The sequence below is a fragment of the Comamonas sp. C11 genome (assembly GCF_024496285.1).
GTDB classification, from domain to species: Bacteria; Pseudomonadota; Gammaproteobacteria; order Burkholderiales; family Burkholderiaceae_C; genus Comamonas; species Comamonas testosteroni_F.
The window spans coordinates 796,445-1,021,458 of record NZ_CP101743.1; the positions used below are offsets into that span (position 1 = coordinate 796,445).

Here is a 225,014-nt window from a genome sequence, read left to right on the forward strand (position 1 = left end):
TGGTACGCATAGGTTGTCTAGGGTTAACCCTTGGATTCTGGCAGGGCATTGTGCCTCGGACGTGAGACCGGAAGCCGGCCTGAAGACAATACCGGCTGCTGCAGAGCTTTCTGTATTGCATCACGGTTTGCCCCGACCTGCTGGCGGGCGCCGGCAGCTGAGACGCTGCCACAGGCATGACACAGCGCATGTCGGACTTCCGAACTCCCTCTTTGATCAGCGACGGCCCCTCGGGCGGTGGCTCCATGCAAGCGCCGCATCCGCCGGATGTGGCTTTATCTATGTCGGTGAACGTTTCCGCGCCCGGTCTGAGCGCTTCCTCCCTTTTGTTGATGGCACTGGCCTGCGGCCTGTGTGCAGGCGGCAATTATTTCAACCAGCCGCTGCTGCACTCGATTGCGGCTCACTTCTTGGTCGGCGAGTCGGCGGCCGCGACCAGCGTGACACTGGCCCAGGTGGCCTATGCGGCAGGCCTGCTGCTGCTGGCCCCTCTGGGCGACAAGCTGCAGCGCCGCGGCCTGGCGGTGAGCCTGATGCTGCTGGCGGCCCTGGGGCAGGCGCTGTGCGGCCTGGCGGGCCAGTTCGATCTGTTTCTGCTGGGCACGCTGATGGCGGGCCTGTTCTCGGTTGCGGCCCAGGTGCTGGTGCCCATGGCGGCGGCACTGGCCCAGCCGGGGCAAAGCGGGCGGGCCGTGGGCTGGGTGATGAGCGGTCTGCTGCTGGGTATCTTGCTGGCTCGCAGCGTGGCCGGCATGGTCTCTGAGGCCTGGGGCTGGCAGGCCGTCTACCAGGGCGCTGCGCTGGTGATGGCCGTGGTGGCGCTGTGGCTGTGGAAGGCGCTGCCGGCATCGCGCAACCCCAGCCCTGTCAGTTATCCACAGGTGCTGAGAAGCATGTGGCATCTGCTGCGCAGCCAGCCGGGTCTGCGCCAGCGTACCCTGGTCAGCGCGCTGGCGTTTGCCTCGGTCAGCGTGCTGTTCTCGACCATGGCGCTGCAGTTGTCCAGCGGTCCCCTGGGCCTGGATGATGGGCAGATCGGTTTGATCGGTCTGGCCGGCGCGGCGGGTGCCCTGGTGGCCACGCAGGCGGGGCGGCTGGTGGACAAGGGTCTTGGGCGCGTGAGCTGCGCCATCGGGGCGCTGGCCCTGCTGCTATCCTGGCCCCTGCTGTGGGTGGGCGGAGCACATCTGGGCTGGTTCGTGCTGGGCATGGTGGTGATCGATCTGGGCCTGCAATGCCTGAACATCACCAACCAGGCCACGGTGGCCCAGTTGCTGCCCGCGGCGCGCGGCCGCATGAATGCCGTCTATATGACGGGATATTTCACGGGCGCGGCGGCGGGCTCGGCACTGGGGACTCTCGCCTGGCGCATCGACGGCTGGCAAGGTGCCTGCGTGCTGGGCCTGGCCCTGGCGCTGCTGGCCTGCCTGGGCACATTCAGGATGCGCAAGACCCACAGGCTTGTGGCCGCTTAAAGATCCCAGCGCAGGGAAGCGCTAAAGGTTCTCTGCGGATAGGGATGGAAGTTCCAGTACCTGGCATTGTTGGCGTTGTCTATGCCAAAGGCTGCCGATAGCTGTCTGTCGATCTGATAGCGGGCCCGCAGATCGACGCTGAAATACTGGCTGGCACCCATATAGGTGTCGGCATGCACATCGCTGTTGTCCAGATTCGAGTACTGGCGCCCGCTGTAGCGCGCGGCCACCGTCAGGGCCCAGCGTTCATCGGGCTTGTAGGTGGCCCAGGCCGTGGCACGCCAGCGCGGCACGCGCGGCTGCCATTTACCCACGCTGGCCGGATTGGCGGCATTGGCCGTGATGCGCGAATTGGCCCAGGTCAGGCTGCCGCCCAGGTCCAGCCCCCGAATCCACACCGATTGCGCCGAGTAAGCCAGCTCCAGCCCCGAGGTCCTGACCTGATCCACGTTCTGCACCGCAGAGATGGTTGTGCCGGCAATCAGCTGGCTGTAAAGCGCATCACGCGTGCGCTCGTGGAACCAGGTGGCGCGCAGCAAACCATTGCCCAGGTCTTGCTCGGCCGTCAGCTCGCCCGTCCAGGACTTTTCGGGTTTCAGATTCGGGTCGTTGATGAAGGACAGCGCGCCGCCAGAGGTCGCGCCATACAGCTCGCCCACCGTGGGAAAGCGCACGGCACGGCCCAGCGATGCCTTGAGCATGGTGCTGCGGGCCAGCTGATAGGCCAGCGCGGCCTTGGGCGAGAAATGCGATTCGCTGCGCTGGGCGTAACTCAGCTGGCTGCTGGCCGTGGCGGTGTGGCCCTGGCTGGCCGTCCAGTCCTCCCAGCGCAGGCCCAGCACGGCCTTCCAGTCTCTGGCCAGCTGCCAGCTGTCCTGTGCCCAGGCATAGCGGGTCTCGGCCCTGCCGCCGACCTGGCTGACGATGGACTGCTCGTTGGCCGGGCCGGACTGCCAGTCGCCGAGCACGTTGTATTTGCCGATGTTGAGCTTGTAGGCATCGCGGCCCAGGCCGAAGTCCACGATATGTGTGCCTTTCATTCCCTGCGGCCGCCATGTGCCCTTGGCGGCCAGCGTGTTCCAGCCCGTGCCGTCCTGATCCTGCAGCGTGCCCTTGCCGCCCAGATTGGCAGCCGGCTGGGCCACGATGGGCACGCGCTGCTGATCCTTGCCGTAGTCATAGAGACTGGCGCTGAGCTCCCAGTCGAGCTCGCCCTGGGTATGGCTTTTGAGCGAGACGCCATGCATGGTGTGGGTCTGCTGGTCCTGGCTCAGTCCGAATGCGGTGTCTGCCAGCTTGTAGGTCTTGCCGTCGATATTGATATTGCCGCTGTAAACCGGCTGGCCGTCCGGCCCGCGCAGATAGGTCTCGGAGCTGCCTCGGGCGCTGTTCTGCCACCAGCCCAGCGTGTAGCTGGCGCGCAGCGTGGGCGTGATGTCATAGGCCAGCTTGATCTTGGCGTGATCCTGCCTGGTACGGTACTGCGTGCCCGCACCCAGGATGTACCAGGGCTGGTTGGTGGTGCTGAGCCCGGCGATTGCGCCAGTCACGCGCGTGCCGGCACCGCCCGCCACGCCGGCGGACTGCAGCACGGTGGGGAAGGTCATGGGCTGGCCCTGGCTGTCGCTGCGGCTCAGATTGATCCAGTACGACCAGTCGCCGCTTCTGCTGCCTATGGAAGCGCTGGTATTCCAGCTGCGGTAATGGCCGCTGCTGCCCAGCACGCCGGCGCTCTGGTGGGCATAGCCCGCCGCCACATGGGCTTCGAGCTTGTCGGGCATGCGCGTCACATAGTCCACCACGGCGCCGGCGGAATTGCCGGGGTAGGCGGCCGAGAACGGGCCGTACATGACGTCGACGCGTTCGATCTCCTCGGGCGTCACCAGGCCCCAGCGCGGTGCGTAGTTGCTGCCGTTGGCAATGCCGTTGCCCAGATAGTTGGACAGCAGAATGCCGTCGGCATAGACGGCCGAGCGCGCGCTATTGCCCGTGCCCGAAGCCCGCGTGGAGAGGATGGCGTGGTTGTAGTCGCCGATATAGCGCTTGCGCACCAGCAGGCTGGGCAGATATTTCAGGGCATCTTCGCTGTCGGTGGCATTGATGCGGGTCTCTATCTCCTCGCGCGTGATGCCTTCGATGGTGGTCGGAATCTGCGTGGGCAGCGAGCTGGGCTGGCCGCCGTTGACGGTGACCACGCCCAGGGTCCGGCTGCGCTCGGGCAGATCGCTGGATTCGGTGGCAGTCTGGGCCAGGCACGGCCAGGCGATGCCACCGACCACGAGTGGCAGAAAAATCTTGTTCATGGATGCTTACCTCGGGACATGCGGCAAGCCGCGATGTCCTGCAAAACGAATGGCGGCCAGCGCATGTCAGTGCTGCGCCGGAGCCGGGAAACGTTCAGAGATAAGCGCCGGGCGGTCCGCGCGCAGGCAGGGGCGCGGCGGTAAGGGAGGCGATGCGTGCGCGCTGCACAGGCTGCAGTGCATGCCACAGCGGCGACTGGGTAGGGGGCGGCAGCTGCAGCGCGGGCGGAGGCGGTGCTGCATGGGGCAGGCACATGGGGCAATCGAGGTGGCCCGCACCCAGGGCACTGCCGCCGTCTTCGCCCTTGACGATCAGCTTGACCGCGCCGGTGCTGGTGCAGATCAGCTCAAGCCCCTGAGATTGGATCAGTGGAGCGGCCGCCGCCACTCCCATGGACAGTGCCATCCATGCCAGCACGCACCGGCCCAGCAGGCAGGTGGCTATGCGGCGAAGCTGTTGCAAGGTCATGGGGTGGGCGCTGCTGATATGCGTGCGCATCATACGTCGTCTGCCGCCTCAGACCATGCGTGAAAACCGCCGCCCAAGCCCTGCTGCAGGTGCAAAGTGCTGTGACTTCAATGACAAAACCCGGCGCAAGGCCGGGTCGGTATGGAGGTGCCGAGGGTTCATGCACGGCTCCTGGGCTGGAACATGGGCACTTGCTCAAGCGAGAGATGGCAGGCAAGAGCCTGGCCGGCCGCGCCGCCTCGCGGCGAGGCCCTCGTCCCCCTCAGGGGGAAGGCGCGTCAGCGCCTCAGGGGGTCACTGTCCATTCACATGCTTGCGCAGATGCTCCAGAGCTTCTTCCACCTGATCCACCAGCACCAGGCACAGGTCGCCTGGCTGCAGGCGGGCCAGGGCATGGTCGATGGCGAGGAACTCGCCATGGATCTCTGTGCTGTAGCTGGTGCGCGGCGCGCCTTCCAGGCCCTTTTTCAGCAGGGCCAGCACTTCGCCATCCACGCGGCCACGTTGGCAGGCGTCCTGATAAAGCACCACATCATCGAACACCTTGCCCAGAATCTGGGTCTGTTCGGTGATGTCCTGGTCGCGGCGATCGCCGGCGCCCGAGATCACCACGCTGCGGCGCTTGGCAGGCATGGCTTCCACGGCCTGGGACAGCGCGCGAATGGCGTCCGGGTTGTGGCCGTAGTCGGCAATGATGGTGGCGCCCTTGTAATCCATCACGTTGAAGCGGGCAGGGGCGTTGTCGCTGTCGTTGAGGAAGCCGGCCAGACCGCGGCGGATGGTCTGCCAGGGCAGGCCGGCCGCCCAGGCGGCGCCGATGGAGGCCATGACGTTTTCCACCTGGAAGGTGATGGTGCCGTTGCGGGTCAGCGGAATGTCGCGCAGCGCGATGCTCTCGCGCCAGGAACCTTCTGCAGCCACGATGGCGTCGCCATCGACATAGACCACGCGGCTGCCCTGGGCACGGTGCGTGGCCATGACGGGGTGGTGGCGGTCTGCGGCAAAGAAGATGACCTTGCCGGGGCAGACATGGGCCATGGCCGCGACCAGCGGATCGGCGGCGTTGAGCACGGCATAGCCCGTGGGAGCCACGTTCTGCACGATGACGCGCTTGAGCACGCCGACATCTTCCTTGGTGGTGATGAAGTTCAGACCCAGATGGTCGCCTTCGCCCACATTGGTGACCACGGCGACCTGGCAGCGGTCAAAGCCCAGGCCTTCGCGCAAGATGCCGCCGCGTGCGCATTCCAGCACGGCTGCATCGGTCTCGGGGTGGGCGAGGGCGTTGCGCGCACTCTTGGGGCCGGAGCAGTCGCCGCTGTCGATCTGGCGGCCGTTGACGTACACGCCATCGGTGTTGGTCATGGCAGTGCGCCAGCCATGCGAGGTGAACAGATGGGCGATCACGCGCGTGGTCGTGGTCTTGCCGTTGGTTCCGGTGACGGCGACCAGGGGGATGCGGCCGTCATCACCGGGCGCGAACAGCTCGTCCACCATGGGCACGCCCACATTGCGGGGACGGCCGAAGGAGGGCGCCAGGTGCATGCGCAGGCCTGGAGCGGCGTTGACTTCCACAATGCCGCCACTTTGCTCTTCCAGGGGCTTGAGCATGGTTTCGCAGACCACGTCCACACCGCAGATATGCAGGCCTATGGTCTGTGCGGCCTCGATGGCGCGGGCGGCGATTTCGGGGTGCACGTCATCGGTCACGTCGGTGGCGCTGCCGCCGGTGGACAGATTGGCGTTGTTGCGCAGCACCACGCGCTGGCCCTGGGCGGGCACGCTGTCAGGCGTCAGGCCTTCGCTGGCGATGCGCGCGATGGCGATATCGTCCAGACGCACCTTGGTCAGCGCCGTGCCGTGGCCCGAGCCGCGGCGGGGGTCCTGGTTGACGATGTCCACCAGCTCGCGGATGGTGTGCTGGCCGTCGCCCAGGACCTGGGGGGGCTCGCGGCGAGCGGCTGCCACCAGCTGGCCGCCAACGACCAACAGGCGGAAGTCGTGACCGGGCAGAAAGCGCTCGACCATGATTTCATCGCCGAACTCTCTGGCAGTCTTGAAGGCGGCCTCCAGCCCTTCGCGGGTGGTGATGTTCACCACCACGCCCTTGCCCTGGTTGCCGTCCTGGGGTTTGACCACCACGGGAAGTCCCACTTCCTGGGCCACGGCCCAGGCGTCTTCCACGTCGGTGACGGGGCGGCCCATGGGCACGGGCACACCGGCTGCATGCAGCAGGCGCTTGGTCAGGTCCTTGTCCTGCGCAATGGATTCGGCCACGGCGCTGGTGGAGTCCAGCTCGGCGGCCTGAAAACGGCGCGCGCGCGAGCCCCAGCCCAGCTGTACCAGCGAGCCGGTGGTCAGGCGACGGAAGGGAATGCCGCGCGCTACGGCGGCATCGACGATGGCGCCGGTCGAGGGGCCGATGCGGTCGTCCTCGTCCAGCTCGCGCAGCTCGGCAATCGTTGCGTCGGCATCGAAGGCGGTGTCCTTCAGTGCGGCCTGAATCAGGGCTTCGGCACGCTCCATGGCCAGCTTGCCCACGGATTCCTCGGTGTACTCGACCACCACCTGGAAAGTGCCGTGATCCACGGTCTCATGGGTGCGGCTGAAGGTGACTGGGCAGCCTGCCTGGGCCTGCAGCGAAAGGGCGGCGACTTCCAGCACATGGGCCAGCGACAGGCGCTGGTCTGCGCCGTGCGGCTGCAGCGTGCCGATGGTGGGGAAACGCGCACGCAGCTTTTCTTCAAAGCCGGGCATGGCGGTGTACAGCAGCTCGCTGTCTTCGCAGTGCACGATGGCTTCGATGGCGGTGCTGCGGGTCCAGAGGTTGGGGCCGCGCAAGGCTCGGGTGCGAGTGATCTGCATAGTGTTTCTTTCAGCTGGATTTCAAGCTATTTCTTGGTTTGACGCTTATCTGATAAGCGTCAGCAGCTATATCTGTTGAAGCGTTTATGAGGCAATCAGGCCTGGTATTCAAAGGTCTTGATGCCGGCGCCGATCAGCTCGGGCGTGATGTCCAGGGCCCAGGCGGTGGCAATCGCAGCCAGCAGTGCCGAGGTGTCGGGGCGCTTGCCGCCGGCCAGGGACAGGGCATCGAGCGTGCCCAGCACGCGTTCCTGGGTGCCGGTGGCCAGCACCACGCTGTTGCCCTTGATGAAGACGGCGCGGCCGCCTTCGTGACGGGCTTCGGTGTTGGCGCGGTGGGCGGCGACAAATTCGTTGTCGGCGCTGGTGGCGTACAGAATGACTTCGCCGTCGCAGAGCTCGGCCAGATCGGCCACCTCGGGCAGGTCGGCGTTGAGCACGCCTGCACCGTCGTCCAGCACCACGTCGATCTGGGTGCGCATCACGCGGCGCATCTGGCCGGGCTCCAGCACATCGTGATCGGCCAGTTGCTCGTAGCCGTCCATGTCGGTGACCACGCCGACCAGGCAGCGGTCATAGGCCAGGCCTTCTTCCAGAATGGAACGGGCCGTGGTCTGGATGACGGCGGCTTCGGCCAGACGGTTGGTCAGCAGGCGATGGGCACCGGCCCAGTTGGCGGTATTGGTCTTTTGTGTCTGGCGATTGGCGAGGAACATGCCTTCGCCGCTGGCCACGCCGGTCAGCTTGCCCGACAGCTGCAGCAGCCAGCCGACCAGGCGCGAGATGAAGGCGTTGTTGCGTGTGCCCACAATGCCGACCACGGGGATGCGACCGGCGCCGGCACCGTCTTCGCGGGGGAAGAGATGGTCGGCAATGGCCATGCCCACGGGGCGCGGTGCGCCGCTGGTGGGCTTGAGGTGCATCAACAGGCCGGGGCCGGCGTTGACTTCCAGAATCGCTCCCTGGCCCTGCATGGGCTTGGAGACATCCTTGAGGATCATGTCCATGCCGGCAATGTCCAGGCCGACGATCTTGGCGGCCAGCACGGCGTAGTAAGCCACGTCGGGGTGCACGTCGTCCAGGCAGTCGATGGCCATATTGCCATTGCGCTGCAGCAGCACGCCCTGACCCTGGGGAATCACGCTGTCGGGCGTCACATGCTGGCGATTGAGTTCCAGCTTGACGGCGCCGGCTTCCAGATTGATCCAGTCCAGCGGGTATTCCTGCTCGGGACCGCGGCGCGGGTCCTGGTTCAGCACTTCCACCAGCTCGCGCAGCGTGGCATTGCCGTTGCCGTAGACGGAAACCGTCTCGCCCTTGGTCGCTGCCACCACCTTGCCGCCCACGACCAGCAGGCGGTGCTCGACGCCGTCGATGAATTTTTCGACGATCACGTCCGAGCCTTCGGGCTGGGCCAGTGCAAACGCGGCCTTGATGTCCGCTTCCTTGGACAGCTCCAGGGTCACGCCACGGGCATGGTTGCCGTCCGAGGGCTTGACGGTGACGGGAAAGCCGATGTCCTGCGCCACTTCCCAGGCTTCCTCGGGGCTGGCCACGATCTGGCCTTCGGGCACGGGAACGCCGCAGGCGGCCAGCAGGCGCTTGGTGAAGTCCTTGTCCTGGGCAATGCCTTCGGCGATGGCGCTGGTCTGGTCGGACTCTGCCGTCCAGATGCGGCGCTGCGCCGCGCCATAGCCCAGCTGCACCAGATTGCCGTCGTTCAGGCGGATATGGGGGATGCGGCGCTCGCTGGCGGCATCGACGATGCAACCGGTCGAGGGGCCCAGGTAGCGGTCGTTGATGGCCGTCTTGATGGCATGCACGGCGGGCTTGAGGTCGAACGCCTCGTCATTGATGGCCGCCATCAGCAGCTTGTGCCCGTATTCCAGCGCCACGCGGGCCACGGCCTCTTCGGGGCAGCGGAACACCATGCGGTACACGCCGCGCCTGGATATTTCTCGGGTCTGACCGAACTCGGCGGGCATGCCGGCCAGGTTCAGCAGCTCGATGATCACATGTTCCAGCACATGGCCCATCCAGGTGCCGCCTTCCAGGCGCTGGATGAAGCCACCGCGCTCGCCGACGCCGCAGGTGTGCTCGATCAGGTCGGGCAGCCAGCTGGTCAGGCGCTCGTTGAGGCCGGGAATCTTGTTGGACGGATAGTCTTCCAGCTCTCCCAGATCCAGCCAGACCTCCAGTACCGGGCGGTAGGTCCAGACACTGGGGCCACGCAGGAAAGTTGTGCGCAAGAGTTGGATGTCGTTGAATTTCGCCATGTTGATCAGCGGATAGGAATGAGGAGAGCAGGTTTTCTTAAACTCCTGCCCCTGATAGGTTGGCATTGTGCGCCCAGAATCTGCATTGTGAAGCTTGTCAGCCTAAATGCAGGTTCGCGCGTTAACCAGGGTATATCGGACGTCAGGCGCAGCCATATTCACCATGCCGATGCGGTTGCCCGCATGACTCTTGGAGCCGCCATCGGCGGAGAAAAATAACTCAACATGCAACATCACCATACTGTGGACGCCTCGGCAGTCTTTGCCGGCCCCCTGGGGGGCGAGCTGCGAGCCAGGCTCGCTGAACATGAAAACGTATTAGCCGTCGTCCCGGTTGACCTGAGTGCGGATTTGCAGTTCGGCAGCGGCCTGCTGGCCCTGACCCAGGAGCGTTTGCTGGCCTGCGATCCCGAGACCCGGCAGTGGCGTGAATGGGCTCTGGCGGTAGATCAAAGCCTGCGCCTGCAGGATCATGGCGGTGTGGGCAACCTGGAACTGCATGACAGGAGCGCGCGTCTTGCGCAGTGGCTGATCACGCTGAAGCACCAGACCTCCATGCTGCAGCTGATGCAGCAGTTCGACCGCCAGCGCGAGCGCATCGCCCGTCAGGAGGTCTATAGCGCGGTCAGCGATGAGGATGTGGCGCATTGCCCGGTCTGCCACTCGGTGCTGCCGCCCGATACCGAAGAATGCCCGGCCTGCGCACGCCAGCAGGCGCCCCAGACCTCCACCTGGGTGCTGCTGCGCCTGTGGCGTTTTGCCAAACCCTATCAGGGCCAGCTGCTGCTGGGCTTCTTGCTGACCCTGGCCACCACGGCGGCCCAGTTGGTGGCGCCTTATCTGACCATCCCGCTGATGGACAAGATCCTGATTCCATTCCAGAACGGTGAAAAAATCGACCGGGATCTGGTTTTCTTCTATCTGGGCATGCTGCTGCTGTCGGCGCTGCTGGCCTGGGCATTGGGCTGGGGGCGTACTTTCGTGCTGGCCAAGGTGTCCGAGCGCATAGGCTCCAATCTGCGCACCACCACTTACAACCACTTGCTGAACCTGTCGGTGGATTACTACGGCAGCAAGCGCACGGGGGATCTGATGGCGCGTATCGGTGCCGAAACCGATCGCATCAATCTGTTTCTGTCGCTCAACGCACTTGATTTTGCGACCGATGTGCTGATGATCGTGATGACATCGGCCATCTTGTTCTCCATCAATCCCTGGCTGGCGCTGGTCACGCTGGTGCCGCTGCCCTTCATTGCCTGGATGATCCATACCGTGCGCGACCGCCTGCGCACGGGCTTCGAGAAGATAGACCGCGTCTGGTCCGAGGTGACCAATGTGCTGGCCGACACCATTCCCGGTATCCGCGTGGTCAAGGCCTTCGCCCAGGAAAAGCGTGAAGCCGACCGCTTTGCCGACGCCAACCTGATCAATCTGCAGGCCAACGACAAGGTCAACAAGACCTGGTCGCTGTTTACCCCCACGGTGACGTTGCTGACCGAGGTCGGCATTCTGGTGGTCTGGGGCTTCGGCATCTATCTGGTGGCCGGCGGCTCCATCACGGTCGGTGTGCTGACCGCCTTCATCGCCTATATCGGCCGCTTCTATACCCGCCTGGATTCGATGAGCCGCATTGTCTCGGTCACGCAGAAGGCGGCGGCCGGTGCCAAGCGCATCTTCGATATCCTCGACCATGTCAGCAATGTGCCCGAGCCCAGCAACCCCGTGAAGCTGCCCGGCAAGGCCAAGGGCGCCATCACCATGGAGGATGTGGGCTTTCGCTACGGCAGCCGTGCCGTCATCAAGCATCTGAACCTGGAGATCAAGCCCGGCGAGATGATCGGCCTGGTCGGTCACAGCGGCTCGGGCAAGAGCACCCTGGTGAATCTGATCTGCCGCTTCTACGACGTCTCCGAGGGCTCCATCCAGCTCGATGGCGTGGACGTGCGCCGCATGTCCGTGTCCGACTACCGCAGCAATATCGGCCTGGTGCTGCAGGAGCCCTTTTTGTTCTTCGGCACGATCGCCGAGAACATTGCCTATGGCAAGCCCGACGCCACGCGCGAGGAAATCGTGGCTGCAGCGCGTGCCGCCCATGCCCACGAGTTCATCCTGCGCCTGCCCCACGGCTATGACTCCCTGGTCGGCGAGCGCGGCCAGGGACTGTCGGGTGGCGAGCGCCAGCGCATCTCCATCGCGCGTGCGCTGCTGATCGATCCGCGCATCCTGATCCTCGACGAAGCCACCTCGGCCGTGGATACCGAGACCGAAAAGGAGATCCAGAAGGCGCTGGACAATCTGGTCCAGGGGCGCACCACGATCGCCATTGCCCACCGTCTGTCCACCTTGCGCAAGGCCGACCGTCTGGTGGTCATGGATCGTGGCGAGATCGTCGAAGTGGGCCCGCACGACGAGCTGATGGACCTCAAGGGCCATTACTTCCGTCTGTACGACGCGCAGGCGCGCCGTGCCGAAGAGGATGCGCAAGCGGCCGGCCTGAAGTTGCAGACCAAGGAACCCCAATGATCGAAGCTCCCCAATCCAATCTGAACGGCATGCAGCTGGTGCGCAACGCCCATGGCCGTCTGGTGCTGACACTGGGCAACGGCCTGGTCTACGAAGCGGTGGTTCCCGTGCGTGCATTTCCCATCGCGGCGCCTGCCGAAGGGCTGTCGCTGATCGCCGCCGATGGCAAGGAAGCGTTGTGGGTGGCCCGCATGGCCGACCTGCAGCCCGAGCATCGTCAGCTGATCGAGCAGGACCTGGCAGTGCGGGAGTTCGTGCCGACCATAGAGCGCATCCTCAAGGTCTCCAGCTTTTCCACTCCCAGCACCTGGGATCTGCAGACGGATCGCGGTGCTACGCAGATGGTGCTCAAGGCCGAGGAAGACATCCGCAAGCTGGCCGGGCGTACCAGGCTGCAGATCACGGGCCAGGATGGCGTGCAATACCGGATTCCCGACAGCGGCAAGCTGGACCGGCATTCGCGCAAGCTGCTGGAGCGTTTTCTGTAAGCCGCGCAGCACAACGATTTCGAGGGTCTCGTATGAACGCGAGGCCCTTTTTTGTATCAAATTGCGCAGCGGTGCTTGATATATATAGACTAATAGCTATCAAAACAGGATTGAAAATAATCCTACAGTTTTCTCAAGCGTGGCCGATAACAGGGCGAGATAGCTGTTTTTCCGCCTGCACCTTTTTACTGCCGAGGGCCAAGCCATGCAAATTCCACCTCTAGACCGGACACAGACGCCCTGGCGTACCCAGGGTGCGGATTTGTATTCCACAGGTGCCTCTGGCGCCGCACCAGTGCGTCCCGTGAATGCGGTGAATGCCCCAGAGTCGGTTGACAAGATCGGCGAGGGCCGCACGGTGCGCGAACCCGAGAAGCCCTCGGCTCCTGATACCGAGAACCGCGACTGGACGCTGGCCGAGGAGGTCAAGCAAAAGGAAGAGGTGGAGGAGCCGCCCAAGGAGCCCATCTCCAAGCAGCTGATCGAGTTCATCCAGTCGATGTGGCGCGCCAGCGCCCAGGCGGTGGAGCAGGCTCAGGAAACCAGCAAGTCGGAAGATCTGCTGCAGAGCAAGCAGACGGCACGCAATGAGCCGCTGACTTATTCCGAGCCCCGGGTCAAGCGCAGCGGCAACGCCAAGTAAGGCGATTGCTTTGATTTTGAGAGCTGACTGCGCTTGATAATCAAGCGCTTCAGCTATTTTTATATCTTATTTGCTTTCGGGGTCAGCGCTCTCAGCTTCTGATTTGTGAGCGTCGTCCTTGGCTGGTGCAACTGCCACGGCTTCGGCGGCCTTGGCCTTTTCACGCGCTGCCCGGTATTTGACGGCAAAGGCGCGCACTTCCTCATAGGTGACGAAGCCGTCCTTGTTGGTGTCGGTCTCGTCAAAGGCGGCGGCCAGCTTGGGGATGATGGCCACTTCCTTGCGGCTGAGCTTGCCATCCTGATTGAAGTCCAGCATCTTGAACTGCTGCTGGGCCTTGATCTCGCCCTTGGAGAGCTGGGTTCCCTGTCTTTCACCGATCTTGTCGCCGGCGGTTTCCTCGGCGCGCACCGTGGGCAGCAGCAGCACGGCGCTGGTCAGCAGCACGCCCATGGCGGTCTTCATGACCGAGCTGCTGCGCGCGACGATGGGGTGGTTCTTGGCTTTTGACATAGCGATATAGATGAGGGCCATGACGGCATTCTCAAGCTCCGGCCCGCCGCACTTTCAAAGTTTTGCATTCGCTTGCCGGACTTTGCCAAGCTTTACGTAGGCAGAGCCGCCTTGTCATGGGCAATGCCGCTGCGCACATGGCCAGAGGGAACATGTCCGGCCGCATTGCGCACATGGCCGGTCTGGTCGTCGAAGAAGAAATCGGGCTCGAACTCGCGCAGAAAACCGCCCTTGGCCAGTCCGCCGAGGAACATGGCCTCATCGACATCGATCTTCCAGTCCATCAGCGTATTGAGTGCGCGCTCATGGGCCGGGGCGCTGCGCGCCGTGACCAGGGCCGTGCGCACGCGCATGCCGGCTACATCGGCCTGCTGCAGCCGGTGCAGGGCCGCCAGCAGGGGCTTGAACGGGCCTTCGGGCAGCGGCTGGGCGGCTTTCTCCAGCTCATGCTGCTGGAAAGCCTCCAAGCCCTGGGCCTGGAAGATGCGTTCGGCCTCGTCAAGGACTATGTTTGGCGCGATGCTAGCCAGAACTTCCATTTCAGAGGTACGTGACAGTTGGCTGTGATGGAGGGCCTAGCCACAACTTTACACCTTGGTGTCAATCCAATCTTGTGGCTAGCTACTGGCTCAATCTGGTAATGCTCGCGCAGACGTACCAGCATGGCTTGGTGCAAACGCTGCCAAACGCCATTGGCATTCCAGTCATGCAGGCGCCGCCAGCACGTCATACCACTGCCGTAACCCAAGGACTGAGGCAAGTCTTCCCATGGGATGCCTGTTTGCAGCACGAACAGAATTCCATTGAGCGCTGCTTCATCGCTCCCGGTGAGCCTACATGCGCCACCTTTGACGGAAGGAGTGAAGGCCGGGATCAAGGGCTACAGCTGTCGCCACAGTTCCTTGCCAACGGGTTGTCTTGCCATGAGGGCCAGATGCATAAATGCTTCCGGCTGATCTCAAAGGGAGGTAGCGTTAGCGGCTCAAAAGAGCACATATCTCGGCAATCAATCCCTGCAGCCGCTTTGCAGCCTACTGGTTCACTCGGCAGCGATATCTTTTCTCTATAGCTATCACTAGCTCTGAAAAATCAGTCTCTAGAGCTGCTGCCAGTCTAAAAAGCACAACAAGTGATGGCTGTGTCTGGGCGGTTTCAATTTTTGCCACGAATGTCCGGTGAACTTGCGCTCTATGCGCAAGTTCTTCCTGACTGATCTTGCATTTGCCGCGTCGATGCTTAATTTCGATAGCAATAGCGCCCTGTATTTCTATGTCGTTTGGACTTTTCATGGGAGGAAATGTCCAATGCATGAATCACTTATGCACCACCATTTATGGTGCAAAATGGCATCTAGATAGCAAACTTAAGTTCCTTGGAAAGGCAAAGATGTCCACCTCTGCAGAAATTTCGGTCGGGCTTACGTACGCTGAGGTTCAGCAAAAAATGCGTGCAAAGGATTGGTTAGAGCACCCCCTTGCAGACTTCTCGACTGATGAGCTTGAGAGGTTAGTTCCCTGTATCCAGAAATTAGAGAACTTCAGTTCCGATGCATTGCTGGGTGGTAGGTTAGGTCCTTTTTCCCTCGCTCCCGTGGCCCTTGTCTTTCACATATTTCGAAGACACCCTGCGTTGGCCAGTGCTCGGACAACTTCGCCAGAAATGCTTCCTGAGCGGCACATCGACAAGGGCCTGAAACTGTTCCTTTCATACGTTGAACAAGAGATTTCGTCTCGACGCCAACGCGTTGACAGTGGCACAGCCTTTGAAACTCTCATCGATGGGTTCGAAAAGATCCTCTCATCAGAGTAGTTTCGCCACAGTTTCGATCTGTCCACGTTACCGCCTCAACCGATTCTTCTCGAAGTCACAACGGATCTTTGTAATGAAAGTAGCACCCAAAGATTTCCCCTGGCAGCCATGCTTCAGCGCACTCTCTGGCACTCAACCGAAATTGAGCGTTGTAGAAATAGACGGTCGCTACTACTTAGACCAGCCAAGCGAAGATGAAATCTATCAACGGTATGAGATATGTGCTGATCTGGTTGAACAGCTTGTTGCGTACTGCAACAGGACAAAGCAGCCTAGCCACACCTGGGAGGCACTACTAAACGCAGTAGCACTTTCATTGACGCAAAAGTCTTGGGGTCTCACACCGGAAGAAAATGCGTGGATCATGAGCAAGTTGCGAAGTAGCTTTCCTACGTCACCCAACAAGTAAAGCAACACATGGTGGTCAGTTCACTGACGTGGGCAACTTCAAACTTAGACACACTGAAGGACAGGTAGCTCACATGCTGCTACCTCTAAGTACCCAAGCACTATGCTTAAGCCTCATCAATCAAGAGCACTGTTCTTGGACTTCGATGGAGTACTTCATCCGCCGGAAGCTATTGCAGGAGCCAGGCCTCCTCTCACCGCGAATCAGATCAGAAAGAGCTTTCCAGACACGTTTCAACATCTGCCAACTTTGCATGATCTTCTGCAAAAGCATGATGATGTTGCGGTTGTCGTCTCTAGCTCTTGGCGCTTGTTCCTTTCGGATGCAGAACTGATCGATTTGTTGGCGCCAATTTCAACGTGGTTTGCAGGTTCCTTAAGCAGATACAAGGGAAAGGATGAGGCTATACGTGATTGGCTGACGCATCATCAAGTAAATGATTTCGCTGTGCTGGATGATGTTGCCGAATTTTTCCCAGAAGGCTCAAAGTCACTGATTCTGTGTGACTCTAGGAGAGGCCTTTCTGACCCGTTGGTTCAAGGCAGAGTAAGGGAATGGCTCCAGTTGGCTAGCCACTGAAAGAACTGAATTGAGTATTCAGTTGATGCCTGCAACCGCTGGGTTTCATTTCCAAAAGGTCTAAGTAGCCAGAGCTCTTTAGGTCAGCTTGTGACCTTGAAGTATCGAGAGCTTGAAGTCGCCTGCTATTAAAAAACTGCACTTTTCCGAAGAAGATCGGCCATGACAAACATGCGTATCAGTAGGTCAGAGTCTCCAGGCTTGTCTAGTTGCGGGCCGGTGCTGTACCTCGATTTCGACGGCGTTTTGCATCACCATAATGTTCTCTGGTCAGCATCAAAGGGGCCCTACCTAGACGCATCGTCCAGTGACAGGCTATTCGAACATGCTCCTCTGCTGGTCGAGCTCTTGGAGCCTTATTCCACAGTCCGCATCGTTCTGTCTACTTCCTGGGCCATGAAGTACGGTTGCCATGGCGCCGCGCGTCGTCTGCCTCTTGAGCTACGCAAGAGGGTCATCGGGGCAACCTTTCACAGTCAGATGAATCGTGCCGAATTCGAATCAGCTTACCGAGGTATGCAGGTCTGGGCAGACGTGTTTCGTCGCCGCCCATCCGATTGGCTTGCGATTGACGATGACTATTTGCAGTGGCCCGTATGGTGTCGTGACAAGCTTGTCAGATCACACCCTGAAAAAGGTCTGGCGGATCCGGCGGTTGTAGAGCAGGTTCGACTTGGTTTGCTGAGGATCACCTACTCCCAATGACGCACTATTCTCAAACCGCCTTCAGGCTCACGAGGTGCACTCGACGCAGCTTCTCAGGTGCGACATAACTTGTTCATGAGCCGCTTTAATTAGCCCCCTGAAGGGGAAGCAGTGGAGGGTGTCAAAGATATATAGAGGCTGTCTGTCTATACAAAGGAGCTTATCAATACTTGATAGGAGCGATAACAGTAACAATTAAGCCAGTTTTCTGAACTTCATCTGCGAAGTCGAGGCTAATCTCTGCACCGACGCGATGCGCAATCGTCTGGACAATGGAAAGCCCAAGGCCAGATCCAATTTGCTCGCTACCCAGAATCCGGTAGAACGGATCAAAAACTCGAGCTCTCTCAGCGAAGGGAATGCCCGGCCCACTGTCCTGGATGCGTAGTTCGGCTTTTCCTCCCGACAGGCCCACTGAAAGATCGACCCGCCCACCCTCAGGGGTGTAGCGGATGGCGTTGTCGACTAAATTCTTGACCAAAGCGATCATGTCCAACTCGCTCGCCCACACTTCGGCGTCTTGATTGCCTTCGACACCGATGTCGATGTGCTTCGCATCGGCCAGCGGCATGAGGTCTTCCAGTACGCGACGATAAATGCGCTGGACGGATATCGGCGACTTCGGCAAGTCGCCAGCCGACTGCGCTTTGGCCAAAGTCAAAAGTTGATCCAGCAGGCTGCGACTACGCTCGATTCCCTGTCGCAGTACTGTCAGCCGCTCACGTACCAGCTCGGACATTTCTGCGTCCGCCAGCCGCTCCGCTTGCAGTGACATGGCAGTGAGCGGCGAGCGTAGTTCGTGAGCGGCATCTGCCACAAAGCGGCGCTGAGACTCCATCGTCTGACCAACACGAGCGAGCAGCCGATTGATCGCCACGGCAAACGGACGTACCTCGACTGGAAGGTTTCGGTCCTCAACGGGATGTAGTTCCTGATCGGCGCGCAGGTCGATTTCCCTGGAGAGAGCGGCAATCGGCAGGAACATCTTGCGCACTAGGTCCGCGACGATCAGCAGTAGCACCGGCATAAGAATCAAGAAAGGCATCACCGTGCGCAGCGCACCATCGCGCGCGATTTCATTGCGGAAGCCTGATTCCTGGGCAACGGCAATGCGTTCTCCGACAGCTGTTGTCTTGACCAGCACGCGAAAGGTCTCGCCACCAACCTCGAGAGTATGGAGTCCATCCGCAATGTTTTTTGGTAGTGGGAGCGTTCCACCTTCATCTACGCCTGCCGCAGATAAATTGGGATTGGCATCGTCCAAGCGCTGGACGATGACGCGAGATTCTTCGTCGACATCCTTAAGTCGGGTATCAGTAGTCGGTGTGGCTGGCGTCAGCCGCTGACGATCCATGAGATGTGCCACCTGTCGCAAAACATCGTCTTGTAGCTCATGTGCTTCGTCAAAGGCCGACAAGAAGGAGAAGATGCCTGCCACGATGGCCACTGCGATGATCGTCAGCGACAAGGTTAGGGACAGCTTGAGCTGAACCGATTCGTTCAAGCGCTTTTTGAAACCATCCATCCGACCCCCCTGACATTTTTAATGACCTCGCTGCCGAGCTTGCGCCTCAGTGCATGGATCAGAAACTCGACGGCATTGCTTTCGACTTCCTCCCCCCAGCCGTAGATTCGATCCTCGAGCTCGCTACGCGAGAGAATGGCACCAGGTCGCACCAGCAGAGCTTGGAGTAGCGAAAACTCACGGTTGGATAATTGCTGTGGTGAGCCGCCATTGACGCTGGCCTCCTTCGTGGCTGGGTTAAGCGAGACCACGCCATTGCTGAGGACAGGCGCTGCCGTGCCGCCCTTGCGCCGCAAGACGGCACGCATCCTAGCCAGCAGCTCCGCCATTTGAAATGGCTTAGACACGTAGTCGTCGGCGCCGCCATCCAGACCGCGTAGACGGTCATCTAGGCCATCGCGCGCCGTGATGATGAGCAGAGGGATCGGGTTGTCTTTGGCGCGGAGACTCGCCAGCACCTCCAGTCCATCCTTACCAGGCAGTCCCAAGTCGAGCAACACCAAATCATAGTGCTGGCAGCCCAATGTCGTCAGAGCCGTCTGCCCGTCCTTCACCCAATCGGCGGCATAGGACGAGTCCTTCAAGGCGCCCTGAATCGCATCACCAATCATTGGATCGTCTTCGACCAGCAATACTCGCATTCCCTCTCCGTTCCATCGTTGTTCAATGTGAAGTTCTGGCTGCCCGCTGCCTAAAGAGCAGGATCGCGATCAGCATGAAAGCCAGCAGAGCTGCCGATGCCGAATAGCGGCTCAGTGCCAGACCGCCCGCGCTCAGTGGCTTGTCCAGATAGTCCCCGACCACGGCACCCAGCGGGCGCGTCAGAATAAACGCCGTCCAAAACAGCAACGTACGAGACACATTCGTCCAGTAGTAGGCCGCCACGACCAAAACGAGCAGCCCGCCAAACACAACGGCCGCACCGGTGTAGCCCAACCCCACCGTATCAGCGGTCCAGTCGCCTAGCGCCGTACCCAATGTCTGGGAGAACATGATCGTCAGCCAATAGAAGGCTTCTGCCTTAGGTGAGCTGACCGTGTTCACAGATACGGTGCCGAGGCAGCGATACCAGACGAACAGCGAGCCGAGCAGCAATGCCAGCAGCACACTCGAGCCACCAGCGTAACCGATCCCGAGAGAACGATCCGCAAAATCTGCCAGTGTCGTGCCAACTGTCGTGGTGGCTATGATGGTGGTCCAGTACAGGAAGGGATGAAAGCCTTTGGCCTTGACCTGTGCGACAACAGCGGCCAGGAATATCACCGCGAAGATCCCCGTGCTCACAAGGTAGCCCAGGTTCATGGACATCGAGACAGCATCGCCTCCGGTCTCGCCGAGCGTCGTGGCGGCAATTTTGATTAGCCAGAAGCCCAGCGTGACTTCTGGCACCTTAGCCAGGGCGTGTTCAGTAGATGTTTTCATAAGGCACTCTCACTTTCCATCGAGCGTGTCGAAGGTTTTCAGCAGGGCAGCCATCGCAGACTTGATATCGGTCTCGCTCTGCTTTTCGGCGCGCAGCGCCGCAAGCGACTTGTCGATGGCCTTGTCAAGCACATGCCAGTCATCGGCGGCTCGCGGTTTCAGTCCCGCTTCGGCCGAGTCCCATGTGACCTCCAGATCCTTGATGCGAGCCTTGGCCGCGGGTAAGTCACCTTTGTCCACTATTCGGGCAACATCAGTGGCGATGCTGTGAAACGCCGATAGGTCGCCTAGTTTGGAAGCGGCTTTGCCTTGCATTGGCGTGGTAGCCGGCGCCGTTGTGGCAGACGCTCTGTTTGCGCTGTTCTGATCGGCGGGCTTCGAGCAACCCGCCGCCATGGCCAGAAGCAGTGCTGCCGACACGGCAGCCACAGGACGAACGAATGAGTGCTGTTTGAACATAATTTTTCCTTGAGCGTATAAAGATGGTTACTTGGCAGTTTGAGCAGAGCGGTTTCCGTTCATGCCGATTTGTGCAGCTGCCACCAGCATCACAATCACCGATAGGAACAAGGCACTGGTCCACATGGCGCCCATGCCAAGGCCTCCATAGGTTTTTGCCTGTGTCAGTAAGTCGCCGAGTGCGGCGCCGAAGGGGCGAGTCAGGATGTAGCCGATCCAGAAGGTCAGCACGGCGTTGCCACCCATGCGCCAGCCTGCATAGGTGAGACCGATCAGCGCACCAAAGGCGAGCGCACCCCAAGTGAAGCCTAGACCCAATGCCTCAGTCGCAAGATCTCCAGCTGCAGTGCCAAGGGCGAACGTGCACAAGATGGCCGCCCAATAGAACAATTCTCGGCTGCGCGTCACGATGTCATGGATGGACAGAGTACGTTCGACCCGATACCAGACGAAAAAAATTGTAGCTAGGGCTACAGCGAACACAGAAGTGCTGATGTATAAGCTGACGCCCAGACCATCGGTCAGTAAATCCGTGATTTGGGTGCCGACCACGCTGACCAGTACCACCGTTAGCCAGTAAATCCAAGGGGTGTAGCGACGGGTTCGCAGCTGGAAAAACAGGGCTGTCGCCAGCAGAGTGGCCATTACAGTGCGGGTCACACCCTGGCCTAAGCCCGCGTTAACTGCCAAGAAGTCGGCCCCAGTTTCCCCGACTGTTGTGGACATGATCTTGATGATCCAAAACGAGAGTGCGACTTCTGGGACTTTGTTGAGCCAGCCTGTGGGGTTGCTGGTGGGCAATTTGTTCATGGTTTTCTCCTGCCGATGTGAATCAATGACATCACTCTGGCTGGGCAAACTTAGCTAATCCTTAGCCTCACTCGTGACCCCATCCATGCTCAATCAGAATGCCAAAGATTCGGTGATAGATGCAGGAGGCAGTTTGATAACTGGGCTCCAGATATCACCGCAATTCGCGCGACGTCAGTCCGTAGGAGATTGCTGCACCCGTTGCAGCCACGACCATGTCGAGTGGGAAATTAACGATACGTACCCAGGCGATGGGAATACCCAACAAGGCCACTACCGTGACCCTTTGCCAGACGTAGACATAGACGACTGCATAGCTAAGTACAAGCTAAGTCTGCGTGGTTACTTTCTCCACCGTGCAAATCCCTGCACTCTTTTGGAGAAACATCATGTACCGCTACACCAAACTTTCCCTGCTGGCCGGCGTTATTGCAGCGACGGGGGCTGTGGCCTATGCAGCCAATGGTGGGATGGAAAATGACGCCTTGGCGATCAATAAGGCAAAGATTCCGCTCATCCAAGCCGTCACCGTTGCCGAGCAGCATGCAAACGGCAAGGCGTCGCGTGCCGAGTACGAAAACTCGAAGCATGGCTGGGTCTATGACGTGGAGGTCGTCAGTGGGGTAAAGGTCTTCGATGTCCTGGTTGATGCCGACAAGGGCACGCTCATTTCGTCTGCCGAGGACAAGGCGGATCACGATGTCGATCACGACAAGCGAGACTGACATCTCGGCAGCATGGTTGGATCGTCACTTAGGGGGCGATCCAGCCTGGAGACCTCTTGGAATCACTCAAACAAGCGCTCCTTCTGTGGCTCGATGCGCTCGAGCAATCGATCCAATGCGACCCTTCAAGAAGCGAAGAAGTGGCCACCGGATTTGCATCGAAAATTACGGTTCCTAAGGACCCGTTACTGACTTCCTGTTCTGGAGGAAGCGTTGTAGAGCAACGGTTGTTGCCGCTCCCAGCTGCATTGCGATCTAGCTCCATAGAAGTCAATGGAAGGATCACTAATCCATCCCAATCGGGAGGCAATTTCATCTTCCTCACGCTGACTTCTGGTTTGCAAATTCAATGAGTAGGAGATTTTTCTGCGCCGGGCCTAGTCTTCTGGCAATGCACTTCTGCTTCACAAGGTGAGCTAATTTTCTTCTTATTGGCGTTAGTCAACACTTCAATAACTCGAGCGCGCTGATCGGCATCAAAAAGACTGGCGGTCACCCTTAGCTGCAATGGGTAATAGGCGTTGCAAGTCTTCCACGCGACCAATGGGATCAACGAATACACGAGGATTCGAAGCATTGCAGCCTCATTGTGATGACATTTATTAAATGTTATCTCATGTAACAGATTGGTTCAGATTCCTTAAGAAATTGATAAGTTGCAAAGCCTAGATTCCCGCCAGCAATAACGGCTGGTGAGCATGTTCTGTACAAGCACATCACGGCCCGTTTAGCCAAAGGAGTCGATGATGTCGCTGGTAGAAATGCAAAGATTTGAGGCTGGAGCCTTTGGAGAGAGCGCAGCCGCTTCCATTGATTCACGTGGTCGTCTGATTTAGCTCATGAGGTCCGCCATCACTCTGGGCGTGCAGGTCTCACGCAGCAAGTTCAACGACACTCTGGCTTACGGCGCGGCAATGGCGCTGTGGCTCTTGGTTTTTGCATGGATTCGCCCATTGAGCGACCCGGATGAAGGTCGCTATGCCGTGGTGGCGTTAGACATGCTACGCACTGGAAACTGGGTGACCCCTCACCTCAACGGACTCCCCTTCTTTCACAAACCACCTCTGTACTACTGGCTCGCAGCCGGAGGCTATGAGTTGTTCGGGGTACATGCCTGGGTGGCACGCCTTCCGTCGATGCTGGGTGCATGGATGGCATCGATGACTCTGCTGGTTCTGGCCCGGCGCTACACAAACGCCTCGACAGCCTTGAGTGCTGCCATCATCTTCCTCACGATGCCGTTTGCCTATTTGGCCTCTCAGTATGCCAACATGGACATGCTGCTGGCTGGTTGCGTGTGTGCTTGCACAGCATGCGCATTCATTGCCACCATGGAGTCCCGGCTTGGCAAACACTGGCAGGCATGGATCACGGCGGCGGGCGTTTTTGCTGGTCTCGGCTTTCTCGCCAAAGGGCTCATTGGCCTAGTCTTGCCAGGCTTGGTGTGGTTCATTTGGATGCTTTGGGAGCGTCGCTGGAAACAGCTAGCGCTTCCCCTGTATCCACCAGTGTGGCTCGCAGTACTTGCTATAGCGGGACCATGGGCATGGTTTGCGCAAAAGCAGCATCCGCAGTTCTTTCATTATTTCTTTATCACGCAACATTTCCAGAGGTACACAGAGACGGGCTTCAACAATCCGCAACCCTGGTGGTTCTATCTGGGAGTGATCGCACTTGCCTGTTTACCGTGGACATTGTTCGGCATCTACATGCTCTTTAGGTGGTGGCAAACACGGCCGGTGGCTAAGCCACAGTCTGCGCCTCCTGATGGACAAACAAGTCTGGACCGCTATATGTGCGTCTGGTTAATCGCTGTAGTGGCTTTCTTCTCATTCCCCAGCAGCAAGATCGTGGGTTATGTACTGCCGGCCCTTGCGCCTCTTGCCTACCTTATTGCTCGAATCGGGCATGTGTCTCTCATAGGCAGTGGGGCAAAGATTGTGCGGCCGAAGTCCAAGCTGCCTTTGGTAATAGGTGTTGCCGCAATTCTTTGCGCGACACTGGCCGTCGGTTTCGGCATCAAAGGTGTTCCTCAGAAAGCTCGTTGGGATCGACTGGCCGCGCTGCCAGTGCAGCCTGGCGATCGGGTCATGATGCTCGGACAGCTTTACTACGGTGTGCCATTCTACCTGCACACCGACAAGGCCCCTTGGGTCGTCGATGCTTGGCAAGCAGCCAAAGCCTCAAAGTCCGACAACTGGAGAAAAGAGTTGCTGGATGCCGCTGATTTCTCACCAGATACTGCTCGCCATGTACTTCTGGACAAACAGGATGCAAACCATGTTTTGTGCACCGCCAAGCACCGAGTATGGGTTGTTGGCGAGCTCAAGGCAGCCAATCAAATGACACCTTCACTCTCCGGCTCTAAACCGATGCTTGAGCTGGGCTCTCGCGCCGTTTGGCTTTGGACACCAGACAGGGACCAATGCTGAATTTAAAGGCCCGCAGCAGCCGGCGTATTCAACCGATCGGTGCAATGGATCGATACTTCACTATAGGCCATGCACTCAAGCGCGTGCGCGCTGCCCTTTGAATTAGCAAAAAAGTTCAGCAAGCAACAACAACCGATGAAACCATCCCGATACTTGGCCCATCCAGAGCGCCACCGCACAGAACACATTGGCTGGCTTCGGGCAGCGGTCCTTGGTGCGAACGACGGCATTATTTCAACCGCTAGCCTCATCGCTGGTGTGGCTGCAGCCAATGCAAGTCATGGAAGCATCATCACAACGGCAGTTGCTGGACTGGTCGCTGGAGCGATGTCTATGGCGGCTGGTGAATTTGTCTCTGTTTCTACTCAGGCGGACACAGAGAAAGCCGATCTTGAACGTGAGCGAAAAGAACTTGCCTCAGACCACGAGGCAGAGCAGCGTGAATTGACAGCTATCTACGTCAGGCGAGGACTCGACTACAAGCTTGCCAACCAAGTCGCTACGGAGCTCATGAAGCATGATGCGTTAGGCGCTCATGCGAGAGACGAACTAGGCATCTCCGATGCACTGAGCGCAAAACCTTTACAAGCTGCACTCGCTTCCGCTGGGAGCTTTGCAGGAGGGGCAGCATTGCCACTTGCCGTTGTATTGATAGCTCCACAGGCAGACTTACTAGCCTGGACAATTTTGACTGCTCTTGCTTCTCTTGCTTCTCTCGGAGCTGTTGCGGCAAAAGTTGGTGGCGCACCAGTTATGAAAAGTGTCTGTCGCGTGACTTTCTGGGGAGCGCTCGCAATGGGTCTTACTGCTGGTGCAGGAGCGATTTTCAATGTGTCAGCTTAGCGAGCCTTTGTGCAACAAATGATCCCTTTGCGTATGGCTATGGCCCTGAGTCTGTTCCGAACTTCTTTAGACAGGGCCACTCGCTGGTTATTCATTGCCATCAAGCAACACAAAACTACAGCATCCGCTAGAGCCTTCCTGGCCGTAGTGCGCAAGGCAGCACCGTTCAAGATTCAGATCATCCTGACGGACAACAGTAAAGAGTTCACAGATCGTCTGTCTGGCAGTCGCAGCCGCAAGTCCACTGGATAGCACGAGTTCGATCAGCTGTACCAAAGCCTGGGTATCGAACACTGGTTGATGAAGCGCAAGACGCCACAAACCAACGGCATGGCCGCACACTTCAATGGACGACTCAGCCAGTTGCTGCTCAACAGTGCTGAGGACCTGGAGAAGACGCAGCACTGGGCTGTACAACCACTTCTTGCAGCAAAAGGCACTGGGACATGTTGCCCCAGTGCAAGCGCTCAAAACCTGGAAGATAAAAGTGCCGTAGTGATTTGTAATAAACGTGCGCAATCATCCGTGACCTGACACCTAGCCACAATGGTTGCAGGAACTAGCCTTGCACTAATGTGGCTGGGCTGAAAGGGATCGGCTCTATCAGCTATTTAAATGGCCATAGCTCAACGCATACGCATCAAAAGGCCATCCTTAACTATGAACTGATGCCAAAGGGCAGCTACGGCATGCAGGCCTACGGCCGCAAATACCAAGTTGGCTCCTGCCTCGTGAATATCCTTAATGCTGCGGCCCAGAGGTGCATCTGCCATCAACGGCAATGTCCAAGATGCACCAAAAAAAGCAATGGGCTTGCCCGACCAAGCCAGGGCCAATATTCCCAGCACTGGCATGCCCAGCATCAACAGGTACAGCAACCAGTGCATAGCGTGAGCAGAAATCTCCATCCAACGAGGACCTGGGGGCAGCGGCGGCACTTGGACGCTGGCGCGCACCACAAGGCGGATTGTCATGAGCATCAGTACGGCGAGGCCAAAGCTTTCATGCCATAGAGTCATCTGTGCACGATCAGCCGACCCCTTTGGGAAAAAGCCCTTGAGCTCGATGGCAGCGACTGCGAGCGCTGCTGCGACGAAAACCAGCCAGTGCAACAGCACCAGCGAGCGAGGATATGAGTCTGAACGGGTCATTGTTGATTCCTTATCTTTCGGCGAGGAACGTGTTGATATCCGTCATTCATCACGTTGCGTCGAATTGGTGTGATTCAGATCGCAGGGCAGAAAACGTCGAAGGTAGATCCAGGCTGCATTAATCATCTAAATCCCATATCTCATGCAAGTACAGACTCAGACGACTGTCGCTTTCCAGCGTGTCGATGTGTGACATGAGATCGACTTGCGCAGCCATTGCGATTGTCAGATGCCTCCGCCGGACTGGGCTAGTCGTTTTCGATTCTGTATCGATCAAACTGAATGAGTGCTACCACCACGACTAGAGCCCCCGCAACGCCGGCCAGTGGGTGCAGCACAAAGGCAACCACAGGTACCAGCAGTATCAGTTGCCGAAGTCCCCAACTGTAGAGCAGGCCGGCCTTGCGCACATATGCGGTGCCCGTGGCTGCCCATTGCAGGCGCTGGGTGCTCCCCACGGGCATGCCGCCAATAAAGCCAGCGTGGTTGTAGTAGCGCACGGCCATCACAGAGGACACGAGCGAGGCGAACAATAGGCACAACAGCACCAGTTCCATGGCCAGTCTGGGCGTGAAATGCGGCCAGACGGCATCGCCCAGATTGGCGTGCAGCGTGGGTGCGGTGAGAGATAGCGCGCCCATGAGGCCCAACACCGCGGTGGAGGCCGCCATAGTGGCCGACATCAGCGAGTTGCGTAGCGTCTGAACTGCCAGGATCTCGGACCCGGGCTGTGCCGAAATGGCAGCAAACCAGTCTTCGCGAAGCGATGCATGGACCGAGCGTGCCAATCGCTGCGGGGTGCGCCGCTGTGCCATGGCCAGCCGGCCCTCATATGCCGCAACAATACCCAGGGTGACAATGACAGTAAGCCAGGGGCTGATATTCATGGCCTTGTCCTTCGTTCAGGCCACATGGGGTGCGCTGCGCGCAGTCTTGCGCATCTCCAGCAATTCGAAAGCGCCCATGCCCGTCAGCATGGCCAGCACGAACACAACAGCCTTGGGCTCGCCCGCGCCAAACGACACGATGGCCGGCCCAGGGCAAAAGCCCGCGATGCCCCAGCCCACGCCAAACGTTAGGCTTCCCAGTACCAAACGCCGATCGATCTGGCGTGAGGTAGGTAGCTGCATAGGACCACCCAGTATGCTGGTGCTGCGCTTGCGGGCCAGGGTGAAAGCGAACAGACCCACCAGCACAGCGCCGCCCATTACTAGTGCAAGGGATGGATCCCACGAGCCAGCCAGGTCCAGAAAGCCCAGCACCTTCCCCGGATCAGTCATGCCAGAAATAATGAGGCCAAGGCCAAAGACTAGGCCGATGGCGAATTCAGATATGCGGTTGCGCATGTGTCGGCTCCTTAAAATATAAGACAGCAATTACGCCAGCACATGGCGAATGGCGTACACAGTGACAAAGCCCGCGCCCATGAAGGCTAGCGTGGCAGCAAGCGAGCGCGGTGACAGGCGCGATAGCCCGCACACACCGTGACCGCTGGTGCAGCCCGAGCCATAGCGCGTGCCTACACCCACCAGCAAACCGGCTAATACCAGCATGCTCCAACTCGCGTCTATTCTTACCTCGTGCAACCCCACCGTCAGCCGATATAGCAAAGGTGCTGCCAGTACGCCCAGCACAAATGCAATGCGCCAAGCGATGTCCTTACTATGAGGGCGGATCAATCCACCAACGATGCCGCTGACCCCCAGGATGCGGCCGTGGAGCAATATAAAGGCTGCCGCTGCTAGGCCCAGCAGGATCCCCCCCAGTAAAGCGGTCCAGGGCGTGAAATGGTTCCAGTCAATCTGCATGGGAAACCTCCTCGGGTACACAAAATTGTTCAAAAAGGGTCTGCATGACCGCCAGTGCTTGGGGGCTGGATATTCGATAGTGGATGTGCTTGCCGTCGCGGCGGGTGGACACCAAACCTTCGTCCCTTAGCACACCTAACTGCTGTGACAGCGTCGGCTGGGTGATGCCTACCAGATGTTCCAACTCGCCTACGCGCTTTTCTCCCTCGGTCAGTTGGCACAGTAGCAACAGTCTGTCTGGATTAGACAGCGCCTTCATCAGCCGACACGCGTTGTCGGCTGATCGGCGCAATCTCTCTAGATCTAGGTTGATCGTGGCTTCGGCATGCATAAGTTCTCTATTGATGACTGAGTGGTTGGCTGGCTAACATTATGCTTGCAAATATTATATCAATAAATAGAATGTATTTTTATTAATTGATGAAGTAGGCAGGAGCACACATGAAACAGCAAGATCCATCGCAACCGCAGGTTCAGGCCTTTTTCGATCCCACCACCTGGACGGTCACCTATGTGGTCTTCGACCACCCTGGCGGGCACTGCGCCATCGTGGACCCGGTTCTCGACTATGACCCCAAAGCTGGCCGTACCCGTACTGCCTCGGCTGACAAGGTGGTCGACTTCGTGCGAGCGCAGCAACTTACCGTGCAGTGGATCCTGGAAACCCATGCTCATGCGGATCACCTCACTGCTGCGCACTATCTGCGTGAATTGCTGGGAGGTCAGATTGCCATTGGCGCGCAAATCACCCAAGTGCAAAAGGTGTTCAGCGGCATCTTCCACCTAGAGGAGGGTTTTCACGCCGACGGGCGGCAGTTCGACCACCTGTTCAACGATAGCGAGGCGTTTAATATTGGCAACCTACAGGCGAGCGCTCTGGCGGTGCCGGGACACACACCAGCCTGTATGGCCTACCAGATCGGCGACGCCGTGTTCGTGGGCGACACGCTATTCATGCCCGATGTGGGTACCGCGCGCTGTGACTTCCCCGGTGGCAATGCGCATACGCTTTATCGCTCCATTCGCAGACTGCTGACCCTACCGCCAGCCACGCGCCTGTTCATGTGCCATGACTACCCGCCAGCCGGTCGCGAGCCCGCCTGGCAGACCACTGTCGCGGAACAACGCTCAGGTAACATTCACGTGCACGATGGCGTGTGTGAAGACGAGTTTGTCTCAATGCGCGAGCGCCGCGACGCGACGCTGGAGATGCCGGTGCTGATCCTTCCCTCGGTACAGGTCAACATCCGAGCGGGCGATTTGCCTCCAAAAGACGAAAACGGTGTGTCCTATCTGCGCATTCCGCTCAATGCGCTCTGACAGTTCAGTATCCAAGGCCACTCATATTTCTTGCTACACAAAGAGGTTTCACCATGAAAACCGCACACGAAATCGTTGCCGAGGCCAAAGCATATGTCACTGAAGTACCGCTCGACCAAGCGCAAGACGCCATTCGAGCCGCCGATATCTTGATCGACGTGCGCGAGGTCGACGAGTATGTATCCGGGCACTTAGAGGGGGCTGTTTGCATACCACGGGGCGTGCTCGAATTCCGTCTAACCGGCAACTCGGCTTTTGAGCGGCGGGACCTAGCTGTGGTGCTTTACTGCAGGACAAGCGGGAGAGCCGCGCTCGCGGCCCGTTCGATGCAGTCCATGGGTTACCTTAACGTGAAATCCATCGCCGGGGGGATCGAAGCTTGGTTAAAGGCGGGCCTGCCTGTCGTGCAGCCCGAGCAGCCATCATTCGACTGAGTCAAATGCTACCGGACCGAGCGCCCGCAACATAGCGATTTGTTCAACAACGCCCATGGGCATCCAGCGTGCCCTATGCCTCCTTTCCTTGCTCTGGAACGGGTCTTGGCATAGAGTGAATCAAGTACCTGAACCAAGGGCACAAGGACGCTGGATATGTTCAAACATCTGCTTATTCCGACGGATGGCTCAGAACTCTCTGAGGCGGCCGCCTACGCAGGCATCCAGTTGGCCAAGGAACAGGGTGCACAGGTAACTGGTCTGTATGTGATACCGGACTACGCCGTGATTTATGCAACTGAAGGAATGTTGAGCATGAACGTCTATGGGGAACTTGAGCAAAGTGCCCAGATAGCAGCAAACTCCTCATTGGAGTTCATTAAGCAACTTGCCCAAAAGGAGAGCGTACCTTGCAAGACTGTCATGGTGACCGACATCTCCACCTACGAAGCAATCATCAAGCAGGCCCAGAGCAACAACTGTGACCTAATCTGCATGGCCTCTCATGGGCGTAAGGGCATCGGCAGCTTGCTACTGGGCAGCGAAACCCAGAAGGTGCTGAGCCACAGTCACATCCCCGTGCTGGTGCACCGCCCAGCTTTAACGTAGGATGCCCTGAAGTCAGGGTTTGGCGGTTGTCGGTCTTTGTTGTGCACGCGATGACATTAACGATGTTGCAGCCTACATCCAGGCTTTGCTCTCTGTTTTCGAGATAGCGTTAAATGCTCTTTCGTGGACTCATGGGAATGCAGCGCTTTTCTGACTATTCGTTAAGGTAATGCATCATCCTACAAACGTGATGCTGCCAAAGGCTCCTGTATTTTGGTATTTTGTCCCGTTACATCCGACTGCACAGGTACAAGCGATAGCGGCCTGATTGTTTGCGCTGAATAGAAACCCGCCTGCATCCTTGAGCGCCTCCGCTAACTGATTGGGGACCGAAGTAGCGGCAAAATCTGCTGGCACTTATCCCTGCCATGATCCATTTGCTTCTCTTTCGATTGAGCATCTGAACACCATAAGACAACGGGTCTGACACATGTCTAGTCTGTCTTATTGCACCACGCGTCGTGAACTGAAAATTCACTGATGGAAACAGCATGATGGATCCTCATTGGCGTAAGGCACTGCGCATATTGCATGCTGGGTTCGCAATGCTTGAACCGCCATGGCATGACCTGTTTGTGGCTGCGGTTGTAGGCACAGCTTCCGCACTTGCCGTGAGCGGTTTCAAGCTTGCGCTGTTCACGCTTGAAACACTCCTTGTTGGTGCGCACGGAGGCCATCTTGTGGAAGCAGCCCGCTCGTTACCTCTGGTGACACGTGCAATAGCTCCCGCCACTGGAGCACTGGCGGCTGGCCTGTTGTTATGGATAGCTGAACGTGGTCGCCCACCCGCACCGATCTCAAAGACCAAAAGCGGTGACTATATTGAAGCGGTGGCTATTGGCAACGGGCACCTTGACATTCGGCGAGGCTTTCTCAAAGTAGCAGCGTCGATGCTGGTTGTCAGCACCGGTGGTGCTGTAGGCCGAGAAGGTGCAATGGTATTGTTAGCCGCGATGCTCGCATCGATACTTGGACGCCTGTTGGGTCATGCATCTGACTTGCGATTGGTCGTGAGCTGTGGAGCCGCTGCAGGACTTGCTGCCGCTTACCACGCACCTTTAGCCAGTGCGGTATTTGTAGCTGAAATCCTGTTGGGCTCCTTGGCACTTGCGCAACTTGGTCCTGTCGTAGTGGCTGCTGCAGTGGCTTTCGGCATCTCGATAGTCTTGGGCGAGAGTGCTGTGCTATTTCCCGTGCCATTGATTGCAATGCCCAACATCGCACAAGTAATGCTGATATTGACTCTCAGCCTGCTCGGAGGCATGTGCGGTGCCGGCTTGACGTGCTGGTTGCGTGCCGCACGCAGTGTGTTTGAGCGCTCAAACCTTCTTCAGCCACTGGCATTTGCAATCGGTGGCCTAGTGGTCGGGATCTTGTCACTTTGGCGTCCTGAGGTCTGGGGCAATGGCTACAGTAGTATTCAGCAGCAACTCACAGCTCCGGGCGAGGGTGCAGTTATTACACTTGTGTTGCTACTCAAACTCATAGCAATTGGAGCATCCGCTGGATCTGGAGCGCCTGGCGGTGTATTTACTCCGACGCTCTTTACGGGGGCCGCAGTTGGTGCTCTTGCTGCAGCCACACTGTCAGGACTGGGTCTGAGCACGGCACCGGAGCCTGTATATGCCGTGGTCGGTATGGCTGTCTTGCTTGCAGCCACTACGCACGCTCCCGTCATGTCGGCCTTAATGATTTTCGAGATGACGGGGCAGTACACGCTGCTCCCTTTGCTGCTGCCTGCCTGCGTGCTGGCGACAGTGGTTTCACGCCAGCTTGTGCCTGTATCGATATACGGCTTAAAAGGGCCGGGGCATATAGGCTCCTAGCAACCCACAAGGATAGTTTCACTAAACAGATAGCAGACCGAGGTCTACAAGCGCTAAATGTGAACAGTGGATTGAGAACAGCCTGTGCTGCACATAAGCCTGCTTTGCAGTCAGAATTGCTTACGAAGCCATTGTCCGCAACGGTCGCTTGCAACAACTCCAGTGACTGTTGTCACCCTAAGCAGACACTGAGACAGAAAAATTGCATGGCATCAATCATCCTGAAGCACTCGCCTGGAGAAATGCTTTAAAGGACTGCTACTGGCCGAACTCAGTCGGTCACGAACAGCGGACTGCTCAACTGCATCCAGCACGGGTAGTCAATCCAACCGGAATACGCATCCAGGGCCGGATAGGGAATGCTTCCAATCTTTTTGAAGGTTTTGACTTCATCGTCATCGGTGCCGATGCGCAGCTACGGCCGCTTTTGATAGGCGCGCGGTGCGCGGAGGAAGCTCAAAAAGAGGCAACTGTAATGGCCTCTGGCCAACGGACGCTGCCAGGCTGTCCCATTGCTCTCTGATCAGCGCATAGGTTGCATCAAGGTAGTTGTTTGCATAGGCGTAGTCGACATCCAACTCCTTTGCACATAGTAGTAGAACGTCTGCAGTCGCACGAGCCTCGCCTGAGCGAAGCAATCCTGTGGACAGTGTTTTGACTGGGTGGACTGTGCCACCCGTGGGCGTGTAAGGCGCAATGTCGTAGGCAGGGGACAGCTCCCAGCCTTTTGGACCAAGCAGGAAGCCATGGTTACGTGCGTGATCGTCACCGTTGCCGATCAGCACGTTGAATGCAATGCGGCGCCACAACTCATCCTTGAAATCTGGCACTAGCCACCTGCTCGCATACTGGGCGATCATGGGATATGTGCGAGTCCCTGCCAAAGCTTTATCCGTGCCCATTACAGTTGCAGCCGAGGCAAAGTGGGTTCGCAGCACGGTCCCGTCGTCGCCAACGTGCCGGTCAAATCGTTTGACGAGCACAGCGCCTCGCGTGCCCTCGTGCACATAGTCCACCTCTGCTGTGTAGATGCCGCTGAGTGCGGCCAGACGCATGGCCAAGAACTCACGCAAGGTGCTGGTCGGGTCGTCTTTGTTTCCGGCGAACTTAGCGATCCATTGCTGCCCTTTATAGAGCACGGTGAATTTTGGTCGCTCGCCACCTAAGCCTGTGCTGACTATGCTTTCTAGCGAGGTCTCTGCTTGGCCGGCGTGACCCCCAGGTGCAAGCATCCTCATCGCCTCGAACAGGTCTTCTGCTGCGTGAGGAACGAACAGTGCTTTTTGAGCGATATCGTCACAAACAGCCAAGGCACCTACGGTGTCTCCCGGGGCAAACTCCAATGCTTCGAGGTTCGTAATACTGCTGCGAGAGTGTTTCCTGGTCAGGATGTGAAGCCCAAATCCTTCGGGCTTCACATCCTTGAACACGTCATACAGACCCTCATTGCGTGTAGCCTTGAGTGGCCTGTGCTTCAAAAGCTTGAGCTGTCCATGATCCAAGGGGAGTGCGTCGGCGCGTGCGAGGTAACTAGCCTCATAGACAAAGGCGCCTACTGACTTGGTCCCCTCGGCCAAAGTGAACGTTCCTGCCTGTACTGGCTCGGCTTGACCAGGTATCCAAATCCACACTGGTTTCGCAATCTCACTCATCGCTTTGATCTTTTGCGCACGGCTTTTGGCAGGTTGGCTTCCACTAGGGAGAACTCAGTTTCGTTGATGCCGACCATCCCCATCTGCTTGGTGAAGTCATCAATCAGCTCCAGTGCCCAAAGCGCCTTGAGGTAGAAGCCGAATTGCACACCAGGATGCCCGGCTTCCATCTTCACAACCGTGTTCAACGACATCTGAGTGGCGTCAGCAAGGTGTTGCTGTGTCATCTCCCGGATGCGACGGGCCATTCGTATCTTTTTGCCCATGAGCAGTGCTGCATCTTCTGCCTCAATGGGTAGCATTGCGGTGTCGGAAGACTTTTTCATAGGCTATGCTGCTTAAATTTTCCTTTAAATAGTATTTATGCGGAATAAATCATATTTAAAGAGAAACTTCCATCTGAGAGAAAGTAGCGAAGAAGTTTTCGGGTGTTGAGCTACAGCTGATTTGCTGCAAGACCTCTCGTCTGGTGCAACTCCAGGCCTAAGATGCTCTTGAGCATCGAGTTGAGTGGTCGAGCCGAGATGTTGCAAATGCCCAAATTGGCTGAGCATCCATGACTATTCAGCTCTCAATATGATCTGACCTAGGGCCTTCCAAAGGCGGCAGGATCTACTGATCCACAAGAGCTAACGTCGAAGCAGGAAAGTGCCGTTGACGATAGGAGCTGAGGGAGTGCACATGATGCAAGCTGCAAGGAGATGAAAAGTGGGTCAAAGCCTAAGGGAGATCATAGATCTTATCTACAAACCACCTCCAGGCGTTCGTCAGGCAATAGCTGTTTCGAGAAGGGTGGCAGAACAACTTCCGCCGCTCAGCACAGTAGCGATGATTTCGATCACTGCTCCTGAGCGAGCTCCTGCAGAAGTACATGGATTTAGCCAGCTGTTGCGGCTGAGCTTTGCCGACGTCGATTTTTTGAACACGGAGATTTCTGCGCGAGCGAAGGCAAAAATCAAGGACGGTTTTTCGCCCCTACAGGCGAAAGAAATTCATGCATTCGTGCAGGCTCTAACCCCGGAGATCAGGTCCGTGGTTGTCCATTGTGAGGGCGGCTATTCGCGATCTTGCGGCGTTGTCTTAGCTCTGCACAACATCTATGGCTTTGCTGTGAACCTCAACAGTCTCAGTCAAGCCAATCGGTCTGTAGTGGCAACCATGGATGTTAATAAGCGTTGAGTTGACACCGCTGCTACGTGAAATTGAAATCCTTCGCTTAGCATGTGTTGTGGAGGTACTCAGGAGCGCTTGTATTGCTTCAGCAGGGATTCGGGGATGAACGTCAGATTCCCTCTTGCGCGAGAACAGGCAACGTAAAGTTTGTTGCGCGTTTCCGGGTTGATGTCCCGGAAGCTGCCGGCTTTCCAAGCCTTCACATTGCCCGGGTTCAGCACTACACACACATCCTCATAGCAGTCCATGCCCTTGGACGCCCCCCAGTTTTGGGAGAAGCAATCGTATTTCTGATGTTCCTTGTAGAACAACTTGACCGTCCCAGAATCGCGGTAGAGGGCCGCCACCGCTGTCGGATCGTCTTCGAAGCGCACAACACTCGTCCGCTCGTCATGCGCTTGAATGTCGATACCGATCTTCTCCGTGATGAAGTCGCAGACGCTCTTGCTGCAGCGTCTGCTGCGCTTGAGACTGTCTGTATCGACCTTCAAGCGAGCCTGCTCGAACTTCTTTTTGTAGGCATCGTAGTTCGCATGAAGGTTCGCATTGACGTTGCCGTCACGACTCGTGTCGAAGGTGTGCTGGTGGAAGTCGCCGACGAAGCTCGTTCTCACCTGAGCAGCGCTGATCCTCAATAAGAAGTTGAAGTCATGCCCGCCGAAATCCTGTACCTCGTCGACGAAGAAGACGTCAAAGTACTTTTCTATGCGGGCCACCACCGCATCAATCAGGCCAGACTGTTCGATGAACTTAGCTAGCCGGTTCGCATAAAGCCAGCGGCCAGGTGACATGTAGCGCCGGTCATCAGTCAAGGGGTAGACCGGAAACCGTTCAGGAGCGTTGAACGTTATGCCGCGCGTGTCTTTCTTGGAGCGCAGGAAGGGCCGGTAGCAGAAGCTGTGCAGGAACCTGAAGTAGGTGTAGATCGCGATGTTGGGCGGCATGTAGCCGAACCGCTCAATGACCTTGGCACGCAGGTTGTTGTAGTTGGCCTCGGTGTACGTGACCAGCAAGAAGCGTCGCACCTCGTCCAACGCCGCGACCAGACGGGTGGTCTTGCCTGATCCTGCGACCGCGAAGACTACGCTCTTATCCATGTCACTGCCTGCTGGATGTAGCCAGGGGCTACCAGCGCGGAGCCCTTCTTTTCCAGCAGCTGGAATGCAGCGTCGGTCTTGTTCTTCAACATATATTCTTCGACGCTCAGGGTCTTGCGGCCGGCCGCGAAAAGCTCCTCACAGGCCGCCCGATTGTCCTTGTAAATGCAGACCTCGAAGGTATGGCGGCTGTTATCGAGATCCGCAAAGACCTGGATGGAAGCCGACACGTGGTCCGAGTAGTTGGCGACGCAGTTGGCAGCATGGTCCTTGTCGTTGTCGCGGATCGCCGCCACCTTAATGCCAAGGAGGTTGGCAAGCTCAAGGTAGCGCTTGAAGCTAGTGCCATCAACCGAGATTACATGGACGCCATCGGCATCCAGACTTCCCTCCGGGGCACTGATTTTGTAGAGAGCCTCCATCAGGATGAACTCGGCGTCGCCCTCGACTAGGATCGCCTTTTTGCACAAAGCCAGCTCCAGGACGTTGTTGTCGGGCGCCTTCATAAAAAACTCGGCGGTTCCCGGGCTGAGATCCTTCAAGCTGGCTGGTCGCGACGGATGTTCTTCACTAAGGATCAGAACCTTCCTGAGATTCAGCCGTGTAGCGATGAAGCTGCTGTGCGTGGCCACAAAAAGCTGCTTTTTGGCAGAGGCACGGATACGCTCGATCAACTTGCGCATATGCACCTGGCTGAGATGGTTCTCAGGCTCCTCCAGCAATAGTACGTGTAGCGCATGCTCCCGATTACGCAGCGCGAACTCCGTCTTGATGAAGCACTGGCGGCCCTTGCCCTTGCTGTCCACCGGTATGTCGTCCTCGGTAATGATGATGTCGGTCTCGACGCTGGCCTTTGGACTGGTTCTAACATCGAACTTGTATGCATCCAGCTCGTCGTTCATCGACTTGAAAACGTCATCCTTGAACTTCGCTTTCGCCTTTCTGTACTCGAAGCCGTGCAGGTTGCGCTGAGCAACACTCGCATGCGCGGCATACATTGAACGCGTGTACTCGCGCGTGGCGTGCTCGTTGTTGATTAGTGAGCTGTCAATCAGTAGGTGCCGCAACGGCTTCTTGTAAGGAAAGACAACCTCGTCCGTAAAAGTCAGGAAACTTATTCCGTAGTACTCGAATGGAAAGTTATCGTGCTTTTCCGCAAGGATGGCTTGGATGTGCTTTGTGAAATCGTCGACTGGCTTGCACACCATCTTGATGCCTAGGTGGTCGACGCCCTTGCTATTGTTCCTTCCATCTAGGTCGTGACGACCAGGAAGATCATCGAAATAGAGCTCGATATGCAACTCGGGCAGATCGCCGATTTTCCTGGCACCCGCGAGAAACTCAGCAATACAGTCAGCGTTGAACAACGCTTCAAGCCCCATGCCCTCGACCTTGCTGCGACTGGCGCTCAGCACAATGTCCATCGCCTGAAGCACTGAACTCTTTCCCGCTTCGTTGCCGCCAACCAGGATGTTGAGCTCCGGATCAAATTCCAGCTCAAGCGATCTGAAACGCTTGAAATTCCTGAGTACCAGTCGCCGAATCGTTCCCATGCGCATCGTCCCTCATTCGATATTTGTTCTTTGGCTGTGTCGACTTCCACTACACCCGCTTCAAAAACAAGTTGCTGTTGCCGTCGCTAACAGCTTGCCATAAATAGTTTGCAGCGTGGCCTCGGAGGTCGCAATGTTGCGTGAGATGTGCACCTCATGGGCTTCACCAATCAAGTCTTGCTCCTTTGGCACGGGCCGCAGCATCTTCTCATGTAGGTCGATGGTGCCGTAACTGGCGCCATCCTCTAATTTGGAGTGAACCGCACAGCCGGTCACCAGATCCTGCACCGTCGTAGCGCAATCGCCATGGGCCCACCGCATTGGGGTCAAGTGTGTGCCACCTGCGCGTGTTGATATCTTCAAGTAGCCATCCGCCTCCTCAACAAAAGACATGGGAATGATGGATACCGGTAGCGCTTTGAAGTACTACTGAAGTCAGGCCGACAGGCGATGCCGGGGTTCATGAACTCGGGGCGAGTGGCGCGCTTACCGACGGACTGGCTTAAACCTGCGTCGGTATGGCCGCAGCGCATCCGGAGGCGCAGCAGACCGCTACTGATGAAATTTGAGGCGCGGCTGACCAACCGATCAGAATGCCACCGGCATGCTGGTAGGGCGGTGTTTTGGCTGGTGTCCATGCCGTCGCCCGTACAACCGAGCTGGCGGCCGGTAACGCCAAGCCCGGGGCTGTTTGCCAAGCTTGGCCGTGCGTCCATCCAGCAGTCTCGTGAGCTCTTACTGAGTGGAGCGTCGGATGCTTGTGTTCATTCCCGCTGCCGAATGAGTAGACAAGGCGCCGGTAGTCGGTGCCTACTGAGATGGGGGTGTCCGCCATAACCTTCGGTGCGGCCCCGTGGTGAAAGGCCGTGAGAGCCACGCAGTATGGCGTGTCCGCCATGGACTTCAGGCGGAAGGGGAAGAAGTGATAGTCGCAGTCGCCAGGCAGCAGCCAGTAACGCTGGTTGTCCTGTCTGACCACGGCGACGATGAGGCCGGAGTCGTTGAATTGCTTGCTGGTGCCCTGGGCGAGCAGGAGGCTGCCAGTCTTCGTCTTGGCCATGATAGTGATGGGAGACACGCCGGTCAGGTTGAGCGTGCGGACATGGCCTCCTTGGGACCATACCGAGCGTGCGAACGCCATGAACGCAGCGCTTCCTGTTGTGGCTGGCGCCATCCATGCCAACGCGTGCGCGGGGTATCCTGCGGTGGCCATGGCCTTCGTAATAGCGCCGCACCAGTGGTCTTCGTCAGCATGGCTAAGGATGACTGGAGGCGATGCGCTAGTACAGAACCTAAGCGTCTGCAGAGCTGGGTCTTGAACGTGGTTTCTGCCACAGCCCATGTCAACGTAAAGCTCTGGTGTGGCGTGTGATTGGGCCAAACGCACTAGCGCCTGAGCCGCGCCCTGGCCGACGTCGTATACGGCGAGGTACTCCGCCAAAAGATTCCGTTGAGTCAGCAGATCGCCAAACCGATGGGCTGATTGCTCAAGTATGCTCGGCATACTGAATCGGCGGCCGGTCTTGGCGAGCGATGGTTTGGACAAGGCACTCACGGCGTCGATCGCGGCAGGTTGGCCAGCGTCGAAGATCGAGGCGAAATAGGTGACGCGACAATAAGGGATGTCAGCCATCTTGCCCACGGTAATCCGTGCCTTGAACCAACCTGGCTTGGCGCCTTGCTGCCAGCGGCGCAGCGCTTCGTCGGGCGTAGCTAGATTGCCGCCCAGAGAAGCGTTCAGCAACATCATGTCCCAGGGCTTTTGGCTCGGTTGATATGTGAAGCGCCCGAGCGGTGCGTTACCTAACGAGAACTGACTGTTGGTGGGCAGGCCGATGACGTCTCTGATCCAGTCTCGATTGGACAGGTTCAGCCAGCCCACTGCCCAGTCTGCGCCGACTACTTCGAACGTAACACTTATTGGCTTTTCCGTGCCTTCCGGGGCCCGGGCTCTTTCCTCTCCCTCCGCTGGCTCCGTGATGCGGACAAGCCGGGCCAGCACGAAGAACCCGTCATGCTTGTGGTTGTTAAAGAAGCCTCTGCCATGCCTGGGGTCATAGTGCAAGTAGGGACAGTTAGCGTATAGCGAGTTGTATTTCTTAGTCATTCGGACAGGCGTGCAAGGCCGGGACGGCATTGTCTAGTAGTGGGTCTGCACGGCAGCTTCGATGGATAGGGATGAGAAACCCGACCGAGGCATAGGTGGCCTAACGATAACTGCCTGAATGGATTGGAACTGATAGTTGCAACATTGTCTTTTAGTGATTCGGTTTGCTTCTGACGGTTCGCTTGCCCACTTGCGGTTGTCGGTATGAGATTAACCTGAGCAGAATAGGTCAATCGCAAGGTGCTGATTGTGTCGCTAAAGGCTTAAACAGTATTAGCGGCCAGCTTGATCCTAGTTTGTGTAAGTTCGTCGTCTAAAGGGCAAGGTCTGCAACCGCAGCAAAGCAGTCGTAGATCAACGAGTTTTGATGGCCTGCAATGGGCCGAGGCTGTGTGAAAACTCAAGCGTGTGCAGGCAAGTTGAAGACTCGACCGCTCAGATCGGCCCAGGATCGATGATCACGCTGTCGGGGTTGGTTTTGCTACTACTGAAAACGTGAATTTTTCGAATTTTCACACAGCCTCGGTCGATTGCTGCCGGTGTTAAGTACAAGCATAACGGTCATCTCCTGTCGGAAACATGGTTAGTTGGCACCAGCGCCCGTACAAACACCGGCCTAGTCCCCTGTTCATCACGCAAAATACCCTGGCAAATCGGGAGGCGCCCATACACGCCCTTCGCTACCCATGTGCTCTCCTCCTTAAAGATACTCATGAGGTTTGGCATGTGGGCGATCTACCTTAATCACAGAGGATGGCGGGATGCAGTACAGATTCGAGAATCTTTATTCAGAGGCCACGTCATTGCAAAACCTCATGGTCGCAATCGCTCAAGGCGGGCAAGAGGGTGAGGCTGACTATGTTCGAATTAGACAGGCTTTGATTGGTGACCCCACAATAGAGCCGCTGCTACCTATCTTCGTGAAGACCTGCCGTACAAAGTTGCAGTTCTGGGGCTACATCCAACCGATATCCAAGACGTACAAGGGGAGGCGGGAGCACATTTATGGCATGTTCCAGCATCTGCTGGACTTCCTTGAGAAGGGCGGTGGTGCTCCAGCAGACAAAAACGTTACTGGTGTGCTTGAGAAGTTCGATGCTGCACACGTGCATGCAGCCTGGGAGAAAGCGTTGGAACGTCGCATAGCTGATCCCGAAGGGGCAATCACTTCCTCTCGGACGCTATTGGAGTCGGTCTGCAAGCACATCCTGGACGAGGAAGATGTCGCATATGACGATAAGGATGACCTTCCGAAGCTCTATCGCAAAACGGCGGAGAAACTGAACATAGCGCCGTCACAGCATACGGAGGAAGTGTTCAAGATGATCCTCGGCGGCTGCACTGCAGTTGTGGAAGGTTTGGGCTCGTTGCGCAACCGCTTAAGCGACGCACATGGCAAGGGAAGAATCGCTGCAAGGCCGCAGCCCCGACACGCCGATCTGGCAGTGAACCTCTCAGGAGCGTTGGCGCAGTTTGTACTATCAACGTGGGAAGCTCGCAACGACAGGTAGCATGGAAAAATTACTCCAGCACAGATAAGCCACAGAATACAATTTATAGATATGAATTTTTATCAACAAAATAATACCCTCAACAAGTTTATATCAATCCAGATAGTTAATGTTTATTTTGACCGGATTGTTATTGACTCAAATATTAATAGTTTACTAACCAAGCTAAAATTAAGTTTCACTGAGTTTGATAAGCTGGTGAAGCTGAAGATGCCATCTGTCGATATAAAAAGAAAAGCCATTGAGATTAACTCCACATTCGATGTGTTGATGAGCTCTACGGATGAAGTTGACTTCGGCTACAAAGATGAATTCTCTACAAAAATAATTGAGTCTTGCGTCGCTGTAATTGAAAAATATAAAAATGCAGAGGAGGGTGGAGAATTTGGATTTGAACTTAAGAAAGAGCTCCAGTCTAGTTGCATTAATTTTTTTTACAGAGAGTTTGGGCGTTATTTAGACGACTACTTTTGGTTTGAACTTAAATACTACGAATGGCTAGATAAAGAAGGTTTTCTCAATGAAACCCATTCTAGGTATGCTGAGAGATATAATCGTTATCATTCAGATGACTATCTTGAGGACTTCTTCAAAGAGAATCGTGGTCAAGTTATAAGAAAAATGCTGAACGAAGAAATAGCTTATGATGCTAAACTGAATGTGAGAAGTCCATTATCTAATAATAATAACAATACAGTATTCAAAGCATATAAGATGTTGCCATTAACGCCGTAGCAGTTAATTCAACCCGTAAGGCTGGATAATGCGTTCGTAAAAATAAGTTCACCGAGGCATCCTGGTGCGGTTTTGCATAATTCACTTGTGACGACCATCTGAACTTGAGCGCTGAGCCTGCCCTCACAGTCCAAGCCCCGCTACCGCACCACCAACTGGAAGCCCTACATCGTGGTGCTCAAGGTCCGCCACTCTAGGCAGTCCTAGAAGATTTAACGCAAAGGGAGGAGACGTGAAGGAAGAATCACCCTTGATCACTCCAGATGCTCACTTGGAGGCACTTATAGAGGTCGTGCGCGGCATCACTGAGAACTGGGCTAAACGGCATGATTTGTGGCATGACTCTGCCCATAGGGATCCGATTAATCACTATAACTCGGAGCCTGGCGAAGGTGTGCCCATTCTTTTGCTGTGCTCGGACGGCCCGGCCATCACTTCCATTGAGTGGGACGACGAATACGCTCAGGAACTGCGCGAGGAACTTGAGCGGGCCGGTGTGTACATCGAGCTTGAGGATCGAGCCACTGCTTGCTATTACCTTATCGACCATAAATCAACTTTGCAAAAGGAGTTTGACCAACGTGCGCGATGGCAGTGGACATGTAAGCTCATCGAGGCTGACAGCGCGGATGTCAGCGGTGATCTGTACCAGCACTTCGCAAGCTTTCCTGAAGACTTCCATAGGCTCCCTCATCGAGACTTCGAAAAATTGGTTAGCAGCGTGTTTGCGGCTAGAGGCTGGCGCACTGAACTCGGGCCCGGCTCCGGTGACGGAGGTGTAGATCTACGCCTTTGGCAAACCGATCCCATCGGAGATCTGCTGACCCTTGTTCAAATCAAGCGACATGCTGCACATCGGCCTGTACATTTGGAAGCTGTTGCTGCATTGGAAGCCCATGTCAATCGAGAAGGAGCAAATCGCGGCTTAGTCGTTACCTCGTCTCGCTTCCTGCCTGGGGTTCACACATTCGCAGGAAGGCAAAGTTATCGACTTCAACTGGCGGAAGGACAAGATTTACAGGCATGGTGTCTGTATGCAGCTCAAGATCAGGTACTAGCCAGAAATCGGGCTTTGGCATTGGACTCGATGCTACCCTTGATGCAGGAGTTACGTGCAGCTGTCACCCACCCACGGTTGCTAGTCGGCGGTATTAACACACCATCTTTTTGCGTACTGCTCCGAGAGACTAGATCATCGGCGCTTTTGGCTCGCATTCCGAGTTTTCTATTTTCAGGAGATATTCACCGTGGGCAGCGAATGCCAGTTCTCGACGGCTCGGTTGTAGAGGATCCTTTTGATGGATCAAAGGTTTTCCGTGCGCAGCGCTCGGAGGAGAACGGGCGCGTTTCCTATTGGGCGCATCGAGCCTTGTACTGGCAGTGGGATGGCAGCCCTCAAGGCTATGACACATGGGACTAAGAAACCATGCTTTGCAGAGGATGCTTCGCCTATCAGCAGTGCAAACCTGAAATTAAAAACTAGACGCGCCATCGAACATTAATATCACGAGGGTCCAATGACTACACTTGCAGTCCTTAGTGCGCTCTCAAACGTTGCAACCGCAAGTGGTGTGGCGGTTGCTGCTTGGCAGCTGTTCACTACAAGGCAACAAGCCGCAACGGCGTTTGAAGACTCGTTAAAAAATCAATATCGAACGCTTATTGCAAGAATCCCCATCGAAGCGCTGTTCGGCGAAGACATTCCCGAAAAAAAGCAGACTGAGCTACTTCCTCACTTCTATGGATACTTTGATCTTTGCAACGAGCAAGCATTCCTTCAAAAGAAAGGGCGTATATCAGCTGAGACTTGGGAGAACTGGAAGGACGGCATCACAGGCAACATGAGTCGGCCCGCATTTGCCAGGGCGTGGGCGCAGGTAGCAGAACGAGCCTCAGGCGACTTCGAACACCTACGCACTTTGTGTCCGCCAGCTCCCGTCACGCCTACGCAGGTGGAATCAAGGAGAACTCCCCTTGCAAGCCGGGGCGAGACTACCGTGTCAAACGTTGAATGACTGCCTTATGAGACAGCGGGGCTTCCTGGGCGAGATCAGCCGCAATCAGTGCTGATGATCAGCGCAACCAGATCATGCAATGAACTTAGGCTGATACGTGATCTGGTTCTGCAGCCCAACCGGCGATCGTGCACTGCTCCGCTTTTTGGTTTGCTCATATCAAATTAGTACAAAATGTGCGCGGTCACTTCCGGTTGAGGATGACAACCGCATAGACGACGTATCTCATGTATGGGTGCATCCTTCTGGTGTCGGTTCACAGTTTTTACATAGGAACTCTTACAGATGAGTACACATTCGTACAAGGAGCTGCTGGCACAACGCGAGGCTTTAGAACAGCAGATTGCTGCAGCTCGAAAGGCTGAAGTTACAGGTGCAGTACAAAAAATTCGAGGTTTGATTGAGGCTTTCGGCCTAACGCAGGACGATATCTTCCCGGTCGCAAAGCAAAAGCGCGAGATCGGTGCAGTAGCACCGAAATACCGTGACCCAACGACAGGCCAAACTTGGTCTGGCCGTGGAAAGCCTCCAAACTGGATCAAAGATCAAGACCGTTCTCAATTTGAGATCTAGCCTCATTAAAGGTGGCCTTGAAGGCCACTTTTTTGGCCCTTTGTAGTGCCTGGGTCAGCTGTATGCGCTGATCATGATTGCTCCTCCTCATGAGTTGGCCGGCTGGTTTGAACTGACCACTGGCGGAGATCGACCAGAAGCGGCCTTCTTGGATTGCAGAAGTGCACATTCATTGTTCGAGCCAGTCAACGGATGAAGCCAATGAGCACAATTTCGGATCCATGTACATCGGTGCCAGCGATAGGGAACTCACTCGTGCAGATACGGAAGGCCTTGACAAAGCACTGACAACGGGATGATGGACGCTGGAACTGATTTGAACCTATCGCGCTCGCGGCTAATCAACTTCTGGAGGCGCTCAGCGCTTTTAGTGCTTTTGACTAGCACTGCACGTACCTTGCCAGGGAGAGCAAAGGAGCCCTTCGACCTCCACTCCCGCTCATGCAACCAATTGACATGAAAGCCATCGACCCCCTCAAGTCTCACAACTCTCCATAGTTGATCTGATCGGATTTGCAACGACTTGGTCTCCGCGTCAGATAAGTAGAGGACGGGTCTGCAACCATTTTCGTAGGCGTACTCCTTCGATACGACAATTCCGAATGGTTCGTAGCGCGGGTGATCGGGATTTGTGTTGGCCTCGTTCAGAACATACTTAAGACTTGAAAGAGGGATGTCCATAAAGCAAGAGGCACTCGACGTCCCTTTGATAAATCCCTTTTTAGTTGTGCTACCGAAAACCTCGCCGGTCTCAAGGATGTTAACTAGATTATCAAAGGCGCTGTATTTATCTTCCGATAGGGTGTTCTTTGTCAGGTGCACGAGGAAAGGCGAGAGGTCAGGACGCTGGAAGAATGGCAGCGCATTTGAGTCAGTGGAAGGCATAGCAGGTCAGTATTAATGTTTGGCCATAGGCAACTGGCAGCGCAGCGATGATTAACTGGTGAATGTGGCGTGGCCAGTTGCTGGAGGAAGGCCTACAAGTCATTCGATCGCACGGTTCTGAAGGCCTCTATGAAGGCTTGTTGGAGGTTGGCTGGTGGCACAGCCAAGAACGTAACAGCTACGGTGGTGAATGCCTCAATTCGGGATAGATTGTCACCTCTGTGATTAGGCCGCGCGACTGCGAGAATCTCGTTGATTGCGCCGAGGTCCTGACTGTCCAAGTCTGGTCGGAGTGTGTGCCCGAACCTATTTCGCACCGAGTTGAGCTTGAGGATGCCGGGTCTAACAAATGCTGCGGCCGAACCCTGATTGGGGAGAAGTTTGCACTTTTGGAGGAAAGACAACTTGGCGTCAGCTAGAGCCTCAATTCCGAGAAACTCACCAAGAAACCTATCGAGATAGTGCTCTACTATCAGGTGACACTTGAGTACGCGGCCAAGTGCATCATGATCGTGCCTCAACAGTTCAATGTAGTTAGCATTCTCTTGATGAAAGTGCTCCTCGAGCGCGGCCCAGTGTGGTGTAAGAGAGCGGACTACGTCTTCAACCCCTTCGATATCTCGCATACGGCCTCCTATACAGTTTGATTCAGAGATGGCCGGCGACATGCTTCTCGTGCACCAAGCGCAACTACCTTTTTGTAGAGAGACTTATTCGATGATTTTATTTGCAATCCCAAATGGAATATGAACCATCGGTATGTCTCCTGCCTCAGATTCAAGGTGGCTTTTCTGGTCATCGAAGAACATATGTGGCTTTAGCCGAACAAGTATTCGATCCTTCTTCATACCACCCAAGAAGAAAGTCTCATTTGCGCTGACCCCCCAATCTTCCAGTGTGGTAATTACACGTTCATGAGACGGCGCATTTCTTGCAGTAATTATGGCGGTCCGAATGATGCGTTTGTAATCTCGATTCTTTTCCTGCTCTTTATCTTCAAGTTTTTGCATGAATGAGAGCTTTTGGAATAAGTCGGCCAGCGGGCCTGGCTTGTGAGGAATGTGTGCATTTGCAACCTCATAGTCGCGAAACGCTGAAAGATCCTTGCCTTTGAAAACTGCTTCGGATTCGTCATCGGCGATCACGCCATCAAAGTCGAATGCGATGCGAAGTTCGTCCTCGGATTCGTCATCGATGACTGTACTCGGTAAAACAATGCCAGCTGGATACTTGCTGCTAATGGCATTTTTTACGTCTTCCTCATTAGCAGATAGAAACAATGACGCGTTGAAGGCTGGGATGTATTCGTAGGGTGATTTCCCCTCCATAAACGCAGCTCGTGAGATATCTAAGCCGTAGTGAGAAATAGATCGAAAAACTCTTTTTCCGGTGGCTGCAGAATTTCTAGACAAGAGAACCACTTCGACCGGTGATTGCTTCGGGAAGCGTTTATTGATGTTTAAAAAGCGCCGAACAAATGGAAACGCGACACCTTTTCCAAGAAATTTGTTTAGATTAGCTTCCTGAAACTCTTTGTAGGCTTTAGGGCCTTTTTCTACAAAAACCGCATGCGACTCTGAAAGATCGAAAAGAGCACTGGATGAGACGGCAACAACTAGCTTTTTTTCAATTGGATATGCCATTTAATACCTTTTACATTGAAATCTCAGTCAGACTTTTTTGTCCGTATCGGGACAACTTTCAAGGTCTTTTGCTGCGAAAGCTGCTGACGTAGTTGCTCGTTATCCAAAAGCACTTCTTTGAGCCTGGCTTCGGCGTACTGAAGATCAGTTTCACTAATGCGGTGAGTCTCAAGTAAGTCCTCGTATAGCTTCTTCCATTCCTGGATTCGGGTCCCCAGTTCTTTGCGGACCCGGCCTTGACCAACGACTGCACCTTGCTTCAATGTCTCAAGCCATGTCTTTACTTCCTTGCCGAGCTCTAGGTAGCGAGGTTTGTGGAAGGTGACGGGATGAATTTCTGCGCGTCGTGCGACCTCCGCCATCGAAACTGCGCCTTTGTTATGGGGGTAGATACCGTCGTTGGTGGCCATCTCCTGTTGGATGGCTTGCATTACGTGGCGAACTCTTTCATGAGACTGTGCCGCCTGTGAGTCATAACGCGCCAGCGCTGCTGAGCGCATGCGCTCAATAGCATCGACAGAGTGGGTGCGCTTTGGCTTTGATGTTTTCTTCATTCGACCACTTTGTCCAATTCGTCGGCGAACAACTCCCGCACTGTCTCGTTGAGCATCCACTTCGCCTGCAGGTCAGAAAAACGCGGTACATGGGCGCGTACCTGTGCGGCCCAGTGAGCGGCAGTCAGGCTTTCCTCATTGGCAATTGCCGCTTCATAAGCTGCTACTGCGTCTTGAATCGAACCTTCAACGTCCTCGCGTAGGAAGGCTTCTTCGAGGCGATGGTTACAGCTGATCTGACACTTTGAGGGTTCAGGTCGACCTTTGCTTTTGCTGCAGGGTCCAATCTCTCCAGGAAATTTGGTGCAGAGCACACCTGTTCTGACTTGCTCCCACGCTTTGCCTTGCAACGTCAGCAGCTCGGCCAATTCTCCAACGTCGTTCGCACCCCATTGGGCACCTTGACGGTGTGCTCGATCACGATTCTCTCTGATGACGTTCTGCAGTGATACAGCGGCAAGCCCTCCATAGCCGCCTAAGTCGGCACTTTCTGTTCCCTTAGAAGCCAAGTCCGCCTCGACCATACGTTCGACCACCTCTTTAGCACGCATTACGCGCAACTCACGTGCCACTGTCTCGATTTCGGCACGAAGATTTTTGTCGGAGAGGATGTAGTACAGCGTCATTTCGATGGATTTATGACCAAACACATCCATCAACAACTTCGGAGCTTGTGTCAAGGCTAAAGCCACGAGACGCGCAAGTGTCTTCCTGAATCGATGTGATCGGAGAGGCTGCCCACCGGGCTCAGTACTCAATCCGATCGCATGCGCATAAGCTCGCAATGCTGAATTGATTTCGAAGGACGAATTCGCCGGGTCACTAGTGTTCCCTGCATTCAATTGTCCCCAGAGATGCGTGCCTGAGCTAACGGCGTCTATATCGGTATCCCGCTGCACTTTGAAATAATCGATCCGCATAGCAGTCTCAATGAGCAGTGCCTGCTGAGCGAGTGCCTCGACTGCTGCCTCGGGTAATTGCCAGTCCCTCCACTCGCCACCGTGTCGTTCCACGAGCTTGTAGGTTTTACCGTTTGCGTAGCGTCTCCCGTCAACTGAACGTACGACGCAATCCCTATGTAGTCCTAGTACCTCAGATTGGCGGGCTCCCATACTGAGGCTGACTATAAAATAGTGTGCCATTTGCACGAGCCCGAGCAATCCCATCACGTCTGAAAGACTTTTTGGTGGCCAGTACGCCTCTGTTTCAACATTCCGGCCATTTACTGATTTAGTTTCACTGCGCAGCTTGTGTCGACGCAGCGAGAAGGGAAGTGCGTAAAATTCTTGGCCTTCTTGGTCGAGCCAACGAAAGGTAGAGAGTAGCTTTCGCACCTTTCTAGCACAGCTGCTGACTATATATTTTTGGGGCTTTCCATTACTGCCTTTTTCCGAGTAAAGGTCTGCTATTGCCTTTCCAATGTCGAGCAGGTTCGGAAAAAGCACGCGCATGAGCCAAAGACTGTGACGACCCATTTCTGAAACATACTCGTCAGGTAGGGGTTGATGACTAACGATCTTTCGCGGCTCTGCTGTGTAGCGAAGGACTCCAGTCATCGCAATCGTGCTAGTTTCCGTCTGTATGCTGGGTGCATCCGTCCACAGTCCTCGATCCACGAGCTCCTTCATACGCAGCCACTCTGCCAGCACTTGCCTTTTTTGACTCTCTGAAAGTGCAGATAGGTCATCCGTACGTAGCGATCGGAAAGAGATGCTGTCGGCTGTTGGTTGTCCTTTCGCATCAAAGGACGATGCAATTGCTAGCGCGAACATAATTGGCGCTATGCTATAGCCAATATAGATGATCGAATTTGGGTCAAGTGTGCGCTGGGCTCCCTTTTTTCCGCGGCCCACCGGGCCAATACGCAAAAGCACCAAATAACGTGTTATTTTGAGCACAGCCTCGTCTAAGTACTGCGCGATTGAATGATTAACGCGATGACTCATCAGATCTTCATCGCTCGCTAAGCGTTGAAGATGTGCAGGCAAGAAATGGACGATACGTCGACGTATGTCGATTGACAAAAACGCAGAGCTCTTTTTGGACGAAGGAACCCATGCATCAGCGGTTACCCATCTACCTAATGTATCGCCGTGCTGCAAGATCCGTTGCAATGCGATAAGTTGAGCGGCATCGGCGTGTTGAATGGAGTGGACCGGCATGAGCAGTAAACCACGATTGCGGGTTGCCTCTATCTCGTAATCTCTCCCGAATATTTCGGAAGGATCGGTATTGATTTCCAATTTAACTAAGTTATTCATTGATTATCCTCTTGCGAGTTTTAATCAAACTCAATGACTCGGTGTGCTCCGCTTTCAATGCGTCGCTCCCATTCCTCAAGCAATTGCGTAGATTCTTGAGCGTCGAAGGCAATTAGTGCAAGCTCTGTATTGTCCAACTCCTTTAAAAATGAAGATTCTTGGAACGCAGTTACGCTCATTTTCGATCGCAGATACCGCAGCTCAGCTAACCTCTTGCAAAGGCCGGGAAGGCTATCGGGAAGGAGGACGGCATTCTCTAGGCAGAGTGTGCAACGTTGGACATGGCACATTGCTTTCCCGTCAGCAACGAAGTCGGGGGCGATGTGACGTGGAGGGTTTGTGGGGTCTGTGCAGGCAATACCAACCCGGCTTCGCATCAGTGTTCGGTAATCCTGTAAACGCTTACGGTGCTCTGGAGTTATGCTGCCGTAGCGTGACCGCTGAGCAATAATTGTAGGGTCAACTCTTTGATGGGTCGCTATTTCACTCCAAAGAGCTTCGCTGAAGGTCCCGAACAGTTTTTGATGTTCATCATTCAGCAAAGTATTGTTCAGATAGCCTTGAGTTGATCTAATGCTGCGATGGCCTAGAGCCTTCATCACATAGAGAATTGAACCTCCGCTTGCGTGATATTGTGTTGCTGCATAGGCGTCACGGAAGTCCGATGCTCGAAGCGGTGATAATTGATTTTCTTTAGGTCTATTTAAATTAAGCTCTGCGATGAATTTCCCGATAAAAGAAAGGTAACCGATGCCTTTTTTATACACACCATCCGAGAAATTATCGTCGGTCAGCCAAAGAATATCATCACCATTTTTTTTTACAAAAATCCAAGGGGATTTTGTTCCCTGCTCTAGAGATGTGATATGTACGCGCATCAATTCAAGGTCGACCGCTGTGTGCGACGTGCTTTTCATTTCTGCCAAACTCGCTTTGTACACATGCAGGTCATTAATCAAAGACTCACGAAGCGACTTCGTTCGAGCTATTAGTGCCTGTATGATGAATCCTGCACTTCCTTGGGACTTCAGCAGCCCTTCGCTGAGTTGTTCGGCCCCACCGGACCGAGCCTTTGTTCCGCGGAGAATGTATCGCCCTGGGTCTTTTGGATGCTTTTCAATAATTGAAGTCGTGACATCAAGACTTAGTAAGACTGCGGGATTCCAGCCAGTGGTGGCCATACATAAATGAAAAGCAACGCGGATATCGAAGCTGTCAGGATAGCTGCCGCACAGCATATCGCTGTAGTTGAAGCCTTGTTCATAGAAGGTCTGGGCGGAAACCCCTTGCAGTAACGAACTAACTGATGGTCGCGGATCGCCAGTTTTCTCTACAACCGAGTCGAATAACTTGTAATTACGCAGTAGGCGCTGTTGCTCCTTGTGAGTCTCCGGGTCTGCGTCGTGCTCAACTACAGTGCTACATTGTTTTCGTAAATCGTCTGCCAATGACCATCGGTCAAGCACAGAGAACCAGTGGCGTTTAAGTTGTTGACGGATTACGTCGGTTTGCCACTTTGAAGGTAGATGTCGGTTGACAGGTTTCGATGACGGCGCTAGCCAGTACAGTGGTTTTAATCCTAGAGCAATTCGAGTTGTGTTCGCTAATTGAAAGAAATTGACGAACTCCAATCGCCCAATTCCTCTGTCTAAAGCAACTTGGCGATGCAGGTCAGTAATTTGGGAAACTGAAGTAATTGGGGGTGCTGTTCCCTCCGTCATGGCTTCGACTGAATCAAATATCCGCCACCATGCACGCAGTGAAGCCAAAATCTGGTCCACCGATTTATGTGCTAATGGAATTGCACGGTCGATAATTGCAGGTTTAAGCTGTGCTATCAGTTCAGGTCGGCCGGAAAATGGCTCTTTCCAGCTATCATTGCTTGAAGAAATGCTTTGACCAGTCTTGAAAACATTGAGATCTACTATGCGGGGCTTAGTCTTATGGGTTGTATAAAAGCGAAGCGCTTCTTTTTCATGAGGCAGAGTAGTTGAGCCTTCTACAGGTGAAGGGTGTAGTGTTGTGACACTCTGGCTTAGGTGATCCTTCGTATTCGTGTTCGTACGGATATTCATATCAGTCCTTGCTTATTTAGTGCCTATTGACGGCTCGTCGTCGTCTTCAAGTGAGGCCGGTACCGCGAGCATGTCCATCACCCATCGCAGATACACCATCGTCGTAGCTTCGTTGGCGTGACCTAGTTGCGGTTGGACTTGAAGTCTGATGATGCTCAGGGCAGTGTTCTCAAGCAGTGCTGCCGTAGTCTCATTGCTCAAGTGCGGCGTGTGCTGGTGCTTCTTCAGCTCTCGCCAAAGTACAGAGCATGCCCACCAGTGTCTTCCCTGGTGGGGAGACCAGCCATTGATGGGAGGCAGGGCTCCTGTCCACGCGTTATATAGCTCAGGGCCTTGGAACTGCATCCCATCTGAAGCGCGGAGGAATAAGTGCACAGCGCTCTTTGCAAGCGCAACCCGTGCCGCCCCTTTGACTCGTTTCATGCGCGCCGCAAAAGCTTGGTTCCGGGCATTAGAGCGATAGTGATCCCAGCTTTGAGCAAGGCTCAGGGGGATCAAGATGTCTCGCTCTGGACCAATCTTGTCCCCATTGTCCAGGCCATAGGTTGGACCCTTTGTGCCGTATCGGATAGTGATGCGAACTTGTTGTTGCGCAGGGGGGGCGAGTGGGTTCGCGATGAGCCAGTCTTTGGGGTTCTCGGGCAAGGTGTCGTGGCGGAGGCATACGACTTCTTCGCGTCGCATTGCAGTAAACAAGACCGTTTCGCACATAAGGCCGTAAGTCGGTCCATACTTTTCATGGACGCTTTCAAGCCACGCTTTCACCTGCGCATCTGTTGGCATACACAGAGTACGCGTCGGTCGCCGCAATTTTCCCTTGCGTACACGAACGTTAAAACCCAGGTGACCAATTGAGCTTGTGGCTGAGCCGATTCTCAGCTTTGCAGTGTCGTACGGTATCTGGAAGGTTACCCGCTTGCCTGTGTCTGCCATCCACGTCAAAAAGTCGCACGCTTGTTGAACCCTCAGATTCACCGTGCTTGGTGCGAGACCGTAACCATCGCGCGACCAGAGGCCTTCAAGCATCTCTTTCTGATAGAGGCCGACTATGTGTGTGGCGTAGTCACATGTCTTGAGGTCGACCTTGCGCTTATCTGCCCACTCTAAGAAATTCGCAAGCCATTGCGCGTAACTGAGCATTGACTTGGCGGTGGGGATGCGGCCGGTCAGGACTTGGTTCCGACTCTCTGGTCCCCAGAGGCCTAAGCCACGTTCAACCAAGTACGCGTTACCTAGCCGGTGGTAGCTGGGGCGCGAGTCCAAGATGAAGGGGAGATGCGCTAGTGCGGGGTACCTCGATGCAAATTCACCGTTAGGCGTGAAGTTCACCGAGTAGCTACGGCTATGTTGCATCAATAAAAAAAGAAGTTCCAATAATTTGAATTATTAGCGATCCTCCCGATGTTGGCAATCTATGGCTAGTGTTCTTGATACATCGACATAACGGAAAACAGCACGGCATCGCCGTCGAAAGCGATGCGCACTTCGCGGGGATGGCTGCTGCTGGCGCGCATGGAGTCGGTGAACACATGGGCGGCCGGGTAGCCCAGCTGCAGTGCCTGGGTCACGTCATCGGCATTCGCTGACAGAAACAGCTGGGCTCCCAGCGGGCGCAGATAGCCGAAAGGGTCGCGCCCCTGGGTGAATACGCCGCGCTGTATGGAGTGCAGGCCGTGGGCCTTTGCCGAGCGGAAGACGCGCATGCCGCTGACGGGGTCGTTGCGCGAGAGCAGCACCACTTCCACATGCTGCTGTCCTTCCGTGTTGAAGGCCAGCAGCTTCTTGACCAGCGAGAAGGCCACGCCGGGTGCGGCAGGCACGTCCAGCCGCTCGCGCTGCAGGCGCAGATAGCTCGCCGGGTCGCTGTCCTCGAAGAGGCGGTTTTCCTCCTCGAAATCGAACAGGGCTCGCGAGGAGATGGCGACGACGAGCTTGTCGTTCAGGGTCATGGCCATGGCGGTACGGCTTCAATCGGATGTGCAGACAAGCTCTGATGATACGCAGGCCGCCGCGCCCTCACCAGTTGGCTTCGCGCTCGGGCGTGGCACTGATGTGGTGAATGGACAGATCGGCTCCGTCGAATTCCTGCTCCTGGCTCAGGCGCAGCCCCATGGTCTTCTTGAGCAGGCCGTAGACCAGCAGGCCACCGAGGGCCGCCCAGGCCACGCCCATCAGCGTGCCTATGAGCTGGGCCAGCGGATGCACGCCGCCAAGCCCGCCCAGTGCCTGCGTGCCGAAGATACCCGCCGCAATGCCACCCCAGGCGCCGCACAGACCGTGCAGCGGCCACACGCCCAGCACATCGTCGATCTTCCATTTGTTCTGCGTCAGCGTGAACATGAAGACAAAGATGGCGCCGGCGGCGGCCCCCACGACCAGCGCCCCCAGGGGGTGCATCAGATCCGAGCCCGCGCAGACGGCGACCAGGCCGGCCAGCGGGCCGTTGTGCACAAAACCCGGGTCGTTCTTGCCCACGGCCAGGGCTGCCAGCGTGCCGCCCACCATGGCCATCAGCGAGTTCACGGCGACCAGACCGGAGATCTTGTCCAGACTCTGGGCGCTCATCACATTGAAGCCGAACCAGCCCACGATCAGAATCCAGGCGCCCAGCGCCAGGAAGGGAATGCTGGAGGGGGGCGTGGCGGCAATCGCTCCGCCCTGGCGGTAGCGATTGCGGCGCGGGCCCAGCAGCAGCACGGCGCCCAGGGCGATCCAGCCGCCCACGGCATGGACCACCACGCTGCCGGCAAAGTCGTGGAATTCGGCGCCGGTCAGCGCCTTGATCCAGGCCTGCACGCCGAAATGCTGGTTCCAGGCAATGCCCTCGAAGAAGGGGTAGATCAGGCCCACGATCATGGCCGTGGCGATCAGCTGGGGCCAGAACTTGGCGCGCTCGGCGATGCCGCCCGAGATGATGGCGGGAATGGCGGCCGCGAAGGTCAGCAGAAAGAAGAACTTGACCAGGCCATAGCCGTTGAGTTCCGTCAGCTGCTCGGCACCCACGAAAAAGTGCGTGCCGTAGGCCACGCCATAGCCGAGAGCGAAATAGACCACGGTGGAGACCGAGAAGTCGACCAGGATCTTGACCAGGGCATTGACCTGGTTCTTGCGGCGCACGGTGCCCAGTTCCAGGAAGGCGAAACCGGCGTGCATGGCCAGGACCATGACGGCGCCCATCAGAATGAACAGGGCATCCGCGCCCTGTTTTAGTGCTTGCATGAAAACGCTCCAGCTGAAATTTGCTATTTATTGGTGCGAAATTGCGGAAAAAACCCGCAATGCACTAAAAGAAAGCAAGAATTGCGCCAAGCTGGAGTGGGTGCTTCCGCACCGTTGCCGGCGCGGCCGGCCTATTTGACGAACTGGTTGAGCTGGATGATGGGCATGAGCACGGCCAGCACGATGAGCATGACCACCAGTCCCATGACGACGATGAGCAGCGGCTCGAGGATCGTGGCCAGGTGCATGGCACGGCGCTGGACCTCGGTGGACAGCTGGGTGGCGGCACGCTGCAGCATCAGCGGCAGCTGGCCCGTCTGCTCGCCCAGCCGGGCGAACATGGCGACCAGGCCCGGAAAGCGCTTCTTCTGAGCCAGGGCCGAGGCCAGTGGCGCGCCTTCGCGCACCAGCACCAGCGCATCCATGGCATCGGCGCGCAGGGCGCGGTTGTTCAGCGTCTCGGCCGCGGCCTGCAAGGCCTTGAGAATGGGCACGCCCGCTCCGGCCAGCATGGCCAGCGTGCCGGCAAAGCGCGCCGCGTTATAGCTGCGCGAGAGCCGGCCTATGAGCGGCAGACGCAGCCACTGGGCATCGAAGCGCTCGCGGAATGCCTCGTTCCTGAGAGCCAGCCGAAAGCCCACGGCAGCCAGCAGCACCACGGCCAGCATGAACCAGCCGTAGTGGCGCACAAAGTCGCTGATGCCGAGCATGACCACGGTGAGAAACGGCAGCGCACGCTTGGTGCCGGCAAACACGCCGGCCACCTGCGGCACCACATAGCTGACCAGAAAGATCACGATGACGATGGCCACCAGCGTCACGATGGCCGGATACAGCGAGGCGCCGATGAGCTTGGACTGCAAGGCCTGGCGCGCCTCCAGGTCGTCGGCCAGGTTTTCCAGCACCGGACCCAGGCTGCCGCTGGATTCTCCGGCGCCGATCACGGCGCAGAAGATATCGGAAAACTCGCGTGGATGCTGTTCCAGCGCCCTGGCAAAGCTGGAGCCTGCATTGACCTCTGCCCGCAGCGCTGCAACCAGCTGATGCTGGCGTTCGTCCTCGGCTTCCTCGGACAGAGCGGCCAGTGCGCGTTCTATGGGCAGGCCGGAGCTGACCAGGCCCGAGAGCTGGCGGGTCCATACCGCGAGGCTGGTGGAGTTGAAGACCGGGCGCGTGAACCATCCGGAAGCGCCGGTGCGGCCCTGGCCCTTGCCTGCGGCGACGGGCTCGACCTGCAGCGGCACCAGGGCCTGGCTGCGCAGCTGGCTGCGCGCGGCACGGGCGTTGTCGGCTTCCAGGGTGCCCTTGCGGGTCTGGCCCTGGGCATCCAGGGCTTCAAAGGTAAAGGCGGGCATGCGCGAATCGATCTGACGGGTGAGGGGTTGGTGCAGATGGTAGCGACTAATGATGTCAGCACTTCGGCGTTGGGGAGAGCGAACCCGGCTTGACGCAGGTCATGGCTGCCGCGGGTGAGGTCGGCACAATGGTCTGCCGATTCAAGAATGCGAGGTTTTGATGCTCAAGGACAAGGTTGCATTGGTGACGGGGGCTGCATCCGGCATAGGCCGTTGTGTGGCGCTGACATGGGCCCGGGAAGGCGCGCGGGTGGTGCTGGCCGACCTCAACGAGGAGCAGGGCCAGGAGACCGCGGCCCTGGTGCGAGAGCTGGGTGCCGAGGCACAGTATCTGCGCGCCGACGCCGGCAGCCCGGCGGATCATGAAGCGCTGGTGGCCCTGACCATGCGCCACTTCGGCAGGCTGGACGTGGCCTGCAACAACGCCGGCATCGGCGGAGCCAGCGCGCCAACCGCCGACTATCCACTCGATGCCTGGGAGCAGGTGCTGCGCGTCAATCTCTCGGGTGTCTTCTATGCCTGCAAATACCAGATTGCCGCCATGCTGCAGGGCGGTGGTGGCTCCATCATCAATATGGCGTCCATCCTCGGTGCCGTGGGCTTTGCCAACTCTGCGGCCTATACGGCGGCCAAGCATGGCGTGCTGGGCCTGACCAAGGCGGCGGCACTCGAATATTCGGCCCGGGGCGTGCGAGTCAATGCCGTGGGGCCGGGCTTTATCCAGACCCCCATGATCAGCGGTCTGGAGCAGGACCCGGCCACGCATGCGGCGCTGGTGGCGGCCCACCCCATGGGACGCCTGGGCCAGCCTGAGGAGATTGCCGAACTGGTGGCCTGGCTGGCCAGTGACCGCGCGTCGTTTGTGACGGGTGCTTATTACCCGGTCGACGGCGGTTACCTGGCACGCTGAGTGGTTTGCAGCGGTTTGCTATAGGTTTTGATGGCCCTGCTCTTGACGGACGGTCGCTGCGGGCCAAAACCTTTAAACGACTGGCGCCATGGCTGCGGCTTGCATATCGCCGTCGATCTCGTCGGCGCGCACCGAGGCTGCACGCTGCAACAGCGGCGTGGCATAGGCCTCGAATTCGGGCCGTCTGGGCAAGCTGCCGTCCATCATGCTCCAACCGATATAGCTGGCCAGATACAGATCGGCGGCCGTGAAGTGGTCGCCGCAGACATAGCGTTTGCCGGCCACCGCATGCAGCAAGGTGTTCAGCACATCGTCAAAGCGGCCAAAGCCCGCGCTCATGGCCTGCTGATGCGTTTGCGATTTCAGCCAGCCTTCGTTGTGGGCGGTTGTGACGGCCTCCACCGGCCCGGCGACAAAGAACAGCCAGCGAAAGTAGCTGGCGCGCTCCGTGCTGCCCATCGCCGGGGCCAGTCGTTTCTCGGGGAAAAGCTCGGCCAGATAGGCAAGGACGGCTCCGGTCTCGGTGACCACGGCGTCGCCATGCTGCAGCGCCGGGACCTTGCCCATTGGGTTGATGGACAGGTACTCGGGCGACTTCATCTCGGGTCCGAATTCCAGGTCAACGGTTTCATAGTCGGCACCGCACTCCTCCAGCATCCAGCGCACCATGCGGGCGCGTGATCTGGGGTTGCTGAAAAAGCGCAGCTTGGGCTGGTGAGGTGTGGACATTGCGGTTCTCCTTGGCGGGCTGTTGTGACATGGCAAAAACGCCATGCAGCCAATGTAGGAGCGGGGGCTGACAGTTTCTGTCAGCAGCGCCGCTCAATCCAGCGTGTAGCCGGTTTCTTCCAGCCAGCGCTGTATCAGGGCCTGACGTCGCTGTGGATAGCGTTCGCCCAGATCTTCGAGCGCGTCCACGCGGTCGGCGCGAAAGTGACGAAAGGCCTGGCGCAACTCGCACCAGGCAGAGACCACGCGGCTGCGCTCGAAGTAGGCCATGGCAAACGGCCAGACCCGGCGCTGGCTCGGCACGCCATGCTGGTCCCGGTAGTGCAGCACGACCTTGTGTTCGGCGCGGATGGCGCGGCGCAGCGCGGCCTGCCAGGGCTCGGCCGGAGGGTCTGTCTGCATATTGGGAACCAGCAGGCCGCTGGTGTCGACGGCGATGCGCAGCTCCAGAGGCAGTGCCGAGCGTATGCGGTCCATGGCGGCGGTGGCGGCCTGGGCCAATTGCGGATCGGCTTGCAGGCTGGCCCAGCGCGCGCCCAGCAGCAGTGCCTCCAGCTCGTCGGCGTTGAACATCAGGGGCGGCAGCAGAAAGCCGGGCCGCATCTCGAAGCCTATGCCGGGGTCGCCCAGAATGTCCGCGCCCTGACTGCGCAAGGTGGCGATGTCGCGGTAAATGGTGCGCAGGCTCACGTCCAGCGCCTGGGCCAGTTGCGGCCCGGTCTGTGGCAGACGTGCACGGCGCAGGGCATCCAGCAGCTGCAACAGGCGGGCGGAACGACTCATGGCGTGGGCTTTCTTGGCTATCGACGGTTTGTGGAACTGCCGGAGTTCAGGACAGAGATGGGCTGCAAGGATCATCTCGATGGTGCCCCGCGCGGAGAGCGGATCACAGCGCGGAGTGGGCGCAGAGCAGCGGCCTGTGCGGGCAGTGGAGGCTGAGGGAAGTATGCAGGCCGCAGAAGAACCATTGGGAATTTACCCCGGGTCTGAAGATTTTGTAACACCTAAGATGGTTTGTTGAATGGCACGGTCGTGCTATTCCTCAAAACGACAACGGAGACAATTTCATGCCCATTCATCGAGTCGGGTACGCACGGTACCTCGCCCTTTCTTCAATTGCCGCCGCCGCAGCCTTGCTGGCAAGCTGCGGCGGCTCGGATTCACCTGTGAAGCCGCCAGAGAGCAAGTTCAGCGCCGAGATCCGGCGCACCACAATGGGTGTTCCACATATCAAGGCCAAGGACTGGGGCTCCCTGGGTTACGGCGTTGGGTATGCGCAGGCGCAGGACAATCTGTGCACCATCGCCGATTCGATGCTGACCTACCGCGGCGAGCGTTCCCGCCATTTCGGCGGCGAAGCCCTGGCGGTCTACAACAGCACCATTGCGCAGCCGCGCAACATCGACTCCGATTTCTATTTCCGGCAGGTGATTTCCGACGAAAACATCGTCGCCATGGAGGCCGCACAGCCCGAAAAGCTGATCAGGATGGTGGAGGGCTTCGCTGCCGGCTACAACCGCTATGTGAAGGAGGTGAAGTCGGGTCAGTCAAAGGCCAATGCCGCCTGTGGTTCACAAGACTGGGTACAGCCCATCACGGCCAACGATATATGGCGCCGTGCCTATGCAGCAGGGCTGGCTGGCGGATATGCCAATTTCGTGGCGGCGATCGCCAATGCCCAGCCGCCGGTGACCAAGACGGCGAGCGCCAAGTCGGCAAGCCTGCAATTGGCAGCCATGAAGGCGCCCGAACTGCAGGTCGGCGGTAAGGCCGGTATCGGCAGCAACGTGTACGGCTTCGGCACCACCGGCACGGCCGGAGACAGTCCACTGCTGTTCGGCAACCCGCACTGGTACTGGAAGGGGCCAGATCGTTTCTATCAGATGCAGCTCACCATCGACGGCGAGGTGGACGCGAGTGGCGCGGCCTTCCTGGGCCTGCCCATCGTGCAGATCGGCTTCAACAACAACGTGGCCTGGAGCCACACGGTGTCCACCGCACGGCGCTTCGGTTTCTTCGTGCTGGGCCTGGATCCAAAGGATCCTACGCGCTACATGATGGACGGCCAATCCGTGCCGATGACAGCCAAGGATGTCACCATCGGCGTGCGCAATGCCAATGGCGGTGTGGATCAGGTCACGCGCACAATGTACCAGTCCGAGCATGGCCCCATCGTCAATCTTGCAAGTCTCAATCCGGCCATGGGCTGGACCGCGCAGAGCGCTGTCGCCATCCGCGACATCAATGCCGGAAACTACCGCACGCTGCGCACATGGATGCGCTGGAACCAGGCCAAGTCGTTGGACGAGTTCACCCGGATCCAGCGTGAAGAAGCGGCGATTCCCTGGGTCAATACGGTCGCCGTGGGCAGGGACAGCAAGCAGGCCTGGTATGCCGATCTGGGCGCGGTGCCGAATGCACCGGATGCGCTGCTCAAAACCTGCACGACGCCGTTCAGTGCCGCCGCAGCTGTGGCGCTGCCGCGCGTGCCGGTCTTGAGCGGTGCGAGCGCGGCCTGCAAGTGGGTGACCGATACCGATTCGGTGCAGGCCGGGGCCATCGGCGTGAGCCGCATGCCGACGCTGATGCGTGACGATTACGTGGGCAATATGAACGACAGCTACTGGCTGAGCAATGTGAATCAGCCGCTGACGGGCTTCCCGGCGATCTTCGGACCGGCGGGCACGCAGTCGCAATCGCTGCGCACCCGGCTCGGCCATACCATGGCCGTGCAACGTCTGGCAGGCTCCGATGGCTATGCAGGGAAATCTGCCACCAGCGAGATCGTGCGCCAGATGGTGCTGGATAGCCGGGTGCAGTCGGCGCAGTTCAAGGACCAGATCCTGGCGCTGGTTTGCGGATCCAGCGCCAGTGGGGATCGTGCTCCGGCCTGTTCTGCACTGGCCGCGTGGGATGGCAAGGGATCGAAGACTTCGACCGGCTCGCATGTGTGGGATGAGTTCTGGACGAACCTGATCGCGCTGTCCGTGCCCGAGGCCACGCTCTACAAGGTTCAGTTCAATCCGGCGGATCCGCTCAATACACCGCGAGATATCAACCCCGCAGCGGCGGCGCAGATCGGCAAGGCATTCGATGCCGCAGTCGCCACGGTCAAGGCCAGCGGCATTGCGTTCGACGCAGCGCGCGGCAGCGTGCTGTACGTGACGCGCAGCGCGCAGCGCCTGCCGCTGTTTGGCGGTTGCAGTGCGGTGGGCTACTTTACCGTCGATTGCTCGCAGGCGGCGCTGAACCAGGCAGGCTACGCGATGGACAACCAGCCGCACGGCAATTCGTACATGCAGGTGGTCTCCTTTCCGAAGGGCGGAGTCGACGCCTACACCTTCCTGACTTTCTCTCTGTCCGACGATCCGGCTTCGCCACACTACGGCGACTACACCCAGGCTTACAGCGCACAGCAGTGGCTGAAGGTGCCGTTCACGGAAGCCGAGATTGCCGCCAACCCGGAACTGGTGAAGATGCAGCTGTCCGAATGAGCCGTATGGCGGTGTGCAGGTGACCGCCTGCCACCTCATGTCTGAGGATATATCGCCCCGTGCCTTGCGCCGGGGCGATTGCCTTGGGCTTTACCGGAACGCGCCAGCCGTGATTTCCAGGCTGCGCAGGCGCAGAGCGGCGTCGAACACATCACTGACCATCATGAACTCGTCGGCCTGGGTTTCATCGGCCAGCTTTTGCAGGCCTTGGCGCACGGTATCAGGCCCGCCGACAACACCCACGGCCAGAAAGTCGCCGATGGCCGACTGGGCACGCGGGTCCAGTTGTTCCCAGAAGTTCTCCACTGGTGGCATGAGGCGGCTGCGGTTACCCGTCAGAATGCCCAGCACGCGCTGGTAGGTGCTGCTGGCCAGGAACTGGGCTTCTTCATCGCTGGGCGCCGCAATCACAGGCACGCCGACGATGGCATAGGGCTTGGCCAGTGTGGCGCTGGGCTTGAACGTCTGACGATAGATGGCCAGAGCCTGGTGCAGCATGCGCGGCGCAAAGTGCGAGGCAAAGGCGTAGGGCAGGCCCAGGTGCGCGGCCAGCTGGGCCGAGAACAGGCTGGAGCCCAGCAGCCAGATGGGCACATGGGTGCCGGCACCGGGCATGGCGATGATGCGCGCACCATCCTGGTCGTCGCCCAGCAGGCGCTGCAGCTCCTGCACATCGCGGGGGAAGTCTTCCTCGGTCTCCACACGGTCGCGGCGCAGCGCACGCATGGTGGGGCCGTCGGTGCCGGGCGCGCGGCCCAGGCCCAGGTCGATGCGGCCCGGGTAGAGCTCGGCCAGCGTGCCGAAGGCTTCGGCCACCACCAGCGGTGCATGGTTGGGCAGCATGATGCCGCCCGAGCCCACGCGAATCTTCTGCGTGGCGCCTGCGATGTGGCCGATCAGCACGGCCGTGGCCGAACTCGCAATGCCCGGCATATTGTGGTGCTCGGCCAGCCAGTAGCGGGTGAAGCCCAGCTTTTCAGCCTGCTGCGCGGTGCGCACGGCAATCTGCAGAGCATCGGCCACCGTTCCGCCTTCGCGCACGGCGACCAGGTCCAGCATGGACAGCTTGACGTTGTTCAGGGATTTCATGGCGATTGATCTTTATGGTTTTGATAGCTTGCAGCGTTTTCTGGGTCAGCGCTTGCGGCCGATTTCACGTCCAAAAACAATGCCGACCAGCACGCCCCAGGCCAGCAGCACGGCTGCCATGGCGTAGTAGGTGCTGCCAGCCTGCATGGCGAATACCGAGCCCAGCAAGGCCACCAGCGCCGCCATGCGGATCACGCGGCGCAACTGGTCCACGGGCAGACGGGCCTTGAGGTTGAACAGCACGGCGAGGCTGATGACAGCCAGGGCGATCAGCAGCAGAAACAGATCGCCGCCATAGGGCTGGACGGAGGTGCGAAGGTTTTCAAGCATGGCAACGATTCTGGCAAAGGCTCAATGACCGCTGCTGGCTGAGGCCATGCATGAAAAAAGCCCACCGAGAGGTGGGCTGTGCAGCCAGGCGGGGCCTGGTATCAGTTCAGACCGAGGGCGGCAAGCAGCGCATCGGCGGCCGTGCCATTGAGCCGCTGCTGATTGCTGACCATCTGCTTGTCCCGATAGCCGACATAGGTGATGCCGCCCCGTTCGACGAACAGGCGGTAGTTCTGGAAGTTGCTGACATTGAGCTGGGTGGGCTCCTGCGTGAAGCGCAGCACCTTGGCATCCGCCTGGGTGGCGATGCTGTAGTTGCTGACCAGGATGGTCTTGCAGGTGGACACTCCGTTGATGAACAGGGTCCGGTTGTTGGGCAAGGTGCTCATATCGCCCTCGCATTCATAGAAGCGCGCGCGCTGCTCGCCGCCGTTCTCGAAACCCACCATATAGCGCTTGTAGGCAGCGCTGCCATCGGGCTTGAGATAGTCGCGGCGGCTGACCAGCACGCGCGAGTTGTTGCCGTGCACATCGGCGGCCGAGATGTTGGGCGCGAAGTCGCCGGCGTTCCAGGCGATGAACTCCGCAAGCGTCGCGCTGCGCCAGGTGCTGGAGTCGGGGTTGTTGGGGGCGTCGACACGGGCAATGGTGGCGCGGTTGCCGTTGTTGCTCAGGTAGTAGTCGCTGCCGCCCAGGTCGGTGACGGTGCGATAGCTGAGCGTGGAGCCGCTGGGGAAGGTCGTGTCGGCGGGAACCTGATCGGGTCTGGGGCCCCAGTTGGCAAAGCTGCCATCGGCCGCGTCCTGCCAGGGGGCGGAACGGATTTCGGTGACGATATCGCGCATCTTCAGGCCGGCGATATTGCGCACGCTCTGCTTGGCTCGGCTGGCCAGGCTCTTGCAGTACAGGGATTCGGCCTCGCCGCTGGTGAGACTGGTGACCTGCTGCAAGAAATCGGTGGGACAGGCAAACCATTCGCTGCCCGTCCAATAGACCTGCGGCCGGGTCCAGGGCTGCTCCTGGCCGCCGACCACGCGCTCGCGGAATTCCGTGAAATAGCGTTTGCCGTTGGCATCGGGCGTGTTCTGTTCGGCCGTGGCTTCGAAGGCGCGAATGTAGTAGTTGCTGGTGTCGGTAAAGCTGAGCCAGCGCAACTGAGTGCTCGGCGCGGGGCCACCGGCCTCGGGGCTGCTGGATTGCGACTGCATGGCTGCGATCAGGCCCACATTGCCGGCCGTGACGCCCGAAGCGCCGGCAACTTGCCGGGCGGCGGTTTCCATGGCGGATTGCTTGTCCTTCATGGAGGTGCTGGTGTCGCTGAGGGCGGGGTTGTCCAGCACGGCCGTGGCCAGTGTTTGCAACTGCTGCAGCAGCACGCTGTTGACGGCGGCATTGAGCTGCACCGAGGTCAGCGGCGCGCCGTCGACGCCTGTGGCACCGGCCGTGTTGGTGAGCTGGGTCTGGGTGGTCACCACGATCAGACGCGCCATGGTGGCGGCCAGCTTGCCGGCGTTGCTGCCGTCCTGGGTGAAATCCGCCAGCGCCGAAGTGCCCAGGCCCAGCTGGCTCTGGATGGCTGCTGCCGCATCGCTGGTGCTGCTGCCCGTGGCCTGGCTGTGTGCCTGGACCAGGGTGCTCAGCGGGCTGACGACACCAGGCTGATCGGCGGGTGCTCGCAACATGAAGGCCACGGGAACGGCGCCGGTGTCCGCATCCACGGAGTCCCTGGTGACCAGGGCCAGAATCGGGTACTTGCCCACATCGGACTCGGGCATTTCCAGGCTGGCCTGACCGGAGGCATTGGTGACGGCACTGGGCTCTCCACTGTCACAGCTGCCGTTGTCATTTCTGTCCAGGCAGACCTTGACGTTCTGCAGGGCTCCGTCGATCACGGTGGTGGAGACCGAGGTGGTGGCGGGTGCCGGAGCGGGCGATGGTGCGGGAGAAGTGCTGTCGCTGCCGCCGCCGCAGCCGGCAATGGAGGCAATCAGGACCAGGGCGCCCAGGGACACTGAGCGGCGGATGAAGGGTGTGGTGGTGGGTGCTTGTGACATGACAGCCTTTGCTTGAGAGTGGTTGCCTTGTTTGTAAGCACTTGTTGTCGCGAAAACATCACCAAAATGGGTGAAGGGTTTGCAGTGATTTCAAAGTGTGAGTAAATGAAATAGATCCCCGGCGAAGGGCCATCAGGCGCTTGCTGTGGCGAGCCTTGGAAGGGGGCTCTATGGCGGTAGCGCATCTGTCTTTGATGTTGCAGGAGAGGGTTCCTGCATTGATAGCGGCCATCTACGAGTCGGCGCTGGAGCCGGCTCGCTGGCAGGGCTTTCTGGCCTTGTTCGGTGCGGCCCTGCGTTCGCCGGCCAGTGTGATCTGGGCCAACGACTTCGCGCAGCGGACGGTGGATCTGGACGGGGGCTTCGGCACTTTCGGCGCCAGCCAGGGCTTTGCCGCCGCCGAACTCGAAAGCTTTGCCGAGCACTACTGCCAGTGCAATGTCTGGCTGCAGGACCAGAGCCTGCATAGACCGGGCACGGTGGTGAATTCCTCCACCCTGTTTCCCGACCGGAGCCTGCCGGGTACCGAATGGTATGGCGACTGGCTGCAGCCTCAGGATCTGTTCTATTCCTGCGCGGCCGTGGTCGACAACCAGCACGATCGCTCGTTCAACATCACCGTCGTCAGGCCGCATGCGGTGGGTGCCTACAGCGCCGAAGAGCTGGGCCTTGTGCAGCAGCTCATGCCGCATCTGCAGACCGCGTTTGCGATGCACCGACGCCTGTACCGCACCCAGGCATTGCTCAATGCATCGCTGTCCGTGCTGGAGGATCTGCCGCTGGGCGTGGTTCTTCTGGACGAACATGCGACCGTGATGCATGCCAGCACACGGGCCCTGCGCCTGATGGAGCAGAGCCAGCTGATGTATCGCGGGGCCGATGAGAGCCTGCATGCCACCAATGCCGCAGACCAGCGCTGGCTGCACAAAGCCATGCGCGACTGTGTGGCCACGGGGTTGGGCAAGGGGCAGCAGCACGGGCGGGCCAGCCGCTTCACAGGGCTGGCCGGACAGCAGTTGCAGGTCATGGTGTCGCCGCTGCCCGTGCACAGCAGCCCCTATGGCGAGCGCAGCGCCGCCATGCTGCTGATCAGCGATCCGGCGCTGAGCATTCCCTCGCTGCAGGAGTTGCTGCGCAATCTGTACCGGCTCACGCTGGCAGAGGCTCAGCTAGCCCAGGCGCTGATCAATGGCTGGACCCTGCAGGAGTTCGCCGAGAGACAGGGCCTGTCCATCCATACCGCGCGTTCGCAATTCAAATCGGCGGCGGTCAAGGTCGGCGTGGGGCGGCAGGCCGATTTCGTGCGGGTGCTGCTCACGGGTCCTGCCATGTTGCGCTGGCGCGAGTGAGCCTCAGTCCCGCGTCACGCGCATGACCTCGGCCTGGGTGGTGATGCCTTCGCGAACCAGGCGTTCGCCATCCTCGCGCATCAGCTGCATGCCTGCCGCCATGGCGGTCTCGCGGATCTCGGCCTCGCTGGCCCCGCGGTGGATCTGGGCGCGAATGGCATCGTCCACCGTCAGCAGCTCGAAGATGCCGGTGCGGCCCCGGTAACCGCTGGGCTCGCTCTGGTCGACCTTGCGTACCAGGCGCTGTGCCAGCACTCCCAGCAGCGAGGAGGACAGCAAAAAGGGCTCGACCCCCATGTCGATCAGCCGGGTGACGGCGCTGGGTGCGTCGTTGGTATGCAGCGTGGCCAGTACCAGGTGGCCGGTGAGCGAAGCCTGGATGGCGATCTGCGCGGTTTCGAAGTCGCGGATTTCGCCGATCATGATTACGTCCGGGTCCTGACGCAGCAGTGCGCGCAAGGCCTTGGCAAAGGTCAGCTCGATCTTGGCATTGACCTGGGTCTGGCCCACGCCGGCCAGCTCGTATTCGATGGGGTCTTCCACCGTCATGATGTTGCTGTGGCTGGCATCCATGCGCTGCAGCGCGGCGTAGAGCGTGGTGGTCTTGCCCGAGCCCGTGGGGCCGGTGACCAGCACGATGCCGTGCGGCTGCGCGGTGAGATGGGTGAAGCGCCTGAGCGTCTCGCCGCCCATGCCCACGGCTTCCAGGCTGAGCTTGCTCTCGCTCTTGTCCAGCAGACGCAGCACGGCGCGCTCGCCGTGGGCACTGGGCAGGGTGGAGACGCGCACGTCAATGGCTCGCGTGCCCAGGCGCAGGCTGATGCGGCCGTCCTGGGGCAGGCGTTTCTCGGCAATGTCCAGGTCGGCCATGATCTTCAGGCGGCTGATCAGGGCGGCGTGCAGGGCGCGATTGGGTTGCACCACCTCACGCAGATCGCCGTCCACGCGAAAGCGCACGCTGGAATGGCGCTCGTAGGGCTCGATGTGGATGTCCGAAGCACCGTCGCGCGCCGCCTGCGTGAGCAGGGCGTTGAGCATGCGGATGATGGGGGCGTCGTCCGCGGTTTCCAGCAAGTCTTCCACGGCTGGCAGCTCCTGCATCATGCGTGTCAGATCGGCATCGGACTCGACTTCGCTGACCACCATGGCCGCGCTGGAGTCGCTTTGTGCATAGGCCGCGCTGATGCGGTGGGCCAGCGCGCCGCTGTCCAGTAGTTGCCAACGCTGCACCGCATGCTTGCGCTGCACTTCGGAGATGGCCGACCAGTCGGGTTGCGGACCATGCCAGAGCACGGGCTCCTGGCCGTCATCCTCGATCAGCAACTGGCTGCTGCGGGCAAAGCCATAGGGCAGGGGGTAGCGCATGCGTGGCCTTCGCTTACAGAGTGCCTGGAGGCAGGGTGGCGGGCGTCGCAGGCGTCACGGTCACGGGCTGGCCGTTCACCGTGGGCTGGCCCGGGCGCGTGAAGTCCACGATCTCGGGCTTGGCTCCGGGAACGATGGCCACATTGGGCGCGCTTGACTGTGCAGCGCCGCTGGATGCGGGCAGCAAGGGCGCTGCATTGACATTGCGCATCAGCAGATTGGGGTCGGGCTGCACGGTTTGCTGCATGCCGCGAATGGACTCATAGCGGTCCTGCGAAAGCTGGCTGGTGGAGTTGGCGTCGCGCAGCACGGTGGGGCGCAGAAACACCATCAGATTGGTTTTCTTGCGCGCGCGGCTGGTGTTGCGGAACAGATTGCCCAGCAGGGGAATGTCGCCCAGCAGCGGCACGCGTTCCTGGCTCTGGCTGTATTCGTCGGCAATCAGGCCGCCCAGCACCACGATGGCACCGTCCTCGACCAGTACGTTCGACTCGATGGAACGCTTGGTGGTGGTGGCGCCGGACTGGGCGTTGGCTGTGCCCTGCTTGACTGCCGAGTTCTCCTGGTAGACGGCCATCTTGATGGTGCCGTTCTCGTTGATCTGCGGACGAATCTTGAGCAGCGTACCCACGTCCTTGCGTTCATAGGTGGTAAAGGGATTGACCGAGCCCGAGGTGCCCGCAGTGTTGGTATAGGAGCCCGTGGGGAAGGGGACGTTCTCGCCCACCATGATGCTGGCCTCCTCGTTGTCCAGCGTCATCAGATTGGGGGTGGAGAGGATGTTGGTGTCGCCGTCGCCCTGCATCAGGTTGACCAGGGCGCCCAGGCTGGTGTTGCCGTTGACGTTCTGGGTGAAGCCCAGGTTCATCCCCTTCATGCCGCCGATCGCCGAGGCCTGGCTGTCGGTCAGGGGCGTGCCGTTGACCAGATTGCCAACGGCCCCCGACAGGCCGAAGATGTTGGAGATGCCGCTGATGGAGGTGCCGTTGCCGAGCACGCCCAGCACGCGGCCGTTGTTGCGGATCACCGAGCTCCATTGCACGCCGAGCTGGGCCGCCTTGTCGGCGGAGACTTCGACAATCAGGGCTTCGATCAGCACCTGTGCGCGGCGGCCGTCGAGCTTGTCGATGACGGTGCGCAACTGACGGTACAGCGGGCCGGGGGCGGTGATGATCAGCGAGTTGGTCGTGGGGTCGGCCTGGATCATGCCGCCCGTGGAGGGTTGCTGGGCGGTGCCGAAACGGGAGCTGGGGCCGCTGTTGCCGCCGCCCAGGCCTACGGTTGCGCTGCCGTCCGTGCCGCGTGAAATCACGGGCTGGGAGCTTGCTGCATTGGTGGTCGAGCCGGCGGCTGCCGTCATGCCCGGCTGGCCACCCAGTGCGGTGCTGGCACTGGTCTGGGCATTGATGGCGGCACGCAGCGTGGCGGCCAGAGACACTGCGTCGGCGTTCTTGAGATACACCACATGGATATTGCCGTCGTCACCATTGCCCGTCATGGCCGGCTGGTCCAGACGCGCGATCAGCGAGCGGATCAGCGACAGCTTGGCCGGGTTGGCCGCACGGATCAGCACCGAGTTGCTGCGCGGCTCGGCCAGTATGGAGGTGCGGAAACTGGTGTCCGCCTGGCCTGCTGCCGCGCCGGCTCCTGCCTGGATCACGCCGCCGGCGGTGGCAGAGCCACCTTCCATCAGGCGATTGACCAGGGCCACCATATCGGCGGCCACGGCATGGCGCAGCGAGATGACTTCCACATCGGTGGCGTTGGAGACATCGGTGCTGGCGATGATGCGCGAGATGCGCTGCAGATTGTCGGCGTAGTCGGTGATGATCAGCGAGTTGTTGCCGGGGTTGACGTTGATGGTGTTGTTGGGGCTGATCAGCGGCCGCAGCACGGGCACCAGATTGTTGGCGTTCTCGTAGTTGAGCTTGAAGATCTGAGTGACGATCTGTCCGCCGCCCTGGCTGGCGCGTCCGCCCTGTCCCACGGAGACCTCGCTGGACTGTAGCTTGGCATCGGCTTCTGGAATCACCTTGAACAGTCCTGCCGACTCCGTCACCGTGAAGCCCTGCATGCGCAGCGCCGCCAGATATTGCTGGTAGGCCGTGGCAGGCGAGACGGCCTTGTCGGTCAGCAGCGTGATCTGGCCCTTGACGCGCGGATCCACCACCACGTTGCGATTGGTGATAGCGGCCATGGCGCGCGACACGGCCTCGATATCGGCATTGGTGAAGTTCAGCGTGACCGGCTCGCCGGGTCGCAAACTAGGAGTGGCATTCGCCTGTCCGCTCTGGGTTTGAGCATGAATGGGTGCTGAAATGCAGACGGCAAGCGAGGCAACAGCTATCGAATGCAGTGTGTTTTGCCAGGCGGTGCGTGAATGCTGAGTCATGGGTCAACCAAAGGTGATGATGGAGCGCGCACCCTGGCGGCGCCCCAAGATATTGAGCAAATTCGACAGAGCGGCTTCGCGCTCGGGGCTGGCAGAGGCTTCGCCCCTGAAGTGCAGGCGCGAGCCCACCCATTGGCCCTGGCCGCTGAGCTGCAGGTCGCCGCCCAGCGTGGTCAGATTCAGCTGGGCATTGTCTCCGCCCTGTATATCGAGGCGGTAGCTGCCCAGGGGCTTGAGCGACGACAGTCTTGACGATACGGCCAATGCTTCCAGCCGCGTCAGGCCCAGGCTGGTGGCCCGGCCGGCGCGATATTGCAGTGTCAGCCCGACCGTGGACAGGCGCAACTGACCCTGCAGGGCCACGGTGTTCCAGGGCGTGCCAAGGCCGGCCAGCAGGTCGGCGGGCAGCTGCAGCACGCTGTCCTTGACGTGCACCGTCATGGCGTTCCAGCCCGGCTGCAGCTGCGCCAGCATCGGGGTGCTGGTGCAGCAATCGCTTTGAAGGCTGATGCTGGCGCCGCTCAGGCTGGGGCGCAGTGTCCAGTTCAGACGCGTGGGCAGGCTGCTCTGGTCCTGGCTGTCCTTGCCTCCCGTGAGCACCAGCCTGGCCGAGCCACGCCAGAGCGTGCCGCGCGGCTCCTGCAGCTGTACCTGGTTGGCGGTGATCGATTGCACGCCTGTGGCCAGCCAGGCCGCCGGAGCCTGGACCAGCACCGTCAGCAGAGCGCCCAGCAAGGCACCGCCCACTGCCCAGCGGCGCGGCGAACGCGGATCGCCCGCCTGGCGCGGTCTGCGCAGGGCTTGGCTGGCTGGGTGTGACCGGGACAGTTTCATGGCCTAGGCTCAGTTCTGCCCACCCGCGTTGCCGGGCAAATCGAGCAGCAGATTGCCGCTCCAGCGTGTAACGGCAGCGCCGTCGACACTTTCACCGAGGATGCGGTTGAGCTTCATCTCGGCCACCGAGGCATGGCTGTTATCACGCACCTGTGCCAGCCAGCGGGCCAGGGCGGGAGCGGCGGCACTGCTCAGGCTGACCTGGGCACGGTTGCCCAGCCACTGCAGCTGTGCGCTGCTGCCGAGTTCGGTCTTGAGCGACTGCTCCAGCTGCGTGCGTGTATCGGTGCTATTCCCCTGAGGCTGCTGGCGCAGCAGCTCGGCCTGGGCCTGCATCTGCAGCATGTTCTGCAGCTCGCGCTCCGCTGCCGCATGGCGCGCGGGGGCCGTGCGCAGGCTGTGCAGGGCCGGAGCCAGTGCCACCCACCAGAGCAGGGCCAGCAACACGACGCTGGCGGCGAGCAGCAACAGATTCTGTTCGCGCTGGGCCAGGGCACTCCAGCGCTGGCGCAGCGGAGCCAATGCGGTTTTCAAGGCGTTTTTCTGCTTCATGGGCTAGCCTTTGCACTCAGCACCAGATCTGTTCCTTCCGGTTGCAGCATATAGCCGTTGGCCTGCAGGCTTTGCTGTGCGTCGCCCAGTGCTTCGGGGCTCAGCTCCAGACCCGAGATGCGCAACTGCTTGTCCTGATACTGCAGGCTCTTGGCATTCTGCACGCCCTGGATGCCGGCACTTGCTGCCAGAAGGGCCTCGAGGTCGTTGGCGGACAGTGCGCCGGAGTTGCTGCGCAGCAGATCCAGTTCGCGCTGCATCTGTACCGGAGCATCGATGATGACGGGCACGTGAGGGAAGGTGGTCTGAAGTACCTGCTTGGCCTGCTGCTGGCGCAGTTCGATGGCACGGTTTTCCCTGAAGGCCCAGGCGTTGAGCCCGGCCAGCTGGGCAAGGACGGCAATGCCTGCTGCCCAGCGCGCAGCGCGCCATTGCGGGGCCTTGGCAAAACCATACCAGGCATCGATCAGGCGGCGCTTGGCGCGGGTGCTGCCGCCCAGGTCCAGGTCGAACTGGGCCAGGTCGCCTGCGTAGCCATGACTTTGCAGCAGTCGCTGGGCGGCGGTGAAGATGCCGACCGGGCGCTGCAGCGCTTCCGCGCTGCGTGCCAGATGGGGTTCGGCCAGCACTGGCAGATCCTCGGGCAGGCGAGCCAGCAGTGGCTGCAACAGGCCGGCATCGGCATGCTGGGGCAGGACGACGAGGCAGGCCTGTGCATCCAGTCCGGTGGCGCTCAACTGGGGCAGGGTGCTGTCGCCCGACAGAAGCAGCTGGGCCTTGCTGCTGGGCCATTGTTCGGGCACCAGGCGGCTGGCGGCATGACCATGCTGCTCCAGGGCCTGGAGATGGGATTGCAGCCAGCCCTTGTCGCAGGCGGCTACCCAGCAGGTCTGACCTGCCGCCGAGCCAGCGTCCAGAGCCAGGTGCATGGCGGCCGGCTCATCGAGCAGCTTTTCTTCCAGCAAACCCTCGAGCACGGCGCGCAGACGCTGCTGACGCCGGCTTTGCACATTCAGTCCCAAAGGCAAGGTGACGGCATGCCAGGACAACTGAGCTGCCGGAATGACGGCAGTGACCTGGGTCGTACGGCCTGTGGCCGGCAGCAGGGATGCAGCAGCCTGGCCGCTGCGCTGAATGCTTTGACCATCGTCACTGAGGACGTAGAGATATTCCGTGGCGGAGTTGGCGGGCTTCGCCGACAGCTGTATTAGCAATGTGCTCATGAGGGAAGATGCAGCATTCTATGGGGGCAGTGTGACATCAGGGTGTCAGGGTCTGGCAACCGCGGGCATACCCCAGTCGGCATGCTCCTGCCACAGGGTAGTCACGTTCATGTCCTTGCGCTGAATCAGTGAGCGCTGACTCAAGACATTGTCCCCGAGGCGCAGGCGGCCGCGGGCTTCGAAATAGCTGGTGGTCACGGAGTGCATGGCACTGTTGAAGACGCCGCTCAGGCCTATGGCCGCAGCCGCTGCATTCAGGGACTTGAAAGGAGAGGCGTCGCGCAACTGCACCAGCTGGTTGGCGCGGGCCCAGTCCAGATCCTCGGTGCTGGCCCAGATGACCTCGGCGCTGGCCGTGTTGAGATTGACCATGGTGCGCTCGGGCAACAGCGAGACATAGGGTTCGATGCGCGCGATGATGCGCGGATCAATGCCCAGCCAGCCCAGTTGCCTGACGGTGCGAGGCATCAGCGGCGCAGTCTGGCTCTTGCCGCGCATGGCTTGCTGCAAGGCCGTGGCGATCTGCATGACGGAGCTGCCGGGCAGACCCAGGCGCTCGAACAGGCGCAGAAAAGGCTTGAGGTTTTCCTCCTTCACGCTGGAATCGGCCCCGCTGAGCAGATTGCGCAGATTCAGGCGTGACTGCAGATCCACGATCTCGCCCGAGAGAAAAGCGTCCTGCATGTCGGCAAGACCGTCATCGACCTGACTGACATTGTTCTTGGCTGCCAGAAATGTGGACAGGCGAGCCTCCTTCAGCGGCACCGCCCAGGGCTCACCCAGATGATCGACCGGGTTGCTGCGGTTGGCGCGCGAGTCCTCCTGCAGCACCACGCGCGACCAGTCCAGCGCGCCCAGCAGCAACCAGTTGGCCTGAACTCTATTGCGTTCGGCGGTCTCGATTTCCACATCGCGCCATTGCTGCCAGAGCGCGGCCGAGGCCAGGGTGGCGACCAGCACCACCGTCAGCATGGCCGCCAGCAGCGCTGCACCGCGCTGGCGCCTGTGTCTGAAACTGGCGCTCCCCAAGCCGGCAGTCCCGAGCAAGGGCCGCCCCGCAGCGATGGGGTGGGAAGGCGCGAAGCGACTCTGGGGGGATTTCATGATCGTGAGTTGGAGCGCAGCGGGTTGACCCAGTCCACCGTCATCACGCCATTGAGCGCGCGGCCGGGCGGCAGGGTCAGCTCGATGCGTATGCCGTCGGGCACCGTGGGCAGCACGGGATTGCCGTCGCTGCCGACGCTGCTGCCGTCATCGCCGCCCTGATCGCTGGACTGGGGGTTGGTCCAGGCGTTGCTGCGGTAGTAGTAGACGCGCCACAGGTCGAGCGGTATCAGCACGGTTTCGCGGCGCATCTGGTCGCTGGAGGGATTGCGGCCCCATTGGGCCGCCTGGTTCCAGGCATCGTTCCATTCGCTGACCGTGCGTGCGGGCAGCGATTGCCAGCGCACCCATTGGAAGCGGCCATCCACATTGCGACGGCTCCAGGCCACGATGAGTGCCCCGTTGTCGACGGCTGCACTGGTCTTGCGCGTCAGGCGCAGCACCTGACCGTCCCAGTCCAGCACCTGGCGTCCCTGCAGCGGCATCAGCGCGTTGAGGTCGGCATTCCACTGAGCCAGCACGGTCTGCATGACGGCGTGTTGCTCACCTTGCTCGCGCGTCACTTCCTGCGCGCGCAGCATGCCGTCGATGCCGCGCCAGCTCATGATGGAAAGCAGGGCCATGGCGGCCAGGGCCACCAGCAGCTCGATCAGTGTGAAACCTTGGTTTCTGTTGCGCATGCTGATCATGATTCAGTAGCGACCGACGATGGTGGAGACGCGCAGCACCGCAGCAGCCTCGGAAAACACCTGGGCATCCACGCGCCTGAAGCTGGGGTTGGGCGTGGGGCGCACGCTGAGCTGTACCTGCATCTGTCTGCCGGCCTGCTGGCACTGGATGGTGGTGTCCCCGACGGCAGGCATCTGATTGAACAGCCGCAGTCGCACCAGTTCGTTCTGCGCGCAGAGCTGGGCCAGGATGACGTCGGACTGGCGCTGGGCATTGCGCGTCAGGGCGCTGCTGGCCTGAAGTCCAGCCAGCAGGGTGACGCCGACGATACCGACCGCGACCAGTACCTCGATCAGCGTGAAGCCGCGCTGCAGCAGGGCGGGCTTCATGGCGTCTCCTGCAGATTTTGAATGCTGAACGGGTGCAGCCCGTCGGTGGCCAGCCGCACTGGCGCGGAGCTGCTGCCGGGCAGCGACAAGGTAATGCTCTGCCTTGGAATCAGCGGCTCCGGCCCCAGCACCACGGGTGTATTGGGCTGCACCAGCACAGGAGTCTGCAGCCATTGCGTGGGCATCTTGACGTTGGGTGGCAGACCTTCAAACCGGAAGCCCTGCGGCATCGGGCGCCAGACCACCAGGGCGCCATTGGTACGGGCCTGGGCGCGTGCGGATTCGAGCAGCGTGGCCAGACGCTGGGCCTCGCGTTCGAGCTGCTGCTCGCCGCTGTCGCGTATGGCCAGGCTCACACCCGCCGTCGCCAGCGCCATGATGGAAATCACCACCAGCAACTCCAAGAGTGTGAATCCCCCCTGAAGCGCTGCGCGCCTTCCCCCCCGGGGGACGACAGCCTGTGCTGCGGGGCGGCCCTTGCTGGCTGTCCCTGTGACAGAGCGCACCAGTTTTACAGGCATTTGATGCGTTCGGGGTTGCCGCCGGGCCGCCCCAAGGCAAACCCCGGCGCCAGCCGCTCAGGGCCCCCTCGGGGGGCAGCGACCACACACAGTGAGGGAGCGTGGGGGCTCATTTCTATTGCCAGGAGCCAATATCCGCATCCTTGCCTTCGCCGCCGGCCTTGCCGTCAGCGCCTAACGACATGATGTCGATGGGGCCCTTCACGCCGGGGTTCAGGTATTGATAAGGATTGCCCCAGGGGTCATTGGGCAGCTTTTCCAGGTAGGGCTTCCAGTTCTGCGGAGCGGGGCCGGTGGTTGGTTTGGCCACCAGCGCCTGCAGGCCCTGTTCGGCCGTTGGATAGCGCTGGTTGTCGAGGCGGTAGAGCTTGAGCGCCTGGTTGATATTGGCGATATCGGTCTTGGCCGCGGTCACGCGCGCATCGTCGGCGCGGTCCAGCACATTGGGCACGATAAGCGCTGCCAGCACGCCAATGATGACCAGCACCACCATCAACTCGATCAGGGTGAAGCCGCGTGATGCGGCGTGGCGAATAGCAGACATCGGATGACGGCAGTTGGTGCTCATTGGAAACTGTAGGAAAAATGCAGTATTGCACCATCATAATCGTCGAATGCGACTGCAATCTTTCAATACCGGTCAGGGCCTTTCCATGCCGGTCAAACTCACGACCCTGCTGCTGTGGGCGATTGCCGCTGCGGTGGTGGTGTTCTGGACACTCCGGTTCGTCGGCAGTGCCAGTGAGCAGTTACCCTTGGTCGTACCTGCTCAGCCGGTACAGGCCAATGCCCAGGCCATGGCCAAGGCTTTGGGGGCGGTCGCAGCGCCTGCCGCCGCCGTGGCCGCACCAGTGGCCAGCCGCTATGCGCTGCTGGGGGTTCTGGCAGGGCACGAAACAGGTGGCGGCGCCGCCGTGATTGCCGTGGAAGGCAAGGGCAGCAAGGCTGTGCGTGTAGGTGAAGCCGTGGAGGATGGTGTGATTCTGCAATCGCTGGCGGCGCGCGAAGCGCGACTGGGTCCTGCCAACGGGCCGACCAGCACGGTGCTGCAATTGCCCAGGCCGCCTATGGCCAGCTTCAACTGAGCTCTAGCTGCAGCCACCGCCCATAGGCGGGCGCCGGCAAGGTCCACTCATGGCTTTGCGGCAGCCGGTGGCCATGCTGCAGCAGCCATTGCGCGCAGCGTGCCACGCCGGCATGGCAGATCCACACCATATGCTCGCTGTGGCCGCTGAGCGCGTCCTGCAGAGCCTCGTGGACGCGCTGCAGCATCTGAGCCAGGGATTCGCCGTCGCCGGGCGCGTGCAGCGCCAGATCCTGCGCCCAGGCGCTGATGGCGGCTTCGCCGATGTCATTCCAGCGCAGGCCTTCCCAATGTCCGAAGTCCATCTCCAGCAATCTGCCGTCGGGGGTGGAGACGAAATCCGGCTCCAGTACCTGCAGATCCAACGCCAGCTGTCTGCATCTCTGCAGCGGTGAATGCCGGATCTGCAGCTTGCCATGCAGGGGCCGCAGAGATTGCTGCAAGGCCTGGGCGGCTTGCTGTGTGGCCTCTGCATCAGCGGCGATATCGAGGCGGCCGTAACAGCGCTCGGTGTCGATCAAGGGACGTGCGTGGCGCACCAGCCATAGTGTTTTCATGCCTGAAGCAACTGGCGCAGATAGATGCAGCTGGCCAGCAGCAGGGCCAGTTCATTGAGCTGCTGGCAGGCGCCCAGGCAGTCGCCCGTCATGCCGCCCAGACGCTTGCACAGCCAGCGCTGCAGCAGCCAGGTGGTGAGCAGCATGGCCGTCAGCAGGCTGGGCACAAAGCTCCAGACGCCGAGCCAGCCCAGAAGGCCCAGTGCCGGCAGGCACCAGAGGCCGCCGGTCAGCAGCTCTTGCCAGCCCAGTTGCCTGCCCGCGATATGCAGGGTCTTGCTGCTCGCGGCCAGGCCGACGTGGGGCAGGCTGCGCATCAGCACCAGCGGCGCAAAGCGCGACAGCACATGAATGCAGCACACGAGGATGAGCACCGGCACCGGCCCCCAGAACGGCGGTATCACGGACAGCAGCAGGGCGATCAGCACGACCTTGGTCAGCAGGGCCATGAGCAGTGCCATCACGCCATAGGCGCCGATGCGCGAGTCCTTCATGATCTCCAGCGCCCGCTCGGCTGGCACCAGGCCGCCCAGTCCGTCGGCAACGTCGGCCAGGCCGTCCTCATGGAAACCGCCGGTCAGCCAGACCGTGCCGCCGGTGCTGATGAGCGCCGCCGCCAGCGGCGACCAGGGGCTTGCCGGCAGCAGCCATAGCAAGGCTCCCAGCAGCAGCGCGGCCCACAGGCCCACCAGCCAGCCCACGCCCGGCAGATGCGCGGCGCTGGCGCGCTGCATCTCGGGGCTCCAGCCCACCCAGGCCGCCAGGCGTCCGGCCACGGGGATGCGGCTGAAAAACTGGACGGCCAGCAGATAGTGGCGCAGGGCTTGCATGGTGTTGTGAATAAAAAAGGAGCTGCTTTCGCTTTCTGTTCCTTGGTTTTAGATACTTTTCTATCTGAAATCAATGCTGGGAAAGCGGTAGCAGCTCCTGTTTTTTACTTCAGGAACAGCTGATACGCAGGATTGTCGGTTTCCTCCACCCAGGGATAGCCGAGGTTCTTGAGGAAGCTGTCGAACTTCTTGTGGTCCTTGGCCGGCACCTGCATGCCGACCAGAATGCGGCCGTAGTCGGCCCCCTGGTTGCGGTAGTGGAACAGGGAGATATTCCAGGTCGGCGCCATCAGGCTCAGGAACTTGAACAGCGCGCCGGGACGCTCGGGAAAGACAAAGCGCAGCAGGCGCTCGTCCTGTGCCAGCGGCGAGTGGCCGCCCACCATATGGCGCAGATGCTCCTTGGCCATCTCGTCAAAGGTCAGATCCAGCGCCTCGAAGCCGTTCTTCTGGAAGTTCTTGCAGATCTTCTCGGACTCGCCCTTGGTCGGCGTGGTCAGGCCCACAAACACATGGGCCTTGCTGTCGTGGCTGATGCGGTAGTTGAACTCGGTCACGTTGCGCGGGCCGCCGGGCAGCTTGCCCACCACCTCGCAGAAATGCCTGAAGCTGCCGCGTTCCTCGGGGATGGTGACGGCGAACAGGGCTTCGCGCTCCTCGCCGACTTCGGCGCGCTCGGCCACAAAGCGCAGGCGGTCGAAGTTCATATTGGCGCCGCTCAGTATGGCGGCGTAGGTCTCGCCCTTGGTCTTGTGCCTGGCCACGTACTGCTTGATGGCCGCAACGCCGAGGGCGCCCGATGGCTCGACGATGGAGCGGGTGTCGGTAAAGATGTCCTTGATGGCGGCGCAGACGGCATCGGTGTCCACGGTCACATAGTCATCCACCAGGCCCTGGGTGACGCGGAAGGTTTCCGCCCCCACCAGCTTCACGGCCGTGCCGTCGGCGAACAGGCCCACATCGGCCAGTTCCACACGCTCGCCCGCCTGCACGGACTGCATCATGGCGTTCGAATCCTTGGTGTGCACCCCGATCACCTTCACCTCGGGGCGCACGGCCTTGATGTAGTTGGCAATGCCGGCAATCAGGCCGCCGCCGCCGATGGGCACGAAGATGGCATCCAGGCGCTGGCTGCCCAGTTTTTGCAGCTGGCGCAGCAACTCCATGGCGATGGTGCCCTGCCCGGCAATCACATCGGGGTCGTCAAAGGGGTGGACAAAGGTCAGGCCCTCGGACTTTTGCAGCTTGACGGCGTGCTTGTAGGCGTCGGAGTAGCTTTCTCCGGCCAGCACCGCCTCGCCGCCCAGGGCGATCACGGCATCGATCTTCACCTGGGGTGTGGTGGTGGGCATCACGATCACGGCGCGGCAGCCCAGCTTCTTGGCGCTCATCGCCGTACCCTGGGCATGGTTGCCCGCGCTGGCGCAGATCACGCCCTTTTGCAGCTGCTCGGCCGTCAGATTGGCCATCTTGTTATAGGCGCCGCGCAACTTGAAGCTGAAGACAGGCTGCTGGTCCTCGCGCTTCAGCAGCACTTTGTTGTGCAGGCGGCGGCTGAGGTTCTTGGCAATGTCCAGATCGGACTCCACGGCCACGTCATAGACGCGTGCATTGAGGATGCGAGTCAGATAATCGGCAGGGGTCAGGGCTTGAGTCATGGTGCAAATCGAAAGCAGAGCACCAGAGCCAGGGTCATCAGCCTGCCGGGTGCATGGAAGCCGACCATGATAGGCGCTTGCTTGCCGTGCTGCAGTACTCGCTCAAGAGGTGCATGCTGTCGCTCTGAGAAGCGGGATGGGCAGGTACGAAAAAAAGCCCCTAGCTCAGGAGCTAGGGGCTGAATCCACCATTAGAGGAGGTGGAGGAGACAATCGGTGCGATACAGATCGGTGTTAACCAGTAATCTGCAGTCTGCCTGCGGGTTTGACCTCACAGGTAACGCTTGAGTTGTATTGTATGAGGCTTGTGTTTTCTGTGCATCAAAAGATTCGGGTTTTTATGTATTTGATGCAAAATTGCAACAGTTTCGAGAGGAAAAACAATGGAATGCACAGTTAGTTGGACAGGCGCGGCCACCGGAACGCGCTCGGGCATGGGTTTTGTGGCAGAGACCGGCAGCGGCCATGTGGTCAATATGGATGGCGCGCCGGACGAGAAGAACCCGGCCAACGGCGGTCGCAACCAGGCACCGCGCCCCATGGAGATGCTGCTGGCCGGTGCCGGCGGCTGCACGGCCTACGACGTGGTGCTCATCCTCAAGCGTGGCCGCCACGATGTGAAGGGCTGCAGCGTGCAGCTGACTTCCGAGCGCGCCGAGACCGACCCCAAGGTGTTCACCAAGATCCACATGCAGTTCACGGTCAGCGGCAAGAACCTGCCTGCCGGCGCCGTCGAACGCGCCATCGCCATGAGCCACGACAAATACTGCTCGGCCACCATCATGCTGGGCAAAACGGCAGAAATCACTACGGGTTTCGACATCGTCGAAGCCTGAACTGGACGTTTGGTCGAAAAACGGGCCTCAACGGCCCGTTTTTGTTGAACAGGCGCCAATCAGATGCGATGCGCTGTAATCGTCATGACTTTGGCTGCTGCACGCATCAGCCCCTGGGCAATCGGCGGCAGTTGGATTGCGCCTTCATCGATCGCTGCCGCGGCATGACGCTCTTCGTCATCCTTCATGCGTTCGACCACGGCACGCGAAGCCTCGTCCTCTTCGGGCAGGCGACCCAGATGGCTCGCCAGGTGGGCAGAAACCTGATTTTCTGTCTCGACCACAAAACCCAGGCTGGCGGCATCGCTGAATTTGGCGGCAATCGTGCCAATGGCAAAGGCGCCAGCAAACCACAGCGGGTTCAGCAATGAAGGTCTGTCACCCAGGGCATGCAGGCGCTCGCGGGTCCAGGCCAGGTGGTCCATTTCCTCGCGAGCGGCATGCAGCAGATGCTCGCGCAACTCCATGTCCTTGGTCACCATGGCCTGGGCGTTGTACAGGGCCTGCGCACAGACCTCGCCCACATGATTGACGCGCATCAAGGCTGCGGAGAGCCTGCGCTGTTCATCGCTCAGGTCGGCTTCGGCGATCCCTGCTGCAGGCGAGCGCTCTGCGGCCACCGGGTCGGCAAACAAAGTGCGAAGAGCTGCATCGGCAGCGGTCAGAAACTTGTCCATGGCTAAAAAGAACTCAATGCGGCGCCTGTCTGGCGTCAATGCATATAAGGTACACCAGAGTGGCTCATCCGCAACTTGCGCTGGGGCAATCCTAGGCCGAAACCCCTAAGGGTGTGCCCGCTAGTGCGGCTTGGTGTTTGTTGCGGTGGTGCAACGAAAACGCGCCGAATCGAGCAGTTTTGGGTGAATTCCTTTGCGCTGGGCTCGGTGGTCTGGTGCAATAGACCCAACTTCCCCACCAGGAGGTTGGCGCGGGAAACCGGTGGAGCTCGAGGCTCAAGTCTCTCTCCCATAGAACCGGCGCCCTTCTAAACCTTGGAGTAACTCGTAATGAAAAAATCTCTGATCGCCCTGGCAGTGCTGGCCGCTTCCGGCGCCGCAATGGCTCAATCTTCCGTGACTCTGTTCGGTATCGTTGACACTGGCGTGTCTTACGTGGACAACGCTGATGGCAAGGATGCAAAGTACGGTGTTGGTACAAGCGGTAACGCTACCAGCCGTCTGGGCCTGCGCGGTACTGAAGACCTGGGTGGCGGTCTGAAGGCTGGCTTCTGGCTGGAAGGCGAAATCTTCGGCGACACTGGCAATGGTTCGGGCTTTGATTTCAAGCGCGAATCCACCGTGCGTCTGTCCGGCAACTTCGGTGAAGTTCGCCTGGGTCGTGAAACAACCCCCACTTTCCGTGCTGGTCTGAAGTATGACCTGTTCGGCGCTACCGGTATCGGCCAAAACATGGGTTACAGCCGTTGGTCTACCGTTGGTGGTTTCGCCAATTCTGGCGACACAAACACCATCCGTGCCAACAACATGGTGTCCTACTCTTCGCCTAACTTCAACGGCTTCACTGGCAACATCAGCTACGCTTTCGACGAGAAGGCTGTTGCTGGTACTAAGTCTGGCCGCTACGCCGGTGGTAACGTTGGCTATGACAACGGTCCTCTGAGCGTGACTGCTGCATACGGCAACCTGAAGGGTGCTGCTGGCGACCGTGATGAAATGTCCATCGGCGCTTCTTACAACTTTGGCGTGGCCAAGGTGACAGGTCTGGCACAACAGATCAAGTACAAGCCCGATGCTGGCTCCAGCGCCAAGTTCCGTAACTACCTGCTGGGCGTGTCCGCTCCCGTGGGTGGCGTGGGTGAAGTGAAGGCTCAGTACGCTTACTACGACCAACAAGGTCCTGCCAAGGCTCACCAGCTGTCGCTGGGCTATGTGCACAACCTGTCCAAGCGCACTGCCCTGTACGGCACTGTGGCTTACCTGAAGAACCAAGACGGTTCCTCTATGGCTCTGGCTGCCAAGGGTGTGAGCGACACCGTTGGCATGAAGGCTAATGGTACTGGCATGAACCAAGCTGGCGTGCAAGTGGGTATCCGCCACGCTTTCTAATCAATTGCTGGCGTAAGCCAGTAACTGCTTAAAAGCCAAAGGCCTGTCGAAAGACAGGCCTTTTTTGTTTTTCCGGGTTAGACCTTAAAGGGTGATTGCTGAGAGGTTTGCCCCCCAGAGGGAAAGGCCTGTGTTGCGCTTGTGCCAATGCTCGCGCGGTTGAGGAAAGCATTTCTAGAATGAATTTTCCACCAACTGTTTGTGAATTGAATTAAGAGAGAGGCAACACAATGACATCTTCATTTGTGAAAAAAACATTGGCTTTGGCTGTGCTGGGTTCTCTGGGAACAATGGCTTATGCACAAAGCAGCGTGCAACTGTATGGCATTGTGGATGCAGCGATTCGTCACACGACTAATGAGGGTCCGAATAAAAGCGGTCTGACCAAAATGATCGGTGGTGGCATGTCCGAGAGCCGCTGGGGTATCAATATCAAGGAAGATTTGGGCGGCGGCCTGTCGGCGATTGCCAACCTGGAAAATCGTTTCTGGACGGATTCGGGTACGCCCAGCACTGCTCAGCCTTACTTTGCGCAGTCCTGGGTGGGCTTGCGCAGCACCAGTTTTGGTCAGGTGACCATGGGGCGCCAATACAACGTGCTGTTTGATCTGGTGACCTCTACCTATGCATCGTTCCCATATTCCCCTTATATGGATGCCTACAAGCCTGAAATCGGCATGTCTCTGGGCGCGCGTGCAAACAATATGCTCAAGTACGTTGCCGAGTTTGGGCCGGTTCGTGCGGGGTTGCAGTATTCTTTTGACGAGGGCAATACCTTTGCCAAGAAAGGCGGAAGTATTGATATGACACCAGGCGGTCTGGCATTGAAAACCGCGGGCGGCTATCTGCGATATTCTGCCAACGGCATTTCTGTGGGCGGTGCTTTCCAGCGCTCGACCTTGCCCGCCGGCACCGATGTGGATGCCTGGACACTGGGTGGCTCCTATCGCACCGGGCCTCTGTATCTGATGGCTGGCTACGGCCAGAACAAGGTCAAGGATAGTCTCGGTGCTGCAGGGGCTGGTGCCATTTTTGACGCCGGCCTGCTCAATGCATATTGGACAGGCTCTTCCAATGGTGGCTTTATCGCGGGTAATGCGCCCGGGAATTTTGCCAACAAGCGTGAGATGTTCAAGGTCGGCTTTGGCTACCAGGTCACGCCGCAGCTCAATGCAGGCATGCATTACTACCATGCCAAGCAATCGGGATCGGCGACTGGTGCTTTTAACGGCAAGGCAGACTTTATCGTTGCCGTTGCCGACTATGCCTTCTCCAAGCGTACCGATGCCTATTTCGCGGTGGATCACACTAAGACCAAAGGCGGTGCGGGCGTGATGCTCGATTCCAATGGCGCGAAAAAGCGTACCGGCATCACCATCGGTCTGCGTCATCGTTTCTAAGGCGAATCCTTGGACAAAAAAGCCAGCCAATATCGGCTGGCTTTTTTGTGTCCGAAGCCGAGCAGCTAGTGAAGCGCGACGCACAAAAGAAAAGGCCGCATCTGCGGCCTTTTCTTTTGTGCAAAACCGGATGGTGCAAACCACCCGGTCAGCAGCAGAGCAATTACATGCCCATGCCGCCCATGCCGCCCATACCACCCATATCGGGCATGGCAGGAGCTGCGTCAGCCTTGGGGGCTTCGGCGATCATGCACTCGGTAGTCAGCAGCAGGGAAGCCACGGAAGCGGCGTTTTGCAGAGCAGTGCGAGTCACCTTGGTGGGGTCCAGAATGCCCATTTCCAGCATGTCGCCGTAGGTGTCGTTGGCAGCGTTGAAGCCGTAGTTGCCCGAGCCGTTCAACACGGCGTTCACGACCACCGAGGGCTCGCCACCGGCGTTGGCCACGATTTCGCGCAGAGGAGCTTCGATAGCCTTGAGCACCAGCTTGATGCCGGCGTCTTGTTCGGCATTGCCGGTAGCCAGGGCGCCAACGGCTTGCTTGGCGCGCAGCAGGGCCACGCCACCGCCGGCCACGATGCCTTCTTCCACAGCAGCGCGGGTAGCGTGCAGGGCGTCTTCCACGCGGGCCTTCTTTTCCTTCATTTCGACTTCGGTGGCAGCGCCAACCTTGATCACGGCAACACCGCCGGCCAGCTTGGCCACGCGCTCTTGCAGCTTTTCACGGTCGTAGTCGGAAGTGGCTTCTTCGATCTGGATGCGGATTTGCTTCACGCGGGCTTCGATTTCGTCAGCAGCGCCAGCACCGTCGATGATGGTGGTGTTTTCCTTGCCGATTTCGACGCGAGCAGCCTGGCCCAGATCTTCCAGAGTCACCTTGTCCAGAGACAGGCCCACTTCTTCAGCGATGACCTTGCCGCCAGTCAGGATGGCGATGTCTTCCAGCATGGCCTTGCGACGGTCGCCGAAGCCGGGAGCCTTCACAGCCACAACCTTCAGGATGCCGCGGATGGTGTTCACCACCAGAGTCGCCAGGGCTTCGCCTTCGACGTCTTCGGCAATGATCAGCAGGGGACGGCCGGCCTTGGCAACAGCTTCCAGCGTGGGCAGCAGGTCGCGGATGTTGCTGATCTTCTTGTCGAACAGCAGCACGAAGGGGTTGTCCAGAATTGCAGCTTGCTTTTCGGGGTTGTTGATGAAGTAGGGCGACAGGTAGCCGCGGTCGAACTGCATGCCTTCGACGACATCCAGTTCGTTGGCCAGGCTCTTGCCTTCTTCAACCGTGATCACGCCTTCCTTGCCGACCTTGTCCATGGCTTGAGCGATGATCTCGCCCACGTCGGAGTCGGAGTTGGCGGAGATCGTGCCCACTTGAGCGATTTCCTTGGAAGTGGTGGTGGCCTTGGATTGCTTCTTCAGCTCTTCCACCAGGGCGGCGACAGCCTTGTCGATGCCGCGCTTCAGGTCCATGGGGTTCAGGCCGGCGGCCACGTACTTGGAGCCTTCGCGCACGATGGCTTGGGCCAGCACGGTAGCGGTGGTCGTGCCGTCACCAGCGATGTCGTTGGTCTTGGAGGCCACTTCCTTCACGAGCTGGGCGCCCATGTTCTGCAGCTTGTCCTTGAGTTCGATTTCCTTGGCCACGGACACGCCGTCCTTGGTCACGGTGGGGGCGCCGAAGGAGCGCTCCAGCACCACGTTGCGACCCTTGGGGCCCAGGGTAACCTTGACTGCGTTAGCCAGGATGTTCACGCCTTCAACCATGCGTGCACGTGCTTCACCGCCGAAAACTACGTCTTTTGCTGCCATTTTTGGCTCCTAAAGAATGGGGTTCAAATGTTCTGCCGGCGCTTATCGATCAGTCGCCAGCAGTTGTATGAATAGGGGATGTGTTCGGGAAGGATTACTTCTCGACGACTGCGAACAGGTCGTCTTCCTTCATGACCAGCAGCTCGTCGCCGTGGATCTTCACGGTTTGGCCAGAGTACTTGCCGAACAGAACGCGGTCGCCGACCTTCACGTTCAGAGCGATCAGTTCGCCCTTGTCGTTGCGCTTGCCGGGACCCACAGCCAGCACTTCGCCTTGGTCAGGCTTCTCGGTGGCAGCATCAGGGAGCACGATGCCCGAGGCTGTCTTGGTTTCGTTTTCGAGGCGCTTGACGATCACGCGATCGTGCAGGGGACGCAGGTTCATACCAACTCCTAAATACATCAACAAAGTTGAAACAAGACTTGCCAGCCATCCTGGCCGACATTCGGAATATCTAGGGTCAAGCTGTTAGCACTCAACCCTATCGAGTGCTAATAATAAGGCAATTTCCTGAGCTTTCAAGACCTCTCCCCAGCCGATCAGAGGGCAAATTGGTCAAGGAGCAGGGTTTGTTCTGAGTCATATGTAACGTGTTTTTACAAATAGGCCTGGCTTTTGCTCTGCCAAAACATGCCTCCAGAAACCATGACTGCCCCGGCGCAGCGCGCCCAAGACCTGCTGCAGACAGATGTCTTCATTCCCCATATGCGCCAGGTCGGGCGCTGCGAGAGTTCGCTCGGGGAGCTGAATCTGATGTGGCGGCTCATAGAGTCCTCCGCCAAGATGAATTGCCCACAGGAAGCGCAGGCCTTGCTGCCCATGATGGCCGCCACGCGTGGCGGCTTCGAGCGCCTGGAGCAGGACCTGGTGCAGTCCATGGTGATGCAGGCTGTGACGGGGGTGACGGCGGGGCTGGCCAGTCAGGCACAGCATCTGATCGATACCCTGGTGCGCAATCTCTACGAGCGCACGGCCGACGTGGGGTTTCTGGCGACCGACGCCATGCTGTGCCAGTTCATGGCCGCAGCGGATGGCGACGGGGCGGCCATCACCCAGCGTCTGCGTGCCTACCGCAGCAAGTACACGGTCTACACGGACATTCTGCTGCTGGATGCCGAAGGCCAGGTGCGAGCGAGTGCGCGCGAGAGGAGTCAGGCCACAGATCAGCCATGCCGGGATGCATTGATTGCCCGCGCTCTGCAAAGCCCGGGTTTTGTGCAGAGTTTCGGCGCCACCGACCTGCTGCCGGGGCATGGCAGCGCGTTGATCTATGCGCATCGCATGCTGCACGCCGGCAACCGCCAGCCTATTGGCGTGCTGTGCCTGTGTTTTGACTTTGATGGCGAGATGCAAGGTATCTGGAGCAGCCGGGACCGGATAGACGGTAGCGGCGTGCCCGACGCTCAGACCAGCATCGCCCTGTTGCTCGATGATCAGGGACTGGTGCTGGCCAGCAGCGATCTGCACTGGATTGGTGTGGGGGCGAAGCTGCAGGCTCACCGTGATGGTGCGGGTCCGTTGTATGTACATGGCGGACGCACCTATCTGGTGCAATCGGCGGCCTCGGCAGGCTATCAAGGCTATATGGGCCCCCAGGGCTGGCGGGCGCAGATCATGACACCGCTGGAGCTGGCCTTCGGGCTCCAGCAGCAGGCCGGACTGGATGGGCTGGACGCTGCCGTGGCCCAGGGCCTGCTGGCGCATGCACATCGCTTCTGCCCGCCCCTGCACGCCATACGCAGCGCAGCGGATACCATACGCCGCGTGGTCTGGAACGGCCGCGTCATGACGGCAGGCAAGCAGATGGACAGCACGCGGCTGCAGGCCGTGCTGGAGCAGATTGGCGAGACCGGGGCCAGGACCAACGAGGTCTTCTCCCGGTCCATCGATGCGCTCTACGGCACGGTGCTCAATACCGCACTGAGAGACAACAGCCTCTTGAGCAGTCTGCTGGTGGATCTGCTTGATCGCAATCTCTACGAGCGTGCCAACGACTGCCGCTGGTGGGCCTTGACGCCGCAGCTGTCCGAATTGCTCGAGGACCAGGCCTTGGGCGAGACGGCCCCAGATCAGGTGAGCGAGGCCTGTGCGCTGCTCACCGCCATTCACGACCTGTATACGGTCTACCAGCAAATCATGGTCTATGACGTCCGAGGCAGGGTCGTGGCCGTCAGTCAGCGAGGGCGCTCCGATGCAGAGGTCCGTGGGCTGCTGGATACCTATATAGAGACGGACAGCCTGCAGCAGGTTCTGGCGCTGGGCGGAACCCAGGCCTATCACGTCTCGCCATGGCGCCCTTGTGTTCAGCATGAGGAGGACGGCTCGACCTATGTCTATCACGCGGCCATACGCAACGCTGACGGGGTGGTGCTGGGCGGGATCGGCCTGGTGTTTCATGCACAGCGTGAGTTCACGGCCATGCTGGAAAGCGTGACCGGCGTGCAGGCAGGAGGCGCAAGCAGCAGACAGGTGGCCTACCTGAACCGTGCGGGCATGGTCATGTCCTCGTCGGATGTGCAACTGCAGCCGGGCATGCGGCTGGATCTGCCGCCGCAAATGCTGGCCTTGGCGCCAGGCCAGAGCATGGCCCGTGCCATGGTGTATCAGGGGCAGTATTGCGTGGTGGCGATCACGGCGGGCAGCGGCTACCGGGAGTTCAAGCGCAGCGACGGCTATCGCGAAGAGGTGCTTGCGCTGTCCGTGCAGGCTTTTGGTGCCGTGCAGGACGATGCCCAGGCGGCTGTCTGTCGCCGCAATACCAGGGTGCAGAGCCTGGCTGCGGCCAGCCGGGGCAGCGCGTACGGCATGGAGATGGCGACTTTTTTTGTCGGGCGCAGCGTGCTTGCCGTCGATGCGGCCTGCGTGCTCGAGGCCCAGAGTGCCTCGGCCATCGCTCCCGTTTCGGCCGGACGCTTGCCGCACTGCGTGGGAACGCTGGCGCGGCGCAGCCAGGGAGTCGTGGCCGGCTATGTCTGGGTCTTCGATCTGGGAGCGCTGCTCTTTGGCAAGCCCGTGACCAGGACGGCGCAAAGCCAGGTGATCGTGCTGGAGCACCAGGGGCTCAAGCTGGGCGTGCTGGTCAGCGATCTCGAGGGCGTGGTGCGCTTCGAGAGCGGGCAGTTGCGACTGGCCCCTGCAATGGCAGGTGCAGCAGATCGGCTGGTGGACCGCTTGATCCGCGCCAATGACGGAGATCTGCTCATCCAGTGCCTGAACGTGACGGCACTGGTGCGCATGCTCAAGGCGCCACTGCCGACGGAGCAGGCTGCTGGCGGCTGAACGGGCCGGGGCGCTTACTGAACCGGGAACGGATTCTTTTCGTCGCGAGGGGCGTTGAAGTCCACGGTAGGCGTGGTCTTGATTTCGTACTGGCTGCGGTCCTTGCCTTCGATCCACTTCGGGGGCTTGCCGCGGCCAGTCCAGGTCGCGCCGCTTTCGGGGTCGTAGTACCTGGCCTCGATCTTTTTCTTTTCTTCAGGCCTCCAGGGGAAGACCTGCTGAGAGGTAAAGCCGAATGTGGCGATCAGTTGCTTGATGGTGGCCAGGGCTTCCTTGGCTTCGGTGCTGCGCGCTTCTTCGATGCGCTTGTCCAGCGCATTTTTCTGAGCGATGAGTTCTTGATAGCTTGGCATTCTGGATTCCAGAGATAGTGTGAAAGGTCAGCACTGATTGCCGCCTTTGTTATTGTTTTGCAAAACCATTCATTTTGGCGCAAGCGCGAACGCGCCGCATTGTTGATGTTGCGTACTCTCAATCTGCAAAGGGACGCACATCACTTCGAAGGGCTTCACACATCACTCTGGATGATCCGGATTGTGGCTCAAGCCTGTTTGTCACCCGTGGCCATGGCCTGCAGGGCTGAGCCCGTCATGCGATAGCGGATCCACTCGGTCTGCGGCAGGGCGCCCAGGCTGTCATAGAACTTGATGGAGGGGGTGTTCCAGTCCAGGCAGCTCCATTCAAAGCGACCGCAGTCCTTTTCCATGGCAATCCGGGCCAGATGCTGGAGCAGGGCCTTGCCGGCGCCGTGGCCGCGTGCGTCGGGCGTGATGTACAGGTCTTCCAGGTACAGGCCGTGCTGGCCCTGCCAGGTGGAATAGTTGAAGAAATACACGGCAAAGCCCACGGCCTTGCCCTCGATCTCGCAGATCAGGCCGAAGACGGCTGGGTTGGTGCAGAACAGCGTGCGGCGCACATGGTCTGGCGTGGCCTTGACCTCGTGCTCGGCCTTTTCATAGATGGCGAGTTCGCGCACAAAGTGCAGGATCAGGTCGATGTCTTGCTCGGTGGCGGGGCGGATATGGAGCTGGCTCATTAAATATCAGGAAAAAGTGGCTCCAGCGCTTGATGAGCAAGCGCTTGCAGCTATGGTTTTGATGTATCAGGCGACCTGACGCTCAGGCTCGCTCTGAGCCAGAGTCACGGGCAGGAACTGGCACAGGATCTGGAAATGGTCCTCGAAGAACTCGGCCTCCATGCGGGGCAGATCGGCAATCGGTACCCAGCGGGCCAGGGCGGCGTCGTCCGCGCCCTGTACCGGAGGCAGGCTGGGCTGTACGCCCAGATCCAGATAGTGCACATGGGTAATGGTACGCCCGCGCAGGCTGCGGTCCGGGTGATCGAAGACCTGCACGGCCTGCAGGGCTGCGAGCAGATCCGCCTCGCTGATGGAGGAGCAGGTTTCTTCACGCAGCTCGCGCATGCAGGATTGCCAGAGGCTGTCACGCTGCTCGAGAAAGCCGCCGGGCAGCGCCCACAGGCCCTGGCCCGGAGCATGGCCGCGCTGGATCAGCAGCACCTGGTCCTGGCCCTTGGCACGGCAGCGCAGCAGCGCATCCACGGTGACGAACACCGGTGCATAAGGTGCCTTGGCCCAGGCCCGCCTGTAGTCCTGCAGCATATGCCACTCTTTTTGCAGGCGCAGATACAGCGGTGTCTGGGCCCAGCGGCGCAAAAAGTCCAGCGTGCTCTCGGGCATCTGGGAGGAAAGCCTGGTCAGAGCGGCATCCATGGTCTCGGGCGATGCGCCTCCTTCACCGAAGAAGATTTCGCGCAGCGGAGTGGCATCGAACTGGCCCAGGCGAGGCAGGCTGATCAGCTCCCAGCCCGGAAAGCGGGCCAGATAGCTGCTGCTTGAGTCCTTGAAGTGCCCGACCAGGGCCACGCTAGCGCCTTCGGGTACATGGGCCTGCACGGCTTCGCGCACGGCATGTACCCACAGCGGCTCGTTGTAATAGTCGCGCACGGGCACGCAGCGCACGCGCTCGGCATCCTCTTTCGATAGCGCATTGCGCAACATTTGCGCGCGCTCCTGCCAGCTGAATGGGTTTTTGGGATTGGGGGCCTGCCAGGCGCTGCCCAGTACCACCACGACCTGGCGAGCCCGCTCCAGTGCAGCATGCAGCAAGGCCATATGGCCGTTGTGCAGTGGCTGAAAGCGGCCGATCAGCACAGCGGTATGCAGGGGCATGGAGGTGGGCAGAGTCTCGGGTGCGGCGGCGATGACACGCTTGCTGGAAGTGTTGGGACTGGCTTGAGGCATGAGAGCGAAACCCGTACAGAAATCGGTGCCCGCAAGGGCGAATATGGGTAAAAAACGCGCTAGACGCTTACTGGGTAAGCGGAAGTAGCTCACTTTTTAAATGGTAACCAGGCCCGGCACAGCCAAAATCGGCATTCGAGACAGGCCGCCAAGCGCTTTGCAGCACCCAAGATGCGGCAGGGCTTTGCCACCATGTCTCAAGCGGGTGTCGGGCATTGCTACTCGTAGTGTGCCGCAATCGGCATCTGCCGGCCCGTGCCAAAGGCCCGTGGGCGTACTCTGAGCATGGGCGGAGCCTGGCGGCGCTTGTATTCGCTGCGGAACACCAGCTTTTGCACGCGGGCAATGGTTTCGGGGCCGCCGGCTTCGGTGCGCAGCTTGGCCACAAAGGCTGCGGCCTGCGCATATTCCTTGCTGGACAGATGCTGGCCCTCGATATGCCATTTGAGAATCTCGTCGAGCACGGCATAGGGCGGCAGGCTGTCCTCGTCCTTCTGGCCGGGAGCCAGCTCGGCCGAGGGCGGCTTGTCGATGATGGCCTGCGGGATCAGCTCGCGGCCCGCATGGCGGTTGATATGGCGTGACAGCTCGAAGACCTCGGTCTTGTACAGATCGCCGAGCAGGCCCAGACCGCCGTTGGTGTCGCCATACAGGGTGCAATAGCCCACCGAGACTTCGGACTTGTTGCCCGTGGTCAGCAGCAGATGACCGAAGGCATTGGAAAACTCCATCAGCGTGGTGCCGCGTGCGCGGGCCTGCAGATTCTCCAGCGCCAGACCCTTGAGCGGTTCGCCAAAGCTGGCCTCGAACTGGCGTGCATAGGTGGTGACCAGCTCCTTGATGGGGTGCTCGTACAGTCTGATGTCCAGATTGCGGCACAGCTGCACCGAGTCGTCGACCGAGCCAGCCGAGGAGTAGCTGGACGGCATGGTGATGCCGACCACGTTGTCTGCTCCCAGGGCATCGACGGCCAGGGCCAGCGTCAGTGCCGAATCGATGCCGCCCGAGCTGCCCACCACCACCTGCTTGAAACCGCAGCGGCGCGCATAGTCGCGCAGGCCCAGCACGATCTGCTGGCGGTAGAACTCCATGGTGGGCAGGCCTTGCGCCGGCACGGTAGGCAAGGCCGTGCCGTCGCGGGCCTGAAACCGGCCCTGCGCATTCAGCTCCAGTGTGCAGACATCTTCTTCGAAGCGTCTGGCTTCAAACACCAGGCCGGCCTCGGGCTCCACGGCAAACGAGGCGCCGTCGAACACGATCTGGTCCTGGCCGCCGATCTGGTTGATGTAGAGGATGGCCAGCTTGTGGCGTGCCGCCGCCTGGGTGAATATCTCATGACGCTGCTCGCGCTTGCCCAGGTGGCTGGGGCTGGCGTTGATGCTGATGACCAGGTCGGGGGCCGCATCGCCCATGCGTACAAAGGGGTTGGTGGCGTAGTCGGCGCCCTGGTCGTTCCAGCCGTCCTCGCAGACCAGAAAGCCCACCTGGCAGTTGCCCACGCGCAGCACCTTGGCCGTGTCGGCTCCAGGCTCGAAATGGCGGCGCTCGTCAAAGATGTTGTACGTGGGCAGCAACTGCTTGTCGTACTGCAGGCGGATTTGTCCGTTCTTGAGCACCAGCAGGCTGTTGTGCAGCGGTTTGCCGGGGCCATCGTGGCGCGTGGGGGCGCCCACGACCCAGTGCAGATCGGGAAACTGGCGCGTGGCCTGCAGCAGCTCCTGAAGACCTGCATCCAGTCTTTGGAGAAAGCTGGGCTCGTCCAGCAGGTCGCCGGGGTAGTAGCCGCACAGCGACAGTTCGGAAAATACCACCAGGTCGGCCTGCTCGGCTGCGGCCCTGGTTGCGGCCTCTCTCATGCGGCGGATATTGCCGCTGATGTCGCCCACCATGTAGTTGAGCTGGGCGAGGGTGACTTTCAGCATGGTTGCCTCCGAAGATTCAAGCTGCCTTGGCAGCAGGCTCAGGGATGTTGAAGACCTGGCGCAGATAGGCCAGATAGGTCTCGTCGTTGCACAGCGTCTTGCCGGGCGAGTCCGAAATCTTGGCCACGGGCTGGCCGTTGGCATGGGTCAGCTTCATCACGATATTGATCGTGGTCAGTCCCATGTCATTGGTCAATCGCGTGCCTATGCCGAAGCCGCACTGGATGCGGTCGGCAAAGCGGTGGTAGAGCGCCAGGGCCATGTCCAGATCCAGTCCGTCCGAGAACACCAGACGCTTGCTCTGCGGGGCAATGCGCAGCTTGTCATAGTGGGCAATGGCCTTCTCGCCCCATTCGAACGGATCGCCGGAGTCATGGCGCAGGCCGTCGAAAAGCTTGGCAAAGTACATGTCGAAGTCGGCCAGAAAGGCGTCCATGCCCACGGTATCGGTCAGGGCGATACCGAGGTCGCCGCGGTATTCCTGCACCCAGTCCTCGAGGGCGGCTACCTGGAAGTCGCGCAGGCGCACTCCCAGGGCCTGATAGGTCTGCAGATACTCATGGGCCATGGTTCCAATAGGCACCAGATTCAGGTCGCGCGCCAGCAGCACATTGGACGTGCCCTTGAACCACTGCGCGGTTTCCTGCGCAAAAGCCTGCACCACCTCGCGTTGCCAGGCTCCCGAGAAGCGGCGACGCACGCCGAAGTCAAACAGCTCGAAGGGATTGTGCAGCTTGGCCTCGACAGCCAGGTGCTTGAGCTGGGCCAGCTTGACCTGCAGGCGCTTGCGGCCTTCGAGCAGGGCGGCCTCGGCATCGAAGCGGCGGAAGTACAGCTCGTTGACGATGGCCAGCACATAGATCTCGAAGCCCATCACATGGACTTGCGGGCCCCTGGCCACGATATGCAGCCGGTCGCCTTCGGCCCAGGCGCGGATGAAGGCACGCTGGAACTGGAAGATGCGCAGAAAGTCGATGAAGTCGCTCTTCATGAAGCGCAGACCGGCCAGATAGTCCAGCTCGCCCTTGTCAAAGCGCAGACTGCACAGGGCGTCCAGCTCGCGCTCTACCTCGGGCAGCAGCTCGGCCAGCGGGAAGGCCGTGGGCGTGCGACAGACAAATTCGTACTCGGCCTCGGTCTGGGGGTGGCGGTGCAGCATGGCCTGCCACATGGTGAACTTGTAGAGGTCGGTGTCCAGCAGGCTGGTGATGATGGGCTTCATGCTGTTTTTCTTTTCAAAAATATGAGCTGCTAGCGCTTTATCCATAATTGCTAGAGGCTGATTTGTCTCATAAGCCAAAGCTGGCGCTGGTTTCGCAGCGTACACCGGTTGCACGCATGCGTTGCAGGAAGTCGTGGTGCGCGGCCTCGAATCCGGCGACCGGGCTCATGCAGTCCGTCAGCAGCACGATGCGCGAGTAGTCGCTGCTGCACCAGTGCTCCACGATGTGCTCGGTGGTGGCGCGCACGCAGTGGCTGCTGGCCTCGCCCGCGATCACCAGGGTGCTGCTCTGGCGCAACCGGGCCAGCAAGGCGGTGTTCAGGCCGGTCTCGCCATCCTGCGGATCGGGAACCTCGGCACGAATGGCGCTGTAGTGCTCGGTCCAGGGGTTCATGCCCTTGAAGACATGGCGGGTGGCACGGTGCTGCAGCTCCTGCCACTGGCGGCAGGCCGCGAGCACGCCGGCATGGATGCCATGGCCCCAGCTGCCTATCTCGCAGTGCAGCGGCCAGACCATCAGGGTGTAGCTGCCCTGGGCCTCCAGCTGGCCCAGGTATTGCAGCGTTCGTTCGCGCTCGCCAGCGTTGCGCGGCGCATAGTCGCCGGCACGCACCTGCGCCGCCGTGATCGGGGTGAATGGCAGGACGGCACGGCCATCGCGCTGCTGCCAGAAGGCGGGGTGGGCAATGTCATAAGCCTGGTGCGAGTCCAGAGTGATGGTGATCTGGTCCAGCTTGTCTGCCTGGGCTGCCATCCAGCTGCTCAGGCGCTGCATATCGGCATGAGCACCTGTCACCGGAAGGCTGGGTGCTATCAGCTGATTGTTGTCTGGTGAGCGGGGGCACCAGTCGGCAGGCAGATCGCAGAAGTCGTTTTGCGGGTCAATGATGAGCAGCTGGGCTTGTGGATGACTCATGGTGTTCAGCTTTCATGCTAGATGCAATGTCTGCAGTCTAAAACACTTAAAATATTTTTGCAACTAAGTATTTTTGAGTTGATGTGAAATAATCAGGAAAGAAAAACGAAGTTGGTAAAAAAATGAATCAAAGCGATGAGCGCAGGGAAGCGGTGCAGGTCAGTGTGGATGTGGTGCTGCTGACTCTGGTGGAGCAGCAGCTGCATGCCGTGCTGCTACGTCGTCAGGCTGCGCCTTTTGCCGGGGTGTGGGCCTTGCCCGGCGGCTTTATTCATACCGATGAGGATGCGGACGCCAAGGCCAGTGCGGCGCGCGTGCTCAGAACCAAGGTGGGCATAGAAGGTGCGTATCTGGAGCAGCTGGCCACTTTCAGCGGCCCGGCACGCGATCCGCGCGGCTGGTCGGTGGCAATCGCCTATTGCGCTCTGCTGCCCGTGCAGAACCTGCCGCCCGATCGCGCCGACATCAGCGTGGTGCCGCTCTCGGCCCTGCCGCAGCTGCCGTTCGATCACCGTGCCATCCTGGACTCCGCCTTGGAGCGCGTGCGCAGCAAAAGCCTGTATTCCTCCTTGCCCGTGCATTTGTGCGGCGAAACCTTCACACTGCCGCAGCTGCAGCAGGTCTATGAAAACATTCTGGGCGAGCCGCTGAACAAGGTCAGCTTCAGGCGCAAGATGGACGAGATGGACTGGCTGGAGCCAGTGCCTGGGGCCATGCAGGGTGGCGGGGCGCACCGGCCCGCCCAGCTTTACCGCGCCAAGCCCGGCTTCAGCCAGACGCTGGCGCTGACTGCCCGGGGGCTTTGAGCTCGTAAGCGCGTTCTAGGGTCGGCCTGCATGAAAAATGCCTGCACAAGGCAGGCATTCGGGTTGGTGTTTCGGGTCGGGCGCGTCGACTAGCTGACTGCGCCAATGCCCAGCAGGGCCAGAACCACGAAGATCACGGCAACGGCAATGAAAATAAAGAACAGGATCTTGGCTATGCCGGCTGCGCCTGCGGCTACGCCGGTAAAGCCGAAAACACCGGCTACCAGGGAAATGATGGCAAAAATAATGGCCCACTTGAGCATCGGAACTCCTTTGTCTGAAGTGATGTCTCAAGCCTAAGCCGCCGGGCGCAGGCTTGCGGTGCTCATTTGGGGAAAATCCTTGTCGGCTTGATCCGACAACAAAAAAAGCCACCGCAAATTCTTGCGGTGGCTTTTTCATGAAGGTCCGATGACTCGGGCGCTCAGTCCCGCCTGGCGGGCATGCAAATCACTTCAGACCGGCGGCGGCACGCAGCATAGCTGCCTTGTCGGTGCGTTCCCAGGTGAACTCGGGCTCTTCGCGGCCGAAGTGACCGTAAGCCGCAGTCTTGCTGTAGATGGGGCGCAGCAGATCCAGCATCTGGATGATGCCCTTGGGGCGCAGGTCGAAATGCGCGGCCACCAGCTTGGCGATTTCCGCATCGGGAATCACGCCCGTGCCTTCGGTGTACACGGTGATGTTCATGGGGCGGGCCACGCCGATGGCGTAAGCGACCTGCACCTGGCACTGGCGCGCCAGACCAGCGGCCACCACGTTCTTGGCCACATAGCGGGCGGCGTAGGCGGCCGAGCGGTCCACCTTGGTTGGATCCTTGCCGGAGAAGGCGCCGCCGCCATGGGGGCAGGCACCGCCGTAGGTGTCCACGATGATCTTGCGGCCGGTCAGGCCGCAGTCACCCTGAGGGCCGCCCACGACAAAGCGACCCGTGGGGTTGATCAGGTACTTGGTCTCTTGCAGCCAGGCCGAAGGCAGCACGGGCTTGATGATTTCCTCAATGATGGCTTCGGTGAAAGATGCCTTCATCTTGGTTGCCGTTTCCGACTGATCGGGGCTGTGCTGGGTGGACAGCACCACGGTGTCGATGCTGTGGGGCTTGCCGTCCACATAGCGCAGGGTCACCTGGCTCTTGGCGTCGGGGCGCAGAAAGGGCAGGCGGCCATCCTTGCGCAACTGGGCCTGGCGTTCCATCAGACGGTGTGCGTAATAGATGGGCGCGGGCATCAGCTCGGGCGTTTCGTCGCAGGCGTAGCCGAACATCAGGCCCTGGTCGCCAGCGCCGGTGTTCAGCTCGTCATCGCTGGCCTTGTCCACGCCCTGGGCGATGTCCTGGCTTTGCTTGTCGTAGGCGACGAGCACCGAGCAACCCTTGTAGTCGATACCGTATTCGGTGTTGTCGTAGCCGATGCGCTTGATGGTGTCGCGTGCGACCTGGATGTAGTCCACATTCGCACCGGTGGTGATTTCACCGGCCAATACCACCAGACCGGTGTTGGTCAGTGTCTCGGCAGCCACGCGGCTGTGCGGGTCTTGGGTGAAAATAGCGTCCAGAATCGCGTCAGAGATCTGGTCGGCAACCTTGTCGGGGTGGCCTTCAGAAACCGATTCCGAGGTAAACAGAAAATCGCTGTTCGCCATTGATATAACTCCTTGTAGCTTGGGCAATTGCGTTGCCCGAGCTTCGAAGTCTGGCGAACGCTTTAGCAGTTTTGTTTTTACGTCGCCCTGCAAGTTGCTCTTTAACTCAGCGACCCCGCTATTCTAATGCCTTCCCTGTTTCGATTGTTTGCTGCACTGCCTTTATGGCTATTGCATGGCCTTGGCGCTGCCATGGGGTGGGTGACCTGGGCGCTATCTCCCACCTATCGGCGCCGATTTGCAGCCAATGCGGCGCAGGCTGGCTATGCCTTTGCCCAGGTCAGGGCAGCCGTGGGACATGCAGGTCGCATGGTGTTCGAGATGCCGCGCATCTGGCTGGGCCGTTTGCCGGATTGCGACATCGTCAATGGCGAATGCGCCGAACAGGCATATGCCAAGGGCAAGGGCATTGTCTTTCTCACGCCACATCTGGGTTGCTTCGAGATGTCCGTGCAGGCCGCAGCGCGGCGCTGGTCGGATCGGCATGGCGCAATTACCGTGCTCTATCGCCCCGCACGCCAGGGCTGGTTGGCCGAAATTCTGGAAACCGCGCGCAATCGTCCTGGCGTTCAGGCCGTTCCCACCACCCTGGCAGGCGTGCGTCAGATGATCAAGGCGCTGCGTCAGGGGGCAGCCGTGGGGCTGCTGCCCGATCAGGTGCCGCCCAATGGTCTGGGTATCTGGTCGCCTTTTTTCGGTCGTGATGCGTATACGATGACATTGGCAGCACGCCTGGTGCTGCAAACCGGGGCCACGGTGATCGTGGCGCGGTGCGAGCGCAAGTCCTGGGGGCGGGGCTACACGCTGTATCTAGAGGAATTGCCTGTGCCCGAATCTCAATCGCTGGAAGCCACTGTGGCGCTTATCAATCGCGCCATGGAAACCACCATTCGTCAGTCTCCGCAGCAATATCTGTGGGGCTATGGCCGCTACAAGCAGCCACGTGAAGACAAGCAACTCTTGGGGGAGAAGGCATGAGCGCCAGCAAGATCGCCATTGCCGGCATGCATGTGCTGGCCAAGCTGCCGCTGCCCGTGCTGCGTGGCCTGGGCAAGTTTGTGGGACGGGTGCTGTTTGTGGTGGCGGGCCAGCGCCGGCGCATCGCGCTGCGCAATTTCGAACTGTGCTTTCCCGATGTGCCTGAGGTGCAGCGCAAGGCCTGGGCGAAGGAGTCTTTTGAGGTCTTTTGCCAGACTTTTCTCGACAGAAGCTGGCTGTGGTTCGGCTCGGAGGAACTGGTGCGCAGCCGTGTCAAGCTGATCGGAGCCACGCATGAACTGGAGGGCGATACGCCCACCATCGTCTTTGCGCCGCATTTCTACAGCATGGATGCCGGCGGCCTGGCCCTGCCGCTCAATACCGAGCGCGAGTTCACCTCCATCTTTGCCACCAATCCCGACCCGGACCTGGATGCCTGGTTTATGAATGGCCGTCAGCGCTTCGGCAACGTGAAGATGCTCAACCGTGCCGATGGCGTCAAACCCATCATCCAGTGCCTGCGCAAGGGCGGGCTGCTGTATCTGCTGCCCGATATGGACTATGGCAAGAACGATTCGGTGTTCGTTCCCTTTTTTGCGGTGCAGAACACGGCCACGATTCCCTCGCTTTCGCGCTTTGCACGCCTGGGCAAGGCCAAGGTGGTGGCACTCTACAACCGCATGACGCCTGAAGGCTATGTGGCCGAGCTGACGCCGGCCTGGGAGAACTTTCCGACTGACGACCATGTGGCCGACACTGCGCGCATGAACCGTGAGCTGCAGGCTGCCATCATGACCATGGTTCCGCAGTATTACTGGGTGCACAAGCGCTTCAAGACGCGGCCCGATGGCGAGCCATCGCTGTATTCCAAAGAATAAACATCAAGGCGGCTTGAAAGCCCAGGTGGAAGGAGGCCGGCTGCTTCCTTTTTCAGGAGCGACCTGGCGTCAGAAACTCCGTCAATGCGCGCTGCACGGCCTCAGGCCTCTCATGGACCACCCAGTGGCTGCAGCCTTGCAGATGCTCTATCTCAAGCTGCGACACCCATTGCTCCAGCCCATGCAGCAGAGCAGGTTGCAGTGCCAGGTCGCTATCCCCCCAGAGAATGCGTACCGGCACAGGGATGTGCAGCATTTCAGCGGGCAGACTGAGCTCGCGAATGTCCTGCAGCTCATCGGCGCTGCCGCCGGGCCGAGGCGGCACAAGCGGGCTGGCAGCGTAGAACATGCAGGCACCGTGTACGCCCAGGTCCCAATGCTCGCGGTATTGCTGCTGACGCTCGGGCGTCAGCCATGCGGGCGTGCTGCCGTCGGGGTTCTGAAAGAATCCCAGCATGCGCTGCCAGCCGTTTTCGGCCAGCAGCTCGGGCGCATCGGGCCGGCGCAGAAAATGCATGTACTGGCTGGCGGACTGCTGCACTGGGTTGGACTGAAGCTCGCGCAAGAAGCTGCCGGGATGCGGGGAATTCAGTATGAGCAGCCGCTCAAGCTGCTGGGGATAGCGGTTGGCCAGGCCCCAGGCCACGGCGCCGCCCCAGTCATGGGCAATCACGCAGGCAGCGCGCTTGTCGCGGCTCTCCAGCGCAATCAAGGCCGCAAGATCCTCCACCAGATATTTGGCGCGGTAGTCGCTGATGGCCGTGGGCTGGCTGGAGCGGCCGTAGCCGCGCAGATTGGGCGCCACGCAGCGGTAGCGGCTGCCAAACTGCGCAAGCAGCCCATCCCAGATGAAGGCCCCTTCGGGAAAGCCGTGCAGAAACAGCAACAGGGGCTGACCCGGCTCGCCGCTGGTGCGGCATTCCAGTTCAACCCCTGTGGACAGGGTATGCATGCAAGTCGTGACCATGAAGCTCTCCTTTTTGTAGCTTCTGGCGCTTGCAAGATAAGCGCCTATGGCTGATTTTGCGCAGGTGTCTCGTCCGCGGGCGTCGCTTGGGTGACGGGAGCAGCCTGGGGCAATCCCGCCTGGGGCAAACCTGCCTGGGGCAACCCCTCGGGGTGGCACCAGTGCCACAGCAGCTGAGCCACATCGTCCACGCCCTGCTTTTTGAGGGCGGAGAACAGGCGCACCTCGCCACCGCCCGCATTGAGCTTGGTGATGGACAGGATCTTGGCCTGCTCGGCGCGGGTCAGCTTGTCGGCCTTGGTCAGCACGATGAGGAACTTCAGACCTTGCTCCACGCGTGGGCGGATGGCATCCAGCAGGGCTTCGTCGAGTTCGGTCAGGCCCAGACGCGGGTCGCACAGCAGCACCACGGCCGAGAGGCTTTCGCGGCTCATCAGATAGTTGAGCATGACGCGCTGCCAGCGCTCCTTGTCGGTGCGGGAGACGGCCGCGTAGCCATAGCCGGGCAAGTCGGCCAGCACGGCATCGGTCACGCCCTGCTTGCCCAGTGCGAACAGGTTGATGTGCTGGGTGCGGCCGGGCTTCTTGGAAGCGAAGGCCAGCTGCTTTTGCTGGGTCAGCGTATTGATGGCAGTGGACTTGCCGGCGTTGGAGCGGCCGACGAAGGCAATCTCGGGAACGTCAACCCTGGGCAGCTGGTTGAGCTGGGCCGCGGTCGTGAAAAAGCGTGCGGTGTGCATCCAGCCCATCGCAAGCTTGCTGTCGATCAAAGAAAGTGTTTTTCCGGTAGTGGTATCCGGGGAAGCATGGGTCATGACGGTAACTATTTCAGGGAGGCCCATTGTAGAATTTGACGGATTCGCGCTCTCAACAATAGACCCAGCCCCTTGATATGAAGTTGCTTGCCTCTTTGCTGACTGCTGCCATTTTCGCAGCACCTGCCTTCCCCGCATTTTCGGCGGGAGAAACACCTGTGAAGGCGGATGCTGCCAAAGGGCAAGCCAGTTATGGGGCGGTTTGCGCCGCCTGTCATGCCGCAGACGGCAATTCCACCATTCCCCTGCAGCCCAAGCTGGCCGGCCAGCACCCCGAGTATCTGGTCAAACAGCTGCGCGAGTTCAAGGATGGCAAGCGCAATGACCCGGTGATGAAGGGCTTCGCCGCCACGCTCAGCGATGGCGACATGCAGAACATTGCGGCCTGGCTGCATACCCAGGCACCCAAGAACGGCTTCTCCAAGGACAAGGACTCCATTGCCCTGGGCGAACGCATTTACCGCGGCGGCATTCAGGAGCGCCAGATTGCCGCCTGCGCGAGCTGCCACAGTCCCAACGGCTCCGGCATCCCGGCACAGTACCCGCGTCTGTCGGGGCAGCATGCGGAATACACCATGAAGTCGTTGACGGATTTCCGCGACGGCAAGCGCAGCAATAGCATTCCCATGGCCCAGGTTGCTGCCAAGCTTAATGATCGCGAAATCAAGGCCGTGGCAGACTATATAGCTGGCTTGCGTTAAAAATCCTTTTCATCAGATGCGCGGGTGACTCCGGGAACTTTCAGGCATCTGGCACCCCCCAAGTCAGGCGGGCCCATCGGCTAGTTCAGCAGATGGCCCGCCTTTTTGCGTTCGGCTCTATCTCATCCTCATGTCAGACCTTCCACTTCGCGATCGTGACTCCTCTCGCTCACAGGCAGTGCGCGCGACTCTGGAGTTGCTGGCCTCCATGCGCTTTGCGATTTCACTGCTCACGGTGATCTGCATCGCATCGGTCATCGGCACGGTGCTCAAGCAACATGAACCGCTGGTCAACTATGTCAACCAGTTCGGTCCCTTCTGGGCGCAGCTGTTTCTGGCACTCAAGCTCAATGCGGTCTATAGCGCCTGGTGGTTTCTGCTGATTCTGGCCTTCCTGGTCATCAGCACCTCGTTGTGCGTGAGCCGCCATGCACCCAAATATCTGGCCGATATCCGCAATTACAAGGAGAACCTCCGCGAGCAAAGCCTCAAGGCTTTCCACCATCGCGCCGAGGCCGATGTGGCTGGCAGCACCGAAGAGGCGGCCAAGCGCATCGGCCAGCAACTGGTGTCTGGCGGCTGGAAGGTCAAGATGCAGCAGCGCGACACGGCGGCCGGGCCCGGTACCGGCTGGATGCTGGCAGCCAAGGCCGGCGCGGCCAACAAGCTGGGCTATATCGCAGCGCATTGCGCGATCGTGCTGATCTGTATTGGCGGTCTGTTTGACGGCGATCTCATCGTGCGGGCCCAGATGCTGCTGGGCGGCAAAACGCCTTATACCGGTGGCGGCATGATCTCGGATGTGGCACCGGAGCATCGTCTGTCGATCAAGAATCCGACCTTCCGGGGCAACCTCATGGTGTCCGAAGGCACGCAGTCCGGTACTGCCATCCTGAATCAATCGGATGGCATCTTGCTGCAAGATCTGCCATTTTCGGTAGAGCTCAAGAAATTCATCGTGGAGTACTACTCCACCGGCATGCCCAAGCTGTTTGCCAGCGATATAGTGATTCACGACCGCGCCACGGGCGAGAAGCTGGAAAAGCGCGTGGAAGTGAACCATCCGGCCAGCTACAAGGGCATCGAGATCTACCAGAGCAGCTTCGATGACGGCGGCTCCAGCGTCAAGCTCCATGCCGTGCCCATGGATGGCGTCTCCCAGCCCTTCGACGTGGAGGGCGTGATCGGCAACTCCACCGAGTTCGTGCGCAAGCTGGCCGATGGCCAGCAGGACAAGGTGACGCTGGAGTACACGGCGCTGCGCACCATCAATGTGGAGAACTTCGGCGGCCAGGACAAGGGCGGCGCCGGCACCAATGTGCGCAAGGTCGACCTGAAGCAGGCCATCGACGAGCGTCTGGGCGCAGCCCACAAGACCACGGACAAAAAGGATTTGCGCAATATCGGCCCCAGCGTGGGCTACAAGCTGCGCGATGCCTCGGGTCAGGCGCGCGAGTTCCAGAACTATATGCTGCCCGTGGACACGGGCGAGGGCCAGCCCGTCTTCCTGCTTGGCGTGCGTGAGAACCAGGCCGACCAGATGCGCTATCTGCGCGTGCCTGCCGATCCTGAAGGCACGATGAACACCTTTATGCAGCTGCGTCAGGCCATGCAGAACAAGGCCCAGGCCGAGAAGGCGGCGCGCGCCTATGTGCAGCGTGCGGTCGATGTCTCCAGGCCCGAACTGGCCGAGCCGCTGACGCAGTCCGCGCTCAAGGCGCTGGAGCTATTCGCCGGTCAGGACCGCAAGCTCAAGGGTCCTGACGGCCGCCAGCTGGGTGGTCTGCAGGCGATATCGGACTTCATGGACAGCAATGTGCCCGAGGCCGAGCGCGAGCGCGCCGGCGAGGTGCTGGTGCGGATTCTGAATGGCGTGCTGTTCGAGCTGGCCCAGCAGGTGCGCCAGCAGGCGGGGCTCAAGCCTTTCGAGAACGACGAAAAGACCCAGGCCTTCATGACGCAATCGGTGTTCTCGCTCAGCGACGCGCAGTTCTACCCGGCGCCCGTGGTCTTCATGCTGCAGGACTTCAAGCAGGTCCAGGCCAGCGTGTTCCAGGTGGCGCGTGCCCCTGGTAAAAACATTGTTTACCTGGGTTGCCTCTTCCTGATCATCGGCGTTTTTGCCATGCTGTACGTGCGTGACCGCCGCATCTGGATCTGGCTGACCCCAGCGAACGGTGGCAGCCATGCGAACATGGCCTTGTCCACCAACCGCAAGACCATGGATGGCGACCGCGAGTTCGTCATGCTGGCCGACAAGCTGATCGGGGCCAAGCCCTTACAAAAGAAGACTCCCGGAGGTTCTGTATGAACACCGCAACCACGACATTGACTCTGAACGAAGGCTATTTTGCCCGCCGCAACTGGTTTGACTGGTTGTTCGCGGTTGTGGTGGCCGTGGGCCTGGGCTATGCGCTGCAGCGCTACGCCGCCTATATGGATGTGTATGAGAAGGGCATTTTGCTGGCGACCATCCCGGCCATGATCTGGATGGGCTGGTTCTGGCGCCCGCTGGCGGTGCTGATGCTGACCGTGGCCGGCTTCTCGCTGATGGCCATCGGTCTGTACCAGGGAGGAGATGGCGGCGAACTGGCACGATCGGAGACCGTCTTCGGCCTGAAGTACTTCCTCTCCAGCCAGTCCGCCATCCTCTGGATGAGCATGGTGTTCTTCATCAGCACGGCGTTCTACTGGATAGGCGTGTTTGCCAAGGGCGAGCGCTCGGTGATGTCGCTGCTGGGCTCGCGCCTGGCCTGGCTGGCCGTCGCCATGGCGCTGATCGGCACCATGGTGCGCTGGTACGAGAGCTATCTGCTGGGTCCGGACATCGGCCATATCCCTGTCAGCAATCTCTACGAAGTGTTCGTCATGTTCTGCTGGATGACGGCCATCTTCTATCTGTACTACGAGCAGCATTACGACACGCGTGCCCTGGGTGGCTTTGTGATGCTGGTGGTCAGCGCGGCCGTGGGCTTTCTGCTCTGGTACACGCTGGTGCGCCAGGCCCATGAGATTCAGCCCCTGGTGCCTGCTCTCAAGAGCTGGTGGATGAAGCTGCATGTGCCAGCCAACTTCATAGGCTACGGCACGTTCGCGCTGTCGGCCATGGTGGCGTTTGCCTATCTGATCAAGCAGCAGGCCACCGAGACCAAGTGGTACAAGCTTGCGCCGCTGTGGCTGCTGGGCGTGGTCCTGTGCTTCGAGCCCATCGTCTTTCGCAAGGGTGCGACCGAGAACGGCGGCAGCTACTGGATGGTGTACTTCGGCATCTCGGCCCTGATCGTGGCCGGCATCCTGCTCTCGCGCAAGCGTATTGCGGCCCGCCTGCCTTCGTTCGAGATCCTGGACGACGTGATGTACAAGGCCATCGCCGTGGGCTTTGCCTTTTTCACCATCGCCACCGTGCTCGGCGCTCTGTGGGCGGCCGAGGCCTGGGGCGGCTACTGGAGCTGGGACCCCAAGGAAACCTGGGCGCTGATCGTCTGGCTCAACTACGCCGCCTGGCTGCATATGCGCCTGATGAAGGGCCTGCGCGGCACGGTGTCCGCCTGGTGGGCGCTGGCGGGTCTGGCCGTCACCACCTTTGCTTTCCTGGGCGTGAACATGTTTCTGTCGGGGCTGCATAGCTACGGCGAGCTGTAGGCTTCGCACCAGACGCTCCAAAATACAGGAGCTGCTTGCTCTGACTGAATAAGGATTTCAGGTTGAAAACAATCTGAAATCTTTGATCATCAAGCGTGAGCAGCTCCTTTTTTATTAAGAAGTTCGGAGGAACTTTGCTGACGCAGGGGGCGTCCAAATCGCACTACTCTTGATCGTCGTTTGGGAGCATTCCTATGCTGATACGTCACCGCAACCAAGGCTTCGAGCATCCACTGGGCAGCGAGATCACGCCTCGGACCCAATACCTGCAGCGTCGGGACTTTCTGCAGACCCTGGCCATGGGGGCGGCGGGTGCGACCCTGGCCGGCTGGGCCGGCCGTGACGCGCTGGCTGCGGCCGATCGCGTGCATCTGCCCGCCCTGAAGGGCGTGGCCAGCAAGGTGGCCGGCGCCATGACCGTGGAGGCGACCACCAGCTACCAGGATGTGACCAGCTACAACAACTACTACGAGTTCGGTCTGGACAAGGACGAGCCCGCACGCAATGCGCACACGCTCAAGACCCGGCCCTGGACGGTGCGCATAGAAGGTCTGGTGCAGAAGCCGCAGACCCTGGACATCGACAGCCTGCTCAAGCTCGCGCCCATGGAAGAGCGCATCTACCGCCTGCGCTGCGTGGAGGGCTGGTCCATGGTCATCCCCTGGGTGGGCTACTCGCTGTCCGAGCTGCTGAAGAAAGTGCAGCCGCTCTCAGGCGCCAAGTATGTGGAATTCGTCACCCTGGCCGACAAGGCCCAGATGCCCGGACTCAGAAGCGGTGTGCTGGACTGGCCGTATACCGAAGGCTTGCGGCTGGATGAGGCCATGCACCCGCTGACGCTGCTGGCCTTCGGCATGTATGGCGAGGTTCTGCCCAATCAGAATGGTGCGCCGCTGCGCCTGGTCGTGCCCTGGAAATATGGTTTCAAGAGTGCCAAGTCGCTGGTGGCGATCCGCCTGACCGACAAGGAGCCGGGCACGGCCTGGAACAAGGCGGCACGCAACGAGTACGGCTTTTATTCCAATGTGAATCCCGAGGTCGATCATCCGCGCTGGAGCCAGGCCACCGAGCGGCGCATCGGCGAGGGCGGGCTGTTCGCCAAGCGCCGCAAGACCCTGCTGTTCAACGGCTATGGCGATCAGGTGGCGTCGCTGTATGCGGGCATGGACCTGAAGAAGTTCTACTGATGCAGGCCTGGTTGCTCAGGCCCTGGGCCAAGCCGCTGGTCTTCACGCTGTGCCTGCTGCCTTGCGCATGGCTGTTCTATGCGGCGTTCACCGACGGGCTGGGGGCCAATCCGGCCGAAGCCCTGTTGCGCAGCACGGGTGACTGGACCCTGCGTTTTCTCTGCATCGTGCTGGCGGTGACGCCGCTGCGCCAGATCAGCGGCTGGAATCTGCTGGTGCGCTACCGGCGCATGCTGGGCTTGTACGTATTCTTCTACGCCTGCCTGCACCTGCTTTGCTATGCCTGGTTCGACATGGGGCTGGACTGGGGCGATATCGTGGCCGATATTCCCAAGCGTCCATTCATTCTGGTGGGTTTCAGCACCTGGCTGCTGCTGCTGGTGCTGGCCGTCACCTCGCCCAGGTTCATGCTCAGGGCTCTGGGCGGCAAGCGCTGGCAGTGGCTGCACCGCGCCATCTATGTGGCGGTGCCGCTGGCCTTGCTGCATTTTTTCTGGATGCGCGCCGGCAAGAACAACTTTGCCGAGGTGGCCGTCTATGCGGCCATTCTCGCTAGCTTGCTTGGCTGGCGAGTGCTGCGTGCACTCAGAGGCAATCAACCGGCCACGGCGCGCAAGGGCGGACGTACCTGACGCGATACCGGGTCGATCTCCGCTGAAGGCAGCTGGTAAGCGCGCTGGTCGAACAGGTCGATTCCGCATTGCAGGCCTTCGAGCCAGTTGAACAGATCGCCAATCGCCTGTTTGCCCATGATGGGTGCGCCATGCTGGGGCACGATCATGTCTATGGGCAACTGTCGTGCCATCTGCACCCACAGCCTCAGAATCTTGTTGGAGACCATGTAGCGACGGTGAAAGCCTTCCATGCGCGAGATATGGGGAGCGAGGTCGGTGACGGGCTTCTGCGCTTCTGCTCCGGTGGTCAGTGAGACGCCCAGATCGCCCGTGAACAGAATCTTGCTGATGGGGTCGTAGAAGTGGAAGTTGCCCTCGGCATGGAGAAAATGCGCGGGCAGCAGCACCAGCTCGGTATTGCCCAAGGGCAGGCGTCCGCCCGAGTCCGGTACGCCGATGACGCGGTTTTCCGTCTTGCCCACCTTGGTGAAGTGCGGTGCAAAGCGCTCCCAGATGCGCGAGATGACCAGTTGTGCGCGGGTGCTGCTCATCCAGCGATCCAGCGAGGCAATGATGTCCGGGTCGGCATGCGAGGCAATCAGATAGGCCAGCTTCTGCGGTGGGAAATGCCGCGACATGCCCATGAACAGCTCGTTGAAAGCCAGGTTGCCACCGGGATCAATGATGGCGCCCGTGCCGTTGTCCACGATCAGGAACTGGTTGGCCTGAATGGCCTGACCGTCCTCCTCGATGAGGTCGGTGAACATCAGACAGACGTGGTTTTTGTCGCGATAGAGCTCAATGGACATGGCAGTTTGTCAAAGGACAAGATGCCATCACTCTAGAGAGTAAGTCCGGAGACCATGTTGACGTGCATCAAGCCTCAGGGCTTGGCATCGGTCTGGGGCATTTCGTCAGCCTCGATCGGCGTGGCTTTCGCTGCGGGTTTTGCGGCACTGGAGGGCTTGGTGGAAATGCCCAGTGTCTCGGGCAGCGTGGCACGACCCTGAGCCGCAGGATCTGTAGGCAGATAGAGCGGGCCTTTTTGCCCGCAGGCGGAAAGTGCTGCCAGGGACGCCGCACAAGCCGCAAGGGCAATGCTCCTGACTAAAATTTGGTTGGCTTTCAACATGGGCAAATTGTAATGACTGACCTTGAATATCTGGACCGCGCCGACCAACTTCTGCTGGCTGTGGAGCAATGCTGTGATCGCATCAATGACGAAACCGATGCCGACCTTGATGCCCAGCGCGTGGGTGGCATGGTGACTTTGGTGTTTGCCAATCGCAGCCAGATTGTCATCAACCAGCAAAAGCCCCTGCATGAAATCTGGCTGGCGGCCAAGGCTGGCGGCTTTCACTATCGTTTTGACGAAGACAAGAAAGTCTGGCTGGACACCAAGGGGGCTGGCGAGTTCTTTGCCAATCTGACGCAATATGCGAGCGAGCAGTCGGGCATGGCTCTGGAGTTCAAGGCCCTGGCCTGAACATTCAGGGTGCTGGAATAAAAAAAGCCTGCCTCGATGAGAGGCAGGCTTTTTGTTGTTGGAGGACTTAGTTTCTGAACAGGTCCAGAATGCGGCTGCGCTCCTCTGCGGCCGGAGGCTGGGTGGCACCCGGGCCAGCGTTGCCAGGATCGGAGACGCCTTCCATGCCGAGGCTGGAGACGCCGCCGTTGCGAGCGTTCTCTTCGTAATACCAGTCGCCGCCCATATTGACCACGCCAGGCGGGGTTTGTACTTCGGCGACGGGGACGCCCTTGAGCGCATGCTGCATGAAATTGATCCAGATGGGCAGGCTTAGGCCGCCACCGGTTTCGCGCGAGCCCAGGTTGCGCGGGGTGTCGTAGCCAATCCAGGAGACAGCGGCAATGCTGGGCTGGTAGCCAGCAAACCAGGCGTCCACCGAGTCATTGGTGGTGCCGGTCTTGCCATACAGGTCGGGGCGCTTGAGTGTGGCCTGCGCACGTGCAGCCGTACCCACGCGTGCCACATCGTTGAGCAGCGTTCCGGTGAGGAAGGCATTGCGCTCGGGAATGGCCTGGGGCAGCTCTTTGACCGCAGGTGGAGTGAACTCGGAGAGGATGCGACCCTTGTGGTCGGTCACGCGGGCAATCAGCCAGGGGTTGATTCGATGGCCTCCGTTGGCAAACACCGAATAGGCTCCCGCCATCTGCAGCGGCGTGACCGAGCCGGCGCCCAGGGCCATGGTCAGGTAGGCGGGCTGCTTGGCGGCGTCGAAGCCAAAGCGCGTCGCCCATTCCTGCCCGGTCTTGGGGCCGATGGCCTGCAGCAAGCGGATGGAGATCATGTTCTTGGACTTGTTCAAGCCCGTGCGCATGGTCATGGGGCCGTCGTAGCGGCCATCGTAGTTCTTGGGCTCCCAGGGCTGACCACCGGTGGTTGCTGCACTGAAGAAGATCGGTGCGTCGTTGATCATGGTGGAAGGCGAGAAGCCGTGTTCCAGCGCCGCAGAGTAGATGAAGGGCTTGAAGCTGGAGCCGGGCTGGCGCCAGGCCTGGGTCACGTGGTTGAACTTGTTCTTTTCGAAGTCGAAACCACCGATTAGCGCGCGGATGGCGCCGGTTTGCGTGGACATGGCCACAAAAGCGCCCTCGACTTCGGGTAGCTGGGTGATTTCCCAGGCTCCCTTGGAGTTCTTGATGGCGCGGATCACGGCGCCGGGGCGGATCTTGATATTGGGCGGTGCCTTGGGGCTGAGGCCTGATTCTGCGGGCTTGAGGTTGTCGCCGGTGATCTCGAAATGGGTACCGTCCGCACGGGCCGCGACGATCTTGCGAGGCGATGCTTCCAGCACCACGGCCGCAACCACATCGCCGTTGTCGGGATGGTTGGCCAGGGCATCGTCGATGGCGTCTTCCAGCTCCTGAGCGTTGCTGGGCAGAGTGATGAACTTCTCGGGGCCGCGGTACTTCTGGCGGCGTTCGTAGTTCATGATGCCTTCGCGCAAAGCCTTGTAGGCGGCCTCTTGTTCACCGGCATTGAGGGTGGTGTAGACGTTCAGGCCGCGGGTATAGGCATCGCTGCCGTATTGGGCAAAGATCAGTTGACGGGCCATTTCGGCCACGTACTCTGCATGCACGCGGGTCGAATTGGCGGCAGTACGCAGCTTGAGAGGCTCTTCGCGGGCCTGCTTGGCCTGCTCTGCGGTGATGAAACCGTTTTCCTCCATGCGCTCGATGATGTAGAGCTGGCGGATGCGAGCGCGTTTGGGGTTGCTGATCGGGTTGTAGGCCGATGGAGCCTTGGGCAGGCCGGCCAGCATGGCGGCTTCGGCCACCGTGATGTCCTTGAGCGGATGGCCGAAGTAGGCTTCGCAGGCAGCTGCAAAGCCATAGGCACGGTTGCCAAGGAAAATCTGGTTCATGTAGATCTCGAGGATCTGCTCCTTGGTGAGCAAGTGCTCAAGCTTGAAGGTCAGCAGGATTTCGTAGATCTTGCGGGTGTAGGTCTTCTCGGAAGAGAGGTAGACATTGCGCGCGACCTGCATGGTGATGGTGGAGGCCCCCTGGCTCTTGACCTTGCCCAGGTTGGCCAGCGCAGCACGCAGCATGCCCTTATAGTCCACGCCGCCATGCTCGAAGAAGCGCGTGTCTTCGATGGCCAGCACCGCATCCGTCATGACCTTGGGGATCTCGTTGATGGGGGTCAGGGTGCGGCGCTCTTCTCCGAATTCGCCAAGCAGTGCTCCTTCGCTGGAATACACGCGCAGCGGCAGCTTGGGGCGGTAGTCTGCGAGCTCGGAGACATCGGGGAGGTTGGGATAGGCCATGGCCAGTGCCACGGCCACGGCCAGCAACACCGCCAGGGCCGCGGCGACGGCAAGTCCGATCAGCCAGAAAATGGAGCGCGGCAACCAGTGCATGCGTTTTTTAGGAGTTTGGGAGCCAGGCGCAGGAGCCTGGTGGGCAGAATGTTCTGATGGCGGCATTTCGCAGTATTGGCAAGGGGTAGGGCATTATAGAAATGCCGCCCAGAAAAGCATCGTGGCGGCCGGGTGGAGGCCGCGCTTTGGTCGAATCCTAAGTCACAGGGTAAGTACCACTGGGGGCAAAGGGTAGCTTTCTTGTTGTTTGACGTTACACAAGTTTGTCTTTTTTTGACCACGAAATATGGTGCAAAGCGCTGCTGCAAAGCATGTGCTGCTATAGCTTGCTGCTAGGATCCCAGGGTATTGCTGGCTTTTGTTTCCATTCTTACAAACCTGGGGGGGCATGTTGATTGCTCTGAGTTCTTTATTCAGCCGTCAGCCTGCACCTTTGCTTGGCATTGATGTCAGCTCCTCCAGCGTGAAGCTGGTCGAGCTGGCCAAAAGCAAATCCGGCGAGTGGCAATTGGAGCGTTGTGCGATCGAGCCGCTTGAAAAAGGCTGGATCACCGACGGCAATATTGAGAAATTCGATGAAGTGGCTGAGGCGGTGCGCCGCCTGGTCAAGAAAAGCGGAACGCGTACCAAGCAGGTCGCCATGGCCTTGCCCGCCGCAGCCGTGATCACCAAGAAGATCACCCTGCCATCCGGTTTGACCGAGCTGGAAATGGAGGTCCAGGTCGAGTCCGAAGCCAACCAGTACATTCCGTTCTCGCTCGACGAAGTGAGTCTGGATTTCTGCGTCATAGGGCCTTCGCTGGTGTCGCCCGGCGACGTGGATGTGCTGATCGCTGCATCGCGCAAGGAAAAAGTGCAGGACCGCCAGGGCCTGGCCGAGGCGGCCGGTCTCAAGCCCATCGTGATCGATATCGAGCCCTATGCCGCCCGGATGGCTGCCACGCGTCTGGTGTCGCGTTTGCCCAATGCCGGGCGTGACGCCATTGTTGCGTTGTTCGAAGTGGGGGCCATGACCACCAGCATGCAGGTGCTTCGCAACGAGGAAGTGCTGTATGAGCGAGATCAGGCATTTGGCGGCGCGCAACTGACACAGCTGATTGCACGCCAGTATGGGTTTTCTCCGGAAGAAGCAGAGGCCAAGAAGCGCAGCGGCGAATTGCCGGACGACTACGCGGCTGGTGTGCTCAAGCCCTTCGTGCAAAGCCTGACCCAGGAGGTGGCGCGAGCATTGCAGTTCTTCTTCACGAGTACTCCCTATAACCGCGTCGATCATGTTTTGCTGGCAGGTGGATCGTCGTCCCTGCCGGGGCTGGTGGAGGCCGTCAGCCAGCAGACCGGATGTGCCTGCAGTCTTGCCAATCCTTTCGAAGGCATGGAAATTGGCAGCGGCGTGCGTCTGAAGAAGATGGCACGTGAAGCGCCGTCCTATCTGACCTCTTGCGGTTTGGCCATGCGGAGGTTTCAAGAGTGATACTGATTAACCTTTTACCGCACCGCGAAGCAGCCAAGAAGCGCCGTAAAGAAGCGTTTCAGGTGAATATGGTGCTGGGCGCACTGGGTGGACTGCTGATCGCAGCACTGATTTACTGGTACTTCCAGATGATGATCGAGGGCCAGCAGAACAAGAACAATCTGCTGCGCTCCGAAATCAAGGTCCTGGAAACACAGATCAAGGAAATCGAGGGGCTCGAGGCCGAAATCACCGCTCTGCGTGCACGACAGAAGGCGGTGGAGGATCTCCAGTCCGACCGCAATCTGCCGGTATACATGCTCAATGAGCTGGTCAAGCAACTGCCGGACGGTGTCTACATCAGCAGCATCAAGCAAGAAGGCCTGTCGGTGACCATGCAGGGAACTGCGCAGTCGAATGAGCGTATTTCCGAGATGCTGCGCAATCTTACGGATGGCTCGTCCTGGTTCTCCAAGCCTGAGTTGATGGAAATTGTGGCCAAGACGGTTGATGTGACTGCCAAGGATAAGCGCCGTGCAGCTGCATTCACATTGCGCTTCAATCTGACCAGGGCCAGCGATGCGGAGAAAAATCTGCTTGCTGCAAGCTCTTCTGTGAAGGCGCAGTAATGGCAAAAAAGAAGAAATCTCTGGACATCGACTTCGCTGCATTGCAAGAGAGAATTCAGCGCCAATTCCGGAATCTGGATCCCAATGACCCTTCGGTCTGGCCAGCCTTGCCCAAGGCACTGCTGTATGTTGCCGTTGCAGTCGCTGTCGCTGCCTTGCTGTGGTTCGTCATCCTGAAGGATTACGAAGCAGAGCTTGACGCCGAGCGTGCGACCGAGGTGACTCTGCGCGAAGACTATTCCAAGAAAATGGTCAAGGCAGTGAGCCTGGAGGGCTTGAAGAAGCAGCGCGAGCAGGTGCAGCAGTATGTGACGCAGCTGGAAAAGCAACTGCCCAGCAAGGCGGAGATGGCAGCTCTGCTTTCCGATATCAACCAGGCTGGCTTGGGACGTAGTCTGCAGTTTGAGGTATTCCGCCCTGGTGCCATGGTTACCAAGGAGTACTACGCCGAGCTGCCCATCACCCTGAAGGTGACGGGGCGTTATCACGACATCGGTGCTTTTGCCTCGGATATCGCTTTCCTGTCCCGTATCGTGACCTTGAACAATCTGTCCATCGCTCCGGGAAGCAAGGACACGGATGTGCTGTCCATGGATGCCACGGCACGCACATTCCGATATCTGGATGCGGACGAAGTCAAGGCGCAGCGCGACGCGGCCAAGAGGAAGAAATGAGCAGAGCATTCTTGAACCCTGTCTGGCTGGTCCTGATGAGCAGTGCTTTGCTGGCGGGCTGCACCTCCTCCGAGGAGGAGCAACTGCGTGAGTGGATGGCCCAGGAGCGAGCCAATGCCAGGCCTCGTGTGACTCCTCTGGAGGAGCCCAAGCCTTTCAAGCCTCAGGCCTATACAGGGGCTGATGGCATGGACCCCTTCAATCCTCTCAAGCTGATCCAGGTGCTGCGCAAGGAGTCTGCGCAATCCAACATCAGCACGGCTTTGCTCACGCCAGAGCTGAATCGCCGCAAGGAGCCGCTGGAGGCCGAGCCGCTGGACACCATGACCATGGTGGGCAGTCTCGACAAAAAGAACGTACCCACGGCCTTGGTCAAAGTCGGCGGTCTGCTCTATCAGGTGCGTGTCGGCAACTATCTGGGGCAGAACTACGGAAAGATCACCAAGATTACGGAAAACTCCATCCAGCTGAGAGAAATTGTCCAGGATGGCGGTGGTGACTGGATTGAAAGAACAAGCACTTTGGAGTTGCAGGAGGTTGGCAAATGATGGGTATTAATCGCAGCACTATGGCGAAGGCCCGTTGGGGTCTGACCCTGAGCGGCCTTTTGCTTTCTTCGGCAGCTTGGGCACAAGCCCGCATTGAGGCTGTTACAGGTGCTTTGCATTCAGGCTCCGAGGTCGTCCGTGTTGAGCTGTCCGAACCGCTGGCTGCAGACCCGACCGGATTCGTGGTTCAGTCTCCGGCGCGTATCGCTCTGGATTTTCCGGGTGTGAGCAATGGTTCGGGCAAGTCGTCGCTTGAATTCAATCAGGGCAATCTGCGTTCGGCAAATCTGGTGGAAGCATCGGGTCGCTCACGTCTGGTATTGAACCTGAAGACGGCTACGACCTATCGCTTGCAGCGCCAGGGCAAATCTCTGTTGATTTTGCTTGATCCCGCGGGTGCCGCGACAACTGCTGCAGCTGCGGCTCCTGTCATGGCTCCGGTGTTCGAGAACAAGACGGCCGCCTCTGATGCAGCTCCGATTCGCGGTATCGATTTTCGCCGTGGTAGCGACGGTTCCGGCCGGGTTGTTGTCAGCCTTGGCAGCAGCCAGGTGGGGGTGGATCTGCGACAGGAGGGCAAGGGCCTGACGGTGGATTTCCTGCGTACGGCCCTGCCTGAAGATTTGCGCAAGAAGCTCGATGTGGGAGATTTCGGTACGCCTGTGCAAACGATCTCGACCACCCAGCAAGGTGATCGTGTTCGGATGCGCATTGACCCTGTGGGTGACTGGGAGCACAGCGCTTACCAAAGTGACAATCAGTTCGTGGTGGAGGTGCGCCAGAAAAAGGTCGACACCAGCAAGTTGACCCAAGGCCCGGGCTACAGCGGCGAAAAGCTATCGCTCAATTTTCAGAATATCGAAGTGCGCTCTTTGCTGCAGGTCATTGCGGACTTCACCAACTTCAATATCGTCACCTCGGATACGGTGACAGGTGCCTTGACCCTGCGCCTGAAGGATGTGCCTTGGGACCAGGCACTTCAGATCATCATGGATGCCAAGGGGCTGGGCATGCGCAAGTCCGGCTCCGTGCTCTGGATCGCTCCCAAGGACGAGATTGACGCGCGTACCAAGCGTGACTATGAAGCGGCCATGGAAATCCAGAAGCTGGAGCCTTTGCGCACGCAAGGCTTTCAGCTCAACTATGCAAAAGCCGCAGACATTCTGCAGCAGATCACGACTTCGACAGGCGGCGGTGGTGCAGGCGGTACAGGATCCAGCACGCGCTTTCTGTCGTCGCGCGGCTCGGCCATTTCCGAGCCACGAACCAATCAGCTATTCGTGACGGACACGCCGACCAAGCTGGAAGAAATGAAGGCTTTGCTGGCAACGCTGGATGTGCCGGTACGCCAGGTCATGATCGAGGCCCGCATTGTCGAGGCGCGCGATACCTTTGGCCGTTCGCTGGGTGTGAAGTTCGGCGGAGGGGCTGTTGGCAGCAATGCCTCCATGACATCGTCTCAGTTTCTGCCTGGTAGTACTGGTAGTGGATCGGGATCAAGCACCAGATTCCCCAGTGGCAATTTTGTCAATTTGCCGGCCAGTATTTCAGGAATCAACACTGTGGGTCAGGTTGCATTCTCTGTCTTCAATAGCTCCATGTCGCGTTTTCTGTCCCTGGAGCTGTCCGCTCTGGAAGCCGAAGGCGATGGCAAGATCATCTCCAACCCCCGGCTGGTGACGGCAGACCAGAACAAGGCCTTGATCGAGCAAGGCACGGAATACCCATACTCCGTGACTGCGCCGAATGGCGCCACGACCATCTCGTTCAAGAAGGCCGTACTGAAACTGGAAGTGACTCCGCAGATCACTCCTGAAGGCGACATCATTCTGGATCTGGATGTGAACAAGGACAGCCGCGGCGAGACCACGACTCAGGGCGTCGCCATCGATACCAAGCATGTCAAGACCCAGGTGCTGGTCGAAAATGGCGGCACGGTGGTGATTGGCGGTATCTTTGAGATGGAGGAGACCAACCAGCTCAACAAGGTGCCGCTGTTCGGAGATCTGCCGGTATTGGGGCATTTGTTCCGCAGCAACACCAAGGCTTCGAGCAAGCGCGAAATGCTGGTTTTCATCACTCCCAAGATGCTGAGCCAGGTGCGCAGCACCAGCAAATAACTGTTATCAGTTTTTACATAGGGCCCGCACGAGTTGATGCGGGCCTTTTCATTTGTAATATCTGCGGGCTGCGAGAATCATGGGCTGGCCAGATTGGCGGATGACGGTAACGCGATGACTGTTCTAAAGAAATTTCATATTGCCCTTGTGGGCTTGCCAGGCTCCGGCAAATCCACCATCGGACGCTATTTGGCCAAGCGTTGGTCTATGCCTTTTGTGGATGTGGATACTGCCATTGAAGAGCATATTGGCTGCACGATCCGCGACTTTTTTGCCAAGGAAGGCGAGTCCAGATTCAGGGATGTAGAGCAGGAGGTGCTGGCGGCGCTGCTGGCGCGATCTGATAAAACGGTGGTTGCCACAGGTGGCGGAGCTGTGCTGAAGGCCGAGAACCGGCAAGCGCTGGCCGAGCATGCACAGGTGGTCTATCTGAGTGCATCACCGCATGAAATTGCCAAGCGCCTGCAGCGAGACACCCAGCGCCCCTTGCTGCAGGTGGACAATCCTTTGCAGCGCTTGCTGGATTTGCACGCCATCCGGGATCCGCTCTACAAGGAAGTGGCGGATTTTGTGGTGGCGGGCAGCGGCCTGTCCGCTACGCAGGTGGCTCAGCGAGTGGCCATGCAGATCGAGCTCGGTCAGCATTCCTGATTCCGTTGAAAGCTTGTTGTCCGGTGCGCCGTATGCACTGCCTGCTATGTATTTTGAGAGAGATTGAACGTGGAAACAGTGCATATTGATCTGGATGAACGCAGCTATCCCATCGTGATTGCAGAGGGCTTGCTGGCCCAGAGCTCCACTTGGCGGACATTGCCCAAGGCTGCTGCGGCTCTGGTCGTGACGAATGATGTCGTGGCTCCGCTTTATCTGTCTGCGCTCAAGCAGGCCTTGAGCGGCCAATACGCGCAGGTTCACGAGGTGGTGCTGCCCGATGGTGAAGCCCATAAAGACTGGCAGACTCTGAACCTGATTTTTGATGCCCTGCTGCAACACGGCTGCGACCGCAAGACGGTGCTGTTTGCGCTGGGCGGTGGCGTGGTGGGAGATATGACGGGCTTTGCTGCCGCCAGCTATATGCGTGGCGTGCCTTTTGTGCAGGTGCCGACCACGCTGCTGTCCCAGGTCGATTCCTCGGTGGGGGGCAAGACTGCCATCAACCACCCACTGGGCAAGAACATGATTGGGGCCTTTTACCAGCCGCAGCTGGTGCTCTGCGAGCTGGCCACGCTGGATACCCTGCCCGAGCGCGAGTTGAGCGCAGGTCTGGGGGAAATCATCAAATACGGCCCTATTGCCGATATGCAGTTCTTTGACTGGCTCGAACAGAACATGGATGGCCTGCTGCGCCGCGACCGCGACCTGCTCGCCCATGCCGTCAAGCGAAGTGTGGAGATCAAGGCCTGGGTCGTTGGGCAGGACGAGAAGGAAGCGGGTCTGCGCGCGATTCTCAATTTTGGTCATACCTTCGGTCATGCGATCGAGGCCGGCATGGGCTATGGCAACTGGCTGCACGGTGAAGGCGTGGCTGCAGGCATGGTGATGGCAGCGGAGCTGTCCCAACGTCTTAGCCTGGTGGAGGCGGGCTTTGTCTCGCGTCTGCGCAAGCTGATCGAGCGAGCGGGCTTGCCGGTGCGCGCAGCGGTCATCGATGCCCAGGACAATGCGGGTCGCTATCTGGAACTGATGCGGGTTGACAAGAAATCCGAAGCCGGTGAAATCCGCTTCGTGCTGATCGATGGTCCCGGCAAGGCCGTGATGAGGTCGGCACCCGACGCACTGGTGCGTGAAGTGATCGAGAGTTGCTGCGCTTGATGCATGGCGCTATGTGAGCAGACCCTGGGGGAAGCGAGTCCATAGCTGTTAGAGTCATTGCATCGAGTTGTTGAGGCGATTTGCATGACCGCTCTGGCTTCCTATGCCTGCCATCCCCAGCAAAGCCGCGGGCGTCGCTTTGCTGAGCCCCAGGCTCCCACGCGTAGCGACTTTCAGCGCGATCGGGATCGCATTGTTCACTCCTCGGCCTTCAGGCGACTGGTTTACAAGACCCAGGTCTTTGTGAACCATGAGGGCGATCTGTTCCGAACCCGGCTCACGCACTCTCTGGAAGTGGCGCAACTGGGGCGCTCCATCGCGCGTTCTTTGCGGCTGGATGAAGACCTCGTTGAAGCCATCTGTCTGGCGCATGATCTGGGGCATACACCTTTTGGACATGCGGGGCAGGATGCGCTCAATGAGTGCATGAAGCCCCATGGCGGTTTTGAGCACAATCTGCAAAGTCTGCGTGTAGTGGATAGGTTGGAGGAGCGTTATCCTGCCTTTGACGGTCTGAACCTGACTTTTGAAACACGCGAGGGAATTCTCAAGCATTGCTCGCTCAGCAATGCGCAATGGCTGAATGCACGTGAGCCCGGCGGCGTGGCTCAGCGTTTTCTGGACGGTACTCAGCCTTCTCTGGAGGCGCAGCTATGCAATCTGGCGGATGCGATTGCCTATAACGCCCATGATGTGGACGACGGCGTTCGATCGGGCTTGATCACCATGACCCAGTTGCGTGAAGCCGTGCCTTTGTTCGCCCGCTATTACACCTCGACATTGGCGGATTGGCCCGATCTGGCTCTGCCGGATGCTCAGCGCAAGCTGCTCTATGAAAGCATTCGCCGCATGCTCAGTGATCAGGTCTATGACGTCATCCGTCACTCACAGGCCGGTATTGAGCAGGCGGCTGTGCGCTCGGTGCAGGAGGTTCGCCAGCACGGGCGGACGCTGATCGGTTTCAGCGAAGAGATGAAAGCGCAGTCCCAGGTGCTAAAGCAGTTCTTGTTCAGGCAGCTCTATCGGCACCCTCGAGTCATGCAGACCATGGACAGTGCTCAGCAAGTCGTGAAAGAGCTGTTTGCCGCCTATATGGTGGAACCTGAGCGCATGAAGCCGCGCTTTGTTCAGCGTGCCCATATCGTCACTACCCTGCATGAACGTGCGCGAGTGGTGGCGGACTTTATTGCGGGTATGACGGATCGTTATGCGGCGCGCGAGCATGAACGCATCACCGGGTTGAGGCTGCTGGGCGAGGCCTGAGGGAAGCTCGCCAACGGTCTTGCCGCCAGTGGCGAGCATGGCACAGGCCGGATCGCTAAAATAGCGATTCTGTGTATCTAGAGCCGGAATATTTCCCGCCCAGTGCGCATTCTTTGGGGGCGATGGCCCCCGTTTGCATTTTGGAGGGCCCTGTCATGACCGAAACTTCAACCATCGCCGATCAGGCTTTCCCGCCAGAGCTTGTGATTGCGGATACCGTGCGCTGGCTGGAAAAGGCCGTGATAGGTCTCAACCTATGCCCTTTCGCCAAAGGCGTGCATGTCAAAGCTCAGATCCACTATGCCGTCAGCGATGCGACCGATGCGGAGGCTGTTGCCGAGGCCCTGCATCGCGAGCTTGAGGCCCTGGCCGAAGCCAGTGCGGAAAAACGTGACACCACACTGCTGATCCTGCCCCATGCCTTGCAGGATTTCCTGGACTTCAATGACTTCCTTGAAGTGGCCGATGCCATGGTCGAGGAGCTTGATCTGGGCGGTATTTTGCAGGTCGCCTCATTTCATCCTCAATTTCAGTTTGAGGGCACTGATGTGGACGACGTTACCAACTGCACCAACCGCTCTCCCTATCCCATATTGCACTTGCTGCGCGAAGACAGCATCGACAAGGCTGTGGAGGTGTTTCCGGAAGCCGAGACGATATACGAGCGCAATATGGAAACGCTGGAAAAGATCGGTATCGAGGGCTGGCTGGACCTGGATGTCGGGGCCCGCTGCCCCGTGACCGGCCATGCTCAGACGAAGGCAGAGAAGTGATGGGCAAGACCGATAAAAAGCAGAACCTGCAAAAGCCCGCCAAAACAGGGACGTCAGATATCGCCGAGCAACTGGGGCTCAAGCCCGGCCAGAGCCTTGAGCTGCTCAAGGCCCTGCATATTCTGACGCGCGAGGGCAAGCTCAACCAGGATTCGCGCCGCAAGCTCAAGCAGGTCTATCACCTCTATCAGTTCATCGAGCCTTTGCTGACAGAGCTATCCAAGGATGGGCATGCCGTGACACTGGCCGACCATGGCGCAGGCAAGTCCTATCTGGGGTTCATTCTTTACGACCTGTATTTCAAGGCCCTGGACCAGGGACGGATTTACGGCATCGAGACGCGTGCGCCGCTGGTCGAGGCATCTCAGAAGCTGGCGACTGAACTTGGCTTCGAGCGCATGGAGTTTCTCAATATGTCGGTGGCCGAGTCCACGCGAGCAGACTTCATGCCTTCGCAGTTCGATGTGGTCACGGCCTTGCATGCCTGTGATACGGCGACTGATGATGCGATCGCCTTCGGGCTGGAAAAGCAGGCCCGGGCCATGGTGCTGGTGCCTTGCTGTCAGGCCGAGGTGGCCGCATGTCTGCGCCAGACCAAGGCCATGAGCCTGGCGCGCACTCCGCTGGCCGAGTTGTGGCGTCACCCGATCCACACTCGCGAGATTGGCAGTCAGATTACCAATGTGCTGCGCTGCCTGTATCTGGAGGCTTGTGGTTACCAGGTCACGGTCACCGAGTTGGTGGGCTGGGAGCACAGCATGAAAAACGAATTGATTGTGGCCCGTTATACGGGACAGAAAAAGCGCAGTGCGGCGCAACGCCTGCGTCAGCTGCTCGCCGAGTTTGGACTGGAAGGTCTGGCGGGTGCACGCTATCCCCATTTGCCGGAAACCAGCGCGGTCTGAGCAGGCTTGAAGCATGAGCCCTGCCGGGCCCGCTGCTTGTGATGCTCAGTGACTTTCCATCAGGCGCTTCATCAGCTCCTGCGTCGACGCGTCCACTCCTGCCCAGTCATTGCGGTTCTGGCGAGCATGCAGCTGCTTTGCCAGCTTCTTGCCCAGCTCCACACCCCACTGGTCGAAGCTGTTGATGTCCCATATGGCGCCAGAGACAAAAATGCGATGTTCATACAGCGCAATCAAGGCGCCCAGAGAGGCCGGATCCAGTCTTTCAAGCATCAAGAAACTGCTGGGGCGATTGCCGGGACAGTCTTTTTCCAGACCTTCTCCACAGCGCCCCACCATCAGCGCCTGGGCCTGGGCAATCGCGTTGACCACCAGGCTTTGATGGTGCTCTCCCAGGTATTTGCCCCCGTCGCGCAGGGCAATGAATTCGACCGGTATGACATCTTGCCCCTGATGCAGCATCTGAAAGAAGGCATGTTGCCCATTGGTGCCGGGTTCGCCCCAGATCACCGGCGCAGTGGGGACGGAGAGCCGAGCGCCATTCTTGTTGATGCGTTTGCCGTTGCTCTCCATCTCCAGCTGCTGCAGATAGGCTGTCAGGCGGCGCAGCCCATGGCTGTAAGGCGCGATGCAGCGGCTGGAAAACTGGCAGAAATTGCGATACCAGATGTCCAGCAGGCCCAGGCGCACCGGGAGATTGTTCTCCAGAGGGGCTGTGAAAAAGTGGGCATCCATCGCGTGCGCGCCGCTCAGCAGCGCCCTGAATTGCGCCGAGCCTATGGCGATGGCAATGGGCAGCCCGATGGCGGACCACAGCGAAAAGCGTCCGCCCACCCAGTCCCAGAAGCCCAGAGTGCGCTGTATGCCGAACTCTGCGGCCGCCTGGGTATTGGTGGTTAGGGCCACGAAATGCCGGTCAATCGAGCATGGGGCCTGCGGATCTGCGCTGCCCCCATGGTCGAGAAACCACTGTCTGGCCGAGCGTGCATTCAGCATGGTCTCGGCCGTGGTGAAGGATTTGGAGGCAATCAGGAACAGCGTGCTTTCCGGTTTGACCCGGCGCAGCACATGCCCCAGTTCGTGCCCGTCCACATTGGAGACAAAGTGAAAGTTCTTGTCCTTGTCTATCCAGTCCTCAAGGGCATTGACCACGACTTCAGGACCCAGATGCGAGCCGCCGATGCCGATATTGACGATATCGGTGATCTGTTGACTGCCCCTGATCTGATCGGCCAGGGCGAGCATGCTATCCAGCGTGTCGTGAACGCCACGCAGAGCCGAATGCATGTCCTGGGGCCAGGACCGAAGCACAGGTGACTGGGCGAGCTGCCCGCCGTCTGCAGGAGTGCGCAGCAGCCAGTGCATCGCGCTGCGCTGCTCGCTGGGATTGATGACTGCGCCGGCCAGCATGGCATCGCGCTTGCTTGCGAGCTGGCTATCGACGGCAAGCTGTCTCAGCAAGGCCTCGGTCTCGCTAGTCCATAGGTTCTTCGACAGATCGGCGAATACATGCGGTGCCTGCATGCTCAGTGCATCAAGACGTTGTGGGTCTTGTGCAAAAGCCTGGCGCAAATCCAGATGCTGGATCTGCGACCGGTAGTGGGTTTGCAAAGCCTGCCAGGCAGGCAGCTCGTGACAAAGAGGGGTCAAAGGAAATGTCCGTCAATCTGCAGCCGCTTGCTGCATCAATGCTTCCAGCTTCAGGGTGTCTGCGGTGAAAGCGCGAATGCCCTCGGCCAGCTTTTCGGTGGCCATGGCATCTTCGTTCAGCGCAAAGCGAAACGAGGCCTGGTCATACAGAACGCGTTCCTGTGGCTGGGCTCTGGCCTTGTTCGGGTCCAGGGCGCGGGTCAAAGGCATGTCATCGTCCTGCTGTGCGCGGAGCTGGGCCAGCAGCTCAGGTGCAATGGTAAGCAGATCGCAGCCCGCCAGAGCCAGAATCTGGCCGGTATTACGAAAGCTTGCACCCATGACCTCGGTGGAAACATCGAAGTGCTTGTAATAGTCGTAGATTTTCTGTACGGAGCGCACGCCCGGATCATTGGTCCCGGCCATGGCGGCCTCATCCCACTGCGCGCCGGCCTGCTTTTTGTACCAGTCGTAGATGCGGCCCACAAAGGGTGAGATGAGCTGGACCTTGGCCTGACCGCAGGCAACGGCCTGGCAGAAGGAGAACAGCAGCGTCAGATTGGTGTGAATGCCGCGCTGCTCGAGAATGCGGGCCGCTTCAATCCCTTCCCAGGTGGCGGCGATCTTGATGAGCACGCGCTCGGTGTGGATGCCTGCGGCCTGATACAGCTCGATCAGTCGCTCGGCGCGCGTGACCGTGGCCACGGTGTCGAAAGACAGGCGGGCATCAACCTCGGTGGAGACACGACCGGGTATGGTGCTCAGAATCTCGCAGCCGAAGCGCACCAGCGTCCGGTCCATGATTTCGTCCAGCCCTCTGTCTTTGAATTGCGCCACGGTGGCGCGCATCAGCGGCGCATATTCGGTCTTTTGAACCGCTTTGAGAATCAGGGATGGATTGGTGGTGGCATCTTGCGGTTGAAACTGCGCCAGTTGATGAAAATCACCGGTGTCCGCGACCACGGTCGTGAATTGCTTGAGCGCCTCCAACTGATTCATGTCCATCCTTTGCTGTGTTTCAAACTAACCAGCAAGTGTAGAGCGTGAATCCCTGATTGAGAATGAGCTTGCAGATGCTCCGTTTGATGATGCATCAAGGCAAACCCTGTTGAATATGCGCGCTCGCCTATTTATTTGCGGAAATATGCAAGTTTTGCTGTCATTTTGCGAGGCGTGAGGCGCTTCGGTCTTATGCTCGCCTTTTTCTGCACTCATTCATTGCCTCCACCTCATCTGCGCCAATATGCTTGATCGGATTACTGCCTCCCTTCCGTCCCTGGCGCCTGCAGAGCAGCGTGTTGCACGCCTGGTACTGGCCGATCCGCGGGCCTTCGCGCATCTGCCGGTGCGAGAGCTGGCAGTGCGGGCACATGTCAGCAAACCCACGGTGGTGCGCTTTTGTCGCAGCATGGGCTATGACGGCCTGGCGGACTTCAAGCTCAAGCTCGCGGGCAGCGTCAGCGAAGGCGTGCCCTTCATCCATCGCAGTGTGGACAGCGATGACAAGACCAGCGATGTCATGGTCAAGGTGGTGGACAACGCGGTTGCCGCTTTTCTGCAGTACCGCAATGCAGCCAGCACGGCGGCCATAGAGCAGGCTGCGCAGGCGATTGCAGCGACCTGGCAGACGGGCAAGCGCATCGAGTTCTACGGCGCCGGGAACTCGGGCATCGTGGCGCTGGATGCCCAGCACAAGTTCTTCCGCCTCGGTGTGACCAGCCTGGCCACCAGCGATGGCCATATGCAGGTCATGAGCGCCACCTTGCTGGGGCCGGGGGACTGCGTGGTCATTATTTCGAACTCCGGCCGAACGCGGGATCTGATGGATGCGGCGGATATCGCCCGCAAGAACGGGGCCACCACGATTGCCATCACGGCCAGCGGCTCTCCTCTGGCCTCGGCCTGCCAGGTGCATCTGGCGGCCGATCACCCCGAAGGCTACGACCGCTACAGCCCCATGGTGTCGCGGCTGCTGCACCTGCTCATCATCGATGTGCTGGCGACCTGTGTGGCTTTGCGCATCGGGCCTGCGCTGCAGCCGGCGCTGGAGCAGATGAAGAACAATCTGCGCGCCAAGCGCTATACCTGAAGACCTGCAAAGACGCGGCTTGGGGCAGGCAGCAGCGAAGGTGTGAATGCTCTTTTAATAGGAGCTTATACCGCTTTGCTGATAATGATTTCAGATATAAAACATATTGAAATCTTTTTTGAATAGTCGGCGATAGCTATCAAAAAAAGCCCATGCGGCCAGAGACTGCATGGGCTTTGTTGCGGACGGGCGCTGGCCCGCCGCTGTCGTGCTTACTCCTGCACGATGGAGGAGGGGTGGTTGGCCAGGGGCTTTACCTTGATCTGCATATAGGGGAACAGTGGCAGGCCGCTGAGCAGGCTGTGCAGTTCGTCATTGCTCTGGACGTCGAAGATGCTGACGTTGGCGTATTCGCCCACCACGCGCCAGATATGGCGCCACTTGCCTTCGCGCTGCAGCTTTTGCGAGTATTCCTTCTCGTCCTGCTTGATCTGCGCGACCAGTGCGGGGTCCAGCGAGTGGGGGATCTGGACAATCATTTCGACCATGTACAGCATGGGGTTCTCCTAGGTGAGGATGTGAACGGAAAAAGTACGCTGGCGCTCTGTTACAGATGAGGCCAGATCAGCATGGTGGTCGCGTAGATGACGCCGACCAGCATCATGGAAACCACGGTATAGCCCATGATGTCCTTGAGCTTGAGCTTGGACAAGGCCAGGGCCGGCAGGATCCAGAAGGGCTGGACCAGGTCGTTCCAGCCATTGCCCAGCATCACCGACATGGCGGTCTGGGCTTGCGAGGCCCCCAGAGTCTTGGCCGCGTCAATCATGAACGGGCCCTGCAGCACCCAGTGGCCGCCGCCCGAGGGCGCGAAGAAGTTGATCACGAAGGAGCTGACCAGGCCCCACAGCGGCAGCGTGTGCTCGCTGGCGACGCTCACGAAGATGTGGGCGATGGACTCCACCAGGCCAGAGCCATGCATGATGGCCATGATGCCCGCGTAGAAGGGGAACTGCAGGATGATGCCGCCGATGGTCTTGACGCCTTCGTTGACCTTTTCCACGTAGAGCATGGGTGTTCTGAGCAGCAGCACGCCCAGGAACAGGATGAAGAAGTTGATCATGTTCAGGTCGAGGTTGCCGCCCTTGACGAAATGCAGCACCACATAGGCCATGCCGCACAGGCCGATCAGCAGATTGAGCACGCGGCTGTTGTTCAGGCGGTAGGCCAGGGTCTTCTGGTCGCCCAGCAGGTCGTGGCCTGCGCCGCCCTTGCCTTCGTCGGCGGCCACGGCGGGGTCCAGTTCCACGATCTTCTCGCCGGCCTTGGGATGCATGGCGGCATTGAGCAGCGGCAGGGCAATGAGCACGGCCAGACTGGTCAGCAGCATGGGTGCGGAGAAGATGGTCTGCGTCAGCGGGATCAGGCCCATGCTGCTCTCGAAGGTGTGGCCCTTGGTCGAGATCAGCACCGGAATCGTGGCCGAGAAGCCCAGGCTGTACATGGTGAAGCCGGTATAGGCCGAGGCGATGATCAGCGGATAGTGAACGCCCTTGACCTTGAGCGCCAGCTTGCGCGCCATGATGCCACCGATCACCAGGCCGAAGCCCCAGTTCAGGTAGCTGCCCACGCAGCCCACGATGGTGGCCACGATGATGGCCTGGCGCGGTGTGTGCACGTGGCTGGCGATGCGGTCCAGGAAGCGGTTGACCAGGGGCGCAGCCGCCAGCACATAGCCCATGACCAGGATCACGGCCATCTGCGTGGTGAAGGCCAGCAGGCTCCAGAAGCCCTTGCCCCAGTCCTCGACCACGAGGTTGACGGGCCGGCTTTCCACGGCAAAGGCCAGGACCATGGTCAGCAGGGTCAGCAAGATGGCAAAGACAAAGGGGTCGGGCAGATACTTGCGCATCAGCTCGGTGAAGAAGGCGGTGATTTTCGACATGGGTACCGGTCTCCGGGGGTGGAATGATTTATGGGGAGAGGAAGGCGCCTGCGCCGCGGGGGCGCAGGGCAGGAACGTGGCTTTGCGGAAGTGGCCGGCAGGGCTCGCGTCAGAGACGCCGAGCCAGGGCCGTCCCGCAGCGAGGGCGTCGTCCCCTCCTGCGCAGCGAGAGAGGGCGCCGTGCATGCAGGCAAGCCGCAGCGCGGCTCAGGAGGCGTTTATACGGACGCCACGCCGACGGTCATCCCGCCGCAGACATAGAGCACCTGTCCGGTCACAAAGCCACTGCGCTCGTCGAGCATGTAGGACACGGCATGGGCCACATCCTCGGGAGTGCCCACGCGCTTGACGGGGACTGACTGGATGATCTTCTGCGTGCGCGGTGCATCGGGCGGGTTGGCCTTGTCGAACAGCTTGGTGCGGATGGGGCCGGGGCCTATGGCGTTGGCCGTGATGCCCCACTGTCCCAGCTCCAGCGCCCAGACGCGCGTCATGCCGATCAGGCCGGCCTTGGTGGCAGCGTAGGCGGTGCGCAAGTCCTTGCCCAGCGCGGCGCGCGAGGACATGTTGACGATGCGCCCGAAGCCCGCCTCCTTCATGCCGGGCAGCAGGGACTGCATGCACTGGAAGGCGCAGCGCAGGTTCAGCGAGACGGCCAGGTCGAACTCGGCCAGGGTCTGGGACGCGGCGTCATTGGGCACGACCACGCCCACGTTGTTGACCAGGCGTGTGATGGGGCCGCCTTCCAGAGCCTGACGCAGGGCGCGGGCTGTGTCCTCGGTATTGCTGAGGTCAGCCTGGATGCCGCCCGGAACGTGATCGACCACGCGGTCGATGATGATGGGCTCGTAGCCATCGGCGCGGCAGCGCTCTGCAGCGGCGGCGCCGATGCCGGCACCGCCGCCGGTGATCAGCACACGGGGGCGGACGGGAAGGGAAGCGTTCTGGGAAGACATGGCAATACTTTCGGACGGAATGCGGGGAAAGGGCTGGGCTGCCGGGCGGGAGCTAGGCCGCCGCAGGCAGGTGGCTGGCGCCGGCCACATAGGCTTTGCGCCAGCGGGTGATGGACACGCGCTCGAACAGGCCGGCGGCGAAGAAGGGGTCGGACTCTATGAAGGACCGGGCTGCTTCGCGCGTGTCCAGTTCCACCACGTACAGGCCGCCGCCGAGGTCGCTGCCGTCGTCGGCCAGCTTGGCGCCGCAGGCCAGCAGCAGGTGCTTGTGGGTGTCCAGGAAGCCCAGGTGCGCGGGGCGATGGGCCTGGCGCACGGCCTGGTGGCCGGGCTTGTCGAAGGTTTCGATGATGAAGGGCATAAAGGCTCCGGCGTTGGGCTCAGACCGTGGCGACGGGCGTGACCGGCGAGGCGATGGCGCCCGGCAGGTTCAGCGGCGGTGCCGTGAGCAGGAAGCGGTGGCGACCGTGCTCGCGCAGCCAGTGCGCCAGCGGCGTCAGGTGCCACAGCTCGCCCAGGTGCACGCCCAGCTTGAACAGGCAATGCTCGTGCAGCGGCAGGGCCGCGCAGCAGGCAGCGCCGGGGCGCGCCGGGAAGGCCTCGACCGCGTAGTTGTCGGTGGCGATGACGGCGATCTGGCTGTCGGTGATCCACTGCAGCAGGCGCGCATCGCGCCCGTCGAGCACGGCGCAGGCGTGTTCCAGCACCTCGGGGTCGGGGTTTTTGTGCATGTCCAGCACCCGCTGGGCAAAACCCGTGTGCAGGCACAGCATGTCGCCGGGCTCGATTTGCACGCCGTCGGCGGCGATGGCCTGCATCAGCTGCTCGTAGCCGACCACGGTGCGGGCGTCGCCGAAGTGGGCGCGCAGGTCCACCATCACCCCGCGGCCCTGCACGCCGTTGCGGGCCATGCCTTCAATGCCCAGGGCCTTGGCGCAGCTGGTGCTGGCGTTGTCGTCCAGGTGCGCGGGAATGCCGGTGCCGCTCAGCTCGGCGGGGCCCACGATGTCGATACCCGCAGCAAAGCCGTTGTAGTACAGCGGCTCGGGCAGACCGTCGCCATTGGCATCGAACAGGGCGCCCACATGGGCCAGGCCGTCCCACTGCGTGGAGTACTGCAGCGACAGGATGACCATGTCGTCCGAGAGCACGTCGGTACGGCCCGGCTCCAGCTCCTGCAGCAGGCAGTTGAAATTGACGCGGCCCTTGCGCTGCAGCGGACGCAGCACCGGGGGCTTGCGGTTGGGATTGAGGGCGCTGCCGCCCGGGTAGTCCAGGGGCAGGCTCAGCGCAAAGCGCTGGCCGGTCTGCACTTCGGCCACGCCTTGGCGGACTTTTTCGGGGGTCAGCAGGTTCAGGCGGCCGAGCTGGTCGTCTTCACCGAAATCGCCCCAGGTCGAGCCTTCGGGGCGATGTCTCCAGCGGCGGGAGAGTGTGGGCATGGCGGTCTCCGTGTCACAGGCCGTGACGGCCGCTGCCACAGAAGGGCAGCCGGTCGTCGCGGCGTCGGTCAGTGCTGGCGTGCAAAGCCGGCCAGGGCTTGTTCGAAGGCCTCGGGCGCCTCCAGATTGGACAGGTGCGAGGCCTGCAGCTCGACCAGCTGCGAGCCGGCGATGGCGGCCTGCATGGCCTGGGCATCGGCCACCGTGGTCACGGGGTCATGCGCGCCGGCCACCAGCAGCGTGGGCGTGGCGATGGCGGCAATTGCTGCGCGCAGGTCCTCGCGGGCCAGTGCTTCACAGCAGCTGGCATAGCCTTCGGGCGCGATGCCGGCGATCCATCCCTGGGCGCGTTGCACCACGGCCGGCTGGGCAGCCGCAAAACCGGGCGTGAACCAGCGGCCCGGCGACGATTCGGCCAGGACCTGCATGCCGGCTGCGCCGTTGGCGCGCACCTGGGCGGCTCGCTCCAGCCAGGCCGACTCCACGCCGATCCTGGCGGCGCTGTTGGCCACGGTGAGACTGCGCAGGCGCTGGCCGGCATTGACACCCAGCCACAGGCCGGTCAGGCCGCCCATGGAGATGCCGCAGAAATGCGCCTGCTGTACCTGCAGCGCGTCGAGTATGGCCAGCACATCGTGGCCCAGCTGGTCAAAGTTGTAGGGGCCGTCGCTGCAGACGCTGGCGCCATGGCCGCGCGTGTCGTAGCGCAGCACGCGAAATTCGCTGCGCAGGGCAGTTGCCTGTGCATCCCACATCTCCAGCGTGGTGCCCAGGGAGTTGGACAGCACCAGCACGGGGGCGTCGTCAGGGCCTTGCAGATCAATGCGGAAATCGCCGCTGGCGGTGGAGAGCAGGGAGGTGGTCATACAGGCTCGTAAAAGGGGTGGAAAGAAGCGCGCCGCAGTGGTGCGTCCTGGGTCAGGGGGCAGCCGAGCAGGGGCCTTGCTGCCCGCAGCGACGGCTACGAGAGCGCGCCGTGCCACGGGGGAAGCCGCGCAGCGGCTCAGGGGGAGTGTTGGATCTCAAACGCTGGCGCCGGAGTCCTTGACCACCTTGCCCCACTTCTTGGCTTCGGCGTCGATGAACTTGGCAAAGCCTTCCTGGGTGTCGATCACGACTTCACCGCCCTGGTCGTTGATCTTCTTGATCACGGCGGGATCCTTGAGCACCTTGGCAATGGCGGCATGCAGCTTTTGCTGGATGTCGGCAGGTGTCTTGACAGGAACGAAGAGACCGAACCAGGAAGTGGCCTCGTAGCCGGGCACGCCGGCTTCGGCCACCGTGGGTACATCGGGCAGTTCGGGCGAGCGCTTGGCGGTGGTCACGGCGATGGGGCGCAGCTTGCCCGAACGCACATGCTGGATGGCCGAGGGCATGTTGTCGAACATGATGGCGATCTGGTTGCCCAGCAGATCGGTGATGGCCGGCGCACTGCCCTTGTAGGGCACATGCACCATGTCCAGATGGGTCATGGACTTGAACAGTTCGCCTGACAGGTGGATGGAGCTGCCCGAGCCCGAGGAGCCGAAGTTCAGCTTGCCGGGATTGGCCTTGGCGTAGGCCATCATTTCCTTGACGGTCTTGAATGGCTGGCTGGGGTGGGCCACCAGCAGATTCGGCACATTGGCAACCCGGGTCAGAGGGGCGAAGTCCTTGACGGGGTCGAAGGGCATCTTCTTGTACAGGGCTTCGTTGATGGCGTGCGTGCCCACAGTTCCCATGAACAGGGTGTAGCCGTCGCCGGCTGCACGGGCTGCTGCCTGGCCGCCGATATTGCCGCCCGCACCGGGACGGTTGTCGATGATGATGCTCTGGCCCAGTTCGGTGCTCAGGGCCTGACCCACCACGCGCGCCAGGATGTCGGTCGTGCCGCCGGCCGAGAAGGGCACGATCATGGTGATGGGCTTGCTGGGATAGGGCGTCTGGGCCATGGCGGGAGCCGTGCCCAGAGCGAACAGGGCGGTTGCTGCCAGGGTCTGCAGGCTGCGGCGGCGAGACAGGGAAAGGGAATTGGACATTGAGGTCTCCGGAAAAAGGCAAGACACCGCCGGCCAGTGGCCGGGGCGCGGGCTGCCGCGGTGGCACACCTGCGAGAGAAGGTGCACGCCAGCGGTCGTTGTTTTTGAGCAAGAGGCAAGGGGGCGGCAGCAGGCCGGGCGGGGCCCGTCTCTGCCGCAGTCGGGATCAGACGCGTTCGAGCACCACGGCAATGCCCTGGCCCACGCCGATGCACATGGTGCACAGCGCATAGCGGCCGCCCAGGGTATGGAGCTGGTTCACGGCCGTGGTGGCCAGGCGGGCGCCCGATGCGCCCAGGGGGTGACCCAGGGCGATGGCGCCGCCCCACTGGTTGACGCGGCGGTCGTCGTCGGCAATGCCCAGATCGCGCAGCACGGCCAGGCCTTGTGCGGCAAAGGCTTCGTTGAGCTCGATGACATCCATCTGCTCAAGAGTCAGCCCGGTCTGGGCCAGCACCTTGCGCACGGCGGGAGCCGGGCCGAAGCCCATGATGCGCGGCGCGACGCCGGCCACGGCCATGCCGACCACACGGGCGCGCGGCACCAGGCCGTACTGCTTGGCCGCTTCCTCGTTGGCCAGCAGCAGGGCGCAGGCGCCGTCGTTGACGCCGCTGGCATTGCCGGCCGTGACCGTGCCATCGGGGCGTACCACGCCCTTGAGCTTGCCCAGCGCCTCGATGGTGGTGGCGCGGGGGTGTTCGTCCTGACTCACGACAATGGGGTCGCCCTTCTTCTGGGCGATGGACACGGGCACGATCTCGCGTGCCAGATGGCCGGCGGCAATCGCTGCCGCTGCCTTTTCCTGGCTGGCCAGGGCCATTCGGTCCTGGGCTTCGCGTTCGATCCCGAAGTCGTCGGCCACGTTTTCGGCGGTCTCGGGCATGGAGTCCACGCCGTACTGGGCTTTCATCAGCTTGTTGACGAAGCGCCAGCCGATGGTGGTGTCGTAGACGGCATTGCTGCGGCTGAAGGCGGACTCGGCCTTGGGCATGACGAAGGGCGCGCGGCTCATGCTTTCCACGCCGCCGGCAATCATCAGGCGTGCTTCGCCGGACTTGATGGCACGCGCGGCGGTGCCGACAGCGTCCAGGCCCGAGCCGCACAGGCGGTTGATGGTGGCGCCGGGCACATCGATGGGCAGGCCGGCCAGCAGCGCCGACATGCGGGCCACATTGCGGTTGTCCTCGCCGGCCTGGTTGGCGCAGCCGTAGAGCACATCGGCCACGGCGGTCCAGTCCACATTGGGGTTGCGCTGCATCAGCGCCCTGATGGGCAGGGCGCCCAGATCATCGGTGCGCACGCCGGACAGCGCACCGCCGTAGCGACCGAAGGGGGTGCGGATGGCGTCGCAGATAAAGGCTTGGTTCTGGTTGCTCATGGCATGTCTCCGTTATGAAAATTGAGCTTGGGGTCTAGGCCGGATTGGCAAGAAAGCCGTCAGCGGGCCGTTCAGGCCGCGATGGGCAGGCCCACGATGCGTTCGAGTTCGGCGTGCTCCAGTCCTTCGACCTTGTCGATCAGGCGCAGCCCTTCGGCAGTGCAGGCCAGGGTGCACAGATCGGTGTAGATGCGTTTGACGCAGCCCAGGCCGGTCAGCGGGTAGCTGCACCGGGCCACGACCTTGCTCTCGCCCTTCTTGGTGAGCAGATCCATCATCACCCAGGTCTGCTTGGCGCCAATGGCCAGGTCCATGGCTCCGCCCACGGCGGGTATGGCGCCGGGCTCGCCTGTGCTCCAGTTGGCCAGGTCGCCCGTGGCCGAAACCTGGAAGGCTCCGAGCACGCAGATGTCCAGATGGCCGCCGCGCATCATGGCGAAGCTGTCGGCGTGGTGGAAATAGCTGCCGCCGGGCAGCAGGGTCACGGGCTGCTTGCCGGCATTGGTCAGGTCGTAGTCTTCGGAGCCGGCCGCCGGTGCCGGGCCCATGCCCAGAATGCCGTTCTCGCTTTGCAGCACGATCTCGCGTCCTGCGGGGATGTGGTTGGCCACCAGGGTGGGCTGGCCTATGCCCAGATTGACATAGGCTCCGTCATGAATGTCCTGGGCCACGCGCAGGGCCAGTTCGTCCTTGCTTCGTTTTTGATAGCTCACGCTTGTATCTCCTTGCTGGACCTTGGCTGGCTCAGGCCGCCTTCTTGAAGCCGCCGGCCTGGGTGGCCACGCGCTCGATCTTCACCACCTGGCTCACATAGATGCCCGGGGTGACCACGGATTCGGGGTCAAGCTGGCCGAGTTCCACGATGTCATGCACGGTGGCCACGGTGAACTTGGCGGCCGAGGCCATCACGGGGCCGAAGTTGCGCGCCGACATGCGGTAGGTCAGGTTGCCCCAGCGGTCGCCCTTTTCCGCCTTGATCAAGGCCACATCGCCATGGATCGGGTACTCCAGCACATAGTGCTTGCCGTTGATCTCGCGCGTTTCCTTGCCTTTGGCAAGTTCGGTACCGTAGGCCGTGGGGCAGAAGAAAGCGCCTATGCCTGCAGCAGCGGCGCGCATGCGCTCGGCCAGATTGCCCTGGGCCACCAGCTCGAGTTCGATCTTGCCGCTGCGGTACAGCTCGTCGAAGACCCAGCTGTCCACCTGGCGCGGGAAGCTGCAGATGATCTTGCGCACCTGGCCGGTCTTGAGCAGGGCGGCCAGACCGGTGTCGCCATTGCCTGCATTGTTGTTGACCACGGTAAGCTCGCGAGCACCCTGGGCGATCAGGCCGTCGATCAGCTCGCCGGGGATGCCAGAGGTGCCGAAGCCGCCGATGAGCACGGTGGAGCCGTCTTGAATGCCGGACAGGGCCTGTGCGACCGAGTCGGCGATCTTGTTGATCATGGGTGTCTCCAATTTTCTATACAAAGACTTGCGCCATTGGCGCTAAAATGTTCGCATGTAGAACATTTGTTCGCTAAAAGAATTGTAGGAAAGGATGAAGAAAATGGAGACTGTAAAAACCACATCAGGGAAAACCCCTGTGGAGATCGATGCAGCCCCGCTCAAGCCCGGCGACAGCTATGTGCAGTCCTTTGCCCGGGGGTTGGAAGTCATTCGTTCGTTCAGTGCCAGGGCGCCGGAGCAGACGCTCAGCGAGGTGGCTGCCGCCACGGGTCTGACGCGTGCCGGTGCCAGGCGCATCCTGCTGACGCTGCAGACGCTGGGCTATGTGCGCAGCGACGGCAAGTACTACGCACTCACTCCGCGCATCCTGGATCTGGGCTTTGCCTATCTGAGCTCCACGCCGCTGTGGAATCTGGCCGAGCCGGCCATGGAGGCGCTGGTGGACGAGGTCAAGGAGTCATGCTCGGCCGCCGTGCTTGAAGGTCTGGACGTGGTCTATGTGCTGCGCGTTCACACGCACAAGATCATGAGCACCAATCTGGGCGTGGGCTCGCGACTGCCCGCCTTCTGGACATCCATGGGCCGGGTGCTGCTGGCGGCACTGCCCCCTGATGAGCTGCGGGCGCTGATGGCCCGGCGCGAACAGCGCGCCTTCACGCGCCACACGCTGACTGGCGACGACGAACTGTATGCCGAGATTGCACGTGTGCGTGAGCAGGGCTGGGCCCTGCTCAACCAGGAGCTGGAGGAGGGGCTGATCTCGATTGCTGCCCCCATACGCAATGCACGCGGCCAGACGGTGGCGGCGCTCAACATCAGTGGTCAGGCCAACCGCACCAGCGAGCAGATGATGCGCGAGAGGCTGCTGCCGCAGTTGCTGGCCGCTACGCGCCACATCAGCCAGTTGCTGAGTGCTTCGGGCCGCATGCATCTGTGATGTCTGGCGTTTGAGAGCGTGTCGGCTCTGGCGCGACGCTTCATAATGACCGAACGCCTTCCCTGTCGCCCCTGTCCAAGTCCGCTCCATGGCCCGTCTTCCCCGTCTCACGCTGGCAAACATGCCGCACCACATCATCCAGCGTGGCAACAACAGCGGCGAGATCTTTGTGGACGCGCAGGATCGCCTGGTCATGCTGGATCTGATGCGCGAGATGGCGCGGCGCTTCGATGTCGATGTGCATGCCTATGTGCTCATGCCCAATCACTTCCATCTGCTGCTGACGCCCAGGACGGAGCAGGGCGTGCCCCGGTTCATGCAGGCCGTGGGGCGCAGCTATGTGCGTTACTTCAACAACCGGCACGGGCGTACCGGCACCTTGTGGGAGGGGCGTTACCGCTGTACCGTGCTGCAGGCCGAGCAGTGGCTGATGGCCACCATGGTCTCCATGGATCTCAACCCCGTGCGCGACGGGCTGGTGCAGCGCGCGGTGGACTGGCCCTGGTCTAGCTATGCGCACAACGCAGGCCTGCAAAGCGATGCGCTCATCAGCCCGCACGCGCTTTTCTGGACCCTGGGCAACACGCCGTTTGCTAGAGATGCTGCTTATGTCAGGGCCGTGGAGGCCGGTCTGGATGCCGATACCCAGGCGCAGATCAGTCATGCAGCCCTGCGTGGCTGGGCTCTGGGCGAGCCCGATTTCATTGAAAATTTGCAACAAAAAACCGATAGACGCGTGAAGCGGCAGAAGGCCGGCAGGCCTGCAGCACGCACAGCTTCGGTGCACGAGGACTAGGCGGCTTTTCCAACTCCTTGTTTTTATTGGAAGACTTTGCTTGATTTTTATATGTCCCTAATTAAATGCAAATAAAAAAAGTTGGGAATTAATTAGAATCTGACCCCAATTAATACTTATTGCATAACTTCATGTCATGTCGTAATCTTGCGTTCCCCGCGATTGATATAAGAGGATTCCCCATGACGACTGCTGCCGAGATCAAGTATCTCCAGGACCACGGTCTGTACTCCAAGAGCAACGAACACGATGCCTGCGGTCTGGGCTTTGTGGCCCATATCAAGGGCCAGAAGCGCCATGACATCGTGCTGGGGGCACTGAAGATCCTCGAGAACATCGACCATCGCGGTGCCGTGGGTGCGGATCCCCTGATGGGCGACGGCGCCGGTATCCTGATCCAGATTCCCGACCAGCTCTACCGCGAAGAAATGGCCAAGCAGGGCGTGGCACTGCCTCCCGCCGGCGAATATGGCGTGGGCATGATCTTCCTGCCCAAGGAACATGCTTCGCGCCTGGCTTGCCAGCAGGAGATGGAGCGAGCCATCAAGGCCGAAGGTCAGGTGCTGCTGGGCTGGCGCGATGTGCCGGTGAACCGCGACATGCCCATGTCGCCCACCGTGCAGGAAAAAGAGCCCATCCTGCGCCAGGTCTTCATCGGCCGTGGTGCCGATGTCATCGTGCAGGACGCGCTGGAGCGCAAGCTGTACGTGATCCGCAAGACGGCCTCGGCCGCCATCCAGAACCTGGGCCTCAAGCACAGCAAGGAATACTACGTTCCCAGCATGAGCAGCCGCACCGTGGTCTACAAGGGCCTGCTGCTGGCCGACCAGGTGGGGGTGTACTACCGTGACCTGGCAGACGAGCGCTGCGTCTCGGCCATCGGCCTGGTGCACCAGCGCTTCTCCACCAACACCTTCCCCGAGTGGCCTCTGGCTCACCCCTATCGCTATGTGGCCCACAACGGTGAAATCAACACCGTGCGCGGCAACTACAACTGGATGCTGGCGCGCGAAGGCGTGATGGCCTCTCCCGTGCTGGGCGAAGACCTGCAGAAGCTCTATCCCATCAGCTTTGCCGGCCAGTCCGACACCGCCACCTTCGACAACTGCCTGGAGCTGCTGACCATGGCCGGCTACCCCATCAGCCAGGCCGTGATGATGATGATTCCCGAGCCCTGGGAGCAGCACGAAGCCATGGACGAGCGCCGCCGCGCCTTCTATGAATACCACGCTGCGATGATCGAGCCCTGGGACGGTCCCGCCTCCATCGTGTTCACCGATGGCCGCCAGATCGGCGCCACGCTGGACCGCAACGGTCTGCGTCCCTCGCGCTACTGCATCACCGATGACGACATGGTGATCCTGGCTTCCGAAGCCGGCGTGCTGCCCGTGCCCGATAGCAAGATCGTGCGCAAGTGGCGCCTGCAGCCCGGCAAGATGCTGCTGATCGACCTGGAGCAGGGTCGCATGATCGAAGACGAAGAGCTCAAGGCCAACGTCGTCAACACCAAGCCCTACAAGCAGTGGATCGAGAACCTGCGCATCAAGCTCGACGAGGTGGAAATCCCCGCCGACTTCAAGGCACCCGCAGCCAAGACCGAGCTGTCCCTGCTGGACCGCCAGCAAGCCTTCGGTTTCACGCAGGAAGACATCAAGTTCCTGCTGACCCCGATGGCTGAAAAGGGTGAGGAAGGCATTGGCTCCATGGGCAATGACAGCCCGCTGGCCGTGCTGTCCGACAAGAACAAGCCGCTCTACAACTACTTCCGTCAGATGTTCGCCCAGGTGACGAACCCTCCCATCGATCCGATCCGCGAAGCGATCGTGATGTCGCTGGTGTCGTTCGTGGGTCCCAAGCCCAACCTGCTGGACATCAACCAGGTCAACCCGCCCATGCGCCTGGAGCTGCAGCAGCCCGTGCTCGACTTCGAAGGCATGGCCAGGTTGCGTGATATCGAAAAGCACACCAACGGCAAGTTCAAGAGCTCGACGATCGACATCACCTACCCGCTGTCCTGGGGCAAGCAGGGTGTGGAAGCCAAGCTGGCTTCGCTGTGCGCCCACGCCGTGGACGAGATCAAGGGCGGTGCCAACATCCTGATCATCAGCGACCGCAACATGAGCGCCACGCAAGTGGCCATCCCCGCGCTGCTGGCGCTGTCCGCCATCCACCAGCATCTGGTGCGTGAAGGCCTGCGCACCACAGCCGGTCTGGTGGTGGAAACCGGCACGGCCCGCGAAGTGCATCACTTCGCCGTGCTGGCCGGCTACGGTGCCGAAGCCGTGCACCCCTATCTGGCGATGGAGACCCTGGTCGACATCTTCAGCCGCGAAGCTGCCCCCATCACTGCCGACAAGGCCATCTATCACTATGTGAAGGCCATCGGCAAGGGTCTGTCCAAGATCATGTCCAAGATGGGCGTGTCCACCTATATGTCCTACTGCGGCGCCCAGCTGTTCGAAGCCGTGGGCCTGAACAGCGAGACCGTGGACAAGTACTTCACGGGCACGGCCAGCCGCGTGGAAGGTATCGGCGTCTTCGAGATTGCCGAGGAAACCATCCGCAACCACGAGGCTGCCTTCAGCGACGACCCCGTGCTGGAAACCATGCTGGATGCCGGTGGCGAGTACGCCTGGCGTGCCCGTGGCGAAGAGCATATGTGGACGCCTGACGTGATCGCCAAGCTGCAGCACTCCACACGTGCCAACAACTTCAGCACCTACAAGGAATACGCTCAGCTGATCAACGACCAGACCAAGCGCCACATGACGCTGCGCGGCCTGTTCGAGTTCAAGTTCGATCCCGCCAAGGCGATTCCCGTGGACCAGGTCGAGTCGGCCAAGGAAATCGTCAAGCGCTTTGCCACGGGTGCCATGTCGCTGGGCTCCATCTCCACCGAAGCCCATGCCACGCTGGCCGTGGCCATGAACCGCATCGGCGGCAAGAGCAACACCGGCGAGGGCGGCGAAGATCCCAAGCGCTATCGCAACGAGCTCAAGGGCATCCCCATCAGCAAGGGCGAAACCCTGGCTTCCATCATCGGCAAGGACAAGGTCGAGTCCGATATCGAACTGCAGGCCGGCGACTCGCTGCGCTCCAAGATCAAGCAGGTCGCGTCCGGTCGTTTCGGCGTGACTGCCGAATATCTGGCCTCTTCGGACCAGATCCAGATCAAGATGGCCCAGGGCGCCAAGCCCGGCGAAGGCGGCCAGCTGCCCGGTGGCAAGGTCTCCGACTACATCGGTGCACTGCGTCACTCGGTGCCGGGTGTGGGCCTGATTTCGCCTCCTCCCCACCACGACATCTACTCGATCGAAGACCTGGCGCAGCTGATCCACGATCTGAAGAACGTGGCTCCGCACGCCAGCATCAGCACCAAGCTGGTGTCCGAAGTCGGTGTGGGCACGATCGCCGCAGGCGTGACCAAGTGCAAGAGCGATCACCTGGTGATCGCAGGGCACGACGGCGGCACCGGTGCCTCGCCCTGGTCCTCCATCAAGCATGCGGGCGGTCCCTGGGAAATCGGCCTGGCCGAAACCCAGCAGACCCTGGTGCTGAACCGTCTGCGCGGTCGTGTGCGTGTGCAGGCCGACGGCCAGATGAAGACTGGCCGCGACGTGGTCATCGGCGCTCTGCTGGGTGCTGACGAGTTCGGCTTCGCCACGGCTCCGCTGGTGGTGGAAGGCTGCATCATGATGCGCAAGTGCCACCTCAACACCTGCCCCGTGGGCGTGGCCACGCAAGACCCCGTGCTGCGTGCCAAGTTCACCGGCAAGCCCGAGCATGTGGTGAACTATTTCTTCTTCATCGCTGAGGAAGTGCGCCAGATCATGGCCCAGTTGGGTATCGCCAAGTTCGACGACCTGATCGGCCGCTGCGACCTGCTCGACACCCGCAAGGGCATCGAGCACTGGAAGGCTCAGGGCCTGGACTTCAGCCGTCTGTTTGCCCAGCCCGAAGTGCCTGCCGACGTGGCCCGCTATCACGTGGAAAGCCAGGATCACCTGCTGGACAAGGCGCTGGACGTCAAGCTCATCGAGCGCTGCAAGCCTGCCATCGAAAACGGCGAGAAGGTGCGCATCATGGAAGTGGCGCGCAACGTCAACCGCTCCGTCGGTGCCATGCTCTCGGGCGCGGTGACCAAGCATCACGCCGAAGGCCTGCCAGACGACACCATCCGCATCCACTTCGAAGGTACGGGTGGTCAGTCCTTCGGTGCCTTCCTGTGCAACGGCATCACGCTGAACCTCAGCGGCGAAGCCAACGACTACACGGGCAAGGGTCTGTCCGGCGGCCGTGTGGTGGTGCATCCCAGCCATGAGTTCCGTGGCTCGACGACGAGCAACACCATCGTGGGCAACACCGTGATGTTCGGCGCCACCAGCGGTGAGGCCTTCTTCAGCGGCGTGGCTGGTGAGCGCTTTGCCGTGCGTCTGTCCGGCGCCACGGCCGTGGTCGAAGGCGTGGGTGACCACGGCTGCGAATACATGACCGGCGGTACCGTGGTCGTGCTGGGCAAGACCGGCCGCAACTTCGCGGCCGGCATGAGCGGCGGTGTGGCCTATGTCTACGACGAGGACGGCAAGTTTGCCGAGCGTTGCAACACCGCTTCGGTGAAGCTGGAGAAGGTGCTGCCGCATGACGAGTTTGTCTCGCGTGTCGATCCCGGCATCTGGCACCGCGGCCAGAGCGACGATCAGCAGCTGCGCAATATGGTGGAGGCTCACAGCCGCTGGACGGGTTCCAAGCGCGCCCGTGATCTGCTGGACAACTGGGCCGCAGCGCGTGCCAAGTTTGTCAAGGTGTTCCCGACCGAGTACCAGCGTGCACTCGGCGAGATCTTTGAACGCAAACAGAAGGAAAAGCAAGCTGCGAAAGCGCCAGCAGCTCCTCAAAAAGAAGCAGTAGCCGCCAAGTAAACACGGCTCCAAGCGGTGGCGGCCAGGCGGCCACCGCACTGCAAGCGAACACAGATTTCAAGGATTAAAGATCATGGGAAAGACCACCGGCTTCATGGAATACGAGCGCATCGAAGAGGGCTATGCCCCCGTTGCGGAACGTCTCAAGCACTACAAGGAATTCGTCATCGGCCTGACGACCGATCAGGCCAAGGTGCAGGCTGCACGCTGCATGGACTGCGGCACGCCGTTCTGCAACAACGGCTGCCCGGTCAACAACATCATTCCGGACTTCAACGACCTCGTGTATCAGGGTGACTGGAAGAACGCCATCACCACGCTGCACAGCACCAACAACTTCCCCGAGTTCACGGGCCGCATCTGCCCCGCACCCTGCGAAGCTGCCTGTGTGGCCAATATCAATGGCGACGCCATCGGCATCAAGTCCATCGAGCACTCCATCATCGACCGTGCCTGGAGCGAAGGCTGGGTCAAGCCCCTGCTGCCCAAGCACAAGACCGGCAAGAAGGTGGCCGTGGTCGGTGCCGGCCCTGCAGGCATGGCAGCGGCCCAGCAACTGGTGCGCGCCGGCCACGACGTGACCCTGTTCGAGAAGAACGACCGCGTGGGCGGCCTGCTGCGCTACGGCATTCCCGACTTCAAGCTGGACAAGGGCCTGATCGACCGCCGTGTCGAGCAGATGGTGGCCGAAGGCCTGAAGATCCGCACCGGCGTGCTGATTGCCGGCAAGGACGGTCTGGGCAAGGATTCCAAGGTCACCAACTGGGCCAAGGAAACCATCAGCCCCGAGCAGCTCAATGCCGAGTTCGATGCCGTGCTGCTGACCGGCGGCTCCGAGCAGTCGCGTGATCTGCCCGTGCCCGGCCGCGATCTGGAAGGCGTGCACTTCGCGATGGAGTTCCTGCCCCAGCAGAACAAGGTCAATGCGGGCGACAAGCTCAAGGGCCAGATCCGTGCGGACGGCAAGCATGTCATCGTCATCGGCGGCGGCGACACCGGCTCCGACTGCGTGGGCACCTCCAACCGCCATGGCGCCAAGAGCGTGACCCAGTTCGAGGTCATGCCCATGCCGCCCGAGCAGGAGAACAAGCCCCTGGTCTGGCCTTACTGGCCGATCAAGCTGCGTACCTCGTCCAGCCACGACGAAGGCGTGGTGCGTGAGTTCGCGATCTCGACCAAGGAATTCGGCGGCGAAAAGGGCAAGGTCAAGAGCCTGACCACCGTGCAGGTCGAGTTCAAGGACGGCAAGCTGAGCGAAGTGCCCGGCACGGAAAAGGTCTGGCCTGCCGATCTGGTGCTGCTGGCCATGGGCTTTGTGAACCCGGTTGCCACCGTGCTCGAAGCCTTTGGCGTCGACAAGGATGCACGCGGCAACGCCAAGGCCAGCACCGACTTCATCGGCGGCTATGCCACCAGCGTGCCCAAGGTGTTCGCTGCCGGCGACATCCGCCGCGGCCAGTCGCTGGTCGTGTGGGCGATTCGCGAAGGCCGCCAGGCGGCGCGTGCCGTGGACGAGTTCCTGATGGGCGCCAGCGAACTGCCGCGCTGATCATTCGCAGCGGGTCATCACACAAAAGGCATTCCCTGGAATGCCTTTTGTTTTTGATAGCTGCAAGCGCTTGCCTTAAATAGAATCCAGATATATTTCAATAGTTTTTTGATTGCTGTAAAGCGTAAGGCGCTATCAAAAAAGTCAGCGCAGCCACAGAAGCCGGGGGCAGGCGTCGGCACCGCTCCACAGCACGGCGTTCTGCTGCCAGTGCCGCCCCCATTGCAGCGCCGTGTCGGCGCCCATGCCCCAGATCAGCACGCTGTCCTCTGCGGGCCACTGGCCTTGCGGGTCCTGGCCGCAGCCGTCCAGATACTGCCAGCCCTCGCTGTCCAGCGCATGGCGCAGGGCGCGCATGCGACGGGCGTTCTCCGCCGGCTCCAGGATCTGTCCCCAGGGATTGCAGGCCGTGAGATAGCAGGCGGCCTGGATGGGCTGCCGTCCCAGTTGTTGCCCGAGCCAGTCGTTGTGTTCACCTGCGCGTAGCGTCTGTGCGACAGCGCCCTGGGGTGCATCGACCCGGTAGAGTGCGTCGCGATAGGCCTGCTGCAAGGCGGCGGGGAGCTGGCTGGTGTCGGGTGATGGTGGTGACATGGTGTGGAGTTTGGCAAGCTTGCACTTGGTGAGGACTTGCGCAGACAAGAATGCAACAACGGCCTGCCCCCTGAGGCAGCCGTCTTGCCTGAACCTGTTTTGCGTAAGTCGTGATGGTTTTGCGACCGGCGAGTGACGCACTGGCCCGTCTGCGCGACAATAGCGGATTCGGCGCTGGCGGCAGCCCGGCTTCGGGGCGGCTGCGGTGGCCCCGGACGGGAGACAAAGCCCCTGCCTCCGCTTTTTCCACTTCATATTTTGACGCCATGAAAAAACGTACCCTGCTGGCCTCGGTGGCCCTGACTGCAATTTTGGCTGCCTGCGGCAAGAACGAGCCCGCAAGCAACACTGCTGCAGCTCCTGCGCCCGCTCCTGCGGCAGCTGCCGCCAAGCTGGTGGTGGGCCTGGACGACAACTTCCCGCCCATGGGTTTCCGTGATGACAAGAACGAGCTGGTCGGTTTCGACATCGACATGGCCCGTGAAGTGGCCAAGCGCGCCAATATCGAAGTGGAGTTCAAGCCCATCGACTGGAACGCCAAGGAAGCCGAGCTGCTGGGCAAGCGTGTGGACGCGCTGTGGAACGGCCTGACCATTCTGGAAGAGCGCAAGGAAAAGATCCTGTTCTCCGATCCCTACATGGTGAACAAGCAGATCATCATCGTGAAGGCCGGCTCTCCCATCAAGAGCAAGGCCGACATGGTTGGCAAGATCGTGGGCGCCCAGGAAGGCTCCAGCGCCGTGACCGCCCTGACCAAGGACAAGGAACTGTCGGACAAGTTCAAGGAAACCAAGCTGTTCGGCGACAACATCACGGCTCTGATGGATCTGGAAGCCGGCCGTCTGGACGTGGTGGTGGTGGATGAAGTGGTGGGCCGTTTCCTGGTCAACAAGAAGCCCGAAAACTACGTGGTGCTGGCTGATGACTTCGGTACCGAAGACTATGGCGTGGGCTTCCGCAAGGACGACGAAGCCACACGCAACAAGGTCAACGATGTGCTGACCGAAATGAAGAAGGACGGCAAGGCTGCTGAAATCGCCCAGAAGTGGTTTGGCGCTGACGTGATCAAGCACTAATCCCTTTTTCGTGTACTGCACCGGCAATGCCTGGCATTGCCGGTTTTTTTTGCGACGACAATGCGTGCAAACACTTCCTTTTGCGCACGCCCGTGCCTGTGGCGGGCTTTCGATAGCTGCAGCGCCACACTGAAGGCCATTTGATGGACTATGTAATCTCGCTCCTGGGGCCCATGTCGGCTGGTGCCCTTGTCACACTCAAGCTGTTTTTCATCACGCTGGTGCTTTCCATCCCTCTGGGGCTGGCGTTGGCGCTGATGCGCATCTCCAGCATCAAGCCGCTGAGCGGCGCCGTAGGCGCCTATATCTGGCTGATGCGCGGCACGCCGCTGATGCTGCAGCTGCTGTTTGTTTACTTCGCGCTGCCCTTTGTGCCCTACATCGGTGTGCGCCTGCCCGACTTTCAGGCGGCCGTGGTGGCGTTTGCGCTGAACTACGCGGCCTATTTCGCTGAAATTTTCCGTGCCGGCATCAAGTCCGTGGACCGCGGCCAGTACGAAGGCGCCAAGGTGCTGGGTATGACTTATGCCCAGACCATGCGCCGCATTGTGCTGCCCCAGATGTGGGCCCGCATCCTGCCGCCCGTCAGCAACGAGACCATTACCCTGGTCAAGGACACTTCGCTGATCTATGTGCTGGCGCTCAACGACCTGCTGCGCGTGGCGCGCGGCGTGGTGCAGCGCGACTTCAGCTTCACGCCCTTTGTCGTGGCTGCGGCCTTCTATCTCATCATGACCCTGGTGCTGACCTGGGGCTTCCAATACCTCGAGAAACGCTATGCCAAGTACGACGCCTGACGTGATGATTTCCGCCCGGGGCATCCACAAGGCCTTTGGCAGCAACGAAGTGCTGCGCGGTGTCTCTCTGGAGCTGCTGCGCGGCGAGGTGGTGGCCGTGATCGGCCCGTCCGGCTCGGGCAAGAGCACTTTTTTGCGCTGCCTCAACCACCTGGAGACGATTGACCGCGGCACCATCAGCATCGAAGGCGAGGTGTTGGCGCGCTCCGAGGGGGAGGCCAGGGCTCAGTATGTGAGCGATGCCGAAATCCGCAAGATCGGCCGCAAGATGGGCATGGTGTTTCAGTCCTTCAATCTGTTTCCCCATCTCACGGTGCTGGAGAACATCATTGAGGCGCCGCTCATCGTCAAGGGCATGAAGCGCGAAGACATCCTTCCCAAGGCCGAGGCTCTGCTTGCCAAGGTGGGGCTGGCCGCCAAGCGCGATGCCTACCCCAACCATCTCTCCGGCGGTCAGAAGCAGCGCGTGGCGATTGCCCGTGCGCTGGCCATGGAGCCGGACATTCTGTTGTTCGACGAGCCCACCTCGGCGCTGGATCCCGAGCTGACCGGTGAGGTGCTGCGCACCATGCGCGAACTGGCCGAGGAGCATATGACCATGCTGGTCGTGACCCACGAGATGGGTTTTGCGCGTGAGGTGGCCAACCGCGTGATCTTCATGGATGGCGGTCACATTGTCGAGCAAGGCCCGTCCGAAGCATTCTTTGTTGCGCCTCAGCACGAGCGCACCAAGGCGTTTCTGCAGAATATGTTGTAAATAAGTCGCAACTGCTGATGCGATTTCATATCGCAAAAAAAGCAGTTTGCGCATGCACAACAAGCGCTAAATGCTCCTGAAACAGGAGCGGAAGCTCTGCGATTCAAACCAGGTCTTGAAGAAACATTCGTGAATGTATGTTTACTTGGGACTAACCCGAGCTTTTTGCCGAGCTTGTCGGCACAATACCAGTTTGCTTTCTCTTGAGCGGCTATTCACGCATGTCACCCAACGCACCCTTTGTGGAACTGCGCAATGTCACCTTTGGCTATGGTGACCGCGTCATCCTGCGCGATCTGTCCCTGCAAGTGCCGCGCGGCAAGGTCACGGCGCTGATGGGCGCATCGGGCGGTGGCAAGACCACGGTGCTGCGTCTGATCGGCGGGCAGAACCGCGCCCAGCAGGGCCAGGTGCTGTTTGACGGCCAGGATGTGACCACCATGGATGCGCAGCAGCTTTACGCCGCGCGTCGCCGCATGGGCATGCTGTTTCAGTTCGGTGCGCTGTTCACCGACATGAGCGTGTTTGACAACGTGGCCTTTCCGCTGCGCGAGCACACCGATCTGCCCGAAGAGCTGATTCGCGACATCGTGCTCATGAAGCTGCATGCCGTGGGCTTGCGCGGGGCGCGCGATCTGATGCCTTCCCAGGTATCGGGCGGCATGGCCCGCCGCGTGGCACTGGCCCGCGCGATTGCGCTGGATCCCGAACTGATCATGTATGACGAGCCTTTCGCGGGCCTGGACCCTATTTCACTGGGCACCTCGGCGCAGCTGATCCGCCAGCTCAACGATGCCATGGGCCTGACTTCGATTCTGGTTTCCCACGATCTGGAAGAAACCTTCCGCGTGGCCGACCACGTGGTGATTCTGGGGGCCGGCAGCGTTGCCGCCCAGGGCACGCCCGAAGAGGTGCGCGCCAGCAGCGATCCGCTGGTGCAGCAATTCATCCATGCCAGACCCACGGGGCCTGTGCCGTTCCACTATCCCGGCGTCAGTGCCGATGAGGACTTCGGCAGCAGGAGGCGTGCATGAACTTTCTCGCACGCATTGGCCTGGCAGTGCGCTGCCAGCTGGTCAACATGGGGATCGGTGCGCGCCTGTTGTGGCGCCTGCTGGGCTTGATGGGGCCGGCACTCAGGCGACCGCGCCTGATCGGCGACCAGATTCACTTTCTGGGCAATTATTCGCTGGCCATCATCGGCGTCTCCGGATTGTTCGTGGGCTTTGTGCTGGGTCTGCAGGGCTATTACATCCTGCAGCGCTATGGCTCGGCCGAGGCGCTGGGCATGATGGTTGCCCTGAGTCTGCTTCGAGAGCTGGGACCCGTGGTCACTGCCTTGCTGTTCGCGGGCCGTGCCGGTACGGCCCTGACGGCCGAAATCGGTCTGATGAAGGCCGGTGAACAGCTGTCGGCCATGGAAATGATGGCAGTCGACCCCGTCAAACGCATTTTGGCGCCGCGCTTCTGGGCCGGGCTGATCACCATGCCCTTGCTGGCTGCAGTCTTCAGCGCCGTCGGCGTGCTGGGCGGCTGGCTGGTGGGGGTGGTGCTGATCGGCGTCGACAGCGGTGCTTTCTGGGGCCAGATGCAGCAGGGCGTGGATTGGTGGAGCGATCTGGGCAACGGCGTGCTCAAGAGCTTTGTCTTCGGCCTGGCCGTGACCTTTGTGGCCCTGCTCGAAGGCTATGCGGCCAAGCCTACGCCCGAAGGGGTTTCCCGGGCCACCACCCGTACCGTGGTCGTGGCTTCGCTAGCGGTGCTGGGGCTGGACTTCCTGCTCACCGCAACCATGTTCAGCATTTGAGGCTGCACAGCAGATAGAGGTAAAAAATCATGCAGCAAAAGAAAAGTGATATCTGGGTCGGCCTGTTTGTGCTGATCGGTGCTCTGGCCCTGGTGTTCCTGGCCTTGCAGTCGGCCAATCTGCTGAGTCTGAACTTCCAGAAGACCTATGTGATTACGGCGCGTTTTGACAATATCGGCGGGCTCAAGCCCAAGGCGGCGGTCAAGAGCGCCGGCGTGGTCGTGGGCCGTATCGAGTCCATCACCTTCAACGACCAGACCTTTCAGGCCGATGTGGCCATGAGCATGGAAACCCGTTACGCCTTTCCCAAGGATAGTTCGCTGAAAATTCTGACAAGCGGCCTGCTGGGCGATCAGTACATTGGTATTGAAGCGGGCGCCAGCGAAGAGAACCTCAAGGCAGGCGACCGCGTGACAGCCACCCAGTCTGCCGTGGTGCTCGAGAATCTGATCGGTCAGTTTCTCTACAGCAAGGCGGAGCAGGGTGGTGATTCCGGTGGTGCCGCAGCCAACGGGGGAGCGAAAGAATGATGACGACAACAAGCTCACCAACGAAATTGGTGTCAAACAAGGCGCAAGCGCTCAGGCGCAGTGCGCTGGTAGCTGGCGTTTCCGTAGCAGCTTTGCTGACCGGCTGCGCCACCACCACGGCCACAGGCCCCGCCAATCCAGCCGATCCGCTGGAGTCCATGAACCGCAGCATCTATTCCTTCAACGAAGGCGTGGACGAGGCGATCTTCAAGCCCGTGGCCACGGCCTATCAGACCGTGACGCCGCGCCTTGCCAGAGATGGTGTGACCAATTTCTTCGACAACCTTGGCGATGCCTGGTCCTTCGTCAACAATGTGCTGCAGGGCCAGGGTGGGGACGCTTACAACTCCATGGTGCGCTTCAGCGTCAACACGGTGTTCGGCATTGGCGGTCTGTTCGACATTGCCAGCGAGGCCGGCATCGAGCGTCGGAAGCAGGATTTCGGTCAGACCCTGGGCCGCTGGGGCGTGTCTACCGGGCCATATCTGGTGCTGCCGTTCTGGGGGCCTTCCACGGTGCGGGATTCGGCAGGCCTGCTGGTCGATGCCTTTGGTTATCCCGCCAACACCATGGATGATGTGCGCTGGCGCAACAGCCTGTTCGGTCTGCGCATGGTCAACAACCGTGCCAATCTGCTCAAGGCCGGTGATGTACTGGACTCCGTTGCGCTCGACAAATACAGCCTGGTGCGCGATGTCTATCTGCGCTCACGCATTGGCGGCGCGGCGTCCGGCGGCGATGGTCGTCTCGAAAACTATGATGACGACAACGCCGGCAAGCTGCCCCCGGAAGGCCAGTGAGCCGGTAGAGCTTGGTTACAAACATGATGCTCAGGCTGCGCGAGTGCGGTGACACTTGCGGGCCTAGGAGAAAAAACGCAATGAAGATTACTCGTCGCATGTGGGGCATGGCAGCAGGTGCCATGCTCGCTCTGAATCTGGGTCTGCCCGCCGCCCAGGCTGCTGAGGAAGCGCCTGACGCACTGGTCAAGCGCGTCTCTGCCGATGTGCTGGAGACCATCAAGAAGGACGCCTCGCTGCGCAACGGCGACGCCAGCAAGATCAATGCGCTGGTCAATGAGAAGGTCATGCCCTATGTGGACTTCCGCCGCATGACATCGGCCGCTGTCGGTCCGGCCTGGCGTCAGGCCACGCCCGAGCAGCGCCAGAAACTGCAGGACGAGTTCAAGGCCCTGCTGATTCGCACCTATGCGGGGGCCCTGTCCCAGGTCGGCGATCAGACCATTACCGTAAGGCCAGTGCGCATGGCTGCCGGCGACACCGACGTGCTGGTGCGTACCCAGGTCAACGGCCGTGGCGACCCCGTGCAGCTGGATTTCCGTCTGGAAAAGCAGGCCACGGGCTGGAAGCTCTACAACTTCAACGTGCTCGGTGTGTGGCTGGTGGAAACCTATCGCAACCAGTTTGCGCAGGAAATCAATGCCAACGGCATCGACGGCCTGATCAAGACCCTGGCCTCGCGCAGCTCCATGCCGGCGACGGCCACCAAGTAAGCAAAGCGCTTCAGACGTCATGACCCGCTCAGCTAGCAACCCTCTGCAACTGCCCAAGGAACTGACCTATCGTCAGGGGCGCGACTGTCTGCTGCGTCTGCGCCCGCTGGTCACGGGCCATGCGGATGCCCAGGTGGTGCTGGATGCCAGCGCCGTCAAGGTGTTTGACTCGGCGGCTCTGGCCGTGCTGCTGGCCTGCCGGCGTGCAGCCCAGGAGGTGGGCAAGCAGCTCATCGTCGAAGGCCTGCCCAAGGGGCTGCAGTCCATGGCCGCGCTGTATGGCGTGGACGGCTTGCTGATGCCCGCTCCCGTGCCCGATGCGGCCGCCACCGTTCAGCAGGGCTAGGCTGACGAATCACTGTGTCCGGCTAAGCCCCGCCAAGGCAGAGGCTGTGGGCAAGCCCTAGAATCATGGGCTCCATGTCCGCAGTCTCATTCCAATCCGTCTCCAAGACCTACCGCACCCCCAAGGGGGATTTTCAGGCCCTCAAATCGGTGAGCCTGGATATCGAGGAAGGTGAATTCTTCGGTCTGCTCGGCCCCAACGGTGCCGGCAAGACCACGATGATCAGCATCCTCGCCGGACTGGCGCAAGCCACGGGCGGGCGCGTGCTGGTGCAGGGCAGCGATGTGCAGGCCAATTACGCCGATGCACGCCGCAAGCTGGGCATCGTGCCGCAGGAGCTGGTGTTCGACCCCTTCTTCAATGTGCGCGAGGCCTTGAGATTCCAGTCCGGATATTTCGGCGTCAAGAACAACGACGACTGGATCGACGAGCTGCTCGACAGCCTGGGCCTGACGGACAAGGCCCACAACAATATGCGCCAGCTCTCGGGCGGCATGAAGCGCCGCGTGCTGGTGGCTCAGGCCCTGGTGCACAAGCCGCCCATCATCGTGCTGGACGAGCCCACGGCCGGTGTGGACGTGGAGCTGCGCCAGACGCTGTGGCATTTCATTGCCAAGCTCAACAAGCAAGGCCATACGGTGCTGCTGACCACTCACTATCTGGAAGAGGCCGAGGCGCTGTGCAGCCGCGTGGCCATGCTCAAGCGCGGCGAGATCATCAAGCTCTCGCCCATGAGCGAGCTGCTCAAGTCGGCTTCCAGCAATGTGTTGCAGTTCAAGACCGATAGCGCCCTGCCCAAGGCCGTGGCCGACAGGGCCCGGGTCACAGGTCGAATCGTGCAGATTCCTGCCGCCCATGCCGGCGATGTGGAGCAACTGCTGGCCGCTTTGCGCGAGGCGGGCGTGACCCCCGAGGATGTGGAAATCCGCCGTGCGGATCTGGAGGATGTGTTCATCCACATCATGAATGAAGGCTCCAGGACACAGGCTCCTGCAGGAGGTGTCCAATGAACGGCTGGCAGACCCTGCTCAAGAAGGAAGTACTGCGCTTCTGGAAGGTGAGCTTTCAGACCGTGGCCGCACCGGTGCTCACGGCCGTGCTGTATCTGCTGGTTTTCGGTCATGTGCTCGAAGGCCGGGTCATGGTCTATGACCGCATCCCCTACACCGCGTTTCTGATCCCCGGTCTGGTGATGATGAGCATGTTGCAAAACGCGTTTGCCAACAGCTCGTCCAGCCTGGTGCAGAGCAAGATCATGGGCTCGCTGGTATTCGTGCTGCTCACGCCGCTGTCGCACTGGGCCTGGTTCAGCGCCTATGTGGGAGCGGCGATTCTGCGCGGCCTGCTGGTGGGGCTGGGCGTGTTTGTGGTCACCTTGTTCTTTGCGGTGCCCGACTTTGCCGCGCCGCTGTGGATTCTGGTGTTCGGCTTTCTGGGCTGTGCCCTGATGGGCACGCTGGGCCTGATCGCCGGGCTCTGGGCCGAGAAGTTCGACCAGATGGCGGCTTTCCAGAACTTTCTGATCATGCCCCTGACCTTTCTGTCCGGCGTGTTCTATTCCGTGCACTCGCTGCCCGGCTTCTGGCAGGCGGTCAGCCATGTCAACCCGTTCTTCTACATGATCGACGGCTTCCGCTATGGCTTCTTCGGCCAGAGCGATGTCTCTCCCTGGCTCAGCTTCATCATCGTCGGCGCTGCCTGGCTGGCCGTGAGCGCGCTGGCCGTGCACCTGCTGCGTATCGGCTACAAGATTCGTAACTGATTTTTAGAATTGACGCAGGGCTGCTTGCGAGACAATGACCGGTTTCGCCAGCTTTGCGCTTAAAGGTTCCCCATGACTGCAGACCAACTCAAAGACCTGATCGCCGCCGGCCTGCCCTGCGAGCATATTGCGCTGGAAGGCGACGGCCGACATTGGTTTGCCACCATCGTGTCTGCACAGTTCGAAGGCCAGCGTCTGCTGGGCCGTCAGCGCCTGGTCTATGCCACGCTGGGCAATCGCATGGCCACCGATGAAGTCCATGCTCTGTCCATGAAGACCTACACCCCGGCAGAATGGGCTGCTGCCCAGGCCTGAGGCGGCTTGAAAATCAAAATTGATAGCTGTCAGCGCTTGATGCATAAGCGCTGAGTGCATTTTTTATATATAACATTCAAGGCTTGAAGCCATGGACAAACTCAAGATCCACGGTGGTCGTCCCCTCAAGGGCGAAGTGATCATTTCCGGCGCCAAAAACGCCGCTCTGCCTGAAATGTGTGCCGCACTGCTCACTGCCGAGCCCGTGCATCTGCACAATGTGCCGCGTCTGCACGATGTGGCCACCATGCGCAAGCTGCTGGCCAATATGGGCGTGCAGACCGAGACCCATGGCGAACGCGGCGGCATGAGCTTTGTGGCCCCCGACAGCCTGACGCCCGAAGCGCCTTACGAGCTGGTCAAGACCATGCGCGCCTCGGTACTGGCCCTGGGTCCGCTGCTGGCCCGCTTTGGCCACGCCAAGGTGTCGCTGCCCGGCGGCTGCGCGATCGGCTCGCGCCCCGTGGATCAGCACATCAAGGGCCTGCAGGCCATGGGTGCCATCATCACCGTGGAAAACGGCTATATGCAGGCCAGCCTGCCAGAAGGCTGGAAGCGCCTGAAGGGCGCACGCATCACCACCGACATGGTGACCGTGACCGGTACCGAGAACTTCCTGATGGCCGCTGCGCTTGCCGAAGGCGAGACGGTGCTGGAAAACGCCGCCATGGAGCCCGAAATCACCGATCTGGCCGAGATGCTGATCAAGATGGGGGCCAGGATCACGGGCCACGGCACCAGCCGTATCGTGATTCAGGGCGTGGACAAGCTGCATGGCTGCGAGCACCAGGTGGTGGCCGACCGTATCGAGGCCGGCACCTTCCTCTGCGCCGTGGCGGCCACCAGCGGCGAAGCTTTGCTGCATCACGCACGCGCCGACCATCTGGGCGCCGTGATCGACAAGCTCAAGGATGCGGGCGTGAGCGTGGATTGCGTGGACGGCGGCCTGAAGGTGGCGTCCTCGGGCAAGCTCAAGGCGCAGGGCTTTCGCACCACCGAATATCCGGGCTTTCCCACCGATATGCAGGCCCAGTTCATGGCGCTGAACCTGGTGGCCGAAGGCACCAGCATGGTGACCGAGACCATCTTCGAGAACCGCTTCATGCATGTCAACGAGATGGTGCGCCTGGGCGCGCGCATCACCACCGATGGCCGCGTGGCGACCATCGAAGGCGGCAAGCGCCTGTCCGGCGCCACCGTGATGGCGACCGACCTGCGCGCTTCGGCCAGCCTGGTGATTGCCGGTCTGGTGGCCGAGGGCGAGACCATCGTCGATCGCATCTACCACCTGGATCGTGGCTACGACCGCATGGAAGACAAGCTGCGCGCCCTGGGCGCCGATATCGAGAGAATTTCCGCATGAGCACCGCAACGCCTGTGACCATCGCCCTGTCCAAGGGCCGCATTTTTGAAGAAACCGTGCCCCTGCTGGCCGCTGCCGGCATAGCGGTGACCGAGGATGTGGAAAAGTCGCGCAAGCTGATTTTCGACACCAACCGCCCCGATGTGCGCGTGGTGCTGGTGCGTGCTTCGGACGTGCCCGTCTATGTGCAATACGGTGGCGCGGATCTGGGCGTGTCGGGCCTGGATTCGCTGATCGAGCATGGCGGCCAGGGCCTGTACCAGCCGCTGGACCTGCAGATCGCCAAGTGCCGCGTCAGCGTGGCCGTGCGTAACGGTTTTGACTACCAGCTGGCGGTCAAGCAGGGCGCGCGCCTGCGCATCGCCACCAAATACCCCGAGATCGCGCGCAATTTCTTCGCCAAGAAGGGCGTGCACGTGGACATGGTCAAGCTCTACGGCTCCATGGAGCTGGCGCCGCTGACCGGCATGGCCGATGCCATCGTCGATCTGGTGTCCACCGGCAACACGCTCAAGGCCAACGATCTGGTCGAGGTCGAGCCGATCATGGACATCAGCTCGCGTCTGGTCGTCAACCAGGCTTCGCTCAAGCTCAAGCAGGCTCCGCTGCGCCACATCATCGATGCGTTTGCGCAGGCCGTTGCCGCCAAGAACAACTGATTATCCCCACTGGTAAATACTATGGAATTCGTAGCTGCTCCCGCCCGTCTTTCAACCGCTGATGCCCAGTTCGAGCATGATTTTGCGCAGCGTCTGCATTGGTCGGCGGACACGGATGCAGCCATCGAGCAGCGCGTGGCCGACATCCTGGCCGATGTACAGCAGCGTGGTGATGCCGCCGTGCTCGAGTACACGGCACGCTTTGACGGCCTGCAGGCCGATTCCATGGCTGCGCTGGAGCTGACCAAGCAGGAGCTGAAAGCCGCTTTCGAGAGCCTGCCCGCTGCCGAACGTGAAGCGCTGGAGTCGGCGGCACGCCGTGTGCGCAGCTATCACGAGGCGCAGAAGAAGGCCAATGGCGAGAGCTGGAGCTACCGCGACGAAGACGGCACGCTGCTGGGCCAGAAGGTCACGCCGCTGGACCGCGTGGGCATCTACGTGCCCGGCGGCAAGGCCGCCTATCCGTCCAGCGTGCTGATGAACGCCATTCCCGCCCATGTGGCCGGTGTGCAGGACATCATCATGGTCGTGCCCACGCCGCAGGGTCAGAAGAACCCGCTGGTGCTGGCTGCTGCCTATGTGGCGGGCGTGCATCGCGCCTTCACCATTGGCGGCGCCCAGGCCGTGGCTGCCCTGGCCTACGGCACGGCCACCGTGCCCAAGGTGGACAAGATCACCGGCCCCGGCAATGCCTATGTGGCCAGCGCCAAGAAGCGCGTGTTCGGCATTGTGGGAATCGACATGATCGCAGGCCCTTCGGAGATCCTGGTGCTGGCCGACGGCACGACCCCGCCCGAATGGGTGGCCATGGACCTGTTCAGCCAGGCCGAGCACGACGAACTCGCCCAGTCCATTCTGCTGTGTCCCGATGCGGCTTATATCGAGGCCGTGCAGCGCGAGATCGACCGCCTGCTGCCCGAGATGCCGCGCAAGGCCATCATCGCCAAGAGCCTGAGCGACCGCGGCGCGCTGATCCTGACCAAGGACATGGAAGAGGCTTGCGCGATCAGCAACCGCATCGCGCCCGAGCATCTGGAAGTCTCCAGCTGCGACCCGCATCGCTGGGAGCCTTTGCTGAGGCACGCCGGCGCCATCTTCCTGGGTGCCTATACCTCGGAGAGCCTGGGCGACTATTGCGCCGGCCCGAATCACGTGTTGCCGACCAGCGGTACGGCGCGCTTTTCCTCGCCGCTGGGGGTGTACGACTTCCAGAAGCGCAGCTCCATCATCGAAGTCAGCGAGGCCGGTGCCCAGATCCTGGGCAAGACCGCCGCCGTGCTGGCCTATGGCGAAGGCCTGCAGGGCCATGCCAGGGCTGCCGAAATGCGCCTGAAGTAAACCGGCGAGCACCTGCCCCCCTGAAGCCGTGGCCTGTCCACGGCTTTTTTCGTTGCCAGGCAGATCCACATGTCCGTCGTCCCGGGGCAAATCGTCTCCATATGTTTCCTGGCGCGGGAAAGCGTGGATTTGCGGTGACACTCGGCGGGCTGCGTGGCAGCGCAGCATTCCATAGCCAATCACAACAAGGGAGCGTGAAGATGAATCAGGTCATGAGTTCCTGGCAGCAACGCGGCTGGCGGCTGCTGGGCGGACTGCTGCTGGTCGCCGGGCTGGCCGCCTGCGGTGCACCGCCTTCGGCGCAGGATGCCTTGCAGGTCGCCGAGCGCGGATCGGCAGCGCCGCGCACGCCCAGGGTCGAGTCCACACTGGGCACGCAATGGGGGGAAGGGCGAGAGTCGGTCACACGGACCGTGGAAGCTGCGCGCCTGGATCCCGAGCGCCCGCGCACCGTGGCACAGCTGCGCTACTCCGATGAGGCCAGCATCCGCCGCGCCCTGGGACGCAGCATTGATCAGCAGCTCAGCGTGCAGCTGGCCGACGGCGACGTGGAGTGGGTGGTGCAGGACGGGCAAGGCCGGCCGCTGCCCATCTACACCATGCGCGGAGCTCGGGACTATCAGCTGGCCGGCCGTCATGGCGAGCGCTACGAGCTGGTCTACAGCAACCGCAGCCAGCGTCACTATGAGGTCGTTGCCACGGTGGACGGCCTGGATGTGCTCACCGGCCAGGCCGGCAGCGTGCACAGCGCCGGCTATCTGCTGCGTCCCGGCGAGACCCTGCGCATCGAGGGTTTTCGCAAGAGCCAGCGTGAAGTGGCGGCCTTTCGCTTTGCCGGCAAGGAGCGTGCCTATGCGGGCAACACCCCGGCTGGCGACGCCCGCAACGTGGGCGTGATCGGAGCGGCCCTGTTTGAAGTCCGGCTGCAGGGGCGCGATGCCGCTCAGCCTGCGCCCGGGAGCCGCGGCGCGGCCGAGCCTGCGGCTTTTCCCGCCGACGGCAGATATGCCCCGCCGCCGCAGTACCGGCGCTGAGGTCTTTGGCGCCGCCGCCTGCAGCCGCAGCGCCTCTCAGGCCCGTCTGCTGAACTGGCCCAATCCGTCGTCGTCATAGAACTCCAGCCAGAGGCTTTGGGCCGGCGCTGCGTCACCTGCCTCGAAGACCGCCAGCGAAATGCTGTGCGGAGCTGCGCTTTCGTTGCCCGGGACAAAGCAGAACTGGCTGCCGTTCCAGTGCTGCAGCACATAGGTCTGGGCTTGCGGGCCTATGCTTAGCTGCAGCCGGTTGTCGACGAGGCTGACCTGCACCGGGCCGTGGTAGGCGTTGTCATAGCTTCCCGCATAGCGCTGCAGCGCGCCCGGCGGCTGGGGCGCAGACGGGGGCTGCTGGCCCAGCAGGGAGCCCGTGGGCGCCATCAGCGGAGCGATCTTTTCGCTGTACAGCGACCACCAGTCCTGCGTGAGGCGGCCGGTCTCCATCAGGTCCACGAACTGGCGACACAGGGTTTCGGGAACGCCGATGGGCATGCCGTTGGTGAGCACGATGACGGCGGCGTCCAGCGAGGGAATGAGCATGAAGCAGGTGGCCGCGCCCAGCATGAAGGCGCCCGAATGGCTGAGGAACTTGAGCCCGCCATCGGTCGCTGCGACATTGAAGCCGAAGCCGTAGTGCCCTCCCGGCGCCTGTGGCTGCCAGGCGGCCTGCAGGGCCGCTGGGGCGACCAGCTGCTGTCCCTGCCAGCGCCCCTGCGCCAGCAGCAAAGACAGCCAGCGCGCCATGTCGTTGACGCTGGAGCTGGCGCCGCCGGCCGGTGACTGGGGGTCGGCATTGCGCGGCGTGCCGCGCTGCCAGCTGCCGTCATCGACGCGCACATGCGGGCTGGCACGGTTGGCCTGCTGCATGAATTCGGCGTAGACCGATGTGGTTCGCGTCATGCCCAGAGGCGCATACAGGGTCTGGCGAGACAGACTCGCCCAGTCGGTATTGGCAGCGCCTGCGACGCCCACGGCGGCGGCAGTCAGCCCGGCATTGGTGTAGGCGTATTCGCTGCGCAGCGGTTTGACGGGCAGCAGACGCAGCCGCTCCAGCACCACCTGCTGGTCATTGCCCAGCTCCTCGAGCTTGTCGCCCGCATGGTCGGGCAGGCCGCTGCGGTGGGCAAACAGATCGCCCACGGTCAGCACCGCGCTGCTGCCCGGATTGCGCAGCGCAAACCAGGGCAGCAAGTCCTGCATGCGGCTGTCCCAGGAGACCCGTCCCAGGCCGACCTGGCGCGCCACGACGGTGGCAGCCAGGGATTTGGAGACCGAGGCCAGCTGGAACACGGTGTCGGCATTCACGGCTGCACTGCCTCCGGTCTCGCAAAGCCCCAGGCCTTGGGCGACAAGCGTTTGCGCGCCCTGGACCACGGCCCAGGCCATGCCCGGAACACCGCTGACACGGCGCAGCGTCGCAGCCAGTTCGGGTAGTCGCCCGGCTGCCTCCGCGGCGCTCAGGCCTTTTGCTGGTACGTCGTCTCCGCCGCAGCCCGCCAGAGCCAGCCCGGAGCCGGCCGCGATGCCCAGACCGGCTCCGGCGCGGACGGTGCGATCGAGCATCTGGCGTCTGGTCCATGTGGTCTCGGATTGCTGGCTCATGATTTCTCCTCCCGGTTGGTGGGCCTGCGCTTGCAGAGGGGCAAGTTCCTGGCGAACTGTTTTTTGCTCTGCAGTATGGATTCCAGCAGGCCATTCTGGCAATTTGAAATTCAACACGAATTTCGTGTTGCACGAAATTCGTGTACCATGCAGACCATGAAGAACGTCACCATCACCGTCGAAGACAGCGTGCTTGACTGGGCGCGCATTGAAGCGGCCAGGCGTGGCAGCAGTGTGTCGCGCATGCTGGGTGACTTCATGGCCGAGCTGATGCAGCGCGAGGACGCCTACGAGCGTGCCTACCTGGCCTGGCGCACGGACGAGCGGACCTGGCAAGCTGCCGGCCAGTCGGCCAAGTCCCTGGCGCGCAGTGCCAGCAGCAAGCGTGCTGCAGTACAAAGCAATGCCGAAACCGAGGTGGCCAGGTGAACCCCGTGTTTGTCGATACCTCGGTGCTGATCGCCGCGGAAGATGCGGCTGGCGGTGCGCTGTATGCGGCCACGCTGGAGTGGCTGGATCTGCTGTGGCGCAGCCGTAGCGGCCGCACCAGCAACCAGGCGCTGGTGGAGTTCTATGACCAGGCCACCACTGCAGCCCTGCCCCTGCCGCAGGGCGATGCCCGCGCAGCCATCCGTCGCTACCAGACCTGGACGCCCTGGAAGACCGACGCCGCCACGCTGGAGACGGCCTGGGCCGTGCAGGCTCGCCATGCGCTGGACTTTGGCGACTGCCTGGCCGTGGCCTGCGCCCAGCACAGTGGCTGCAATCAGATGCTGAGCCTGCATTTGCCCCACGGGGCGGAGTTTGGCGGCGTAACCGTGGTGCATCCGCTGGAGCAAGCCGCCACGCAGAATCTTGAGGCTTGAGCGCCACAATCGCAGCGATCGGTATCGACTGCATTGGCCAACGCAAGCCTTGTGTGAAGGAGTGAACCCATGACTGCTCAAGACATCCAGACCAAAGCCCTGCAACGCATTCGCGCCGATGTACGCGCCATGCAGGGCTACCATGTGCAGCCCGCGCAGGGCCTGCTCAAGATGGACACGATGGAGAACCCCTACCGTCTGCCGCCCGAGCTGCAGAAAAAGCTGGGCGAGCATCTGGGCGGTCTGGAAATCAACCGCTACCCTGGCGAGCGTCAGGAGGTGCTCAAGCAGATGCTGGCCGACTACGCCGGTGCTCCGGCCGGTACCTCGGTGCTGCTTGGCAATGGCTCGGACGAAATCATCACCCTGCTGGCGCTGGCCACGGCCCAGCCCTGCAACAACGAGCGCGCCAAGATGCTGGCGCCCATGCCGGGCTTTGTGATGTATCCGCTGTCTGCCAAGCTGCAGGGCCTGGATTTCGTGGGCGTGAATCTGACGGGCGACTTTGACCTGGATGTGCCGGCCATGCAGGCCGCCATTGCCGAGCACCAGCCTGCCATCACCTATATCGCCTATCCCAACAATCCCACCGCCACGCTGTGGGCCGAGGACAAGGTGCAGGCCGTGATCGACGCCGTGGCCGAGGTTGGCGGTCTGGTCGTGATGGACGAGGCCTATCAGCCCTTCGCCAGCCGCAGCTGGATCACCCGCATGAAGGCCGACCCCGCGCGCAACGCCCATGTGCTGCTGATGCGCACGCTGTCCAAGTTCGGTCTGGCCGGTGCGCGCCTGGGCTATCTGATCGGCCCTTCGGCCATCGTCAACGAGATCGACAAGGTGCGCCCGCCCTACAACATCAGCGTGCTCAACTGCGAGACGGCGATTTTTGCGCTGCAGCACGAGTCCCTGTACGCCGAGCAGGCTGCTGCCATCCGTGCCGAACGCCAGCCGCTGATCGATGCCCTGGCCCTGCTGGATGGTGTGCAAAAAATCTGGCCTTCCGAAGCCAATATGGTGCTGCTGCGCGTGCGCGATGCCGGCAAGGCCCAGATCGAGATGAAGCAGCGCGGCGTGCTGGTCAAGAACGTATCGGCCATGCACCCCTTGCTGCACAACTGCCTGCGCCTGACCGTGGGTACCCGCGAAGAAAACGCCCAGATGCTGGCGGCACTGAAAGAAAGCCTATGAGCAATATCGTCCCCTCCATCGCCCAGAACCTGCCGCGCATTGCCGAAGTGCAGCGCAACACGGCCGAGACCCGCGTCGCCGTGCGCGTCAACCTCGACGGCACTGGCAAGGCCAGCCTGAACTCCGGCATCGGCTTTCTCGACCACATGCTGGACCAGATCGCGCGCCACGGCCTGATCGACATGGACATCGAATGTGCGGGCGATCTGCACATCGACGGCCACCACACGGTGGAGGACATCGGCATCACCCTGGGCCAGGCCTTCGCCAAGGCCATCGGCGACAAGAAAGGCATTCGCCGCTACGGTCATGCCTATGTGCCGCTGGACGAAGCCCTGAGCCGCGTCGTCATCGACTTCTCGGGCCGTCCCGGTCTGCACATGGATGTGAAGTTCACCGCCGGCAGCATCGGTCAGCTCGATACGCAGCTGGTTTTCGAATTCTTCCAGGGCTTTGTCAACCACGCCGGAGTGACGCTGCACATCGATAATCTCAAGGGCTTCAACGCCCACCACCAGTGCGAAACCATCTTCAAGGCCTTCGCCCGCGCCATGCGCTTTGCGCTGGAGCATGATGAGCGCATGGCAGGTGTGATTCCGTCCACCAAGGGTGCTCTCTAATCAGGAGCTGGTAGCGCTTGATATGCAGTGAATGCAAGGCGCTATCTTTAGAAAATCAAATCTCGACAAGCGGTAGCTGCTATGAGTTTGAAGAACAACACCGTAGCCGTGGTCGATTACGGCATGGGCAATCTGCGCTCGGTCTCGCAGGCGGTACGCACGGCCGCGGCCGATACCGGCTGGGACGTGGTCGTCACGGCCGATCCCGAGGTGGTCCTTGCCGCCAACCGCGTAGTCCTGCCCGGTCAGGGCGCCATGCCCGACTGCATGCGCGAGCTGCGCGAATCCGGCCTGCAGCAGGCCGTGCTCGATGCGGCTGCCAACAAGCCGCTGTTCGGCGTCTGCGTGGGCATGCAGATGCTGCTCGACCACAGCGACGAAGGCGATGTGCCGGGCCTGGGGCTGATTCCTGGCAATGTGCGCAAGTTCGATCTCGAAGGCAGGACGCAGGCCGACGGCAGTCGTTTCAAGGTGCCGCAAATGGGCTGGAACCAGGTGCAGCAGACGCAGCAGGGCGGCAAGCCCCATGCGCTGTGGGCCGGCATTCCCGACGGCAGCTTCTACTATTTTGTGCACAGCTTTTATGCGCAGGTGCAACAAAGCGCGCATTGCGCGGCCGAGGCCGACTATGGCGGCCTCTTTGCATGTGCCGTCGCACGCGATAATATTTTCGCAACCCAGTTCCACCCCGAGAAAAGCTCGGACCAGGGGCTGGCGCTGTTCCGCAACTTCCTGGGCTGGAAGCCCTGAAGTTTTTCTTTGTGCACTGGCCATTTCTGACGGCCAAACTTGCTAGCAGATCACCATCATGTTGCTCATCCCCGCTATCGACCTCAAGGACGGCCACTGCGTTCGCCTGATTCAGGGTGATATGGACCAGTCCACCACTTTCGGTGAAGACCCCGCAGCCATGGCCGCCAAATGGCTGGATGAGGGGGCCCGTCGCCTGCACCTGGTAGACCTGAACGGCGCCTTTGCGGGCCAGCCCAAGAACCTGTCGGCCATCAAGAGCATCCTCAAGGAAGTCGATGGCGAGATTCCCGTTCAGCTGGGCGGTGGCATCCGTGATCTGGACACCATCGAGCGCTACATCGATCTGGGCATCGAGTACCTGATCATCGGCACCGCTGCCGTGAAGAACCCCGGTTTCCTGCAGGATGCCTGCAGCGCCTTTCCCGGCCACATCATCGTGGGCCTGGACGCCAAGGACGGCAAGGTGGCGATCGACGGCTGGAGCAAGCTCACCGGTCAGGATGTAATCGAAACCGCCAAGCGCTTCGAAGACTGGGGCGTGGAATCCATCATCTACACCGATATCGGTCGTGACGGCATGCTCAGCGGCATCAACATCGACGCCACCGTCAAGCTGGCCCAGTCGCTGAAGATTCCGGTCATCGCCTCGGGCGGTCTGGCCGGCATGGCCGACATCGAAGCGCTGTGCAAGGTGCAGGACGAGGGCGTGGAAGGCGTTATATGCGGCCGCGCCATCTATACCGGCGATCTGGACTTCGCCGCCGGCCAGGAGCGTGCGGACGAGCTCACGGGTGAGTGACTTGACGTTTCAGGCCCAGGCCGTTGACTGGAAAGGACTCCCTGCCATTGCTTTGAAGCTGGGGCAGGGGGATTCGGTGCTGATCTGTCTGCAGGGCGCCCAGGTGCTGTCCTGGATCGGCCTGGGGCAGGAACGTTTGTTCCTCAGTCCCAGGGCGGCCCATGACGGCCAGAGCGCCATTCGCGGCGGCATTCCGGTCTGTTTCCCTCAGTTCAATCAACGCGGCCCCCTGGTCAAACATGGCTTTGCGCGCCTCAGTCGCTGGCAGGCCGATGCTGCGCAGCCATCGGGCGAGGGTGGTGTGCAAATCTCCTTGTGCCTGACGGACAGCGAGGCATCGCGCGCCGTCTGGCCGCATGCCTTTGAGGCCATGCTCAGAGTCGAGCTCAGGCCCGGCATGTTGCGCGTGGAACTGGCCGTGCATAACCGCGGCCGGCAGGACCTGTCCTTTACCGCGGCCTTGCACGGCTATCTGCGTGTGGCCCAGGTCGAGCAGGCCAGCTTGCATGGCCTTGAAGGGCTTAGCTACTGGGATGCTGCTGCGGCTCAGCCGGACACCCATGTCACGCAGGAGGGCCGCGTCAGCTTCGGTACGGAGACCGATCGCGTCTATCCCCGTGCTGCTGCAGCCGTGCAGCTGCAAAGCTCGGGCCTGCCCTGGCTGCAGCTTGCCCAGGATGCATCCTGGAGCGAAACCGTGGTCTGGAATCCAGGCCCTGCGCTGTGTGCCACGCTCAAGGACATGGAAGTCGACAGCTGGCAGCAGATGCTGTGCGTGGAGGCAGCGGCCATTGATGCGCCTGTGGTTCTTGGGCCTGATCAGCGCTGGAAGGCGGCGCAGACCTTCGAATGCTTTTGAAGCGCTGAACGGGCAGGGGTGAGGCCACCCCGAGTCTGGATCGGTCCACGTGCGCAGACCTGCAGGCCGCCGATCTGTTCAATCCTGTCGCCGGCTCCATGGGCCCAAGCCGCAGTAGCAGGGCGGAAGGCGGCTCAGCGGGGTTTGCTGCCCAGGGCATCCGCCAAGGCATCGACCAGAGGCGGGTTCAGATAATGCGGGCCGTCGAAGGCGAAGACCGTCCAGCCCTGATAGGCCGTCAGCTGCGGCAGAAACTCCTCTGCCATGGCGCTGCGAAAGCCGCCGCCCGGCGCAGGCCGGAAGGCTTCGGCAATCACCCGCACCCGCGCCAGGCCCAGATGGGCGGTCAGCATCTGCAGGTATTCGCGTGCCACGCTGGGAGTGCGCGCGTGCACGCCGACTCCATCCTGGAAAAACACGCCCACATCTTCAGGTATCCAGCGCATGATCCAGTCAACCAGCGCCTGGGGACCCATGTTGGCATTGTCATAGGCGCTGATCCACAGCGGACGCGGCAGCTTGTTGAGAACCTCGGTGAGAAGACTGGGCGCAGCCCAGGTCGGATCGACTTCGACCGGGAAGTACCAGCCGGCAACCCGCAGTGGCAGCGCTGTGATCGCTGCCTTCAAGGCATAGGACTGCATTGCCAGATCCGCGAGACTGGCGCGGGCCTTGGCCTCGTCATGCATGCCGGCCAGGCCGAGAATCAGCTCCTGCGCCCAGGGCTCGGCCGCGATGCGCTCCCAGTCCGGGAGATTGCGGCTCATGGAGGGAAGGTAAGTGCCGGGCACCAGGCTCAGATTGTCCACGGCCGTCCATTGCACCAGCAGGCGGCGGATGCCCAGACGCTGCCATGTTCCATGGGGCCGCAAAGTGTCGGCACTGGGCTGCCAGACCATGCCGGGCAGACGCAGGCCGGGCTTGGCCTGTGCCTCGGGCAGGCAGCAGCTCAGCGCCCAGGCCAGGCCCAGTGCCTCGCGTCTGTTGCATTGTTCCATCGTCATATCTATGGATCGAGCCGCTCTCTCCTTTCGGAGAAAGCGCTTTTCTTTCATGGCAGCTGACTCGGAACCGTCCAGGTGAAGCCCAGATTGGAGATGCCGCTGACAAGGCTCTTGAAGTCCGCCAGGCCAGGGGTTCCAACCTGCGGCTCCAGCCAGAACGGGTGGAAGAAGAACGAGGCATAGCCGTCACGTACCGTCTTCACATACTGGGCATTGGTGAGAATGTCCTGCCATGTGTAGTTGAAGGAGGAAGTCGGGTCGATCTGATGAATGTCGTATTCGATGTTACCCAGGCTTTCCGGCAACACTTTCTGCCCGTAGTAGTCGGTCTGGATGGGGTAGGGGAAGATCTGGCCCACAGCAAAATCCTTCTCCACCGATGCAGTGAAATTGGGCTTGTCTGCGGTGTAGTACACCACGCGTTGATAAGTCTTGGGGAAGACCTGCGTACTGGCCTTGGATGCCAGCGCCGAGCCCTGGTAGTGCGGGGTTTCCCAGGCTGTCGCGCGATATCCATTGAGAGACAGCTCCAGCAGGCCGGCTCGATAACGTCCCAACGCCCAGGATGTCGAGTCTTCCGGCACGGGCTTGTTGTTGACAATGTCCCAGAACTCGTAGTCATCGCCACTCACGGCCGTATAGCGATTGCGCACATTGCTGTACTGGTGTGTGTAGCCATGCATCACGATTTCGCCGCCGCGCACCAGTGCGTAGTTGAGAGCTCTCTTCAGATTGGTCGCCAGTGACATGGGTACCTGCATCGGCACTCCCGAGTTGTAGACGCCAAGAGGATCCTTGTAGTACGGAATGGTCGCAATCGAAAACGGGATCCGTTGCTGGTAGAGGTAGTCCGTCAGTGATTTCATTGCCGTCACACTGACCAAGGCGCTCACATCTTCAAGACGGACCATGGCCTTGTGGCTTTCGGCATGGTTCACCCCCAGCATGTCATGCAGCATGTCTGCCAGCACGAGATAGCGATCGCGTGGTCCGATATAGCTGAAGGGCAGATCCGCCACATACCAGAAGTTGCCCGACCTCACCACATAGGGCGCCTGCTCGCCGGTCTTTGGATTGGACATGGAGACCAGGTTCTGGGCCTTGGTGGTATCGGTGATGGCCGTCAGCCCCACATCGGGATCCGCATTCACGGCTCCGGTACTGCTGTCGTATGCGTAGTATTTGACAAAGGGCAGGCTTTTGTAGGTGATGGTGTCGAAGAACCCCGGTGTGGTGTTGCTTGATGTCGGAGCGGCATTGAGTCCGCGCAGTGCCGTCAGGTTGAAGCCATAGCGGGACTGGAAGCCGTAGGTCGGATCCCAGGCAAACTGCCAGAGGTTGTACTTGAACCAGACTATGGTCTTGCTCGAGCTGGCAGCATCGGTCATGAAGGCGGCAGGAACCGGGTTGTCGTAATACGCGCCCAGATAGAACGTGGCGTCGTAGCCGCTGAGCTGCCCTGCCGTGTAGTTCTGCACCGCGACCATATCGACCTTGCTGTCGAAATGTCCCAGCAGATTGCGCAGCATGATGGCATAGCCCATGCCGAGCTTGGTGTAGGCCGTATTGGGCGGCGCGTCATAAAGGATCAGTGTGCGCGGACCTGTTTGCGCAAAGGCGCCAGGGCTCGCAAAGAGCATGGCCAGCAGCCATGCCCCAAGAAGGCGTCCTAGGGTTTTCATGAGACTCTCCTGAGATCATTACACGGTGAGGCTTATTGCTACTGGTCACGGAATGGACTGCCCGGATTGGGCTTGCCTTTCGGCGGATTGCCGGGGGAGGGGTTGCCAGGTTTGACAGGCGGCTCGTCCAGCGTGTCATCCCGTGTGAAATCCTTCTTGAAATGTCCTTTGTGGTGGTGCGCGCGTTCGTTGCGCTTGCGCTCTACGGGGGACGCACCGACATCCATGCGGATCTGGGAGGCCCCAGGTGGCAATGGCGGCGGCATGACGTTGGAGGCCTGGGTCCAGTTGGCCCAGGTCAGCAGCGCCAGCGCGAGCAGCGCGCGCGTGGCCTGCCTTTGATCATGGGAGTGCATGAGAGTCTCCTTTCTGGAGTGCAGAAAGAAAAAGTGTCGAACAACACCATCTCCATAAACTCTAAGAATGGCGATGGGTTCGGGCCTTAAAGGCGTGCCATCTCAAAACACCAAGGCGGCACGTAGAAACACGCCTTTCCCTCTGTCGTCCCCGGCAAGCCGGGCGCGATACTGCAGGGAGAGGTCGAGGTAGGAGCGGGGCGCATGGTCACGGTCCTCGCGGAACCAGAAACGCATGCTCACACCAACGCCAGCGCCAACCGAGCTTTGCTTGCCCGAGGCTGTGCGTTCAGAGTTGTAATCAGCGCCCAGGACTGCATGCGGAAACAGCACCAGTCTTGAGTCGCCCCCCCCCATTCGGAAACTGCGCCCTGCTTGGGCTTCGAACGTCGCGTAGTTCTGCTTGCGATGAATAAAACGGCCCACTTCGGCGTACATATTGAACGTGTTCCAGCTGGGCACATCCACGCGCAGGTCGGTGCCCATGCCGCCCGAATATCCCATGCGCAGCAACCAGTCGTTGCTGGACAGCGAGCCGATGCGCACGCGCCGTTCGGCCGCGAGTATGAGGTTGTGATCGCTCAGCGGCTTGGCTCGAATACCGATGGCACCCTGGGTGGTCTCTCCGCCCGTGGGCACATCGTGGCGGCTGTAGACCGTTTGTGCAGCGCCTCCGTACACCTCCCAGAAGCGGCCGTCGCCGAACTTCTGCGGGCGCCAGTACACCTCGCTGACGAGCTGGGCCACGTCGCCATAGAGGCCGGGCTGGGCGCCCGCCGCGCCCAGGGAAATGCCCCGATAGCCTAGCAACGTGTTGATGCCCCAGGAGCGGTCCCGGTCGGCAACTTCACGCCGCGTCTCATACAGCTGCTGCGGCGTCATGGCGAGTCTGCCGTCATGTGCTGCGGCAATGGCCTGCTTGAAGTAGTCGATGGACTGATCGTTCTCGGCCAGCCTGCTGGCCGCGTAGGCTCCATCGCGCAGTGCCGTGTCAGGCAGGCGGCTCTGGTCACGTGCGCGGTTGAAGATGGACAAGGCACTGCGATCGTCCCCCACGCGGACGGCCAGATAGGCCAGATTGGGGTCGGCGCTTTGCTGCATCTCGGGCTCTGCGGTGGCCTGGGCAAAGCGTGCTGCCGCCTCGTCTCGCCGCCCTAGCTGAAGCAGCAGATCCACCTCGCTGGACAGGGACAGGCCGCCCATCTGCAAGGCCGTCTGTGCGTCGGCGTTGGCAGCCTCGGTCATACCCTGCTCGCGACGCAGACGACTGCGCAAGGCCAGCACTTCGACTGCATCGGGCTGAAGCTGCAGTGTTTGATCGGCCTCCTCAAGTGCCTGTGCCTTCTGGCCTGCAGCCAGCAATGCCTGCAGGCGCAACTGGCGATAGGGCAGTTGTCCGGGGTTGAGTTGTATGGCAGCAGCGGCCTTGTCTGCCGCCAAGGCATATTGCCCATCGCTGTAGGCTTGATAGGCTTCATGTGCGACTTTGTATGCCGGGTCCGGCGCTTGCTGACCGGGCCAGATTTCGCAGCCGGGCACATCGCCGGCGCTGAAGCAGTTGACCAGGGGCAGCGGCAGCTCGTAGCTGCGTGACATGGTTGAGGAGCGCAGCGTCTTGAGCTGTTCCCGGCGGCTGTTGACGTCGGCATTGCTGTCCGCCTCCAGCGCCTGCACCAGCCGCTGGGCTCGTTCTGTCTGGCCGGCGGCCAGCGCTGCATCCAGGGCTATCACGCCGTAGTTCTGCCGCTCCGACCGCGACAGATGGGGGGCGGCAAGCGCTGCGTCGAAAGCCTGTTCGGAGGCCATGCCGCGACCTTGGAGATGCAGGGCCACGCCCTGCAGTACCTGCAGTGCAGGATCATGCTGCAGCGCCAGCCCCTGCTCTGCCACACGCTGTGCCTGGGCCGCCTGCCCATCCTGAAGCAGCAGGCCCAGCCATTGCAGGCGCGGCGCCAGCGCCTGCGGTGCCAGACGCACGCTGGACTCGGCATGGCGCAGGGCCTTGGCCATGTCGCCTTGCTCGCGGGCCTGCAGGGCTTGCTCGAAAGGGCGCAGAGCCTGGCGCTGGCGTATGGAGGTACGCAGCATCTGCCAATCGGCATCTGACTGCAGCTGTTTGACCTTGTCCAGTCTTGCTGCACGGGCTTCGGCCTCGTCGAAGCGCCCGTTCTCCACCAGCAGATAGACCAGCAGGCGCTGGTAGTCCAGACGCCCGGGGGCCGCAGCTACGGCCTGCCTTGCCAGAGGCAAGGCCGTCGCGAAGTCGCGCCGCTCGGTGGCGGCATAGGCCTGGCTGGCCTTGGCGTAACCAGCAGGCATTGCCTGTGCGGTCGGGCTCTTGCGCGGGCGCGGCGTGGTGTCCGCTGTCGATGCGGCCGCCTTTGCCGGCTCCGGTGTTGTCGCTGCTGAAGGCGTGGCCGTGCCTGGCGTCTTCGGCGGCTCCTTGGCCGCAGGAGCGGGCAGAGCTTGAGACTCGGGCTGTCTGGCTGGAACGGCTCCCTGATGCATGTCGCGCAGAGCCTGGGCCAGACGCGCATCGCCAGGGTGGCGCTGAAGCTGGGCTTTCAATACGGCTTCGGCCTGTGCGGGTTGGCCAAAGCGGCGATGGGCTGCCGCCAGTTGCAAGGCGATCTCGGTGTTGTCCGGTGCCAGACGCTGAGCCTGCTGCAGCTCGGAGATGGCGCGCTGGCCATCGCCGCGCGCCATGGCCTCATACGCCTTGTCGATCCGGGGGTAGACCTGAAAGCGCTGTCTGGGAGTGATATCCGGACCTAGATCCACCGTCTGCGCCAGACCATCGTATGGGGTGGCGCATGCCAGGGAAAGAACCAGAATAGGACGAGAAAGCTTCATATATTGGCACCTAAGCAGCAACAGATACGATCGGGGCGGCATCAAGGCGGCGCAAAAGTTGCGCCATGGTGACCTGCAGCTGTTGCTGCAGTCGCAGTGCTTCATCCAGCGTGGCCTGTGTCAACGCCCCCTGGTTCACCAGGAACTGGCCCAGGCTGTCATCGGCTTGCTCATGTCTGAGCAGCAAGGCATTCAGCACGGCCGTGTCGATGCGGCCCAGGGCTTGAAGCACTTCGCCCAGCATCAGCTGCCGCGACACATAGAATTTCCACAGCTCTTTCGCCTGTTCGGCGGATACGCGTTTGCGCTCCACGGCCCAGGCCAGCAGTTCGCGAGCCGGCTCCCCATGCTGTCTTGCATACAGACGCCGCAGCTCGACCGTGACCTCTCCCTTGGGGGCAATGAGGTAGCGCACAGGTCTCTCGAGCTTGCGCTCCAGGGCTGCATGCGAGACCGGGTCTATGACTGACTCGCTGGCCAGGACCAGCGTCTTTCCCTCCTCGCGCAGCGGCACCACGCTGTAATGCAGTGCCAGATGTGCCGGCAGCAGCGCCGCGATCTCGTCGGGGATCAGGCGCTCGCCCAGAAACTCCCAGGAAACCCCGGCCTGCTGGGCCACTGCAGCGGCCAGCTGTGCGGTGCTGATCAGGTCCTTGTGCACCAGCGCACTGCCCAGACGCAGGCCCGGAGTGGGTCGTACCAGGGCCTCCTGCAGCTGGCTCTCGGTCAAGGCGCCTTGCGCGATCAGTATCTGTCCCAGGGGCTGGCGCAGTCGGGGGCCCTCTCCCAGCATGGGGAAGTCATGGTCGGTCTTGGCCCAGGCCATGCGCCGGATATCCTTGGCCTGCAGCGCCTGGGCGATGGCCCGCCAGTTGGCCAGAAAGTTCACCAGATTGCCCCATAGCAGGCGCGGAAGCGACATCAATCCCTGGACGATGCCGTAGTAGCTGGTGACGAAGAACATGCGCTGGGCAATGCGGTTGAGCATCAGCACGAAGTTCGCGGCCAGCAGCGCGTACAGCCACCAGTCGCCCTGGAAGATGGATAGAAACCGGTAGCTGTCCGGTACCAGGCGCTGGTAGAGCCAGATGGCAATCAGCTGCATCGCCAGCAGCATGGCCAGAAAGCTGGCGAAATTGGTGAGAGCTCCCTTTCGGTCGCGCCAGAGAAAATAGTTCAGCACGCCGCTCTTGGTCCAGCGCAGGGTCTTGAAACCCTGGATCACGATGCCGGTGATCCAGCGGGACTTCTGTCGCACCGCCGCATTCAGCGTATCGGGGAAGAACTCCCGCACACAGATGACGCTGGCTTCGCGCGCGCTGCGTCCGTGTCGGCGTGGCTGGTCGGGATCGGCAGGCTGGTCTGCATCGTGCACGGGAAAGCGCACGAAGATCTCGCGCATGCCCAGCTGCTTGAGCCGGAAACCGATGTCGTAGTCCTCGGTCAGGCTCTGGGTGTCGAAGGCCACGCCGTCGCCCATCTCCAGCAGCGCCGTGATGGCGCGGCGGCTGAAGCAGGTGCCGACGCCGGCGCTGGGCACCTGGCCCACCATGGCCTCGCGCACCACGATGTCCTTGGCATGCAGCTCGGCAAACTCGTCCAGATAATGCCCGCCGGTGAATTCGCGCAGCGGCCGCTCCAGGGGGTAGACCGGCAGCTGGATCAGATCCTTGCGATCCACGAGAAAGTTGAACAGTCTCAGCTCCAACCTGGACAGCACGTCTTCCGAGTCATGCAGGATGAAGCCTGCAAACTCTATGCCCGAGCGCTGCTCGAACTGGAAGATGGCATCGAGCACGTTGTTGAGGCAGTCGGCCTTGCTGGTCGGCCCGGGGCGTGCGCAGACCACGCTGTGCACATTCGGGAAATGGGCTCTTACCTGCTCCACATCGGCGTGGGTCTGGGGGTCGTTGGGGTAGGTGCCGATGAAGATGTGGTAGTTCTCATAGTCCAGCGTGGTTGCCGCCAGCTGCGCCATCTTGCCGATCACGCCATGCTCCTGCCAGGCGGGCACCATGATGGCCAGCGGCTTCTCGTCCACCCCGAGCAAGGCCTTGTGATTCATCTGCTCATGGCGCGAGTACACGGTCAGTGCACGCCAGGTGCGCCGCCCCCAGTAAAAGAGGTCGATGAACAGATCGTCCAGTCCGCTGATGAAGATCACTACCGCAATGACGATGGCGATGCTCTTGAGGACATAGAGGTATCCGGTGAACAGGTCAAGCCAGGACATGAGGCGTCCTTTCTGCGGCTTTCTGTGCCAGGCCAGCTTGATCAGGCCTCAGCATCTGGTGCAGTCTTTTTACGGTGCGCTGTGCTGCAGTCCCGTCACCAAACGGGTTGCTGCTGGCCTGCATGCTCCGATAGGCCGCATCGTCATGCATCAGGTGGCGCACGGACTGAACGATCCTGCTTCTGTCAGCCCCAACCAAGGCGGCGCAGCCGGCTTCCAGAACCTCGGGACGCTCGGTCTCGTCGCGCAAGACCAGCACAGGTACCTTGAAGGTCGGCGCCTCCTCCTGCAGTCCGCCGGAATCGGTCAGCACCAGCCAGGCATCGGCCAGGGCCTGCTGCATGGCCAGGTAATCCAGCGGTTCTGTCAGCTTGACATTGGGCAGTCCGCCCAGCAGCCGGTATACGGGCTCCTTGACCACCGGATTGAGGTGGACCGGAAACAGCACCGGCATCTGGGGAAACTCGCGCGCGATATCGGCAATGGCTTCGCACACATGGTCCACATCGGGGCCCCAGTTCTCTCGCCTGTGCATGGTCACCAGGATATGGCCTCGGCCCTGCATGCGGCGATGGATGTGGTGATGCTGGCTGGCCCAGAGCTGGGCGTCGACGACGGTGTTGCCGGTGAGCTCGATCTTTTCCTTGCCCACGTTCTCGCGCTCCAGTGCCTGCTGGGCTCTGAGGGTGGGGGCCAGATGCAGGCTGGCGATGCGCCCTATCATCTGCCGCAGGCCTTCTTCCGGAAAAGGTCGGTGCAGGTTGTAGGTGCGCAGGCCGGCCTCGACATGGACGACGGGCACCTTGAGGTAGAAGCCGGCCAATGCACCCTGAAACGCGCTTTCTGTGTCGCCCTGCACGATCACTGCCTCACAGCTCGTAACCGTGAGCACGGACTCCAGTTGAGTCCGGCAGCCTGTAGCGAATTTCAGCAGTGAGCCTCCTTGCCTTTGCAGTACATGATCGGGCTGGATATGAAAGCAATCCAGCATTTGCGCGGCCATGTCGCCATGCTGGCCGGTGTGCAGCCAGATGGGGCGGGCCCAGTGCGTCTCCTGCAGTGCGTGATAGACAGGGGCCAGCTTGATGATTTCGGGCCTGGTCCCGGACACGATGAGCAACTGCGCGATGTCTGGCTTGGCGTGAAGAGCCTCGGAGTCCTGATTCATTGTGTTCTCCCTTTGAATCAATTGGTATCAGACGTTCTTCGTTCGTACCTGCTCAAAATCATCTTTCACGCTCCGCTTCGGGTATGTCAGCCAGCTCCTCGTGCTGGCCGCCATTGGTGCCGGCTTTGTCTGCTGCATGAGCGGCGCAGCCGCATCAGCGGGCTAACCATCTCTGGCAGCCGTGACCAGTCGCTCGGCACAGCGGCTGGCCTGATCGCCATCCTGAGCCTCCACCATCACATGCAGCAGCGGCTCCGTGCCGCTGTGACGAACCAGCACACGCCCGGTAGAGCCCAGCTCGGCCTCGACCTGTGCCTGCACTCGTGCCAGCAAGGCATTGCTGCGCCAATCCCGGTCTGGCGACCAGTGCACATTGAGCAAGGCCTGGGGGTAGAGCTGCACCGGCAGCAGCCATTGCGACAGCGTGCGGCCGGTGCGCACACAGGCCTGCAATATCTGCAGGGCATTCACCAGACCGTCGCCCGTGCTGTGCCGATCCAGTATCAGCAGATGGCCTGACCCCTCGCCGCCGAAGGTCCAGCCCCTGCGGCTGAGTTCCTCAAGCACGTAGCGGTCGCCGACCTTGGTGCGCATGAAGTCCACATCCAGCACCCCGAATGCCCGCTCCACCGCCATATTCGTCATCAGCGTGCCCACGGCGCCCGCAATGCTCTCGTCATGCTCCAGGCGGTCGGCGACGATCAGGTACAGCAACTCGTCCCCGTTATAGAGCCGCCCGGCGGCATCGACGACCAGCAGGCGATCCGCATCGCCATCCAGGGCAATGCCGAAATCCGCACCGCAACCGGAAACTGTCGTGGCCAGGAGCTCCGGATGTGCGGCTCCGGCCCCCTGGTTGATATTCATGCCATCGGGAGCGCAGCCTATGGCCACCACTTCGGCCCCGAGTTCATGCAAGACCATGGGCGCTATCTGATAGGCCGCACCATGGCCGGCATCGACCACGATCTTCAGTCCTCGCAAGGTGAATGCATGGTCGCAAGTGCTCTTGCAAAACTCGATATAGCGACCGGCGGCGTCTTCCAGGAGCTGGGTCTTTCCGAGTGCGATCGCCGGGACCCAATGCGGCTCATCGAGCAGCATTTGCTCGACTGCTACCTCCCAGACGTAGGGCAGCTTGGTGCCTTTGGCACTGAAGAATTTGATGCCGTTGTCCTCGAAGGTGTTGTGGCTGGCGCTGATGACCACTCCCAGGCTGGCCCGCAAGGCCCGCGTGAGATAGGCCACCCCCGGTGTAGGCAGCGTCCCAAGCAGCACCACATCCGCGCCAGAGGAATTGAAGCCCGACACCAGGGCGCTTTCGAGCATATGCCCCGAGATGCGCGTGTCCTTGCCGATCAGCACCGTCGGGCGCTCTTCGTTGCGATGAAGCATTCGTCCGACGACATGGGCGAGATGCAGAGCGAAGTCCGGCGTGATGGGGAAATACCCAGCCCGCCCACGGATTCCGTCGGTACCGAAATATTGGCGTCTCATATCCATGATGATCACCTATGCCTGAATACATTCATCGAACGGGATGGGTTTCCGGGTCCGGTCAATTATTTATGGGGCAACACTGTCGAGGTATTAAAAGCTATTGATTTACTTTTTTCATAGTTTCACTAGCAAAAACAATCCGAACAAGAATGCAGCGTAAAAAGAAACATCTTTTTACGCCATGAATATTTGGATGCCGAATTGGGGTTTTATACACAATATTTAAGGTATTTCGCTTCCCGGTCGGGACTGTTTGCATTGCTGTCAGCCCAAGAGTCCAGGCGTCCAGGCGGCTTGCAGAAGCCCAATCTGCAATAGCTTTGCTTTTCACGCAGTCGCATGCCGCTCTCGGCGGTGCAGCTTTTCGCTGGCCTGGAGGCCGCTTGTCGAGAATATCAGCGCCTGTATTTTTCGGATCGCTCGCGGCATGCCCGGTCAGGAGTGGGCGATGCTCCTATGTGTGCCAGTTAATCGCAGCCGGAATATTGATGCAGGAAAGAAATTGCGGCTGAAAACAATAAATTCCGAGGCCAGCTCTGTGTTTACTGTTATTCAATTGGGAGCACAGGGATTTTGTGCTGCTCTTTATGGGTTGAGGCAGCGGTTGAGTTGAATCGTTTCAGCTCGCGCAGGTTTGATTCGCGATGCGATGGCTGCGGCCGGGCTGCGTGCCGCCGAAGCCGGGTGGCAATGCCATGGCAGCAGCAAGGGGGCGCCGTTGGCAGATGCCGGAGGCAGCGGCGAGGCCGTGGTATCTTCGGCCTTCTTGTTCGTAGATATTCCGAGACTGGTCCATGCTTGCCAAACGCATCATTCCCTGCCTTGACGTGACCGGCGGCCGCGTGGTCAAGGGCGTCAATTTTCTGGAGCTGCGCGATGCGGGCGACCCGGTGGAAATTGCCGCACGCTACAACGCCCAGGGTGCGGATGAGCTGACTTTTCTGGACATCACGGCTACCAGCGATGGCCGTGACCTGATTCTGCCCATCATCGAAGCCGTGGCTTCGCAGGTCTTCATTCCGCTGACCGTGGGCGGTGGCGTGCGCAGCGTGGAAGATGTGCGTCGTCTGCTCAATGCCGGAGCCGACAAGACCAGCTTCAACTCCGCCGCCATTGCCAACCCGGACACCATCAATGCCTGCAGCGACAAGTACGGCGCGCAATGCATTGTGGTGGCCATCGACGCCAAGCGCCGCACGCCCGAGGACGAGCAGCGCATCGGCCCCGGCGGCACGCCCATGGGGCCGGGCTGGGATGTGTACAGCCATGGCGGCCGCAAGAACGTGGGGCTGGACGTGGTGCGCTGGGCCGAAGAGATGGCCAGGCGCGGTGCCGGCGAGATCCTGCTGACCAGCATGGACAAGGACGGCACCAAGAGCGGTTTCGACCTGAAGCTCACGCGTGCCGTGGCCGATGCCGTGGCCGTGCCGGTGATTGCATCGGGCGGTGTCGGCAATCTGGAGGATCTGGCCGATGGCGTGACCATTGGCGGCGCCGATGCCGTGCTGGCCGCGAGCATCTTCCACTATGGCGAATACACCGTGCAGCAGGCCAAGGAGTGCATGCGTGCACGCGGCATTCCCGTGCGCCTGTAAAAGTTAATTTGAGAGCGGCTTGCGCAGGCTACAAGCAGCTTTCCATATGTTTTGTGGTTGATGTTGTCTGCTGGCCTGCGCTGGCAGCTATACAAAACAAAGGTCTGCAATGAGCTGGCTCGATCAAGTCAAATGGGATGCGCAGGGACTGGTGCCCGTGATTGCGCAGGAGCAAAGCAGCGGCGACGTGGTCATGTTCGCCTGGATGAACCGCGAGGCACTGGAAAAGACCGCCGAGCTGGGGCGTGCCGTCTACTTCAGCCGCTCGCGCAACAAGCTGTGGTTCAAGGGCGAGGAGTCAGGCCATGTGCAGACCGTGCACGAGATGCGCATCGACTGCGACAACGACGTGGTTTTGCTCAAGATCACGCAAGAGGGGCATGATCCCGGTATTGCCTGCCATACCGGTCGCCACTCCTGCTTCTATAGCGTTTTCAAGGACGGACAGTGGCTCGCTGTCGATCCGGTCTTGAAAGATCCTGCTTCCATCTATAAATAAAGTCATGTCTGAACAAAACACCGCGTCGGTCGAGGGCGCACTGGCCCGTCTGGCCGCCGTGATCGAAAGCCGCAAGGTCGCCAACGGTGGCGATCCCGAGAAAAGCTATGTCGCGCGCCTGCTGCACAAGGGGCCCGACGCCTTTCTGAAGAAGATCGGCGAAGAGGCAACCGAAGTCGTCATGGCCGCCAAGGATGTCGATCATGGCGCGGACAAGGGCAAGATCCTCTATGAAGTGGCGGATCTGTGGTTTCACTCCATGATTGCGTTGTCGCACTACGGATTGACGCCTGCAGAGGTGGTGGCCGAGCTGGAGCGCCGCGAGGGCACCAGCGGTCTGGAGGAGAAAGCCCTGCGCAAGGCCCAGGAACGCGCTGCTCAGGAAGGGGCGGCCAAGCAATAAGGAGGAAGCGCATGAATGACGATCGCGACATCATCGATGTAAACAGCAGCAGCTCTACCGAGGTCGAGGGCCTGAAGGCCTGGGGCTGGGTCAGCTATCTGCTGCACCTGATCGTGGCCGTGGCTGCGGTGCTGCCGGGCGCGCAGGTCAGTGTGCTGCTGTTGCTGATTGCAGTCGTCATCGATCTGGTCAAGCGCGACGATGCGCGCGGCACCTGGCAGGAGAGCCATTTTTCCTGGCGCCTGCGCAGCGTGCTCTGGGCCATCGTGCTCTATGCCGTGACCTTCCCGTTCTTCCTGCTGGGCCTCCTGATCTTCAACCCCGCCTGGGTGCTGATCTCCATCTGGTTCCTCTACCGGATCGTCAGCGGCATGATCGCCATGAACAAGAATCGCGCGATCCAGCCCTGAGCCGAACTTGCCAGACACCCAAGCCCCTGCTTTACGGCCGGGGCTTTTTTGTTTTGGCAAGCGGTTTTGTTGCACTGCAACAGATTCGAGGTCGCAGGCTGACACGGGTGCAGGGCCTGTGCAATGCTCGCGGTGCTGGATAAGCTTCAGGACTTGTGCAAGCCAGGATCGGGCATGACATCCGTCCTGCCTTCTGGTTTTCATGAGTCGCTGGCTCCTCACTTGGTTCATCAACCTTCACAGGATCGTGCCATGGCTGCAGAGACTTCCCATACCCTCAACCTGGCCTTGCAGGGCGGGGGATCGCATGGTGCGCTGACCTGGGGCGTGCTGGACGCATTGCTGGACGATGACGGCCTGATCTTCGAAGGCATCAGCGGCACCAGCGCCGGTGCCATGAATGCCGTGGCGCTGGCCCATGGCTTCGCGCAGGCGGCCGCGCAGGAAAAAAAGGCGGACGATGCCCGTTACCTCGGGCGGCAACTGGCGCGCCAGTCTCTGCGCGAGTTGTGGGAGGGCGTGGGCACCATGGGCAGCGTGGGCAAGATCTTCTGGGCCGCGCCGTTGCCGGGCAGCAAGCAGTTCATGGGCGTGCTCAATCAGTTTCTGTCGCCCTATCAGACCAATCCGCTCAATATCAACCCGCTGCGACAGTTGCTCACCCGGGTGGTGGACTTCGAGGCGCTGGCACATCCCGAGCACCCCAGCGTGGTGCCCAAGCTTTTCATCTGCGCCACCAATGTGCGCACGGGCGCCGGCAAGATCTTCAAGGGCGAGCAGGTGACGGCAGACGCCATCATGGCCTCGGCCTGCCTGCCGCAGCTGTTCAAGGCGGTGGAGATTGACGGGGAGTGCTACTGGGATGGCGGGTTCTCGGGCAATCCGGCCCTGTATCCGCTGATCTACGAGACCCGGAGCCGGGACATCCTGCTGGTGCAGATCAATCCCAAGGAGTCCGATGTCTCGCCCGACACGGCACGCGAGATCATGGACCGCATGAACGAGATCACCTTCAACGCCAGCTTGCTGGCCGAGCTGCGGGCCATCGAGTTCGTGGTCAAGCTGCTGGAGCAAAAGCGCCTGGACCCCGAACGCTACAAGCATGTGCTGATGCACCGCATCGATGGCGGCTCCGTGCTCAAGCCCTTCGGTGCCTCGAGCAAGGTGCGCGCAGACATGGGCATGGTGCGCAAGCTGTTCGAGCTGGGGCGTGAGCGCGGCCAGCAATGGCTGCAGCTCAACCGCGAGCACCTTGGCGTCAAGCAGACGCTTCGATTCAACGAGAATAGGGGATAGCCTCCGCAGGGGGGCGACGCCATTGCCTGCTTTCTGGCTTCCCGGGTCATGGGCAGGGCAGGGCGTTGGGAGTACTGAACCGTAGATACAAGAGACCATGCACGACCACGATTACGACGCCAATTGCATTTTCTGCCGAATCGCCAAGGGGGAGATTCCTTCGCGCAAAGTCTATGAGGACGAGGAACTGTTCGCCTTCCATGACATTCACCCCGGTGCGCCCGTGCACTTCCTGGTGATTCCCAAGAAGCACATTCGCTCCATGGCCCAGGTCGGCGCCGAGGATGCGCCCCTGCTGGGCCGCATGATGGCGCTGGCTCCCCGGCTGGCGATGGAGCAGGGCTGCAACCCTTATCCCGATGGCGGTTTCCGCATCGTGGTCAATACCGGCAGCGAAGGCGGGCAGGAAGTGCACCATCTGCACCTGCACGTCATGGGCGGCCCGCGACCCTGGCTCAAGGGCTGATCAGGCCTAGCGCAGGCCTGCACCCGGCGATAGAGCTGTGCGCTGCAGGCTTTTTGGGTGATTGATTCGTATCTGTCACAAGCCCCGTCTAAAATGGTTTGCAATTTCTAGGAGATTCTCATGGGCTCGTTTTCTATCTGGCACTGGGCGATCGTGCTGCTCATCGTGGTTCTGGTGTTCGGCACCAAGAAGCTCAAGAACATCGGCTCCGACCTGGGCGGTGCCGTCAAGGGCTTCAAGGACGGCATGAAGGACGGCGCGACTGACGCCGACGCCAACGCTGCGACCGGCCAAGTGGCCAACCAGCAGGCCGCCGAAAAGGCCACCATCGACGTGGAAGCCAAGCAAAAGAGCTGATCGCGGCAGGACTGACATTTAGATGTTTGATATTGGCCTGTCCAAAATGGCGCTGATCGGTGCCGTGGCCCTGGTGGTCATCGGTCCCGAGAAGCTGCCGCGCGTGGCCCGCATGGTGGGCACCTTGCTTGGCAGGGCACAGCGCTATGTGTCCGACGTCAAGGCCGAGGTCAACCGCTCCATGGAGCTCGATGAGCTGCGCAAGATGAAGGACACGGTCGAGACTGCCGCGCGGGACGTGGAGTCCAGCATGCGCAATCAGGCCTCCGATCTTGAAAAGGACTGGAGCGATGTGACCAAGGACCTGCGCGACGACTCGAACATGACTTCGGCTTCGTCCTTCGGCTCCTATGACGCAGAAGGTGGCTACACCGGTCTGGATACGCACAGCAGCGTGGTGCCCAGCTATCGCCATCCGCGCAAGAACTGGCGCGTCAAGCGCGGTGCCGTGCCCCAGTGGTACAAGGCCCGTGCCGGGGTACGCAGCAAGGTCCAGTCGGGTGCGGCACGCGTGGCGCGCTTTCGCCCCAAGAAGTTCCATTGAACATGCAACTCAGCAGCCTGCCGGCCGCAAGGTCGGCCATGGCCGGCCCCAGGGGGACGGCTTGGCTGCCCGCATGTCGCCCTTTGCCCGTGATCCGCGGGCGTTGTTGTTTCCCAAGCGTGAGGAGCCGATCAGGCTCCGACGCGGTTTTGCACCATGTCCGAACCCTCTAAAGAAGACGAACTCGCCGGCACGGAGCAGCCGTTTGTCCAGCACCTGATGGAGCTGCGTGATCGCCTGCTCTACAGCCTGTATGGCGTTTTGATCGGCGTCGGGCTGCTGATGTTCTGGCCGGGCCCCGACGGCCTGATCGACTTCATCGCCCTGCCCATCAAGGAGCACATGCCGCCTGGCGCCAAGCTGATTGCGGTGGGCGTTTTCTCGCCCTTCTTCGTGCCGCTCAAGGTGCTGATGATGGTGGCTGTGCTGCTGGCGTTGCCCTGGATCATGTACCAGATCTGGGCCTTTGTGGCTCCGGGCCTGTACAGCCACGAGAAGAAATTCGCCTTGCCGCTGATCCTGTTCGGCAGCCTGCTGGCCTATGCCGGCATTGCATTCGTACAGTTCTTTGTGCTGGGCAATATGTTCAAGTTCATCCAGCACTTCACGCCGGCCAGCGTGGCAGCCACGCCCGACATCGCCTCGTACGTGGAAGCGATTCTGTCGCTCTACATCGCTTTTGCCGCGGCCTTCCAGGTGCCCATCGTGGTGATGCTGCTGGTGCGCTTTGGTCTGGTGGAGATCGAGAAGCTCAAGGCTTTCCGCGGCTATTTCGTGGTGCTGGCCTTTGTGATTGCTGCCGTGATCACGCCGCCCGATGTGATCTCTCAGCTGGCCCTGGCCTTGCCCATGTGCCTGCTCTACGAGATCGGCATTCTGGGGGCCGGCTGGTTCAGCCGGGTATCGCGTGCGCCCGATGCCGACGAAAGCACGGGCTCAGAGGTGGAAAAATCCACAGACGGCCACTGATCTGCGCCCCGACCTCCTGCAAAGCCCTTGAAGCAATTCAAGGGCTTTTGTTTTGATAGCTGCCGGTGCTTTCCCTGCAAGCGCTTGAGCCGTATTTTCTGACGAGTCCTGATGGTGCCGCTGCGGCTTGCAGAGCGGGCCGGAGCATGAAAAAAGCCAGCGGCTGGCGCTGGCTTTTCGGTTTGTTGGCGCTGCAATCAGCGGCGTGGGCGGCTCTGCTGCTGCAAGGTGCTGGCTGCTGGGCGGGCTCCCGGAGTGATGTCCAGCACGACTTCGCTGTCGCCACGGCGCACATCGAACTTGGCGGCTTCGCCGGGCTTGAGCGAGGCCACGGCCGTCAGCAGTTCGGAGACATTGCGGGTCGCGGTCTCGCCCACCTTGACGATCACGTCGCCGGGGCGCATGCCGGCCTGCGCGGCGGGGCCGGCCTGCAGCACGCCGGTGATGATGACGCCGGCATCGGCCTTGACGCCAAAGGTCTCGGCCAGCTCGGGCGAGAGCTCGTTGGGTTCCACGCCGATCCAGCCGCGCGTGACCTTGCCGTCCTTGACGATGCCGTCCAGCACCATCTTGGCAGTGGAGACGGGAATCGCGAACCCGATGCCCATGCTGCCGCCAGAGCGCGAGTAGATGGCCGTGTTGATGCCCAGCAGATTGCCGTTGGCATCCACCAGCGCACCGCCGGAGTTGCCGGGGTTGATGGCCGCGTCGGTCTGGATGAAGTTCTCGAAGGTGTTGATGCCCAGCTGGCTGCGGCCCAGGGCGCTGATGATGCCGCTGGTCACTGTCTGGCCCACGCCGAAGGGGTTGCCGATGGCCAGCACGCGGTCACCCACAGCGACCTGATCGGAGTTGCCCAGCACGATGACGGGCAGCTTGTCGAGCTCGATCTTGAGAATGGCCAGATCGGTCTCGGGGTCTGTTCCTATGATCTTGGCCTTGGCCTGACGGCTATCGGTCAGCGTGACCTCGATATCGTCGGCGCCCTCCACCACATGGTTGTTGGTGAGGATGTAGCCATCTTGACTGATGATGACGCCGCTACCCAAACCAGATTGCTCCTGCGGACCCTGATCGCCAAAGAAGAACTGGAACCACGGGTCGTTGGCGCGCGGGTGGCGTACCGCCTTGCTGGTGTTGATGCTGACCACGGCGGGCGAGGCCTTGCGCGCGGCAGGCGCAAAGCTGCCGGGAGCGACTTCACCCGCTGGAGTGGATGGAGCCTGCAGCAGTGAAACACCGGCACTGCTACGGATATTTCCGCGCTGAAGCCAAGTGGGCTGTAGGGTAGCCACTACAAAATAGATAGCCACCAGCACGGTGACGACCTGCGAAAACAGCAGCCAGGTGCGTTTCATGTAATGCGTATAGGTAGTGAGGGGAACAAGCCCACATTGTGAAGCATGGCTGCGCCAAGCGTCGAAGCGAACATTTGCTTGCAAGCAAATGCATAACGCAAAGCTTTGCAGAATGCAGGGCCTATGGCTATAGGACTGCAAGCATCTAAAGTTTTATGCGTCCAGGATATATGAGTGAAAACCCTAGAATGTTTTTTCGACTGCGCTTACGCCGCCGTTACTGAAGTGACTGCCCACAAGGTGCCCATATTCAGTTTGGTGTGGCTTTGCATCTGAAGCCCGCCGCAATCGGTCTGCCACTGCACGTTGACCCGTGATCAGCGGCCTTATCCGCGCTGTCCTGTTGTTCGATCTAGGAAACACCATGACTACGCTTGACCACGCTGCATCGGCTGACGCGCCGGCTGCAGCGACGAATCGTCTCCTGAACCGGGAGGACTACAAGACCCTGGGCTTATCGGCCCTGGGCGGAACGCTGGAGTTTTACGACTTCGTGGTGTTCGTCTTTTTTGCCAATGTGATTGGCAGCCTGTTTTTTCCAGCCTCACTGCCGGAGTGGATGCGCCAGCTGCAGACGCTGGGTATTTTCGCTGCCGGCTATCTGGCGCGCCCCATCGGCGGCATTTTGATTGCCCACTTCGGCGACATCCTGGGTCGCAAGAAGATGTTCACGCTGTCAGTGTTCCTGATGGCCGTGCCCACGCTGGTCATCGGCCTGCTGCCGACTTATGAAACCATAGGCTTGGCCGCTCCCATCCTGCTGCTGCTGATGCGCGTGATGCAAGGTGCCGCCATCGGCGGTGAAATGCCCGGCGCCTGGGTGTTCGTCGCCGAGCATGCTCCCGAAAAGCGCTACGGCTTTGCGATCGGCGCATTGACCTCCGGCATTACCGGCGGTATTTTCCTGGGCTCCATCATCGGGGTCTGGCTCAACAGCACCTACAGCCAGGGCGAGATCCACGACTGGGCCTGGCGCCTGCCCTTCATCCTGGGCGGTGTCTTCGGTCTGGTGTCGGTGTATCTGCGCAAGTTCCTGCACGAGACCCCCATCTTCCAGGAACTGCAGGCCCGCAAGGCCGCTGACCGCGAACTGCCGATCAAGACCATCTTGCGCGACCACAGGGAAGCCTGCGTTGTCGTGGCGCTGATGACCTGGGTACTGTCCACGGCGATCGTGGTGGTGATCCTGTTCACGCCGGCCTATCTGCAAAAGGTGTTCCACATCGAGCCTGCGATGGCCCTGAAGGCCAATGCCGTGGCGACCGTGACGCTGACCATAGGCTGCGTGTTCTGGGGCTGGCTGTCCGACAAGATCGGCACCAAGCTGACCATGCTCATCGGCTGGGGCGGCATGACGGCCACAGCCTATCTGTTCTACCTGAACCTGCCTGGCAACGAAGCTTCGCTGATCTGCAACTATGCGACCGTGGGCTTCTTCGTGGGCTCCATCTCGCTGCTGCCCGTGGTGGGCGTGCGGGCCTTCCCGCCCGAAGTGCGCTTCACCGGTCTGTCCTTCTCCTACAACATGGCCTATGCCGTGTTCGGTGGCCTGACACCGATGCTGGTGTCCGTATGGCAGCAGGTGGATGTGATGGCGCCTGCCCACTATGTGGCGGCCATGGGCGTGCTGGGCATGGCCATGGGCTTTTGGCCGCTGGCATGCAAGGGCTGGAAGCCGCGCAGAGGGTGAGTCTGCACAGCGAATGAGAAAAGGCAGTCAGCAGTGGCTGCCTTTTTTTTCGCCGCTCGCGCGCTTGCGGCGGCGTGGCTGCATGGCGGGCGCGGAGACGGTGCTCAGCACCATGTCGGCAAAGGCGCTCCCGCCCGCCGAGATATGGTTGCGCATGGCCTCGGCAGCGACTTCGCTGTTGCCGGCCAGAATGGCGTTCACCACGGTTTCATGCTCCGCCTGGGAGTGCAGCAGGCGCTCCGGCTTTTCAAACATCTTGCTGCGGTAGGGGGCGACCCTGAGTCTGGCCTCACGGGTTTGCTCGACGATAAATGTGTTTCCGCTAGACTGATATATCAAATCGTGCAGTCTGGCATTTGCCTGTTCGTAGGCAATGGAGTCGGCCGTACGCGCATGGGCTGCCGTCTGCGCCAGAGCCGCTTGCAGCTGCGTTCTCTGCTCCGAGTTGATGCGCCTGGCCGCCAGGCGCGCCAGCACGCCTTCCAGTTCGGCAAGTCCTTCCATCATCGCAATCAGCTCACGGGGATCGAGGTGGCGCACGTAGATGCCAACGCGCGGAAGAATGCTCACCATCCCCTTGGCAGATAGCAACAGCAGGGCTTCGCGTACTGGCGTGCGCGAAGCCCGGAAACGCTCGCACAGCGCCTGTTCGTCGATGGCGGCGCCCGGCCGCAATGCGCCGTTGCGCAGGTCTTGCTCCAGTGCCAGCCGTATGCGGTCCTGCATGCTGAGCGCGTCTAGGGTTTCTGCCGTTGGTGGATGTTTTGGCTTCATTGTTTAATATTAGATATATCTATTCATATTTCTGATACGCATGAACCCAAGACTGGATTTCCAGGACTGTATGGCAACCATCACACTCCAGCGTCCCACGGTGGCGAACCGTCTGGCGCCCGATGATTTGCCGGTACTCATTGAATGCATAGCATGCGTCAATCAGAGGGAGGATGTACGGGTGCTGGTGTTGCGTAGCGAAGGCAGGTATTTCTGCAGTGGCTACGATATATCACAAATCGAAAACAGCCAGAGTCAGGGCAGCAGCTTCGGAGAGATGGTGGACGTGGTTGAGCAGTGCCGCGCGGTGACCATTGCCGCCATTCAAGGGGGCGTATACGGCGGCGCAACTGATCTGGCACTGGCTTGCGACTTTCGCGTGGGTTCGATGGCGGCGGACATGTTCATGCCCGCCGCAAGACTGGGCCTGCATTTCTATGCCTCGGGGTTGGAGCGCTATGTCAGCCGTCTGGGGCTCGATACCGCCAAGCGCCTGTTTCTGAGCTGCGAGCGCCTGGATGCCGAGCAGATGAAGGCCTGCGGCTTCCTGACGCATCTGGTGGCACAAACGGAGCTTGAAGAGACCGTGGCGAGTCTGGCCGGGACGCTGGGAGCGATGGCGCCCTTGGCCTTGTTTGGCATGAAAAAACACCTGAACCTGATTGCCTGCGGTCGCCATGATCCAGAGGCGATTGCGCGCGAAGTGCAGCGCTCGGTGGAGTCCGAGGATCTGCGCGAGGGCGGCCTGGCCTGGCGCGAAAAGCGCACGCCTCTCTTCAGGGGTTGCTAGCACCGGCTTGCCGCCGAAAAACATCCATACCTTCCACCAAGGAGACAAGCATGTTCAAGAAAGCATTGGTATCGGCCTGCCTGCTGAGCGCCAGCGCGCTGGTGCTGGCAGACAGCTATCCGTCGCGGCCCATCACGCTGATGGTGGGCTTTCCGCCCGGCGGTGGCGCCGACGCGGTGGCGCGCATCGTCAGTGAAAAACTGGGGCGGGTGTTGAATCAGTCGGTGCTGGTGGACAACCGCCCCGGCGCAGGCACGACGATTGCGTCGGACCTGGTGGCGCGGGCGCCAGCCGACGGCTACACCTTGCTGCTGGGCTCAGCCAATCTGTATGGCACGGACCAGATTCTTTACAAGAGTGCGCGCTATGACGGCGTCAGGAGCTTCACGCCCATCATGCGCTGGAGCGATTCGCCGATGCTGCTTGCGGTGAAAAAGGACTTTCCCGAGAAAACGGTGGCCGGACTGATCGAGCAGGCCCGCAAGCATCCCGGCAAGCTGACGTATTCCTCGTCCGGCACCGGAGTGGTCACGCATCTGGCCGGTGCGTCGTTTGCGCATGCCGCCGGCATCGACATGCTGCATGTGCCGTTCAAGGGTGGCGCGCCTTCGATCCAGGCCGTGGGCGCGGGTGACGTGGACATGACCTTCGGGACGCCGCCCTCGGTGATGCCGATGGCCGCTGGCGGCAAGCTGCGCATCTTGGCCGTGACCACGGCCCAGCGCTCACAGCTGTTTCCCGATCTGCCGGCCATGCAGGAGTCCGGCATCGACGGGGCGGACTTCACGCTCTGGTTCGGCCTGTATGGGCCGGCCAAGTTGCCCAGGGAGATCACGCAAAAGCTGTTCGAGGCCAGCCGCCAGGCCTTGAGCGACCCGGAAGTCAAGGCCAAGCTTGAAAAGCAGGGCGTTGTGGCCTATCCCTCGGCATCGCCCCAGGAGTTTGAAACCTGGGCCCAGGCCGATGGCAAGAAGCAAAAAGCCATTGCCGAGCGGGCCATGGTCGCGCAATGAACCGGTTTCTTCCACAGAGAGTTCTTCGTATGTCTGATAACAATATGTTCAGCGCGCTGCGTGCCGCTTTTCCGGTCGATCTGGACGAGGTCGCCATCGAGGCCGTCTCGCCCCAGGTGTCGGCGGGCGAGCCGTTGCTGTATACCTGGCGCGACCTAGACCGCATGAGTGCGCGCATGGCGAATTGGCTGGCTTCGCTCGGTCTGCCCGTCGGCAGCCGTATTGCGGTGCAGGTGGAAAAGTCGGTCGAGGCGCTGATGCTGTACCTGGCCACATTGCGGGCGGGCCATGTGTTCCTGCCGCTCAATACCGCCTACCAGAGCGCCGAGATCGAATATTTCATCGGCAATGCCGAGCCCGCCGTGGTGGTGTGCACGCCCGGCAATGCGCACTGGTTGGCAAAGGTGGCCGCGGCCTGCGGCACGCAGCATGTCTTTACGCTGGGCGAAGCGCAGGACGGCAGCCTGCTGGAGCAGGCGCTGCGCTTCGACGACGTGCATGTGCCCCTGCCGCGCCAGGCCGACGATCTGGCCGCCATTCTCTACACCAGCGGCACCACGGGTCGCAGCAAGGGGGCGATGCTATCGCATGGCAACTTGCTCTCGAACGCGCTCATGCTCAGACAGTACTGGGGCTGGCGCACGCGCGAGCAGGGCGGCGACGTGCTGATCCACGCCTTGCCGATCTTTCATGCGCACGGGCTGTTCGTCGCCATCCATGGCGCGCTGATCAATGGCAGCAAGATCATCTGGATGGCGAAATTTGATGCCAGGGCCGTGATCGCGGCCATGCCGCGCGCCACCGTGTTCATGGGCGTGCCCACGCTGTATGTGCGCATGCTGGCCGAGCCGACGCTGACCAGGGCGGCGGCCAGCCGGATGCGGCTGTTCATCTCGGGCTCGGCACCGCTGCTCATCGAAACCTTTGGCGAGTGGCGCCAGCGCACCGGCCACACCATTCTCGAGCGCTATGGCATGAGCGAGACCATCATGCTTACCTCCAATCCCTACGGTCCCGATGCGCGCCACGGCGGGCAGGACGAGCGCCGCGGCGGCACCGTGGGCTTTGCGCTGCCCGGTGTGGGAGTACGCGTGGCGGGCGACAGCGGCCAGCCGCTGCCCACGGGCGAAGTCGGTGCCATCGAGGTCAGCGGACCCAATATCTTCAAAGGTTATTGGCGCATGCCTGAAAAAACGGCGCAGGAGTTCACTGCAGACGGCTGGTTCAGGACCGGAGACGTCGGCAAGGTGGATGAGCGCGGCTATATCACCATCGTGGGTCGCAGCAAGGATCTGATCATCAGCGGTGGCTACAACGTTTATCCGGCGGAGATCGAAGGCTTTATCAACGACATGCCCGGTGTGGCCGAGAGCGCTCTGGTCGGGGTGCCGCACCCGGATTTCGGCGAGGTGGGCGTGGCGGTGGTTGTCGCCAGGCCGGGGCATTCGCCCGGTAGCGAGGCGATCGTCGCGCAGCTGAAAGCGCAGCTCGCCAACTTCAAGATTCCCAAGCGCTGCTTTGTCGTGGCGGAGCTGCCGCGCAATGCCATGGGCAAGGTGCAGAAAAACCTGCTGCGTGATCAGTATCAAAGTCTTTTCACTTGAAAAGCATAGCTGCTGTCGCATGCTGTTAAACATTTTCAGCAATTTTTAGTGTTGAAATGATTGTTCAGCATGCGATAGATGCTCCTTACTTTGAAACAATCAGGGTGCGACAATCATGGGCATGATGACCACCCGCCAAGACATGTTGCAGGCCTTCGATGCCTTGCTGCAGCCCGAACGTTTCAAGGACTACGGACCCAACGGCCTGCAGGTCGAAGGCAAGAGCGAGATTCGTCGCATCGTCAGCGGCGTTACGGCCAGTCGCGCCCTGATCGAAGCTGCGATCGAGGCAGGGGCCGATGCCATCTTCGTGCACCACGGTCTGTTCTGGCGCGGCATGGATGGTCGGATCACGGGCTGGCTCAAGGAGCGCATCCGCCTGCTGCTGGCACATGACATCAATCTGTTTGCCTATCACCTGCCGCTGGATGCCCATGCCGAACTGGGCAACAACGCGCAACTGGGTGCCAGGCTCGGCGTGCAGGGACAGGGCGCATTCGGCGATCAGAATCTGGGCTGGCTGGCCGATGTGGACTTTGCCGATGCCACTGCTCTGGCCCAGCATGTGCAAGGCGTGCTGGGGCGCAAGGTGACGCTGGCCGGTGTGCAGGAGCACCAGCCGATCCGCAAGCTGGCCTGGTGCACCGGAGGGGCGCAGGGCTTTTTCGAGTCCGCGATTGCCGCCGGCGCCGATGCCTATATCACCGGCGAGATCTCCGAGCCCCAGATGCATCTGGCGCGAGAGATGGGCGTGAGCTTTATCGCTGCCGGCCATCACGCCACCGAGCGCTACGGCGCGCCTGCCGTGGCAGCCCATGTAGCCCGGGAGTGCGGGCTGGAGCACTGCTTCATCGATATCGACAACCCGGCCTGATCCGGACCTGGACCTTCGTTTCTCACTTTTGATGGCTGCAAGCACTTGGGAACAGAGGAGCTTGCGGCGACTCTGATGCCTATGTCCGTCATTGCTTCAACCCAAACCATTGCCATCACCCAGGGCGACTGTGCAGGCATAGGGCCTGAAATCATCGCCAAGGCTTTTCGGGCTGCACCGCAGGCCATGCGCGGCTGCTTTGTAGTGGGCGAGTTGCAGACTCTGCGCCGTGCGACTGCGCTGGCAGCGCGGGCCGCCGACGGCGACCAGGCCATCGCCCAGCCCGTGGTGGTGATCGATGAGCCGGGCGAAGCCTGGTCTGTTCCGGAAGGTGCTGTCGCGCTGCTGAACCTGCCGGGGCTGGCGGGGCCCCAGCCCTATGGCCAGATTTGCGCAGCTGCCGGGCAGGCCGCGGCGCAATGTGTGGTCTGGGCCGCGCAAGCGGCTTTGCGTGGCGAGATTGCCGCCCTGGTCACGGCACCCTTGCACAAGGAGGCGCTGCATCTGGCAGGCGTGACTTTCCCCGGGCACACGGAACTTCTGCAGGCCGAGGCGGCTGCCCATGCGGGCGTTTCGCTGGAACAGATGCCGGTGCGCATGATGCTGGCGAACGACGAGCTGCGCACCGTGCTGGTCAGCATCCATGTCTCGCTGCGCGAGGCCATCGAGGCCGTGACCGGGCCGCAGATCCTGCAGACCTTGCGCATCACGCATCAGGCGCTGAGCAGAAGCCTGGGACGCGCGCCGCGCATTGCCGTGGCCGGGCTCAATCCGCATGCGGGCGAGGGCGGCATCTTCGGTCGTGAGGAAATCGAGATCATTGCCCCGGCGATCGCGGCAGCGCAGGCTGAAGGCATGGATGTGCAGGGGCCGTTTGCGCCGGACACGGTCTTCATGCGGGCGCGAAATACGCCAGATCACCCGGGTGAATTCGATGCGGTGTTGGCGATGTACCACGACCAAGGGTTGATCCCAGTCAAATATTTGGGTGTGGAAAAAGGCGTCAACGTGACCCTGGGTTTGCCGCTGGTACGCACCAGTCCCGACCATGGCACGGCCTTTGACATTGCCGGCCTGGGCGTGGCCGACGAGGCCAGCCTGCTCGAAGCCGTGCACATGGCCCGCAGTCTGGCTATTTGACGGGGTTTCTCCGCGGCAGATCGCGCGGTGGCCGCCCGGAGGCGTGCACGGCATTCGCACCCATGAAAAAAGCCTGCCGGTGCCGGCAGGCTTTCAGTCATCGGATTTGAAGGATCTCAGGCCTTGCGATTGAGGCTGTCGCGGATCTCGCGCAGCAGCTGAATGTCTTCAGGCGTAGCGGGTGCTTGCTCCGGTGCCGCAGGTGCCTCGCGCTTGAGGCGGTTGATCTGCTTGACCATCATGAAAATGATGAAGGCCAGAATCACGAAATTCACTGCAACCGTGATGAAGTTGCCGTAGGCAAATACAGGAATGCCGGCTTTTTTCAGTGCATCCAGAGTACGAGGAACTCCTTCGGGCATGGTGCCCAGAACGACGAACAGGTTGGAAAAATCCAGCTTGCCAAAGAACAGGCCCACCAGAGGCATGATGAGGTCGTTGACCACGGAATCAACGATTTTCCCGAACGCGCCGCCGATGATCACGCCCACGGCAAGATCCATGACGTTTCCCTTGATTGCGAACTCGCGGAATTCTTGCATCATGCCCATAAGCAGTTCCAGTCACTAAGAGTTTGAGATAGCGCAGTATTGCGTGACTTTGGCCGTTGTCAACGTCGGACTGGGGCTGGAATAACCATAACCCCGCCGCTAGAATTTGCAGTTGACCCCAAATCAAGCGATGTACTTCGAGGAAATCCATGAGTGACTCTCCAGTCGACTCCAGCAAGCGCACGTGGATCATCACGTCAGCATGTGCTGGTGCCGTGGGCGGTGTGGCAACGGCCGTCCCTTTTGTGAGCTCCTTCCAGCCTTCTGAAAAAGCCAAAGCAGCAGGTGCTGCGGTAGAGGTGGATATCTCCAATCTCAAGGATGGTGAGAAGCTCACCGTCGAGTGGCGTGGCAAGCCGGTGTGGATCATCAAGCGCACACCCGAGCAGCTCAAGGACTTGCCAGGCCTCGATGGCGAACTGGCAGACCCAGGCTCGGCGCGTCATCCCGAAGAGTTCACTCCTCCCTATGCGCGCAATGAAGCGCGCTCCATCAAGCCTGAAATCCTGGTGGTCGTGGGCATCTGCACGCATCTGGGCTGCTCTCCCACCGACAAGTTCGTCGCCGGGCCTCAGCCTTCGCTGCCTGCAGACTGGAAGGGCGGTTTCCTGTGCCCATGCCATGGCTCCACCTTTGACATGGCCGGCCGGGTGTTCAAGAACAAGCCAGCTCCGGACAACCTGCAAGTGCCGCCACATATGTATCTGTCCGACACCAAGCTGCTGATTGGTGAAGACACCAAGGCAGCCTGAGGGAGACAAGAACAATGGCCCACGAATTCAAGCAAATCGACCCGAACTCCACGACCGGAGCGAAGGCCATGAACTGGCTGGAGAACCGGTTTCCGACGGCATTCGATGCGTACCGCGTCCATATGTCGGAGTACTACGCTCCCAAGAACTTCAACTTCTGGTACATCTTCGGCTCGCTGGCGCTGCTGGTGCTGGTGATCCAGATCGTCACCGGCATCTTCCTGGTGATGCACTACAAGCCCGATGCCGAAAAGGCGTTTGCTTCCGTGGAATACATCATGCGTGATGTGCCCTGGGGCTGGCTGATCCGCTACATGCACTCCACAGGCGCCTCGGCGTTCTTTGTGGTGGTCTATCTGCATATGTTCCGCGGTCTTCTGTATGGTTCTTACCGCAAACCACGTGAACTGGTCTGGATCTTCGGCTGCGCCATCTTCCTGGTGCTGATGGCCGAAGCCTTTATGGGCTATCTGCTGCCCTGGGGCCAGATGTCGTACTGGGGCGCTCAGGTGATCGTGAACCTGTTCTCCGCCATCCCCTTTGTCGGTCCCGATCTGGCTCTGCTGATCCGTGGCGACTATGTGGTGGGCGATGCGACTCTGAACCGCTTCTTCAGCTTCCACGTGATCGCCGTGCCTCTGGTGCTGCTGGGTCTGGTCGTCGCGCATTTGCTGGCGCTGCACGACGTGGGCTCCAACAATCCCGATGGTATTGAGATCAAGGGCCCGAATGCGCCCAAGGATGAAAAAGGCCGCCCTCTGGATGGCGTTCCCTTCCATCCCTACTACACGGTGCATGACATCTTTGGCGTGACGGTGTTCCTGTTCCTGTTCTCGGCCGTGGTGTTCTTTGCGCCCGAGTTCGGCGGCTACTTCCTGGAGTACAACAACTTCATCCCGGCCGACCCGCTCAAGACGCCCAATCACATTGCCCCTGTCTGGTATTTCACGCCCTTCTATTCGATGCTGCGTGCCATCACCAGCGAGATGATGTATGTGCTGATCGCCTGCGTGGTGCTGGGTGCCGGCTACGGCATTCTCAAGTCGCGCCTGCCCGGTTTTGCCAAGGGCGCCGTCGCCATCGTGGCTCTGGGTGCCATCGCCATGATGCTGTCCATCGATGCCAAGTTCTGGGGCGTGGTCGTCATGGGTGGTGCGGTCATCATCCTGTTTGCCCTGCCCTGGCTCGATTGCAGCCCGGTCAAGTCGATCCGCTATCGTCCCAGCTGGCACAAATATGTGTATGCAGTGTTTGTGGTGAACTTCGTCGTCCTGGCCTATCTGGGGGTGCAGCCTCCGTCGCCGGTGGGCGAGAAGGTGTCGCAGGTCGGCACGCTGTTCTACTTCGGCTTCTTCCTGCTCATGCCCTGGTGGAGCCGCTTGGGTGAAACCAAGCCCGTGCCCGAGCGTGTCACCTTCAAGCCTCACTGAAGCAGGAGAGAACAAGAATGAAGAAACTGATTCTGACCCTGGTTGCAGCCCTGGGTATCGCCGGTGCTGCGCAAGCCTCCGAAGGCGGCATCCACTGGGACAAGGCGCCGGTCAACACCAGCAATACGGCATCCCTGCAAAATGGTGCCAAGATCTTTGTCAATTACTGCCTGAGCTGCCACTCCGCTGCCTTCATGCGTTTCAATCGCTTGAAGGACATCGGCCTGACCGATCAGGACATCAAGGACAATCTGCTGTTCAGCACCGACAAGGTGGGTGAGACCATGAAGGCAGCCATCAATCCCAAGGAAGCCAAGGAGTGGTTCGGTGCCAACCCTCCCGACCTGACCGTGATTGCGCGCTCGCGTGCCGGCTCGGGCGGCTCGGGAGCTGATTACCTGTATACCTTCTTGCGTACTTTCTACAGGGATGACACCAAGGCCACGGGCTGGAATAATCTCGCCTTTCCCAGCGTAGGCATGCCGCATGCGCTGTGGGAGCTGCAGGGTGAGCGTCGCGCCATCTTCGAAGAGCATGACGACCATGGAACTAAGACCCAGGTCTTCAAGGGTTGGGAGCAGGTGTCTCCTGGCAAGATGAGCGCAGTGCAGTACGATCAGGCAGTTGGCGATCTGGTGAATTACCTGCAATGGATGGGGGAGCCGGCTCAGAACACCCGAACCCGTATCGGGGTGGGCGTGTTGATTTTCCTGGCCTTCTTCATCTTTATCGCTTGGCGCCTGAATGCCGCGTTCTGGAAAGACGTGAAATAGGCTTTGCCGCCGTGCAGAAGTTGTCTGCAGCCAAACCGTGTTAGTGCAGAGTGGGGTGCCGTGGGCAACCCACTCTTTTTGATTTTTAGGAGTCTCCACCATGATGGTGCTTTATTCGGGAACGACTTGCCCCTTCTCACACCGCTGCCGCTTTGTGCTGTTTGAAAAAGGCATGGATTTCGAGATCCGCGATGTGGACTTGTTCAGCAAGCCCGAAGAAATCGCCGTGATGAACCCCTATGGTCAAGTGCCAATCCTGGTCGAGCGCGACCTGATTCTGTACGAGTCCAACATCATCAACGAGTACATCGATGAGCGCTTTCCCCATCCCCAGCTGATGCCTGGTGACCCTGTGGACCGTGCCCGTGTGCGCCTGTTCCTGCTGAACTTCGAAAAGGAGCTGTTCGTGCACGTGAGCGCTCTGGAAGAGCGCAACGTCAAGGGCAACGAAAAGGCTCTGGAGAAGGCTCGTGCCCATATCCGTGACCGCCTGACCCAGATGGCGCCCATCTTCCTGAAGAACAAGTACATCATGGGCGAGAACTTCTCCATGCTGGATGTGGCGATTGCTCCCCTGCTGTGGCGCCTGGACTATTACGGCATCGAGCTGTCCAAGAATGCTGCCCCTCTGCTCAAGTATGCCGAGCGCATTTTCTCGCGCCCCGCTTACATTGAAGCACTGACTCCCTCTGAAAAGGTCATGCGCAAGTAATTGCACATGAGCGCAGAGCGGGCATGTTGAAGGGCTTTCCTTCATCTGCCCGCTTTTTTGTCTTTGCAATCTTCTGGATTTGATTCGTCAGGAAATGAGATGACAGCCCCTGAAACGACTTCAACCCGCCCGTATCTGCTGCGGGCATTGTTTGAATGGTGTACCGACAATGGTTTGACGCCGCATATTGCCGTGCGCGTGGACCGCAGCACCCAGGTGCCCATGGAGTTCGTGCGTGATGGTCAAATCGTGCTCAACATCAGCTATGACGCGACCAGCGGCCTGCTGATCGGCAATGAGTATGTTGAATTCAAGGCACGCTTTGGCGGCCAGCCACGGGAAATCATGGTGCCTGTGGCGAACGTCATGGCCATCTATGCCCGCGAGACCGGCCAGGGCATGGCCTTCCCGCCCGAGGAGGACGAAGTCCCCGAGGATGGCGATGCACCATCGATGGAAGATGCCGAGCCCGAGATGGAGTCGGATGAGGAGTCCTCGGCCGAGCGTGTGGTGCAACTGGTTCCTGTCAAGGCGGAAGCAGAAGCTTGCGGCGAAGATGACGCTCCTCGTACACCGCCACCCGCAGGTGGTCGTCCGGCGCTCAAGCGTGTGAAGTAGTCCGGTCAGCGTTTTTGCCGGTAGATCGGGAAATTTCAGGATTCTTCTTTTGGGGCTGAATTTCTACGTTAGAATTCAGTCTTCGCCGGTTTAGCTCAGTTGGTAGAGCACCCGCCTTGTAAGCGGTAGGTCGTCAGTTCGAATCCGACAACCGGCACCAAACAAATAGGTCTCTTCGGAGGCCTTTTTTGTTTTTCTGACTCTAAAAAGGTCTTGTCAGGCCTGAACTTTGATGCGGATGCTGTTGACAGTCCAGCCTTTGGTGCGCAGATGAGCCGCCATGGCCGGCAGCAATTGGCGCACTTTGGCCGCAGCAGCGTTGTTTTTCACAATCAGGCACCAGCCGCCCTCATCAATGGGGCCGGCCTGCAAGCTGGCGCGCAGCATGGGCGGAACCAGGGGTAAAACGGCTTTGAGCCGGTTGCTGGAGTCCTGAGTCAGTGCTGCCAGGCGCGCCAATGTGGGAGAAGACTCCATGGCATTGATGGCAGTTACGGCGTGATGGCGGCGAACAATGGTCATGCGAGCGGCAAACAGTTGGGCAGGGGCTAAGCCCGAGCTTAGCTCAGCCGGGAATGAATGCCGCAGTGCCGGCTATTTGCGCGCGCAGTGCAATCCCATACGTGCTCTGGAGTAGCGAAAAGCCAAGGCAGGCTTGCGCGGTTAGAATCATTTTTTGGTCCTGTCCCAGTTTGGGGTGCGTCAGGAGGTTTTTTCACCCATTTCGGGTGTGGCTCTTGACTGCCGCAGGGACGGCCCCATCTGAAGACCAACAATCAAGGGATTCTGGACACATTGCTTTGCGCAACAGGCAAAAAAGCAATGTGCCTTCGCACGCATGGCCACCAATTTCCTCACCAAACTGTTCGGCAGCCGCAATGACCGGTTGCTCAAGCAATACCGTAAAACAGTCGCTCGCATCAATGCGATGGAGCCTGAGTACGAAAAGCTCAGCGATGAGGCATTGCGCGCCAAGACGCAGGAGTTCAAGGACCGCGTTGCCAAGGGCGAGGCGCTGGACGAGTTGTTGCCTGAAGCCTTTGCCGTAGTGCGTGAAGGCTCCAAGCGCGTCATGAAGATGCGTCACTTCGACGTACAGATGCTGGGCGCCATGGCGCTGCATTACGGCAAGATTGCCGAAATGCGCACCGGCGAAGGCAAGACGCTGACCGCGACGCTGCCCGTGTACCTCAATGCCCTGTCGGGCGAGGGCGTGCATGTCGTGACCGTCAACGATTACCTGGCCAACCGCGATGCCACGACCATGGCCCGCCTCTACAACTTCCTCGGCCTGTCGGTGGGCATCAACCTGCCCAATCTGTCGCGCGAACAAAAGCAGCAGGCATACAACTCCGACATCACCTACGGCACGAACAACGAATACGGCTTCGACTACCTGCGTGACAACATGGTGTACGAGCCCGGCGACCGCGTGCAGCGCGTGCTGAACTACGCCATCGTCGACGAGGTGGACTCCATCCTGATCGACGAGGCGCGCACTCCGTTGATCATCTCCGGCCCGGCCGAAGATCACACGGCCATGTACGTGGCCATGAACCAGATCGTGCCGAATCTGGTGCGCCAGGAGGGTGAAGCCGATCCCCGTACGGGCGAAGGCGTGACCAAGCCCGGCGATTTCACGGTTGATGAGAAATCCCATCAGGTCTACCTGACTGATCAAGGCTATGAAGCGGCCGAGCGCCTGCTGGCCCATGCCGGCCTGATCGCCGAAGGCTCGTCCCTGTACGACCCGTCCAATATCTCTCTGGTGCATCATCTGTACGCCGCGCTGCGTGCCAACCAGCTGTATTTCCGCGACCAGCACTATGTGGTGCAGAACGACGAAATCGTGATCGTGGACGAGTTCACCGGCCGTCTGATGGCTGGCCGCCGCTGGAGCGATGGTCTGCACCAGGCCGTGGAAGCCAAGGAAGGTGTGGCCATCCAGGCCGAGAACCAGACCATGGCCTCGATCACCTTCCAGAACTACTTCCGTCTCTACAAGAAGCTGTCGGGCATGACCGGTACGGCCGACACCGAGGCCTACGAATTCCAGGAAATCTATGGCCTGGAGACCGTGGTGGTGCCGCCCAACAAGCCCAGCAAGCGCCAGGACCAGCTCGATCGCGTCTACAAGACCACCAAGGAAAAGTACGACGCGGCGATCAAGGATATCCGCGAGTGCTACGAGCGCGGCCAGCCCGTGCTGGTCGGCACGACCTCGATCGAGAACTCCGAAATCATCGACCAGCTGCTGACCCGCGAAAAGCTGCCCCATCAGGTGCTCAACGCCAAGCAGCATGAGCGTGAGGCCGACATCATTGCCCAGGCGGGCAGCGAAGGCATGATCACCATCGCCACCAATATGGCCGGCCGTGGTACCGACATCGTGCTGGGCGGCAATATCGACAAGCAGCTCAAGGCCATCGAGAGCAACGAGGCGCTGAGCGAGACCGAGCGCAACCAGCAGATCGAGCAGCTGCGTGCCGACTGGCAAGTGGCCCACGACAAGATCGTGGCGCTGGGCGGCCTGCGCATCATCGCCACCGAGCGTCATGAGTCGCGCCGTATCGACAACCAGCTGCGTGGCCGCTCGGGCCGCCAGGGCGACCCCGGTTCCTCGCGCTTCTATCTGAGCCTGGATGACCAGCTGATGCGCATCTTCGCGGGCGATCGCGTCAAGGCCATCATGGACCGCCTGAAGATGCCCGAAGGCGAAGCCATCGAGGCCGGCATCGTGACCCGCTCCATCGAGTCTGCACAGCGCAAGGTCGAAGCCCGCAACTTCGACATGCGCAAGCAGCTGCTCGAATATGACGATGTGGCGAACGACCAGCGCAAGGTGATCTACCAGCAGCGCAACGACATTCTGGACTCGACCGATCTGGGCGGCATGCTGGCCGCCATGCGCGAGGACGTGATCACCGATCTGGTGCGTCAGTACGTGCCGGCCGATTCCATGGAAGAGCAGTGGGATGTGCCCGGCCTGGAGAAGGCGCTGGCCAGCGAATGGCAGATCGATCTTTCCTTGCAGCAGGACGTGGCGGGCTCGGAATCCATCACCGACGAAGACATTCTGGAAAAGGTCGTCAAGGCGGCCCACGATCTGTTCGACGCCAAGGTGGCCCTGATCGGCCAGGAAAACTTCACGCAATTCCAGCGTGCCGTGCTGCTGCAGAGCTTCGACACCAACTGGCGTGACCACCTGGCCGCGCTGGACTATCTGCGCCAGGGCATTCACCTGCGCGGCTATGCCCAGAAGCAGCCCAAGCAGGAATACAAGCGCGAGGCTTTCGAGCTGTTCCGCCAACTGATCGATCAGGTCAAGACCGAAGTCACCCGCGTGCTGATGACGGTCCAGGTCCGCTCGCGCGAAGAGATGGACGAAGCCGCCGTCGCCATGAACGAGCGCGGCGCGCAGAGCCTGGAGCACATGAGCTATGCCTCGCCCTCGGAGACCGAAGGCATGAGCATCGAAGACGACGTGATGCTGGCCGAGCCTCTGGCCATGCCCGAGGGCGTGCATGTGGGCCGCAACGACCCTTGCCCTTGCGGCAGCGGCAAGAAGTTCAAGCTTTGCCACGGCAAGCTGTCCTGACCCCCTGAGGCGCTTTGCGCCTTGCCCCAAGGGGGACTCACGGCCCCGCCGTGAGGCGGCTCTGGCTTGGGCGTCTCAAGCTGCATTTACAACACGGGCTTTGGCCCGTGTTTGCATTGGGACTCAGCTTTTTGCGCAACAAAATCCGGCAAGTCCGATCAGGCCTCCGTTTGTTCCGATAATGGGGAACGTTTTGCTTGCAGTCCGAACTTGCCCCGCGGACTGTAAATCAGTGGCGTGCTCCAGGCGAGAGACATCGAGCAAGGGCCGCCCCGCAGCGAGGATGTCGTCCCCCTCCCGCCAGGCGAGAGAGGGGGAAGCCGCGCAGCGGCTCAGGGGGTGTCTTCTACTTTTCTAGGAACATACAGAAATGTCCGTGAATCTTTCCGCTCCCGTCGCCGCTGATCTGCTGGCGATCAATGGCGTTCGCATTGGTGTTACCGAAGCCGGCGTGCGCAAGGCCAATCGCAAGGACCTGACGGTGTTCCTGCTCGACGCAGGCGCCTCGGTGGCGGGCGTCTTCACCCAGAACCGTTTCTGCGCAGCTCCCGTGCAGATCTGCCGCGAGCATCTGGCGGCCGGTACCGGCATCCGCGCCATGGTCATCAACACCGGTAATGCCAATGCCGGCACCGGCGCAGCCGGTCTGGCCAATGCCCGTGCCACCTGCGCGGCTCTGGCCAAGGAGCTGGATCTGAACGCGGGCCAGATCCTGCCTTTTTCCACCGGCGTGATCATGGAAGAGCTGCCCGTGGACCGCATCGTGGCGGGCATGCCCAAGGCCATCGCTGCCGCCAAGGAAGATAACTGGGCCAGTGCTGCCGAAGGCATCATGACCACCGACACCTTGCCCAAGGCTTTCAGCCGCAGCGTCAGCATTGGCGGCAAGACGGTCTCCATCACCGGCATCAGCAAGGGCGCGGGCATGATCCGCCCCAATATGGCGACCATGCTGGGCTTTCTGGCTACCGATGCGGCGATCGCACCCGAGTTGCTGCAGCCCCTGGTCAAGGAGCTGGCCGACGGCTCCTTCAACCGCGTGACCATTGATGGCGACACCTCCACCAATGACTCGTTCGTGCTGATCGCCACCCACAAGGCAGGCAACGCCCAGATCAAGGAGCTCTCCAGCGCCGAAGGCGAGCAGCTCAAGGCCGCATTGCTGGAAGTGGCGCAAAAACTCGCGCAGGCCATTGTTCGCGATGGCGAGGGCGCCACCAAGTTCATCAGCGTCAAGGTCGAGGGCGGCAAGAATGAGGAGGAGTGCCGTCTGGTCGCTTACTCCATTGCCCACTCTCCCCTGGTCAAGACGGCCTTTTTTGCTTCCGACCCCAACCTGGGTCGCATCCTGGCTGCTGTAGGCTATGCCGGCATTGCCGATCTGGATCAGACCAAGATCGATCTGTTCCTGGACGATGTGCATGTGGTGGTCGACGGCGGCCGCAACCCTTCCTACAAGGAAGAAGACGGCCAGCGCGTGATGAAGCAGCAGGAGATCCTGGTGCGCGTGGTGCTGGGTCGTGGCGATGCCGCGCAGACGGTATGGACCTGCGATCTGAGTCACGAATATGTGACGATCAATGCGGATTACCGGTCGTAATTGAGCACCCCCTGAGGCGCGTTGCCTGGGCGGTCCCGCCTGGGCAACGCGCCTTCCCCCTCTCTCGATGCGTTGCATCGGGAGGGGGACGATACCTTCGCTGCGAGGCGGCTCTTGCTCGGTATCTCTGGCTTGGGCCGCGCCAGCTTATGCCTCGTTGGCGACTGCGTTTGCTGCAATTTAAGGAGCTGCCTACGTTCGCCCGTATTGATTTTCGATTGCTTTTCAATCTGAAATCAACATTGGGCTGACGCAAGAAGCTATAAAAATATGGAGATTTGGTCGTGCAAGATGTGATGAATCCTTTGGAGCGCTTGGTCGAGCGTGCCGAGCAATTGATGCAGCGCATCGAGTCCGTGCTGCCCCAGCCCCTGCAGGCGCCCGCCGATTGGAATGCGGCGATTGCCTGGCGCTACCGCAAGCGCGCGAACGGCTGCGGCGTGCTGGAGCCGGTGCGCCATGTGGGCGCCATGCAGTTGTCCGATCTGCAGAACATCGATGTGCAAAAGGAAAAGATTGCCCGCAATACCGAGCAGTTCGTCAGCGGTCGCACGGCCAACAACGTGCTGCTGACGGGCGCGCGCGGCACGGGCAAGTCCTCGCTGATCCGCGCCTGTCTGCACAGCTATGCGCCCCAGGGCCTGCGTCTGATCGAGGTGGACAAGGCTGATCTGACCGATCTTCCCGACATCGTCGATGTGGTTGCCGGCCGGAGCGAGAAATTCATCATCTATTGCGATGACCTGAGCTTTGAAGAGGGCGAGCCCGGCTACAAGGCCATGAAGTCCATGCTGGATGGCTCGGTTTCCGCGGCCACGCCCAATGTGCTTGTCTATGCCACCAGCAATCGCCGCCATCTGCTGCCCGAGTACATGACGGACAACCTGGCGCAGCAAAAAAGCGAGAACGGCGAGATCCATCCCGGCGAGGTGGTGGAGGAGAAAATCTCCCTGTCAGAGCGCTTCGGCCTCTGGGTGAGCTTCTACCCCTTCAGTCAGGACGAGTATCTGCGCGTGGTGGCGCAGTGGCTGTCTGCGCTGGGCATGGACCAGGCCACCATCGAGGCGGCCAGGCCCGAAGCCCTGGTCTGGGCGCTGGAGCGCGGCTCGCGCAGCGGCCGTGTGGCCCACCAGTTCGCGCGCGACTATGCGGGCCGCAACGAGCGCCCCGTGACGGTCAAGAAGCGCATTGAAGATGTGGACGGTCTGGCTGAAGAAGCAGACCTGGAATGAAGAAAGAGTTTTGTGGAAGTGACTGCTGAAACACAGGCGCAGCGCAAGCACACGGAAGTGGCCGTGGGCGTGCTGTTGCGCGAATCCGATGGGGCGCTGCTGATTTCAAGCCGCCCCGCAGGCAAGCCGTATGCGGGCTACTGGGAGTTTCCTGGTGGCAAGCTGGAAGCCGGCGAGAGCGTGGAGCAGGCCTTGCGCCGCGAGCTGATCGAAGAGCTGGGTGTGACCATTGGCCAGGCCCATGCCTGGAAGGTGACCGAGCATGACTACCCGCATGCACTGGTGCGTCTGCACTGGTGCAAGGTGACGGAATGGACGGGCGAGTTCGAGATGCGCGAGGGCCAGCAGATGGCCTGGCAGCAGCTGCCGCTCGATGTGCACCCCGTCCTGCCCGGCGCCTATCCCGTGCTGCAATGGCTGAGCGAGGAGCGCGGCCTGGTCTTTGATCAAAGCCATTACGAGGCGCAGCAGCCCGTGGAGTGAGGCAGTAAGCTCTTGAATGGAGAGTGCCTTGCGCCTGATGATTCTGGATTTACTTGGGTAGCCAAGCTGAAATCGGGAAATATAAGGCGCAAGTTGCTCCTGTTTTTGAGGCGTTCTTAGTTTTCTGTGCGTGGATCGCCAAACGGTGCATCTTCGGGAGGCGTCTGAGCCGGAACGCGGAACTCTTCATTGCCCCAGGCGCCCAGGTCGATATTGCGGCAACGCTCGCTGCAGAAGGGGCGGAATTTGTTGCTGGGCAAAAAAACGCTGGGGCCGCCGCAGGTCGGGCATTTCACCATGGTGGGGGATTGCTTGTCAGTGCTCATGGCGTAGATGTATCACAGCTGGAAAACACGGGTGGTCGACCCTGAAAGCCATTGAGCCGCAATGTGCGGCTCAATCGGGACGAGAAGACTGCCGGTGACTTATGCGCAGAGCGTGAGCTCGAAAGTGGCGTCGTCATTGCAGGGCTGGGGCTTGCTGCCATGGGCCAGCTTGAGCAGGCGCACCGACACCAGCAGGCGGTTGCCGCTGATCTCCGGCACCAGATTCAGATGTGGGTCTATGCGCAGGCGCAGCAGCTGGAAGCTGCGGCCAGCCGGCATGGCCTGCTGGAACACGCCTTGCTCGGCCACCACGCGCTGGGGAATGCCGGTTTCGCGCAGCAGCTGCAGGATCAGCTCAAGCGCCTGACCCAGCGGGGTCAGCTCGCCGGCCCAGTCTTCGAGATCGCGCTGGCGGTAGCGCGGATCGAGATTCTGCCAGGCGTGATAGGCCGGCAGGTCAAAGCTGCAGGTGCCGCCGGGTATGCCCACACGGCTGCGTATGGACATCAGCCATTCGTTCTCGGTCAGCGCCTGGCCGGTTTTGCCGGTCTGTGCATTGATGGTGGCAAAGCAGCTCTCCACCTGGCGCGCCACCTGGTGCAGCATGTGCTGGGAAATATCGGGGTTGTCGCGCAACACGTCCAGCAGGTGCTTCTGGCGCTCCAGATCCTTGATGACGTCGGCCCGCAGATCGCTGCGCGAGGCCACATCCATGATCTCGAAGATGGTGATCAGGGCGAAATGATGATCGACCGAATGCGCGCGGGTCAGCAGCTCGCGCAGACGGCGATACAGCTGCTCAAGGCGCAGATAAGTTCTCAGACGCTCGTTAAAAGGATATTCGTACAGGATCACGTTTGCTGGGCTCCTCGGGGTGCACAGGAATCAGCGGTCAACGTGCACATGCGGCGATCACACGCACAGGCCAAGCCATGGCTTGCATCATAGCCCGAACCATGCAGCGATTTGATCGGTATATGCGTGGAGAGTTTCGATTGTGACCTCGTCATCGTTATAGATGACCCAGTCGGCCGTGGCCAGACGCTGGGCGCGCGTGGCCTGGGCGTCGATGATGGCCTGCACGGCCTCGCGAGTGAGAGCGCTGCGCGCCATGACGCGCTCTGTCTGCGTGCTCTCGCGGCAGTCCACGACCAGCACGCCATCCAGGCGTGTTCGCCAGTGTCCGGACTCGACCAGCAGCGGAATGTCGTGCACGATGAGCTTGCTGCCTGCAACTACGGCCGCTTCATGCTGCCGGCGGGTCTGCTCGGCGATCAGGGGGTGGAGAATGGCTTCCAGGCGTTGCCGCGCGGACGGATCGGCGAAGACCAGCTCGCGCATGCGGGCGCGGTCGAGGGCGCCCTGTGCGTCGATCAGGTCGACACCAAAAGCCTGAGCGATGAGGGGCAGGGCCATGCCGCCGCTTGCCGTCAGGCTGCGCGAGATATGGTCGGCATCGATCAGCGTTGCGCCGCATGCCTGCAGCCTGGCTGCAACCGTGCTTTTGCCGCTGCCGATGCCGCCCGTCAGCCCCAGTCTGAATGGTGAGCGCTCAGGTGCGACTTTCATGGACTACAGGCCTGCAAAGCTGAGCACCGCCTGCGGGCCCCAGATCAGGCTGACGAAACCGCCGCCGGCGAGAAAGGGGCCGAAGGGTACATAGCCGCCTTCTCGCAGCTTGCTGTTGATCTTGAGTGCAATGCCGATGACGGCGCCCACGACCGAAGCCATGAGAATGATGGGTACCAGTGCCTGCCAACCAAACCAGGCACCGAGTGCGGCAAACAGCTTGAAGTCGCCGTAGCCCATGCCTTCCTTGCCTGTTGCCAGCTTGAAGGCCCAGAAGATCAGCCATAGCGACATATAGCCTGCGACGGCGCCCCACAGCGATTGTTGCAGAGGCACGCTGGTCCATTGCAGGGCGGAGGCGATCAGGCCGGCCCAGAGCAGGGGCAGAGTGATGGAGTCCGGCAAGAACGTGGTGTCCCAGTCTATCAAGGCGAGCGCCAGCAGCGCCGCGCTGAAGCCGCACCAGGCAAAGCCGGTGGCGCTCAGGCCGTCGCGGCCCAGACAGAAGGCAAACAAAGCGGCGCAGACCAGTTCCACCAGGGGATAGCGCAGACTGATGGGCTTTTTGCACTGGGCGCAGCGTCCGCGCAGAAACAGATAGCTCAGCACGGGAATGTTCTCGTACCAGGCGATTTGATGGCCGCAATGCGGGCAGCGCGAACGAGGCTGGCTCAGCGTGATGGCAGGCTTGGCCGGCGGCAGCTCGATTCTGGCGCCCTGGTCCTTCTCCTTCTGTTCCTCGGCCCATTGCACGCCTTCGGCATGCCATTGCTGCTCCATCATCAGCGGCAGGCGGTGGATCACCACATTCAGAAAGCTGCCGATCAGCAAGCCCAGCACGCCGCCGGCAGCGGCATTCAACACCAGTTCGGAAATCATCAGACCACTTGACCCAGCTTGAAGATAGGCAGATACATGGACACCACGATGCCGCCGATCAAGGTACCCAGGAAGACGATGATGATGGGCTCCATCAGGCTGGAAAGACCCGCCACCATTTCGTCCACTTCGCTTTCATAGAAGTCGGCGGCCTTGCCCAGCATATGGTCGATGGCGCCCGATTCCTCGCCGATGGCGCACATCTGCAGCACCATGGAAGGGAAGATATTGGCATTGGCCATGGCCACGGTCAGGCTGGTGCCCGTGGAGACTTCCGACTGGATCCTGTCGGTGGCGTTTCTGTAGAGGTAATTGCCCGAGGCGCCGCCCACGGAGTCCAGCGCCTCGACCAGCGGCACGCCGGCTGCAAACATGGTGGACAGCGTACGTGTCCAGCGGGCCACGCAGGACTTCTCGATCAGCACGCCGAAGACGGGTAGCTTGAGCATGGTGCGGTCCATGAACTGCTGCACGCGCTCGTTGCGCTTCCAGGCTTGCATGAAGAAATAGATGCCGCCGCCCAGCACGCCAAAGATCAGCCACCAGTACTGGACAAAGTAATCGCTGATGCCCATCACCAGCAGCGTGGGCGCGGGCAGGTCGGCGCCAAAGGAGGTGAAGACCTCCTTGAAGGCCGGAATCACGAAGATCATGATCACGGTCACCACGACGAAAGCCACGATCATGACCGAGGTGGGGTACATCAGCGCCGACTTGATCTTGGACTTGATGGCTTCCGTCTTTTCCATGTAGGTGGCAAGACGGTCCAGCAGCGATTCCAGAATACCGGCGGCCTCGCCGGCCTCCACCAAGTTGCAGTAGAGGCTGTTGAAATAGAGCGGAAACTTGCGAAAGGCGGCGCTCAGCGAGGTGCCGGTTTCCACATCGGAGCGGATGTCGTTGAGCAGCTTGGTGACGTTGGGATTGGTGTTGCCACGGCCCACGATGTCGAAAGACTGCAGCAGCGGCACGCCGGCCTTCATCATGGTGGCCAGCTGGCGCGTGAACAGTGCAATGTCCTTGGGCTTGATCTTCTTGCCGCCGCGGGTCTTGCGCTTCTTGATCTTGGACGGCGTCACACCCTGGCGGCGCAGCATGGCCTGGATCTGGTTTTCTCCGCCGGCACGAGTCTCGCCGCGAACGATCTTGCCGTTGCGATCCTTGCCTTCCCACTCGAAGAGAAATTCCTTGATTCCCTTGGACGCTGCGCTTGCCATGGCCTTCCCTCACTAATACTGGTTTTATTCGTTGGTGACCGCCAGCACTTCTTCGAGTGAGGTCAGACCCAGCTTGACTTTATGCAGGCCCGAGTCGCGCAGAGAGCGTACTCCTTCGGCCTTGGCCTGTGCGGCAATCTCCAGGGCGCTGCCGTCACGCAAGATGATGCGTTGAATTTCTTCGCTGATGGGCATCACCTGATAAATACCGACACGTCCCTTGTAGCCATTGTTGCAGGCCGGGCAGCCGACAGGCTTGTAGCTGACCCAGCTGCCGTTGAGTTCGGCTTCATCGTAGCCCGCCTCGATCAGGGCGTCGCGCGGTATGTCGGCAGGCTCCTTGCACTGCGCGCACAGGCGTCGAGCCAGACGCTGGGCGGTGATCAAAATCACGCTGGAGGCAATATTGAAAGGGGCGATGCCCATATTGCGCATGCGCGTCAGCGTGGTCGGAGCGTCATTGGTGTGCAGCGTGGACAGCACCAGGTGCCCGGTCTGGGCGGCCTTGATCGAGATGTCGGCGGTTTCCAGGTCGCGGATTTCGCCGACCATGATGATGTCCGGGTCCTGGCGCAGAAAGGATTTGAGCGCAGCGGCAAAGGTCAGGCCGGCCTTCTCGTTCACATTGACCTGGTTGACGCCGGGCATGTTGATTTCGGAGGGGTCTTCGGCGGTGGCAATGTTCACGCCCGGCTGGTTGAGCAGGTTCAGGCAGGTGTAGAGCGACACGGTCTTGCCCGAGCCCGTGGGGCCGGTGACCAGAATCATGCCGTAGGGGCGGTTGATGGCCTTGAGCAGGCGCTCTTTTTCCTCGGGCTCGTAGCCCAGGGCGTCGATGCCCATCTTGGCCGAGCTTGGGTCCAGGATACGGATCACGATCTTCTCGCCAAACAGCGTGGGCAAGGTGCTGACACGAAAGTCGATGACGCGGTCGGGGCCGACCTTGAGCTTCATGCGGCCGTCCTGCGGAACGCGTTTCTCCGAGATGTCCAGGCGCGAGATCACCTTGATGCGCGAGGCCAGCTTGTCCTTGATCGCGATAGGAGGAGAGGCTATCTCGCGCAGCTCGCCGTCGATGCGAAAGCGCACGCGGTAATTGTGTTCGTAGGGCTCGAAATGCAGGTCGGATGCGCGCATATTGAAGGCGTCCAGCAGCATCTTGTGCAGAAACTTGACGACCGGCGCATCCTCGACCTCGGCGCCGATGGCATTGTCTTTTTCCTCGGGGGCATCCTCGATCTTGACGTCGTCAAAGTCAAAGTCCCCGGAACTGGAATAGGAGTCCAGTGATTCGCTGGCGCTCTTGCCGGTCTGCTCGACGAGCTTTTGCAGCTTGTCGGCCTCGACAACCACCCAGTCCACCAGCAACTGGGTCGTGAATTTGATCTGTTCGGCAGCTTCCTGCTGAGTGGGGTCTGCCGTGGCAATGGTGAGGCGGTTGCCGCGCTTGCCGAGTGCCAGCACGCGATAGGCGTTGCTGATTTTCGGGTCCAGCAGTTCGCGCGGAAGTTGCTGGACGTCGATGGCGTTGAGGTCCAGCAGCGGAGTGCTGAACATCATGGAAATGGTTTCGGCAATTTCCAGCGCGCTGATTTCGCCAGACTGGCTGAGCTCGGTAATGAACGGGGTCTTGCCTGTGGCGGCTTTCTTGGCTGCGTTCTCGGCGGCTTGCTGCGAAACCTTTCCTGCAGAAATCAGGGCTCTGCCTATACCAGGGATGGCAATGGGCGCAGGGGCGTTCTTTTGCAGATTGTCGGCAGCAGCCATGTATCCAAGTCTGGGAGAGGTGGGAGAGGACCTATCCTACCATTCTTGTTGTGACAAACGGCAGGTCGCCAGAGGCGCATGCATGCGCCAATGCCGCGTCATTGAACATGGCGCAAGAAACTGCGACAAAAAATGAGATTGGTCGGGGTGAGAGGATTCGAACCTCCGGCCTCTACGTCCCGAACGTAGCGCTCTACCAGGCTAAGCTACACCCCGCAGGCTTTGTTTGTCGAGCACCTCGATGCACCTGGCGATTCAGGTGCGGCGCTCCAAAAGCTGAGAGGCCAATTGTAGCAAACTTGCGGTGTATGGATTGCTTGGCAGCGAGGCCAGTGCATCAATGGCGCGCTGGGCTTCCGCGTGCGCGGCGGCTCGGGCGACGTCCAGAGCGCCGGTGCTGCGCACGATTTCCACCACGGCATCCAGTTGATCCGTAGAGCCTTGCTCGATGGCGTTGCGCACGATGGCGGCCTGCTCGGCGCTGCCGCGCTGCATGGCGGCGATCAGGGGCAGGGTGCATTTGCCTTCGCGCAGGTCATCGCCCAGGTTCTTGCCCATTTCCTGAGTGTTGCCGGTGTAGTCCAGCACGTCGTCAATGATCTGGAATGCCGTTCCAAGTGCCTGCCCATAGGCGGCACAGGCCTGCTCCACTTCGGGCGTGGCACCCGCCAGCACGGCTGCCAGCTGTGCGCTGGCCTCGAAGAGCTGGGCGGTCTTGGAGCGGATGACGTGCAGATAGCCGGCCTCATTCAGCGAGGCATCATGAGTATTGATGAGCTGCTGGACTTCGCCTTCCGCGATCACGTTGGTGGCGTCGGACAGGATTTGCAGCACGCGCATGCTGCCCACTTCCACCATCATTTGGAAGGAGCGGGTATGCAGAAAGTCTCCGACCAGAACGCTGGCAGGGTTGCCAAAGGTCTCGTTGGCCGTGGCCCTGCCACGACGCAGCGTGGATTCGTCCACCACATCGTCGTGCAGCAGGGTTGCGGTATGAATCAGCTCCACCACGGCGGCCAGGATGTACTTGCTCTTGGCCTGGTGGCCAAGGGCTCCGGCGATCAGCAGCAGCAGCGCCGGGCGCAGGCGCTTGCCGCCGGCGGCAATGATGTATTGGGAGATCTGTGCGATCAGGGGGACGCTGGTTGTCAGTCGCTGAGCAATGACGATATCCACTTCGCGCATGTCATCTGCGATCAAGGCAAGCGGATTGGATGTGGAAATTTCTGTAGTCAAGGTGATGAACCGCCAAGTGGACTTACGATTATAGGAAGATGCAACAGGGTTTTGCGTGGTGCCCTCAGAGCCCGTTCAAGTGAACAGAGGCTTTGCGGGCGGTCTGTGGCATTGCGGTCGCTTGCAAGGAGCAAGCCTTGCCGCGAGCCTGCGCCTGGCATTCCATTTCGCGCGGGCTCCGTCGCGGCGTACGGAGATCCCAAAGCGCTTCCTGGGGGTATGAGAGCAGAAAAAATGCATGCGTGCTAGAATTGCCGGCTCCGTGGAAATCATTTCATGGAACTCTCAGACTTTAGAGGTTTTCAATGTACGCAGTCATAAAAACCGGCGGCAAGCAGTATCGCGTTGCAGCTGGCGAAAAGATCAAGGTAGAACAGATTGCTGCGGACGTAGGCCAGGAAATCGTGATCGACCAAGTTTTGGCCGTCGGCAACGGCGCTGAAATCAAGGTTGGTGCTCCCCTGGTGTCCGGTGCATCTGTAAAGGCAACTGTGGTTGCTCACGGCAAGCACGACAAGGTGCACATCTTCAAGATGCGCCGTCGTAAGCACTATCAAAAGCGCCAAGGCCATCGTCAGCAGTTCACCGAACTGCAAATCGTGGCAATCGCTGCTTAATTTTAGGAGCTAAGTCATGGCACAGAAAAAAGGCGGCGGCTCTACGCGTAACGGACGTGATTCCAAGCCAAAAATGCTGGGCGTGAAGGCCTTTGGTGGCGAGCTGGTGACAGCTGGTTCCATCATCGTGCGTCAGCGCGGCACCAAGTTCCACCCCGGTGAGAACGTTGGCGTGGGCAAGGATCACACCCTGTTTGCACTGGTTGACGGCCACGTGTCGTTCGGTGTGAAGGGCGCTCTGTCCAAGCAAACAGTCAACATCACGGCTGCATAAGTCGTCTTTGACTCAAACAAAGCCCCGACTTGTCGGGGCTTTGTTGTTTGAAAAGGCTCCAGGCAGCAGATTTCTGGCAGATGGGGCATGGTAATAGACCACTCAGGTGTGGCCCGGAGCTTCTGGTGCACACTGATTTTGTAGACTGGATGCCTCATGAAGTTCGTTGACGAAGCTTTTATCGACATTGCCGCCGGTGACGGCGGCAATGGTTGCGTGTCTTTCCGGCACGAAAAATACAAGGAATTTGGCGGCCCCGACGGTGGCGACGGCGGCCGTGGCGGTCATGTGTACGCCGTCGCCGATGTGAACCTGAACACGCTGGTGGATTACCGCTATTCGCGTCGCCACGAGGCCAAGCGTGGCCAGCACGGCATGGGTTCCGACATGTTCGGCGCCGCCGGTGACGACATCACGCTGAACATGCCCGTGGGCACCATCATCAGCGATGCGGATACCGGCGAGGTGCTGTTCGAGCTGCTCGAGCCCGGCCAGGTCATCACCATCGCCAAGGGCGGTGACGGCGGTTTCGGCAATCTGCGTTTCAAGAGCGCCATCAACCGGGCGCCGCGCCAGAAGACTCCCGGCTATCCCGGCGAGCGCCGCAACCTGAAGCTGGAGCTCAAGGTGCTGGCCGATGTGGGCCTGCTGGGCATGCCCAATGCCGGCAAGTCCACCTTCATCACGGCCGTCTCCAACGCCCGCCCCAAGATTGCCGACTACCCCTTCACCACCTTGCATCCCAATCTGGGCGTGGTGCGCGTGGCCGCCGAGCAGAGCTTTGTGGTGGCTGACATCCCGGGCCTGATCGAAGGAGCTTCCGAAGGTGCTGGCCTGGGTCACCAGTTCCTGCGCCACCTGCAGCGCACGCGTCTGTTGCTGCATATCGTGGACATTGCACCGTTCGATGAAGGCGTGGACCCGGTCGAGCAGGCCAGGGCCATCGTGGCCGAGCTCAAGAAGTACGACGCCGAGCTCTACGACAAGCCGCGCTGGCTGGTGCTCAACAAGCTGGACATGGTTCCCGAGGAAGAGCGTGCCGCCAAGGTCAAGGACTTCGTCAAGCGCTTCAAGTGGAAGGGCCCGGTCTTCGAGATCTCGGCGCTGACCCGTGAGGGCTGCGAGCCGCTGATCCGCAAGATCTTCGAGCATGTGCACAACCAGCAACTGGCGGAGCAGGCGCCCAAGGAAGTCGATCCTCGTTTTGCGGGAGGTGAGGATTCTGGTCTGGATATGACCGATCCGCGTTTCGCCTCTTACGATCCGGAATAAGCTAGAGGGTATAACCCAGCAGCGCACTTGGTGCGCTGTTTTGCTTTGAATTTAATAGCTCCTTGCGCTTTTTCCATAAGCGTTAGAGGCTTAAAACACTGTAAATTCTCATGTCTTCCAATGTGCTGCGTGATGCCCGTCGCATCGTCGTCAAAGTCGGCTCCAGCCTGGTTACGAATGAAGGTCGTGGTCTGGATGAGGCCGCCATTGAAGAGTGGAGCCGCCAGCTGGCGGCATTGGTGAATGGTGAAGATGGCGTCAAGCGCGAAGTCATCATGGTCTCCAGCGGCGCCATTGCCGAAGGCATGAAGCGACTGGGCTGGGCCACGCGTCCGACCGAGGTGCATGAGTTGCAGGCCGCTGCTGCCGTCGGTCAGATGGGGCTGGCCCAGATGTACGAGACCAAGCTGCGCGGCGAAGGCGTACCCAGTGCCCAGGTGCTGCTGACCCATGCGGATCTGGCCGATCGCGAGCGCTATCTGAACGCCCGCACCACGCTGCTGACGCTGCTGCAATTGGGCGTGGTGCCCGTCATCAACGAGAACGACACGGTGGTGATCGACGAGATCCGTTTCGGCGACAACGACACCCTGGGCGCGCTGGTGGCCAATCTGGTCGAGGCTGATGCACTGGTCATCCTGACCGATCAGCGCGGCCTCTACAGCGCCGATCCGCGCAAGAACCCCGATGCCAGGTTCATCGACGTTGCCGAAGCCGGCAACCCCGAGCTGGAAGCCATGGCCGGTGGTGCGGGCCTGTCCATCGGTACGGGTGGCATGATCACCAAGATCCTGGCGGCCAAGCGTGCGGCGGGCTCCGGTGCTTCCACCGTGATCGCCTGGGGACGTGAGAAAGACGTGCTGCTGCGTCTGACGCGTGGCGAGTCCATTGGCACGCTGCTGGTTGCCAACACGCACAAGATGCAGGCGCGCAAGCAGTGGATTGCCGATCATCTGCAGCTGCGTGGTTCGGTGACCGTGGATGCGGGTGCCGTCTCCAAGCTGCGTGATGAAGGCAAGAGCCTGCTGCCCATAGGCATGATCACCGTGGAGGGCGATTTCTCGCGCGGCGAAGTGATTGCCGTGCGTGATGAGAACGGTGCCGAGATCGCCCGTGGTCTGGCCAGCTATGCCAGTGCCGAAGCGCGGCTGCTGTGTCGCAAGAGCTCCTCGGAGATTGAATCGCTGCTGGGCTACTCGGCCGGTCCCGAAATGATGCACCGCGACAATATGGTGGTTGCCGGACACTGAGTACCGGCTGTCACCAAAAAAAGCCGTAATGCTGTGAGGCATTACGGCTTTGCTCATTGCAGAGGCTTGTGATCGGGCGGATTGTCTATGCCGGTCTGCGGGTCGGGGTCAAAACTGGCACCAGGCGGCAGCTCTATGCCGGGGTTGATGCGAAAGCTCCCTGTGCGGGCAGGGTACATGACCTGATGGTGCTGCCCAGGATGGGGAGTGCCGCCGGCGCTCTGGCCTGCCTCTTGATCGCGTGGTCGCATGCCGCTGCGCAGATAGCGGTTGCGCTGCTGCTCGCCGCGCGGCAGAAAGCGCGCCAGCTCGGTCAGCGCCATTTCATAGACGCCGCGTTTGAATTCGACCACCACATCCAGAGGAACCCAGTAGTCATTCCAGCGCCAGGCATCGAACTCAGGGTGGTCGGTGGCACGCAGGTTCAAGTCCCAGTCATGCCCGACCAGTTGAAGCAAAAACCATATCTGCTTCTGGCCTTTGTAATGCCCGCGCGCGTCGCGGCGGATGTACCTGTCTGGCACCTCGTAGCGCAACCAGTCCCTGGTGCGGGCAACCACGCGAACGTGATTGGGCTTCAGCCCCACTTCCTCGTGCAGCTCGCGGAACATGGCTTGCTCGGGTGTCTCACCCCGATCAATGCCACCTTGCGGAAACTGCCAGCTGTGGGTGCGAATGCGTTTTCCCCAGAACACCTGGTTTCTTTGGTTGAGCAGGATGATGCCGACGTTCGGGCGAAATCCGTCCCGGTCAAGCATAATCAAACCCCAAATTTTTGAATTGTGTTCATTATGCATGGCCCCTTGTGATCGACAAGCGGGCCATGCCTATTTCCACTGAATTGCCAGTTCCATGAAAGCCTCCCAATTTCTCATCTCCACCCTGAAAGAAGCTCCGGCCGACGCCGAAGTGGTCAGCCACAAGCTCATGATGCGGGCTGGCATGATCAAAAAGCTGGGTGCTGGCATTTACAACTACATGCCCATGGGCCTGCGCGTGATCCGCAAGGTCGAGGCCATCGTGCGCGAGGAAATGAACCGTGCCGGCGCCATCGAAACCACCATGCCCGTGGTGCAGCCTGCCGAGCTGTGGCAGGAAACCGGCCGTTTCGAGAAGATGGGCCCCGAGCTGCTGCGCATCCAGGATCGTCATGGCCGCGACTTCGTGATCCAGCCTACGTCCGAAGAGGTGGTCACCGATATCGCGCGCCAGGAGTTCAAGAGCTACAAGCAGCTGCCCAAGAACCTCTACCAGATCCAGACCAAGTTCCGCGACGAGCGCCGTCCGCGCTTCGGCCTGATGCGCGGTCGCGAGTTCATCATGAAGGACGCCTATTCCTTCGACAAGGATCGCGATGCGGCCCAGATCAGCTACCAGACCATGCGCGAAGCCTACAAGCGCATCTTCGACCGCTTCGGCCTGCAGTACCGCGCCGTGCGTGCCGATTCGGGCGCCATCGGCGGCGATCTGAGCGAGGAGTTCCAGGTCATCGCTTCCACGGGCGAGGACGCCATCGTCTACTGTCCGAACAGCGACTACGCGGCCAATATCGAAAAGGCCGAGAGCCTGGCGCCCACCCAGGCCCGTCCTGCCGCAGCCCAGGCCATGCAAAAGGTCGCGACGCCCGGCAACAGCACCTGCGAAGCTGTGGCCGAGCAGCTGGGCCTGCCTCTGGCGCAGACCGTGAAGTCGCTGGTGCTGGCCACGGACGAGCTCGACGACAAGGGTCTGATCATCAAGTCGCAAGTGTGGCTGCTGCTGCTGCGCGGCGATCACGAGATGAATGAGATCAAGGTCGGCAAGGTCGAGGGCCTTGCGGGCTTCCGTTTCGCGACCGTGGGCGAGATCGAAGAGCATTTCGGTGCCAAGCCCGGCTATCTGGGCCCCATCGGCCTCAAGAAGCCCGTGAACATCGTGGTGGACCGCGATGTGGCCGTGATGGCCGACTGGGTCTGCGGTGCCAACGAGGAAGACTTCCACATCACCGGCGTGAACTTCGGTCGCGACCTGCCCGAGCCCGCCGTGGTGGCGGATCTGCGCAATGTGGTGGCTGGCGACCGCTCGCCCGACGGCGCGGGCGAGCTGGCGATCGAGCGCGGCATCGAGATCGGCCATGTGTTCTATCTGGGCACCAAGTACTCCAAGGCCATGGACGCCACGTTCCTGGGCGACAACGGCAAGCCGCAGCACTTCGAGATGGGCTGCTACGGCATTGGCGTGACCCGCCTGCCTGCCGCTGCCGTGGAGCAGAACCACGACGAGCGCGGCATGATCTGGCCCGATGCGATTGCGCCGTTCACCGTGGTGATCTGCCCCATCGGCATGGGTCGCAGCGAGGCCGTGAAGACCGAGGCCGAGAAGCTCTATGGCGAGCTGCTGGCACTTGGCGTGGATGTGATCCTGGACGACCGCGACGAGCGCCCCGGTGCCATGCTGGCCGACTGGGAGCTGATCGGCGTGCCCCACCGCGTGGTGCTGGGCGACCGTGGCCTGAAGGAAGGCGTGGTCGAGTACCAGCAGCGCCGTGACACAGAAGCCACAAAGCTGGCGACAAATGAGGTGCTGGGTCATCTCAAGAACCGCCTGGGCCTGTAAGCTGCTGTTTCAATGCCGGAAATCCTCCTCAGCCGCCGCTCCTGCCTGACTGCTGCAGCCTCGCTAGCCGTTCCATCGGCGGGCTGGCTGCTGCCGCACACCGCATGGGCGGGCGGTCAGCTGGAGGAGCCGCTGGCGGATTCGGTACGTACGGCCCTGAGTGCAGCGGTGGCCGGCTCTGGGGCTCCGCCCGAGCTGGAATTCACCTCCACAGAGGCGCGCATGAGCTATCTGCGCTGGCTGGTGGCTTGCAGCGACAAGCTGGCCAAGCGCAAGCCCGATCCTCAGGCACGGCGCGAGTTCCTGCAGACCGTCTGGTATGAGTCCAAGCGCGCGGGCCTTGATGTGTCCATGGTCATGGGCCTGATTCAGGTGGAGAGCGGCTATCGCAAATACGCCATCTCCAGCGTGGGTGCACGTGGCTATATGCAGATCATGCCGTTCTGGATGCGGCTGATCGGTGATGGCGATATCGGCAAGCTGTTCCATATGCAGACCAATCTGCGCTTCGGCTGCGTGATCCTGCGCCACTACATGGATCGCGAAAAGGGCGATGCCTATATGGCACTGGGCCGCTACAACGGCAGCCGGGGCCAGCCCCAGTATCCGAATGCCGTGTTCGGCGCGCAGCGGCGCTGGCTGGTGGAAGAGCCGCAGCCGGTCTGATACCGTGGCGATAGACAGAAAAAAGAGAGCGCCTGGCGCTCTCTTTTTATTGTTTTCAGCAATAAAGGAACCTGAAGTCCTTTGGGAATAAGCGCAAGAAGCTCTTGATTCAGGAGTGGCTGCTTTTGCTGGCCTGGGCCTGGGCAGCGCTGCCCTGTACCTTGGCCGCAGCGGCCGCCGAAGGTGCGGCAGATTCGGCCCCGGGCTCGGGCAGATGGGTCACCATGACCTGGTCGATGCGGTAGCTGTCCACGTCCAGCACTTCAAACTTGTAGCCGCCCCAGATCACCGCATCGGTGCGGCGTGGCACGCGGCGGAGCATGACCATCAGGAAGCCGCCCAGGGTTTCGTATTCATCGTCATGCGGCATATCGTCCAGCTGCAGCACGCGCATCACATCCTCGACGGGGGTGACGCCGTCGATCAGCCAGGAATGCTCGTCGCGGCGGATGATCTGCTCTTCCTCGTCAGAAGGGCTGACCAGATCGCCCATCACCGTGCTCATCACATCGTTCAGGGTGACGACACCGACGACGCGGCTGTACTCGTTGACGATGACGGCAAAGTCTTCGTGCACCATGCGGAACTGCTCCAGCACCTCTGCAAGACTCAGTCGGTCGGGCACGATGAGCACCTTGTGAATCAGCGACTCATCCTGCAGGGACAGAGGCTGGTTGTTGAGCGCGCGCTGGAACAGGTCCTTGGCGTCCACATAGCCGATCACATGGTCGATATCGCCGTCGCAGACCGGGTAGGTGGAGAAGGGCTCCTCGGCAATGCGGGCGCGAATGATGGCGTCGGCGTCATCCTTGAAGAAAAAGGCAATGCGCTCGCGCTGCGTCATGGCCGAGGCCACGATGCGCGAGTCCAGCTCGAACACGTTGGCAATCACCTGCTGTTCGCGGGCGGCCAGCACGCCGGCCTTGGTGCCCGCTTCGGTCATGGCCAGGATGTCGTCACTGGTGATGCGCTCGTCGCGCGTGGCAGGCAGGCCGAGCAGGCGAAACAGGGTGTCGGTCGCCAGGTTGTAGAACCAGATGATGGGCTTGAAGATCACCACAAACCAGCGCATGGGCGCGAGCACGCGCACCACATAGCGCTCGGGCTCGTTCATGCTGATGCGGCGCGGCAACAGGTCGGCCAGCAGGATGAAGGCCGAGGTGACTATGAAAAACGAGAGCAGGAAGCCGAGCGTCGTCGAGAGGCTGGGCGAGAACCAGATCGAGAAAAACTCGGTCAGCGCGGGGCTGAACGCCCCCTCACCAACGATGCCGCCGAGGATGGCGACGGCATTCTGTCCCACTTGCACCACGGTGAAATATTCGCCCGGCTGCTCCTGTACGCGCAGGGCATGCTCGGCTCCCTCATTGCCATCGTCGGCCATCTGGCGCAGGCGCAGGCGGCGGGAGGCGGCCAGAGAAATCTCCGCCACAGAGAAAAAGGCGCTGAGCAGAATCAGCAGAACAATCACCGCAAGGCTTTGGGACACACTCATAGGCAGGGCTGCTGCGGCACGTCGACGTGCCTGCGGCCGGTTATCAAGGAGTCTCTATTCGACCACATAAAGCCTGTGGCAGGCAGCTGTACTGGCTTCAGGGGTGAAGCGCGGCTGCCGAATGGGCCATGCGTGCCAGCGCATCGGCCTCGGTATTGCGGTGTCTGGGCACCCATTGCAGCACCAGCTCGTCAAAGCCCTGCATCTGTGCACGGGCGGCCTCGAACAGCTGGCTGAGCCGCGCAATCGGCCGTGCCGGCCTGGCCATGGGCGGGCCGAGCTGCTCCAGCAGCACCCGGGAGTCGGTGCGCACGGTCAGGCTGCGCGCGCCGAGATCGCGTGCCAGCGTCAGGGCCGCCATCAGGGCCCGCAGCTCGGCTTCGTTGTTGCAGCCGCTGCGGTGCAGATCCTGCGACAGCGTATGGCGACTGCCATCGGGCAGCTGCAGCAACACGCCCAGGCTCATGGGGCCGGGGTTGGGCAGGGCGCTGCCATCGACATGGATGCAGCAGTGATGGGCGGGCGCGGGCTTGGGGGGCGGCATGAAAAAAGCCACCGGGGGCCGGTGGCTTGCAGACAGCTTGAGCTTACTTGGCGGCCAGCACTTGCTGCAGCTCGCCCGATTCATACATCTCCATCATGATGTCCGAGCCGCCGATGAATTCGCCCTTGATGTAGAGCTGGGGGATGGTGGGCCACTGGCTGTAGTCCTTGATGCCCTGGCGGATTTCCTGGTCTTCCAGCACGTTCACGGTGGCGATGGACTTGGCATCCACACCGCAGGCCTTGAGGATCTGGATGGCACGGCCGGAGAAGCCGCACTGAGGGAAGCTGGCGTTGCCCTTCATGAACAGCAGGATGTCGTTGTTCTTGACCAGGTCGTCGATGCGTTGTTGAGTGTTGCTCATAGTGGGCTCCGGATTTTGGAAATGGCGGTACCAGCCGCGATGTCTGCAATTATTTCACCGACCGCAAGCAATGCGATGCTGTGAGGAAATCTTGCTGTCTGGATATTTGGGGGCTCAGTTCTGGAAATCAAGCCTTGTCAGGGCGGCAGCCGCCCGTGCAGCGCGCAATGCCGGCCAGGTCGTGGCGGTGCTGGACCTGCCCGAAGCCCGCAGCCCGCATCAGCTGCGCCACGTCTTCGGCCTGATCCCAGCCATGCTCGAAAAGCAGCCAGCCGCCGGCCTTCAGGTGTGCCGGGGCCTGGTCGATGATGCTGCGTATGTCCTCCAGCCCATCCGCGCCGCTGGCCAGGGCCGACAGTGGCTCGTGGGTCAGTGCCGCCAGGTGCGGGTCGTCGGCGCGGATATAGGGCGGATTGCTGACGATCAGATCGACAGGTTCCTGCCCGTTCAAGGGCTCCAGCCAGCTGCCGTGGGCAAACTGCACGGGCAGTTGGAGCCGGGCGGCGTTGCTGCGGGCCACGGCCAGGGCATCGGCGCTGGCGTCCACGGCAATGACCCGGGCTGCGGGGCGCTGGCTTTGCAGGGCCAGGGCAATGGCTCCGCTGCCGGTGCCCAGGTCTACGACGCTGACCGGCTGCCCTTCGGGCATGAGCTCCAGCGCCCAGTCCACCAGGGTTTCGGTATCGGGGCGCGGGTCCAGCACCCTGCTGTCCACCGCCAGATCCAGGCCGTAGAACTCCTTGCTTCCGGTCAGGTAGGCGACAGGCGTGCCTTGCTGGCGCAGGGCGCATAGCTGGCCCCAGCGGGCCTGCTGCTCGGCGTCCAGCATATCGCCGTCATGGGTGATGAGCCAGGCGCGGGCATGCGCTGGCTGCTGCATCAGGTGCAGCAGCAGCATCTGGGCGTCGACACGCGCCAGGCCTTGGCTGGCGGCTTGCTGCAGGGCCTGGGCAACGGAGAAAGAGGGGGGCGAGAATTCGGTCATGGCTTGGCCGGAGGCGATCTTCTTCGGAAATTCAGCAAGGGTATATCTCGGGGGCGCCCGCCTTGTAGAGCGTGCCGTACAACTGGGTCGATGGCTGGCCAGGCTCGAGCATGGGGCGCGAGCGTATACCCAGCAGCAGGTGCTCCAGCGCCTGCTGAAGATTCTCGCCCTCGAAGCTCATGCCTGCAAAAGACCAGGAAAAGCAGCGTCCATCGCCCGCCATCAGCAGCTGGCCATGGGCATGGTGAACGTCGGCAAGCGCTATCAGCCGGGTGTCCAGGCGCTGTTCCCAGGAGAGCAGGGCGTCGTCCGCATCTTCGCCGGTGAAATATGCTTCAAGCCAGTCAAACTCTATATCGCTGCTGGCGCATTCCCGGCCCTTGCCCACCTGGCCTATATGCAAGCCCGCCAGGTTCTGCAGTGCAGCCACGGCAGGGTGGCAGGCCAGACTGGGCTGCTGGTCCAGAGCGCTCCGGACAGGCGTGGGTATGGCGACCTCTCGCTGCGGGGTCCAGCCCTGGGCTTGCAGCAGTTCAATCACGACAGGTGACTCGAAATTCAGCATGGCGGATTCTTAACGTCCGGGCGCCGAGATGAAGGGGCGCGACTGCAGGATGATGAGCTGATCGCCCTGTACGGCCCACTCGATGTCCTGGTCCCTGCCGCCAAAGCGTTGCTTGATGCCGGCTCCGGCGCGGGCCAGTCGCTGCACCAATGCGTCGCTGAGCACGGCGCGGCCGGCCGCAACCGCCACTTCACGCACGCCGCCCCTGGCATCCAACTGAAGTGCCACATCGTCCTGTGAGCGGTTGAGCACCTGCACGGCCTTGCTGCGGCTGGAGTAGAGGATTTGCTCTGCAACCCGCCGGCCCTCGACCACGCGGATGCCTATGCCGCGCTTGGCGGCGATATAGCTCATGTAGCGGTGCGAGGCATCGAAGGGGTCGCGGGTGATCATCACCCCCGATGCGGAGGCGTCCACGGCTTTTTGTACAAACACCGACATCATCACCTGAGCGTCGTCTATGCCCGCCGCCTGTCTGGCTTCCCAGGCCTCGAAGTTGTAGACCGAGGCCCAGACCTTGCGCACGGCGGCGGCCAGATCCGTGCCGCTGCGCACATTGGGCACGGTGGTGTAGAGGCCTGCTCCGCTGAAGTTGGGCAGGTCCTCGGAGCTGGAAGAGCTGCGTACGAACACGCCCTGGCTGCCTAGCTGGCCGGACCAGCGCTGTGCCCATCCATCGGCCGCGGCCGGACTGACGGGCCATTGCTCGATGTCTGCCTGCAGAGCAGACAGGGCCTGCTTTCGAAGGCCTGCATCCGTCGCAAAACCGGGCTGCTGGCGCATGCGGGCAATGCGCTCGGCCAGGCCGTTGGCGCGCATGAAGTCGGCATAGGCGGCGAACGGAATGCAAAAGCCATCAGGCACGCTGACGTCCGCCAGGCGGGCGGACTGGATTTCGCCCAGATTGGCGGCCTTGGCACCGCAGCGGCGGCGGTCCGCGCTGCGCAGGGCGGCCAGGGGTACCAGCTCGCTGCGACGCAGATCGGGCTGCAGCAAGACCTTGCGGCCCTTGGCGGGCTGGCGCAGTGCCTGCTGCTCCGCGCTCTGTTGTTCGGCAGCCGTGGCGGTGCGCAGCGCAAAGCTGGCGGGCTGTACGTCGATATGCACCCAGCGGCCGTTGAAGGCAGCGTATTGCTCGGCCGCTTTTTGCACATAGGCATTGGGTATGCCCCAGCCGCGCGCCAGCAGATTGACATGAGACAGCACTGTGGACGGCCTTTCCGTCACCACGCCGGCCACGGGCGGCAGGCTGATGGGCACTTCGGGCAGCAGCACGATGTCATTGGGCTGAAGATCAGTCACCTCTTCAGCCTGGTTCAGGATGCGCAGCCGGCCCACGGCCTGACCCTGGTTCAGCGGCAGATAGGTCTGGGCACCCAGCAACTGGGCCTGGGTGACCGCTGCAATACCGGCCTGCTGGGCCACGGCTTCTTGCTGAGTGGAGTTGGCCTTGAAGCGCACAGGGGCGAAGAAGCCGGTTTTCAGTGCAGCTGCCGTGGTCTGCAGCAGCCCGGGCGTGAGCTGGTCGCCCTCCCAGAACTCGTAGCTGTAGTCCTTGAGCGCGGGCTGCCAGCTCAGCGTGCCGAGAATGAAGCGGCGGTCCGGCTCGCGGTAATTGCGGTTGAGCGCAGGCTTGCCGCCCTGCAGCAGGCCTTTGGCACGCAGGAAATCTTCGTGAAACGCATAGCGCGGCGTGTTGATGAAATGCAGCGGTGCGCTCTTGCTGTGGCGGTCGATCACAAACAGCACATGGGGCATGGCGCTGGCCGGGTCGAAGATACGGGCCACGCGGTCGAAATCGGCGCGGCTGGTCAGCGCAGGCAGGCTGGCAGCAGCGTTACGGTTGCCGCTGACGTCGACCGGGCTTCCCGCACCCGAGTCATAGGCCGATGGCTTGCGCAAGGCCTGAGCCTGGGCGGCGGTCGATGCGAACAACAGGCCCGATAGCAGAGCAGACACCAGAATCGGTAAAAAGCGCTGTGTCATCTTGAAATTGTCCCCATTTCTGGCGAGTCGTTCGAACGGGCCGGGTTCGAGCCGGCTACAGCCAGGCTGTTCCCTGCCGCAGGGCAATGCCTGTGGCCTCAGGATGCGGCCAGCTCTGCCAGCAGCTCGGCCTCGCGTGCATGTTGCAGGGCCTGGATCACATCGCCCAGATCGCCTTCCATCACGGCCAGCAGCTTGTACAGCGTGAGGTTGATGCGGTGGTCGGTGAGGCGGCCTTGGGGGAAGTTGTAGGTGCGGATGCGGTCGCTGCGGTCGCCCGAGCCGATCAGACCCTTGCGCATGGCCGCTTCCTTGGCGGCCCGCTCGCTGCGTTCCTTTTCCTGGATGCGGGCCTGCAGCACCTGCAGGGCCTTGGCCTTGTTGCTGTGCTGGCTGCGGCCGTCCTGGCATTCGGCCACGATGCCCGTGGGCAGGTGGACCACGCGCACGGCAGAGTCGGTCTTGTTGATGTGCTGGCCACCGGCACCACTGGCGCGAAAGGTGTCGATGCGCAGATCGGCGGGATTGAGCGTGATGGCCTCGGCCTCATCGGGTTCGGGCATCACGGCCACGGTGCAGGCGCTGGTGTGGATGCGTCCCTGGGTTTCGGTGGCGGGCACACGCTGCACGCGGTGGCCACCCGACTCGAAGCGCAGCGCGCCATACACATGGTCACCCTCGATGCGCAGCACCACTTCCTTGTAGCCACCGATTTCGTTTTCGCTGGCGCTCATCACTTCCACCTTCCAGCCCACGTTGGCGGCGTAGCGGGTGTACATGCGGGTCAGGTCGCCGGCAAACAGGGCCGACTCGTCGCCGCCCGTGCCGGCGCGGATTTCGACAAAGGCGGGGCGGGCATCGTCGGGGTCCTTGGGCAGCAGCAGGCGCTGCAGCTCGTCCTCGAGCTTGATCAGCTCGGCCTCGCCGCTGCCGATCTCTTCCTGCGCCATTTCGGCCATGTCGGGGTCGTCCAGCATTTCACGCGCGGCGGCCATGTCGGCTTCGGTCTGCAGGTAGCGGGTGTAGCGGCTGGCAATGGCCGTCACATCGGCATGCTCGCGCGAAATGGTGCGGTACTGCTTCATGTCGCCCATGATGTCTTCGCGCGAGAGCAGGAAATCCAGCTCCTGCAGGCGTTGGGCATAGCGTTCGAGCTGGTTGCGCAAAAAGTCTTGCATAGGGGGTACCGAGAGTTTGGGAAAGGTGAGGGTGCTCACCTTTGTGGAGTCAGGAAAGAGGGAGGGCGGGCCACGGTCGGGCCTTGCTGCACGAGGACGGCAGCGCCAAAGCGGGCGAGCGCCGCTAAAGCTTGCTGGGGTTGCGGCTGGCGCGCAGGAACAGACGGGAGACGGTGTCCGCTGTCTGGGCACGCTCTTCGGCGTCGCCCTTGTGCAGCTCGGCCATGGTGCCGTGCAGCATTTTCTGTGTGAGGCCGCGCGAGAGCGCTTCCAGCACGGTGTCGATGTCTTCACCCTTGGCCAGCAGCTTTTTGGCACGGGCAATTTCCAGCGCGCGCCATTCGTCTGCCTGGGCATTGACCTGCTGGATCAGCGAGACCGCGCCACCCACGGGATTGCGCTGGTCCATCCATTGCATAAAGCTTTGCACGCCGGTGTCGATGATGACCTCGGCCTGCTGCACGGCGGCCTGGCGCTGGGCCTGACCGGTGCGCACGACGGTTGCCAGATCGTCCACGGTATAGAGGTAGACGTCGTTGAGGTCTTTGACCTCGGCTTCAATATCGCGCGGCACGGCCAGATCCACCATGAAGATGGGGCGGCGCTTGCGCTTCTTGAGAGCGGACTCCACGGCACCCAGGCCGATGATGGGCAGGGTGGATGCCGTGCAGCTGATGATGGCGTCGTACTCGTGCAGGTGCTCGGGCAGGTCGGCCAGGCGCATGGTGCCGGCGCCGAACTGGGCGGCCAGCTTCTCGCCGCGCTCCATGGTGCGGTTGGCGATGGTGATCTGCCTGGGGTTGCGGGCTGCAAAGTGGGTGGAGACCAGCTCGATCATCTCGCCCGCGCCCACGAACAGCACGCGAATCTTGCTCAGGTCTTCGAACAGCTGGCCGGCCAGACGCACGGCGGCGGCAGCCATGGAGATGCTGTGCGCGCCGATCTCGGTGGAGCTGCGCACTTCCTTGGCCACGGCAAAGCTGCGTTGGAACAGCTGGTTGAGCGTGGTGCCCAGGGCTCCCGCAGTCTCGGCCGCGCGCACGGCGTTCTTCATCTGGCCAAGGATCTGTGCCTCGCCCAGCACCATGGAGTCCAGCCCCGAGGCCACGCGGAAGGCGTGACGGGCGACCGAGCCGTCCTGCAGCAGATACGAGTGCTGGCGCAGCAGCTCAGGCGCTACGCCGCCGCTGTTGGCCAGCCAGTGCATGGTGTGATCCATGGCCGGGGCGTCGGCGGCGCAGTAGATCTCGGTGCGGTTGCAGGTGGAGAGGATGGCAGTTTCCACGCCACTGTGAACCCGGCCCGCGTGGGACAGGGATGCGCGCAGGCCTTGCAGCGTCGGCGCGATCTGATCGAGCGCGAACGCAAAACGGCCCCGCATATCGAGCGGCGCCGTGTGGTGATTGATACCTAAAGCCCAGACTGCCATAACAGGGGATTATAAAATTTAGTACCGAATTGGGCACCCCCCGGGCTCAAAGCCTTGGAATCGATTGTTGCCATGGATTTTGTTGCGAGCGTTAATCATTTACTCAACTTCCTCGCCCCGGCGTTTTTTCTCGCTCTGGGCCTGGCAATCTGTGCTCGCTTTTTAAAGCAAAACAAGGCTGGAGCCCAATCCTTCATTGCGCAGGTAGCTATTAATTTCATATTGGGTGCGGCGGTTTTGCTAGTCAGTCTCTGGTTGTTTTCACGCGACGGCAAGATGCTCGCTTATGCCGCACTGGTCTGTACAAGTGCCTGCTGCCAGTGGGTGCTTTCCAGAGCCTGGCGCTGATTGGCGTACCGGCTGGAAAGCTGTTTTGCGTGAAATCTTGATCTGACTCAAGAGTGTCTGTTGTATTCGCGCCAGTGTCTGGCCAGGCCTCAGTCGCTGACAGCCCTGGGACCGGCCTGCTCCAGTATCCAGCTGCGAAACTGCTTTAAGGCCTCCGTCGGAGAGCGGCTGCCTTGCTGGCACAGAAAGTAGCCGCGCTCGATATGCACCGGCGCATTCAGCGCCAGAGCCACGCGTCCCGATGCCAGATCCTCTTCCACCAGACAGCGCTGAACCATGGCTGTGCCCATGCCGGCAGCCACGGCCTGCACCAGCAGGGCCACGGTCTCAAAGTCCGCAACCGGGGCAGGGCAGGGCTGGCTCAGGCCCCGGGCCTGCATCCAGCTGGCCCAGTTGCCCGGGTAGTTGGTGTGAAACAGCAGCGGGCGGTTTAGCAAATCCTGCTCGCTGCGGATGGGGTTTGGCCCCTGCAGCTCGCGCGGGTGGCAGATGGGTATCAGGTCGCGGCCGATCACATATTCGGCCTCCACGCCCGCCGGCCATTGCTGGCTGCCGACGCGAATCCAGGCATCGATCTCAGG

At 60.7% G+C, this 225,014-nt stretch carries 216 protein-coding genes, 2 tRNA genes and 3 pseudogenes (2 of these 221 running past the window's edge); 109 read left to right on the forward strand and 112 right to left on the reverse strand.

Features of this window, described 5'->3' with window-relative positions:
- Positions 1-10, reverse strand: the beginning of a protein-coding gene (locus tag NOX35_RS03570) for a CreA family protein (RefSeq protein ID WP_256495752.1). The gene continues 491 nt to the left of window position 1, outside the view; the window shows 10 of its 501 coding nt (coding positions 1-10); the start codon lies at positions 8-10; the stop codon falls past the left edge of the window.
- A gap of 271 nt (positions 11-281) precedes the next feature.
- Between NOX35_RS03570 and NOX35_RS03575 the strand changes: the two genes are divergently transcribed.
- Positions 282-1,475: an MFS transporter gene (locus NOX35_RS03575; protein ID WP_256496882.1), complete on the forward strand. Its 1,194-nt coding sequence runs from the start codon at positions 282-284 to the stop codon at positions 1,473-1,475.
- Here NOX35_RS03575 and NOX35_RS03580 read toward each other — a convergent pair.
- From NOX35_RS03580 to cphA (NOX35_RS03595), 4 genes are all read right to left on the reverse strand, one after another.
- Positions 1,472-3,778 (reverse strand): TonB-dependent receptor, encoded by a 2,307-nt coding sequence (locus NOX35_RS03580; protein WP_256495753.1) that lies wholly within the window; start codon positions 3,776-3,778, stop codon positions 1,472-1,474. The genes NOX35_RS03575 and NOX35_RS03580 overlap by 4 nt on opposite strands.
- 94 nt (positions 3,779-3,872) lie before the next feature.
- The gene (locus NOX35_RS03585) at positions 3,873-4,247 is read right to left on the reverse strand and encodes a DUF2946 family protein (protein ID WP_182287094.1); all 375 of its coding nucleotides are present in this window, start codon (positions 4,245-4,247) and stop codon (positions 3,873-3,875) included.
- A gap of 294 nt (positions 4,248-4,541) precedes the next feature.
- Positions 4,542-7,112, reverse strand: coding sequence for a cyanophycin synthetase (gene cphA, locus NOX35_RS03590; RefSeq protein ID WP_182285628.1), 2,571 nt, complete (start codon positions 7,110-7,112; stop codon positions 4,542-4,544).
- 95 nt (positions 7,113-7,207) lie between these two features.
- Positions 7,208-9,388, reverse strand: coding sequence for a cyanophycin synthetase (gene cphA / locus NOX35_RS03595; RefSeq protein WP_182285629.1), 2,181 nt, complete (start codon positions 9,386-9,388; stop codon positions 7,208-7,210).
- 225 nt (positions 9,389-9,613) lie between these two features.
- Here cphA (NOX35_RS03595) and NOX35_RS03600 point away from each other — a divergent pair, with 225 nt between their 5' ends.
- The 3 genes from NOX35_RS03600 (at position 9,614) to NOX35_RS03610 (ending at position 13,042) form a co-directional block, all read left to right on the forward strand.
- Entirely contained in the window at positions 9,614-11,911 is a 2,298-nt protein-coding gene (locus NOX35_RS03600; protein ID WP_182285630.1) for an ABC transporter ATP-binding protein, read from the forward strand.
- Positions 11,908-12,399 (forward strand): DUF1854 domain-containing protein, encoded by a 492-nt coding sequence (locus NOX35_RS03605; protein ID WP_182285631.1) that lies wholly within the window; start codon positions 11,908-11,910, stop codon positions 12,397-12,399. Before NOX35_RS03600 ends, NOX35_RS03605 begins: the two co-directional genes overlap by 4 nt.
- A 205-nt stretch (positions 12,400-12,604) precedes the next feature.
- The gene (locus NOX35_RS03610) at positions 12,605-13,042 is read left to right on the forward strand and encodes a hypothetical protein (protein ID WP_256495754.1); all 438 of its coding nucleotides are present in this window, start codon (positions 12,605-12,607) and stop codon (positions 13,040-13,042) included.
- Between the two features lie 66 nt (positions 13,043-13,108).
- Here NOX35_RS03610 and NOX35_RS03615 read toward each other — a convergent pair whose 3' ends face one another.
- The 4 genes and pseudogenes from NOX35_RS03615 to NOX35_RS03630 all read right to left on the reverse strand — a co-directional run bounded on the left by NOX35_RS03615 (position 13,109) and on the right by NOX35_RS03630 (position 14,844).
- A complete protein-coding gene (locus tag NOX35_RS03615) occupies positions 13,109-13,576 on the reverse strand; it encodes an EF-hand domain-containing protein (protein ID WP_256495755.1) in 468 nt (155 codons plus the stop codon).
- A 71-nt stretch (positions 13,577-13,647) separates the two neighbouring features.
- Positions 13,648-14,055: pseudogene (locus NOX35_RS03620) on the reverse strand (5'-nucleotidase); the annotation flags it as partial.
- Between the two features lie 128 nt (positions 14,056-14,183).
- Positions 14,184-14,432, reverse strand: a pseudogene (locus NOX35_RS03625) (transposase); the annotation flags it as partial.
- A 154-nt stretch (positions 14,433-14,586) separates the two neighbouring features.
- Complete coding sequence (locus NOX35_RS03630; protein ID WP_256495756.1) at positions 14,587-14,844, reverse strand: helix-turn-helix domain-containing protein; 258 nt, start codon at positions 14,842-14,844, stop codon at positions 14,587-14,589.
- 19 nt (positions 14,845-14,863) lie between these two features.
- Between NOX35_RS03630 and NOX35_RS03635 the strand changes: the two genes are divergently transcribed.
- From NOX35_RS03635 to NOX35_RS03645, 3 genes are all read left to right on the forward strand, one after another.
- Positions 14,864-15,364, forward strand: a complete 501-nt coding sequence (locus NOX35_RS03635; RefSeq protein WP_256495757.1) for a hypothetical protein — start codon at positions 14,864-14,866, stop codon at positions 15,362-15,364.
- Positions 15,365-15,908: 544 nt separating this feature from the next.
- Positions 15,909-16,352 carry an HAD domain-containing protein gene (locus NOX35_RS03640; protein ID WP_256495759.1) on the forward strand — a complete coding sequence of 148 codons (444 nt, stop codon included), beginning with the start codon at positions 15,909-15,911 and terminating at the stop codon, positions 16,350-16,352.
- 171 nt (positions 16,353-16,523) lie between these two features.
- Positions 16,524-17,057, forward strand: a complete 534-nt coding sequence (locus tag NOX35_RS03645; RefSeq protein ID WP_256496883.1) for an HAD domain-containing protein — start codon at positions 16,524-16,526, stop codon at positions 17,055-17,057.
- Positions 17,058-17,220: 163 nt separating this feature from the next.
- Here NOX35_RS03645 and NOX35_RS03650 read toward each other — a convergent pair whose 3' ends face one another.
- Genes NOX35_RS03650 through NOX35_RS03670 form a run of 5 tightly spaced genes read right to left on the reverse strand, consistent with a single transcriptional unit; the run spans position 17,221 to position 21,273 of the window.
- The gene (locus tag NOX35_RS03650; RefSeq protein ID WP_256495760.1) at positions 17,221-18,582 is read right to left on the reverse strand and encodes an ATP-binding protein; all 1,362 of its coding nucleotides are present in this window, start codon (positions 18,580-18,582) and stop codon (positions 17,221-17,223) included.
- Entirely contained in the window at positions 18,558-19,223 is a 666-nt protein-coding gene (locus NOX35_RS03655) for a response regulator transcription factor (protein WP_256495761.1), read from the reverse strand. Before NOX35_RS03655 ends, NOX35_RS03650 begins: the two co-directional genes overlap by 25 nt.
- A gap of 22 nt (positions 19,224-19,245) precedes the next feature.
- Positions 19,246-20,004 (reverse strand): hypothetical protein, encoded by a 759-nt coding sequence (locus tag NOX35_RS03660; protein ID WP_256495762.1) that lies wholly within the window; start codon positions 20,002-20,004, stop codon positions 19,246-19,248.
- Positions 20,005-20,013: 9 nt separating this feature from the next.
- Positions 20,014-20,463, reverse strand: a complete 450-nt coding sequence (locus NOX35_RS03665) for a hypothetical protein (RefSeq protein ID WP_256495764.1) — start codon at positions 20,461-20,463, stop codon at positions 20,014-20,016.
- A 27-nt stretch (positions 20,464-20,490) separates the two neighbouring features.
- Positions 20,491-21,273: a hypothetical protein gene (locus NOX35_RS03670; RefSeq protein ID WP_256495765.1), complete on the reverse strand. Its 783-nt coding sequence runs from the start codon at positions 21,271-21,273 to the stop codon at positions 20,491-20,493.
- Positions 21,274-21,662: 389 nt separating this feature from the next.
- On the opposite strand from NOX35_RS03670, the gene NOX35_RS03675 reads away from it, so the two are divergent.
- The 5 genes from NOX35_RS03675 to NOX35_RS03695 all read left to right on the forward strand — a co-directional run bounded on the left by NOX35_RS03675 (position 21,663) and on the right by NOX35_RS03695 (position 25,807).
- Positions 21,663-21,998, forward strand: coding sequence for a PepSY domain-containing protein (locus NOX35_RS03675; protein WP_256495767.1), 336 nt, complete (start codon positions 21,663-21,665; stop codon positions 21,996-21,998).
- A 56-nt stretch (positions 21,999-22,054) separates the two neighbouring features.
- Positions 22,055-22,351, forward strand: coding sequence for a hypothetical protein (locus NOX35_RS03680; protein WP_256495768.1), 297 nt, complete (start codon positions 22,055-22,057; stop codon positions 22,349-22,351).
- Positions 22,352-22,837: 486 nt separating this feature from the next.
- On the forward strand, positions 22,838-24,430 hold the full coding sequence (locus NOX35_RS03685) for a glycosyltransferase family 39 protein (protein WP_256495769.1): 1,593 nt from the start codon (positions 22,838-22,840) through the stop codon (positions 24,428-24,430).
- A 135-nt stretch (positions 24,431-24,565) separates the two neighbouring features.
- The gene (locus tag NOX35_RS03690) at positions 24,566-25,273 is read left to right on the forward strand and encodes a VIT family protein (protein WP_256496884.1); all 708 of its coding nucleotides are present in this window, start codon (positions 24,566-24,568) and stop codon (positions 25,271-25,273) included.
- Between the two features lie 300 nt (positions 25,274-25,573).
- Positions 25,574-25,807: a hypothetical protein gene (locus tag NOX35_RS03695; RefSeq protein WP_256495770.1), complete on the forward strand. Its 234-nt coding sequence runs from the start codon at positions 25,574-25,576 to the stop codon at positions 25,805-25,807.
- A 92-nt stretch (positions 25,808-25,899) separates the two neighbouring features.
- Here the strand turns inward: NOX35_RS03695 and NOX35_RS03700 are convergent, their stop codons facing one another.
- The 5 genes from NOX35_RS03700 to NOX35_RS03720 all read right to left on the reverse strand — a co-directional run bounded on the left by NOX35_RS03700 (position 25,900) and on the right by NOX35_RS03720 (position 28,563).
- Positions 25,900-26,424: a cytochrome b gene (locus NOX35_RS03700; protein ID WP_256495771.1), complete on the reverse strand. Its 525-nt coding sequence runs from the start codon at positions 26,422-26,424 to the stop codon at positions 25,900-25,902.
- A 248-nt stretch (positions 26,425-26,672) separates the two neighbouring features.
- Positions 26,673-27,311 carry a DUF599 domain-containing protein gene (locus tag NOX35_RS03705; protein ID WP_256495772.1) on the reverse strand — a complete coding sequence of 213 codons (639 nt, stop codon included), beginning with the start codon at positions 27,309-27,311 and terminating at the stop codon, positions 26,673-26,675.
- 15 nt (positions 27,312-27,326) lie between these two features.
- A complete protein-coding gene (locus tag NOX35_RS03710) occupies positions 27,327-27,770 on the reverse strand; it encodes a DUF6691 family protein (RefSeq protein ID WP_256495773.1) in 444 nt (147 codons plus the stop codon).
- Between the two features lie 30 nt (positions 27,771-27,800).
- The gene (locus NOX35_RS03715; protein ID WP_256495774.1) at positions 27,801-28,232 is read right to left on the reverse strand and encodes a YeeE/YedE family protein; all 432 of its coding nucleotides are present in this window, start codon (positions 28,230-28,232) and stop codon (positions 27,801-27,803) included.
- Positions 28,222-28,563, reverse strand: coding sequence for a helix-turn-helix transcriptional regulator (locus tag NOX35_RS03720; RefSeq protein WP_256495775.1), 342 nt, complete (start codon positions 28,561-28,563; stop codon positions 28,222-28,224). The genes NOX35_RS03715 and NOX35_RS03720 overlap by 11 nt, the downstream gene beginning before the upstream one ends.
- 110 nt (positions 28,564-28,673) lie before the next feature.
- On the opposite strand from NOX35_RS03720, the gene NOX35_RS03725 reads away from it, so the two are divergent.
- The 4 genes from NOX35_RS03725 (at position 28,674) to NOX35_RS03740 (ending at position 32,421) form a co-directional block, all read left to right on the forward strand.
- The gene (locus NOX35_RS03725; RefSeq protein WP_256495776.1) at positions 28,674-29,552 is read left to right on the forward strand and encodes an MBL fold metallo-hydrolase; all 879 of its coding nucleotides are present in this window, start codon (positions 28,674-28,676) and stop codon (positions 29,550-29,552) included.
- Positions 29,553-29,605: 53 nt separating this feature from the next.
- The gene (locus tag NOX35_RS03730; protein WP_256495777.1) at positions 29,606-29,986 is read left to right on the forward strand and encodes a rhodanese-like domain-containing protein; all 381 of its coding nucleotides are present in this window, start codon (positions 29,606-29,608) and stop codon (positions 29,984-29,986) included.
- A gap of 156 nt (positions 29,987-30,142) precedes the next feature.
- Positions 30,143-30,595, forward strand: a complete 453-nt coding sequence (locus NOX35_RS03735) for a universal stress protein (RefSeq protein ID WP_256495779.1) — start codon at positions 30,143-30,145, stop codon at positions 30,593-30,595.
- A 491-nt stretch (positions 30,596-31,086) separates the two neighbouring features.
- Positions 31,087-32,421, forward strand: coding sequence for a chloride channel protein (locus NOX35_RS03740; RefSeq protein ID WP_256495780.1), 1,335 nt, complete (start codon positions 31,087-31,089; stop codon positions 32,419-32,421).
- 395 nt (positions 32,422-32,816) lie between these two features.
- On the opposite strand, the gene NOX35_RS03745 is transcribed toward NOX35_RS03740, so the two are convergent.
- A complete protein-coding gene (locus tag NOX35_RS03745; protein ID WP_256495782.1) occupies positions 32,817-34,073 on the reverse strand; it encodes a type II toxin-antitoxin system HipA family toxin in 1,257 nt (418 codons plus the stop codon).
- Entirely contained in the window at positions 34,070-34,399 is a 330-nt protein-coding gene (locus tag NOX35_RS03750) for a helix-turn-helix domain-containing protein (protein ID WP_256495783.1), read from the reverse strand. The genes NOX35_RS03745 and NOX35_RS03750 overlap by 4 nt, the downstream gene beginning before the upstream one ends.
- Positions 34,400-34,781: 382 nt before the next feature.
- On the opposite strand from NOX35_RS03750, the gene NOX35_RS03755 reads away from it, so the two are divergent.
- Positions 34,782-35,252, forward strand: a complete 471-nt coding sequence (locus NOX35_RS03755; RefSeq protein ID WP_256495784.1) for a hypothetical protein — start codon at positions 34,782-34,784, stop codon at positions 35,250-35,252.
- Between the two features lie 59 nt (positions 35,253-35,311).
- Here the strand turns inward: NOX35_RS03755 and NOX35_RS03760 are convergent, their stop codons facing one another.
- From NOX35_RS03760 to NOX35_RS03775, 4 genes are all read right to left on the reverse strand, one after another.
- Entirely contained in the window at positions 35,312-36,343 is a 1,032-nt protein-coding gene (locus NOX35_RS03760; RefSeq protein WP_256495785.1) for a DNA helicase UvrD, read from the reverse strand.
- On the reverse strand, positions 36,328-37,902 hold the full coding sequence (locus tag NOX35_RS03765) for an ATP-dependent endonuclease (RefSeq protein ID WP_256495786.1): 1,575 nt from the start codon (positions 37,900-37,902) through the stop codon (positions 36,328-36,330). Before NOX35_RS03765 ends, NOX35_RS03760 begins: the two co-directional genes overlap by 16 nt.
- Positions 37,903-37,956: 54 nt before the next feature.
- Positions 37,957-38,289, reverse strand: a complete 333-nt coding sequence (locus NOX35_RS03770; protein ID WP_256495787.1) for a PaaI family thioesterase — start codon at positions 38,287-38,289, stop codon at positions 37,957-37,959.
- 109 nt (positions 38,290-38,398) lie between these two features.
- Positions 38,399-39,961: a hypothetical protein gene (locus tag NOX35_RS03775; protein WP_256495788.1), complete on the reverse strand. Its 1,563-nt coding sequence runs from the start codon at positions 39,959-39,961 to the stop codon at positions 38,399-38,401.
- An 803-nt stretch (positions 39,962-40,764) separates the two neighbouring features.
- Between NOX35_RS03775 and NOX35_RS03780 the strand changes: the two genes are divergently transcribed.
- The 5 genes from NOX35_RS03780 (at position 40,765) to NOX35_RS03800 (ending at position 44,837) form a co-directional block, all read left to right on the forward strand.
- Positions 40,765-41,514, forward strand: coding sequence for an abortive infection family protein (locus NOX35_RS03780; RefSeq protein ID WP_256495789.1), 750 nt, complete (start codon positions 40,765-40,767; stop codon positions 41,512-41,514).
- 51 nt (positions 41,515-41,565) lie between these two features.
- Complete coding sequence (locus tag NOX35_RS03785; protein ID WP_256495790.1) at positions 41,566-42,249, forward strand: hypothetical protein; 684 nt, start codon at positions 41,566-41,568, stop codon at positions 42,247-42,249.
- A gap of 232 nt (positions 42,250-42,481) precedes the next feature.
- A complete protein-coding gene (locus NOX35_RS03790) occupies positions 42,482-43,669 on the forward strand; it encodes a restriction endonuclease (RefSeq protein ID WP_256495791.1) in 1,188 nt (395 codons plus the stop codon).
- A gap of 97 nt (positions 43,670-43,766) precedes the next feature.
- Positions 43,767-44,264 (forward strand): hypothetical protein, encoded by a 498-nt coding sequence (locus NOX35_RS03795; protein ID WP_256495792.1) that lies wholly within the window; start codon positions 43,767-43,769, stop codon positions 44,262-44,264.
- Between the two features lie 285 nt (positions 44,265-44,549).
- Positions 44,550-44,837: an H-NS histone family protein gene (locus NOX35_RS03800; protein ID WP_256495793.1), complete on the forward strand. Its 288-nt coding sequence runs from the start codon at positions 44,550-44,552 to the stop codon at positions 44,835-44,837.
- A 977-nt stretch (positions 44,838-45,814) separates the two neighbouring features.
- Here the strand turns inward: NOX35_RS03800 and NOX35_RS03805 are convergent.
- From NOX35_RS03805 to gspF, 9 genes and pseudogenes are all read right to left on the reverse strand, one after another.
- On the reverse strand, positions 45,815-46,348 hold the full coding sequence (locus tag NOX35_RS03805; protein ID WP_256495794.1) for a hypothetical protein: 534 nt from the start codon (positions 46,346-46,348) through the stop codon (positions 45,815-45,817).
- A gap of 84 nt (positions 46,349-46,432) precedes the next feature.
- Positions 46,433-47,365, reverse strand: coding sequence for a 5'-nucleotidase (locus NOX35_RS03810; protein WP_256495795.1), 933 nt, complete (start codon positions 47,363-47,365; stop codon positions 46,433-46,435).
- A 23-nt stretch (positions 47,366-47,388) separates the two neighbouring features.
- A complete protein-coding gene (locus NOX35_RS03815; RefSeq protein ID WP_256495796.1) occupies positions 47,389-47,919 on the reverse strand; it encodes a hypothetical protein in 531 nt (176 codons plus the stop codon).
- Positions 47,916-50,180, reverse strand: coding sequence for a hypothetical protein (locus NOX35_RS03820; protein WP_256495797.1), 2,265 nt, complete (start codon positions 50,178-50,180; stop codon positions 47,916-47,918). Before NOX35_RS03820 ends, NOX35_RS03815 begins: the two co-directional genes overlap by 4 nt.
- A 20-nt stretch (positions 50,181-50,200) precedes the next feature.
- Positions 50,201-52,255, reverse strand: coding sequence for a hypothetical protein (locus NOX35_RS03825; protein ID WP_256495798.1), 2,055 nt, complete (start codon positions 52,253-52,255; stop codon positions 50,201-50,203).
- 12 nt (positions 52,256-52,267) lie between these two features.
- A complete protein-coding gene (locus NOX35_RS03830) occupies positions 52,268-53,476 on the reverse strand; it encodes a site-specific integrase (RefSeq protein ID WP_256495799.1) in 1,209 nt (402 codons plus the stop codon).
- Between the two features lie 224 nt (positions 53,477-53,700).
- Positions 53,701-54,210: pseudogene (locus NOX35_RS03835) on the reverse strand (5'-nucleotidase); the annotation flags it as partial.
- Positions 54,211-54,271: 61 nt separating this feature from the next.
- On the reverse strand, positions 54,272-55,474 hold the full coding sequence (locus NOX35_RS03840; RefSeq protein ID WP_256495800.1) for an ammonium transporter: 1,203 nt from the start codon (positions 55,472-55,474) through the stop codon (positions 54,272-54,274).
- Positions 55,475-55,605: 131 nt separating this feature from the next.
- Positions 55,606-56,829, reverse strand: a complete 1,224-nt coding sequence (gene gspF, locus NOX35_RS03845) for a type II secretion system inner membrane protein GspF (protein WP_182285635.1) — start codon at positions 56,827-56,829, stop codon at positions 55,606-55,608.
- 160 nt (positions 56,830-56,989) lie between these two features.
- Between gspF and NOX35_RS03850 the strand changes: the two genes are divergently transcribed.
- The gene (locus NOX35_RS03850; protein WP_182285636.1) at positions 56,990-57,739 is read left to right on the forward strand and encodes an SDR family NAD(P)-dependent oxidoreductase; all 750 of its coding nucleotides are present in this window, start codon (positions 56,990-56,992) and stop codon (positions 57,737-57,739) included.
- A 72-nt stretch (positions 57,740-57,811) separates the two neighbouring features.
- Here the strand turns inward: NOX35_RS03850 and NOX35_RS03855 are convergent, their stop codons facing one another.
- Together NOX35_RS03855 and NOX35_RS03860 are read right to left on the reverse strand one after the other, a co-directional pair.
- Positions 57,812-58,468, reverse strand: coding sequence for a glutathione S-transferase family protein (locus NOX35_RS03855; protein ID WP_256495803.1), 657 nt, complete (start codon positions 58,466-58,468; stop codon positions 57,812-57,814).
- Positions 58,469-58,561: 93 nt separating this feature from the next.
- A complete protein-coding gene (locus tag NOX35_RS03860; RefSeq protein WP_182285638.1) occupies positions 58,562-59,251 on the reverse strand; it encodes a YafY family protein in 690 nt (229 codons plus the stop codon).
- A gap of 284 nt (positions 59,252-59,535) precedes the next feature.
- Here NOX35_RS03860 and NOX35_RS03865 point away from each other — a divergent pair, with 284 nt between their 5' ends.
- Entirely contained in the window at positions 59,536-61,962 is a 2,427-nt protein-coding gene (locus tag NOX35_RS03865) for a penicillin acylase family protein (protein ID WP_256495804.1), read from the forward strand.
- Positions 61,963-62,052: 90 nt separating this feature from the next.
- Here the strand turns inward: NOX35_RS03865 and NOX35_RS03870 are convergent, their stop codons facing one another.
- The 3 genes from NOX35_RS03870 to NOX35_RS03880 all read right to left on the reverse strand — a co-directional run bounded on the left by NOX35_RS03870 (position 62,053) and on the right by NOX35_RS03880 (position 65,435).
- Positions 62,053-63,051 (reverse strand): LLM class flavin-dependent oxidoreductase, encoded by a 999-nt coding sequence (locus NOX35_RS03870; RefSeq protein WP_182285640.1) that lies wholly within the window; start codon positions 63,049-63,051, stop codon positions 62,053-62,055.
- A 45-nt stretch (positions 63,052-63,096) separates the two neighbouring features.
- Positions 63,097-63,381 carry a hypothetical protein gene (locus NOX35_RS03875; protein WP_003058824.1) on the reverse strand — a complete coding sequence of 95 codons (285 nt, stop codon included), beginning with the start codon at positions 63,379-63,381 and terminating at the stop codon, positions 63,097-63,099.
- A gap of 101 nt (positions 63,382-63,482) precedes the next feature.
- Complete coding sequence (locus NOX35_RS03880; RefSeq protein ID WP_256495806.1) at positions 63,483-65,435, reverse strand: hypothetical protein; 1,953 nt, start codon at positions 65,433-65,435, stop codon at positions 63,483-63,485.
- Between the two features lie 170 nt (positions 65,436-65,605).
- On the opposite strand from NOX35_RS03880, the gene NOX35_RS03885 reads away from it, so the two are divergent.
- Positions 65,606-66,784 (forward strand): helix-turn-helix transcriptional regulator, encoded by a 1,179-nt coding sequence (locus NOX35_RS03885; protein ID WP_182285642.1) that lies wholly within the window; start codon positions 65,606-65,608, stop codon positions 66,782-66,784.
- Positions 66,785-66,787: 3 nt separating this feature from the next.
- On the opposite strand, the gene NOX35_RS03890 is transcribed toward NOX35_RS03885, so the two are convergent.
- The 10 genes from NOX35_RS03890 to gspG all read right to left on the reverse strand — a co-directional run bounded on the left by NOX35_RS03890 (position 66,788) and on the right by gspG (position 76,377).
- A complete protein-coding gene (locus NOX35_RS03890; protein ID WP_182285643.1) occupies positions 66,788-68,149 on the reverse strand; it encodes a GspE/PulE family protein in 1,362 nt (453 codons plus the stop codon).
- Positions 68,150-68,162: 13 nt separating this feature from the next.
- The gene (gene gspD / locus NOX35_RS03895; RefSeq protein ID WP_256495807.1) at positions 68,163-70,541 is read right to left on the reverse strand and encodes a type II secretion system secretin GspD; all 2,379 of its coding nucleotides are present in this window, start codon (positions 70,539-70,541) and stop codon (positions 68,163-68,165) included.
- 3 nt (positions 70,542-70,544) lie between these two features.
- Positions 70,545-71,375 (reverse strand): type II secretion system protein N, encoded by an 831-nt coding sequence (gspN, locus tag NOX35_RS03900; protein WP_256495808.1) that lies wholly within the window; start codon positions 71,373-71,375, stop codon positions 70,545-70,547.
- Between the two features lie 9 nt (positions 71,376-71,384).
- A complete protein-coding gene (gspM, locus tag NOX35_RS03905) occupies positions 71,385-71,927 on the reverse strand; it encodes a type II secretion system protein GspM (RefSeq protein ID WP_256495810.1) in 543 nt (180 codons plus the stop codon).
- Positions 71,924-73,150, reverse strand: coding sequence for a type II secretion system protein GspL (gene gspL, locus NOX35_RS03910; RefSeq protein ID WP_182285647.1), 1,227 nt, complete (start codon positions 73,148-73,150; stop codon positions 71,924-71,926). The genes gspM and gspL overlap by 4 nt, the downstream gene beginning before the upstream one ends.
- Positions 73,151-73,195: 45 nt before the next feature.
- On the reverse strand, positions 73,196-74,254 hold the full coding sequence (gene gspK / locus NOX35_RS03915) for a type II secretion system minor pseudopilin GspK (RefSeq protein WP_232538118.1): 1,059 nt from the start codon (positions 74,252-74,254) through the stop codon (positions 73,196-73,198).
- Positions 74,251-74,943, reverse strand: a complete 693-nt coding sequence (locus tag NOX35_RS03920) for a type II secretion system protein J (protein ID WP_182285648.1) — start codon at positions 74,941-74,943, stop codon at positions 74,251-74,253. Before NOX35_RS03920 ends, gspK begins: the two co-directional genes overlap by 4 nt.
- A 3-nt stretch (positions 74,944-74,946) precedes the next feature.
- Positions 74,947-75,312, reverse strand: coding sequence for a type II secretion system minor pseudopilin GspI (gene gspI / locus NOX35_RS03925; RefSeq protein WP_034357356.1), 366 nt, complete (start codon positions 75,310-75,312; stop codon positions 74,947-74,949).
- The gene (locus NOX35_RS03930) at positions 75,309-75,716 is read right to left on the reverse strand and encodes a type II secretion system protein GspH (RefSeq protein WP_371878518.1); all 408 of its coding nucleotides are present in this window, start codon (positions 75,714-75,716) and stop codon (positions 75,309-75,311) included. The genes gspI and NOX35_RS03930 overlap by 4 nt, the downstream gene beginning before the upstream one ends.
- 232 nt (positions 75,717-75,948) lie before the next feature.
- A complete protein-coding gene (gene gspG, locus NOX35_RS03935) occupies positions 75,949-76,377 on the reverse strand; it encodes a type II secretion system major pseudopilin GspG (protein ID WP_003058806.1) in 429 nt (142 codons plus the stop codon).
- A gap of 70 nt (positions 76,378-76,447) precedes the next feature.
- Here gspG and NOX35_RS03940 point away from each other — a divergent pair, with 70 nt between their 5' ends.
- Positions 76,448-76,918 (forward strand): general secretion pathway protein C, encoded by a 471-nt coding sequence (locus NOX35_RS03940; protein WP_182285650.1) that lies wholly within the window; start codon positions 76,448-76,450, stop codon positions 76,916-76,918.
- Here the strand turns inward: NOX35_RS03940 and NOX35_RS03945 are convergent.
- The 3 genes from NOX35_RS03945 to ilvA form a co-directional block, all read right to left on the reverse strand.
- Positions 76,911-77,474 carry a histidine phosphatase family protein gene (locus NOX35_RS03945; protein WP_256495814.1) on the reverse strand — a complete coding sequence of 188 codons (564 nt, stop codon included), beginning with the start codon at positions 77,472-77,474 and terminating at the stop codon, positions 76,911-76,913. The genes NOX35_RS03940 and NOX35_RS03945 overlap by 8 nt on opposite strands.
- On the reverse strand, positions 77,471-78,304 hold the full coding sequence (locus NOX35_RS03950) for an adenosylcobinamide-GDP ribazoletransferase (RefSeq protein WP_256495815.1): 834 nt from the start codon (positions 78,302-78,304) through the stop codon (positions 77,471-77,473). Before NOX35_RS03950 ends, NOX35_RS03945 begins: the two co-directional genes overlap by 4 nt.
- 104 nt (positions 78,305-78,408) lie before the next feature.
- The gene (ilvA, locus tag NOX35_RS03955) at positions 78,409-79,962 is read right to left on the reverse strand and encodes a threonine ammonia-lyase, biosynthetic (RefSeq protein WP_182285653.1); all 1,554 of its coding nucleotides are present in this window, start codon (positions 79,960-79,962) and stop codon (positions 78,409-78,411) included.
- A 383-nt stretch (positions 79,963-80,345) separates the two neighbouring features.
- Between ilvA and NOX35_RS03960 the strand changes: the two genes are divergently transcribed.
- Positions 80,346-80,798 carry an OsmC family protein gene (locus tag NOX35_RS03960; RefSeq protein ID WP_012837016.1) on the forward strand — a complete coding sequence of 151 codons (453 nt, stop codon included), beginning with the start codon at positions 80,346-80,348 and terminating at the stop codon, positions 80,796-80,798.
- 59 nt (positions 80,799-80,857) lie between these two features.
- Here NOX35_RS03960 and coq7 read toward each other — a convergent pair whose 3' ends face one another.
- A complete protein-coding gene (gene coq7 / locus NOX35_RS03965; protein WP_182285654.1) occupies positions 80,858-81,475 on the reverse strand; it encodes a 2-polyprenyl-3-methyl-6-methoxy-1,4-benzoquinone monooxygenase in 618 nt (205 codons plus the stop codon).
- Positions 81,476-81,805: 330 nt separating this feature from the next.
- On the opposite strand from coq7, the gene NOX35_RS03970 reads away from it, so the two are divergent.
- Positions 81,806-82,864 (forward strand): porin, encoded by a 1,059-nt coding sequence (locus tag NOX35_RS03970; protein WP_256495816.1) that lies wholly within the window; start codon positions 81,806-81,808, stop codon positions 82,862-82,864.
- Between the two features lie 230 nt (positions 82,865-83,094).
- On the forward strand, positions 83,095-84,264 hold the full coding sequence (locus NOX35_RS03975) for a porin (RefSeq protein ID WP_182285656.1): 1,170 nt from the start codon (positions 83,095-83,097) through the stop codon (positions 84,262-84,264).
- 163 nt (positions 84,265-84,427) lie between these two features.
- Here the strand turns inward: NOX35_RS03975 and groL are convergent, their stop codons facing one another.
- Both groL and groES read right to left on the reverse strand, forming a co-directional pair.
- Positions 84,428-86,071: a chaperonin GroEL gene (gene groL, locus NOX35_RS03980; RefSeq protein ID WP_003061955.1), complete on the reverse strand. Its 1,644-nt coding sequence runs from the start codon at positions 86,069-86,071 to the stop codon at positions 84,428-84,430.
- Between the two features lie 94 nt (positions 86,072-86,165).
- Positions 86,166-86,456 (reverse strand): co-chaperone GroES, encoded by a 291-nt coding sequence (gene groES, locus NOX35_RS03985; RefSeq protein ID WP_003058782.1) that lies wholly within the window; start codon positions 86,454-86,456, stop codon positions 86,166-86,168.
- Between the two features lie 261 nt (positions 86,457-86,717).
- Here groES and NOX35_RS03990 point away from each other — a divergent pair, with 261 nt between their 5' ends.
- Positions 86,718-89,351, forward strand: a complete 2,634-nt coding sequence (locus NOX35_RS03990) for a chemotaxis protein CheW (protein ID WP_256495818.1) — start codon at positions 86,718-86,720, stop codon at positions 89,349-89,351.
- A gap of 14 nt (positions 89,352-89,365) precedes the next feature.
- On the opposite strand, the gene NOX35_RS03995 is transcribed toward NOX35_RS03990, so the two are convergent.
- The 6 genes from NOX35_RS03995 to NOX35_RS04020 all read right to left on the reverse strand — a co-directional run bounded on the left by NOX35_RS03995 (position 89,366) and on the right by NOX35_RS04020 (position 95,674).
- A complete protein-coding gene (locus tag NOX35_RS03995) occupies positions 89,366-89,704 on the reverse strand; it encodes an H-NS family nucleoid-associated regulatory protein (protein ID WP_256495819.1) in 339 nt (112 codons plus the stop codon).
- Between the two features lie 188 nt (positions 89,705-89,892).
- A complete protein-coding gene (locus NOX35_RS04000) occupies positions 89,893-90,387 on the reverse strand; it encodes a GNAT family N-acetyltransferase (protein ID WP_182285659.1) in 495 nt (164 codons plus the stop codon).
- A 66-nt stretch (positions 90,388-90,453) separates the two neighbouring features.
- Positions 90,454-91,614 carry a bifunctional nicotinamide-nucleotide adenylyltransferase/Nudix hydroxylase gene (locus NOX35_RS04005; protein WP_182285660.1) on the reverse strand — a complete coding sequence of 387 codons (1,161 nt, stop codon included), beginning with the start codon at positions 91,612-91,614 and terminating at the stop codon, positions 90,454-90,456.
- A gap of 218 nt (positions 91,615-91,832) precedes the next feature.
- Positions 91,833-93,536, reverse strand: coding sequence for an NAD+ synthase (locus NOX35_RS04010; RefSeq protein WP_182285661.1), 1,704 nt, complete (start codon positions 93,534-93,536; stop codon positions 91,833-91,835).
- 16 nt (positions 93,537-93,552) lie between these two features.
- Positions 93,553-94,758, reverse strand: a complete 1,206-nt coding sequence (pncB, locus tag NOX35_RS04015) for a nicotinate phosphoribosyltransferase (protein ID WP_182285662.1) — start codon at positions 94,756-94,758, stop codon at positions 93,553-93,555.
- 67 nt (positions 94,759-94,825) lie between these two features.
- On the reverse strand, positions 94,826-95,674 hold the full coding sequence (locus tag NOX35_RS04020; protein WP_182285663.1) for a cysteine hydrolase: 849 nt from the start codon (positions 95,672-95,674) through the stop codon (positions 94,826-94,828).
- 122 nt (positions 95,675-95,796) lie between these two features.
- Between NOX35_RS04020 and NOX35_RS04025 the strand changes: the two genes are divergently transcribed.
- A complete protein-coding gene (locus NOX35_RS04025) occupies positions 95,797-96,480 on the forward strand; it encodes an NUDIX domain-containing protein (RefSeq protein ID WP_182285664.1) in 684 nt (227 codons plus the stop codon).
- Between the two features lie 89 nt (positions 96,481-96,569).
- Here NOX35_RS04025 and NOX35_RS04030 read toward each other — a convergent pair whose 3' ends face one another.
- Both NOX35_RS04030 and metK read right to left on the reverse strand, forming a co-directional pair.
- Positions 96,570-96,743: a DUF1328 domain-containing protein gene (locus tag NOX35_RS04030; protein WP_003058756.1), complete on the reverse strand. Its 174-nt coding sequence runs from the start codon at positions 96,741-96,743 to the stop codon at positions 96,570-96,572.
- A gap of 187 nt (positions 96,744-96,930) precedes the next feature.
- Positions 96,931-98,118 carry a methionine adenosyltransferase gene (metK, locus tag NOX35_RS04035; protein WP_256495823.1) on the reverse strand — a complete coding sequence of 396 codons (1,188 nt, stop codon included), beginning with the start codon at positions 98,116-98,118 and terminating at the stop codon, positions 96,931-96,933.
- Positions 98,119-98,244: 126 nt separating this feature from the next.
- Between metK and NOX35_RS04040 the strand changes: the two genes are divergently transcribed.
- Together NOX35_RS04040 and NOX35_RS04045 are read left to right on the forward strand one after the other, a co-directional pair.
- Positions 98,245-99,096, forward strand: coding sequence for a lysophospholipid acyltransferase family protein (locus tag NOX35_RS04040; protein ID WP_256495824.1), 852 nt, complete (start codon positions 98,245-98,247; stop codon positions 99,094-99,096).
- On the forward strand, positions 99,093-99,974 hold the full coding sequence (locus tag NOX35_RS04045; RefSeq protein ID WP_256495825.1) for a lysophospholipid acyltransferase family protein: 882 nt from the start codon (positions 99,093-99,095) through the stop codon (positions 99,972-99,974). The genes NOX35_RS04040 and NOX35_RS04045 overlap by 4 nt, the downstream gene beginning before the upstream one ends.
- Before the next feature lie 52 nt (positions 99,975-100,026).
- Here NOX35_RS04045 and NOX35_RS04050 read toward each other — a convergent pair whose 3' ends face one another.
- Both NOX35_RS04050 and yihA read right to left on the reverse strand, forming a co-directional pair.
- A complete protein-coding gene (locus tag NOX35_RS04050) occupies positions 100,027-100,941 on the reverse strand; it encodes an alpha/beta fold hydrolase (protein WP_182285667.1) in 915 nt (304 codons plus the stop codon).
- A gap of 44 nt (positions 100,942-100,985) precedes the next feature.
- Positions 100,986-101,756 carry a ribosome biogenesis GTP-binding protein YihA/YsxC gene (yihA, locus tag NOX35_RS04055; RefSeq protein WP_256495827.1) on the reverse strand — a complete coding sequence of 257 codons (771 nt, stop codon included), beginning with the start codon at positions 101,754-101,756 and terminating at the stop codon, positions 100,986-100,988.
- Between the two features lie 77 nt (positions 101,757-101,833).
- On the opposite strand from yihA, the gene NOX35_RS04060 reads away from it, so the two are divergent.
- The 5 genes from NOX35_RS04060 (at position 101,834) to NOX35_RS04080 (ending at position 107,918) form a co-directional block, all read left to right on the forward strand.
- Positions 101,834-102,457: a c-type cytochrome gene (locus tag NOX35_RS04060; protein ID WP_182285668.1), complete on the forward strand. Its 624-nt coding sequence runs from the start codon at positions 101,834-101,836 to the stop codon at positions 102,455-102,457.
- 130 nt (positions 102,458-102,587) lie between these two features.
- The gene (locus NOX35_RS04065; protein ID WP_256495828.1) at positions 102,588-104,768 is read left to right on the forward strand and encodes a cytochrome c biogenesis protein ResB; all 2,181 of its coding nucleotides are present in this window, start codon (positions 102,588-102,590) and stop codon (positions 104,766-104,768) included.
- A complete protein-coding gene (gene ccsB / locus NOX35_RS04070) occupies positions 104,765-106,099 on the forward strand; it encodes a c-type cytochrome biogenesis protein CcsB (RefSeq protein ID WP_003058739.1) in 1,335 nt (444 codons plus the stop codon). Before NOX35_RS04065 ends, ccsB begins: the two co-directional genes overlap by 4 nt.
- A 194-nt stretch (positions 106,100-106,293) precedes the next feature.
- The gene (gene msrP / locus NOX35_RS04075) at positions 106,294-107,286 is read left to right on the forward strand and encodes a protein-methionine-sulfoxide reductase catalytic subunit MsrP (RefSeq protein WP_182285670.1); all 993 of its coding nucleotides are present in this window, start codon (positions 106,294-106,296) and stop codon (positions 107,284-107,286) included.
- A complete protein-coding gene (locus NOX35_RS04080; RefSeq protein ID WP_182285671.1) occupies positions 107,286-107,918 on the forward strand; it encodes a sulfite oxidase heme-binding subunit YedZ in 633 nt (210 codons plus the stop codon). The genes msrP and NOX35_RS04080 overlap by 1 nt, the downstream gene beginning before the upstream one ends.
- Here NOX35_RS04080 and NOX35_RS04085 read toward each other — a convergent pair.
- Together NOX35_RS04085 and NOX35_RS04090 are read right to left on the reverse strand one after the other, a co-directional pair.
- On the reverse strand, positions 107,882-108,709 hold the full coding sequence (locus NOX35_RS04085; RefSeq protein WP_182285672.1) for an MBL fold metallo-hydrolase: 828 nt from the start codon (positions 108,707-108,709) through the stop codon (positions 107,882-107,884). The two genes, NOX35_RS04080 and NOX35_RS04085, sit on opposite strands and share 37 nt — an antisense overlap.
- 74 nt (positions 108,710-108,783) lie before the next feature.
- Positions 108,784-109,032 carry a lipoprotein gene (locus NOX35_RS04090; protein ID WP_182285673.1) on the reverse strand — a complete coding sequence of 83 codons (249 nt, stop codon included), beginning with the start codon at positions 109,030-109,032 and terminating at the stop codon, positions 108,784-108,786.
- 12 nt (positions 109,033-109,044) lie between these two features.
- Between NOX35_RS04090 and cyaY the strand changes: the two genes are divergently transcribed.
- Positions 109,045-109,386, forward strand: coding sequence for an iron donor protein CyaY (gene cyaY / locus NOX35_RS04095; protein WP_003061987.1), 342 nt, complete (start codon positions 109,045-109,047; stop codon positions 109,384-109,386).
- Between the two features lie 67 nt (positions 109,387-109,453).
- Here cyaY and NOX35_RS04100 read toward each other — a convergent pair whose 3' ends face one another.
- Positions 109,454-111,784, reverse strand: coding sequence for a penicillin-binding protein 1A (locus NOX35_RS04100; RefSeq protein ID WP_182285674.1), 2,331 nt, complete (start codon positions 111,782-111,784; stop codon positions 109,454-109,456).
- 349 nt (positions 111,785-112,133) lie between these two features.
- On the opposite strand from NOX35_RS04100, the gene NOX35_RS04105 reads away from it, so the two are divergent.
- From NOX35_RS04105 to NOX35_RS04150, 10 genes are all read left to right on the forward strand, one after another.
- Positions 112,134-113,216, forward strand: coding sequence for a pilus assembly protein PilM (locus NOX35_RS04105; protein WP_371878519.1), 1,083 nt, complete (start codon positions 112,134-112,136; stop codon positions 113,214-113,216).
- The gene (locus NOX35_RS04110; RefSeq protein WP_182285675.1) at positions 113,213-113,824 is read left to right on the forward strand and encodes a PilN domain-containing protein; all 612 of its coding nucleotides are present in this window, start codon (positions 113,213-113,215) and stop codon (positions 113,822-113,824) included. Before NOX35_RS04105 ends, NOX35_RS04110 begins: the two co-directional genes overlap by 4 nt.
- On the forward strand, positions 113,824-114,498 hold the full coding sequence (locus NOX35_RS04115; RefSeq protein WP_182285676.1) for a type 4a pilus biogenesis protein PilO: 675 nt from the start codon (positions 113,824-113,826) through the stop codon (positions 114,496-114,498). Before NOX35_RS04110 ends, NOX35_RS04115 begins: the two co-directional genes overlap by 1 nt.
- Positions 114,495-115,046 carry a pilus assembly protein PilP gene (locus tag NOX35_RS04120; protein WP_182285677.1) on the forward strand — a complete coding sequence of 184 codons (552 nt, stop codon included), beginning with the start codon at positions 114,495-114,497 and terminating at the stop codon, positions 115,044-115,046. The genes NOX35_RS04115 and NOX35_RS04120 overlap by 4 nt, the downstream gene beginning before the upstream one ends.
- Positions 115,043-117,166: a type IV pilus secretin PilQ gene (gene pilQ, locus NOX35_RS04125; protein WP_182285678.1), complete on the forward strand. Its 2,124-nt coding sequence runs from the start codon at positions 115,043-115,045 to the stop codon at positions 117,164-117,166. The genes NOX35_RS04120 and pilQ overlap by 4 nt, the downstream gene beginning before the upstream one ends.
- 114 nt (positions 117,167-117,280) lie before the next feature.
- Positions 117,281-117,817 carry a shikimate kinase gene (locus tag NOX35_RS04130; protein ID WP_182287098.1) on the forward strand — a complete coding sequence of 179 codons (537 nt, stop codon included), beginning with the start codon at positions 117,281-117,283 and terminating at the stop codon, positions 117,815-117,817.
- Between the two features lie 63 nt (positions 117,818-117,880).
- Positions 117,881-118,978 carry a 3-dehydroquinate synthase gene (gene aroB / locus NOX35_RS04135; protein ID WP_256495832.1) on the forward strand — a complete coding sequence of 366 codons (1,098 nt, stop codon included), beginning with the start codon at positions 117,881-117,883 and terminating at the stop codon, positions 118,976-118,978.
- An 84-nt stretch (positions 118,979-119,062) separates the two neighbouring features.
- Positions 119,063-120,241 carry a deoxyguanosinetriphosphate triphosphohydrolase gene (locus NOX35_RS04140; RefSeq protein ID WP_182285680.1) on the forward strand — a complete coding sequence of 393 codons (1,179 nt, stop codon included), beginning with the start codon at positions 119,063-119,065 and terminating at the stop codon, positions 120,239-120,241.
- 155 nt (positions 120,242-120,396) lie between these two features.
- Positions 120,397-121,014, forward strand: a complete 618-nt coding sequence (locus tag NOX35_RS04145) for a DUF1415 domain-containing protein (protein ID WP_182285681.1) — start codon at positions 120,397-120,399, stop codon at positions 121,012-121,014.
- Positions 121,014-121,919, forward strand: coding sequence for an SAM-dependent methyltransferase (locus tag NOX35_RS04150; RefSeq protein WP_256495835.1), 906 nt, complete (start codon positions 121,014-121,016; stop codon positions 121,917-121,919). The genes NOX35_RS04145 and NOX35_RS04150 overlap by 1 nt, the downstream gene beginning before the upstream one ends.
- Before the next feature lie 45 nt (positions 121,920-121,964).
- Here NOX35_RS04150 and pgi read toward each other — a convergent pair whose 3' ends face one another.
- Positions 121,965-123,569, reverse strand: a complete 1,605-nt coding sequence (pgi, locus tag NOX35_RS04155) for a glucose-6-phosphate isomerase (protein WP_256495836.1) — start codon at positions 123,567-123,569, stop codon at positions 121,965-121,967.
- Positions 123,570-123,581: 12 nt separating this feature from the next.
- Positions 123,582-124,547, reverse strand: a complete 966-nt coding sequence (gene tal, locus NOX35_RS04160; protein WP_182285684.1) for a transaldolase — start codon at positions 124,545-124,547, stop codon at positions 123,582-123,584.
- A 244-nt stretch (positions 124,548-124,791) separates the two neighbouring features.
- Between tal and NOX35_RS04165 the strand changes: the two genes are divergently transcribed.
- The gene (locus NOX35_RS04165) at positions 124,792-125,637 is read left to right on the forward strand and encodes an SIS domain-containing protein (protein ID WP_003058703.1); all 846 of its coding nucleotides are present in this window, start codon (positions 124,792-124,794) and stop codon (positions 125,635-125,637) included.
- Between the two features lie 212 nt (positions 125,638-125,849).
- Here NOX35_RS04165 and catC read toward each other — a convergent pair whose 3' ends face one another.
- The 10 genes from catC to NOX35_RS04215 all read right to left on the reverse strand — a co-directional run bounded on the left by catC (position 125,850) and on the right by NOX35_RS04215 (position 134,762).
- Positions 125,850-126,134 (reverse strand): muconolactone Delta-isomerase, encoded by a 285-nt coding sequence (gene catC, locus NOX35_RS04170; RefSeq protein ID WP_003062020.1) that lies wholly within the window; start codon positions 126,132-126,134, stop codon positions 125,850-125,852.
- Between the two features lie 50 nt (positions 126,135-126,184).
- Positions 126,185-127,522 (reverse strand): short-chain fatty acid transporter, encoded by a 1,338-nt coding sequence (locus NOX35_RS04175; protein ID WP_256495837.1) that lies wholly within the window; start codon positions 127,520-127,522, stop codon positions 126,185-126,187.
- A gap of 218 nt (positions 127,523-127,740) precedes the next feature.
- A complete protein-coding gene (locus tag NOX35_RS04180) occupies positions 127,741-128,478 on the reverse strand; it encodes an SDR family oxidoreductase (protein ID WP_256495838.1) in 738 nt (245 codons plus the stop codon).
- 52 nt (positions 128,479-128,530) lie between these two features.
- Positions 128,531-128,839 carry a YciI family protein gene (locus NOX35_RS04185; protein WP_182285687.1) on the reverse strand — a complete coding sequence of 103 codons (309 nt, stop codon included), beginning with the start codon at positions 128,837-128,839 and terminating at the stop codon, positions 128,531-128,533.
- A 19-nt stretch (positions 128,840-128,858) separates the two neighbouring features.
- Positions 128,859-129,920: a cyclase family protein gene (locus NOX35_RS04190; protein ID WP_256495839.1), complete on the reverse strand. Its 1,062-nt coding sequence runs from the start codon at positions 129,918-129,920 to the stop codon at positions 128,859-128,861.
- A 68-nt stretch (positions 129,921-129,988) separates the two neighbouring features.
- On the reverse strand, positions 129,989-130,786 hold the full coding sequence (pcaD, locus tag NOX35_RS04195; RefSeq protein ID WP_182285689.1) for a 3-oxoadipate enol-lactonase: 798 nt from the start codon (positions 130,784-130,786) through the stop codon (positions 129,989-129,991).
- Between the two features lie 156 nt (positions 130,787-130,942).
- A complete protein-coding gene (locus NOX35_RS04200; protein ID WP_182285690.1) occupies positions 130,943-131,938 on the reverse strand; it encodes a tripartite tricarboxylate transporter substrate binding protein in 996 nt (331 codons plus the stop codon).
- 166 nt (positions 131,939-132,104) lie between these two features.
- Positions 132,105-133,316: a 3-oxoadipyl-CoA thiolase gene (gene pcaF, locus NOX35_RS04205; protein ID WP_256495842.1), complete on the reverse strand. Its 1,212-nt coding sequence runs from the start codon at positions 133,314-133,316 to the stop codon at positions 132,105-132,107.
- Positions 133,317-133,387: 71 nt separating this feature from the next.
- On the reverse strand, positions 133,388-134,029 hold the full coding sequence (locus NOX35_RS04210; RefSeq protein WP_182285692.1) for a 3-oxoacid CoA-transferase subunit B: 642 nt from the start codon (positions 134,027-134,029) through the stop codon (positions 133,388-133,390).
- 31 nt (positions 134,030-134,060) lie between these two features.
- Positions 134,061-134,762, reverse strand: a complete 702-nt coding sequence (locus tag NOX35_RS04215) for a 3-oxoacid CoA-transferase subunit A (RefSeq protein ID WP_003058692.1) — start codon at positions 134,760-134,762, stop codon at positions 134,061-134,063.
- A gap of 103 nt (positions 134,763-134,865) precedes the next feature.
- Between NOX35_RS04215 and NOX35_RS04220 the strand changes: the two genes are divergently transcribed.
- The 4 genes from NOX35_RS04220 (at position 134,866) to NOX35_RS04235 (ending at position 142,966) form a co-directional block, all read left to right on the forward strand.
- Entirely contained in the window at positions 134,866-135,702 is an 837-nt protein-coding gene (locus NOX35_RS04220) for an IclR family transcriptional regulator (RefSeq protein ID WP_182285693.1), read from the forward strand.
- Positions 135,703-135,790: 88 nt separating this feature from the next.
- Positions 135,791-136,498, forward strand: coding sequence for a transposase (locus NOX35_RS04225; RefSeq protein ID WP_256495844.1), 708 nt, complete (start codon positions 135,791-135,793; stop codon positions 136,496-136,498).
- Between the two features lie 182 nt (positions 136,499-136,680).
- Positions 136,681-141,417 (forward strand): glutamate synthase-related protein, encoded by a 4,737-nt coding sequence (locus NOX35_RS04230; protein WP_182285695.1) that lies wholly within the window; start codon positions 136,681-136,683, stop codon positions 141,415-141,417.
- A 73-nt stretch (positions 141,418-141,490) separates the two neighbouring features.
- Positions 141,491-142,966 (forward strand): glutamate synthase subunit beta, encoded by a 1,476-nt coding sequence (locus NOX35_RS04235; RefSeq protein WP_012837053.1) that lies wholly within the window; start codon positions 141,491-141,493, stop codon positions 142,964-142,966.
- Between the two features lie 144 nt (positions 142,967-143,110).
- Here the strand turns inward: NOX35_RS04235 and NOX35_RS04240 are convergent, their stop codons facing one another.
- Positions 143,111-143,560, reverse strand: coding sequence for a DUF3293 domain-containing protein (locus NOX35_RS04240; RefSeq protein WP_256495847.1), 450 nt, complete (start codon positions 143,558-143,560; stop codon positions 143,111-143,113).
- Positions 143,561-143,826: 266 nt separating this feature from the next.
- Here NOX35_RS04240 and NOX35_RS04245 point away from each other — a divergent pair, with 266 nt between their 5' ends.
- The 16 genes from NOX35_RS04245 (at position 143,827) to NOX35_RS04320 (ending at position 156,857) form a co-directional block, all read left to right on the forward strand.
- The gene (locus NOX35_RS04245) at positions 143,827-144,636 is read left to right on the forward strand and encodes an amino acid ABC transporter substrate-binding protein (RefSeq protein WP_182285697.1); all 810 of its coding nucleotides are present in this window, start codon (positions 143,827-143,829) and stop codon (positions 144,634-144,636) included.
- A gap of 143 nt (positions 144,637-144,779) precedes the next feature.
- Positions 144,780-145,433 (forward strand): amino acid ABC transporter permease, encoded by a 654-nt coding sequence (locus NOX35_RS04250; protein WP_182285698.1) that lies wholly within the window; start codon positions 144,780-144,782, stop codon positions 145,431-145,433.
- Complete coding sequence (locus tag NOX35_RS04255; protein ID WP_371878520.1) at positions 145,414-146,190, forward strand: amino acid ABC transporter ATP-binding protein; 777 nt, start codon at positions 145,414-145,416, stop codon at positions 146,188-146,190. Before NOX35_RS04250 ends, NOX35_RS04255 begins: the two co-directional genes overlap by 20 nt.
- Positions 146,191-146,411: 221 nt before the next feature.
- Complete coding sequence (locus NOX35_RS04260) at positions 146,412-147,224, forward strand: ABC transporter ATP-binding protein (RefSeq protein WP_182285699.1); 813 nt, start codon at positions 146,412-146,414, stop codon at positions 147,222-147,224.
- On the forward strand, positions 147,221-147,997 hold the full coding sequence (gene mlaE / locus NOX35_RS04265) for a lipid asymmetry maintenance ABC transporter permease subunit MlaE (RefSeq protein ID WP_182285700.1): 777 nt from the start codon (positions 147,221-147,223) through the stop codon (positions 147,995-147,997). The genes NOX35_RS04260 and mlaE overlap by 4 nt, the downstream gene beginning before the upstream one ends.
- Positions 147,998-148,026: 29 nt before the next feature.
- A complete protein-coding gene (mlaD, locus tag NOX35_RS04270) occupies positions 148,027-148,527 on the forward strand; it encodes an outer membrane lipid asymmetry maintenance protein MlaD (protein WP_182285701.1) in 501 nt (166 codons plus the stop codon).
- Positions 148,524-149,327, forward strand: coding sequence for a VacJ family lipoprotein (locus tag NOX35_RS04275; RefSeq protein WP_182285702.1), 804 nt, complete (start codon positions 148,524-148,526; stop codon positions 149,325-149,327). The genes mlaD and NOX35_RS04275 overlap by 4 nt, the downstream gene beginning before the upstream one ends.
- An 80-nt stretch (positions 149,328-149,407) precedes the next feature.
- The gene (locus NOX35_RS04280) at positions 149,408-150,040 is read left to right on the forward strand and encodes a phospholipid-binding protein MlaC (RefSeq protein WP_182285703.1); all 633 of its coding nucleotides are present in this window, start codon (positions 149,408-149,410) and stop codon (positions 150,038-150,040) included.
- 19 nt (positions 150,041-150,059) lie between these two features.
- Positions 150,060-150,386: a lipid asymmetry maintenance protein MlaB gene (locus NOX35_RS04285; protein WP_256495850.1), complete on the forward strand. Its 327-nt coding sequence runs from the start codon at positions 150,060-150,062 to the stop codon at positions 150,384-150,386.
- A gap of 74 nt (positions 150,387-150,460) precedes the next feature.
- Positions 150,461-151,396 (forward strand): ABC transporter ATP-binding protein, encoded by a 936-nt coding sequence (locus tag NOX35_RS04290; protein WP_182285705.1) that lies wholly within the window; start codon positions 150,461-150,463, stop codon positions 151,394-151,396.
- Entirely contained in the window at positions 151,393-152,148 is a 756-nt protein-coding gene (locus tag NOX35_RS04295; RefSeq protein ID WP_256495851.1) for an ABC transporter permease, read from the forward strand. Before NOX35_RS04290 ends, NOX35_RS04295 begins: the two co-directional genes overlap by 4 nt.
- A 72-nt stretch (positions 152,149-152,220) precedes the next feature.
- Complete coding sequence (locus NOX35_RS04300) at positions 152,221-152,463, forward strand: BolA family protein (RefSeq protein ID WP_003062090.1); 243 nt, start codon at positions 152,221-152,223, stop codon at positions 152,461-152,463.
- Between the two features lie 91 nt (positions 152,464-152,554).
- Positions 152,555-153,826 carry a UDP-N-acetylglucosamine 1-carboxyvinyltransferase gene (murA, locus tag NOX35_RS04305; protein ID WP_256495853.1) on the forward strand — a complete coding sequence of 424 codons (1,272 nt, stop codon included), beginning with the start codon at positions 152,555-152,557 and terminating at the stop codon, positions 153,824-153,826.
- Entirely contained in the window at positions 153,823-154,485 is a 663-nt protein-coding gene (gene hisG / locus NOX35_RS04310; protein WP_003062096.1) for an ATP phosphoribosyltransferase, read from the forward strand. Before murA ends, hisG begins: the two co-directional genes overlap by 4 nt.
- Positions 154,486-154,506: 21 nt before the next feature.
- Positions 154,507-155,823, forward strand: coding sequence for a histidinol dehydrogenase (hisD, locus tag NOX35_RS04315; protein WP_256495855.1), 1,317 nt, complete (start codon positions 154,507-154,509; stop codon positions 155,821-155,823).
- 101 nt (positions 155,824-155,924) lie between these two features.
- Positions 155,925-156,857 carry a hypothetical protein gene (locus tag NOX35_RS04320; RefSeq protein ID WP_256495856.1) on the forward strand — a complete coding sequence of 311 codons (933 nt, stop codon included), beginning with the start codon at positions 155,925-155,927 and terminating at the stop codon, positions 156,855-156,857.
- Positions 156,858-156,893: 36 nt separating this feature from the next.
- Here NOX35_RS04320 and NOX35_RS04325 read toward each other — a convergent pair whose 3' ends face one another.
- A complete protein-coding gene (locus NOX35_RS04325; protein WP_182285709.1) occupies positions 156,894-158,459 on the reverse strand; it encodes a serine hydrolase in 1,566 nt (521 codons plus the stop codon).
- Positions 158,460-158,615: 156 nt separating this feature from the next.
- Between NOX35_RS04325 and NOX35_RS04330 the strand changes: the two genes are divergently transcribed.
- The 7 genes from NOX35_RS04330 (at position 158,616) to NOX35_RS04360 (ending at position 163,544) form a co-directional block, all read left to right on the forward strand.
- Complete coding sequence (locus NOX35_RS04330; protein ID WP_256496887.1) at positions 158,616-158,888, forward strand: hypothetical protein; 273 nt, start codon at positions 158,616-158,618, stop codon at positions 158,886-158,888.
- Between the two features lie 5 nt (positions 158,889-158,893).
- Positions 158,894-159,325: a PIN domain-containing protein gene (locus NOX35_RS04335; protein ID WP_232538123.1), complete on the forward strand. Its 432-nt coding sequence runs from the start codon at positions 158,894-158,896 to the stop codon at positions 159,323-159,325.
- Between the two features lie 69 nt (positions 159,326-159,394).
- Positions 159,395-160,513, forward strand: coding sequence for a histidinol-phosphate transaminase (gene hisC / locus NOX35_RS04340; protein WP_256495857.1), 1,119 nt, complete (start codon positions 159,395-159,397; stop codon positions 160,511-160,513).
- Positions 160,510-161,133, forward strand: coding sequence for an imidazoleglycerol-phosphate dehydratase HisB (hisB, locus tag NOX35_RS04345; RefSeq protein WP_003058637.1), 624 nt, complete (start codon positions 160,510-160,512; stop codon positions 161,131-161,133). Before hisC ends, hisB begins: the two co-directional genes overlap by 4 nt.
- A gap of 81 nt (positions 161,134-161,214) precedes the next feature.
- Entirely contained in the window at positions 161,215-161,883 is a 669-nt protein-coding gene (gene hisH, locus NOX35_RS04350; protein WP_182285711.1) for an imidazole glycerol phosphate synthase subunit HisH, read from the forward strand.
- Positions 161,884-161,941: 58 nt separating this feature from the next.
- A complete protein-coding gene (gene hisA / locus NOX35_RS04355; RefSeq protein ID WP_182285712.1) occupies positions 161,942-162,685 on the forward strand; it encodes a 1-(5-phosphoribosyl)-5-[(5-phosphoribosylamino)methylideneamino]imidazole-4-carboxamide isomerase in 744 nt (247 codons plus the stop codon).
- Complete coding sequence (locus NOX35_RS04360) at positions 162,678-163,544, forward strand: D-hexose-6-phosphate mutarotase (protein WP_256495858.1); 867 nt, start codon at positions 162,678-162,680, stop codon at positions 163,542-163,544. Before hisA ends, NOX35_RS04360 begins: the two co-directional genes overlap by 8 nt.
- Before the next feature lie 134 nt (positions 163,545-163,678).
- Here the strand turns inward: NOX35_RS04360 and NOX35_RS04365 are convergent, their stop codons facing one another.
- The 8 genes from NOX35_RS04365 to NOX35_RS04400 form a co-directional block, all read right to left on the reverse strand.
- Positions 163,679-164,548: a hypothetical protein gene (locus tag NOX35_RS04365; protein ID WP_256495859.1), complete on the reverse strand. Its 870-nt coding sequence runs from the start codon at positions 164,546-164,548 to the stop codon at positions 163,679-163,681.
- A gap of 47 nt (positions 164,549-164,595) precedes the next feature.
- Positions 164,596-166,230, reverse strand: coding sequence for a DUF2334 domain-containing protein (locus tag NOX35_RS04370; protein WP_256495860.1), 1,635 nt, complete (start codon positions 166,228-166,230; stop codon positions 164,596-164,598).
- 38 nt (positions 166,231-166,268) lie between these two features.
- Positions 166,269-166,586, reverse strand: coding sequence for a hypothetical protein (locus tag NOX35_RS04375; protein ID WP_182285716.1), 318 nt, complete (start codon positions 166,584-166,586; stop codon positions 166,269-166,271).
- A gap of 102 nt (positions 166,587-166,688) precedes the next feature.
- Positions 166,689-169,439, reverse strand: coding sequence for a tetratricopeptide repeat protein (locus tag NOX35_RS04380; protein WP_256495861.1), 2,751 nt, complete (start codon positions 169,437-169,439; stop codon positions 166,689-166,691).
- 10 nt (positions 169,440-169,449) lie between these two features.
- Positions 169,450-171,672, reverse strand: coding sequence for a cyclic di-3',5'-guanylate-activated glycosyltransferase NrfB (gene nrfB, locus NOX35_RS04385; protein ID WP_256495862.1), 2,223 nt, complete (start codon positions 171,670-171,672; stop codon positions 169,450-169,452).
- Positions 171,659-172,840, reverse strand: coding sequence for a non-hydrolyzing UDP-N-acetylglucosamine 2-epimerase (gene wecB, locus NOX35_RS04390; protein WP_256495863.1), 1,182 nt, complete (start codon positions 172,838-172,840; stop codon positions 171,659-171,661). Before wecB ends, nrfB begins: the two co-directional genes overlap by 14 nt.
- Positions 172,841-173,002: 162 nt before the next feature.
- Positions 173,003-174,337 (reverse strand): phosphoglucosamine mutase, encoded by a 1,335-nt coding sequence (gene glmM, locus NOX35_RS04395; RefSeq protein WP_003074055.1) that lies wholly within the window; start codon positions 174,335-174,337, stop codon positions 173,003-173,005.
- A 100-nt stretch (positions 174,338-174,437) separates the two neighbouring features.
- Positions 174,438-174,671, reverse strand: a complete 234-nt coding sequence (locus tag NOX35_RS04400; protein WP_256495864.1) for a hypothetical protein — start codon at positions 174,669-174,671, stop codon at positions 174,438-174,440.
- 463 nt (positions 174,672-175,134) lie between these two features.
- On the opposite strand from NOX35_RS04400, the gene hisF reads away from it, so the two are divergent.
- The 9 genes from hisF (at position 175,135) to tatC (ending at position 180,879) form a co-directional block, all read left to right on the forward strand.
- Positions 175,135-175,935: an imidazole glycerol phosphate synthase subunit HisF gene (gene hisF, locus NOX35_RS04405; RefSeq protein WP_003058607.1), complete on the forward strand. Its 801-nt coding sequence runs from the start codon at positions 175,135-175,137 to the stop codon at positions 175,933-175,935.
- A 70-nt stretch (positions 175,936-176,005) separates the two neighbouring features.
- Positions 176,006-176,434 carry a phosphoribosyl-AMP cyclohydrolase gene (hisI, locus tag NOX35_RS04410; protein ID WP_255538961.1) on the forward strand — a complete coding sequence of 143 codons (429 nt, stop codon included), beginning with the start codon at positions 176,006-176,008 and terminating at the stop codon, positions 176,432-176,434.
- A gap of 4 nt (positions 176,435-176,438) precedes the next feature.
- Positions 176,439-176,837 (forward strand): phosphoribosyl-ATP diphosphatase, encoded by a 399-nt coding sequence (locus NOX35_RS04415; RefSeq protein ID WP_003062137.1) that lies wholly within the window; start codon positions 176,439-176,441, stop codon positions 176,835-176,837.
- An 11-nt stretch (positions 176,838-176,848) separates the two neighbouring features.
- Positions 176,849-177,247, forward strand: a complete 399-nt coding sequence (locus NOX35_RS04420) for a hypothetical protein (protein WP_182285720.1) — start codon at positions 176,849-176,851, stop codon at positions 177,245-177,247.
- Positions 177,248-177,499: 252 nt separating this feature from the next.
- A complete protein-coding gene (locus NOX35_RS04425; RefSeq protein WP_182285721.1) occupies positions 177,500-178,543 on the forward strand; it encodes a patatin-like phospholipase family protein in 1,044 nt (347 codons plus the stop codon).
- Positions 178,544-178,640: 97 nt separating this feature from the next.
- Positions 178,641-179,009, forward strand: coding sequence for a histidine triad nucleotide-binding protein (locus NOX35_RS04430; RefSeq protein ID WP_182285722.1), 369 nt, complete (start codon positions 178,641-178,643; stop codon positions 179,007-179,009).
- Positions 179,010-179,129: 120 nt separating this feature from the next.
- On the forward strand, positions 179,130-179,366 hold the full coding sequence (gene tatA, locus NOX35_RS04435; protein WP_003058595.1) for a Sec-independent protein translocase subunit TatA: 237 nt from the start codon (positions 179,130-179,132) through the stop codon (positions 179,364-179,366).
- A gap of 22 nt (positions 179,367-179,388) precedes the next feature.
- Positions 179,389-179,910 carry a Sec-independent protein translocase protein TatB gene (gene tatB, locus NOX35_RS04440; RefSeq protein WP_256495865.1) on the forward strand — a complete coding sequence of 174 codons (522 nt, stop codon included), beginning with the start codon at positions 179,389-179,391 and terminating at the stop codon, positions 179,908-179,910.
- A 156-nt stretch (positions 179,911-180,066) separates the two neighbouring features.
- Entirely contained in the window at positions 180,067-180,879 is an 813-nt protein-coding gene (tatC, locus tag NOX35_RS04445; protein WP_182285724.1) for a twin-arginine translocase subunit TatC, read from the forward strand.
- A 197-nt stretch (positions 180,880-181,076) separates the two neighbouring features.
- Here the strand turns inward: tatC and NOX35_RS04450 are convergent, their stop codons facing one another.
- Entirely contained in the window at positions 181,077-182,237 is a 1,161-nt protein-coding gene (locus NOX35_RS04450; RefSeq protein ID WP_182285725.1) for a Do family serine endopeptidase, read from the reverse strand.
- 364 nt (positions 182,238-182,601) lie between these two features.
- Between NOX35_RS04450 and NOX35_RS04455 the strand changes: the two genes are divergently transcribed.
- Positions 182,602-183,927, forward strand: coding sequence for an MFS transporter (locus NOX35_RS04455; protein ID WP_256495866.1), 1,326 nt, complete (start codon positions 182,602-182,604; stop codon positions 183,925-183,927).
- 27 nt (positions 183,928-183,954) lie between these two features.
- On the opposite strand, the gene NOX35_RS04460 is transcribed toward NOX35_RS04455, so the two are convergent.
- Positions 183,955-184,653: a GntR family transcriptional regulator gene (locus NOX35_RS04460; protein ID WP_182285727.1), complete on the reverse strand. Its 699-nt coding sequence runs from the start codon at positions 184,651-184,653 to the stop codon at positions 183,955-183,957.
- Between the two features lie 88 nt (positions 184,654-184,741).
- Here NOX35_RS04460 and NOX35_RS04465 point away from each other — a divergent pair, with 88 nt between their 5' ends.
- From NOX35_RS04465 to pdxA, 5 genes are all read left to right on the forward strand, one after another.
- The gene (locus tag NOX35_RS04465; protein ID WP_256495867.1) at positions 184,742-185,491 is read left to right on the forward strand and encodes an enoyl-CoA hydratase/isomerase family protein; all 750 of its coding nucleotides are present in this window, start codon (positions 184,742-184,744) and stop codon (positions 185,489-185,491) included.
- A 50-nt stretch (positions 185,492-185,541) separates the two neighbouring features.
- On the forward strand, positions 185,542-186,504 hold the full coding sequence (locus NOX35_RS04470; protein WP_256495868.1) for a tripartite tricarboxylate transporter substrate binding protein: 963 nt from the start codon (positions 185,542-185,544) through the stop codon (positions 186,502-186,504).
- A gap of 29 nt (positions 186,505-186,533) precedes the next feature.
- Entirely contained in the window at positions 186,534-188,108 is a 1,575-nt protein-coding gene (locus NOX35_RS04475) for a malonyl-CoA synthase (RefSeq protein WP_256495869.1), read from the forward strand.
- 115 nt (positions 188,109-188,223) lie between these two features.
- Positions 188,224-188,982, forward strand: a complete 759-nt coding sequence (locus NOX35_RS04480; RefSeq protein ID WP_256495870.1) for a Nif3-like dinuclear metal center hexameric protein — start codon at positions 188,224-188,226, stop codon at positions 188,980-188,982.
- Positions 188,983-189,063: 81 nt separating this feature from the next.
- Complete coding sequence (gene pdxA / locus NOX35_RS04485; RefSeq protein WP_182287101.1) at positions 189,064-190,122, forward strand: 4-hydroxythreonine-4-phosphate dehydrogenase PdxA; 1,059 nt, start codon at positions 189,064-189,066, stop codon at positions 190,120-190,122.
- A 116-nt stretch (positions 190,123-190,238) separates the two neighbouring features.
- Here pdxA and mscL read toward each other — a convergent pair whose 3' ends face one another.
- Positions 190,239-190,673 (reverse strand): large conductance mechanosensitive channel protein MscL, encoded by a 435-nt coding sequence (gene mscL, locus NOX35_RS04490; protein WP_003058572.1) that lies wholly within the window; start codon positions 190,671-190,673, stop codon positions 190,239-190,241.
- 149 nt (positions 190,674-190,822) lie between these two features.
- Here mscL and petA point away from each other — a divergent pair, with 149 nt between their 5' ends.
- From petA to NOX35_RS04520, 6 genes are all read left to right on the forward strand, one after another.
- Positions 190,823-191,425: a ubiquinol-cytochrome c reductase iron-sulfur subunit gene (gene petA / locus NOX35_RS04495; protein ID WP_182285732.1), complete on the forward strand. Its 603-nt coding sequence runs from the start codon at positions 190,823-190,825 to the stop codon at positions 191,423-191,425.
- A gap of 14 nt (positions 191,426-191,439) precedes the next feature.
- Complete coding sequence (locus NOX35_RS04500) at positions 191,440-192,855, forward strand: cytochrome bc complex cytochrome b subunit (RefSeq protein ID WP_003062172.1); 1,416 nt, start codon at positions 191,440-191,442, stop codon at positions 192,853-192,855.
- A gap of 17 nt (positions 192,856-192,872) precedes the next feature.
- Positions 192,873-193,628: a cytochrome c1 gene (locus tag NOX35_RS04505; RefSeq protein WP_256495871.1), complete on the forward strand. Its 756-nt coding sequence runs from the start codon at positions 192,873-192,875 to the stop codon at positions 193,626-193,628.
- A 100-nt stretch (positions 193,629-193,728) separates the two neighbouring features.
- Positions 193,729-194,340, forward strand: a complete 612-nt coding sequence (locus NOX35_RS04510; RefSeq protein WP_003058564.1) for a glutathione S-transferase N-terminal domain-containing protein — start codon at positions 193,729-193,731, stop codon at positions 194,338-194,340.
- A gap of 99 nt (positions 194,341-194,439) precedes the next feature.
- Entirely contained in the window at positions 194,440-194,958 is a 519-nt protein-coding gene (locus NOX35_RS04515) for a ClpXP protease specificity-enhancing factor (protein WP_256495872.1), read from the forward strand.
- An 84-nt stretch (positions 194,959-195,042) separates the two neighbouring features.
- Positions 195,043-195,118: transfer RNA gene (locus NOX35_RS04520), tRNA-Thr, on the forward strand.
- A 56-nt stretch (positions 195,119-195,174) separates the two neighbouring features.
- Here NOX35_RS04520 and NOX35_RS04525 read toward each other — a convergent pair.
- On the reverse strand, positions 195,175-195,480 hold the full coding sequence (locus NOX35_RS04525) for a hypothetical protein (protein WP_256495873.1): 306 nt from the start codon (positions 195,478-195,480) through the stop codon (positions 195,175-195,177).
- Positions 195,481-195,796: 316 nt separating this feature from the next.
- Between NOX35_RS04525 and secA the strand changes: the two genes are divergently transcribed.
- The 4 genes from secA (at position 195,797) to NOX35_RS04545 (ending at position 201,871) form a co-directional block, all read left to right on the forward strand.
- Positions 195,797-198,556: a preprotein translocase subunit SecA gene (secA, locus tag NOX35_RS04530; RefSeq protein ID WP_256495875.1), complete on the forward strand. Its 2,760-nt coding sequence runs from the start codon at positions 195,797-195,799 to the stop codon at positions 198,554-198,556.
- Between the two features lie 370 nt (positions 198,557-198,926).
- On the forward strand, positions 198,927-200,156 hold the full coding sequence (gene argJ / locus NOX35_RS04535) for a bifunctional glutamate N-acetyltransferase/amino-acid acetyltransferase ArgJ (protein ID WP_182285736.1): 1,230 nt from the start codon (positions 198,927-198,929) through the stop codon (positions 200,154-200,156).
- A gap of 296 nt (positions 200,157-200,452) precedes the next feature.
- Complete coding sequence (locus NOX35_RS04540; RefSeq protein WP_182285737.1) at positions 200,453-201,388, forward strand: ATP-binding protein; 936 nt, start codon at positions 200,453-200,455, stop codon at positions 201,386-201,388.
- 12 nt (positions 201,389-201,400) lie between these two features.
- Entirely contained in the window at positions 201,401-201,871 is a 471-nt protein-coding gene (locus NOX35_RS04545; RefSeq protein WP_149354961.1) for an NUDIX domain-containing protein, read from the forward strand.
- Between the two features lie 116 nt (positions 201,872-201,987).
- On the opposite strand, the gene NOX35_RS04550 is transcribed toward NOX35_RS04545, so the two are convergent.
- The 8 genes from NOX35_RS04550 to NOX35_RS04585 form a co-directional block, all read right to left on the reverse strand.
- Complete coding sequence (locus NOX35_RS04550; protein WP_034357520.1) at positions 201,988-202,197, reverse strand: DNA gyrase inhibitor YacG; 210 nt, start codon at positions 202,195-202,197, stop codon at positions 201,988-201,990.
- A 99-nt stretch (positions 202,198-202,296) separates the two neighbouring features.
- Positions 202,297-203,052, reverse strand: a complete 756-nt coding sequence (gene zapD, locus NOX35_RS04555; protein WP_046461085.1) for a cell division protein ZapD — start codon at positions 203,050-203,052, stop codon at positions 202,297-202,299.
- Between the two features lie 87 nt (positions 203,053-203,139).
- The gene (gene coaE / locus NOX35_RS04560; RefSeq protein WP_182285738.1) at positions 203,140-203,766 is read right to left on the reverse strand and encodes a dephospho-CoA kinase; all 627 of its coding nucleotides are present in this window, start codon (positions 203,764-203,766) and stop codon (positions 203,140-203,142) included.
- Between the two features lie 3 nt (positions 203,767-203,769).
- On the reverse strand, positions 203,770-204,645 hold the full coding sequence (locus NOX35_RS04565) for an A24 family peptidase (RefSeq protein ID WP_256495879.1): 876 nt from the start codon (positions 204,643-204,645) through the stop codon (positions 203,770-203,772).
- Positions 204,645-205,862, reverse strand: a complete 1,218-nt coding sequence (locus tag NOX35_RS04570) for a type II secretion system F family protein (RefSeq protein WP_182285740.1) — start codon at positions 205,860-205,862, stop codon at positions 204,645-204,647. The genes NOX35_RS04565 and NOX35_RS04570 overlap by 1 nt, the downstream gene beginning before the upstream one ends.
- Before the next feature lie 24 nt (positions 205,863-205,886).
- The gene (pilB, locus tag NOX35_RS04575) at positions 205,887-207,629 is read right to left on the reverse strand and encodes a type IV-A pilus assembly ATPase PilB (RefSeq protein ID WP_182285741.1); all 1,743 of its coding nucleotides are present in this window, start codon (positions 207,627-207,629) and stop codon (positions 205,887-205,889) included.
- 139 nt (positions 207,630-207,768) lie between these two features.
- A tRNA-Pro gene (locus NOX35_RS04580) sits at positions 207,769-207,845 on the reverse strand.
- Positions 207,846-207,884: 39 nt separating this feature from the next.
- The gene (locus tag NOX35_RS04585) at positions 207,885-208,814 is read right to left on the reverse strand and encodes a polyprenyl synthetase family protein (RefSeq protein ID WP_182285742.1); all 930 of its coding nucleotides are present in this window, start codon (positions 208,812-208,814) and stop codon (positions 207,885-207,887) included.
- Positions 208,815-209,170: 356 nt separating this feature from the next.
- Between NOX35_RS04585 and rplU the strand changes: the two genes are divergently transcribed.
- The 4 genes from rplU to proB all read left to right on the forward strand — a co-directional run bounded on the left by rplU (position 209,171) and on the right by proB (position 212,278).
- Positions 209,171-209,482, forward strand: coding sequence for a 50S ribosomal protein L21 (gene rplU, locus NOX35_RS04590; protein ID WP_003058536.1), 312 nt, complete (start codon positions 209,171-209,173; stop codon positions 209,480-209,482).
- Between the two features lie 16 nt (positions 209,483-209,498).
- Positions 209,499-209,756, forward strand: coding sequence for a 50S ribosomal protein L27 (gene rpmA, locus NOX35_RS04595; protein WP_003058534.1), 258 nt, complete (start codon positions 209,499-209,501; stop codon positions 209,754-209,756).
- Between the two features lie 156 nt (positions 209,757-209,912).
- On the forward strand, positions 209,913-211,028 hold the full coding sequence (gene cgtA, locus NOX35_RS04600) for an Obg family GTPase CgtA (RefSeq protein WP_182285743.1): 1,116 nt from the start codon (positions 209,913-209,915) through the stop codon (positions 211,026-211,028).
- A 110-nt stretch (positions 211,029-211,138) separates the two neighbouring features.
- Entirely contained in the window at positions 211,139-212,278 is a 1,140-nt protein-coding gene (gene proB, locus NOX35_RS04605; RefSeq protein WP_034381631.1) for a glutamate 5-kinase, read from the forward strand.
- Between the two features lie 53 nt (positions 212,279-212,331).
- Here proB and NOX35_RS04610 read toward each other — a convergent pair whose 3' ends face one another.
- Positions 212,332-213,036 (reverse strand): RNA pyrophosphohydrolase, encoded by a 705-nt coding sequence (locus tag NOX35_RS04610; protein ID WP_182285744.1) that lies wholly within the window; start codon positions 213,034-213,036, stop codon positions 212,332-212,334.
- A 94-nt stretch (positions 213,037-213,130) separates the two neighbouring features.
- Between NOX35_RS04610 and NOX35_RS04615 the strand changes: the two genes are divergently transcribed.
- On the forward strand, positions 213,131-214,873 hold the full coding sequence (locus NOX35_RS04615) for a proline--tRNA ligase (RefSeq protein ID WP_256495881.1): 1,743 nt from the start codon (positions 213,131-213,133) through the stop codon (positions 214,871-214,873).
- Positions 214,874-214,885: 12 nt separating this feature from the next.
- Positions 214,886-215,539, forward strand: a complete 654-nt coding sequence (locus NOX35_RS04620; RefSeq protein ID WP_182285746.1) for a lytic transglycosylase domain-containing protein — start codon at positions 214,886-214,888, stop codon at positions 215,537-215,539.
- 109 nt (positions 215,540-215,648) lie between these two features.
- On the opposite strand, the gene NOX35_RS04625 is transcribed toward NOX35_RS04620, so the two are convergent.
- The 8 genes from NOX35_RS04625 to hemA form a co-directional block, all read right to left on the reverse strand.
- Complete coding sequence (locus NOX35_RS04625) at positions 215,649-217,034, reverse strand: hemolysin family protein (protein ID WP_182285747.1); 1,386 nt, start codon at positions 217,032-217,034, stop codon at positions 215,649-215,651.
- Between the two features lie 97 nt (positions 217,035-217,131).
- Complete coding sequence (locus NOX35_RS04630; protein ID WP_182285748.1) at positions 217,132-217,590, reverse strand: ribonuclease HI family protein; 459 nt, start codon at positions 217,588-217,590, stop codon at positions 217,132-217,134.
- A gap of 31 nt (positions 217,591-217,621) precedes the next feature.
- Positions 217,622-217,942 (reverse strand): Grx4 family monothiol glutaredoxin, encoded by a 321-nt coding sequence (gene grxD / locus NOX35_RS04635; protein WP_003058519.1) that lies wholly within the window; start codon positions 217,940-217,942, stop codon positions 217,622-217,624.
- A 127-nt stretch (positions 217,943-218,069) separates the two neighbouring features.
- A complete protein-coding gene (gene prmC, locus NOX35_RS04640) occupies positions 218,070-218,927 on the reverse strand; it encodes a peptide chain release factor N(5)-glutamine methyltransferase (RefSeq protein ID WP_256495883.1) in 858 nt (285 codons plus the stop codon).
- Positions 218,928-218,958: 31 nt separating this feature from the next.
- Complete coding sequence (locus tag NOX35_RS04645) at positions 218,959-219,492, reverse strand: SUKH-3 domain-containing protein (protein ID WP_256495884.1); 534 nt, start codon at positions 219,490-219,492, stop codon at positions 218,959-218,961.
- A gap of 9 nt (positions 219,493-219,501) precedes the next feature.
- Positions 219,502-221,478 carry a PEP/pyruvate-binding domain-containing protein gene (locus NOX35_RS04650; RefSeq protein ID WP_256495885.1) on the reverse strand — a complete coding sequence of 659 codons (1,977 nt, stop codon included), beginning with the start codon at positions 221,476-221,478 and terminating at the stop codon, positions 219,502-219,504.
- 98 nt (positions 221,479-221,576) lie between these two features.
- The gene (gene prfA / locus NOX35_RS04655) at positions 221,577-222,656 is read right to left on the reverse strand and encodes a peptide chain release factor 1 (protein WP_256495887.1); all 1,080 of its coding nucleotides are present in this window, start codon (positions 222,654-222,656) and stop codon (positions 221,577-221,579) included.
- A 124-nt stretch (positions 222,657-222,780) separates the two neighbouring features.
- Positions 222,781-224,085, reverse strand: a complete 1,305-nt coding sequence (hemA, locus tag NOX35_RS04660; protein WP_182285753.1) for a glutamyl-tRNA reductase — start codon at positions 224,083-224,085, stop codon at positions 222,781-222,783.
- Positions 224,086-224,157: 72 nt separating this feature from the next.
- On the opposite strand from hemA, the gene NOX35_RS04665 reads away from it, so the two are divergent.
- Positions 224,158-224,433 carry a hypothetical protein gene (locus NOX35_RS04665; RefSeq protein ID WP_182287102.1) on the forward strand — a complete coding sequence of 92 codons (276 nt, stop codon included), beginning with the start codon at positions 224,158-224,160 and terminating at the stop codon, positions 224,431-224,433.
- Positions 224,434-224,522: 89 nt separating this feature from the next.
- Here NOX35_RS04665 and NOX35_RS04670 read toward each other — a convergent pair whose 3' ends face one another.
- Positions 224,523-225,014 carry the 3' portion of a LysR substrate-binding domain-containing protein gene (locus NOX35_RS04670; protein ID WP_256495888.1) on the reverse strand. Its footprint extends 414 nt past the window's final position, so only the last 492 of its 906 coding nucleotides appear in the window; the start codon falls outside the window, past its right edge; its stop codon occupies positions 224,523-224,525.

Coding starts and splice junctions, on each gene's coding strand:
- NOX35_RS03575 (WP_256496882.1), top strand. CDS start 282: ATGTCGGTGAACGTTTCCGCGCCCGGTCTGAGCGCTTCCTCCCTTTTG.
- NOX35_RS03580 (WP_256495753.1), bottom strand. CDS start 3,778: ATGAACAAGATTTTTCTGCCACTCGTGGTCGGTGGCATCGCCTGGCCG.
- NOX35_RS03585 (WP_182287094.1), bottom strand. CDS start 4,247: ATGACCTTGCAACAGCTTCGCCGCATAGCCACCTGCCTGCTGGGCCGG.
- cphA (WP_182285628.1), bottom strand. CDS start 7,112: ATGCAGATCACTCGCACCCGAGCCTTGCGCGGCCCCAACCTCTGGACC.
- cphA (WP_182285629.1), bottom strand. CDS start 9,388: ATGGCGAAATTCAACGACATCCAACTCTTGCGCACAACTTTCCTGCGT.
- NOX35_RS03600 (WP_182285630.1), top strand. CDS start 9,614: ATGCAACATCACCATACTGTGGACGCCTCGGCAGTCTTTGCCGGCCCC.
- NOX35_RS03605 (WP_182285631.1), top strand. CDS start 11,908: ATGATCGAAGCTCCCCAATCCAATCTGAACGGCATGCAGCTGGTGCGC.
- NOX35_RS03610 (WP_256495754.1), top strand. CDS start 12,605: ATGCAAATTCCACCTCTAGACCGGACACAGACGCCCTGGCGTACCCAG.
- NOX35_RS03615 (WP_256495755.1), bottom strand. CDS start 13,576: ATGGCCCTCATCTATATCGCTATGTCAAAAGCCAAGAACCACCCCATC.
- NOX35_RS03630 (WP_256495756.1), bottom strand. CDS start 14,844: ATGAAAAGTCCAAACGACATAGAAATACAGGGCGCTATTGCTATCGAA.
- NOX35_RS03635 (WP_256495757.1), top strand. CDS start 14,864: ATGAATCACTTATGCACCACCATTTATGGTGCAAAATGGCATCTAGAT.
- NOX35_RS03645 (WP_256496883.1), top strand. CDS start 16,524: ATGCGTATCAGTAGGTCAGAGTCTCCAGGCTTGTCTAGTTGCGGGCCG.
- NOX35_RS03650 (WP_256495760.1), bottom strand. CDS start 18,582: ATGGATGGTTTCAAAAAGCGCTTGAACGAATCGGTTCAGCTCAAGCTG.
- NOX35_RS03655 (WP_256495761.1), bottom strand. CDS start 19,223: ATGCGAGTATTGCTGGTCGAAGACGATCCAATGATTGGTGATGCGATT.
- NOX35_RS03660 (WP_256495762.1), bottom strand. CDS start 20,004: ATGAAAACATCTACTGAACACGCCCTGGCTAAGGTGCCAGAAGTCACG.
- NOX35_RS03665 (WP_256495764.1), bottom strand. CDS start 20,463: ATGTTCAAACAGCACTCATTCGTTCGTCCTGTGGCTGCCGTGTCGGCA.
- NOX35_RS03670 (WP_256495765.1), bottom strand. CDS start 21,273: ATGAACAAATTGCCCACCAGCAACCCCACAGGCTGGCTCAACAAAGTC.
- NOX35_RS03675 (WP_256495767.1), top strand. CDS start 21,663: ATGTACCGCTACACCAAACTTTCCCTGCTGGCCGGCGTTATTGCAGCG.
- NOX35_RS03685 (WP_256495769.1), top strand. CDS start 22,838: ATGAGGTCCGCCATCACTCTGGGCGTGCAGGTCTCACGCAGCAAGTTC.
- NOX35_RS03690 (WP_256496884.1), top strand. CDS start 24,566: ATGAAACCATCCCGATACTTGGCCCATCCAGAGCGCCACCGCACAGAA.
- NOX35_RS03695 (WP_256495770.1), top strand. CDS start 25,574: ATGAAGCGCAAGACGCCACAAACCAACGGCATGGCCGCACACTTCAAT.
- NOX35_RS03700 (WP_256495771.1), bottom strand. CDS start 26,424: ATGACCCGTTCAGACTCATATCCTCGCTCGCTGGTGCTGTTGCACTGG.
- NOX35_RS03705 (WP_256495772.1), bottom strand. CDS start 27,311: ATGAATATCAGCCCCTGGCTTACTGTCATTGTCACCCTGGGTATTGTT.
- NOX35_RS03710 (WP_256495773.1), bottom strand. CDS start 27,770: ATGCGCAACCGCATATCTGAATTCGCCATCGGCCTAGTCTTTGGCCTT.
- NOX35_RS03715 (WP_256495774.1), bottom strand. CDS start 28,232: ATGCAGATTGACTGGAACCATTTCACGCCCTGGACCGCTTTACTGGGG.
- NOX35_RS03720 (WP_256495775.1), bottom strand. CDS start 28,563: ATGCATGCCGAAGCCACGATCAACCTAGATCTAGAGAGATTGCGCCGA.
- NOX35_RS03725 (WP_256495776.1), top strand. CDS start 28,674: ATGAAACAGCAAGATCCATCGCAACCGCAGGTTCAGGCCTTTTTCGAT.
- NOX35_RS03730 (WP_256495777.1), top strand. CDS start 29,606: ATGAAAACCGCACACGAAATCGTTGCCGAGGCCAAAGCATATGTCACT.
- NOX35_RS03735 (WP_256495779.1), top strand. CDS start 30,143: ATGTTCAAACATCTGCTTATTCCGACGGATGGCTCAGAACTCTCTGAG.
- NOX35_RS03740 (WP_256495780.1), top strand. CDS start 31,087: ATGATGGATCCTCATTGGCGTAAGGCACTGCGCATATTGCATGCTGGG.
- NOX35_RS03745 (WP_256495782.1), bottom strand. CDS start 34,073: ATGAGTGAGATTGCGAAACCAGTGTGGATTTGGATACCTGGTCAAGCC.
- NOX35_RS03750 (WP_256495783.1), bottom strand. CDS start 34,399: ATGAAAAAGTCTTCCGACACCGCAATGCTACCCATTGAGGCAGAAGAT.
- NOX35_RS03760 (WP_256495785.1), bottom strand. CDS start 36,343: ATGGATAAGAGCGTAGTCTTCGCGGTCGCAGGATCAGGCAAGACCACC.
- NOX35_RS03765 (WP_256495786.1), bottom strand. CDS start 37,902: ATGCGCATGGGAACGATTCGGCGACTGGTACTCAGGAATTTCAAGCGT.
- NOX35_RS03770 (WP_256495787.1), bottom strand. CDS start 38,289: ATGTCTTTTGTTGAGGAGGCGGATGGCTACTTGAAGATATCAACACGC.
- NOX35_RS03780 (WP_256495789.1), top strand. CDS start 40,765: ATGCAGTACAGATTCGAGAATCTTTATTCAGAGGCCACGTCATTGCAA.
- NOX35_RS03785 (WP_256495790.1), top strand. CDS start 41,566: ATGAATTTTTATCAACAAAATAATACCCTCAACAAGTTTATATCAATC.
- NOX35_RS03795 (WP_256495792.1), top strand. CDS start 43,767: ATGACTACACTTGCAGTCCTTAGTGCGCTCTCAAACGTTGCAACCGCA.
- NOX35_RS03800 (WP_256495793.1), top strand. CDS start 44,550: ATGAGTACACATTCGTACAAGGAGCTGCTGGCACAACGCGAGGCTTTA.
- NOX35_RS03805 (WP_256495794.1), bottom strand. CDS start 46,348: ATGCGAGATATCGAAGGGGTTGAAGACGTAGTCCGCTCTCTTACACCA.
- NOX35_RS03810 (WP_256495795.1), bottom strand. CDS start 47,365: ATGGCATATCCAATTGAAAAAAAGCTAGTTGTTGCCGTCTCATCCAGT.
- NOX35_RS03815 (WP_256495796.1), bottom strand. CDS start 47,919: ATGAAGAAAACATCAAAGCCAAAGCGCACCCACTCTGTCGATGCTATT.
- NOX35_RS03820 (WP_256495797.1), bottom strand. CDS start 50,180: ATGAATAACTTAGTTAAATTGGAAATCAATACCGATCCTTCCGAAATA.
- NOX35_RS03825 (WP_256495798.1), bottom strand. CDS start 52,255: ATGAATATCCGTACGAACACGAATACGAAGGATCACCTAAGCCAGAGT.
- NOX35_RS03840 (WP_256495800.1), bottom strand. CDS start 55,474: ATGCAAGCACTAAAACAGGGCGCGGATGCCCTGTTCATTCTGATGGGC.
- gspF (WP_182285635.1), bottom strand. CDS start 56,829: ATGCCCGCCTTTACCTTTGAAGCCCTGGATGCCCAGGGCCAGACCCGC.
- NOX35_RS03850 (WP_182285636.1), top strand. CDS start 56,990: ATGCTCAAGGACAAGGTTGCATTGGTGACGGGGGCTGCATCCGGCATA.
- NOX35_RS03855 (WP_256495803.1), bottom strand. CDS start 58,468: ATGTCCACACCTCACCAGCCCAAGCTGCGCTTTTTCAGCAACCCCAGA.
- NOX35_RS03860 (WP_182285638.1), bottom strand. CDS start 59,251: ATGAGTCGTTCCGCCCGCCTGTTGCAGCTGCTGGATGCCCTGCGCCGT.
- NOX35_RS03865 (WP_256495804.1), top strand. CDS start 59,536: ATGCCCATTCATCGAGTCGGGTACGCACGGTACCTCGCCCTTTCTTCA.
- NOX35_RS03870 (WP_182285640.1), bottom strand. CDS start 63,051: ATGAAATCCCTGAACAACGTCAAGCTGTCCATGCTGGACCTGGTCGCC.
- NOX35_RS03875 (WP_003058824.1), bottom strand. CDS start 63,381: ATGCTTGAAAACCTTCGCACCTCCGTCCAGCCCTATGGCGGCGATCTG.
- NOX35_RS03880 (WP_256495806.1), bottom strand. CDS start 65,435: ATGTCACAAGCACCCACCACCACACCCTTCATCCGCCGCTCAGTGTCC.
- NOX35_RS03885 (WP_182285642.1), top strand. CDS start 65,606: ATGGCGGTAGCGCATCTGTCTTTGATGTTGCAGGAGAGGGTTCCTGCA.
- NOX35_RS03890 (WP_182285643.1), bottom strand. CDS start 68,149: ATGCGCTACCCCCTGCCCTATGGCTTTGCCCGCAGCAGCCAGTTGCTG.
- gspD (WP_256495807.1), bottom strand. CDS start 70,541: ATGACTCAGCATTCACGCACCGCCTGGCAAAACACACTGCATTCGATA.
- gspN (WP_256495808.1), bottom strand. CDS start 71,375: ATGAAACTGTCCCGGTCACACCCAGCCAGCCAAGCCCTGCGCAGACCG.
- gspM (WP_256495810.1), bottom strand. CDS start 71,927: ATGAAGCAGAAAAACGCCTTGAAAACCGCATTGGCTCCGCTGCGCCAG.
- gspL (WP_182285647.1), bottom strand. CDS start 73,150: ATGAGCACATTGCTAATACAGCTGTCGGCGAAGCCCGCCAACTCCGCC.
- gspK (WP_232538118.1), bottom strand. CDS start 74,254: ATGAAATCCCCCCAGAGTCGCTTCGCGCCTTCCCACCCCATCGCTGCG.
- NOX35_RS03920 (WP_182285648.1), bottom strand. CDS start 74,943: ATGATCAGCATGCGCAACAGAAACCAAGGTTTCACACTGATCGAGCTG.
- gspI (WP_034357356.1), bottom strand. CDS start 75,312: ATGAAGCCCGCCCTGCTGCAGCGCGGCTTCACGCTGATCGAGGTACTG.
- gspG (WP_003058806.1), bottom strand. CDS start 76,377: ATGTCTGCTATTCGCCACGCCGCATCACGCGGCTTCACCCTGATCGAG.
- NOX35_RS03940 (WP_182285650.1), top strand. CDS start 76,448: ATGCGACTGCAATCTTTCAATACCGGTCAGGGCCTTTCCATGCCGGTC.
- NOX35_RS03945 (WP_256495814.1), bottom strand. CDS start 77,474: ATGAAAACACTATGGCTGGTGCGCCACGCACGTCCCTTGATCGACACC.
- NOX35_RS03950 (WP_256495815.1), bottom strand. CDS start 78,304: ATGCAAGCCCTGCGCCACTATCTGCTGGCCGTCCAGTTTTTCAGCCGC.
- ilvA (WP_182285653.1), bottom strand. CDS start 79,962: ATGACTCAAGCCCTGACCCCTGCCGATTATCTGACTCGCATCCTCAAT.
- NOX35_RS03960 (WP_012837016.1), top strand. CDS start 80,346: ATGGAATGCACAGTTAGTTGGACAGGCGCGGCCACCGGAACGCGCTCG.
- coq7 (WP_182285654.1), bottom strand. CDS start 81,475: ATGGACAAGTTTCTGACCGCTGCCGATGCAGCTCTTCGCACTTTGTTT.
- NOX35_RS03970 (WP_256495816.1), top strand. CDS start 81,806: ATGAAAAAATCTCTGATCGCCCTGGCAGTGCTGGCCGCTTCCGGCGCC.
- NOX35_RS03975 (WP_182285656.1), top strand. CDS start 83,095: ATGACATCTTCATTTGTGAAAAAAACATTGGCTTTGGCTGTGCTGGGT.
- groL (WP_003061955.1), bottom strand. CDS start 86,071: ATGGCAGCAAAAGACGTAGTTTTCGGCGGTGAAGCACGTGCACGCATG.
- groES (WP_003058782.1), bottom strand. CDS start 86,456: ATGAACCTGCGTCCCCTGCACGATCGCGTGATCGTCAAGCGCCTCGAA.
- NOX35_RS03990 (WP_256495818.1), top strand. CDS start 86,718: ATGACTGCCCCGGCGCAGCGCGCCCAAGACCTGCTGCAGACAGATGTC.
- NOX35_RS03995 (WP_256495819.1), bottom strand. CDS start 89,704: ATGCCAAGCTATCAAGAACTCATCGCTCAGAAAAATGCGCTGGACAAG.
- NOX35_RS04000 (WP_182285659.1), bottom strand. CDS start 90,387: ATGAGCCAGCTCCATATCCGCCCCGCCACCGAGCAAGACATCGACCTG.
- NOX35_RS04005 (WP_182285660.1), bottom strand. CDS start 91,614: ATGCCTCAAGCCAGTCCCAACACTTCCAGCAAGCGTGTCATCGCCGCC.
- NOX35_RS04010 (WP_182285661.1), bottom strand. CDS start 93,536: ATGCTGAAAGTCACCCTCGCCCAGCTCAACTACATGGTGGGCGACATC.
- pncB (WP_182285662.1), bottom strand. CDS start 94,758: ATGAAGCCCATCATCACCAGCCTGCTGGACACCGACCTCTACAAGTTC.
- NOX35_RS04020 (WP_182285663.1), bottom strand. CDS start 95,674: ATGAGTCATCCACAAGCCCAGCTGCTCATCATTGACCCGCAAAACGAC.
- NOX35_RS04025 (WP_182285664.1), top strand. CDS start 95,797: ATGAATCAAAGCGATGAGCGCAGGGAAGCGGTGCAGGTCAGTGTGGAT.
- NOX35_RS04030 (WP_003058756.1), bottom strand. CDS start 96,743: ATGCTCAAGTGGGCCATTATTTTTGCCATCATTTCCCTGGTAGCCGGT.
- metK (WP_256495823.1), bottom strand. CDS start 98,118: ATGGCGAACAGCGATTTTCTGTTTACCTCGGAATCGGTTTCTGAAGGC.
- NOX35_RS04040 (WP_256495824.1), top strand. CDS start 98,245: ATGCCTTCCCTGTTTCGATTGTTTGCTGCACTGCCTTTATGGCTATTG.
- NOX35_RS04045 (WP_256495825.1), top strand. CDS start 99,093: ATGAGCGCCAGCAAGATCGCCATTGCCGGCATGCATGTGCTGGCCAAG.
- NOX35_RS04050 (WP_182285667.1), bottom strand. CDS start 100,941: ATGGTCACGACTTGCATGCATACCCTGTCCACAGGGGTTGAACTGGAA.
- yihA (WP_256495827.1), bottom strand. CDS start 101,756: ATGACCCATGCTTCCCCGGATACCACTACCGGAAAAACACTTTCTTTG.
- NOX35_RS04060 (WP_182285668.1), top strand. CDS start 101,834: ATGAAGTTGCTTGCCTCTTTGCTGACTGCTGCCATTTTCGCAGCACCT.
- NOX35_RS04065 (WP_256495828.1), top strand. CDS start 102,588: ATGTCAGACCTTCCACTTCGCGATCGTGACTCCTCTCGCTCACAGGCA.
- ccsB (WP_003058739.1), top strand. CDS start 104,765: ATGAACACCGCAACCACGACATTGACTCTGAACGAAGGCTATTTTGCC.
- msrP (WP_182285670.1), top strand. CDS start 106,294: ATGCTGATACGTCACCGCAACCAAGGCTTCGAGCATCCACTGGGCAGC.
- NOX35_RS04080 (WP_182285671.1), top strand. CDS start 107,286: ATGCAGGCCTGGTTGCTCAGGCCCTGGGCCAAGCCGCTGGTCTTCACG.
- NOX35_RS04085 (WP_182285672.1), bottom strand. CDS start 108,709: ATGTCCATTGAGCTCTATCGCGACAAAAACCACGTCTGTCTGATGTTC.
- NOX35_RS04090 (WP_182285673.1), bottom strand. CDS start 109,032: ATGTTGAAAGCCAACCAAATTTTAGTCAGGAGCATTGCCCTTGCGGCT.
- cyaY (WP_003061987.1), top strand. CDS start 109,045: ATGACTGACCTTGAATATCTGGACCGCGCCGACCAACTTCTGCTGGCT.
- NOX35_RS04100 (WP_182285674.1), bottom strand. CDS start 111,784: ATGCACTGGTTGCCGCGCTCCATTTTCTGGCTGATCGGACTTGCCGTC.
- NOX35_RS04105 (WP_371878519.1), top strand. CDS start 112,134: ATGTTGATTGCTCTGAGTTCTTTATTCAGCCGTCAGCCTGCACCTTTG.
- NOX35_RS04115 (WP_182285676.1), top strand. CDS start 113,824: ATGGCAAAAAAGAAGAAATCTCTGGACATCGACTTCGCTGCATTGCAA.
- NOX35_RS04120 (WP_182285677.1), top strand. CDS start 114,495: ATGAGCAGAGCATTCTTGAACCCTGTCTGGCTGGTCCTGATGAGCAGT.
- pilQ (WP_182285678.1), top strand. CDS start 115,043: ATGATGGGTATTAATCGCAGCACTATGGCGAAGGCCCGTTGGGGTCTG.
- NOX35_RS04130 (WP_182287098.1), top strand. CDS start 117,281: ATGACTGTTCTAAAGAAATTTCATATTGCCCTTGTGGGCTTGCCAGGC.
- NOX35_RS04140 (WP_182285680.1), top strand. CDS start 119,063: ATGACCGCTCTGGCTTCCTATGCCTGCCATCCCCAGCAAAGCCGCGGG.
- NOX35_RS04145 (WP_182285681.1), top strand. CDS start 120,397: ATGACCGAAACTTCAACCATCGCCGATCAGGCTTTCCCGCCAGAGCTT.
- NOX35_RS04150 (WP_256495835.1), top strand. CDS start 121,014: ATGGGCAAGACCGATAAAAAGCAGAACCTGCAAAAGCCCGCCAAAACA.
- tal (WP_182285684.1), bottom strand. CDS start 124,547: ATGAATCAGTTGGAGGCGCTCAAGCAATTCACGACCGTGGTCGCGGAC.
- NOX35_RS04165 (WP_003058703.1), top strand. CDS start 124,792: ATGCTTGATCGGATTACTGCCTCCCTTCCGTCCCTGGCGCCTGCAGAG.
- catC (WP_003062020.1), bottom strand. CDS start 126,134: ATGCTGTACATGGTCGAAATGATTGTCCAGATCCCCCACTCGCTGGAC.
- NOX35_RS04175 (WP_256495837.1), bottom strand. CDS start 127,522: ATGTCGAAAATCACCGCCTTCTTCACCGAGCTGATGCGCAAGTATCTG.
- NOX35_RS04180 (WP_256495838.1), bottom strand. CDS start 128,478: ATGTCTTCCCAGAACGCTTCCCTTCCCGTCCGCCCCCGTGTGCTGATC.
- NOX35_RS04185 (WP_182285687.1), bottom strand. CDS start 128,839: ATGCCCTTCATCATCGAAACCTTCGACAAGCCCGGCCACCAGGCCGTG.
- NOX35_RS04190 (WP_256495839.1), bottom strand. CDS start 129,920: ATGCCCACACTCTCCCGCCGCTGGAGACATCGCCCCGAAGGCTCGACC.
- pcaD (WP_182285689.1), bottom strand. CDS start 130,786: ATGACCACCTCCCTGCTCTCCACCGCCAGCGGCGATTTCCGCATTGAT.
- NOX35_RS04200 (WP_182285690.1), bottom strand. CDS start 131,938: ATGTCCAATTCCCTTTCCCTGTCTCGCCGCCGCAGCCTGCAGACCCTG.
- pcaF (WP_256495842.1), bottom strand. CDS start 133,316: ATGAGCAACCAGAACCAAGCCTTTATCTGCGACGCCATCCGCACCCCC.
- NOX35_RS04215 (WP_003058692.1), bottom strand. CDS start 134,762: ATGATCAACAAGATCGCCGACTCGGTCGCACAGGCCCTGTCCGGCATT.
- NOX35_RS04220 (WP_182285693.1), top strand. CDS start 134,866: ATGGAGACTGTAAAAACCACATCAGGGAAAACCCCTGTGGAGATCGAT.
- NOX35_RS04225 (WP_256495844.1), top strand. CDS start 135,791: ATGGCCCGTCTTCCCCGTCTCACGCTGGCAAACATGCCGCACCACATC.
- NOX35_RS04230 (WP_182285695.1), top strand. CDS start 136,681: ATGACGACTGCTGCCGAGATCAAGTATCTCCAGGACCACGGTCTGTAC.
- NOX35_RS04235 (WP_012837053.1), top strand. CDS start 141,491: ATGGGAAAGACCACCGGCTTCATGGAATACGAGCGCATCGAAGAGGGC.
- NOX35_RS04240 (WP_256495847.1), bottom strand. CDS start 143,560: ATGTCACCACCATCACCCGACACCAGCCAGCTCCCCGCCGCCTTGCAG.
- NOX35_RS04245 (WP_182285697.1), top strand. CDS start 143,827: ATGAAAAAACGTACCCTGCTGGCCTCGGTGGCCCTGACTGCAATTTTG.
- NOX35_RS04250 (WP_182285698.1), top strand. CDS start 144,780: ATGGACTATGTAATCTCGCTCCTGGGGCCCATGTCGGCTGGTGCCCTT.
- NOX35_RS04255 (WP_371878520.1), top strand. CDS start 145,414: ATGCCAAGTACGACGCCTGACGTGATGATTTCCGCCCGGGGCATCCAC.
- NOX35_RS04260 (WP_182285699.1), top strand. CDS start 146,412: ATGTCACCCAACGCACCCTTTGTGGAACTGCGCAATGTCACCTTTGGC.
- mlaE (WP_182285700.1), top strand. CDS start 147,221: ATGAACTTTCTCGCACGCATTGGCCTGGCAGTGCGCTGCCAGCTGGTC.
- mlaD (WP_182285701.1), top strand. CDS start 148,027: ATGCAGCAAAAGAAAAGTGATATCTGGGTCGGCCTGTTTGTGCTGATC.
- NOX35_RS04275 (WP_182285702.1), top strand. CDS start 148,524: ATGATGACGACAACAAGCTCACCAACGAAATTGGTGTCAAACAAGGCG.
- NOX35_RS04280 (WP_182285703.1), top strand. CDS start 149,408: ATGAAGATTACTCGTCGCATGTGGGGCATGGCAGCAGGTGCCATGCTC.
- NOX35_RS04285 (WP_256495850.1), top strand. CDS start 150,060: ATGACCCGCTCAGCTAGCAACCCTCTGCAACTGCCCAAGGAACTGACC.
- NOX35_RS04290 (WP_182285705.1), top strand. CDS start 150,461: ATGTCCGCAGTCTCATTCCAATCCGTCTCCAAGACCTACCGCACCCCC.
- NOX35_RS04295 (WP_256495851.1), top strand. CDS start 151,393: ATGAACGGCTGGCAGACCCTGCTCAAGAAGGAAGTACTGCGCTTCTGG.
- NOX35_RS04300 (WP_003062090.1), top strand. CDS start 152,221: ATGACTGCAGACCAACTCAAAGACCTGATCGCCGCCGGCCTGCCCTGC.
- murA (WP_256495853.1), top strand. CDS start 152,555: ATGGACAAACTCAAGATCCACGGTGGTCGTCCCCTCAAGGGCGAAGTG.
- hisG (WP_003062096.1), top strand. CDS start 153,823: ATGAGCACCGCAACGCCTGTGACCATCGCCCTGTCCAAGGGCCGCATT.
- hisD (WP_256495855.1), top strand. CDS start 154,507: ATGGAATTCGTAGCTGCTCCCGCCCGTCTTTCAACCGCTGATGCCCAG.
- NOX35_RS04320 (WP_256495856.1), top strand. CDS start 155,925: ATGTTTCCTGGCGCGGGAAAGCGTGGATTTGCGGTGACACTCGGCGGG.
- NOX35_RS04325 (WP_182285709.1), bottom strand. CDS start 158,459: ATGAGCCAGCAATCCGAGACCACATGGACCAGACGCCAGATGCTCGAT.
- NOX35_RS04330 (WP_256496887.1), top strand. CDS start 158,616: ATGAAGAACGTCACCATCACCGTCGAAGACAGCGTGCTTGACTGGGCG.
- hisC (WP_256495857.1), top strand. CDS start 159,395: ATGACTGCTCAAGACATCCAGACCAAAGCCCTGCAACGCATTCGCGCC.
- hisB (WP_003058637.1), top strand. CDS start 160,510: ATGAGCAATATCGTCCCCTCCATCGCCCAGAACCTGCCGCGCATTGCC.
- hisH (WP_182285711.1), top strand. CDS start 161,215: ATGAGTTTGAAGAACAACACCGTAGCCGTGGTCGATTACGGCATGGGC.
- hisA (WP_182285712.1), top strand. CDS start 161,942: ATGTTGCTCATCCCCGCTATCGACCTCAAGGACGGCCACTGCGTTCGC.
- NOX35_RS04365 (WP_256495859.1), bottom strand. CDS start 164,548: ATGACGATGGAACAATGCAACAGACGCGAGGCACTGGGCCTGGCCTGG.
- NOX35_RS04370 (WP_256495860.1), bottom strand. CDS start 166,230: ATGAAAACCCTAGGACGCCTTCTTGGGGCATGGCTGCTGGCCATGCTC.
- NOX35_RS04375 (WP_182285716.1), bottom strand. CDS start 166,586: ATGCACTCCCATGATCAAAGGCAGGCCACGCGCGCGCTGCTCGCGCTG.
- NOX35_RS04380 (WP_256495861.1), bottom strand. CDS start 169,439: ATGAAGCTTTCTCGTCCTATTCTGGTTCTTTCCCTGGCATGCGCCACC.
- nrfB (WP_256495862.1), bottom strand. CDS start 171,672: ATGTCCTGGCTTGACCTGTTCACCGGATACCTCTATGTCCTCAAGAGC.
- wecB (WP_256495863.1), bottom strand. CDS start 172,840: ATGAATCAGGACTCCGAGGCTCTTCACGCCAAGCCAGACATCGCGCAG.
- glmM (WP_003074055.1), bottom strand. CDS start 174,337: ATGAGACGCCAATATTTCGGTACCGACGGAATCCGTGGGCGGGCTGGG.
- hisF (WP_003058607.1), top strand. CDS start 175,135: ATGCTTGCCAAACGCATCATTCCCTGCCTTGACGTGACCGGCGGCCGC.
- NOX35_RS04415 (WP_003062137.1), top strand. CDS start 176,439: ATGTCTGAACAAAACACCGCGTCGGTCGAGGGCGCACTGGCCCGTCTG.
- NOX35_RS04420 (WP_182285720.1), top strand. CDS start 176,849: ATGAATGACGATCGCGACATCATCGATGTAAACAGCAGCAGCTCTACC.
- NOX35_RS04425 (WP_182285721.1), top strand. CDS start 177,500: ATGGCTGCAGAGACTTCCCATACCCTCAACCTGGCCTTGCAGGGCGGG.
- NOX35_RS04430 (WP_182285722.1), top strand. CDS start 178,641: ATGCACGACCACGATTACGACGCCAATTGCATTTTCTGCCGAATCGCC.
- tatA (WP_003058595.1), top strand. CDS start 179,130: ATGGGCTCGTTTTCTATCTGGCACTGGGCGATCGTGCTGCTCATCGTG.
- tatB (WP_256495865.1), top strand. CDS start 179,389: ATGTTTGATATTGGCCTGTCCAAAATGGCGCTGATCGGTGCCGTGGCC.
- tatC (WP_182285724.1), top strand. CDS start 180,067: ATGTCCGAACCCTCTAAAGAAGACGAACTCGCCGGCACGGAGCAGCCG.
- NOX35_RS04450 (WP_182285725.1), bottom strand. CDS start 182,237: ATGAAACGCACCTGGCTGCTGTTTTCGCAGGTCGTCACCGTGCTGGTG.
- NOX35_RS04455 (WP_256495866.1), top strand. CDS start 182,602: ATGACTACGCTTGACCACGCTGCATCGGCTGACGCGCCGGCTGCAGCG.
- NOX35_RS04460 (WP_182285727.1), bottom strand. CDS start 184,653: ATGCAGGACCGCATACGGCTGGCACTGGAGCAAGACCTGCGCAACGGC.
- NOX35_RS04465 (WP_256495867.1), top strand. CDS start 184,742: ATGAACCCAAGACTGGATTTCCAGGACTGTATGGCAACCATCACACTC.
- NOX35_RS04470 (WP_256495868.1), top strand. CDS start 185,542: ATGTTCAAGAAAGCATTGGTATCGGCCTGCCTGCTGAGCGCCAGCGCG.
- NOX35_RS04475 (WP_256495869.1), top strand. CDS start 186,534: ATGTCTGATAACAATATGTTCAGCGCGCTGCGTGCCGCTTTTCCGGTC.
- NOX35_RS04480 (WP_256495870.1), top strand. CDS start 188,224: ATGGGCATGATGACCACCCGCCAAGACATGTTGCAGGCCTTCGATGCC.
- pdxA (WP_182287101.1), top strand. CDS start 189,064: ATGTCCGTCATTGCTTCAACCCAAACCATTGCCATCACCCAGGGCGAC.
- mscL (WP_003058572.1), bottom strand. CDS start 190,673: ATGGGCATGATGCAAGAATTCCGCGAGTTCGCAATCAAGGGAAACGTC.
- petA (WP_182285732.1), top strand. CDS start 190,823: ATGAGTGACTCTCCAGTCGACTCCAGCAAGCGCACGTGGATCATCACG.
- NOX35_RS04500 (WP_003062172.1), top strand. CDS start 191,440: ATGGCCCACGAATTCAAGCAAATCGACCCGAACTCCACGACCGGAGCG.
- NOX35_RS04505 (WP_256495871.1), top strand. CDS start 192,873: ATGAAGAAACTGATTCTGACCCTGGTTGCAGCCCTGGGTATCGCCGGT.
- NOX35_RS04510 (WP_003058564.1), top strand. CDS start 193,729: ATGATGGTGCTTTATTCGGGAACGACTTGCCCCTTCTCACACCGCTGC.
- NOX35_RS04515 (WP_256495872.1), top strand. CDS start 194,440: ATGACAGCCCCTGAAACGACTTCAACCCGCCCGTATCTGCTGCGGGCA.
- NOX35_RS04525 (WP_256495873.1), bottom strand. CDS start 195,480: ATGACCATTGTTCGCCGCCATCACGCCGTAACTGCCATCAATGCCATG.
- secA (WP_256495875.1), top strand. CDS start 195,797: ATGGCCACCAATTTCCTCACCAAACTGTTCGGCAGCCGCAATGACCGG.
- argJ (WP_182285736.1), top strand. CDS start 198,927: ATGTCCGTGAATCTTTCCGCTCCCGTCGCCGCTGATCTGCTGGCGATC.
- NOX35_RS04540 (WP_182285737.1), top strand. CDS start 200,453: ATGAATCCTTTGGAGCGCTTGGTCGAGCGTGCCGAGCAATTGATGCAG.
- NOX35_RS04550 (WP_034357520.1), bottom strand. CDS start 202,197: ATGAGCACTGACAAGCAATCCCCCACCATGGTGAAATGCCCGACCTGC.
- coaE (WP_182285738.1), bottom strand. CDS start 203,766: ATGAAAGTCGCACCTGAGCGCTCACCATTCAGACTGGGGCTGACGGGC.
- NOX35_RS04565 (WP_256495879.1), bottom strand. CDS start 204,645: ATGATTTCCGAACTGGTGTTGAATGCCGCTGCCGGCGGCGTGCTGGGC.
- NOX35_RS04570 (WP_182285740.1), bottom strand. CDS start 205,862: ATGGCAAGCGCAGCGTCCAAGGGAATCAAGGAATTTCTCTTCGAGTGG.
- pilB (WP_182285741.1), bottom strand. CDS start 207,629: ATGGCTGCTGCCGACAATCTGCAAAAGAACGCCCCTGCGCCCATTGCC.
- NOX35_RS04585 (WP_182285742.1), bottom strand. CDS start 208,814: ATGCGCGAAGTGGATATCGTCATTGCTCAGCGACTGACAACCAGCGTC.
- rplU (WP_003058536.1), top strand. CDS start 209,171: ATGTACGCAGTCATAAAAACCGGCGGCAAGCAGTATCGCGTTGCAGCT.
- rpmA (WP_003058534.1), top strand. CDS start 209,499: ATGGCACAGAAAAAAGGCGGCGGCTCTACGCGTAACGGACGTGATTCC.
- cgtA (WP_182285743.1), top strand. CDS start 209,913: ATGAAGTTCGTTGACGAAGCTTTTATCGACATTGCCGCCGGTGACGGC.
- proB (WP_034381631.1), top strand. CDS start 211,139: ATGTCTTCCAATGTGCTGCGTGATGCCCGTCGCATCGTCGTCAAAGTC.
- NOX35_RS04610 (WP_182285744.1), bottom strand. CDS start 213,036: ATGCTTGACCGGGACGGATTTCGCCCGAACGTCGGCATCATCCTGCTC.
- NOX35_RS04615 (WP_256495881.1), top strand. CDS start 213,131: ATGAAAGCCTCCCAATTTCTCATCTCCACCCTGAAAGAAGCTCCGGCC.
- NOX35_RS04620 (WP_182285746.1), top strand. CDS start 214,886: ATGCCGGAAATCCTCCTCAGCCGCCGCTCCTGCCTGACTGCTGCAGCC.
- NOX35_RS04625 (WP_182285747.1), bottom strand. CDS start 217,034: ATGAGTGTGTCCCAAAGCCTTGCGGTGATTGTTCTGCTGATTCTGCTC.
- grxD (WP_003058519.1), bottom strand. CDS start 217,942: ATGAGCAACACTCAACAACGCATCGACGACCTGGTCAAGAACAACGAC.
- prmC (WP_256495883.1), bottom strand. CDS start 218,927: ATGACCGAATTCTCGCCCCCCTCTTTCTCCGTTGCCCAGGCCCTGCAG.
- NOX35_RS04645 (WP_256495884.1), bottom strand. CDS start 219,492: ATGCTGAATTTCGAGTCACCTGTCGTGATTGAACTGCTGCAAGCCCAG.
- NOX35_RS04650 (WP_256495885.1), bottom strand. CDS start 221,478: ATGACACAGCGCTTTTTACCGATTCTGGTGTCTGCTCTGCTATCGGGC.
- prfA (WP_256495887.1), bottom strand. CDS start 222,656: ATGCAAGACTTTTTGCGCAACCAGCTCGAACGCTATGCCCAACGCCTG.
- hemA (WP_182285753.1), bottom strand. CDS start 224,085: ATGGCAGTCTGGGCTTTAGGTATCAATCACCACACGGCGCCGCTCGAT.
- NOX35_RS04665 (WP_182287102.1), top strand. CDS start 224,158: ATGGATTTTGTTGCGAGCGTTAATCATTTACTCAACTTCCTCGCCCCG.